Below are 225,940 nucleotides of genomic sequence, written 5' to 3' on the forward strand. Positions count from 1 at the left end.
ACCGACAGGTTCATCAACAGGTCGCCGCGGTAGTGGATGGAATCCGCCTCGATGGCGAGCGATTTCGTCCGGCTCACCACATGACGCTGGAACGCGACAAGGCCCAGCGTCATGGCAATGGCGATCACCGTCACGACGATGCCCCAAAGCGAATGCGAGACGGGCTGCGGCGTCATGATGCGCTGGAAAGCTTCATAGACGATGTAGCCCGCCGATCCGAAGATGAAGAATGACTGGCCGAGGCCTGCCAATGCTTCCGCCTTGCCATGGCCGAAGCGATGCTCCTGGTCGGCAGGCGTCAGCGCGTGGCGCACGGCGACGAGGTTCAGGAGCGAGGCCGAGCCGTCCAGCAGGCTGTCGAGCAGCGTGCCCAGCATGGCCACCGATCCGGTGAACCAGAGGGCCCCCGCCTTGAGAACCACCAGCACCACGGCAACGCACACCGCGGCGTAGGTCGCCCGCTTCATCAGGATGGCGTTTTCCGCCGCCGTCTTTGCGTCCAGTGCCATTCGTCCGCCTTACGGGAAAAGCCGCATCGTCTTCCAACCCGCCGCCGGGTCGTCGCGGTGGAAGACCAGACGATCATGCAGGCGGAACGGACGGTCGCGCCAGAACTCGATGCGGACCGGCGCAATGCGGAAGCCGGACCAGTGTTCGGGCCGGGGTACCTTGCCCAGACCGAATTTGGCGGCGTAGCGCGCCACTTCCTTTTCGAGTTCGAAGCGGCTTTCCAGCGGCCGCGACTGACGCGAGGCCCAGGCGCCGATCTGGCTGTCGCGGTGTCGGCTGGCGAAATACTCGTCCGCCTCTTCCGGGCTTACCGGCGAAACGATGCCGCGCACGCGCACCTGGCGGCGCAGTGACTTCCAGTGGAAGCCGAGCGCCGCGCGCATATTCTCTTTCAGTTCGCGCCCCTTCTCGCTTTCCAGATTGGTGTAGAAAACGAAGCCGCGCTCATCCACATCCTTCAGCAACACCATGCGCACATCGGGAAAGCCTTGCGCATCGGCGGTCGCCAGCGCCACCGCATTGGGGTCGTTCGGCTCGCTCTTCGCGGCCTTGTCCAGCCACTCCCTGAAGAGCTCGAAGGGATTGTCCGACGTGAAGACATCCTCCGTCTTTTCGGTGCCGGCGGGTGCGTCAGTCATGCTCCAGATGGCCTTCCAGATCAAAAACGGGCCGAAAACGGCCAAATTCGGTAGCAATATGATAGCTTTGACGCTGCTCAATTCTTGCCACAATCGGTTCCTTATATAGTTACCAGAAATCGATTTGTCGCGTCCCGCGCCTCCTGCCCGGGACGGAATTCCCGCCTCCCCGGGGAGGCAGAAGAAAATGGAAAGCGCATGAAACTCCTGAAAGCATTTGCAATTGCCGGTATCGGTCTGTCGCTGGCTGCCTGCGACCAGGGCATCTACAATGGCGGCATGGGCGGTATGGGTCCCAAGCAAACGGTCGGCACGGGTGCCGGCGCGCTGGCGGGCGGCGTGATCGGCTCGCAGTTCGGCGGCGGCGAAGGCCGGCTCTGGGCCACGGGTGCCGGCGTGCTGATCGGTGCGCTCATGGGCAGCGAAATCGGCAAGTCGCTCGACCGCGCCGACCGCGCCTATATGGGCCGCACCACATACAGCGCGCTGGAAAACAACCCGTCGGGCCAGGCCTCGCGCTGGAGCAATCCCGATAGCGGCCATTACGGCACCGTTACGCCGCAACCGGCCTATACGACCTCTTCGGGCCGTCCCTGCCGCGAATATACGCAGACGATTTATATCGACGGTCGCAGCCAGCAGGCGCATGGTACGGCCTGCCGGATGCCGGACGGGTCCTGGCAGATCCAGAACTGATTTCGACGACACTGAAGACGGACAAGCCGCGTGAAAAAAGACCTTCCCAGCTATGTCCGCCTGATTCTGGCGTCCGCCGTCTTTGTCACGGCGGGCGCTTTTCTCGTGCCGAATGCGGCAAAGGCCGAAGGCCTTACCGTCAAGGAAGCCATCGAGAATTCTCCCGGCCACCGCAGCGGGCCGGACGAGGCCCGCTTCCAGCGCGGCGTGAAAGCCTATGACAGGGGCGACTACGCCGCCGCCTTCAAGGACTGGCTGCCGCTTGCCCAGCAGGACGATCTGGCGGCAATGCGCAATGTCGCCCTGCTGCTGCGCAAGGGGCTGGGCACCGAGCGCGATCCGGAGCGCGCCCTGTTCTTCTACGAGCGCGCGGCGGAGGCGGGTTTCGTGCCTGCCGAGCTCAATGCCGCCTTCATGTATCTGGAAGGCGACGGCATTCCCCGCGACTACAAGAAGGCCAGCTTCTGGCTTCATCTCTCCGCGGTCGCAGGCGAGCCGATCGCGCAATACAATCTCGGCGTGATGTTCGAGAAGGGTCTGGGCGTCTCGCGCGACCTGCCGCGCGCCATGGGCTGGTATGCGCTGGCCGCGCGGCAGGGCCACAGCATGGCGCTCGCCCGTCTGGCCCAGCTTGTGCCCACGCTCCCCCCGCCCAATCCGCCGCCCGGCGAGGCCGCTGCCAAGGCCGTGAAACCGGCACCGCCGGCACCACCGGTGAATATTCTGCTGCCGGATACGGATAACCATCCGGGTTCGGACAAGCAGGCCTCCCCGGATAAGGATGCAGGCGACAGGCTGCGGGAGCCCGATGCGGCCATCCGCACGCCGGACACCGCACCGCCATCCGATCCCGCCTCCTGAGAGCAACCTCCGCTTAACGGTTTCGTAGAGGGACGCGCGCTATCCTGCGCGCCCTGTTTTGCGGCATCGGGAGAGAGGCCGGTTGCGCGATCCATATGAAACCCTGGGCGTTGAGCCCCATGTAAGCCTGGCCGAGATCAAGGCGGCCTACAGGCGGCTTGCGCGCAAACTGCATCCGGATGCGTTGAGCGGTGCGGAGGCCCCGGACCGGCGGCGCGCGGAGACGCAGTTTCAGGAAGTCACGGCGGCCTACAACCTCCTGAAGGATACCGATGCGCGGCGGCGCTACGACGCCATCCGCCATGCCGCCGCCAAACCGAAATTCGAAAAGGCCGCCGCCTATGGCGCAAGGTTCCGGAGCAAATCCGGTCCGAAGGCGGAAGACGCACCCTTCAAACCGGCCTCAAAAAAAGCCGGGAACGCCGAAAAACCCGGTTTCGAGCCGTCCGACCTCAAGGAGCCGCTCAAGGCCCGACCGCTGAGCGAAGAAGAGCAGGAAGGGGGCTTCAGCGAGTTTTACGAGGGGCTTCGCGATGCCGGCCGCCGGGTTTTCCGGGGTCGCGGGCGTGATGCCGCCTATGCGCTGGAAATTCCCTTTCTGGAGGCGGCGAGAGGCGGTATGCGCCGGGTCGCTCTGGGCGGCAAAACGCTCGACATCCGCATACCGGCGGGCCTTGAGACGGGCCGTCAGATCCGCCTGCGCGGCCAGGGCGAAGCGGGCAGCGGCGGCGCGCCCGCGGGCGATGCGTTTCTGGAAATGCGCGTCCAGCCGCATCCCTGGTTCCGGCGCGAGGGCTACGATATTCACCTTACCCTGCCCGTCACGCTGGCCGAGGCCGTCATCGGCGGCAAGGTGGATGTGCCGACGCTTTCCGGAGCGGTCAGCCTTACCATCCCGGCCGGGTCGAACAGCGGGACGCAGCTTCGGCTTCGGGGCAAGGGGATCGCACCCGAGAACCCGAAAGACGGGCCCGGCGACCAGTATGTGACGCTTTCCATCACCCTGCCGGAAAAGCCTGACCGGGCCCTCCGGGACTTCGCAGCGGGCTGGGCGCAGGGCCTTGCCTCGAGTGTGAGGCAGCATCTTTTCAAGGATTGATATATCGCTACGGAAACTCCCAAGTTTCGGAGAACGCTGGGATTTTTCGTGGACCGGGTGTGCCTTTTATGCAAAATGCGCCACTGTCCGGGTCGCCCGCCCGCACCGACATTTCGAAGGGATAGAAAATAATGAGTGAAGCCGCCAGCAACGCCAATACCGCACAGGGTGGCTCCAACCTCATGGCCGGCAAGCGCGGCCTCATCATGGGGGTTGCCAATAACCGCTCCATCGCCTGGGGTATCGCCAAGGCCTGCGCCGCACATGGTGCGGAGCTTGCGTTCACCTATCAGGGCGATGCGCTACTCAAGCGCATCACGCCGCTTGCCGAATCCATCGGAACCGATCCCGATCTCATCATGCCCTGCGACGTGACCGACGCGGCCAGCATGGATGCCGTCTTCGAGACGCTGAAAGAGAAATGGGGCAAGATCGACTTCTTCGTCCATGCCATCGCCTATTCCGACAAGTCGGAGCTGGATGGCCGCTATGTCGACACTTCGCAGGAGAACTTCACCGCCTCCATGGCGATCTCCTGCTATTCCTTCGTCGCGCTCTGTCAGCGCGCGGAAAAGCTGATGACGGATGGCGGCTCCATCGTCACCCTCACCTATTACGGCTCCGAGAAGGTGATCCCGCACTACAATGTGATGGGCGTCGCCAAGGCCGCGCTGGAAGCCAGCGTGCGCTATCTCGCCGTAGATCTCGGCCGCGACAATATCCGCGTCAACGCCGTGTCCGCCGGTCCGATCAAGACGCTGGCGGCTTCCGGTATCGGCGATTTCCGCTACATCCTGAAGTGGAACGAGCTCAACTCGCCGCTGAAGCGCGTCGTCTCCATCGAGGAAGTCGGCAATACCGCGCTCTACCTTCTCTCCGATCTCGGCTCCGGCGTGACCGGCGAGGTCCATCATGTCGATGCGGGCTATCACGTCGTCGGCATGAAGGCCGAAGACGCGCCGGATATGAGCATCGTCTGATTTCCGCTATGGTCGCTTCCAGGCCTGCCCCAGCGCAGGCGGGGAGTGATTCCGGCAAACGAATTTAGGTCATGTCGCACAACACATTCGGCCATCTGTTCCGCGTGACGACCTGGGGCGAAAGCCACGGGCCGGCGCTTGGCTGCGTGGTCGATGGCGTGCCGCCGCGCATTCCCGTCACGGCGGAAGAAATCCAGACATGGCTCGACCGGCGCCGCCCGGGCACGTCGCGCTTCACCACGCAGCGCCGCGAACCGGATCAGGTGAAGATCCTTTCCGGCACCTTCTTCGACGACGATGCGCAGCAGGAGCTGACCACCGGCACGCCGATCTCGCTGATGATCGAGAATGTCGATCAGCGCTCCAAGGATTACGGGGACATCAAGGACAAGTTCCGCCCCGGCCATGCGGATTTCACCTATCTGTCGAAATACGGCATTCGCGACTATCGCGGCGGCGGACGTTCTTCCGCGCGCGAAACGGCGGCGCGTGTCGCAGCCGGTGGCATTGCACGCAAGGTGCTGCCGGGCGTCAGCATTCGCGGGGCGCTGGTGCAGGTCGGCCCGCACAAGATCGATCGCGAGAACTGGGACTGGGCGGAAACGGAAAACAATCCTTTCTGGTGCCCGGACGTCAAGGCGGCCGCCGAGTGGGAAAGCTATCTCGACGGCGTGCGCAAGGCGGGCTCTTCCTGCGGCGCGGTGATCGAGATCGTGGCCGAAGGTATCCCCGTCGGCCTCGGCGCGCCGATCTATGGCAAGCTCGATGCCGACCTTGCCGCCGCGATGATGAGCATCAACGCGGTAAAGGGCGTCGAGATCGGCGAAGGCTTCGCGTCCGCCGCGCTCACCGGCGAGGAAAACGCCGACGAGATGCGCATGGGCAATGAAGGTCCGGCCTTCGCCTCCAATCACGCAGGCGGCATTCTGGGCGGCATTTCCACCGGCCAGCCCGTTGTCGTGCGTTTCGCGGTGAAGCCCACCTCTTCCATCCTGCAACCGCGCAAGACGGTATCGCGGCAGGGAGAGGACGCGGAAATCATCACCAAGGGGCGTCACGATCCTTGCGTGGGCATTCGCGCCGTGCCCGTGGGCGAGGCCATGATGGCCTGCGTCCTTGCCGACCACCTGCTGCGCCATCGTGGCCAAATGGGCGGTGCCTGAACAGGCGACGCCTGAAGGAACCCGACATGACCGACGAGATTTCCATCCCTCCCGGTGCAACGGTGACGGCGCGCTACAGCCGGGAAAAGGGGCAGACCATCGTCTATGGCGGCTTGCTGATCGGTGTGGGGCTGGTTCTTCTGGCCACACCGCGTATCGGGCACACGGCCCTTTTCCTCGCAGCCATCTCCTTCGCCGTGGCTGCGTTTCACTGGCCCTTCGTCGCGCGCAACAATGAAGCGCTGAAAATCGGCCCGGCGGGCATCGAGATTGCCGGGCTGGGACGTTTCCCCTGGCCGGACATTAAAGATGTCGCCGTCCATGACAGCTTCGTGCGCAACATCCGCAATGCGGAACTGCGCATCACCCTGTCGCGCGCTGTGGCGGAAGCGGTCGTGCCGCCGGAAAATGCTCAGGCCGTGTGGCGGCAATATATGTACAAATGCTGGCGGCAAGTGGGCAGCAATGGCGTGCGCGTGAAGCTCAACATTCTGAACCTTTCGCCCGAAATGGTCGCCAAAGCGATCGAGCGCTATTGCAGCATCGACATCCCCACCCCGCCGGAAGAACCGGGCGTGGGCGTCTGAGCCGAAGCTCAATCCCGCGAAAAGACCCCTATCAGCTCCACATGGGCGGACCAGAGAAACTGGTCCACCGGCGTCACCGACACCAGCCGGTAGCCGCCATCCAGCAGCATGCGCGCATCGCGGGCGAAACTCGCCGGACTGCATGACACGAAGGCGATACGCGGCACGCGCGATTTCGCCAGTTCGGCGGCCTGCGCCTGCGCACCCGCGCGGGGCGGGTCCAGCACCACCGCGTCATATTTATCGAGTTCGCTCGCCAGCAGCGGGCGGCGGAAGAGATCGCGCCGTTCCGTGGTGAGCGGCTTGAGCTTCAGTCCCGGCCCCTGATCGCGCACCGCGCGTTCCAGCCGCTTCAGCGCGTCCGCATCGCTTTCGACAGCGTGGACGGCGGCCTTCTCCGCCAGCGATGCCGCGAATGTGCCGGCCCCTGCAAAGAGATCGACGACATGGCGCGCCTCGCCGACCGTCTCGGCGACACGCGACGAGAGCGCCGCCTCGCCATCTTCCGTCGCCTGAAGAAAACCGCCCGGCGGCAACGAGATATCGAGCCTGCCGAGCCGGATCATGGGCGGGCGGCGCTCCGCGACAATCTCGCCTTCCCAGCTCAGCCGGGCAAGGTCCATCACATCCGCGCCTTGTGCGAGCTTTGCGCGCAGGCCGCTATCCTCCGCATCGTCCAGCGCCTTGGCGCCCGTCACCGAGACATCGAGCCCGCTTCGTGTCGCCGTGACGGCAATGGCCGCGCGTCCCTTGCGTGACAGGCCGGGCGCGACCAGGGCGGAAAGGCCGCCCAATGCGTCTTCGATTTCAGGCACGACAAGCGGACATTCCTCGACGCCCACGATGTTGTGCGTGCCGCGCGCATAATAACCCAACGTCACGGCCTTCTTCGTTCGCGTGGCCGCGAAGGTCGCGCGACGGCGGCTGCGCGGCTGCGCGCCGACAAGCGGTTCGATGTCGGTTTCGATCCCGCGATGGGCAAGCGCTGTTTCCACGAGACTGCGTTTCCAGCCGCGATAGCTCTCGGCGTCCAGATGCTGGATCGAGCAGCCGCCGCACTGGCCGAAATGGCGGCAGGCCGGTTTCACGCGATGCGGCGATGGCGTAACGATCCGCTTCATGGCGGCCCGGTCGGCCTCCAGCGGCTCCACATCCACCGTTTCGCCCGGCAGCGCATAGGCGACATAGAGCGGACCCTTGTCCGTTTGCGCGATGCCATCGCCCTGCGCGCCCAGAATATCTATGTCGACGGTCAGCTCGTTCATGTTTTCCTGTCTTCGGTTCCCGGCTTTCGGGCGGCGATCAGAAATTCCCGATTGCCGTCTCCGCCCTCGATGGGGCTTGGCGTCACGCCTTTGACCGTCCAGCCTGGCAGGGAGGACAGCCACTCGGCGATATCTGCACAGACTTCCTCATGCAGACCCTCCTCCTTCACCACGCCTCCCTTGCCGAGCCTGCCCTTGCCGACCTCGAATTGCGGTTTGATGAGGGCCAGAAGATCGGTGCCGACAGGCGCCAGTTCGAGTGTCGCAGGCAGCGCCTTTTTCAGGCTGATGAAACTCAGGTCGCAGACGATGAGATCGAACGGCTCGGTCACACTCGTCGCGTCGACATCTTTCGCATTGAGCCCTTCGATCGCCGTGACGCGCGGATCGTTGCGCAAGCTGTCGTCGAGCTGGCCGTGCCCGACGTCGATCGCGATCACATGAGCCGCGCCGCGCTCAAGCAGCACTTGCGTGAAGCCGCCCGTCGAGGCGCCGAGATCGAGGGCATGGCGCCCTTCCACCGCGACCCCGAAACAATCGAGCCCATGCACAAGTTTCAGCGCCGCGCGCGAAACGTAAGGATGTTCGAGACCGCTCAGTTCGATCTTGTCCGACGGCGCCGCCGGCGCGGCAGGCTTCACAACCTTATGTCCGTTTACCGACACATGCCCCGCCTTGATCGCGCCTTGCGCGCGGGCGCGGCTCGGTGCAAGGCCCCTCTCGACCAACGCCTGATCGAGGCGGCATTTGTCGTTCTGCATGGGAGATCAGGCGCGGCCGGGTGCGAGCGCGGCGTCGGAAAGTTCGCGCGCCTTCGCCTCGAGCCCCAGCGCGGCAAGCGCCGTCTCGACGATCTGCGGCGCATTGAGCCGCGCCAGATCGTACATTTTTTCCGGCTTGTCCTGATCGATGAAGATGTCGGGCAGCGTCATGGGGCGCACCTTGAGCCCGCCGTCGAGAAGCCCCGCACGCGCCATGAAATCCAGCACATGGCTGCCGAACCCGCCGACCGAACCTTCCTCGATGGTGATGAGCACTTCATGCTCGCGCGCCAGACGGGCAATCAGCTCCTCGTCCAGCGGCTTTGCGAAACGGGCATCCGCCACAGTCGCGGAAAGGCCCAGCGCACCGAGCTGTTCGGCAGCCTTCAGCGCTTCCTGCAACCGCGTCCCGAGCGAAAGGATCGCAACCTTGCTGCCTTCGCGAACGATGCGGCCCTTGCCGATTTCGAGCGGGATACCGCGTTCGGGCATATCGACGCCGACACCCTCGCCGCGCGGATAGCGGAAGGCGGAGGGGCGGTCGTCGATCGCCACGGCGGTCGCCACCATATGTTTCAGTTCCGCCTCGTCGGCCGCCGCCATGACGACGAAGTCCGGCAGGCAGGTGAGATAGGTCACGTCGAAGGACCCCGCATGGGTCGCTCCGTCCGCGCCGACAAGCCCCGCCCGGTCGATGGCAAAACGCACCGGCAGCTTCTGGATCGCCACGTCATGCACGACCTGGTCGTAACCGCGCTGCAGGAAGGTCGAATAGATGGTCGCAAACGGCTTGTAGCCTTCGGTGGCAAGCCCCGCCGCGAAGGTCACGGCGTGCTGCTCGGCAATGCCGACATCGAAGGTGCGCTCGGGAAAGGCCTTGCCGAAAAGGTCGAGCCCTGTGCCCGACGGCATGGCGCCGGTAATGGCGACGATCTTGTCGTCGCGCTCGGCTTCCTGAACGAGCGATTGCGCGAAGACCTTGGTGTAGGAAGGCGCATTGGCAGGCGCCTTGGACTGGGCGCCGGTGATGACGTCGAACTTGGAGACGCCGTGATATTTATCCTCGGCGGCTTCGGCGGGCGCATAGCCCTTGCCCTTCTGCGTCACGCAATGAACGAGGATCGGCCCCTCGCCCGCATCGCGCACATTCTTCAGCACCGGGAGCAGATGTTCCAGATTATGGCCGTCGATGGGACCGACATAATACATGCCGAGTTCCTCGAACAGCGTGCCGCCGGTCGCCATGCCGCGGGCGAATTCCTCGGCGCGGCGCGCGCGCTCCTCGAAGCTCCGGGGCAGCAGGCGCGCCAGCTCCTTGGCGATATGGCGCACCGAACGATAGGTGCCGCCCGACAAGAGCCGCGCCAGATAGGCGCTCATCGCGCCCACGGGCGGTGCGATGGACATGTCGTTGTCGTTCAGGATGATGATAAGACGGCTGTCCATGGAGCCGGCATTGTTCATTGCCTCATAGGCCATGCCCGCGCTCATCGCGCCGTCGCCGATCACCGCAATCACATTGTTCTTGCCGCCGGACAGGTCGCGCGCCACCGCCATGCCGAGACCGGCGGAAATGGAGGTGGAGCTATGCGCCGCGCCGAAGGGGTCGTATTCGCTTTCCGAACGCTTGGTGAAGCCGGAGAGCCCGCCGCCCTGACGGAGCGTCCGGATACGGTCGCGCCGTCCGGTCAGGATCTTGTGCGGATAGCACTGATGGCCGACATCCCAGATCAGCCGGTCGTCGGGCGTGTTGAACACATAGTGAAGCGCCACGGTCAGCTCCACCACGCCGAGCCCCGCGCCCAGATGGCCGCCTGTCTGCGACACGGCGTCGATCGTTTCCGCCCGCAGCTCGTCGGCGAGCTGACGCAGGTCGGATTCGTCGAATTGGCGCAGATCGGCGGGCGTTTTCACCCGGTCGAGTAAGGGGGTGTCAGGCTTAGTGCTCAATACAAACCTCGGCAAATGTGCCGGCCGGACCGAAAAGCGATGAAATCCGGCGGAAAACGGCGCGCCAGCTTACGGCAGCGGCCTAGTTGCGGCGGTTTATAACGAAAACGGCCGCCTCCCGCAAAAGGTCGGCTTTTTGGTCGAACAAATCAAGGTGGCGGACCGCCTGTTCGGCCAGCATGCCGGCCTGGGCCCGGGCCCTTTCGAGGCCCATAATGGAGACGAAAGTGGCCTTTCCCGCCGCTTCGTCCTTGCCAGGCGTCTTGCCGAGATCGGCCGAACTCCCCTCCACATCGAGGAGATCGTCGGCAATCTGGAACGCCAGCCCCATATCGTGTGCGTAGGCGTGAAGCGCATGCAGCGCGGCAGCCGAGGCATGACCCAGCACGCCGCCCGCTTCGCAGGAAAAGGCGATCAGCGCGCCCGTCTTCAACTGCTGGAGCCGCGTAATGGCGTTCATCTCCAGCGGCTGGCCTTCGCTGCCGAGATCGATCATCTGGCCGCCCACCATGCCGTGGCCGCCAATCGCCCGGGCGAGACGCCGGGTCAGCTCGCAACGCACCCTTGCATCCTCATGCGTCGCTTCGTCGGCGATCAGCTCGAAAGCAAGCGATTGCAGCGCATCGCCCGCCAGCACCGCCGTTGCTTCGTCGAAGGCCTTGTGGACGGTCGGCTTGCCCCGGCGCAGATCGTCATCGTCCATACAGGGCAGATCGTCATGGACCAGCGAATAGGTATGGATGCATTCCACCGCCACGCCGGTGCGCAACGCCGCTTCCTCATGCACATCGAAGAGTTTCGCACTCTCCTTCACCAGGAAGGGGCGGAAGCGCTTGCCGCCTGCCGTCAGCGCATAGCGCATCGCCTCGAAGACGCGGGCCTCGGGACCTTCCGGCGCGGGGACCAGACGGTCCAGCGCATCGGCAACCTCCAGCGCGCACCCCTCCATGGCACTGTCGATGGTCCGAACCTCACGGGGGTGGTCTGCCATAGGGGATAATGCCTTCCTACTCGACATCCAGCGGTTCGGTGCCCGCCGGATCTCCGTTTTCGGAGAGGCGGATCTTTTCCACCTTGGCCTCGGCCGCCTTCAGCCGCGCCTCGCAATGGGCCTTCAGCGCATTGCCGCGCTCATAGAGGTCGATGGATCTTTCGAGTTCCACATCGCCCGATTCGAGGCTCGCGACGATCTTCTCCAGCTGCGCCAGCGCTTCCTCGAAGCTCAGTTTTTCGATCTCTTTCTGAACGTCGGATTTCGCGGCGGCCATGGGTTCGGTCCTTCTGTCGGGCGGTATCGGTGCTTTGTCGTTTCGGGCGCGATCCGCGCCTTACATGGTCAGCATCAGCGCGCGCACATGGGCTCGCGCCGAAGATGCCAGTGCCCCCAAGTCATACCCCCCCTCAAGAGCCGACACAATTCGGCCCTCGCAGAGATCGTCGGCACAGCGGACCAACTCGGCGGTTGCAAAAGCGAAATCATCCTCGGTGAGGTTCATATTCGCCAGCGGATCGGCTGCATGGGCATCGAATCCGGCCGAAATCATGATGAAACCGGGCTGGAACGAACGAAGCGCCGGCATGACCTCTTCCACGAAACTCTCCCGGAAGGCGCTGGAGCCGGTGCCTGGCGGCTGGCAGGCATTGAGGACGTTGCCGAGCCCCCGCTCGCTCGCCCGGCCCGTGCCGGGATAGAGCGGCCATTGGTGCGTCGAGGCATAGAAGAGCGACGGGTCGGTCTCGAAGGCGGCCTGTGTGCCATTGCCGTGATGGACGTCGAAATCGATCACCGCCACCCGCTCGATCCCGTGGACCACACGCGCATGCATGGCGCCGATGGCAATATTGTTGAACAGGCAAAAGCCCATGGAGGTGCCCGGCTCGGCGTGATGTCCGGGCGGGCGCACGGCGCAGAAAGCGTTTCGCGCCCGTTTCGCCATCACCTCATCGACCGCATAGACGACCGCCCCGGCGGCGCGCAAGGCCGCCTCATAGGACCCCGGCGACAGGAAGGTGTCGGCATCGACCCGCCGATAGCCTTCCGCCGGTATGCCGCCCTCCACGATCTCGATGAGTTCCGGCGTATGCACGCGGGCAATCTGTTCATGGGTGGCGCGCGGCGCTTCTACCCGCTGCAACATCATGAACTCCTCGGCTTCCAGCGCGCCCAGCACGGCACGCAGCCTGTCCACGCATTCGGGATGCCCGTCGGGGGTCGCATGCTCCAGACAGGCCCTGTGGGAAACGAGAAGTGTATCCATCTTCAGCTTTGCCGATACCAGTCCACGCCGTTTTCGTCGCGCTCGACGGTCGCCAGTCCCCTGCCGATCAGGCAGCGCAGATGGGCCAGTGACTCACCCGTCGCCATGAAGAACACGTCCGACGTGATCTTGCGCTTGAAGAGCGCGGGGAAAACGTCGATCGAGCGGCGCGGTTCGTCGAGCATCTCATGAAGCTTTACGAGGTTTTCCTCATGCTCGTCTATGAGCTGCGTCATACGGGTGTGCAATCCGTAGAAGGGCTCATTATGCGCGGGCAGCACGAGCGTGTCTTCCGGCAGTTCGTCTCGAATGCGCTTGCAGCTTGCGATCCACTCCTCCAGCGGGTTCTCGAAGGCTTCCGTCGGATGAACGCTGACGATGGAGGAAATACGGGGCAACACCTGGTCGCCCGAGATCAGGATCTTGTCGGCTTCGCTGTAAAGGCAGACATGTTCCGGCGCATGACCGGAACCGATCACGACACGCCATGTCCGCTTGCCGATTTTCAGCTCGTCGCCTTCCTTCAGCCGCGCAAAGACATCCGGCAGGCGCGACACGCGTTCGCCGAAATTGCCGAAGCGCTTGGCGTAGCTGTCGATCCCGCGCTGGGAAAAACCCGCCGCGCGGTAAAAATCCAGCGCCTCTTTCGGCGCATCGCGGCCCGTGTCGAGCACCAGGTTGCGGCATTGCAGAAAGTCCGTGCGGGACATCTGCAGCGTGATGTTCCATTTGCGGGTGAACCACCCCGCCAGCCCCACATGGTCGGGGTGCAGATGCGTCACGATGAGGCCGGTAACCGGCTTTCCGTCCAGCTCGTCGGCAAAAATCTGCCGCCAAAGCGCCTTCACATCGTCGGCGGAAACACCCGTATCGACGACAGTCCAGCCGTCCTCGTCCTGAAGTAGCCACAAATTGATATGGTCGAGGGCGAAGGGCAACGGCATGCGCGCCCATTTGATGCCGGGGGCCACATCGACAAGTTCCGCGGGCTGCGGCAGCGCATCCTGCGGGAAGGTGAGGCCGCCTTTTTCGCGCGGCATTTTTACGGATTTGCTCATCCCACACTGATAGGCGCGGGCTGCCGGATCGTCAATTCAAGCTCCAACGACGTTGCGGAATCCTTGCATCAGCGATGCCACTACACCAGCTGAACCGACAACAACATAAAGCGTGAGGAACACCCTACGCCAAGAAACAAATTAGAGTTACAAGCCGCTTCGAATAGAGCCATGATCCCTATATACTTAAATACTTAGCAGAAAACATATAGGAGGCGCTCGTGGATGAGACTGTAGTTGCCGCTATCATAGGGGCGCTCGCCGGACTATTCGGATCGATTCCCTTATCATTTCTTAGCTATCGATTGGCATTGCAAAAATTCGAGTCTGAAACCCGTCTAGAAAACCAACTGCGTTTTATCATCACAAAGATGCTTCTTAGTGAAGAGTGGGAAAGTCGTTCTTTTGAGACTATCAAAGGCCTACTACCAGGTATTCCAGACGACGAACTTAGAAAGTGTTTGATTGCGGCTGGCGCTGTAAGTAGTCGACGTAAAGATGGAAAAGAAATGTGGACACATCTTGAACGAATTGAAAAATTTGGTCGGTCTAAGCTGGATTCAGCCTAAATAAAACAAAACTCATCGCCCCTAAAACCGGCAATGTCGTTGAGTCTCTACGCATAGCCGAGGGCGGGGAAGAGGACGCAATTCTACCCAATTGCGGTAAGAACCTCACCGCCGAATATTCGGGAGAAGTAGACCCAAACCTGTCACAGATGAGATAGGACGAAGTTGAGAGCTAATTCCCATACACTGTTCTGACTGAACCTGGATTTGATGACACTACTCAGGCATCTTCAGAGTGGATGGCCACGGCATATCAACTCACCAGTTCGTCTTCATCCAGCGCGTAAAGCGGCGCGGCACCGTCCATGACAGCGCCCTTGAGTCCCGCGGCGCCGGAAAGAATGCTGCCCGCATAGAAAGCACCGGTCGCGAGACGCGACTTGGCGAAGCTGTCGCCTTCGGGCAGCGTTGCCGCCTTCAGCGCCCCGCGCGTCAGGAAATGACCGCCCGCGACGGTCCCGAAGAGACGCAGATAGGGTGTCGCCCCCGCCATCGCGTCAGCCGGCGCGGCTTTGAGCTTCTCCGCCATGTAGGCAGTCGCCTCTTCCAGCACCGCAATCCCCTCTTCCAGTCCTTCCCCCATTCCGGAGAGATCCTTGCGATTGGATTTGCGGGCTTCTTCCGCCGTCTCACGCATTTCGGCGATGAAGTCCTTCACCACCTCGCCATTGCCGAGCGGCAGCTTGCGCCCGACAAGGTCGATGGCCTGAATGCCATTGGTACCTTCATAGATCGGCAGGATACGCGCATCGCGATAGAACTGCGCCGCGCCGGTTTCTTCCACGAAGCCCATGCCGCCATGGATCTGGATGCCGGTGGAGGCGACCTCGACCGCCGCGTCGGTGGAAAAGGCCTTGGCGATCGGCGTCAGCAGATCGGCACGCGCGCGGCCCTTCGCCTTTTCTTCGTCGCTCCCGCCATGATGCGCATGATCGAGGGCCACGCCGGTCGCATAGCAGATCGAGCGGCAGGCTTCCGTCAGGCTCTTCATGCTCATCAGCATACGGCGCACATCGGGCAGCATGATGATGGGCGCCATTTCGTCCGCCGGAACATTCTCCGCGCCCGGCACGCCTTCGGGCGGACGGCCCTGCTTGCGGTCCTGCGCATAGGCCAGCGCGTGCTGATAGGCGGCCTCGGCAATCGCCACGCCCTGCGTACCGACCAGAAGCCGCGCATTGTTCATCATGGTGAACATGCAGGCGAGGCCCTTGTTCTCCTCACCGATCAGCCAGCCCCGTGCGCCGCCGTTTTCGCCAAAGGACATGACGCAGGTCGGCGACCCGTGAATGCCGAGCTTTTCTTCAAGGCCGATGCAATAGGCGTCATTGCGCTCGCCCAGCGAACCGTCTTCCTTCACCAGGAATTTCGGCACGAGGAAGAGCGAGATGCCTTTCGTGCCCGCAGGCGCGTCCGGCAGGCGGGCAAGCACGAGATGGACGATGTTCTCCGCCATGTCGTGATCGCCATAGGTGATGAAGATCTTGGTGCCGGTGACGAGATAGCTGCCATCCTCCTGCGGCACGGCCTTGGCCTTCAGCGCATTGAGGTCGGACCCGGCCTGCGGCTCGGTCAGGTTCATCGTGCCGGTCCACTGGCCGGAGATGAGATGGGGCAGATATTTCTCGCGCAGCTCCGGCGCGCCATGCGCCGTCAGCGCCTCGATGGCGCCTTGCGACAGAATCGGGCAGAGGCCGAAAGAGAGGTTGGAGGCGTTCCACATCTCCTGCATGGCAACCGCCAGCGCGCCCGGCAGGCCCTGCCCGCCATAGTCCGGCGTCGCGGCAAGGCTGCCCCAGCCGCCTTCGACCCATTTCTTGTAAGCCTCGGCAAATCCCTTCGGCGTCTTCACACCCTCGCCCTTTTCGAGCCGCGCGCCCTCCTCGTCGCCGGAGCGGTTGAGCGGCGCCAGCACGTCACCGGCGAGCTTGGCGCCCTCTTCCAGTACCGCCTCCACGAGGTCGGGACTCAGTTCGGCAAAATCTCCCTTGCCGGCGAGCTCCGACAGGCCCGCCACATCGTTCAGAATGAAGGCCATGTCACGAACGGGCGCACGATAGGTCATGGGGGAGGCTCCTGAAATCACGGTAGAAAGACAAAACGGGAAAGGCCGCATAGCGATCCCCGCCAGTTTTACGTATTGTCGGGCCGGATTGTAACCCTTCGTCATGCCGCATCCTGCCCGTTTCGGCCGTGCATGCGAAAGCATGACAAAATCGCGCTTCGATGAGGTCAGATATGTCGATCAGTTATGAAGGCAAGGGAAAGCGCGCCCTCATCACAGGGGCCTCAGCGGGCATCGGGGCGGAGCTTGCCCGGGTCTTCGCCGAGCATGGCTTCGACCTTATTCTGGTCGCCCGCCGCCGCGAGAAGCTGGAGGCGCTGGCCGAAGAGCTGGCGCGCGACATGAAGACCGACTGCCACATCATCGTCGCCGATCTCGCCGACCCCGCCGCGCCACGCGCAATCTTCGACGAGGTGACATCGCGCGGGCTTCGGGTCGACGCACTGGTCAACAATGCGGGCTACGGCATTCCCGGCTTTTTCCGCGATACGAAGTGGGAGGATCAGGCCGCCCTCATTCAGGTCATGGTCACCGCCGTCGCCGAGCTTTGCCATCTCTTCGGCCCCTGCATGAAGGCGCGAGGCTATGGCCGCATCCTCAATATAGCTTCGGTCGCGGGTCACCTGCCTGCATCCGCGGGCGGGACGCTCTATTCGGCCAGCAAGGCTTTCGTCATCAAACTGTCCGAGGCGCTCCATTTCGAATATCTGGGGACGGGCGTCCATGTGACCGCGCTCTGCCCCGGCTTCACCTGGTCGGAATTCCACGATGTGATGGGCAATCGCGAGGAAATGAACCGGCTGCCGAAATTCCTCTGGCTCGATACGAACCGCGTCGCGCGGGAGGGTTTTCGCGCGGTGATGGAAAACGATCCCGTCTATATCAACGGTTTCGTCTATCGCCTGATTACCTGGTTCGTCGACATCATCCCCGACCATCTTCTCTACTGGCTGATCGGACGGCAATCGGGGCAAAAGCCGACCGCATGACCGTCCCCTGCGTAACAGCGAACGACGAAACCATCGCCGAGGCCGCCAACGCCTTGCGCGCAGGGCAGCTCGTCGCCTTCCCGACCGAAACCGTTTACGGGCTCGGCGCGGACGCGACCAATGACGAGGCGGTCGCGCGCATCTTCGAGGCCAAGGGCCGCCCGCGCTTCAACCCGCTCATCGTGCATGTATCGGGCAAGGAGGAAGCCGGGCAGCATGTGACCTTCATGCCCGAGGCCGAAAAGCTCGCCGCCGCCTTCTGGCCGGGCGGGCTGACGCTCGTCCTGCCGCGCCGCGCCGACACACCGCTTTCGCTTCTCGTCAGCGCCGGGCTCGATACGGTGGCGATCCGCGTGCCCGCGCATTCGATCGCTCAACGCCTCATTGAGGCCACGGGCCGTCCGCTCGCCGCGCCGTCGGCCAATGCATCGGGCAAGGTGAGCCCCACCCGAGCCGAGCATGTCGTGGAATCGCTCGGCCATTCGCCGCTGCTGGCCATGGTGCTCGATGGCGGCGCTTGCGAGATGGGGCTTGAGTCCACCGTGATCGGTTTCCCCGAAGGCGGCACGCCCACGCTGCTGCGCCCCGGCGCGATCGCGCGGGACGACATCGAGAAAGTGCTGGGCGCACCGCTTGCCGATCCCGAGCCGCAATCGGACGAGGCGGGACGTTCCTCCCCCGGCCAGCTTGCCAGCCATTACGCGCCCAATGCGCCGATCCGGCTCAATGTGCGCGAGAAAGAGAATGACGAGATATTGCTCGGCTTCGGCCCGGACGCCCCGTCGCTCGGCGCCTCGCTCAACCTCTCCGTAAAGGGCGATCTCACCGAGGCCGCGGCCAATCTTTTCGCCATGCTCCGCGCATTGGACGAGCAGGCCGCTGGCCGCCGCCTCGCCGTGATGCCCGTGCCGCACGATGGTCTGGGCGAAGCGATCAACGATCGCCTGTCCCGCGCCGCTGCGGACCGAGGCTGATCAGCCCGCCTCGCCGATCAGGATCGTCGGCACATTGCAGGTCGGCTTGCGGATGGTCGCAACGAAGCTGCCCTTCTTCCGGCCCGTTTTCACATCGGACATGTCATAGCCTTGCGCGGCGAGCCTCGCCTGCACGGCATTGATGTGATGCGCCTTCCAGGCAAGGCCCCAGAAATGGTCTTTCTTGGGCGCGCGCGTTTCGTCCAGCGGCTGCACCACTTCCAGCGTCATGCCGCCCGTGCGGAAGAAAAGCTGGCGCACGCCCCATTCCGGTTTCGAATGATCGAGCGCGAGGCGGATATTCACTTTCTCTTCAAAGAGCGCCTTCACCGCCTCCGCATCGGGCGTCATCACCACCACATGGTCGGCGGCCTGCACGGCCTCGTCTTCGCGGACGCCCGCGCCAAGCGGCGCCATGGGCAGCGCATCCGCCGGGCTCAGATGCTCGATGGCGAAAACCGTCAGCCCGCGCGTCGCTTGCCTGTCGATGAAAAAGCTCTTCCATTCCCGTTTCGCGCCGGTCATCTCGTCGACGCCTTCGGCGGTCGCGACCTTGCCCACGGGCAGCCCCCGCGCGGCGAAGGCTTCACGTGCTTCCTCGGCGTTTGTCACCTGAAGCGCGATACCGAAAACGCCCTCGCCCTTTTCCTCGATGAAGGCGCTCACCGCCGTCGCATTCGGCCCCTCGCCGGTCGCCGCCAGCAGCTCCACATAGGTGTTTTCCAGCCGGTAAAGCACATTGGAGGTCCCACCGCCCGGATGCCCGCCGCGCCATGAAGGGGTCCGCCCGAAAATGCCCGTATAGGTCTTTTCGGCCTCGGCAAGGTCCGTCACGGCTAGGATGACATGATCGATGGCCGTAACTTCGCGGTCCGCGTCGCTCGGATGGGGCATCTTCTTCCTCGCGTCCTTATCTGTTTCCGGGATGGACAAAAATCACATCGCGGAAATCGTCCTTCAGATCTGCCAGCAGTGCGGACAAGTCGCGGAAAGACATGTCCACAATCCGGCGGGACCCTTTATCCTGCATGCTCGCGCGATATCCGAGGTCTTCGAAGAAGGCGAGAAGCTCTTCGTAATTGTCTCCCGCTTCGCGCAATCCATCGGGCGATACCTCGCAGAAGACGGTCGGCCTGTCGCGCTCGATCGTCTTGCGGGCGCCCTTCAGCACCTTGAAATCGAATCCCTCCGTGTCGGATTTGAGCAGGTCGAGGCGCTGCGTAATGCCATGCTCCGCCAGATAGTCGTCGAGCGCGACGACACGCACTTTTTCGCTGACGCCCGCTCGCCAGACCTGACCCGGGTTGAAACTGTGGCCACCCGGATTGTCTTCGTCCGTCACCAGTTCCAGCTCGCCGGGCTTATCGCCGAGCGCCGCCTGCTCCGCGGTGATGACAGGTTCGTCTTGCAACGCAATATTCTGCCTGAGCAGACCAAACGTCACCGGATGCGGCTCGAACGCCAGGACAAGCCCCTCGCCCTTCATAAGGCCGGACGCGGTGAGCGCGTAATTTCCGAAATTCGCGCCTGCATCGACGACAAAGCCGCCCGGCTTCACGAAACTGGCAAACCGCTCCGTCAATTCCTTTTCCCAGCACCCCCGACGGATCAGAACGCGTGTCAGCGTGCCCTTTTTCGGAAAGACAAGCGCCCGATAATAGGGCAACCGCATCACGAAGGAGGCAGAGGGTTTGAATAGATAAAAAAGGACGCGCCAAAGCGCCGAGAGAATCTTCGACTCCGCCATTTTCTGAGTCGGAAACATATTGGCTATCGACTGGAACACGGCCCCCCCGGATTTTTGAGCGTCTTGTCTCAAGGTCTATCCGATATACGGGAAATCGACCAGTTGTTTGCCAGCGGCTATACCGACTAGGCTAAGCCCATCATCATCGACAGAGCCGTTATGCCCCTTCCCGACCAGACCCGTCTCCAGGAAACGCTCACCACCGCCATCGAGGATTTCGGCGTGCCCGGCACAACGCTGCTCCTCTGGGATGGAGCGGGCTTTGCGGAGGCGAGCGCGGGCGTCTGCAATATCGAGACGAAAGTGCCGGTGACGCCGGACACGCTTTTCCAGATCGGCTCCATCACCAAGCTCTATACCGCCGCGCTTTGCCTGCAGCTCGTGGAGGAAGGCAAGCTGAAGCTCGACGCGTCCGTGCGCGAGACGCTCCCGGACTTCGCGCTTGGGGACGAGGACACCGCGGCGCGCGTCACGCTGCGCCATCTCCTCAATCACACGAGCGGGCTCGACGGCGATTTCTTCAAGGATGCGGGACGCGGCGAGGACCGCATCGCGAAATATGTTGGCCTGCTGAAAGACGTGCGTCAGGTCCATCCGCTCGGCCATATGTTCTCCTACTGCAATGCAGGTTTCGTCATGGCGGGCCGGATGGTGGAAGCCGCAAGCGGGATGGGCTGGGACAAGGCGATCCGCACGCGGCTGGCAAAACCCCTCGGCACGCCGTCCTTCTCCACCCTGCCCGAACAGGCCATGCGCCATCAGACTGCCATCGGCCATCTGGGCGTGCCTGGCTCGCTCATCGTCACGCCGATTGCCTATCTCGCGCAGTCCAACGCACCTGCCGGGTCCATGCCCATGGCGCGGGCGCGAGACGTGCTCGCCTTCGCCCGCATGATGATGAACAAAGGCCGTGCGCCGGACGGCACGCAAATTCTCCTGCCGGAAAGCGTCGCCGCCATGCATGGCTTCACCACCGCCTGCCCGGCGGGCATGAATATCGACGCCATCGGCCTTGCCAGCTTCATGTGGGACTGGGACGGCGACGGCACCTACGAAACCTTCGGTCATGACGGCTCCACCATCGGCCAGGCCGCCTGGCTGCGCTATCACCCGGAAAGCGGCGCGGCCTTCGTGCTGCTGACCAATGGCGGCAACGGCAAGGGCATGGCCGACAAGCTGATGGCGGAATATTTCCCCGTTCTCGGTCATGTCGCGCCGCCGCCCATGCCCGCGGCCGATCCCACGCTCGACTATGCGGCGGAACCGCTTCTCGGGCGCTATGGCAAGGCGAGCGGCACGATCGATATTTCGCAGAAGGACGGCAAGCTTGTCGCTCATCATGCGCCCAGCGCGGAGTTTGCCGCGCTTCAGGGCATCTATGATGTGGAGCTTCACCCCGCCGCGCCGGGACTTTTCGTCGGCGTGCCGCCTGGCTATACGCGCCCCGTGACCTATCATTTTCTGGAAGAAGACCGTTTCGGCCGCGCGCGTTATCTGCATCATGGCGTCCGCGCGCATCCCAGACTGGACGAATAGACTTCATGCCTTCCCAAGAGACATTGCAGCGCTTCCGCGACATCGTCGGCCCGAAAGGTTTCACCGACGACCCGGATACGCTTGCCCCGCATCTTGTCGAACAGCGCGGGCTCTACAAGGGCAAGACCAGCGCCATGCTGAGCCCGGCGAATGTGGATGAAGTCGCTGCGATCATGGCGCTCGCACAGGAAACGAAGACGCCCATCGTGCCGCAAGGCGGCAATACCGGCCTTGTCGGCGGGCAATTGCCGTTCGAGGCGGGCGAGGAACTCATCCTCTCGCTGTCGCGCATGAAGGCGGTACGCGCTATCGATACCGACAACAACACGCTCACCGTCGAAGCAGGCGTCACGCTTCTCGAAGCGCAGGAAGCGGCGGCGGAGGCGGACCGTCTCTTTCCGCTCAGCCTCGCCTCGGAAGGCACCTGCCAGATAGGCGGCAATCTTTCGACCAATGCAGGCGGCACCGCCGTATTGCGCTACGGCAATGCGCGCGACCTCGTGCTGGGTCTCGAAGTCGTGCTTGCCGACGGGCGCATCTGGCACGGGCTCAAGGGCCTCCGGAAAGACAATACGGGCTACGATCTCAAACAGCTTTTCATCGGCTCGGAGGGCACGCTCGGCATCATCACCGCCGCCGTGCTGAAACTTTTTCCGCGCCCCCGTGCCGTGGAGACCGCCTTTGCCGCCGTGCCGAGCGTGGAGGCCGCCGTTTCATTGCTGCGTGTCGCGGAAGCGGAGTCCGGCGGCATGGTCACGACGTTCGAACTCGTGCCGCGCATCGGCGTCGAATTCGTGACGAAGCATCTCGACGGTGCGGAAGACCCGCTCGAAAGGCCGTCGCCCTGGTATGTGCTGATCGAGATGACGGCGGGCCGCAAGGATGCGGGGCTGAAAGAAACCATGGAAGCCGCACTCGCCACAGGCATGGAAAAGGGCCTCGTCACCGATGCGGCCCTTGCGCAGTCCGACAGCCAGCGCGCCGCTCTCTGGACGCTCCGCGAAAGCCTTTCGGAAATCCAGAAGCGCGAAGGCGGTTCCATCAAGCATGACGTGTCCGTGCCCGTCTCATCCATGGCCGCCTTCATCGAAAAAGCGAGCAAGGCCGTGCAAAAGGAAATGCCGGGCATCCGCCCCGTGCCCTTCGGCCATATCGGCGACGGCAATGTGCATTTCAATCTCAGCCAGCCCGAGGGGATGGACAAGAACGCCTATCTTGCCCAGTGGGACCGCATGGCAGGCATCGTCCACAACATCGTGCGCGAGATGGGCGGCTCGATCAGCGCCGAGCATGGCGTGGGCCGCATGAAGCGAGATGAAATCGCCGCCACCAAGGATCCCGTGGAAATCGACATGATGCGCACGCTGAAACGCGCCTTCGATCCGGCAGGCATTCTCAATCCGGGCAAGGTGGTTTCGGTGGACTAATCCGCGCCGCGCTTCATCGCGCTGCCGATGGGCAGGTTTTGCGCGGCGACGATCAACACCTTGTCGATGCGTGGCCCGTCCATATCCACCACTTCGAAGCGATAGCCGTTCCAGCCGAAATATTCGCCCTCGCGCGGCAGCCGCCCGAACCAGTTATAAAAGACGCCGGCGAGTGTGTTCACTTCCGGGCTGTCGTCGCCCGGCAGCCTGGTAAGGCCCAGCAGGCGGCGCACTTCGTCCACCGACACCACGCCGTCGATGATGTAGGAGCCGTCGTCGCGCTGCACGACCGCGTCATTCGCCGCATCGGCGTGCTCGGAGATGTCGCCGATCATCGCGAAGAATACTTCGCTCATGGTCAGCGTGCCGACCACGTCGCCATATTCGTCGATGATGAACCCCATGAACATCTGGTTCGATTGCAGCACGGAGAGCGCCTTCAGCGCGGACGCCGTGCGCGGGATATAGAGCGGCGGCGACATTTTCTGGAACAGGACGTCGTTCGACTTCGGCGTTTCCACATGGAAGAGGTCTTCCACGCGGATCATGCCGACGGGCGGGCCGCCAGCGCCGCGCCGCACCGGGTAGCGCATGCTCTGATAGCGCCTGATGGCTTCCAGATTGCTCTCCACCGGCGCCGTCGTATCGAGCCAGACGAGCTGTACGCGCGGCGTCATGATTTCGCTGACATGCATGTCGCCCATGCGGAAGACGCGATGCACGATATCGCGCTCCACCCCCTCGATGGCGCCGGTCGCCGCGCCCTCTTCCACCAGATGCTTGATCTCGTCTTCCGTCACCTTCGGCACTTGCTGGCCGGTGATGCCGTAAAGCCGGACCACCGCTTCGGTGGACCAGGAAAGGAACGTCACCGCCGGACGCAGCGCGCTCGACAGACCCTTCATCGGCCGGGCGATCGCCGAGGCAATGCCTTCCGGGTTCGACAGCGCAATGCGCTTGGGAACCAGTTCGCCCAGAATGAGCGAAAGATAGGTGATGATGATGACGACGAGGCCGAACGCGACCGGTCCGGCATAAGCGCCGACATAGGGCAGCGGCTTCAGCACCTCCGCCACGGGGGTCGCCAAAGTCGCGCCACCGAAGGCGCCGGTAAAGACGCCGACCAGCGTAATGCCGATCTGGACGACGGAGAGGAAACGGCCGGATTCGCGCTGCAGCTTGAGCGCCGTCTCCACGCCGCCCGTCACGCCGCCATCGCGCTTGCGGGCGCTTTTCAACGCGAGCAGGCGCTGGCGGCTGGATGAAACCACCGCCATTTCCGACATGGAGAAAAACCCGTTCAGCAGGATCAGAACGAGAAGGATGATGACGTCAGACAGCATGGGGACCCCGGCGGCGCATGGTCACCTAATTATAGGGTAGGACAGCCCTGGGCGCGACTGCGCTAAATCCATGCGGCCGGACCGGACTTTCATGTTAGCTTCACGCGCTTTCCCGGATCGCCTTACGGAGAAAGCGAATGACCGAAAAACGGCCCGAAACCGCCCCCGAAACGTCCAGTGCGGAGGACTTTACCCTCCGCGACGCGACCATCCGCGACGCCGCCGCCCTCGATGCATTATGGCAGGCGACGGGCCTCACCCGTCCATTCAACGATTCACATCAGGACATTGGCTTTGCCCTGGCCGGCCCTGCCTCGACCATTCTCGTCCTGGAACGCGAGGGCCGGCTCGGCGCCAGCGTCATGCTGGGCCATGACGGACACCGCGGCGCGGTCTATTACGTCTCGGCCGATCCCGCGTTCCGCCATCTGGGTCTCGGTACCCGCATCATGCGGGCGGCGGAAGATTGGCTGAAAGCGCGGGGCGTCTGGAAATTGAACCTCATGATCCGGCCCGACAATGAGGGTGTGCGGGCCTTTTACGAGACGCTCGGCTATGAGGTCGAAGAGCGCATCGTCATGTCGCGGCGCCTCAAGGACTGAGGCTCAAACCGGCGTATAGATGACGAGTTTCAGCGCCGGATCGTCATTGGCCTGAAAGCTCGCATATTCGAAACTCAATACGCCCTTTTCCGGGTGGTGCAGCACCTTGCGACCGGCCGCACCATGGCGGATGTCATGCGCCTCCCACCATTGCACGAATTCGGGGCTTCCCTCCCGCAGCCGCGCCAGCAGGTCCACGAAAGCGGGGTCGCCCGCCCAGAGATCATGCGTGGCGCGAAATTCCGCCACCATACGCTTGGCCTCCCCCTCCCAGCTCTTGCCGAAAAGGCGACGCGTCTCGGGGTTGGTCAGCATACCGATCAGGATGTTCCGATCCTGAGGCGCATGGCCCGAAAAGGCGAACAGCTCGTCCGCCGCCTCGTTCCAGGCCAGCACATCCCAACGCCGCCCGGTGACATAGGCCGGCTTGTTCAATCCCTCCACGGCACGCCTGACCGTCAGCGGCAGTTTTTCGGGCGCGAATGCCGGCTGTCCCCCGTTCCGGGTCAGGTCCCGCAAATGTGCGTGTTCGTCCTTGCCGAGCTGCAGCGCGCGCGCCAGCGCATCGACCGTGGTGACGGAGGGGCTCACCGTCCGGCCCTGTTCGAGGCGGATGTACCAATCGACGCTGATCCCTGCGAGTTCCGCCACTTCTTCCCGCCTCAGCCCCGCCGTCCGGCGGCGTCGCCCCGCGGGCAGGCCCAGCATTTCCGGGCTCAGCCTTTCCCGGCGCGAGCGCAGGAAATTACCCAGTTCGTTCCGGCTGTGGTTTTCCATCCCGTCCTTTTGCATCGGATCGCCTTTCTCGGGGAGGGATTACATAGTCCTAGGATAATACTAGGCCTGAATGCGTTCGGAAAGCGCTGCCATGATGAAGCATCAGGACCGAAAGACGGCCGCCGAAACGGGCCGCGGTCCACCCACTCGAAGTCAGGAAGGATTTTCCCATGCCCCTCATCAATGTCTGGCTGCGCAAGGGCACGACGCCCGAATACCGCAAGGCGATTTCCGACGGCATCCACAAAGCCATGATGGATGTGCTGAAGACTCCGGAAGACGATTATTTCCAGGTCACCGGCGAGCTCGATGCGGAAAACATGATCTTCGATCCGAATTATTTCGGTGTGCCGCGCAGCGAAAAAATGGTCTTCATCCGGTTTTCCTTCAACGCCCGGCCCGCGGCGGTGAAACAGCGGCTCTTCGAGGCGACGGCGGACAATCTCGTGGCCTCTCCGGGCATCAGGCGCGAGGACATCGGCATGTCCATTCTGGAACTCGCACCGGAAAACTGGTGGGCTTACGCCCGCACGGTCGATCCTGACACGGGCACGGATTCCCGCATGTCGGCCTGATCGGGACCGGGAAAACTCAGAAAAGATCCATCTGGTTCGCGTTTGCAGGCTTTTCCTTCGCCTTCGGCGCGGACTGTACCGTTGGCTCGTCCTCAACCTCGTGACGGTCCCACAATGAGGGATCGTCATTCGCGACGCGGTTGATCCGTGTACCGATGGGAACGGCCTCCATGAGATCGTCGGGCGCGGGGCGCAGCAGTTTCTGTGCGTCCCGCGCCTGCGTCTCCGGGGCCAGCCACATTTCCCAATCCCGCTCATCGAGGATCACCGGCATACGGTGATGGATCGGCATCAGCGTTTCATTGGCGTCCGTCGTCACCACGGCGCAGGTGTCGATCTCGCTGCCATCGGCCCCCATCCAGTTGCTGGCAATGGCCGCCATGGCAAAGCTGCCTCCGTCGCGCCGGCGGATGAGAAAAGGCTGCTTCGGCCCGCCGCCTTTCGCTTTCCACTCGTAAAAGGCATCAGCGGGCATCAGGCACCTTCCATGCCGGAAGGCCCCTCGAAAGCTCGGCTTTTCGTCGATCGTATCGGCGCGGGCATTGATAAGGAGGGATTTCGGCGCCTCCTTGGCCCAGGACGGAATGAGCCCCCAACGCATCAGCCGAAAATGCCGCTCGCCCCGCTCCATCGCGACCACCGGCACAGGCTGGGTCGGCGCGATGTTGTAGCGCGCCGGAAAATTGGGCTGCTCCCCATAGCCGAAAAGTTCCTTCATGGCCTTGGGAGGCGTCGTGATTGCAAATCGTCCACACATGACGCGCAGTCTAGGCCGATTCCGGTCCGCTTCGTCAGGCGGCCTCTTCATGTTATATTGTTGCATCGGAGCCTTCCGGAAGGGCGGATATGACCGAGGTAACGGAAACCGCGCCCAAGGCGCATACGTCGCACAATCACCGTGCCTGCGTGGCGGACGCCATGGCGCGCGCGCGGGAGATTTGCGCCGAGCGCGGCGTCAAGCTCACCCCCTTGCGCGAGCAGGTGCTGCAGATCGTCTGGCGCTCGCATAAGCCCATTGGCGCCTATGAGGTGCTGGATACGCTGGCGGCGACCCATAAAGCGGCCCGCCCGCCCACGGTCTATCGCGCGCTCGACTTCCTGATGGCTGAGGGCCTGATCCACAAGATCGAATCGCTCAATGCCTATCTCGGCTGCGCGGATGCCGGCGCGCCGCATAGCGGCCAGTTCCTGATCTGCCGGCAATGCGGCGGGACGGAAGAGATCGTCGATCCGAAGCTCGAACGCGCCCTTGACGCAGCGGCGGCCCATGCGGGCTTCAAGGCCGAGCGCAAAACGGTGGAAATCAAGGGTCTTTGCGCCCGATGTGCCCATTAGGCGACCCCCCGGGCGGATCGTCGTCTCCCACCGTATCGAAGGCCATCTCGGATTGAACGGACGCGCTCATCCGTTAAGATCGCCCCTCATCATGAGGGTCCGGGCAGCCCCGCCGCCGATATACCGGCTTAATTTCTGAGGAGAGACCATGATCCGCCGTACCGCGATGCTTTTCAGCCTCGCCATTGTCATGCTCGCACCTCTCATATCCGCCCCTGCCCGGTCGGCGGAGATCGCGGAGGAATACGCCCCCGGTACACGGTCGGGCCCGTTCGTCGTCACCGATCGCAGCCTCGCCGACCTCGCCGCCGACGGCTATGAGGTCAAGACCGGCTTCGGCCGCGCGCTGATCCTCCAGAAAGAAGCGTCGATCTATTCCTGCGAGGTGCCCCCGGCGCGCAAAACGCTTTCCTATGCCTCCTATTTCGTTTGTTCGGAACTGAAGGAAGCAAGGCCCGGCGCCGGCGAGAACGAAGAACCGGCGGACGACGGCGCAAAAGACGACAACAAGAAAAACTGAATCCCAACCAGAAAAAACAAACCTTCAGGGAGATAACATGACCTACACACCTTTCGATCTTTCAGGAAAGGTCGCGCTCGTCACCGGCGGCAATCGCGGCATCGGGCTCGGCATGGCGGAAGCCATGGCGCAATCCGGCGCGGATATCGCCATCTGGGGCACGAATGAAAGCCGCAACAAGGAAGCGGAAGAAAAGCTCAAGGCCTATGGCGTCAAAGTCTATTCGCGGCAGGTCGACGTTTCCGAAGAGCAGCAGGTCATCGATGGGATCGATGCAACCGTGGCCGAACTCGGCCGTATCGACAGCGTCTTCGCCAATGCCGGTATCGGCTATGGCGCGCCTTCCTTCGTGGAGATGAAAACGGAAGTCTACCGCAAGGTGCTGTCGGTCAATCTCGACGGCGTGTTCTGGACGCTGCGCGAGAGCTGCCGCCACATGGTGGAACGCGCGAAAGACGGCGATGCGGGCGGCTCTCTCGTCGGCATTGCAAGCCTTGCCGCCATCGAGGGCGCGGGCAAGAACGAAGCCTATGCCGCCACCAAGGGCGCCGTCATTTCCATGATCAAGGCCATCGCGGTGGAACATGCCCGCTATGGCATGCGGGCCAATGCCATTCTGCCGGGCTGGATCGCCACCGACATGACGCAGGGCGCGCAGGACAATCCCGCCTTTGGCGAAAAGGTCATCCCCCGCGTGCCCGCGCGCCGCTGGGGCGAGCCGGAAGATTTCGGCGGCATGGCCGTCTATCTCGCCTCGGAAGCGTCGTCCTACATGTCCGGCCAGACGCTCATTATCGACGGCGGCTATTCGATCTTCTGATCGTTCGTTATCGCAAAATGCAAAGGCCGGTCTTCTGGACCGGCCTTTTTTATCGCGCCGTCAATGCGGCCAATTCCTCCATCGCCTGGCCGTTCGCCTCAAGGCTGGCCTTCTCCATGCGGCGATAGAGCGTCACGACTTCGCGGCCCGTTTCGCTTAATGCGGCGCCACCGCCTCCCCCGCCGCCGCGCTGCGTTTCCACCAGCGGCGTACCGAAGCGCTGGTTGAGGTCGTTCACCAGCAGCCAGGCCCGGCGATAGGACATGCCCATCTCCTTTGCCGCCCTGCTGATCGAGCCGCTCTCCTCGATGAGTTCCATCAGCCGGACCTTGCCGACGCCCAGCGCATGTTCGCCCCCCATGTCGAGCCGCAGCGTCAGCCGCATTTCCATTGCCATCGTTTCGGCCCTCATCGGGAAAAGTCGATTACCGTAAGCCTCAATCCGCCTTTGTAATTTTCAGGATCTGCCCGTTGGAACTGTCGGTCAGCACATAGAGCGCGCCATCCGGCCCCTGCTTCACGGCGCGGATGCGCTCGTGGAGCCCCGTCAGCAAATTTTCCGTATGGGTGATCTTCTCGCCTTGATATTCGAGGCGAACGAGGCGCGGTTTGGCGAGCCCGCCGACGAACAGATCGCCCTTCCATTCCGGTATGGCGTCGGAGGTGTAGAAGGCCATGCCGCACACGCCGATCGAGGGTGTCCAGTGATAGATCGGATCGGTCATGCCGGGCGCATGGGCCTCGCCGGTGCCGACCGGCGAGCCGTCATAATTCACACCGAAGGAAACAACCGGCCAGCCATAGTCCCGGCCGGGTTCGATCACATTGATCTCGTCGCCGCCTTTCGGGCCGTGTTCGTCGGCCCAGAGCTTGCCCGTTTTCGGTTCGATGGCCGCGCCCTGCACGTTGCGGTGGCCGTAAGACCAGATTTCCGGCCGGGCATCGCCCTCCGGCCCGCCGTCATCCGCATATGGATTGTCCTTGGGGATACTGCCATCCGGCCAGATGCGGACGATCTTGCCGAGATCGGAATCGAGGTCCTGCGCCTGTCCTCGCACGCTGTCGAAATAGCGCTCGCCCAGCGTGATGAAGAGATGGCCTTTCCGGTCGAATACCAGCCGCGAGCCGAAATGACCGGATCCGTCGACCTTCGGATGCTGCCGGAAAATGACTTTCACATTGCTGAGGCGCGGCTCGTTCATGTCCTCGGCAAGCTTGCCGCGCAGCACCGCCGTGCCGTTCATCCCGTCTTCGCCCGGTTCGGTAAAGCTCAGATAGACGAACTTGTTCTTTTTGAAATCCGGATCGATCGCCACGTCGAGAAGACCGCCCTGCCCTCTCACGTCGATGTCAGGCAAACCGGCCACCGGGTAGGACAGCCCGCCCTCCTTGTCGACGATCCGCAACCGGCCCACGCGCTCGGTCAGCAGCATGCGCCCGTCCGGCAGGAAGGCGAGGCCCCAGGGGTGATCGAGCTCATCGGCGAAGGTTGCGACATGGATTGTCGCCTTTTCCGTATCGATCGTCTTGTCGATCTTGTCTCCCGCCATCACCGGTCCCGCCCCGAAGGTCAGACACAGAATGGCCGTGGCGAAGGCTGTCAGCAGGCGCGGCATGAAAATCTCCAGATTTGGCCCCTCTTCCCATTTGGGGTTCCGCGGGGGCATGGCAAGTCAGCATATTTCCAGACGTGGAAATACCTCAATTCTGCCCCTAAACTGTCATTTCGGGGTGGAGACTGGACCGGCATGTTGCCGCGGACCAGGGCGGGGCTGGAGAAGTCTATGCGTGTGATTTGGATGCTTCTGCTGGCCGCGGGCCTGACGGTTCTGCCGCGGGTTTCCGCCCATGCCGTGCCGCGCGAGATGATGCGGCTCGCTGAAGTGCTTGGCGCCATTCACTATCTGCGTCCTCTGTGCGGCTCGCACGAAGGGCAGAAGTGGCGCAACCAGATGATCCGCATGCTTGATGCCGTCCACACCTCCGGCGATGAGCGGCAGGTCCTGATTTCCCATTTCAATATCTTCTATTACCGCTACCGCGACGCCTATCCGCGCTGCACCGGCAGCGCCGCGCGGGACGCCAATCGTCTGGTTTCCGAAGGCCAGCGCCTTGCCGAGGCTCTCGCCCGGCGTGGCTACGGACGATAGACCGGCTTGTCACAAATTAACCGCACCTTCACGAAGGTCGCGCTTGGCCGCGGGAGTATGCTAGTAATGCAGCAAAGGCCCCTGATTTGCTCCGTGGGCCCCTATCGTAGAGACCGCGCTGCGATTTTCGCGCGGATGAGGACAGAATGGCCGATGATTTTCCAGGCGATCCCCTGGTGAGATTTTACGAAGACGAAGCCGGCGACATGGCCGAACCGCCCGAGGGCGAGCAGCGCCGCCTGGCGCTCCAGAATCTTCTGGATGCCTGGGACGAGACGCTGGGCGAAGGCGTATCGCCGGATATTCTGGCGAGTACGGCCATTTTCGCCGCGCTTTCCGACATGGTGGAAGCCTATGGCGAGGAAGCCGTCGCCGAGATGACCGACGGCCTGTCCGACCGCATCCGCTCGGGCGAATTCACGCTGAACCGCGTCGTGAACTGAGCGCGCTTTTTCAGGAAATCAAAGGCCCGGCCGCCTGATGGCGCCGGGCCTTTTTCTTTTCCGCGGCCGGTTTCCGGCCGCGATAGACCGGTCAGATCATCACTTCGATGAGGCGCGGGCCCTTCTGCTTCATCGCGGAGGAGAACTGTTCGGTGAATTCTTCCAGCGTTTCGGCGCGGCTGGCTTCGACGCCCATGCCCTGCGCAAGGTGCACCCAGTTCAGTTCCGGGTTGTGCAGATCCAGCATGGAGAGCGCCTTGGGGCCGGGGTTTTCCGCGCCCACGCGGGAAAGCTCCACATTCAGGATCGCATAGGACCGGTTGGCGAAGATCACCGTCGTCACATCGAGCTTTTCGCGGGCCTGCGTCCAGAGCGTCTGCAGCGTGTACATCGCGCCGCCATCGCCATGCAGGCAGACGACCTTGCGATCCGAACAGGCGACCGCCGCGCCGGTCGCCACCGGCAGGCCCTGCCCGATCGAGCCGCCCGTGAGCGAAAGATGGTCATGCGGGGCCGCCGACGCCGTTGCGATCATGGAGCCGATACCGGAGGTCGCCGCCTCGTCTGAGATGATCGCGTTTTCCGGCAGGAAATGACCGACCACATGGCCGATGGTGAACTGGTCGAGCTGGCCGTCCGTCAGCTCCGGCTTTTGCGCCGGCGCCACATAGGCGGGCTCCTTCGGCGCGCCCAGCGCCTCGGCCACCGCTTCCAGCGCCTGAACGCCGTCTTCATGGGGATGGGCCAGATAGGAGATGCCGGTTCCTTCCGGCGTGCACCAGCTCGGCTTGCCGGGATAGGCAAAGAACGACACCGGCGGCTTCGCGCCGACCAGCACCAGCTCCTGCACCGGCTCCATGAACTCGACGATCTGCTCGGCGAAATAGGGAATGCGCTCCACGGCAACCCGGCCCGCACCGCGCTGGATGCGGGGCGCGAAGGTGTCGCACATCAGCCGCGCGCCGGTTGCCGCCGCGATCCGGCCCGCCGCGACGAGACCGCGCTCCTTCAGCACCTCGCCACGCAGCAGGATGGCGGCATTCTTGCCGGCCTTTTTCAACGCTTCCACGGCGCGCTTCACCGCGGCATCGGAGACTTCGGACGCCACGCGGCGCGGCAATGCGTCGGCGGGGCCTTCCGCCTCGAGCCAGGCGGTATCGGCGGGCAGGATGAGGGTCGCGATCTGGCCCGGCGCTTCCATCGCGGCCTGCACGGCGCGCGCGCCATCGGCGGCGACCGTTTTGGGGCTCGTCGAGGAATGGATCCAGCCGGAAACGGGACCGGCAAAGCCCTTGATGTCGGAGGAGAGCGGCGCGTCATATTGCGCGTGATAGGTGGCGTGATCGCCGACGATGTTCACAAGCGGGGTCGAGGCGCGTCGCGCATTGTGCAGATTGGCCAGGCCGTTTGCCATGCCGGGCCCGAGATGCAGAAGCGTCGCGGCGGGCTTTTCCGCCATGCGGCCATATCCGTCCGCCGCGCCCGTCACGGCGCCCTCGAACAGGCCCAGCACGGCGCGCATCCCGTCCACCTTGTCGAGGGCGGCCACGAAATGCATTTCCGAGGTACCGGGATTGGAGAAACAGACTTCGACGCCCGAGCCGACCAATGTGCGCACAAGGCTCTCGGCGCCGTTCATTTTTTTCGATGACATTAATCTGCCTCCCTTATTGCCGGTGCATTGCTGCCGGGCTCAAACCAATCCGAAAAGTTTAAAGACCAGACGGCCCAGCACAACCAGGCCGAAAATCGTAATCAGCGCGCCGGACACATGGTTCACCTTTTCCAGCATGTGATCGTTCATGCGTTTGCGGAAATAGGCAACGAAGCCCGAGACGCAGCACCACCACAGAACGGACCCCGCCATGACGGACGCGACCACCGTGGCGGCGTGGCCATAATCCTCGCCCTTGCTGGCGAGCCCCGCTATGCCGCCGAAAATGGCGATGAAGCCGAGCATGGTGGCAGGGTTCGTAATGGTCAGCGCGAATGTGGTGCCGAATACCTTGGCAAGCGCCGTGGCGGCCTTGTCGTTTTCCTGTGATTCCAGTTGCGGATGGGAAAAGAAGGTCCGCAAGCCCATCAGCACGAGAAAGAGACCGCCGGCGAGCTGAAGATAGATTTCAAAGCGGACGACGAGATCGATCACGGCGGTGAGGCCGAAGCCCGCGATGACGGCGAAGATCGCATCGCCCGTCGCCGCGCCGCCGCCCGACAGAAAGCCGTTCAGCCAGCCGAAATGCAGCGTCCGTCTGATGACGATGAGGTTTACCGGTCCGATCGGAGCCGCCACCGCCATGCCGATGGCTATGCCGTTGGCAATCAGACCGAAATCAATCATACCCGTCCCCGAAACGCATGCCTGCTCACTTACCGACCACCAAGACATCATTGCCGGGCGGTTCGGCATAGAGTTTTTCCACCAGATCGGCGCGGCGTGACAGCGCAGTCGCCTGGTTGATATAGCCCTTGTCGGTCAGTTCGCCCGCATCGATGCTCGGCGGCTCTACCATCAGCAGGGCGCGCGAGACGCGCGTGCTCGAGCCGGGATGGCCCGCATTGTGCTCGCGCAAGCCCTCCGCCAGTTGCTCCAGCACAGCCGGGTGGCGAACGAGATCTTCCACCGCCATCTCCGGATCGCCCGCCACATTGCGGCAGGCCGGAATGTTGGGGAAGCCGAGGATACCGATATAGTCGCGGTCGAGACCGGCGATCAGCGCGTCCTGCAGGATACCGTTGGAGGCGCCCACCGCCTGCACGCGCAGCTTGCCTGCGCTTACCCATGTGCCGGTGGAGAGTTTGAAGTCCTCCGCCACGCGGCCGTCGAAGACGAGGCCTTCCATCGGATTGTCCGGGTTCACGAAGCGCGCGCCGTCGCCGAGGCGGTAGAAGCCCTCTTCGTCATAGGCTTCCGCGGTCTTTTCCGGGTTCTTGTGATAGCCGGGCGTGATGCAATCGCCACGCACGCGGACTTCCATCTTCTGTCCCGTGGGCGCGAGCTTCAGCTCGATACCGGGCAGCGGCAGCCCCAGAAGCCCCATGCGCTCGGTCGGCCAATGCACATTCATGATCGTCGGCGCGGTTTCCGTCGCTCCGTAACCGGAGGAAAACACGATCCGCTCGCCGGTCGTGCGAAGTGCCACGTCCTGCATGCGGTTGTAGATATCCTGGCTCAATGCCGCGCCGCCATAGGCAAGCGAGCGCAGACGCGAGAAGAAGTTCTTCGCCAGCGCGTCGTCGCTTTCCAGCGCATCCACCAGCAACGGATAGGCCGCGGGCACGTTGGAATAGGCGGTCGGGGCGACCTCGCGCAGATTTGCCACCGTCTCCTCGAACTGGCCGGGCACGGGGCGACCGCCATCGATGTAAAGCGTACCGCCCGATGTCAGCGTGTTGTTGAGGATCGCATTGCCGCCGAAGCAATGGTTCCAGGGCAGCCAGTTCAGCAGCACGCCCGGCTCGTCGTCCTCATGCTCCCGCTGTACACTGCGTGGCATCACCGCGTTGACGCGCATCATGCGCTGCGTGGTGATGACGGCTTTGGGCATGCCGGTGGAGCCGGAGGTGAAGAGATATTTCGCGACTTCATCGTCATGCTGCGTCTCGAAACGGGCCTCCGCTTCCGCACCGGGGCGCGTCGCCAGAAGTTCCGCGAAAGGCGTACCCATCGAGCCGTCCACGGTCACGAGTTCCACCCCGTCCAGCGGCAGCGCGGCCAGCGCGCGCTCGAAGGGCGCGGATTCCTGCATGAAGATCATTTTCGGTTCGACGAGGTCGAACACATATTTGAGCTTTTCGAAATCGGTGCTGATCGTCGAATAGGACGGCGAGACCGGCGTTGCAGGAGCCCCGGCGAGGATCGCGCCATAGCTCATCAGCGCATGCTCGATGGAATTGCCCGACAGGATCATCACCGGCGTCGACTGGTCGAAGCCGCGATCGATCAGCGCCTGTCCGATGGCGAAGACCTTCTTCTCCGCATCCGCATAGGTCAGCAGGTCCCACTCGCCAAAGCCTTCCGTCGAGGGCTTGCGCTTGCCGAGCCAGACGCGCTCGGGCGCGTCCTGTGCCCATTGGCGGATCGGCGAAATCAGGTTGGGCGCAGGATCGCGCAGCGGATGCGGATTGCGCAATATGATCGACCCGTCGTCGCGATGCTCGACGTCGATACGCGGCTCGACATAACGCGGGTCCCTGAATGGCGGCTGAGACATAGACACCGGGTTCCTCCCCCCTCAATTCACATATTGGCGGCGCATAATGACTATGCGCCGCCTTTTTTGTTTTTTGTGCTTATACAGTTTTTCTTTACGCGGCGTCAGGCATTCACGTCGACGACGACGCGCCCGCGCACCTTGCCGGCGAGAATGTCGCCCGCCAGACCCGGCAGATCTTCAAGCTTCGCTTCGCTCGTCATCGCCTCGAGCTTGCGCATGTCGAGGTCGGTGGCGAGCCGACGCCAGGCCATTTCGCGTTTGACCATCGGCGCCATCACGCTATCGATTCCCTGAAGGCGCACGCCGCGCAGGATGAAGGGCGCGACCGAGCCCGGCAGGTCCATGCCTTGCGCCAGACCGCAGGCCGTCACCGTGCCGCCATAGGCGGTCTGCGAAATCGCATTGCAAAGCGTATGGCTGCCGACCGCGTCCACCGCACCGGCCCAGCGCTCCTTGCCAAGCGGCTTGCCGGGTTCGGACAGTTCGTTGCGGTCGATGATCTCCGTGGCACCTAGCCCCTTGAGGTAATCGGCTTCCGAGGCGCGGCCGGTGGAGGCGATCACCTTGTAGCCGAGCTTGGAGAGTATCGAGATCGCGACGCTGCCCACGCCACCCGCAGCGCCGGTAACCAGCACCGGGCCCTTGTCAGGGGTGACGCCGCCATCTTCGATCCCCATCACGCTCAGCATCGCGGTATAGCCCGCCGTGCCGATGGCCATGGCCTGGCTCGTGGTGATGTTGTCGCTCAGCTTCACCAGCCAGTCGCCCGGCACGCGCGCTTTCTGTGCGTAGCCGCCATGATGGCCTTCACCCACGCCATAGCCGTTCAGCACCACACGGTCGCCTTCCGAAAAGCCTGCATGGCGCGACGCCGTGACGGTGCCCGCAAAGTCGATGCCCGGGATCAGCGGATATTTGCGGATGATCGGCGCAGCGCCGGTCAGCGCCAGGCCGTCCTTGTAGTTCACGGTCGAATAATCGACGGCGACGGTCACATCGCCTTCCATGAGATCGTCTTCGGTGATTTCGACAAAGTCCGCTTTGGGCGCGTCATCGGTCTTGGAGACCATGAGGGCGCGAAATTTTTCGCTCATTTTCCGTCCTTCATGCGCGTGCAGCGCAATCTTTATGGATTCGGCCCGGCAATCCGGGCCCGAGATGGATTTATAGGGGGACAAACCATCCTAAATCGCTGGCAGGGTCAAGGCGGATGCGCCGCTCGGACCGTGGCGCGGAAAGCGGCGGAAACGCTCGCGGTTCGCCGATCCGGCATGGCGGGCGGCCAGCCTGGCACTCACCAGAGGGATCGAGTGCTAACCACTTGATTCATTTGAATAATTCGAGATTTTTCCAGCTTGTCAAGCTGGCGCGATGCGTCAGGGCTGCTTACGCTTTTGACGTATCCCTGTCACATGAGTGGGTAAGCGCGATGTCGGAATTCAAGCAGATGCTGGATGGCTACCGCCTCGTCACGGCGGAAATTCTCTACCGGATGCCCGATCACCCCACCCTGCTTCAGAGCTATCTCTGGCAGCATTACGACCTCGAGCCGAAATATCCCGAGCTTCAGCGGTTTCTCGACTTCTGGGACCGGGAGCTGGAAGGCCCCATCCATTCGGTGCAGGTCGCCACAAGGCGGCTCATCTCACCCTCGGAAATGCGCCGGGCGGATTTCTATACGGTGCATTGAGCGACGGGTAGCCGGCCGGTCCAAGGCAAAAGGATAAAGGATGATGTCGTCCCGGCACTTGTTGCCGGGACCCATTCGCGGACCAACCGGCAATGACCTACTTTGTGTACATCCTTGCGAGCCGAAAGCACGGAACGCTCTATATCGGCGTGACCAACGATCTGGCGCGGCGTGTCTGGGAGCATCGCATAGGCAAAGGCTCGCATTTTGCCGCCAAATACAAGGTCCACAATCTTGTCTATGTGGAGCCTTTCGGCGAAATCGAAATGGCTATTCAGCGCGAGAAGACGATGAAGGAATGGCCGCGTGCCTGGAAGATACGCCAGATTGAAAAGGATAACCCCGAATGGAACGATCTCTATGACAGCCTGAACCGATAGGCGAGTAGGCCCCGGGAACAAGTCCCGGGGCGACACATCTATTTGTTTTGAGGTCGCATCACGTCAACTCACCACATTCCCTCACACGTGGTGCGGCAGCGTTTCCACGAACTGCACGGGTTCGCCGCGCGCGTCGCCGAGGAGTTCGTCCTCCCACATCACGCGGTGGCCGCGAATGACGGTACCGATGGGCCAGCCCTTCACCTTCATGCCGTTATAGGGCGTCCAGCCGCATTTGGAGACGATCCAGTCATCGGTGATCTCGCGCTCCGCGCCGAGGTCCACGATGGTGAGGTCGGCGTCATAGCCCACCGCGATGCGTCCCTTGCAGGAGATACCGAAAACCCGCTGCGGCCCGGCGCTCGTCAGGTCCACGAAGCGTTCCAGCGTCAGCCGGCCCTCATGCACATGGTTGAGCATGACGGGGACCATGGTCTGCACGCCCGGCATACCAGACGGCGATTTCGGATAGGTCTGTTCCTTTTCCTCGCGCGTATGCGGCGCATGGTCGGTGCCGATCACATCGACAATGCCTGCGCGCAGGCCATTCCACAGCCCGTCGCGATGTTCATGGCCGCGAATGGGCGGGTTCATCTGCGCAAAGGTGCCCAGCGCCTCGTAGCATTCGGGTGCGGCGAGCGTCAGATGCTGCGGCGTCACTTCCACGGTCGCGACATCCTTATGGAGCGCGAGCAGCGGGATTTCACCCGCCGTCGAGATATGCAGCACATGGATGCGCTTGCCCGCCTCGCGCGCCAGCCGCAACAGGCGCTGCGTGCACATATAGGCGGCTTCCGCGTCGCGCCAGACGGGATGCGTATCGACATGGCCGAGCAGCGCCAGCTCGCGGCGCTCGCGCAGGCGGAACTCGTCTTCTGAATGGAACGCGGCGCGGCGCTTGATCGTCTTCAGCACGCGCAGCACGTCCTCGTCCTTTTCCACCAGCAGCGTCCCGGTGGACGAACCCATGAAGACCTTGATGCCGCAGCAACCGGGCTGGCGCTCCAGCTCGGGCAGGATGTCGATATTTTCCGTCGTCGCGCCGCCGTAAAAGGCGAAATCGCACTGCATGCGATGGCGCGCGCGCTTCACCTTGTCGGCCAGCGCGTCCGGGTCGGTCGTGGGCGGTTTCGTGTTGGGCATTTCGAACACGGTCGTCACGCCCCCCATCACGGCTGCATGACCGCCCGTTTCCAGGTCTTCCTTGTGCTCGTTGCCGGGCTCGCGCAGATGGACCTGGGTATCGATCACGCCGGGCAGGATGTGGAGGCCCTTCACGTCGATCGTGTCGGCGGCATCGGCCTGAGACAGGTCGCCGATCGCGGCGATGCGCCCGTCCTTCGTGCCGATATCGGCCCGGTGCCGTCCGTCCTGATTGACGATGGTGCCGCCGCGAAAGATCAGGTCATAGGTGATGCTCACTTGCCTCTCCTCAAACTCGTCCGGTTTCAGATCCGCTTCTCATGCCGTTTCTCAGGCCGTTTGCGGGAAGCGGGCCAGCATCTCGCGCGCGGCCTCTTCGACCATGTCCACGCTGACATCCGTCACGGCGCTCTCCCCGAAATAGGCGTCGCCTTCCTCTGCGATGATTTGATCGCGCGAGCGCTCGCCGCGCAAGGCGCGCGCCCTGTCGTCGCCTTCGCTGCTCCAGGGACCATATTGCGCGTCCGATGTCGGGCCGAAAAGGCCGAGCGTCGGCGTACCCGCCGCCGCCGCGAGATGCATCAGCCCCGAATCATTGCCGACATAAAGCGCGCATCGGGCAAAACAGGCCCCGGTGAGCCCCAGTTCCGCACCCACAAGGTCGATGCGGCGCTCTTCCGGTACCGCCTCGAAAACGGGTTTGCAGATTTCCCCTTCCCCGGGACCGCCCGAAACGAGCAGATAGGCCCCTTCCATCGGGCCGCCGGGCGCGGTGAGGCGTCCGACCAGTTCCGCATAGCGCTCCACCGGCCACATCTTGCGCGGCCAGGCGGCGGTCGGGCCGACGGCCAGCACCTTGCGGCCTTGCGGGATCAGCTTTTCGGCTTCGGCAAGGTCCGCCGCGCCATGCCAGAGGCGAGGATTGGGCGGCGGGTCGAAATCGGCGACCCGCGCATTATGGACCACGCGGTGCAGCGTGTGATCGGCCTTCAGGATGTGGCGCTTTTTCGTCCAGAGAACCCAGGCGGTGGCCGAGCCGCGCAGATCCACCACCAGATCCCAGCGGCGCGGCATAACGGCACCAAGAAGCTTGCGCCAATGGCCGGCGCGCTTTTCCTTTTTCATCGGGATGACGCGTTCGACGCGGGGCGCATTCTCGAAAAGCTGAACCGCCAGCGGCCCGCAGGCGACCCAGAAGGTCGCATCGGGATAACGCTCCATCAGCCCGCCCAGCAGGCCGGTCGACAGCACGGCGTCGCCGATCCGGTTGGAAGTAATAAAGAGAATGCGCAATCCGGCCTCTTTTCGCGTCGGCGATGCCCCTATCGGAAGGGTTGGGCCGTTATAGGTTGCGCTCCGGGGCCTGCCAAGTCTGCACCGGGCCCGCCCTGCCCCTGTAGCATCCGGGCCGCGTCGGGGCCGCCGCCCTCCTTGCGGGGCGCGCCGCCGAAGCCTAAATGTGGACCCTCGTCATTTCACTGCGCTGGAGCCCCATGTCCGCCTCCGAAGAATCCGGCCTCAAAGCGGCAATCCTGCCCGAGCGCGGCGTCCTGCGCCTCTCCGGCCCGGATATGCGCGCCTTTCTGCAGGGTCTCGTCACCAACAATGTAGAGAGCGCGGGCCCCGGCGAAGCCATCTATTCGGCGCTGCTGACGCCTCAGGGCAAATTCCTCTTCGATTTCTTCATCGTGGAAGACGCGGAAGGCTGCTTCCTTCTCGATTGCGAGGCCGAGCGCGCCGCAGCCCTGGCCAAGCGCCTCACCATGTACAAGCTCCGCGCCAAAGTGGAGATCGAGGACCTGACCGAGAGCCATTGCGTCGCGGCGCTCTGGGACGGCGAGGCGGCGGCAACCGCCCCGGATGAGGGCACTCTCTTCCCCGATCCGCGCCTTGCCGCGCTCGGCACGCGGGCAATCCTGCCGCGCGAAGACGTGGCGGGCTTCATCGCCTCCATAGGCGCGGAGGAAGCCACGCCAGAGGCATGGCACCGTCACCGCATTCTGTTGGGCGTGGGCGACGCCACATATGATTTCGAAGCTGAAAAGAGCTTCCCGCTGGAGCTCAATCTCGATGAGCTGCACGGGATCGACTTCAAGAAGGGCTGTTATGTCGGTCAGGAAGTGACGTCGCGCACCAAAAGGCGCGGCAGCGTGCGCAAGCGGCTCCTGCCTTGCGCGGTCAAAGGCGCGATGCCCGCGCCCGGAACGCCGGTGAAGGCGGGGACGCGCGAGGTCGGAACGGTTTTTTCCGGCGATAGAAAGACCGGGCGCGTCCTGGCGCTCCTGCGTCTCGACCTTCTCTCCGGCCAGACGCTCGACGCGAATGATGCGACGCTCGTGCCGGAAGTGCCGGATTGGGCGGGTTTTTCGCTGGAGGACAGCGCGAATGCCGACGAGTGACGCCTCGGGCCGATGTCCCTGGCCGGGCAACGACCCGTTCTACATCGCCTATCACGACGAGGAATGGGGCGTCCCGGAATATGACGACCGGGCGCTATTCGAGAAACTCGTCCTCGACGGCTTTCAGGCGGGGCTTTCCTGGATCACCATTCTTCGCAAGCGCGAAGCGTTTCGTGAGGCGTTCGACGGCTTCCAGCCGGAGAAAATCGCGCGCTACACGCCCAAACGCGTCGAGAAGCTTCTCGGCAATGCGGGGATCGTTCGCCATCGCGGAAAAATAGAAGCGACGATCTCCAATGCGCAATCCTGGCTGGAGATTATGGAGCGTGATGGCGGCTTCTCGGATTTCCTGTGGTCGTTCGTGGACGGTGTGCCTCAGGTCAACCGCTTCAAACGCTTCTCGGACGTGCCGGCGGAAACGGAGATGAGCCGGAAAATGTCGAAAGCGCTGAAACAGGAAGGTTTTCGGTTTTGCGGTCCGACCATCGTCTATGCGTTCTCGCAAGCGGTCGGCATCGTGAACGATCATCTCGTCACCTGTCCGCGTCACGATGCGTGTGTGCAGCTTGCACGCAAATAATCACTGTGCCGCAGTGATTTCTCCACACATCTTTTGACGCAATCACTCTTCCGCCACAATCTCGGCACATACGGGCCAAACTACGCTTGTACCGATTGGGCCTTCACCGATTTGCGGAGGGCTCCCAAATGTTCAAACGCCCCAAGAGCGATTCAGGGGATCGCTCCCACGCCGAGCGAACGTCCCAGAAAAATACGTCCACAGAAGATCAGTCTTCATCAGCGCAGAGGGCATCGTCCATGCGACCCATCAACGAGCAGAAAGCCGAAGGGGACGACACCCCCTACAGCCGCGTAACTCCCTCTTACGAAGCAAGGAAACCGACCGTGCGAACTCTCCAGACATCACCGAGCACCAGCAATGGCACCGGGGGCACCGGATCGAGCGCGGAGGCGACGCCGCCGGCCGCCAATCTTCATGTCGGCCGTGGCCTGAAGCTTGAAGGCAAGATCCAGTCCTGCGATTCGCTCGTGATCGAGGGCGATGTGCAGGCCACCATCGAAAGCGGTTCGCTGACCGTGAGCGAAACCGGCGACGTGCGCGGCGAAGCGACCGTGGACGAGGCGGAAATCACCGGCAAGTTCGACGGGACGCTGCTGGTTCGCAAATGCCTGACCATCACCTCGACGGGTCGCGTCACGGGCGAGGTCCGTTATGGCGAGTTGAAGGTCGAGCAGGGCGGCCAGATGAGCGGCGACATTCAGGCCGAGGGTCTGGAAGTGAAGCCGTCCGCCTCGAAAAACGACAAGAAGGCCGACGACAAATCCGCAAAGTCCGATAAGGACGACAAATCGTCGGACGCTTCCGCCTCCATGCTCTGAGAAGAGCTGGCGTCAGGGGACCAGCCAAACCGCGTCGTCAGGCGCGGTCAAACCGGATGTCGCGTCGTCCGACGCGGATGCGGGGGATGTCTTCCATCCAAAGAGCGCGCGCCGATGTATGGCGCGTCCCAGCACCAGCATGTCCAGCCTGTCATAGGTGAAGACCAGCACGGCGAAGTTGGCCCTCGCCGCCGCCCTGCGCGCCTCATCCCCCTCCCCGTCCGCCATGGCGGCCTGCGGGGACGGGCTGGGGGTGCCGGGCACGGCGCGGGCCAGATAATCCGCCATGTTGCGGGGGCCGAGCGTGTTCCAGGCGCGCTCGGCGCATTCGTCGTCGGTGTGTAGCGTCACGCGGCCCGACAGGCGCAGCTGCGTTTCCCGGCGCGAATCGTAAAAAGTGAAGGCTGCCATGGGGTTGGCGTCGAGTTCGACGGCCTTTGCCGTGCGCGCATCGGTATAGGTTTCGAGCCGGCGGCGCGCCGGATCGAAATGCCGGAGAATCACGGTCCGGGCCCGCGGGGCCCCACCCGCGTCCACCGTGGAAAGTACCGGCTTTCTGAGCGGCGATCCGGGCGTCGTCGCCCCCTCCGCCAGCAGCAGACGCGCACCCCGCCAGAGCTCGTCCAGCGTCAGCCGCCCGAGGGCGTCATCCCCCGGCGGCCTCGCCTCTTCCCATGGTGAAATACCCATAAGGTTAATCCGTCTATTCACGCTATCGCCAATGTATCCCGCCTTGCATATGGCATAAGCGCTGCCGCTGGCATATGTTTGGCCCTCGGTTTCGGGAGGAGCCGACATGCCGGTGCCTTTTGGGGGCAACGCGACAGGCATGGTCCGACAGGCGTTCGGGACAAGGGCGCCGGGACGTGAACATGACAATCAGGTGGCCCAGTGACAAAAGTCGTCATAAGCGGGACGGGTGTCTTCACCCCGCCCAATTCGATCTCCAACCAGGAACTTGTGGACAGCTTCAACGCCTATGTCCGCAAACACAATGAAGAGAACGCCGAAGCGATCGAACGCGGCGAGGTTGAAGCTCTCGCGGAATCCAACGTGGAGTTCATCGTCAAGGCATCCGGCATCGAAGCCCGCTATGTCATGAACAAGTCGGGCATCATCGACCCCGACATCATGGCGCCGCGCCTGCCGCAGCGCTCCAATGACGAGCCGTCGATCCTGGCGGAAATGGCGGTCGACGCCGCCAACAAGGCGATGGCGCGGGCGCAGAAGAAGCCCGAAGACATCGACGCCGTCATCGTCGCCTGCTCCAACCTCGAGCGCCCCTATCCGGCCATCGCCGTTGAAGTGCAGGACCTGCTCGGCATCGAAGGCTTCGGCTTCGACATGAATGTCGCCTGTTCGTCGGCCACATTCGGCATCCAGCAGGCCTATGACATGCTGCGCTCGGGCAGCGTCGATACGGTGCTGGTGGTCGATCCGGAAATCTGTTCCGGCCATCTCAATTTCCGCGACCGCGACAGCCATTTCATTTTCGGCGATGTGTGCACCGCCATCGTGCTGGAGCGCGAAGAGACCTGCACCGCGCCCGGCGCATGGGAAATTCTCGGGACGCGCCTCATCACCAAATTTTCCAACAATATCCGCAACAATTTCGGCTTCCTGAACCGCGCGACGCCGGACGGCATCGGCGCGAAGGACAAGCTCTTCGTGCAGGAAGGCCGCAAGGTTTTCAAGGAAGTGGTGCCGATGGTGGCCGAACTCATCCTCCAGCACATGAAGGATGAAGGCCTCGATCCGAAAGACCTGAAGCGGATGTGGCTGCACCAGGCCAACAAGAACATGAACGACTTCATCGGCCGCAAGGTGCTGGGTCGCGACCCGGAACCGGGCGAGCAGCCCAACATTCTGCAGGAATACGCCAATACGAGTTCGGCGGGCTCCATCATCGCCTTCAGCCAGAACAGCGAAGATCTGAAGGAAGGCGATCTCGGCCTGATCTGCTCCTTCGGTGCGGGCTATTCGGCAGGCAATATTCTGGTGCGCAAGCGCGGTTGATCGCGCATTTGCGATCGCCCACACTCGGTCTCCGATGTTCTGGCCGCGCCCGCGCGGCGCGACGGTGGGCGATCGCTTGTTTATCGAACTGGGGCTCTTCCCGAATATTCTGATCTTCGCCGCGGCGGCGCTTGTCATCGGGCTGGCGGGTATCGCGCTGACCCGGCGCGCCGATGTGCTGGCCGACCGCACGGGCCTTGGCGAGGCCATTGTCGGCGCGGTCCTGCTCGGCATCGCCACCTCCCTTTCGGGAACGGTCACCTCCGTCGTCTCCGCCTTCGAGGGAGCGGTCTCGCTCAGCACGTCCAATGCGCTGGGCGGCATTGCGGTGCAGACGGCCTTTCTCGCCGTCGCCGATATTTTCTACCGCCGCGCCAATCTCGAGCATGCGGCGGCCGATGCCACCAATCTCGTTCAGGTCGCGCTTCTGATCCTGATGCTGTCCGTGCCGCTCGTCGCTTGGTCGGCACCGGACGTCACCGTCTGGGCGATCCATCCGGCATCCATCCTGCTCTTTGCGATTTATCTGGGCGGGCTCAGGCTCAGCGAAACGGTGCGCCACCGGCCCATGTGGAAACCGGAACAGACGCCGGAAACGCGCACCGACAGGCCGGAAGCGGAGAGCGAGAACGCGCCTTCCACGGCCATGCTGGCGTTTCAGCTTTCCCTCTTGATCGCAGCGGTCGGCGTGGCGGGATGGCTGATCGCGGAGACGGCGCGCGCGCTGTCGACCCAGACGGGCATGTCGCAGGCGATCATGGGGACGCTTTTCACGTCAGTGGCGACATCGCTGCCGGAGCTTGTCACCACCGTCGCCGCGGTACGGCGCGGCGCCTTGCAGCTCGCCGTGGGCGGTATCGTCGGCGGCAACACCTATGACGTGCTTTTTCTGGCGTTTTCGGACACCGCCTATCGCGACGGTTCCCTCTATCACGCGATGGACGAGCGGCAGATCTTTCTCGTCGCGACGGGTCTTGTCGTCAGCGCGCTCCTGCTGCTCGGACTGCTCCGGCGGGAAAAGCGCGGCATCGGCAATATCGGTTTCGAGGGCATTCTCATCCTCACCGTTTATGCCGGTGCCGTCGCCGTTCAGATCGCGCAGGGCTGAGCGAAAGCTCAGCTCTTGAGCCAGGGCTCCACCGAGACGATGTGATAGGTGCGCGTCTCGTCGTCGTCTTCCTTCACCGAAAGATATTCGCCAACCTTGATTTCATGGCGGTCGAGCTTGAAGAAAGGCTCGTCGCCTTCGGGCGTGGCGGCATCGTAGTCGATCACCCAGCCGCGACCGATATGGCGCAGCAGGCCACGCTGGTCTTCTTCGCCTTCGCTGAAATGACGCACGACGCAATCCTTGGAATGAGACTTCCAGGCATCGGGGTCGAGCTTCATGTCGCCATCGAGCGGCACGACAAAATCATAGCCATGCGCGGAGGAGCCTTCGGGAAATTCGTCGTTGCGCGCGAGCGACATGTGAACGCGATAAAGGGTCATGTCTTCCTGGATCCTGTTTCTTGGTTTACCGCAGCCGGCCATTTTTTAAGGCCGGCTGTCTTGTCGATGATTGGTTGCGTGCGTCAGTGGGCCATCAGAACGGGCAGCGTCGCATGGGCGCGAATATGCTGCGTGGCGCCCCCCATGAAGAATTCGCGAAGCCGGCTGTGGCCATAGCCGCCCATGACGAGCAGGTCGACCTTGGAGGTTTCCGCTTCTTCCAGCAGGACCTCTCCCACCGCGCGGTCCTTCCGGTCGATCTTTTTGATTTCGACCTCGACGCCGTGAAGCTTCAGATAGTCGGAGAGGAGTTCGCCGCTGACCGGTTCGTGATCGTCTCCGCCCACACAGATGATTGTGACGCTTTTTGCCTTGGCAAGAAACGGCAATGCGCCCGTTACCGCATGAGCGGCTTCGACGCTGCGGTCCCATCCGATCGCGACCGAGCCGCCGACCGGGGCCCATGATTTACGCGGGGCGATAAGCACGGGCCGCCCGCCGCTCATCATGGCCGCTTCGAGCGCGGTGCCACCGGCGCCGCCAAATTCATCGGTGTCGCCGAAAATGATGAGATCGGCCAAACGGCTGAGCCGCGCGACGACTTCGTCGCGGCGGCCCGTCACATCGAGAAAGCGCGCTGAGGGGAGCGTGAAGTCGCCCTTGTCCACAACCGGCAGGCCGACCTTGTCCGCCGCTTCCTTCAGGCCCGCCAGCGCCTTGGCGGCGGCCTGGTCGGCGCCCTGCTTCGCCGCGGTCAGAAGGTCTTCTATGACCTGCCCCGACACGCCGTCGCCCAGATAGGGCAGCGCATCGGCCGGGTCGGGCCGTGAGAACAGGCCGACGAGCTGGGCGCCGAAATCGCGCGTCACCGACAGCGCCGTCGCCAACACTTCCCCGTCGGACGATGTTCCTGAAAGCGGAACCAGAATCTTGCGCACAGACATTTCTTTCTCCTTATTCGTCCGTCTTGAGGTCGGGGACATTCGTCCGCTCGGACCCGAGAAGCAGAACCGGACAGCCCGCCGCCATGGAGAGCCGTGCCGCGTCCTCATCATTACCCAGCCAGCCGGCATTTGCCACCAGCAGCCCCACGCCTGCGCGATGCGCCGCCTCGGCGATATCGGCCGCCGACGCGCCGCGCGCGCGCACGCGCTGAAATGTCGATCCCAGGCGCCGCGCCAGCCCTTCCGCGAAGGCCGTGCAGCTTTCGCCCAGGCTGGAGCCTTCGTCAATGGCGACGACGGGCCGGCCCGGCCTTACGCCCTGTACCGCGCTTTTCAGTGGCACCGCGCCTTTGAGCCCGGCGCGTTTTGCGACCAGCAGCACGTCGGCGCGCGCTTCCCTCGTCGCGGCGTGTACGGCCCGCCCGACTTCGCGGGGCGACGAGCCCGGCGCGCGAATGACCAGCGTGTCCTCATGCCGGGCGGCAGCGGCGAGCGAGCGCAAGGGGCGTCCGCGCCGCACATCGAAACTCCACTCCACATGCGCTTCATCGGCAATGCGCGAAAGGACGCGGCGGGCGCTTTCGGCCTGGGCGCGCATGGCGCGCAGCATACGGTCGGTATCCACGGGGCTCACCTGCCCGGAAAAGGAAATCTCGCGCGCAAAGGGAAGCCCGGCGAGATTGAGCAGATCCTCGTCTTCCACGAAAACGCCGCTCAGCCGTGCATCGACCGAGGCGGCGAGCCGGGCGGCAAGCGACAGCGTCTCGCGCGCCACGATCGAGGTATCGAGGCCGATCACGATACGCGGCTTCTCCGCCTCCCCTTCGCCGGGTGCAGGCGGGGTGCCGGTATTCCTGTCCTTTGCGCCGCTATCGTCCATGGCGTTCTCCACGGCCACCGCTCAGGATTTCCTGTCGCCATTGCCGTCAATGCCTTCGCTGGCAAAGCGGCGCTGGTTCTCTGCAAAGGCGGCCAGGCGTTCCTCGGTGCGGGCGAAGATCGAGCCTTTCGGAAACCGTCCATCCTCGCCGCGCTTTCCCGCCGGGGCGCCCATCAGAAGTTCTACGCCCTCTTCGATATGCTCGACAGGATAAATCGCAAACATGCCGCGCTCGACCGCGTCCACCACATCCTGGCGCAACATGAGATGCTTCACATTGGCGGCGGGGATGAGCACCCCCTGATCGCCGGTCAGACCGCGCCGCATGCAGATGTCGAAAAAGCCTTCGATCTTGTCGTTAACGCCGCCGATCGCCTGCACTTCGCCGAGCTGGTTGACCGAGCCCGTCACCGCGAAGCCCTGCGAAATGGGCGCTTCGGCCAGCGCGGAAATCAGCGCATAGAGTTCGGCGGAGGAGGCGCTGTCGCCGTCGACCCCGCCATAGGATTGCTCGAAAACGATGCTGGCGCTCATGGAAAGCGGCACGGCGGGCAGGAAGCGGCCGGAAATATAGCCCGACAGAATAAGCACGCCCTTGGAATGGATCGGCCCGCCCAGATGCACCTCGCGCTCGATGTCCACCACGCGCGACGCACCGAGTCCCATGCGCACACGCGCGGTAATGCGGCTCGGGCGGCCGAAGGTGACGCTGCCCATGGAGAGGATCGACAGACCGTTCACCTGGCCTATCGCCTCGCCCTCCGTTTCGATAATCACGATCTCGCGGGTGATCATTTCCAGCGAGCGTTCGCGCATCCTGTCGGCGCGGCCGATCTGCGCTTCCACGGCGGCGTCGATATGGCTTGCCGACAGCACGGATGCGCCTTCTTCGCGCGCCAGATAATCGGCCTCGCGCATCATGTCGGCAATCGGACGCATGACGGTGCTTAGCTTCTCCGCATCCTCCACGATGCGCGAAGAGCGTTCGATCATTCGTCCGACGGCGGAGCGGTCGAGCGGCAACAGTTCTTCGGCCTTCGCGGCGGCGGCGAGATGGCGCGCATAAAGGAGGTCGTTGTCGTCGCCCCGGTCGATCTCATCCTCGAAATCGGCGGCCACCTTGAACAGCTCCGCGAATTCGGGATCGGCATTGGAGAGCATGTAATAGAGATAGCGGTCGCCGAGCAGGATGACCTTGAGGTCGAGCGGGATCGGATCGGGTTCGAGCGTCACCGTGCTGATCAGGCTCATGAACTCGCCGGGGGATTCGATCAGCACCTTGTGCCGGCGCAGCGCGCGTTTCAGCGCTTCCCAGGCCAGCGGTTCGCGCAGCAGCTTCAGCCCATCGATCAGCAGATAGCCGCCATTCGCACGGTGAAGCGAGCCGCCCTTGACCAGCATGAAGTCGGTCACCAGCGCGCCCATTTGCGGCATGTGCTCGACACGGCCGACAAGATTGGCAAGCGTCGGATGGTCCTCATAGACCACCGGCGCGCCGCCGCCGATGATCTTCTTTTCGTCGCGGTCCTCCGGCGGCCGGGTGGCAGCCATGTCGCCGCCCTCCTCATCGCCATCGGTATTGCTGACCAGCACATTGACCTGATAGCGGCGGAAGGGATCGCCACCACCGCCGAAGTTCGAGCTTTGGCCCTGCGACATGGCCTGCAACGCCGCCATGAGCTGTTGCTGCTGGGGCTGTTCGTCGCCGCCTGCGAAGATGCCGAAATTGTCGACGATATCCTGCGCCACGTCGTCGAGCCACGAGACCACGGCAGGTACGCCCTGGAACATGGAGCGGATCGGTTCCATGGCGCGCGCCACGGCGCGTTCGGCCACTTCCTCGTTCAACTTGCGCACGCGGGCGTGATGCTCCTTCTGCCAGCCCGGAATATGTTCCAGCGTTTCGGCGAGTTCCTCCTGCAGGGCCTGGATGATCTTTTCGATGCGCTTGCGCTCGTCATCGGGCAGCTTGTTGAATTCTTCGGGCTTCACCACTTCGCCGTCATGCATCGGCGCCAGCGCAAATCCCTGCGGCGTGCGCAACAATGCGATGCCCTGCGCCTCGGCCTTCTCGCGCAATTCCTCGAAGGCGTGTTCCTGGCGTTCCTGCAATTCCTCGTCGATGGTCTGGCGGCGGTTCTGGTACTCCTCGCTTTCCACGATGGAGGGAACGGTCACCTTCAGATCGTCGACAAGCTGGTCCATCGCCTCGCTGAGGCGCGGTCCCTGCCCCGCGGCGAGTTCCAGCGCGACGGGCTTGTTGGGCGTGTTGAAATTATTCACATAGACCCAGTCGGACGGGGCCTTCTGGCTGGACACGATCCCTTTCAGGTAGCGCAGCACCATTTCATGCTTGCCCGCGCCGTCCGGGCCCAGCACGAAAAGATTGTAGCCATAGCGGCGAATGCCGGTGCCGAATTTCAGCGCCTCCAGCACACGCTCCTGGCCGACCAGCGTATCGGGCTCGTCCAGTTCGTCCGTGGTCGTGAAATCGAATTGCGTCGTATCGCAGGCGCGGTACAGCAATTCGGAAGGAACAGGATCGACTGACATAGGCCCCCTTGCGTGTTTGGCGTCTTTTTCTTCTTTGCGTCCCGCTCTGCCGAACAGTCTAAAACCCGTACCCGCCATTACCCAACCGCTAAATCCATTCGTTCAACCACCCGGCGGCGCCCGCCGGCTCTCTCAGCGCAACTGGAACAGTTCCTGATGGAACGCATCGGGAGAAAGGCCCGACGCCAGAAGATCCTTGCGCAAGGCACCCCCGAACCCTGCGGGTCCACAAAACCATATCCCGGCCTCTTCCCATTCCGGCACAGCCTGCTTGATCCGTTCCGCACTCAACCTGCCGTCCTTCCTGTCCACCAGCAGATGCAACCTCACATGAGCGGCTTCCGCATCGGCCTTCAACTTTTCGATCGCCGCTTCGTCATAGTCGGCAGTGGTGTGGAACAGATCGATTGTCGTTTGCTCCGGCTTTGCCGCCAGTTCCTTCAGACGGGCGACAAAGGGTGTAATGCCGATACCCGCTCCGACCCATATCTGGCGTTGATTCCGGTCAAGAAAGGTGAAACAGCCATAAGGCCCTTCCACCTTGACCTCGTCTCCGACCTTCAGCCGTTCGCGCAGCCGCGCCGTGTGGTCGCCCAGCGCCTTGGTGATGAAGACGATATGGCCGTCGCCTTCCCATGAGGACGCAATGGTATAGGGATGCGCCCCCTCCTTGCGGTCGGAGGTCACGAAGGCGAACTGCCCTGCCCGATGGCCATCCCATCCATCTTCGAGCCTGATCGCCGTTTCGAGCACGCGCAGCTCCGGATAGTAGATCAGGGATTCGATCCTGCCCTTCACCTTGCGACCGGCGCCGATGAGACCGAAAAGCGACATCACCGCGCCCACCGTGCCGCCCGCCATCAGAAGCCCCATCACGATGCCGACGGGCTGCGTCCAGAAGGCGAACTTCATCAGCACGACCGAATGTGCCACCAGCACAAGAAAGACGATGGCCAGCAACTTATGGACCTTCGCGAAGTGGTGATAGGGAATGCTTTTGACGAGCGCGATGACGATCAGCAATGCCGCCGCATAGAAAGCCCATTCGCCGACCGACTCCGCCAGATGACGCTGGCTGCGGAAAAACGCTTCCACCGTGCCGAGCGTCTCCGCCGATGCCTGGCGATGGCGCTCGGGCCGCGCCAGCACGCCCCAGCCGACCAGCCATTTCACGCCCTGCGCCCAGAGCCAGTGTGTGACCGCGAATACGAGCCCGCCGATCCCCAGCCATTTATGCAGCCGGTACAGCTTGTCGAGCCCGTGCAGCGGCGCTTCCATGAAGCGCGGACGCGCCGCCAGGATCATGGCAAGGCTCATCATGCCGATGCCGATAATGCCGGTGTATTGAACAAGCCCGTCGCGAAGCGAAAAGACGGCGATCGTCTCGGGCGGAAAGGATCCGGTCAGCAGCCACAGGCCGGTGAGAAGGAGGAAAAAACTCCAGAAGGTGAGCGTGATGTTCTTCATGGCCTTGTTTCTCTCAATGCGTCTTGCAGCCCCGACGCCGGAGAATTGTTGAGCGCTCCATGTTCAACCCCTAAAACGGCTGAACCGTTTTCATTCCGTCGGCTGGCGGTTCGCGCGGATTGTCGCAGCGCGCGGCCAGCCACCTTCCTTCACCCGAAATACTGAACACATGGCCGCACCGAAACAATCAGGCAAACCCCGTAGTTCCGCCTCCCGGCCTGCCCCGGATGCGCCGCGCGCATGGCAACGCATGTTGAGCGGGCGCCGCCTCGATCTGATCGACCCCTCGCCGCTCGACATCGAGATCGAGGACATCGCCCACGGGCTCGCCCGTGTCGCGCGGTGGAACGGGCAGACCATCGGCGATCATGCCTTTTCGGTCGCCGAGCATTGCGTGGTGGTGGACGATCTCTGCCTGCGTTTCCGGCCCGGCTGGCCGAAAAAGTGGCGGCTGGCCGCGCTGTTGCACGATGCACCGGAATATGTGATCGGCGACATGATCAGCCCGTTCAAGGCCGCGCTGGGGTTCGACTACAAGGCCTTCGAACATCGGCTGGAGGCGGCGATCCATCGGCGTTTCGGCCTGCCCGCCGAGCTGCCCAAAACGGTGGAGGAAACCATCAAGCGGGCGGACCGGGCCTCCGCCTTTTTCGAGGCAACCCAGATCGCGGGCTTCGAGGACGAGGAAGCGGCACAGGTTTTCGGGCGGCCCCGGAACGTCACCCCGATCCGGCTGAAGCCCCTGCCCGCCAAAGAGGCCCAGGCGCTCTTTCTCAAGCGCTTCCGGGCGCTGGAAGGCTGATCCCCGCGGCCCGACGCAAAATCGCAGCACAGCCTTCACGCAGATGTGCCAGAATCTGCTAAACTCCTGCTTCGTAAGGAAATTGCCCTTTCTTTGAACATTCCGGTGATAACCGGAGCGGAGGCCGGTCCCGTGATGATCTATGTGAGCCCGCTCAGCGCCGTCCATGACGCGATCCGCAAGCACGCGCCTTCGCATCTTGTGAGCCTGCTCGACCCGGACACCATGATCGAGACGCCGGAGGGCTTCGACCCGGCGCGGCATCTGCGCATCGGCGTCAACGACATCGCCGAGCCGATCGACGATCTCGCCCCCCCGACGCAAGGCCATGTCGTCGAACTCATCGAGTTCATCCGCGCCTGGGACCTGGCGCAACGCGACGGCGGCCCGTCGCCGCTGCTGGTTCATTGCTGGGCGGGGATCAGCCGGTCGACCGCGGCGGCCTTCATCGCGCTGTGCATATTGAACGAGGACCAGTCGGAAGCCTTTCTCGCCCGCCAGATCCGGGACAGCGCCCCCCATGCCCATCCCAACCGGCTGATGGTGACGCTGGCCGACGATGCGCTCGGCCGCGGGGGCCGCATGGTCGCGGCGGTGGATGCGCTGGGGCCGGGACGCGCCGCCTGGGAAGGCATGCTGTTCGGCCTGCCCGTCCGGCTCGAGGAGGGCTGAGGTCCATGGCACCTGTAGGAAACCCAACCGGCGACCAGACCCCCTTCACCTCGCCCCCCGGGCAGGAAGCGGCGAGCCCGGCCGGCAAGGCGGTCGTGATCGGCCTCAACGCGGCCATCGTTACGGTGTCGGAAGACCAGCCGAAAATTCTCGTCGTGCCGCATGACCAGACATCGCGCGGCGGAGAAGAGATCGCCGACGCCGCCCATTGGGATGCGCTGCCCTTCGGCCCGTTCGATCCGCTGGAACATCGCACGCTGGAAATCGGGCTGCGCTCCTGGGTCCGCGAGCAGACGCATCTTTCGCTCGGCTATGTGGAGCAGCTTTACACCTTCGGCGACCGCGGCCGCCATGCGCGCGAGGTCCGCACGCCGAACGGCCATGTGGTGTCGGTCGGCTATCTCGCGCTCACCCGCACGCATGACGGCGAGCTTTACGGCGCGGCATGGCGTGACTGGTATCAGTATTTCCCGTGGGAGGACTGGCGCGAGGGCAAGCCGCCCATCGTCGACGAGCTGATCGTGCCCTATCTGCGCGACTGGGCGGCGAAGCAATCCGAAGCCTCCTCCGACGAAATGACGCGCGGCAAGCGGCGCGACCGGTTGCGTCTCTGTTTCGGCGTGGACGGCGTCGCATGGGACGACGAAAAGGTGCTGGAGCGCTATGAGCTTCTTTACGAAGCCGGGCTGGTACAGGAAGCAAGACGCGACGGACGCGCCAGCGCCGTCGCACTGGGCGAGCGCCAGCCCGTGATCGGCCGTCCGATGCAGTACGACCATCGCCGCATCCTCGCCACCGCGATGAGCCGGCTGCGCGCCAAGATCAAATACCGTCCCGTCGTGTTCGAGCTGATGGCCTCGACCTTCACGCTCTATGAATTGCAGCGCACGGTGGAAGCGCTGATCGGGCTGCATGTCCACAAGCAGAACTTCCGCCGTCTTGTGGAAAAGGGCGGCATGGTGGAGCGCACGGGCCGCGTCTCCACCCGCACGGGCGGGCGGCCCGCCGAGCAGTTCCGCTTCCGCCGCGAGGTGCTGAACGAGCGCCCCGCGCCCGGCCTCAAACTCGCCCCCTCGCGCAGCCGCGCCAATAGCTAGAACGACAAAAGGGCCGCGAGGTTTCCCCCGCGGCCCTCTCTTGCTTCTGTGTTCCGTACTCAGAACGTGACGGAAGTCTGGACGCCCAGAATGCGCGGCACGCCCTGGATATAGGTACCGGACCCGATAGAGGCGCCGGAATTGCCCGCATCGATCAGATATTCCTTGTCGAACAGATTGTTGGCGAAGACCGTGAAGGTCCATGCGCCGTTCGGCGTGGTCCAGCCGGCCCGGAGGTTGGCAAGGCCATAGGCGCCTTGCGTATAGGCCGGCTGGTTCTGCTCTTCGAAATAGACTTTCGACTGCCAGGTGTAGCTCGGCATGACGAAAGCCTGGCCACCGAAGACATCCCATTTCGCCTGAGCGATAAAGGACAGCGTATGGTCCGGGCTCAGGCGGAAGCGATTGTCGGCATAGGCTGCCAGCGCATCGCTGTCGAAGCGGCCATGATTGTAGCCATAGGTCGCCATGAGATCGAGCCAGTCGGTCGCATGATAGGTGAGCTGCGCTTCGCCGCCATAGGAAGTGGCATTGCCCACATTGAGTACCGTCGGCGTCAGCGCCGTCGTGTCGACGACCTGATAGTTCTTGTACTTGTAGTAGAAGACGGAGCCGTCCACTTCCACACGACGGCCGAAAAGAAGCGCCTTGGCCCCCGTTTCGTAGCTGTCCACCGTTTCGTCTTTCAGCGTCGCAAAGCCGAGAAACGCGCCCGGCAGGGCATGAACGACCGGCGTGATGACCTCCGGCCTGCGTCCGCGTGCGTAGCTCGCATAGACATTGGCGTCTTTCGACAACGCATATTCGGCGACCAGGCGCCAGGTCAGCCCGGTGAAGCTGCCCGAAGCGGACTGATAGGACGTGTCGCCCGCAAGCAGCGTGCCCGTGCCGCCTGCCAGCGCGGAGAGCGTGCTCGGGTTGTTGATGTAGCCGCCCTGATAGCCGACCGTCTTGTTGTCATAGCTCCAGCGCAGGCCACCCGTCAGCGTCAGATTGTCGATCACCTCGACGGAAATATCGCCGAACGCATCGACCGAGCGCGTGGTCGAGAAGTTCGTATATTCCTCCACGTGGTAGCTCTGCAGGCCTGCAAGACCGCCGACGGCCGACGCAATGGCCTGGAAATACGGATCTTGCGGGTTGCCATTGGCAAATGCATTGCTGACCGCCGCCTGCTGCACGGGCGACAGCAATCCCCAAAGCGCGGCGCCCGCCGGATTTCCGCTCGCCCCGAGCCAGAGCGCCAGTTGCGACTCGTCCGTCGCCAGCGGCACGCGTTGCGAGCCGTCTTCATAGAAGAAATCGACACCGACAAAGGACTTCACTTTCCCCTGCTCGTAGTTCAGGCGGATTTCCTGACTTGCCTGCTTGCCTTCCGCATCTTCGGCGGACTCGATGAGCTGGAAGGCGGATCCGTCCGGGTCGAACACTTCCAGGCTATCGAAACGGCGGAAGGCAGAGGTTGCCGAAAGAGACAGCGTGTCGGTGAGGCCGATATCGGAAAGCAGCGTCACGCCCCAGACATCGCGGTCGATTTTCAACTGACCTCCCTCGAAGCGCGGATCGGCATTCAGCGATGCGTGGCTGTAAGGGCTGGTATCGCCGTTATAGGCAGGGATCACGCCGCTCTTGAACCCCGTCGGATCCGGCTCGTCATGCTGGTAGTTGAGAATAAGGTCGAAGCTTGTTTCCGGCGCCGCATCGAAATGCAGCGAGCCTCGGATCGCCTTGGTGTCCTTGCCGTTCAGTTCCGAGGGACCGTACACGCCGGAGGGGAGCTCGTTGTCCACATAACCGTCGCGATGCTTATAGGTCGCGGCAATGCGGCCATAGAGCTTGCCTTCGATGAGAGAGGCGTTGGCGATGGCTGTCGCCTCGCGCGTACCTTCCGTGCCGATGCCGAGCGTGGCTTGCGCATAGGTGTCGTCTTCGGCCTTGTTTTGAACGAGATTCACGGCACCGATCAGCGCGCCGCGCCCGAACAGCGTGCTCTGCGGGCCTTTGAGCACTTCCACGCGTTCCATATCGAAGAGTTCGACCACGGAACCGCGCGAGCGCGAGATCGATACGCCATCCTGATAGACGGAGACGCGCGGTTCGGTGTTGGACTCACCGGAGTCGGAGGTCAGGCCGCGAATGACGAAGCCCGGATTGTTCGGGCTCTGCTCCTGCACCACAAGGCCCGGCGTGAAGGCCGACAGGGTCGAGAATTCGGTGATCCCCATCTCCTTCAGGAATTCGCCGTCATAGGCAGTGATGTTGATCGGCACATCCAGCGTGCGCTCGCTGCGCTTCTGAGCCGTCACCACTATGCTCTGAATGATGTCGTCATTGACGACAATCGCCGTGTCGTCAGCCGTATCCGCGGCCCTGGCCGGAATGGCCGCCGCCGAAAGCGACACGCAAAGAGCCGTACCCGCCAGTAACCGGCCGGCGAGACTCATACCCCGATATTTCATAAAAACCCCCAACTCACAGCGCCTCGGCGCATACACAAAAAAAAGGGACCGCGCCGCGTTTTACGCAGCGGATCCCTCCCATCTCTGCTTTAGCCGGGTTCCGTGAAGCCGGGATGGTGGTTGGGCAACGCTTTTTATACGGGTAAAAGTAATATATGTGACTTTGCCCTATTTTCAGGCAATCCCGGCACCCTCCTTTTTGCCTTGAAACCGGCTCTCCCAACCCCACTTCATTTCTGGTTGACGGGACTAATGCTCATCTGTAGCATAAGCCTCAGTTGGAAACTGGATCAGTCGGCCGGCAGGAGCCGGTGTTTTTGATCCCTACAATATGCTCACTTTGAGCATTAGCCTCTCCCGCAAATGCCGGTCCCGGCAGGCGCGACAGGAAGAAGAGGCGTCTGGAGGTTGAGATGGCACTTGCTGGCGAAATCGAAGCCAAAACGGGTCAAGCCGCTGAGAAGCCGGATTCGGTGGCGAAGAAATATGCGCCCATCGAGAAGCCGAACCTTGAATACACGCCCGAGGTGGCGGAAGAGATGGCGCCGCTTTACGAGAAGGTGAAGCACGTCATCCCGCCCATCGAGTGGCCTTTCTTCGCGCCTTACATCAAGGCGATCAACGAACTGAAGAAAGAGCGCAACGCGGTCATCCTGGCGCATAACTACCAGACGCCGGAAATCTTCCACTGCGTCAGCGACATAGCGGGCGACAGCCTGCAACTCGCCAAGGACGCGGCGAAGGTGGATGCCGATGTGATCGTGCAATGCGGCGTGCATTTCATGGCGGAGACCTCGAAGCTCCTCAATCCGGAAAAGACGGTTCTCATTCCGGATGCGAAGGCGGGCTGCTCCCTCGCTGAAAGCATTACCGGCGCGGATGTGCGCATGCTGCGCGAGAAGTTCCCCGGTGTGCCGATCGTCACCTATGTGAACACCTCTGCCGACGTGAAGGCGGAAAGCGACATCTGCTGCACCTCGTCCAATGCCGTTCAGGTGGTGGAGAGCTTCGACAGCGACACGGTGCTCTGCATCCCGGACGAATATCTGGCGCAGAACATTGCCAAGCAGACGAAGAAGAAGATCCTCACCTGGAAGGGCCATTGCGAAGTGCATGAGCGCTTCACGGCGGAAGAGCTTCGCCGCTATCGCGAGGACGATCCGAACATCGTCATCATCGCGCATCCCGAATGCCCGCCGGACGTGGTGGAGGAAGCCGACTTCTCCGGTTCCACCAGCGGCATGATCAACTGGGTTCAGGACAACCAGCCCAAGAAGGTCGTGATGGTGACGGAATGCTCCATGAGCGACAATGTGGCGGTGGCCAATCCGAACGTCGAATTCGTGCGGCCCTGCAATCTCTGCCCGCATATGAAGCGGATCACGCTCCAGAACATTCTGGATTCGCTTCTCTATATGAAGGACGAAGTGACCGTCGATCCAGCCGTTGCCGGCAAGGCGCGGCTCGCGGTCGAGCGGATGATCAATCTCGGAAACTGACCGTCCGAACTCAAGGTCAATGCTGCAAGCACCTCCCCCCTTCGAGGGGGAGGTCGAAAAATCCGGCCGGATTTTTCGGGTGGGGGGACACAGCGGTCCGGACAATCGCATAAGCCCACGTCCGGCGCGTCACCCCCTCCCAACCCTCCCCCTTCAAGGGGGAGGACTTGACCCGGATCCGGCGCACCGATCATGCGTTCTCGACCTGGCCTGGATAGGAATGCGGGGTACCAAACATGGCCCATGACAACATCACAGATGCCGGCGACGTTCTGATCGTCGGGGCCGGTCTGGCCGGTCTCTTCACCGCGCTGAAACTCGCGCCCCGTCCCTGCACCGTACTGGCCGGCGCCCCTATCGGCGCCGGCGCCTCCAGCGCATGGGCGCAAGGTGGCATCGCCGCCGCCGTCACCGAAGGCGATACGGCGGAAGATCATGCCGCCGACACCATCGCCGCGGGCGCCGGGCTCGTGGATGAGGAAGTCGCACTTTCCATGGCGCGGGAAGCGGGCCAGCGCATCGAGGATCTGCTGCGCCTCGGCGTGCCCTTCGACCGCGACCTCGAAGGCAAGCTCAAGGCAGGCCGCGAGGCCGCCCATGGCCGCAACCGCATCGTGCATGTGCGCGGCGACCAGGCGGGCAAGGCCATCATGGAGGCGCTTGTCGCCGCCGTGCGCGCCACGCCCAGCATTCGCATCATCGAAGGCTTCTCCGCCTATGAGCTTGCGGTGGAACAGGGCCGCGTCGCGGGCGTTTTCGCGCGGCCTGCGAATACCAATGCCGCCCGGACGCCGCTGCTCATCAAGGCGCGCAGCGTGGTTCTCGCCTCGGGCGGCACGGGACAGCTTTTTGCGGTCACCACCAATCCGCGCGAGGCGCGTGGCGAGGGCCTTGCCATGGCGGCGCGCGCAGGCGCGATGATCGCCGATCCGGAATTCGTCCAGTTCCACCCGACTGCGATTGCCGCCGACCGCGATCCCGCCCCCCTCGTCACAGAGGCGCTTCGGGGCGAAGGCGCGATCCTTCTGAACGATCGCGGCGAGCGCTTCATGCAGGCGATCCACAAGGAAGCGGAACTCGCCCCGCGCGACGTGGTGGCGCGCGCCATCTTCCGCGAGCTGGCAGCGGGCCGCAAAGTCCTGCTCGACGCTTCGAAGGCCGTCGGCGACAAATTCCCGACCGCCTTCCCGACCGTCTATCAGAGCTGTGTCGCACTCGGTATCGATCCGACGAAGGACGGCATCCCGGTCGCGCCCGCCGCGCATTACCATATGGGCGGTATCATGGTGGACATGGCTGGGCGCTCCACCCTGCCCGGCCTTTGGGCCTGTGGCGAAGTGGCGGCAACCGGTGCGCATGGTGCCAATCGCCTCGCCAGCAATTCACTTCTGGAAGCCGTGGTCTATGCCGCGCGCATTGCCGCCGACATCGATGCCACCATGCCGCTCACCAACACCGGGTCCGCGCATCACGTTGCGCCGCCCGCGCTCGGACGAGGCGATGCGGTGGCCGCGCCCATGATGGACGAGCTGCGCCGCCTGATGACGCGCCATGTGGGCGTGGAGCGCAATGAGGAAGGCCTCGCCCTCGCGCTTGCCGGGATCGAACGGCTGGAACGCGCGGCGGGTCCGGCGAGCCTCTTCCGCAATGTCGCCACCGCGGCCAAGATCGTCACCGCCGCGGCCTATGCGCGCGAGGAAAGCCGGGGCGGCCATTGGCGCAGCGACTTCCCGGAACCGCGCATTCCCTGCCGGCACCGGACATTCATCACGCTCAAGGAAGCCGAACGCATCGCCGAGGCGGCGGTGTCGGCTGCGGGCATCCATGCGGACAACAACATAAAAGCCGGAGATGCCGCGTCATGAGTATAGACGTCGAGCCGCTGCCCCCGCTCATGATCGAACCGGCGGTGCGCGACGCGCTGCTTGAGGATCTCGGCCGCGCGGGCGACATCACCACCCAGGCGACCGTGCCCGCCGGAGCGAAAGCGCGCGTGCTTCTCAATGCGCGCGTGCCGGGCCGCGTCTCGGGCCTCGATTGCGCGCGCATGTCGTTCCGCCTCATCGACCCGGCCCTCAAGGTCGCCGTGGTGAAGCCGGACGGTTCCGATGTCATGCCGGGCGACACCATCGCCGCCATCGAAGGCCCTGCCCGCTCGATCCTGACGGGCGAGCGCGTGGCACTCAACTTCATGGGGCATATGTCGGGCATCGCGACCGCGACGCGCGAAATCGCCAATGCCATCGCGCATACCAAGGCGCGCATCTGCTGCACGCGCAAGACGACGCCGGGGCTGCGCCTCTTTGAAAAATATGCCGTGCGCTGCGGCGGCGGCATGAACCATCGCTTCGGCCTCGACGATGCGGTCCTCATCAAGGACAACCACATCGCCGTCGCAGGCGGCGTCGCCGCCGCCATCAAGGCTGCGCAGACCCATGCGGGGCATCTCGTGAAGATCGAATGCGAGGTCGACACGCTGGAGCAGCTTGCAGAAGCCCTCGAAGCGGGCGTCGATGCGGTGCTGCTCGACAATATGGGGCCGGAGACGCTGGCGGAGGCCGTGCGGCTCGTCGACGGCCGCGCCATCACCGAGGCCTCGGGCCGCGTGACCGCCGAAACGGCGCCCGCGCTTGCGGAAGCCGGTGTGGACCTCATTTCCAGCGGCTGGATCACCCATTCCGCCCCGACGCTCGATATCGGCCTCGATTTCGACAGTCTGACGGCCTCCTGACACCCTTTCTCCTTGCTGCCATGGAAGAGTGTTTTCTAGACTTCGGTCTATAAAAACACATCAAAGCATCAGGGAGGAACATCATGGGTACTGCGAACGGGCGGCAATCCATCTTCATCACAGGCGCCGCTTCCGGCATGGGCCGCGAAACGGCGAAGCTCTTTCACGGCAAGGGCTGGTTCGTCGGCGGTTTCGACGTCAATGCGGAGGGCCTTGCCTCGCTCGAAAAGGAGCTGGGCGCCGACAACTGCATGACGCGCACGCTCGACGTCACCGACCTTGAGGATTACCGCAAGGCCGTCGCCGCCTTCGGCGAGGCGACCGGCGGCAGCATGGACATTCTCTACAACAATGCCGGGATCGGACGCGGCGGGCTCTTCGCCGATGTGGCCTATGAAGACATCATGGCCGTGGTGAATGTGAATTTCGTCGGTGTACTGAACGGCATCCATGTCGCGCTGCCGCTTCTGAAGGCGACCGACAATTCGCTCTGCTTCACCACATCCTCTTCCTCCGCCACCTATGGCATGCCGGGCATTGCCGTCTATTCGGCAACGAAGCATGCGGTGAAGGGGCTCACCGAAGCGCTTTCCATCGAGTTCCGCCTCATCGGCGTGCGCGCGGCGGATGTGCTGCCGGGCCTTATCGACACGCCCATCCTGCCGGAAGGCACAGTGGAGGCCGCACCTAAGGAAGGTTTGTTCCGCGCCATTCCGCCGGTCGAGGTCGCAAAATCCGTCTGGGAGGCCTACAACTCCGACAAGCTGCACTGGTATGTGCCGCCGGAACTCGTCGAACTCGACAAGGCCGCTGGCAACTCACCGGAAGCCGTACGCGAGCAGATCGCCTCTACCGGTCCGCTTGCCGCGATTTTCGAGGAAATGCAGAAGCAGTAACGAAAATGGCGGCGCCCTTTTCAGGAGCGCCGCCATTTTTCATCGGTCTGCCGCCGGATCAGCCGTCGCTGGAGGCGAGCTCGGTCTTCTTCATGGGCGCATCGCCTTTCAGGCGGTAGAAGATATGCCGCCCGACCTTGGTGACCTCGACCATGTTGTTCGCCCAGCGGGGACGGACATAATCGGCGTGATAGAAGAGCGCCTTGCCCACCACATTGTCGCGGACACGGCCCAGCAAAGCCTGCTCGGCCACGCTGCGCGCCTGGCGCCAGGCCCGGCGGTCATGCGGCTTTTCCGACATGCCATCGCAGGTGAAGGAGAACTGACAGCCCGTCGTCAGCTTGGAGCCCTGATAGACCACATCGCAGACATTGTCCGGATAGAGGTTCGATTTCACCCGATTGAGGATCACTTCGGCCACGGCGAGCTGGCCTTTCAGCGTCTCGCCCCGCGCCTCGTAATAGATGCCGATGGACAGGCACTGCCGCTGACGGTCCAGCGCAGCCACATCGACATCGGCGACGGGGCGCTTGAATTCCATCAGGCCCGGCTGGTCCTTCTCGGCGGCGGCCAGCTTGTAGGTGGGCTGCACGAGGTCGGTCGGCTTCATGGTGGGCTTGGGCGGCATCCAGGGCAGCTTGCGGCCCGGCGTCGTCGCCATCGCAACCATGGGAACGCTCGCAGGGGTCACGACGGGCGCAGACGTACCGGCGGCGTGGAACACGGCCCCGCCGACGACACCCAGGCACAACAGCGAAACCGCCGCATATGCCGTACCCTTGAATATGTGGCCCAGTTCGAGCCACTCCATGACCTTGCGCATCGTTCTCTTTACCGACTGCGTTGTTGTACTTTCAGGGTCCTCTTTTCCGCCTGCGCCTTCCGTTCCCACTCAACATACCGTTGGAACGTAAAGTCGCTGGAGGTTCCGTCGCTCAGATATTTCGAGGTTCGGACAGACCTGCAGACACAGCACTCATTCGTGCCAGAGCCCGACCGCATTCATACTCGGGGCGGCATTCCGGGCGTAAACCTTCTCAAGTCGCTGGCGTGGGTAACACACGCTTTGCGAGGTGGGCAACGTAATAAGTTGACGCACCCTTAACGGCCGCACCTAACCTGCTGAATTCTCACAGGTTTTCCGACATAAATTCTGTGCAAAGAAACGCGCGAAACGGCTTTCCCGGCCCACATAACGTAAAAGAAAGTGGTATCGAACGACTCAAATTCAAGAGGCGTTGTTAATGGTCTCCATCACGCCATTTTCGTTGCAGACGCGATGAAAGATCCGCATGCAGCGCAAAGGGAGAGCGCTGCGCATTGGACGAAATCTCTTCCGCCACAAGGGAAAGCCCTTCCCGCCCGAACCGTCCGCCCAAGGATGATCTGACCCAGGACAATCCCTGTTCCCGTCGCTTGCCAGGAAGAATATCATCCGTAGACAGATGGCTTCCATGTGCCTCGATCTCATCCACGAGGCCGGCCACCCCCTCCCCCTTCGTGGCGGAGACGGTGAGCACCTTCACCTGCCATCCGGTCGAGGGGGCTTCGGACAGGCCGAGCGCCCCGCGAACGTCGGCAACGGCCCGGCTCGCGGCGGGGCCCATATCGGCCTTGGTGACGAGCGTAATGTCCGGCACTTCCATGATACCCGCCTTCATGAACTGAAGGCTGTCGCCGGAGCCCGGCTGGATGCAGAAGACGACCGTGTCGGCGACATCGGCAATGTCGGTTTCAGACTGGCCGATCCCGACCGTTTCCACCAGCACCACGTCGAAGACGGCGCGCATCAGGACGAGCGCCGGGAAGGTGAGGTCCGCGAGCCCGCCAAGGCGCTCGCGCGCGGCCATGGAGCGGATGAAGACGCCCTGATCGGCGGGGTCGGTCACCATGCGCGTCCGGTCGCCCAGAAGCGCGCCGCGTGTGCGTCGGCTTGAGGGGTCCACGGCGATAATACCGACGGTTTTCCCCCGTTTTCGCCATTCGGAGACCATCGCATTGGTCAGCGTGGACTTGCCCACGCCGGGCGGGCCGGTCAGGCCGGCGACCGTCGCTCTGGGCGCCGCCCAGGCGGCATCCAGCAGCTCCACGGTACGCGGGTCGTCGGGGGCGGCCTCCACGGCGGCCAGCGCCCGGGCAAGCGCGGCCTTGCCGCCTTTCAGCAGCTCATCGAGCGCGGGAATGTCGAGCCGCCTTGCCACCGGCCCTCAGGTCTCCCGCGCAAGCGCGGCCTGCGCCGCCGCCAGCCGGGCGATCGGCACGCGATAGGGCGAGCAGGACACATAGTCGAGCCCTACCTCCTCGCAGAAATAGATCGAGGACGGGTCGCCGCCATGCTCGCCGCAAATGCCGAGCTTGATGCCGTCCCGCGTCTTGCGGCCGCGTTCGGCGGCGATCTTCACCAGTTCGCCCACGCCGTCCAGATCGAGCGAGACGAAGGGGTCCTGCGCGATGAGGTTCTTTTGCAGATAGTCGTTGATGAAGGTCGCGGCATCGTCGCGGCTGATGCCGAAAGTCGTCTGAGTCAGATCGTTGGTGCCGAAGGAGAAGAACTCCGCCGTCTCGGCGATCTCGCCCGCCATCAGCGCGGCGCGCGGCAGCTCGATCATGGTGCCGACGTGATATTCGATCTCGGCGCCATGTTCCTTGCTCACTTCTTCGGCGACGGCCACGATGCGCGCCTTCAGGAAGTCGAGTTCGGCCTTCATGGCGACGAGCGGCACCATGATTTCCGGGATCACATGTTCGCCGGTCTTCTTGCCGGCTTCCAGCGCGCCCTCGAAAATCGCGCGGGCCTGCATTTCGTAGATTTCCGGGAAGGTGATGCCGAGGCGGCAGCCGCGATGGCCGAGCATGGGGTTCGCTTCCGCCAGCTCCATCAGGCGGCGGCGCAGATCGGCGGCGGGCATGCCCGTATCTTCCGCCACTTCCGCGATTTCCTCGTCGGTCTTGGGCAGGAATTCATGCAGCGGCGGGTCCAGCAGGCGGATCGTCACGGGCAGGCCGTGCATGATCTCGAAGAGCTGGCGGAAATCGTCACGCTGCACGGGCAGAATTTTCGACAGCGGTTCGCGGCGGCCCGCCTCGTCCTTGGCCAGGATCATCTGGCGCACATGGGTGATGCGGTTCGCCTCGAAGAACATGTGCTCGGTGCGGCAGAGACCGATCCCCTCCGCGCCGAATTTGCGCGCCGTCTTCGCATCGGTCGGCGTTTCGGCATTGGTGCGCACCTTCATGCGGCGATGCGTGTCGGCCCATTCCATCAGCGTGGCGAAATCGCCGGAGAGTTCCGGCTGCAATGTCGGTACGCGGCCCTTCATCACTTCGCCGGTGCCGCCGTCGATGGTGATGATGTCGCCCTTCTTCACCGTCTCGCCCGAGACCGTCATGGTTTCGGCCTGATAGTCGATCCTGAGCGCGCCCGCGCCGGAGACGCAAGGCCGGCCCATGCCGCGCGCCACCACCGCCGCATGGCTCGTCATGCCGCCGCGCGAGGTGAGGATGCCGACGGCGGAATGCATGCCGTTGATGTCTTCCGGGCTCGTTTCCACGCGCACCAGGATCACGTCATGCCCGTCCTGCTTCAGCTTCGCCGCTTCGTCGGAGCTGAAGACGACTTCGCCGCTCGCCGCGCCCGGCGAGGCGGGCAGGCCCTTGGTCAGGATTTCGCGGTCCGCCTCCGGGTCCAGCGTCGGATGCAGCAGCTGGTCCAGCGCGCCGGGCTCCACCCGGGTGATCGCCATGCGCTCGTCGATCAGCCCCTCGCCGACCATCTCCACGGCAATCTTCAGCGCGGCCTTCGCCGTGCGCTTGCCGCTTCGCGTCTGGAGCATCCAGAGCTTGCCTTCCTGCACGGTGAACTCGACGTCCTGCATCTCCTTGTAATGTTCTTCCAGGCGGCGGAAGACCGCGACCAGCTCGCCATAGGCGGCGGGCATTTCCTCTTCCATGGAGGGCTTCTTGTCGCCGCCCGCGATGCGCGCCGCCTTCGACAGCGATTGCGGCGTGCGGATACCCGCCACCACGTCTTCGCCCTGCGCGTTCACCAGGAACTCGCCATAGACGGCCTTTTCGCCGGTCGCCGGATTACGCGTGAAGGCGACGCCCGTTGCCGAGCTATCGCCCATATTGCCGAACACCATGGCCTGCACATTGACGGCCGTGCCCCAGCTTTCGGGGATATTGTGGAGGCGGCGATAAGTGTCCGCGCGGCGGTTGCGCCAGGAGCCGAACACCGCGTCGATGGCGCCCCAGAGCTGTTCCTTCACATCCTGCGGGAAGGGCTTGCCGAGTTCCTCGTCCACGCGCGCCTTGTAGCGCGTGATGACATCCTTCCAGTCATCCGCGGTCAGCTCGGTGTCGAGGTCGTATTCCTGCTCTTCCTTGTAGTATTCGAGGATCTCCTCGAAATTGTAATGCTCCACGCCCAGCACCACGTCGCAATACATCTGGATGAAGCGGCGGTAGCTGTCATAGGCGAAGCGCTCGTCGCCGGAGCGCTTGGCGAGGCCTTCCACCGTCTCGTCATTGAGGCCGAGATTGAGCACCGTATCCATCATGCCGGGCATGGAGGCGCGCGCGCCGGAGCGCACGGAGACGAGAAGCGGGTTTTCCTTTTCGCCGAAATTCATGCCGACGCTCTGGCCGATCTTCTCGAGCGCGGCTTCCACCTGCTCCTTCAGCCCGTCCGGATACTGACGGTCGTTTTCATAGAACGCCGTGCAGACTTCGGTGGTGATGGTAAAGCCCGGCGGGACCGGCAGCCCGATATTCGACATCTCGGCCAGGTTCGCACCCTTGCCGCCGAGAAGGTTCTTCATCTCCGCCGTTCCCTCGGCCTTGCCGTCGCCGAAGGAATAGACCCACTTGTTCTCTGCCATCGTTACTGCCTTTGGTTGAGGCTTACCAGTAAACCAGATTTCGTCATGCCCCGCTTCAGGCGGGGCATCCACGCCTTTCTTTAACTCGGCAAAGACGTGGATGGCCCGGACAAGCCGGGCCATGACGCAGTAGGTTGTTCCGCGAGGGGGCTTACCCCTCGACCTTCGAGAAGTCCGCGACCTCATGCAAGGCCGCGCGGATGAGGCTCAGAAGGCGCAGGCGGTTCGCGCGCACTTCCGGTTTGTCGGCATTGACGGTGACCTTATCGAAGAAGGCGTCGACAGGCGCTCGGAGTTTCGCCAGCGCGGACATGGCGGCTGCGAAATCCTCGCGGCCCACGGCATGCGTCGCTTCCGAGCGCGCTTCCTCGATGCGGTCGAACAGCGCGCGTTCCTCGTCGAGTTCGAACAGCCCCGCATCCGGCTCGCCGTCGAATGTCGCGCCGTCCTTCTTCTCCTCGATACGAAGAATGTTCACCGCGCGCTTGTAGCCCGCGAGCAGGTTCGCACCGTCATCGGTGCCGAGGAAATCGGACAACGCTTCCACGCGCTTCACGATGAGCACGAGGTCGTCCTGCCCTTCCAACGCAAAGACGGCATCCACCAGATCGTGCCGCGCACCGCGATCACGCAGATAGACTTTCAACCGGTCGGCGAAGAAAGAGAGGAGCCACTCGGTGCTGGCGTAAATGCGCCCCCATCTGGAGTCACCAATTGAGGAAATAAAGCCCGCCTGCTCGAACATCTGAGCACTCTCAGCATGGAGTCGATGAAACAAGCCGGACAAGTTCAACCGAATGTCGGCCTCTAGCAGTATGCGAACCACCCCCAATGCCGTTCGCCTCAAAGCAAACGGGTCTTTGGAGCCTGTTGGTTTCTGATCAACACCAAAGAACCCTACCAGCGTATCGATCTTGTCGGCGAGTGCGACGACCTTGCCCAGCGCGCTGGCGGGCACGTCGTCGGTCGGGCCGACGGGCGAATAATGTTCGGCAATCGCGTCCGCGATGTCGTCGCCGAGGCCGTCGTTCCGCGCATAATAGGAGCCCATCAGGCCCTGCAATTCGGGGAACTCGAAGACCATCTGGCTGACGAGATCGGCCTTAGCGAGGCGGCCTGCCTGTTCGGCCTTGGCCGGATCGACGCCCGGCAGATCTTCGGCCAGCGCGCGAGCAAGCTTTGCGATGCGTTCGGCCTTGTCGCCGACGCTGCCGAGCCCTTCATAGAACTTCACATCGGCGAGCTTCGGCAGGCGCGCTTCCAGCGTTTCCTTCCGGTCCTGATCCCAGAGGAAGCGCGCATCGGCGAAGCGGGCGCGCAGCACGCGCTCGTTGCCGTTGACGATGGCCGCGCCGCCGTCATGCGCCTCGAGGTTCGCGATCACGATGAAGCGCGGGGCGAGCTTGCCGGTCTCGTCGGTGCAGGCGAAATATTTCTGGTTCGCGCGCATGGTGCTGGTCAGCACTTCCTGCGGCACGGACATGAACTCGTCGTCGATCTTGCCCATCAGCGGCACGGGCCATTCGACGAGCCCCGCCACTTCCGTCAGCAGCGCCTCGTCCTCGAAGAGCTTCAGCCCCTCATCCTTCGCGATGATCGACGCGGCGGAGTGGATCGCCTGCGCGCGGTCTTCCGTTGCCAGCACCACGCGGGCCTTTTCCAGCTTCGCCTTGTAGTCGGCAAAGCTCGTGACGTTGAACCCGTCCGGCGCCATGAAGCGGTGACCATAGGTCATGCTGTCAGCCGACATGCCTTCGAACTCGAAGGGCACGACCTTGCCGCCGAAGAGGCAGAGAATGGAATGAAGCGGGCGCACCCAGCGCAAGGATCCCTCGCCCCAGCGCATGCTCTTCGGCCAGGGGAAATTGCGGATCACCTGCGGCACGATTTCGGCCAGCACATCGGCCATCGCCCTGCCCGGCTTTTCGATCACCGCGACATAGAACTGGCCCTTCTTGTCTTCCCGGATTTCCGCCTCGTCGATGGAGGAAAGCCCCGCCGCGCGCATGAAGCCTTCGACGGCCTTTCCCGGCGCGCCGACCTTCGGCCCCTTGCGCTCCTCGCGCACATCCGGCGTCTTGTCCGGCAGACCATCGATGACGAGCGCCAGCCGGCGCGGGGTCGCAAAGGCTTTCGCCTCGCCCACGGCGACGCCTTCCGCCTTCAGCGCGTCCGTCACCAGCCGCTTCAGATCGTCGGCGGCACGGAGCTGCATCCGGGCGGGGATTTCCTCGGAGAAAAGTTCGAGCAGGAATTCAGACATTATTCGGCCGCTCCCGCCTCTACACCCGCCTGGGGCGTCTTCAGCCATTCCTCGGCGCAGCGCTTGGCCAGCGCGCGCACGCGGCCGATATAGGCCTGCCGCTCGGTCACCGAGATCACGCCGCGCGCATCGAGCAGGTTGAAGTTGTGGCTCGCCTTGATGACCTGGTCGTAGGCCGGCAGAGGCAGCGGCTGATCGCGGTCCAGCAGCGCATTGCACTCCTTTTCCGCATCCTCGAAATGGCGGAACAGCATTTCCGTATTCGCCGCCTCGAAGTTATGCGCGGAGAACTCCACCTCGTTCTGGTGGAAGACGTCGCCATAGGTCACGCGGTCCGCGCCCTCGGCGCCGTTGTAATCCAGCTCATAGCCGTTATCGACGCCCTGGATATACATGGCGAGGCGTTCGAGCCCGTAGGTCAGCTCGCCGGACACGGGCGAGCAGTCGAAGCCGCCCACCTGCTGAAAGTAGGTGAACTGCGAGACTTCCATGCCGTCGCACCAGACTTCCCAGCCAAGGCCCCAGGCGCCCAGCGTCGGGCTTTCCCAGTCGTCTTCCACGAAGCGGATGTCGTGGTTCTTCGCGTCGATCCCGAGTTGGTAGAGGCTCTCCAGATAGAGCTCCTGAAGATTTTCCGGGCTCGGCTTCAGGATCACCTGAAACTGGTAATAGTGCTGAAAGCGGTTCGGGTTCTCGCCATAGCGGCCGTCGGTCGGGCGGCGCGAGGGCTGCACATAGGCGGCCTTCCAGGGCTTCGGCCCCAGCGAGCGCAGCGTGGTCGCGGGGTGAAACGTGCCCGCGCCCATCGACATGTCATAGGGCTGCAGGATCACACAGCCCTGCCGCGCCCAATATTGCTGGAGCGTGAGGATCAGGGACTGGAAGGAATGGTCGGGCTTGCCGGTCATGGTCGCCTTGCGAGTCGCGGGCGGACTGCCCGTTTGAAAGCGCGCGAAACCTAGCTCCGGGGGGATAAGCGGTCAAGAAACGGTACGGACCGTCCCAAAATGACGAAAACCCGGCGTCATGCGCCGGGCCTTCCCGAAATTCCGTCCGCGTTCGCGGGTGGGGATCAGCGATGGTCCTCGGGGACGTAATAGCCGTCGCGGGTGCGGCGAAGCCGGCCCATGTCGCGCGGCTCCATGCGGCTGCGGGACCGCGCCTCGGCCATGGCCATGCGCTGGCGTTCCGCCGCCTTCACCACTGCCCGATACGCCGAGTAGCAGGCGGCAAGGAAGATCGCTGTGAAGACGAGCTTTGTCATCTAAATGCCCTTTCAACACTGGGGCCGGTCAGCCCAACCCGCTCGATTGGAATCATTAAAGGCCAAATCGGCTCCAAATGGAACGCCTCTCTAGGGCCGAAATGATCCCGTCTGCGAATGAATCCGCAAAATTCGGGCCAAAATCAGGCAGGGCATCCGTTTTCTGCGACGATCTGACGGTATTTCCGAACGGCCAGAAGGAACGCCGGGGCGCCACGAGGCGCAATTTCACCTCCTCGCCGAAGCGTTCTCTCATGACACTCCTGATTTCGCCGATTCCGTCGATCAGGCCGCGTTTCAGCGCGCCCTTGGCGGCCCAGAAGGCGCCGGAGAAGAGTTCGTCATCCGCGCCGTCCAGCTTTTCGCCCCGGCGGCCCTTCACCAGATTCTTGAAATAGTCATGGACCTCGCCCTGCAGGTCGAGAAGGCGTTTCACATCCTCTTGCCTTTCGGGCTGGAAGGGATCGAGCATGCCCTTGTTGGTGCCCGCCGTATGGACGCGGCGTTCCACGCCCAGCTTCTCGATCAGGCCGGTAAAGCCGAAGCCCGCCGATATGACGCCGATGGAACCCAGCACCGAGCTCTCGTCGGCGTAAATCTCGTCGCCCGCGCAGGCGATCATATAGCCGCCGGAGGCCGCCGCATCCTCGGCAAAGACGATGACGGGGAGTTCCTTCTCCTCCGCCAGCGCGCGGATGCGCTTGAAGATCAGCGAGGACTGGACGGGCGAGCCGCCCGGCGAATTGACGATAAGCGCCACCGCCTTTGCGCCGCTTGTGGAAAAAGCCTGCTCCAATGGGCCTGCCAGCGCGGCCAGCGTCACGCCATTGCGCAAGGGCTGGCTGCCGCCGATGACACCGGAAATGCGCACCACCGGCACCACGGGCGGCGGCGACCAGCCCGGGGCGATACGGCTCATGATGGGTTTGGGGAGAATGCGTCCTGCAAGATTTTTCATATAGCTTCAAATAGGTGCGTGAAGGCCGATAGGCAAGGCGGGCGGCGCGTCACACCCGGTCGAAATGCAGCGCTTCCCCGCCCCGCAGCAGCGCCTCGGCGGCTTCCGAGAAGCGCCCGTCCCGGCGATGAAGCACCAGCCCCGGACGCAGCACCAGCGGCGCGCGCGAGCCCCTTATGCCGCGCACGATCACCCGGCTCGCGGTCTTGCCGAGGGCGGGCCAGAGCGGAAAGACCTCGATCCCGCCGACATGGCCCTGCAGCGCGGCCAGCAGCGTCGCCAGCGCATCGGCCCGGTGGATGAAGGTCACCGTCGCCTTGGGACGTGCCATGACGCAGGTAAAGCGCACCCAGTCCTCCAGGTCGGAGCCCAGCGTCATATGCGCCTTCGCCTTGCTTTCATTGGGCGAGGCGGGGCTTGCCGCGGGATCGTGGAAGGGCGGATTGGCAAAGACATGATGATAGGAATTGGGTTCCAGCCCCAGCGCGGCGAGGTCGCGCGCGGGCAGGCCGATATCGCCCTGGAATATGGAGACGCGGTCCGCAAAACCATTACGGCGAATATTCTCCGCCGCCAGCGCCACCATCTCCGGCTGCAGTTCCAGCCCGTCCACTTCCAGCCCCGGCACGCGCGCGGCCAGGCAGGCGCTTGCGACGCCGACGCCGGCGCCCGCTTCCAGCGCGCGTTCGCCGCTTCGGGCCTGAATGGAGGCGGCGAGCAGCACCGCGTCGATCCCCGCCCTGTAGCCCTTGGCGGGCTGGCAAAGCGTGAGGCGTCCGTCCAGAAAGCCGTCTTCCGTGGTCTCTTCGATCCGTTCGGGGGTCGTTTCGCGTGCCGCCGCGCCGCTCATTCGTCCTCTCCCTGCTTTTCCGGCCCCGGTTCGCCCTGCCCCGGCCCGGCCTCGCTTTCGCGCTGGACCTCGTCGAGAATGCGCGCCGCCCCGGGGTGATCTTCTTCCGTCACCATCATACGCCTCGGCAGGATGCCCAGCGAGCCCTCGACGATGGAGGTATAGGCGTCGAGCACCAGCGGCTCGATACCTGCCTCACGCAATCGGTGCTCAAGATAGGACACCAGCACGGGATCGTTGCTTCTCAGAAGTTCCTTCATGGGGCTCCTTCGCCGATGGCGGCAATCGGCCGCATTCAAGCCAACTCTAACGGCCCCGCCCCGCCCGACCCCAGAAAAAACGCGACCCTTTCGCAAATTAGCTCAAATCCGGAACGCTCTATTGCAGCAAGGCCCGGACTGCCGCACTTGCCGCAGCGAGGCCGTCAACCTATTCTCCCGGAAAATCCCTCAAAAGGTCCGCCGCGCGGTTTGCGCGCCCGGTCCGGCAAGCAAGGAAGTCTGTTTTGGGTGTCGTCGTCCCCCTCGGAGAAGACCGCGAGCGCAGCAAGAATGCGATCGCCGACCTGCAGCGTCTCGTCGCGGCGGATATGGAGCAGGTCAACGAGTTGATCCGTGAGCGGATGAGCTCCGACGTGAAGATGATCCCCGACCTTGCTTCCCACCTGATCGAATCCGGCGGCAAGCGCCTGCGTCCCATGCTGACCGTCGCCTGCGCGCGGATGTGCGGCTATGAGGGCACGTCGCATCAGAAGCTCGCCGCCACGGTGGAGTTCATGCACACCGCGACCCTCCTCCATGACGATGTGGTGGACGAGAGCGATCTTCGCCGCGGCAAGGTCACCGCGCGCATGATCTGGGGCAATCAGGCCAGCGTGCTGGTGGGCGACTATCTTCTCGGCCGCGCCTTCAAGCTGATGGTGGAAACGGGCTCGCTGCGCGCGCTCGACATCCTGTCGGACGCCGCCGCCGTCATCGCCGAAGGCGAAGTGATGCAGCTCATCGCGGCGAAGGACACCGGCACGACGGAAGACGCCTATATGCGCGTCATCGAAGCCAAGACCGCCGCGCTCTTTGCGTCGGCTTGCGAAATCGGCGCCGTGATTTCCGAACATGGCGACAGCGCGGAAGCGGCGCTCCATTCCTATGGCCGCAATCTCGGCATCGCCTTCCAGCTTGTGGACGACGCGCTCGACTATGGCGGCGCGGCGGCCGCGCTCGGCAAGAATGTCGGTGACGATTTCCGCGAAGGCAAGATCACCCTTCCCATCGTGCTGGCCTATCGGCGCGGCGACGACGAGGAACGCGCCTTCTGGCAGCGCACGCTCGGCGAGGGCGACCAGTCGGAAGAGGATCTCCAGCACGCCATCGAGCTGATCGACAAGCATGACGCGCTGTCGGACACGATCTCCCGCGCCCGCCATTACGGCGCCATCGCCATCGATGCGCTGGCGATCTTCCCGGAAAGCGACCTGCGTCAGGCGCTGAGCGATCTCGTCGAGTTCTGCATCAGCCGCGACCACTGAGCGTGTCAGCATAGCCTCTCCCTCGGAGAGCAAAGTTGGCCCGGGCATGTGATGCAAAACAATACTGTCATCCCGGCCTTGTGCCGGGATCCAGAGCGACAAGCTCGGCGATTGCGGCCCCTGGACCCCGGGACAAGCCCGGGGTGACAGCTATTGGGTGAGAGCAATGCTCAAACAATAGCGGCGCAACACCAACAGAAAATTCTCGCGCGCCTACCCCGTCACCACGGGCGCTGCGGCGCACCACCAGTCCGGATAATCCGCCGACAGGATGGAGAGCGCGTCCTGTGCGTCATTGCGGTCGCTGAAGATCGCAAAACAGGTCGCGCCCGAGCCGGACATGCGGGCCAGCAAGGCACCGGGCAGCGTGTCGAGCTTGCGCAGCACCACGCCGATGGCCGGCGCGATCTCCATGGCCGGCGCTTCCAGGTCGTTGGGATGGCGGGCGAGCCATTGAAGAAGCTCGTCCAGCGTCGCAAAAGACGGCGGCGGTGCCTCTTCCCTTCCCTCCGTCAGCAGGGCGGCATCGAGCCGGGCGAACACCTCTCCCGTCGGCACCGCGACGCCCGGATTGACCAGCAGCAGGACGAAGTCCGGCAGCGCGGGCAGGCGCGCGACGCGCTCGCCGATCCCGGTCATGAAGGCGGGCGCGGCATCGAGACAGACCGGCACATCCGCACCCAGTTCGAGCGCGATGCGAGCCAGCGTCTCATGGTCGAGCTGTGCGTCCCATAATTCGTTCAGCAGATTGAGCGCGGCGGCCGCGTCCGCCGACCCGCCTCCTATGCCCGAGGCGACAGGCAGGTATTTGTCGAGCACGATCCTTGCGCCCCTGCCGCTCCCCGTCTCCGCCAGCAGCGCATGGGCCGCGCGCAGCACGAGATTGTCTGCCTCGCCGGTCAGGTCGTCGGCGAAGGGGCCTTCAATATCGAGAGTGAGATCGGTTGCGGGGTCCGCCGTCAGCCGGTCGCCCGTATCGGGAAAGACGACGAGGCTTTCCAGCTCGTGATAGCCATCCGGGCGGCGTCCGGCGATGCGGAGCGACAGGTTCACCTTGGCCCGCGCCATTGCCCGCTTTGCCGGGCTCATGCGCGCGCCCCCGGCCATCCCATCAGGAGCCGGCCTGGCCCGGCGCCCCCGTGTCGAGCAGGGCGCCGACATCATTGCGCTTCTCGGCCTTTTCGAGGCCGTATTTCAGCTTGTCCTTCAGCAGCGGAATGCGCTTCTTGTCGGGGTCGAGTTCGAGGGCGTGGCCCCACTGGAACCCGGCTTCGATCTTGCGGCCCACCTTCCACAGCGCATCGCCCAGATGCTCGTTGATGGTCGGGTCGCTCGGCTCCAGTTCCGTAGCGCGTTCCAGATATTTCACGGCTTCCTTGTAGTCGCCCAGCCGGTAATGCGCCCAGCCGAGACTGTCCACGATGTAGCCATCATCGGGGCGCTGCTCCACGGCCTTTTCGATCATGTCGAAGGCTTCGCTCAAATGCGTCCCCTTCTCCACCCAGGAATAGCCGAGATAGTTGAGCACCAGCGCATTACCGTCGGAAAGCTTCAACGCGTGCTTGAGGTCCTTCTCCGCCTGATCCCAATTACCCAGCCGCTCGTTGCAGATGCCACGGGCGTAATAGAGCGTCCAGTCCGAGCGGGACGGCGTCTTCACCAGGGCGATCGCCTTTTCATATTCGGCTTCGGCTTTGGCGTAGTCTTCCTTGCTGCGATAGAGGTCTCCCAGCGCCACCAGCGGATCCATTTCCTGCGGATAGTCTTCGACCAGGTTCCGCAGGAGAGACGCCGCCTCTTCTTCCTTGCCGAGCCTGTTGAGGTCGACCCCGGTCTGGATCTGCGCGGACAGATAAAGCGCGGAGTCCTTGGAAACCTCCGAATACTGATCGATGGCGATCTGCCAGCGCTCCTGGTCTTCGTAAAGACCGCCCAGCACGGTGCGCGCCACGTCGAAATCCGGCTTCATGAAAAGCGCCAGATGGATATAGAGCTGCGCGAGCTGGCGCGTCGCGCCCTGGTCGAGCGCGCTGCCGAGACCGTAAAGCACTTCGGCCACACCGGCGGCAGGCGTCGCCGCCACGCGTGGCAAGGCTTCGCCCGCTGCAAGGCGGCGCACCGCGTCGGCCACCAGCGGATTGTCCGGCGCGAGTTTCTGGAACTGTCCGAAAAGCGTTGCCGCGTCCTTGGCATGGCCGTTGCGCTGCAGGAAAGAGGCATAGGCCTGAACGACGCGGATCGAGCCGCCGCCCGTCGCCGTCATCGCCTCTGCGAAGGCTTTGCTGGCCCCCTTCGTATCGCCCAGATAATCGAGGATCAGCGCCTTGTGAAAGGTACGGAAAAGGTCGTAGGCCGTGCGGCCCTCGAAGGCGGCGAGCTTTTCCAGCGCCGCATCCTTTTCGCCCTTGCCGGCTTCGGCCCATGCGCCGGTGAGCGTGCCGACCAATGCGCTGAAGGGCCCCTTTTCGGATTGCGCATCCTTCACGGCCTGGGCGTCGTAATTGCCGCGCTTCACGGCATCCAGCGCCAGCACGAGGCCGGCGAGTCGGTCGTCCGGCGTCTGCGCCACGAGTTTGCGCGCCAGCCTTACCGCCCGGCCCTCGTCGGCAGCGACGAGCGAGGCGGTGAAAGCGCGTTGCAACACGACCGGGTCGGTCGGCGCGGCCTTCAGCGCCCGGTCGAAATAGGCCGCCGCCGTTTCGCTGTCGTTCTGCGCGGCTGCGTGACGGCCCGCGAGATAGGCGCCATAGGCGGTTTCGGTCCGAATGACGTCGCTGTCGCCCAAGCCCAGCGATGAGCCCAGCGAAGACCCGAGCCCGGCGCAGCCCGACAGGCCAAGCGCCAGACCGCCCAGAAGGGCGAGCTGCGCGAAAGCATGTCCCGGACGGGAAAGAAGACGGGCGCGACCTCTCGCGGAATGGCGGTTTCCCCCGCGGGCTTCACGCTTCAACATCATTAACGGATTGCCTCTGGTCCTTGTCTGCCGAACGCTCGCGCAGGAACCCGCCCGCGCGCCCCGGCGTCCCGACAGCGTAAGACCATGCGAACCGCTTTGCCAGCCCGGCGGACCGGCAAAGCGGCGCATGTCTGCTTACATATTCGGGTAGTTCGGCCCACCGCCGCCTTCGGGAACCGTCCAGTTGATGTTCTGGGAAGGATCCTTGATGTCGCAGGTTTTGCAGTGGACACAGTTCTGCGCGTTGATCTGGAAGCGCGGATTGGAGCCGTCATCGTCCCTGACCACTTCATAGACGCCTGCCGGGCAATAGCGCTGCGCGGGTTCGTCATACATGGGCAGGTTGTAGTTGATCGGGATTTCCGGGTCCTTGAGGCGCAGATGGACCGGCTGGTCCTCCTCATGGTTGGTCGCCGACAGGAAGACCGAGGACAGCTTGTCGAAGGAAATCTTGCCGTCCGGCTTCGGATAGTCGATCGGCTTGCAGTCCGCCGCCTTCTTCAGCGTGGCGCTGTCCGGCTTGCCGTGCTTCAGCGTGAAGGGCAGGCCGATGCCGAGATTGTTCATCCACATGTCGATGCCGCCGAAGGCAAGGCCGATCATGGTGCCGAACTTCGACCAGAAGGGCTTCACATTGCGGACGCGCTTCAGGTCCTTGTAGACGGCGCTCTTTTCATACGCCTCGGTATAGGCCGTCAGCTCGTCGCCGCTGCGCCCGTCCTTCACCGCGTCGAAGGCCGCTTCGGCGCCCATCATGCCGGTCAGCATGGCGTTGTGGCTGCCCTTGATGCGCGGCACGTTGACGAAGCCCGCCGAACAGCCGATCAGCGCGCCGCCCGGGAAGGTGAGCTTCGGCACGGACTGGAAGCCGCCCTCGGTGATGGCGCGCGCGCCATAGGAGATGCGCTTGCCGCCCTCGAAGGTGTCGCGCACGGCCTGATGCTGCTTGAAGCGCTGGAACTCGTCGAAAGGCGAGAGATACGGGTTCTTGTAGTTCAGGTGAACCACGAAGCCGACCGACACCAGATTGTCGCCGAAATGATAGAGGAACGAGCCGCCGCCGGTATTGTTGTCGAGCGGCCAGCCCATGGTGTGCTGCACCAGACCCTTTTTGTGCTTCTTCGGGTCGATTTCCCACAGCTCTTTCAGGCCGATGCCGAATTTCTGCGGTTCGCGGCCCTCGTCCAGACGGTATTTGCGGATCAGCTCCTTGGAGAGCGAGCCGCGCACACCTTCGCCGAAGAGCGTGTATTTCGCGCGCAGCTCCATGCCGCGCATGAAGCTGTCCTTGTGCGTGCCATCCTTGGCGACGCCCATATCGCCGGTCGCCACGCCGGTGACCGAGCCGTTCTCGTCATAGAGAATCTCGGCGCCCGCGAAGCCGGGATAGATTTCCACGCCCAGCTCTTCGGCCTTGGTGGCGAGCCAACGGCACAGATTGCCCAGGCTGACGATGTAATTGCCGTGATTGTTCATCAGCGGCGGCATCAGGAAGTTCGGCACGCGAACGCCGCCTGCCGGGCCGAGATAGACGAAATGATCCGCCGTCACTTCCGTATCGACCGGGGCGTCCTGCTCGCGCCAATCGGGGATCAGCGCGTCGAGGCCGACGGGATCGACCACCGCGCCTGAAAGAATATGCGCGCCGACTTCCGAGCCCTTCTCGATCACGCAGACCGAAAGGTCGAAATCCTCTTCCGCCGCCTTCTGGCGCAGTCGGATCGCCGCCGAGAGGCCCGCCGGGCCGCCGCCAACGATCACGACGTCGTATTCCATATATTCGCGCTCGGGGAGCGCGTCCGCCTGGTCGCTCATCTAACCCTCTTTTCTCCTGCCGCGTTCCGTCCTCGGTCCCCCTTGGGGCCTGCCGACCGGGGCCCGGGGAACGCCGGAATCCCTCTAAAATTCGCAACACTTATGGTGCCTACGGCTGTTGCGGTCAACACAGAGAGCCGTTCAGGACCGTTTCCCCTTTCATGCCGGATGCACATGGCCGGGTTCGCTGATAATCTTGTCTCGTCAATCATGCAGAAGACAGTAGGCAGTCAATTGCGACCGTCAAATGCGGCGATCGTTGTGCGGTCCGTTCCGGGCGTGAAATTCAGGGGTTCTTTTCCATAATGGACGGCGAGGCACGGGAATTTTCGGCGGAAGACGCGGCGGCACTGCTGGCGCTCTATGTCGAATCCGGCTGGACGGATGCGCTGGCCGAAGAACCGGTGAACCGTTACGAGCTGTCCGATGCGCCGGCCCGCGCCGCCGAGACCGCGCCCGCCGCGCCGGACGGTCCCCGCAAGGCGCCGCAAGCGCGGACGGCCCCGGTCGAGGCCCCCCGCCCGGCTGCGCCCGCATCGATTCCCCTGGAAGAGGCCGAAGCCGCCGAGACCGCGCGGGAGATCGCCGCGCGCTGCCAGACGCTCGACGAGCTCAAACAGGCGCTTTCCGACTTCGAGGGCTGCGCCCTCAAATTCACCGCCAAGAACCTGGTTTTCGCCGACGGCAATCCGGAAGCGGAGCTGATGTTCGTGGGCGAGGCGCCGGGGCGCGACGAGGATATTCAGGGCCTGCCTTTCGTGGGCCGGGCGGGCCAGCTTCTCGACCGGATGCTCACCGCCATCGGCCGCGACCGGCAGAGCGTCTACATCACCAACGTCCTGAACTGGCGCCCGCCGGGCAATCGCGCGCCCACGCCTGCCGAGCAGGCCATCTGCCAGCCTTTCATCGAGCGCCATATCGAACTGGCAAAGCCGGAAGTACTGGTGTTTCTGGGCGGCGTGTCGGCCAAGCAGCTCCTCAACACCACCACCGGCATCATGCGACTGCGGGGCAAATGGAACGTCTATCGCGCGGGCGACCGCGAAATTCCGGCCCTGCCGACGCTCCACCCGGCCTATCTCCTGCGCCAGCCCGCCCAGAAGCGCCTGGCCTGGCACGATCTTCTCTCGCTGATGCAGCGCCTCAACGCTCCCCGTTAACCTACGAGTAATTAATTTGCCTTGGCGCTTGAGAGGCGGCAGATGAGCGATATGATACCCGCTCATGCGCTGGGGGGTGCATTTATGACGACTTCGGTTCCCGGGGGGCGGACGGCCTGTCCTGCCCGTACAATTTTCAAATTCGCGCTCGCGGGCTTTCTGGCCGGCGCGGCGCTGATGCCGCTGCAGGCGGCCGCCGCGCAGGGTCCGTCGGCGGACGGGGCCACGGTAGTGCCCGCACGCATCTGGAGCCCTGAAGTTCTGAGCGGCAAGGACCGCGAACTCTACCGGCAGCTTTTCGCCGAGACCCGTCGCGGCCACTGGAAAAAAGCCGACGCCATCGCCGCGAAACTCTCCGACAAGCGGCTGATGGGCTTCGTCCTCTACGAAAAATATATGGGCCCGCATTACCGCACGTCCTATTCGGAACTTGCGGCCTGGATGAAGAAATATCGCGACCTGCCGGGCGCGAAGGACATCTACAAGCTTGCCGTGAAGCGCCGCCCCCATGGCGCATGGCCCACGCGGCCTGCCCGGCGCAAATGGCGCGCACCGGCTCATTCAGATTACGCGGTCTATGAAAAAGACGACCGGCCCCTGTCCGCGGCCTATAAGCGGATCGCGCCGCAGGTCCGCCGCCACGTCTCCTCCGACAGCGCGGAAGAAACGCTTCACTTCCTGAAGCGCTATCACGTCAGATCGAAACTCAACGCTGTCGAATTCGACAAGGTGCGCGTGCGCGTCGCGGCCTCCGCCTTCCTCGAGGGCAATGACGAGTTGGCCTATCGCATCGCCGACGAAATTTCGTCCCGTCATGCGCGCTATGTGCCGCTCGCGGACTGGTATGCGGGTCTGTCGGCCTGGCGCCAGGGGCACTATGCGAACGCCGCGCGCCACTTCAAACGCCTGTCGGAAACGAACAGCGCGGGCGACTGGTCCAAGGCGGCGGGCGGTTTCTGGGCGGCGCGCGCCTATCTTGCCGATCACGATCCGGAGCGCGTCGCGCCGATGCTCGAACGCGCCGCGGCGACGGGCGCGACCTTTTACGGCCTTCTCGCCACGCGCCAGCTCGGCCGCAAGATCGATATCGACTGGGTGCAGCCCGAACTCAACCAGAAATCCTTCCGCGCCCTTATCGCCAACAAGGCGGTGGCGCGCGCCGTGGCGCTGGTGCAGATCGGCCGCAAGGATCTTGCCGAACGCGAGCTGATCCGCGCGCATGGCGAACTTGCCCCCTCGCTCGACCAGCCGCTGATCGCACTGGCCCAGACCTTCGCGCTGCCCGCCGTGGCGCTTCAGGTGGCGAGCGCGGCGCATGTGCCCCATCGCATGGTCCATGGCCGCGTGCGGATGAATGCGGGGCTCTTTCCCATTCCCGACTACAAGCCCAAGGCCGGTTACACGATGGACCGCGCCCTCATCTTCGCCTTCATGCGGCAGGAAAGTAAGTTCAAGCCCGACGCGAAATCCTATGCGGGTGCGCGCGGCCTGATGCAGATCATGCCCGCGACGGCGAGCTACATCACCAAGGATCGCAGCCTTGCGGGCCGCAACCGGGACAAGCTGCTCGATCCGAATTTCAATGTCGGGCTCGGGCAGGACTATCTGAACGAGCTGATGAGCTACAGCCAGCCGCAGGGCAATCTCTTCATGCTCACCACCGCCTATAATGGCGGTCCGGGCAATCTGATGCGCTGGCTCCAAAACATCGATTTCAAGGGCGATCCGTTCCTCTTCATCGAATCGATCCCGGCGCCGGAAACGCGCGGCTATATCGAGCGCGTGATTTCCAATTTCTGGCTCTATCGCTCCCGCCTTGGGCAACCCGTCCGCTCGCTCGACGAGAGTGCATCCGGCACCTGGCCGGTGTATAAGGGCGTGGACGGGTCTCCGTCCTCCTGATACCGCTCCGGCTTCCGGCACACCGGTTTCCCTGAAAAGGAACCGCGTCACGGCCTCTGGTTTTCGACCGGATGCCGGCACGTTTTTTCGGACGGATGGCGGCGGGCCTCCCCGCTGCGAGCTCCTCGGTAACAACCCCTCAGCGAAAGGGTCCCCCATGCCCGGCATCGACGAAACGCGCGACTTCATTCCGCTCAACATTGCCGTGATGACGGTTTCCGACACGCGCAAACCCGAGACCGACAAATCGGGCGATGTGCTGGCGGAGCGCATCGAGGCGGCCGGACACAGCCTCGCCGACCGCACCATCGTCAGCGACGAAGTCACGCGCATCCGCGCGCAGCTCCTGCGCTGGATCGCGGACAAGGAAATCGATGTGGTGATCTCCACGGGCGGAACGGGGCTCACGGGCCGCGACGTGACGCCGGAAGCCTTCTTCTCCGTCTATGACAAGGAGATCGAGGGTTTCGCGGCGCTCTTCCACCGCATTTCTTTCGACAAGATCGGCACCTCCACCATCCAGTCCCGCGCCACGGCGGGCGTCGCGCATGGCACCTATCTCTTCGCGCTGCCCGGCTCGCCCGGCGCCTGCAAGGACGGCTGGGACGAAATCCTGAAATACCAGCTCGACTACCGCTACCGCCCCTGCAATTTCGTGGAAATCATGCCCCGGCTTCAGGAGCATGTCGGGCGGGGGTGAAGAAGAACCGCGCCACGTAGCGAAAGCCCGACGAAAGCCCGGCGGGCCAATCGGTATTTCCTCTTGTCGTCAGGCTTTGGGCCCCCGGGGTCAGGTCATCCGGTCCTGGTGCTTTCCAGCAGCATCCGATGCGATCTATTCAGCAGCTCTCGCCCCGCCTGATCGAGACCTCCGCTTTTCTCTCTTGTAGATAGCGACGTGAACGTAAAAGAATTCAAATCCGATTCTTTGATCATGTTTCGATTGGTCTTGATAAAAATAGTTTCCAGCGGGCATATACTTCGCCCGAAAAAAGCATTTTCGAAAAGCGGGTCTCCCTCGCGCAAAGTATCTTCATATCCAAGGCTCCGCTTTCCCGTATTGAATTCCTCATATTGAGGAAGAAGCGAGCTAATCGACCAGCCTTGTTTGAGCACTTCCTGCGAAATTCCAATTTCATATCTTGCGATAACGTCTTCTTTTTCTAGAAAATCCTCAACATCATAAAACCCCGCCGCTACAAGGTGCTTGAAAGCCTTTGACGACAAGGCATAAGCAGTCGTTTGTACATGTATAAAAGGAGGTTCATAGTCAAATAGATCACCAAACCGAACCGAGAAACTTGAAGACATAGGAAGTATATTTACAGAACACCCAACCATCACAATGGTATCAGACAGGCGCGAAAGAAAACCGTCATACCAAGGCATGGAAAAATATGTGGGCACAAAAGGGCCCCTCATTGAAGAATTTACAAACATATAGGCGTCATAGGAGAGATGATTGAACTGTCTTACGAATTCTACGACGCCACCAAAATCATGATTCTTATTCTTTATTTGAATATATTTTACGTTCTCATGGTCAGTAAGCGGCACCGAACAATCCCCTGATATGAACACAAAATAATCCGCCGTATCATCCACAGCTGTGTTCATAAAAAATACGAAATTGTCCCTGTAAGTTTCGTTTAACTCATAAAAATGGTATATTATGGCTACTTTTTCTATCATCTGTTTTCTTACCTACTTGGTCTTTTAAGCGGCAAAGTACACAAGTCCCAGAAAAGCAACCCGGCGTGTCCCCGGCTCGGGGGCCGGGATGACACGCTATGACGGCAAAACTACTCCGCCCGCGTCATCACATAGAACACGTATGAAAACTCGCCGAGAAAGCGCTCGGCGATATCGATCTCGCGATACATCTCGTTGAAGACGGCCTTCGCCTCTTCCACGCCCTCATATTCGCCCCAGCTTTTGCGGATTTCTTCCTTCATCGGACCGTAATAGTCCGTGAACCAGTCCTCTTTCGGCAGCACCGTTGTCGCCACGACGCGGTAGCCCGCGCGTTTCGCGGCCTCGGTATTGGTCTCGACCGTTCCCATGCCGGGATACATTTCGCGCCAATAGTCCCAGGCTTCGGGCGAGGGCGTATCGGTCAGCCAGGTGAGTTCGGAGACGACGCAGGCGCCCGCGGGCTTCAAATGCCGTCGCCAGGCGCGCAATCCGTCCTCGAAGCCCATCAGATAGATCGCACCCTCCGACCAGATGAGGTCGAATTCCCCGTCGCCGAAGGGCAGCTCTTCCATGTCGGCGCGCTTCACCGTCAGCCGCTCGTCCGGCACCTCTTCGGCCACCGCGCGCGCATGCAGCTTGTCGAGAAAGGGCTCGAAAAGATCGACCGCCGTGATGCGGCCCTGCGTCAGGGGCAGAAGGTCGAAGGCTTCCGGCCCCTGCCCGCAGCCGACATCGAGAATTTCAGGCGCGGGCGGCAGCTCCGGCACCAGCGCGAACGCCTCCGCGGTTGCGCGCGCACTGCCCGGCCCGTTGCGCGGCAGCTTCAACTGGATATCAAGAAACAGTTTGAAGGGATCGAGATCGCTCATTGTCGTTTCTGCCTTTCGGCCTCTGTCCAGCGGCGGTAATCCGCGCCGGTATCCACATCGTTCAATGTATCGGCAAGGGCAAGCGTCAGCCCTGCCCTTTCGATATTCGCCTTCGTATCGGCCAGCGTGTGCTCGCTCGACCAGCGCACATCCTCGAAGATTTCCGTCACGCGCGGAAAGCGTTTCATGCCGACAAGCCAGTAACCGCCATCCTCCGCCGGTCCGAGCACGGTATCGGCCCGGCTCAGCGCCGCAAAGGCGCGGGCGATATGATCGCGCGTAATGCCGGGAATGTCGCCGCCGACGATCACCACCGGGCCCCGCGGCAGATCGCGAAAGAGCCGTCCCATCCGGTCGCCCAGATCTCCTGCCCCTTGCGCGATGCGCGGCACGCCCGCCGGCCAGACGCCCGTCTCATGCACCGCGCGGTCCGGCGTCAGGGCGAGCACGGTCTGCCAGCGCGGGTCGGGGGCGACGCGCCTCAGCAGATCGCCGCATGTCCGGCGAAAAAAGGCGAGCGCGGCCACATTGCCGATCTCGCGGGCAAGGCGGGTCTTCACCCGGCCGAGGCGCGGTGCCTTGGCCATGACCACGAGCTGCCTGTCCATGAAATATTCCGTTTACTGATAGATGCGGGCGATCAGCCGGGGCGGTACGCGCAGGTAATAGAGCGTGAGGCAGGCGAAATTGCGAAGCATGCGCGCGGCAAAACCGTCGCGGATATAGCGGTGCGGGCTCGTGACGGCGCGCGAGCGCAGCATCACCAGACGCCGCCGCCCGATCCGGCGCACGAGGTCCACATCCTCCATCAGCGGCATGTCGCGATAGCCGCCGAGCTTTTCGTAAAGCCGCCGGTTGATGAGCAGCCCCTGATCGCCATAGGGCAGCCGCAGGATCGCGCAGCGCAATGCCACGATGGTTTCCAGAAAGCGCGCCCAGCCCGAAAAATCGTCCAGCGTGAAACGGAAGGCGGCGGCGATCTCGGAGCTTCGGAAGCGTCCGGCCTCGACCTGCTCCAGGAATTTCGACACTTCTTCGTCCCAGCCCGTTTCCAGCACCGTGTCGGCATGGAGAAAGAGCAGCCAGTCGCCTTTCGCCTCGCGCGCGCCGGCAGCAAGCTGGGGACCCCGCCCCCTCTCGCCCGCCACCAGATGGGCGCCGGCCGCCTCGACCACGTCCAGCGTGCCGTCGGTGGAACCGCCATCGGACACGATGACTTCCTTCACGCGGCCGCGCACCACCGCGCCCACCAGCGGGAACATCGCGCGGGGCAGTTCGTCTTCGGCATTCAGGGTCGGAATGATCACACTCAACATGCGGGCCAATTAGCCATGGAGCGCAGTCACACTGCAAGGAAACTGTCCCCTGCCGGATAAATGTTCTTGTTCTGTTCTCTCGTTCTGCTAGGATTTCCTCATGACGATGAGTCGCCACATAGCGCGTCCCGGCCGCACCGCCCGTCCCCACGCCAGTTCCCCGATTGGCTCCAAGGCGGTGGCGCGGCCGTCCCGGCTCCCCAACGCCCCGTCCCCCGTACCCCAAGGCGTGAGCGAGCCCAACCTGCCCCCCGATGGCCGCCGTGGCCGGGGCGCGCTTACCAACCGCTCGGGCCGGTTCGAGCCGCGCGGCTATGAGCTGGAAGACGATGGCTGGGAGGGGCTTTCGGCCATCCCGGCCCTGAAGACCGAAGTGACGTTCGAGAGCCCGAAGACCATCATCACGCGCAACCAGTCGCCCGACATTTCCTTCGACCGCTCGATCAATCCCTATCGGGGCTGCGAGCATGGCTGCGTCTACTGCTTCGCCCGCCCCACCCACGCCTATATGGGGCTGTCGGCCGGGCTCGATTTCGAGAGCCGCCTTTTCGCCAAGCCCAATGCGGCGCAGCTTCTGGCGCGCGAGCTTTCAAAGCCCGGCTATGAGGTGCGCCCCATCGCCATCGGCACCAATACCGATCCCTATCAGCCGATTGAGCAGCGCTACCGCATCACGCGGTCGATCCTCGAGGTACTGTCGGCCTATAACCATCCCGTCACCATCGTGACCAAATCCGCGCAGGTGACGCGCGATCTCGACATCCTGTCTGACATGGCGAAACGCAATCTGGTGAAGGTCGCGATCTCGGTGACGACGCTGGATGCCAGGCTCGCCCGGAAGATGGAACCGCGCGCCTCGACCCCGTCCAAACGCATGGAGGCGCTTTCCATCCTGTCGGAAGCAGGCGTACCGACGGGCGTGATGGTCGCGCCCGTCATCCCCGCCCTCAACGACAGCGAGATCGAACGCATATTGCAGGGCGCGGCCCATGCGGGCGTCGCGCAGGCCGGTTTCGTCCTGCTGCGCCTGCCGCTCGAAATCGCCGACCTCTTCAAGGAATGGCTGGCCGAAAACGTGCCGGACAGCGCCGATCACGTCATGTCCCTCATCCGCCAGATGCGCGGCGGCAAGGAATATGACGCCGAATGGAGCCGCCGCATGAGGGGCACCGGCCCTTACGCCTGGCAGATCGCCCGCCGCTTCGAAATCGCCGCCCGCAAGCTCGGCCTCAACAAGATCAAGTCCGACCTCGACTGCGAACGGTTTCAGGTGCCGGGCCGGGGCAAGCAGCTGGAATTGCTGTGAGGTTCCTCTAGCCGTCATGGCCCGGCTCGTCCGGGCCATCCACGTCTTCCTTCCGTGTAGCGAAGACATGGATACCCCGCATAAAGCGGGGCATGACGATGCGTGTCTTGGCAAAGCCCGGCAACAAAATCCAACGTCATCCCGGCGAAAGCCGGGACCCACTCGCCTCTCCCCAGCCCGCCTAAACCGTTTGAGGCACTGCGGAGCATGCAAGCCGCAACCCAACCGCATCTCGTCCATATGCCGATCTGCCAATGGGTCCCGGCTTTCGCCAGGATGACACCAAAGGAGAATTTGGCCGAGAGGGAAAGGAAAGTTGAGATTTGGCGAGGGAAATCACAAACTCCGCCAATGCCACGCCCCGCCAAACCGAAAATCGTCACCACGCCCGACTTCTCCTTCGAGGCAGAAGCCGGCGCGCCCACCGCGCTTGTCTGCGGCGTGGACGAAGCGGGCCGGGGTCCGCTGGCGGGGCCCGTCGTTGCCGCCGCCGTCATTCTCGATCCCGCGCAGCTCCCGCCCGGCCTCAACGATTCCAAAAAGCTCACCGCGAAGAAGCGCGAGGCGCTTTACGACCTCATCCGCGATCAGGCGCAGGTCGGGGTCGGCATGGCGAGCGTCGAGGAGATCGACCGCATCAACATCCTCGCCGCCTCCATGCTGGCCATGTCCCGCGCGGTGGCGGCGCTGCCCGCCACACCCGCCCATGCCCTCATCGACGGCAACCGGTCGCCGGAGCTTCCCTGCCGCGCCACCCCCGTCATCAAAGGCGATGCGCGCTCGCTCTCCATCGCCGCGGCCTCCATCATCGCCAAGGTCACGCGGGACCGGATGATGGTCGAAATGGCCGCCGACTTTCCGGTCTATGGATTCGAGCGGCATATGGGCTACGGCACGAAACAGCACCTCGAAGCGCTCGAAAAAGCCGGCGCCTGCCCGCATCACCGGAAAAGTTTCGCGCCCGTCGCCGCGCTCCCGACCCAAGATATTGAGTCCGCGGAGTCCCGAGAGACTCGATTTAGTGTTTCCGAATCCGTTAACCCATTGATTCCACAAAAGTAATTGACGCCGATTCGCGACCTCGCCATGATCGCCGGCTCCAACGGGGCACATGTAGAGGGGTTTCGAACGTGGCACGGGTCAGCAACGGCAAGGTAGAGTCCGCCGAGAAGATCATTCAGGGGAACTGCGTCGAGGCAATGAACGCCCTGCCGGCGAACTCGGTCGATCTGATTTTCGCGGACCCGCCCTACAACCTCCAGCTCGGCGGCGACCTCACCCGTCCCGACCAGTCCAAGGTCGATGCTGTCACCGACGAGTGGGACAAGTTCGAGAGCTTCGAGACCTATGACCGCTTCACGCGGGAATGGCTCGCCGCGGCGCGCCGCGTGCTGAAGCCGACGGGCGCCATCTGGGTCATCGGCTCCTATCACAACATTTTCCGCGTCGGCGCGAGCCTTCAGGATCTCGGCTACTGGATCATGAACGATGTCGTGTGGCGCAAGTCGAACCCGATGCCGAATTTCCGCGGCACGCGCTTCACCAATGCCCATGAAACGCTGATCTGGGCCGTGCGCGATGCCGACCAGAAGAAATACACCTTCAACTACGACGCGATGAAGGCGCTCAACGAAGACCTTCAGATGCGCTCCGACTGGCTGATCCCGATCTGCAATGGCGGCGAACGGCTCAAGGACGAGGACGGCAACAAGGCCCATGCGACGCAGAAGCCCGAGGCGCTTCTCCACCGCGTGCTGCTCGCCACCACCAACCCGGGCGATGTCGTGCTCGACCCCTTCTTCGGCTCCGGCACCACGGGCGCGGTCGCCAAGAAGCTCGGCCGCAAGTTCATCGGCATCGAGCGCGAGGCGAAATACATCAAGGTCGCGCGCGAGCGTATCCGCCAGGTGCAGCCCACCGCGCCGGAAGACCTAAAGGTCACGCAGTCCAAGAAAGCCGCGCCGCGCATTCCCTTCGGCACCATCGTCGAGCGCGGCCTGCTGGAGCCCGGCACCAAGCTTTACGACCCGCAGCGCCGCCATGCCGCGCGCGTGCGCGCCGACGGCTCGCTCGTCTGCGCCGACGCCACCGGCTCCATCCACAAGATCGGCGCCCATGTGCAGGGCCTCGAAGCCTGCAATGGCTGGACCTATTGGCACTTCAAGACGGACGGGAAACTCAAGCCCATCGACATGCTGCGCCAGAAGCTGCGTGCCGAGATGGGCGAGGGGTAATCCTCATTTGTCATTGCCGGACTTGCCCCGGCAATCCAGCGCAACAATGCGCGGCACGCGCCGCTCTAGATGCCCGGATCAAGTCCGGGCATGACAAAGAGAAGTAATGTCATCCCGGCGAAAGCCGGGACCCAATCCACGTTTCAGCGCGTTGTGACGCGAGTGGATCCCGGGAACAAGTCCCGGGATGACAGTCCTCGTTAATGTTTTCCAACAAAGCCAAAAACACGGTGTCGTCCCGGCACTCGTTGCCGGGACCCATTAGCGCAGCGGTGTATCGTTGAGGCGAGTGGGTCCCGGCTTTCGCCGGGATGACACCCTCTGGTGAAACTACTTTCCCTTAAACAAAGGCCCCGCATCCGGCGCGGCATGCGCGGCGGCCTTTTTCATCACCGTCGGCAGGGCCTGCGCGTCGAGCTCTTCCTCCGGCACCCAGATACCGTCCGCCTTTGTCGCCAGCGCCGCGCTCGCCTCGCCCACGAAGATCGCAAGCTGCAAATGGAAATGCGTGAAGGTGTGTTCGACGAGCCCCGGCACGCGCACCCATTTCGCCTTCACCGGCGCGGCGGCGAGCAACGCATCCTCATCGATCTCGGCTTGCGTCCATTCCGTCGTCGGCACTTCCAGCATGCCGCCCAACAGCCCCTTGTCGGGCCTCCGGCGCAGGAGCACTTCCCCTCGCCCGTTCTTCAGATAGAAGCAGGCGCCACGCCGCGTGGGGCGGGCCTTCTTCGGCGCGCGGCGGGGCAGCGTTTCGGCGATGCCTTTTTCGAATGCCAGACACCCGTCCGAAACCGGACAGCGATTGCAGGACGGGCTTTTCGGCGAACAGATCGTCGCGCCCAGATCCATCATGGCTTGCGCGAAATCGCCGGGGCGTGTCTCCGGCGTCAGCGTTTCGGCGGCGGGGCGGATTTCCTTCTTGGCGTCGGGCAGCGGCGTTTCGATCGCAAAGAGCCGCGCCACCACGCGCTCCACATTGCCGTCCACCACGGTCGCCTTGCGGTCGAAGGCGATGGCGGCGATGGCGGCGGACGTATAGGGCCCGATGCCCGGCAGCGCCTTCAGCCCCTCCTCTGTATCGGGAAAGCATCCGTCATGCTCTTCGGCCACCGTCACCGCGCAGGCATGGAGGTTGCGCGCGCGGGAGTAGTAGCCAAGCCCCGCCCAGGCCTCCATCACCTTGTCGCGCGGCGCGGCGGCGAGGCTTTCCACATCCGGCCAGCGGCTCACGAAGTCGCGGAAATAGGGGCCCACCGTCGCCACGGTGGTTTGCTGGAGCATGATCTCGGAAAGCCAGACGCAATAGGGGTCGGCCCTTGCGCCCCTGTCGCGGGCTTTGGGCCTCACCCGCCAGGGCAGGTCGCGCGCATGCACGTCGTACCAGGCGAGCAGCCTGTCGCTCACGCTCTCCGGTTTCCCACGCTTTTTCGCCGTTTTTCCCGCCATGCCTCCATATGTGTCGGGCGGGGCCTTCTCGTCAAACGCCTTGGCGCATGGCCTTGCGAAACGGTGATGTGCGTAGAAGGCAAATCCGAGTCAGAATGCGCGCCATGAACGAGTTGCTGGGAAACAGGATCGCCTCCAGGCGCTATTCCCCCGCGCCCATTGGCGGACGGGTGATGGAGGCTGCGCGCGACACCTTCAAAAAGCGCGGCTTCGCGCAGGTGCAGATCCTCTCCCACTGGCCGGAAATCGTCGGCGAGACGCTGGCGGAATATTGCGCGCCGGAAAAGCTCAGCTTTCCGCGCTTCTCGAAGGCAGAAAAACAGAAAGGCCCCTCCACCGGCGCGGTGCTGACGCTGCGCGTGGAAGGCCCGGCCGCGGTCGAGATCAAGCATCTGGAGCCCCAGATCGTCTCCCGCATCAACGCATATTATGGGTATGACGCCGTCGCCCGGCTGAAACTTGTGCAGGGCCCGCTGCCGCACAAGCCCGTCCGCAAGCGCCGCAAGATCAGGGCGCTGACGCCGGACGAACGAAAGAAGCTTGGCCAAGAGCTTGAATCGATACAGGAAACGCCTCTCAGGGGAGCGCTGGCCCGGCTGGGCGAGCGGGTCATCGGGGCCAATAAGGGCTGAATGCGAGTCCCGATTCTCGTCTGATGGCAACAGAAAGGATTCGTTGAGGGGGCCCCTCAAGGCCGCCATAATACGCAACATCTAGTGGGGACTAGCAGTCGTGAATCAAAATCGAGTTATCATCATCCTCGCCGCCATCGTGGTGGTCTTGGGCCTTGGCTATCTCGCCTACACCCAGTTCGGGGCGTCCGCGGAGGCCGAGCTGGCGTCGGCCGACGTCATGACGGCCGACAGCGCGCTGGAGAAGGAGCTTCTGGTTCCCGGCCCGCTCGGCGACATGACGATGGGCAAGAAGGACGCGCCGGTGGTCGTCATCGAATATTCCTCGATGACCTGCCCCCATTGCGCCGACTTCAACAGCCAGACGTTTCCCGAGCTGAAAAAGACCTATATCGACACCGGCAAGGTCTATTTCATTTCGCGCCCCTTCCCCTTCGACAGCGCGGCGACGGCGGCTTTCATGCTGGCCTTCTGCGCGGGTCCGGAGCGGTATTTCGGCTTTATCGACGTGCTGTTCGAGCAGCAGCGCCAATGGGTCCTCGCAAAGGATCCGATGGCCGCGCTGGAGAAGATCGCCCGGCAGGGCGGGTTCTCTAACGAGCAGTTCCAGCAATGCATGAAGAACGGCAAGGTCTTCGACCATATCTCCAAGGTCGCCAAGCGCGCGGCGGAGAAGTTCGAAGTCCGCTCGACGCCCACCTTCTTCATCAACGGCCAGATGGCTCAGGGTTTCATGACCTGGAGCCAGTTCCAGCCGCTGATCGAAAAGGCGCTGAAGGGCGAGGACATCACCAAGTCCGAGCCCGAAGGCGAGACCACGCCCCAGGAAAAAGCGCCCGGGGAAGAATAATTCAGCGGGGAGAGCGCGAAAGCTTGCGCCTCTCCCCTTGTTTCAACGCTAGAGAGACGAGCGAGCAACGCACGTGAAGTTCAACCGGCTACGCCTTTCCGGCTTCAAATCCTTTGTCGATCCGACCGACCTCATCATCGAGGCCGGGCTCACCGGCGTAGTCGGCCCCAATGGCTGCGGCAAATCCAACCTGTTGGAAGCGCTGCGCTGGGTGATGGGCGAGAACTCGTTCAAGAATATGCGCGGGTCGGGCATGGAAGATGTGATCTTCGCAGGCACCTCCGCCCGGCCTGCGCGTAACCATGCCGAAGTCGTGCTTTATATCGACAATGTCGATCGCACTGCGCCCGCCGCCTATAATGACTGCGAGGTGGTGGAAATCTCGCGCAGGATCGAGCGCGATGCAGGCTCCACCTATCGCATCAACGGGCGTGAAGTGCGCGCGCGCGATGTGCAGCTCTTCTTTGCCGACGCCTCCACCGGCGCGCATTCGCCCGCGCTCGTCCGGCAAGGCCAGATCGCTCAGCTCATTTCGTCCAAGCCGATCAATCGCCGCCGCATCCTCGAAGAGGCAGCCGGCATTACCGGCCTTTATACGCGCCGCCACGAGGCGGAGCTTCGCCTGAAGGCGGCTGAAACCAACCTCACCCGTCTCGACGATGTGGTGGCACAGCAGGAATCGCAACTGGCGAGCCTGAAGCGTCAGGCCCGTCAGGCCGTGCGCTATCGCAATCTCTCCGGTCAGGTCCGCGAAACGGAAGCCATGCTGCTTCACCTTCGCTGGAGCCATGCGCGCGAAACGCTGGCCGCCGAAGAGCAGCGCCTTGCCGAAACCGATGTGCGCGTCGCCGACCTCACCCGCGAGGCCGCCGCCGCCGCGCGCCTGGAAGGCGAAGCCTCGCAAGGCCTGCCCCAGCTTCGCGAAAAGGAAGCGGAAGCCGCCGCGCGGCTGCATCGCCTCAATGTCGAGCGCGATAATCTCGATGCGGAGGAAACCCGCGCAAAGGAACAGGCAACCCGCCTTTCCGCCCGGATCGAACAGACCGACCAGGACCTTGCCCGCGAGCGGGGCCTGATCGAAGACACCAATGCCGCGATCGAAAAACTCGACGCCGAAACCGCCGAGCTGAAAGCGTCCGAGGAAGGACAGGATCAGGCCAAGGCTGAAGCCGAGACCCGCGTTACCGAGACGCAGGAAAAGCTCAACAAGCACGAAAGCGAGCTCGACCAGCTCAATCAGGAGATCGCGAAGCTCTCCGCCGAACGCAACAGCCTGGTGAAGTCGATCGAGAGCACGCGCCAGCGCATCGAAAAGCTGGAACGCCAGCTTGCCGACATCTCCCGCGAGCGCGACACCCTGTCGGATGCGGAAGAAAAGAAAGCCGCCATCGCCGCGCAGACCGCCGAGCTTGAAGAGGCCGCCGAGAAAGTAACGGCGTCGGAACGTCAGGCGCAGGAAGCGGAAGACGCCCGCAAGAATGCGCAGACTGCCGAAGCGCAGTCGCGCGAGCCGATGCAGGCCGCCGAGCGCGTGGTCGGCGATCTTTCCGCCGAGGCCAAGACGCTGACCGAATTGCTCGCCGTCGGCGAAAGCGATCTCTTCCCGCCGCTGATCGACGCGGTGACGGTGGAACATGGCTATGAAACGGCGCTCGGCGCGGCGCTGGGCGACGACCTTGCCGTGCCCGCCGACGATGCCGCGCCGGTTCATTGGGGCACGCTGCCGCCTTTCGAAACGCCGCCGGCGCTTCCCGAAGGCGCGACGCCGCTTTCCTATTTCGTGCAGGCACCGCCCGCCCTTGCCCGCCGCCTGTCGCAGATCGGCATTGTGGTGTCGGAAGAAGACGGCAAGCGTCTTCATGCCACGCTGAAACCCGGCCAGCGTCTGGTCACGCAGGACGGCGCGCTGTGGCGCTGGGACGGCTACACCGCCGCCGCCGATGCGCCCACCGCCTCGGCCAAGCGTCTGGAGCAGCGCAACCGCCTCGCCGATCTCGAAGAGGAACTGATCGAGGCGCGCCGCAAGGCTGCCGATGCGCGCGCCGCGTTCGAGGCCGCGCGTCTTGCCGCGGAACAGGCCGCGCAGAACGAGCAGGAATGCCGCCGTGCCATGCGCGAGGCGTCCCAGGCCCATAACCAGCTTCGCGACCGTCTGACGGCGGCCGAGCGGGCCGCCTCACAGCAGATCTCGCGCCTCGAAGCGCTTGCCGAAGCGCATGAGCGCATCACCGGCGATCTGGAAGAGGCCCGCAAATCGCTTGAGGAATCGCAAGGCGCGCTGGACGGCCTGCGCCCCGACGAGGAACTGCGCACGCGCGCAGGCGAGCTTCGCGATCTCGTCGCCTCGCTGCGGCTGGAGCTTTCCGAAGCGCGCGCCCAGGCCGAGGGCCTTCGCCGCGAGGCGGAAGCCCGCACCCGGCGCCTTGGGGCGATCGGGCAGGAAAGCGCGGCGTGGAAGCTTCGCGCCGACAATGCGACCAAACAGATCGAGACGCTGGAAGCCCGCCAGGCGGAAGCCCGTGAAGAGCTTCAGACGCTGGAAGGCGTGCCCGCCCAGATCGAGGAAAAGCGCCGCTCGCTGCTGGAATATATTTCCGAAGCCGAAAAGGCGCGTAGCGAAGCCGCCGACCTGCTTGCCACCGCCGAGGCCCAGCTTGCCGAAACCGCCAAGCACGCCAAGATGACGCAAAGCCAGCTTGGCGAAACGCGCGAAGAGCGCGCCCGGATCGACGGTCTCGTCACCGGCGCTCGCGAGCGTCTGGCCGAATCGGAAGCGCGCATCCGCGAAGTGCTGGAATGCGCCCCGGAAGAAGCCCTCGCCCAGGCCAATCTCGCCGAAGGCGCGGAACTGCCCGATGCCGACCAGATCGAAGCCCGCCTTGAGAAATACAAGCGCGAGCGTGAAAGCCTTGGCGGCGTGAACCTGCGCGCCGAGGAAGAAGCCCGCGAGCTGACCGAACAGCTCGAGGCGATGACGTCGGAACGCGAAGACCTCGTCAGCGCCATCGCCAAGCTGCGTCAGGGCATCGGCAGCCTCAACAAGGAAGGCCGCCAGCGCATGCTGGAAGCGTTCGAAAAGGTGAACGAGAATTTCGGTCGCCTCTTCACCCACCTCTTCGGGGGTGGCGAAGCGCATCTGAAGCTCACCGAATCGGACGATCCGCTGGAAGCGGGCCTGGAAATCATGGCCCGCCCGCCGGGCAAGCGGCTTCAGGTCATGTCGCTCCTGTCGGGTGGCGAGCAGGCGCTGACCGCCATGTCGCTCATTTTCGCGGTGTTCCTCACCAATCCCTCGCCGATCTGCGTGCTGGACGAGGTGGACGCGCCGCTGGACGACGCCAATGTCGAGCGTTTCTGCGAGCTGATGGAAGAAATGACGCGCACCACCGATACGCGCTTCCTCATCATCACCCATCACGCGCTCACCATGGCCCGTATGAACCGGCTTTATGGCGTGACCATGCAGGAACGCGGCGTTTCGACGCTGGTTTCGGTCGATCTCGACACCGCCGAGCAGCTCCGCGAAGCCTCGTAAGGCCGAAAGCAAACATTACGCTACGTTAAGGCCCCGCTTCGGCGGGGCTTTTTCGTGGGCCCCGGAGAGCCTTTCGCAGACTCGGACACGGCGTTTTTTCAGAAACCTGCCAAGGCCGATGCCGCGCCTGCGAAGACGCGCAATTTTTCTTTTCAAATCAGGTACTTGAGACTGATAACCCTGTTCTTGACAGTCCATGCCCCCGCAAGTAGGGTGCGCGCGGCTTGAGGCGGGGGAACTGCGGAATTTTGCGGTCCCGGAGGCCTTTTCAGAAGGCGGAGAACGGGTTTTGGCGAACGATAAGCGCGACCCCTACGCTGTCGATGAGAAGGCCTTGTCCGATCTGGACAAGCGTATCCGGTCCGCGCGGAAATCGACGAAGGACCCCCGAAAACAGCCAGACGATGACGCAGGCGCGCGCCGGTCGTCCGATATGAGCCTCGCATTCCGCATGTCGTCCGACCTCGTGGCGGGCGTTCTTGTCGGAGCGTTTATCGGTTGGGGGCTCGATTGGGTGTTCGGTACTTCTCCGTTCGGCCTCATCGTCTTTCTGGGGCTCGGCACCGTTGCCGGCGTCAGAAATCTGCTTCGTACGGTCCGCAGGATGTCCGACGAAGATGGCAAGGACAAGGACGGGCAATAGCCCGACGTAAATAAAACAGGGGCTTTGCGCCGTGGCAGCTGAATCCGGGTCTGGTTTCCCCGTCGATCCTCTTCACCAGTTCGTGGTGAACAAGATTTTCCCGCTGGAGATCGGCGGCATCGATGCCTCCTTCACCAATTCCAGCCTCTGGATGATCGTCGTTCTGGGCTTCGTTACCGCCTTTACCGTGATCGGCATGAGCCGGCGCTCCATGGTGCCCGGCCGGCTGCAATCCTCGGTCGAGATCTTCTACGAATTCATCGCCAACATGGTGCGCGACAATGCGGGCCATGATGCGCAGCGTTTCTTCCCGTTCGTCTTCACGCTCTTCATGTTCGTGTTCACCGCGAACATCATCGGCCTGTTCCCCTACGCCTTCACGGTGACGAGCCACATCATCGTCACCTTCGCGCTGGCGATCATGGTCTTCCTGGGCGTCACGGTGACGGGTCTCATCCTGCACGGGCCGAAATTCTTCGGCCTCTTCGTGCCGTCGGGCGTGCCGGTCTACATGCTGATCCTGGTGACGCCGATCGAGATCATTTCCTACATCTCGCGTCCGATCAGCCACTCCGTTCGTCTTTTCGCGAACATGCTGGCCGGTCACATCACGCTGAAGGTGTTCGCGGGCTTCGTGATTTCCTTTCTGGGCGCGGGCGCGGTCGGCTGGGCCGGCGCCGTGCTGCCCTTCGGCATGATCGTGGCGCTCACGGCACTCGAATTGCTGGTCGCGGCGCTGCAAGCCTATGTGTTCGCGGTTCTTACCTGCATGTATCTGGGCGATGCGCTGCATCCGGGTCACTGATCCCGCGCGCTTCGTCTGTTAAATCATTGCGGCCCCATAAGGGGCCGCGCGTTTGAAAAACAAGAAATTTGTCGGGTCACTCCGGCCCGTCAGAGTTCCAGTTAACCCCGAAGGAGCAGAAGGTTATGGAAGCAGAAGCAGCAAAGTACATCGGCGCCGGTATCGCGTGCCTCGGCATGGGCGGCGCGGGCATTGGCCTCGGCGCGATTTTCGGCAACTACCTGGCGGGCGCGCTGCGCAACCCGTCGGCGGCTCAGGGCCAGTTCGGTAACCTGATCTTCGGCTTCGCCGTGACGGAAGCGCTGGGCATCTTCTCGCTGCTCGTCGCGCTGATCCTGCTGTTCGCGTAATCCCTCAGATCTTTTTCTCGGGGATTTAACGACTGGCTGGCCGCCTTTCCGGATTCGTCCGGAGGCGGCCACTGCCCGGTTAGGAGATACAAATGGCCACTGAGACGGCGCATCAGATCGTCGCCCAAAATGAACATGCCAACCCGACCGCCCACACGATGGAAGGTCAGGAAGCGGCTCATGGCGGCGCTCACGAGACCGGCTTCCCGCCATTCAATCCGGACTCGTTTTCGTCGCAGCTCATCTGGCTGGCGATCAGCTTCGGCATCCTCTATCTGCTGATGTCGCGCGTCGCCCTGCCCAAGATCGCGACCGTTCTGGAAGAGCGTCACGACCGTATCGCCGACGACCTCGATCAGGCGGAACAGTTCCGCTCGCAGACCGAGGAAGCGATCGCCGCTTACGAAAAGGCGCTCGGCGAGGCCCGCGACGAAGCCCACAAGATCGCCCAGGCGACGCGTGACGAGCTTCAGGCCGAAACGGACCGCCAGCGTCAGGAAGTCGAAGGCGAACTCGCCGTGAAGATCGCCGACGCGGAATCGCGCATCAAATCGACCAAGGAAGCGGCCATGGCCAATGTCCGCGAGATCGCTGCCGATGTCGCCGGTAGCGTGGTGACGCAGGTTCTTGGCGAAAATGCCGACGCGGCCGCTCTCGAGCGCGCCGTCGACGCGGAAATCAAATAGGGAGAACGTCCATGCTCATGCAAGGTGAATTCTGGGTTCTCCTCGGTCTGATCGTTTTCATCGGCATCATCATCTATATGCGTGTGCCGGCCATGCTGACCAAGTCGCTCGACGAGCGCGGCGCCGGCATCGCCAAGGAACTCGACGAGGCGCGCCGCCTTCGCGAGGAAGCCCAGCAGGTGCTGGCCTCCTATCAGCGCAAGCAGCGCGAAGCGATGAAGGAAGCCGAAGACATCGTCGCCCAGGCCAAGGTGGAAGCCGAAGCCATGGCGAAGGAAACCCGCGAAAACCTCAATGCGCAGGTCGAGCGCCGCACCCAGATGGCGGAGCAGAAGATCGCGCAGGCCGAGGTTCAGGCGATGAACGAAGTTCGCGCCGTGGCCGCCGATGTCGCCATCGAGGCCGCCCGCCGGCTGATCGCGGAAAAGGTCGACACCTCCAAGGATGCCGAGATCATCGAAAAGTCGATCGCGGATCTCTCGACCAAGCTGCACTGACGGCACCGACATCCAGACATCGGAAGCCCCGCCCTCGGAAACGAGCGGTGGGGTTTCTTTTTGGTGCCCCTCCCACCCCTCCCCCTCATGCCTTCCATCCCCCGACGCGACGGGGCAGGATAAGACTTCACATCGGGGAGAGGGGCGCATGCTGTCCGACTATCAGAAGACCGAGTTCACCCATGAGGGCGTAACCAAACCCGTCTATGCGCGGGGGATGGGCCCCGCCGTCATCGTCATGCATGAAATTCCCGGCATCACGCCGGAAGTCGTCCGCTTCGCCGATTGGGTCGTCGATGCCGGATTTCGCGTCTATATGCCGGAGCTTCTGGGCGAGGCGGGCCGGCCCGTTTCGCGCGGCTATGTGCTCCGCTCCATGGCCAAGCTTTGCATCAGCCGGGAGTTCCACATTCTCGCCTCGCACAGCTCGAGCCCCGTCACCGACTGGCTGCGCGCGCTGGCCCGCAACGCGCATGAGGAAGCCGGCGGCAAGGGCGTCGGCGCGATCGGCATGTGCTTTTCCGGCAATTTCGCCCTCTCCATGATGATGGAACCCTCGCTGATGGCGCCGGTGCTGTCGCAACCCTCCATGCCCTTCCCGCTCGGCGCGGCGCGAAAGGCGGCGCTGCATGTCTCGCCGCAGGAATGGCAATGCGTGAAGGATCGCTGCGCGCCCATCGAGGAAGGCGGACGGGGCGACAAAATCCTGGGCCTGCGCTTCAAGGGCGACCGGCTGAGCCCGCCGGAGAAGTTCGAGACGCTGCGCCGCGAACTCGGCGATGCGTTCGAGGGCATCGAGCTCGACGACAGCACCGCCAATCCCGATTCCCTCGCGCCCCAGCCGCACAGCGTGGTGACGAACGACCTCATCGACCGCGACGGCGAACCGACAAAGGAAGCGGCCAGGCGCGTGATCTCGTTCTTTCAGGAGAGACTTCTCTCTGCCTGACCCCATACCTAGGTGTCATCCCTCCACCAACAGCACTTCCGGCCACTTCTCTTTCCACCTCGCCGCCTTGCGCGCCAGTTCTTCCGCATCGAAATTCGCGACCGGGTTGGGACGGATCACCATGTCTTCAACGTCGCCGAATCCCTTTGGCGCGTAGATCTCGCCGCTTGCGGAAATCCCCACCATGCAGGCCGGCGCGAGGAAGCGGTCGATCCCGTCCGTTGCTTTCGTGAGCGGCGGATAGGGCCTGCCGAATTTTTCCTCATACCAGAGATGCACGCGCGCCTGATTGCGGATTTCCATTTCCACGCCGAGGTCGGCGAACACTTCTTGCCCACGCCGGATCGCACGGTCCTCCGCCTCCCATGAGGTGTCGGGATCGAAATAGAAGATGTCGTAATCCTTGATGCCATAGCCCGGCGCACGGCCCGTCAGCGCGTTCCACACGGTCTGAAACAGGCAGCCCGACACGAGCCAGCTATCGGCGACCCCCAGGTCAGGCAACAGGGACAGGACGGCGCGGTTCGCCTCATTGGTCAGCGCCAGCTCGGTAAACCGCGTCGCGTCCATCAATTCCCCGCCGGCGTGGCCGCTGCGATCGCCTCGAAAAGCGCGATGGTCTCGTCCTCGCGGAAGCTCGTCTCGTCATTGGTCTGGCCGTACTCGCTATTGGCCGATGTCTTGACGATGACGAGACCATGCGCCGGGTCGACATAGATGAACTGGTTGTAGATGCCGACCGCCGCATAAGGACCGTCCGCCTTGCGCGGCAGCCACCACAGATAGCCATAGCCCCATACGGTGTCGGAAATATCCTGCTTGCCGGGCATGAGCTGCGGCGCGTCCGGCGTATGCGATGCCGTCACCCAGTCCGCGGGCACGATCTGCGTTCCGTTCCACTTACCCTTGTTCAGATAGAGAAGACCGAAACGCGCATAGTCGCGCAGCGTGACGTTCACCCCGCCCGCGGCGAGCTCCATGCCGGTATCGTCCAGCACCCAATAGCCGTCATGCTCGGCGCCGATCTTCGACCAGATCTTTTCTTCCAGATATTCGCTCGGGCTCTCGCCTGTCGCGCGCAGCAGGACGAGGCCCAGCATCTGCGCATCGAGGCTGTTATAGAGGTTCACCTTGCCCGGCTCGGTCGCGCGGCCCAGCGTCTTGGCGAAATCGACCATGGAACTGCCAAAGGCGAGCGCCCGGCCGAAACGCGAAATGTCGGAGTCCGGATCGCTGTAATCCTCGTTCCAGGCGACGCCCGACGACATTTCCAGCGCATTGCGGATCGTCACGCCGTCATAGCTCGTGCCTTTCAGCTCCGGCGCATATGTGACGAGCTGGTCGTTCACGCTCGCGATCTTGCCCTCCTCGATGGCAATGCCGATCAGCGCGGAGATGAAGGATTTGCCGACGGACCATGAAATCCAGCGCGTGTCCCGCGTGTTGCCACGCCAGTAGTTTTCATAAGTTACCCGGCCATCCTTCACGACCAGAAGGCCGGTCGTGTCGGTGTCGTCGAGGAAACCCTGCGTATCGCGGCTCTCGCCGTCATAGGCATAGGTCGCGGGCAGGTCGATCTCATCGCCCTTGGGAAGAGCGGAGACGGGCCCCTGGCGATGGAACACGCGGACCGGGAAATAGGCATCCATATTCCGGAAGCGCTCGACCTGCTCCTCACCGGAAAACATGCTGGCGACGAAGCGCGCCCGCTGGATGTCCGGCCATTTCCACACGCCGACCGCCGCGACTGCCGCTATGGCGGCGACACCGGCGCCTATGGCGATCTTCCATCCCATCTTCATATTTTCCCCCCCGGTTTTTCCGTTTCTTGCGGACTTCAGTCTAAACAAAAACCGCCGGCACAGAGCCGGCGGTTTTCATTTCGAGTGCCGTTTTATCCGGCGGCTTTTTTGCCGTCGCCTCAGTCGGCGGCTTGCGCCGGCATTTCGGGCTGCCAGCGCAGGATGGGCTTTCTTGCCGCCGCCGTTTCGTCCAACCGGCCGCGCGGGGCGAAATGCGGAGCGCCGGTGAAGCGCTCCTTGTCGTTCGAGCCGGTCGCCGCCACGAGATCGCGCAGCGTGGCGATGAAGAGGTCGATGCCCTGCTTCGATTCCGTTTCCGTCGGCTCGATCAAAAGCGCACCATGCACGACCAGCGGGAAATACATGGTCATGGGGTGGTAGCCCTCGTCGATCATCGCCTTGGCGAAGTCGAGCGTTTCGACGCCCGTGCCCTTCAGGAAGCGGTCGTCGAACAGCGCCTCATGCATGCACGGCCCTTCATAGGGTGCGCTCATCACATCCTTGAGCGAGGCCAGCACATAGTTGGCGTTGAGCACGGAATCTTCCGCCACCTGACGAAGCCCGTCGGAACCATGGCTCATCATATAGGCGAGCGCGCGGACGAACATGCCCATCTGACCGTGGAAGGCGGTCATACGGCCGAACGGCGTGGTGCCGTCGGCTTTCGCCTCGTCTTCGGTTTCGATGAGGTCGTAAACGCCGTCCTTCTGCACCACGTAAGGCAGCGGCACGAAGGGGGCGAGCGCCTCGGAGAAGACCACGGGGCCTGCGCCCGGTCCGCCGCCGCCATGCGGCGTGGAGAAGGTCTTGTGCAGGTTGATATGCATCGCATCGACGCCGAGATCGCCGGGCCGCACACGGCCCACGATCGCGTTGAAGTTCGCGCCGTCGCAATAGAAATAGGCACCCGCCTCATGCACGGCCTTGGCGATCTCGATGATGTCGCGCTCGAACAACCCGCATGTGTTCGGGTTGGTCAGCATGATCGCGGCAACATCCGGCCCGAGCTTTTCGCGCAGCGCTTCGAGATCGACGCGGCCATTGCCGTCGCCATTGATCGTATCGACCTTGTAGCCGAGCAGCGCGGCGGTCGCCGGGTTCGTGCCATGCGCCGATTCCGGCACCAGCACGCGGCGGCGCTGTTCGCCCTCGCCCTTCGCCTCGATGGCGGCGCGAATGGCCATCATGCCGCACAGCTCGCCATGCGCGCCCGCCTTGGGCGACATGGCGACGGCGGGAAGGCCCGTCAGCGTCTTCAGCCAGTGGGCCAGCGTGTCGATGAGTTCCATCGCGCCCTGCACCGTCTGTTCCGGCTGCAAGGGATGCACGTCGCCGAAGCCCGGCAGCCGCGCCATCTTTTCGTTGATGCGCGGATTGTGCTTCATCGTGCAGGAGCCCAGCGGATAGAGCCCGGCATCGATGGAATAATTCTTCGACGACAGCCGCACGAAATGGCGCACCACTTCCGGCTCCGACAGACCCGGCAGGCCGATGCGGTCCTTGCGCTCCAACTTGCCGAGCTTCGGCTGGTAGCCTTCCGGCTCGTCGAAATCGACGCCGCAGGCGCCGGGCGTGTCGCGTTCGAAGATCAGCGGCTCTTCGAGTTCGAGCCCCTTGTTCCCCGTGAAGGTCGTGCGTTCCGCACCGGCGCCGCTTTCCGCGAAACTTGTCGGACGGCCCTGCTTGTTCATTCCGGACATTAGAGCACCTCCTTCATCGTCTCGGCAAGCGCTTGTGCATAGGCGTCGCGATCCGCATCGGTGTTGATTTCAGTCGAGGCGACGACCAGCAGTTTTTCAACCGATGGATCGCCATGGATGAGGCGCGAGGCGGGTACGCCGCCCAGCACGCCCTTGTCGGCCAGCGCGTCCACCACCTTTTTGGCGGGGGCCTGAAGCCTCAGCGTGAACTCGTTGAAGAACGCCTCGTTCAGCACGTCCACGCCGTCGATGGCGTCGAGCTTTTCGGCGAGCTTCACCGCATTCGCATGGTTGATGCGCGCCAGCCGCGTATAGCCCTCTTCGCCCAGCAGCGAGAGATGGATCGTGAAGGCCAGGCAGCACAGGCCCGAATTCGTGCAGATGTTCGAGGTCGCCTTCTCGCGGCGGATATGCTGCTCGCGTGTCGACAGCGTCAGCACGAAGCCGCGCTTGCCGTCGCTGTCCAGCGTCTCGCCGCAAAGCCGGCCCGGCATCTGGCGCAGATATTTCTGTTTCGTCGCAAAGAGGCCGACATAGGGCCCTCCGAAATTGAGGCCGTTGCCCAGCGACTGCCCCTCGCCCACCACGATGTCGGCGCCCATATCGCCGGGCGGCGTCACGAGGCCGAGCGAGACGATTTCCGGCACCACCGCGACCAGCAGCGCGCCCTTGGCGTGGGCGGCTTCGGCAATCGGCGTCAGATCCGCCAGCTCGCCGAAGAAGCCCGGCGTCTGCACGACGACGCAGCTCGTTTCATCGGTGATGCGCGAGATGATGTCTTCCGCCGCGCCGGGCAGCACGGGCGGCATGGTTTCCAGCGCGAAGTCGGCAAACTCCGCCAGATTGTGCACCACGCCCGCATATTGCGGATGCAGCGTCCCGGAGAGCACGGCCTTCTTGCGCTTGGTCACGCGGTTGGCCATCAGCACCGCTTCGCCGCAGGCCGTCGAGCCGTCATACATGGAGGCGTTGGCCACTTCCATGCCGGTCAGCATCGCGACCTGGGTCTGGAATTCGAAGAGATATTGCAGCGTGCCTTGCGTCACTTCCGGCTGGTAGGGCGTGTAGGAGGTGAGGAACTCGGAACGCTGGATCAGGTGATCCACCGAGGCGGGCACATGATGGCGATAGGCGCCCGCGCCCACGAAGAAGGGCACGTCTCCCGCAGCGACGTTTTTCGCCGCCATTTTGGAAAGGGCGCGTTCGACTTCCAGTTCGCCTTGCCGTTTCGGCAGGTCCACCAGTCCGTCGCGGCGCGCCGCTTCCGGCACGTCGCGGAACAGCTCATCGACGCTTTTCGCGCCGATGACGCCCAGCATCTCCTGTCGGTCGGTATCTGTCAGCGGAAGGTAACGCATAACTTGATGCCCTTTAATTTGCACTACTGCCCTTGTCGGGACGTGGACTGAACGACGCCTCAGTCAAGCCCGTCGCAGAATTCCTTGTAGGCCGCTTCGTCCATCAGCTTGTCGAGTTCCGACGTATCGGACAGCTTCAGCTTCACGAACCAGCCATTGCCCATCGCGTCTTCATTGACGCCGCCGGGCTCGTCTTCCAGTGCGCCGTTCACTTCGACAACTTCGCCGGAGACGGGCGCATAGACTTCGCTCGCAGCCTTCACCGATTCCACCACCGCGGCTTCGTCGCCCGCGGCCAGTGTCTTGCCGGTTTCCGGCAGCTCGACGAACACCACGTCGCCAAGCTGTTCCTGCGCATAGTTGGAAATGCCGATGGTGGCCACGTCGCCTTCGACGCGAACCCATTCATGCTGATCGGTAAAACGAATATCGCTCATGGGGATCCCCTGATTATCCTCTTGCTTCGCGAGCGCCGGCCCTGCAGTGCCGGCAATCGTCCGTGAACTTACTTTCCGCGGTAGAACCGCTTTTCGACGAACGGCATCTTCGCCACGCGGGCGGGCCGCGCCTTGCCGCGCACCACAAGCTGCAACGGCGTGCCATCCTTGGCGAAATCGGTTTTCACATAACCCATCGCAATCGGGCCGCCCACGCTGGGGCCGTAGCCGCCGCTGGTGACGACGCCGATCTTGTTGCCATCCATATCGGTGATGTCGGTGCCCTCGCGCGCAGGCGCCTTGCCTTCGGGCAGGATGCCGACGCGCTTGCGCGACACGCCGTTTGTAATCTGACCGAGCACGATCTCCGCGCCGGGGAATTCGTCTTCCGCGCGGCGGCGTTTGGAAATCGTCCAGGTCAGCGCGCCCTCGATGGGCGTCGTGTCCTCGTCGAGGTCGTGGCCGTAGAGGCAGAGCCCGGCTTCCAGGCGCAGCGAGTCGCGCGCGCCAAGGCCGATGGGCTTCACCCGCTCATCCGACAGGAGCTTGCGCGTCAGCGCTTCGACCTTGTCGGCGGGCACGGAAATTTCAAAGCCGTCCTCGCCGGTATAGCCCGAACGGCTGACGAGGCAGGCGGCGCCGTCGATATCGGTTTCGTTCACCGTCATGAACGCCTGGTCGGCGGTTTGCGGCGCCAGCTCCGCCATGGCGGCGGCCGCTTTCGGGCCCTGAAGGGCGATGAGCGCGCGATCGGCCAGCACGCTCAGCGTCACGCCGGCGGGCATGTTCGCCGCGATATGCGCGAAATCGGCGTCCTTGCAGGCCGCGTTGACGACGAGGAAGAGCTTGCCGTCATTTTCCGCGCCGGCCATGCGGGTGATCATCAGATCGTCGCGAATGCCGCCCTTCTCGTTCAGCAGCAGCGTGTAGCGCGTCGAGCCGGGTTCCAGCACCAGCACGTCGCCCGGCACCAGCTTTTCCATGGCGCGCGCGACCGTCTCGTGATCGGGACCGGTCAGAAAGGCCTGCCCCATATGCGACACGTCGAACAGCCCCGCGGCCTGGCGCGTATGCAGATGCTCGGTCAGCACCCCGTCCTTGTACTGGACGGGCATGTCATAACCGGCAAAGGGCACCATCTTGGCGCCCAGTTCCACATGGAGCTCATGGAGCGGGGTTTTCTTCAGGGGCGCCTCAGCGCCGGTATCGGCTATTGCTTCCGACATATTCAGGGCTCCGTCTCTCCGTTTCGCGTCCACCACCCTTACGGGCTCTCGTGGAATCGGGGTGGTAGCACGCCTGCACTCGCGTGCCTGGCAGCGCCCCACTCTGTCGCGGAACCTGAGAGATTTCGCGGAGCCGCCCTCATAAGGTGGCCGCCGCTTACGCCCTTCGGTGAGACAGGCCGCTTATGGCCTGTCTGCTTTCCAGAGTTTCATCCTTCTGCGGTCCTCGTTGCCTGAGAGTTTCCGGGGCGGTTGCTCCTTCGGCGCCGAGGGTAAAACACACCCTCGAACTCTCCCGCAGAGATCATCTGTATGCAGGGGGATATTTGTCCGAAATCGCCGGAGAGTCAATCCGCGAACTCGAAAAATGCATAAGTTTCAGTGGGTTAGTGAGGAAATAACGATATAAAAATACCTTTATTTCAATGACTTAGCCGAATTTCCCGGGATCACGAAAAAAGCCCCGGCGGAACCGGAGCTTTTCGCTTCTAGCCGGTTCTCCCGCGACTCACCGGATGGGAACCGGCGCGACCCGGCGATTATACGCCAGCTGGTCCTGGGAAAGCTGAAAACCGACAAGGATGTAATAGATCCGTCCATCGGCGCCCTTGCCATAGGGCACCACATTGCCTTCCAGCATCTTGGTGAAGCGCACCTTGGTCTCGCCGGGGGCGAAGGTGACGGGCAGCGTCATCGTCTGCTTCTTCACCAGCTTGCCGAAGCGGCGCGTCACCGCCATGAAAACCGGCAGGTTCTGCGTCCGCGAGGTCGCGCCCGGGCCAAGCTCGGCCACGCCGTCAAAGGCAATGTCGAAGGTGATGGTGGAGTCGGACAGGTTGTATTCACACTGGGTCACCACCTTGTTCAGTTCGGCCCGCACCGCCACGTCGGTAATGTCCTGGCCGTTGCCGTTGAAGGCGGTGATGCGGTCGGCCTGGTCCAGCACGCCGACATTCGGGCAGGGATAGGCGGCCGACCCGCCCTCTTCCGTGCTGCCGCCAAAGCCCAGCATGCTGCCGATGCCGGAGGTCGCGTACCCGTCATCGTCGGTGCTGCAGCCGGCGACGAGAAGCGTGACGGACAGGGCTGCTGCGAGAGCGGCCGTGCGGCGCAAGACGTTGGAAAACGGCATGAGGTCCTTACCCGAGTTGGTATTTAAGTGAAATCCCGATTGAGCGGCGGCCTTGTTCCGGGGCGGAACGAAAGCCATATCCCTGACGATGCAGGCTCGAGCGGCAAGGCGTAAGCCCCGGGCGCGGCCTTTCTTGACTTTGGCTGCCCGCCCCCCTCTATTACCGCGAACAAGGCCTTTCGTCCTTGCTTTTCAGAGGCTTGGGCGAGGCCGGCGAGGTGCTTGAGGCCGAGGGCCGCAGCGCCGAAACTCTATCGGGTTGCATGCGCCATCACAAGCTGTTGAGCCCATCGAAAGCGCCCCTTACAGCGCATGGTACAGCGCACACGCAGTGAGGCCCCCTTCGAGGCCGATCGGACGGACGAGATGAACGCCAAACCCGAGCTGACCCTGCTTCTGGCAAGCCCGCGCGGCTTCTGCGCCGGGGTGGATCGCGCCATCCAGATCGTCGAACTGGCGCTGACGAAATTCGGCCCGCCCGTCTATGTCCGCCACGAGATCGTGCATAACCGCTATGTGGTGGAATCGCTCGAGGCCAAGGGCGCCGTCTTCGTGGAAGAGCTGAACGAGGTGCCCGAAGGCGCGAAGGTCATCTTCTCCGCCCATGGCGTGCCGAAATCGGTGCCGGCGGAAGCGCAGTCGCGCGAACTCTTCTATCTGGACGCCACCTGCCCGCTCGTCTCCAAGGTCCATGTGGAAGCGGAACGCCATCACAATGCCGGATTGCAGGTTCTGCTGATCGGTCATGCGGGCCATCCGGAAGTGATCGGCACCATGGGCCAGTTGCCGGACGGCGCCGTCACGCTGATCGAGACGGTGGCCGATGCCGAGGCGATTGCGCCCGCCGACCCATCGAAGCTTGCCTATATCACCCAGACCACGCTGTCGGTGGACGACACCTCGGCCATCGTCGCCGCGCTGCGCCGCCGCTTCCCCGACATTACGGGGCCGCACAAGGAAGACATCTGCTACGCGACCACCAACCGGCAGGACGCGGTGAAGGAGATCGCGCCGCGTTCGGATGCGCTGCTCGTCATCGGCGCACCCAATTCGTCGAACTCCATGCGCCTTGTGGAAGTCGCCGAGCGGGTGGGCTGTCCCTATGCGGCGCTGGTGCAGCGCGCGGAAGACATCGACTGGGCCGCGCTCCGGCCCGTCCTGAAGGATGGCGGCACGATCGGCCTGACGGCAGGCGCCAGTGCGCCGGAAGTGCTGGTCGAGGAAGTGATCGACGCCTTTCGCCAGCATTATGACGTCAAGGTCGAGACGGCTCTCATTCGCGACGAAGCGGTGCAGTTCAAGCTGCCGCGCGTCCTGGCAGAATAGGCGGCGCGCGGATGGCGGTTTACACGGAAGTCGGCGACGAGGAGCTGCGCGCCTTTCTGAAGGATTACGAGATCGGCGACGTGCTCTCGCTCAAGGGCATCGCGGAAGGCGTGGAGAATTCCAACTTCCTGCTCCATACCGACAAGGGCAGCTACATCCTGACGCTTTACGAAAAGCGCGTCGCGGAAAAAGACCTGCCCTTCTTTCTCGGCCTGATGAACCATCTCTCGTCGAACGGGCTTCGCTGCCCCACGCCGATCGCCAACCGCGAGGGGCGTATGCAGGGAGAGCTGGCCGGCCGTCCCGCCGCCATCATCAGTTTTCTCGAAGGCATCTCGGTCAAGCGGCCGCTGGCGCGCCATTGCATGGAAGTGGGCGCGGCGCTGGCGCGGCTTCATCTGGCGGGCGCCGATTTCGAGATCGCCCGTCCCAATGCGTTGAGCGTGGACGCGTGGCGCCCCCTCTTCGCCTCCTGCCGCGAGGGCATTGCGGCCTTCTCTGCCGGCCTCGACATAGAGATCGAGGCGGAACTCGACGCGCTGGAAAAAGGCTGGCCGACGGCGCTGCCGCATGGCGTCATTCACGCCGACCTCTTTCCCGACAATGTCTTCTTTATCGGCGACAAGCTGTCCGGGCTGATCGACTTCTATTTCGCCTGCAACGATAGCTTCGCCTACGACCTCGCCATCTGCCTCAATGCCTGGTGCTTCGAGGCAGACGGGTCGTTCAACGTCACCAAGGCGCGGGCCCTGTTACAGGCCTATCGCCAGACGCGCCCGATGGAGAAGGCAGAAATCGAGGCGCTGCCGCTTCTCGCACAGGGCAGCGCCATGCGCTTCCTGCTGACGCGGCTTTACGACTGGATCAACCATCCGCCCGGCGCCTTCGTGCAGCCCAAGAACCCGACCGAGTATCTGCGCCGCCTGCGTTTCCACCGCGATATCGGCTCGCCCGCGGCCTACGGAATCGACGTATAAGAGCGGCATGAAAGACAATATCGACATCTATACGGATGGCGCCTGCTCGGGAAATCCGGGACCGGGCGGCTGGGGCGCGCTGATGATCTGGCGCGACGAGGAAAAAGAACTCTGCGGCGGCGAAACCGCGACCACCAATAACCGCATGGAACTGATGGGCGCCATTCAGGCGCTGGAGGCGCTGAAACGCCCGTCCAAGGTGGCGCTCCATACCGACAGCACCTATGTGCGCGACGGCATCACCAAATGGATCCACAACTGGAAGCGCAATGGCTGGAAGACCGCCGCCAAGAAGCCGGTGAAGAATGCCGAGCTGTGGCAGCGCCTCGAAGCCGCGCTTGAGCGCCACGATGTGGAGTTCCACTGGGTGAAAGGCCATTCCGGCCACCCGGAAAACGAACGCGCCGACGAACTCGCGCGTCAGGGCATGGCGCCCTATCAGGGGTAGTCCCTTCACCGTCATGGCCCGGCTTGTCCGGGCCATCCACGTCTTTTCTTTACCGCCAAGACGTGGATGCCCCGCATAAAGCGGGGCATGACGTCTCAACAGAAAAGCTCTCCTAAATCTCCGCGAGCAGATGCTCCGCGCCGGAGACTTTCGCCTCGCCGGGGTTCGGCTCCTGGTTCAGCGATTTCACCACGCCGTCTTCCACCAGCATGGAATAGCGCAGGCTGCGCGTGCCCATGCCGAAGCCGGAGCCGTCGAAGTCGAGGCCCATCGCCTTGGTCAGGTCGCCATTGCCGTCGCCCAGCATGGTCACCTTGCCGTCCGCGCCCTGCTGCTGCCCCCAGGCGCCCATGACGAAGGCATCGTTCACCGACAGGCAGACGATCTCGTCCACGCCCTTCGCCTTGAATTCATCCGCCTTCTGAATGAATCCCGGCAGGTGCTGGTTGGAGCAGGTCGGCGTGAAGGCGCCGGGCAGTGCGAAAACCGCAACCTTGCGGCCCTTGAACAACTCGCTCGTCTTGATCGGGGCCGGGCCCTTGTCCGTGAGCTTCATCAGCGTCGCCTCGGGAATTGTGTCGCCAACCTTGATCGTCATGATCGCCTCCTCATTGTCCGGCTTCAGTGCCGGGTTTCGGTTTCGTGGCGGCCTCGCCGCCGGGTACGGTAAACTCGGTTTCATACCCGCCCCGGCCGTCCGCGCGCGCCAGGGTGAGCGTCAATGTCTTGCCGTCGAGCGACTTGCCCTTGTCGATCCGGACGGGAACCGCATAGCGGATCGACTTTGCGTCGCGCGTCACGTCGGGCACACCGAACCATGCATAATATGGCCCCTCCACCGCAAGCATGGGCAGGTCGTCCGGCGTTTCCTTCAATGTCACGTCCAGCGTGCCCTTGCCGTCTTTCGTCCGCAGCGCGGCGCTCACCCGTCCGGGAATTTTGGGGGCTAGCGGCACGCGCGCCAGCGCCGCGCGAATGTCCTGCGCATATTCCGTGTCGGACGCGGGCGTAGACCCCTCACCCGTTTTCTCTCCGCTTTTCCGGGCGCTTTCCCCGGCGGCAGGCACCGTCAGTTCCAGCGTCACGTCATGCGGCACGCAGATCTGCGAACAGACGGCATAGAAAAGCTCAAGATGCAGCGTGACCGGCTTTGCCGCCTCACGCGGCATGACCAGCACCGGCCAGATGACTTTCGTGTCATAGCCATAGGTCACGTCCCCGGGATTGTCGAAGCGGCGCGGCGCGGGCCAGCGAACATGCGCATAATCGATATTGTCCGACTTCGACCAGCCGAACACCGGCGCGGAGCCGCTGTCGCCGGGTTTGCGCCAATAGGTATGCCAGCCCGGATCGATTTCCATTTCCACACCGGCAAGGAACGGCCGATCGTCATGCGCGGTTTTGGCGAGAACGAGGCGCACCCTTGCGCCCAGTTCCTCCGCCCAGGGCGTGACGGGCCGAAATGGGACAGCTTCGGTATTCGCCGTTTTTTCCGAAAGGGTTGGAGAGGCCGCGGCGGGCGCCGCACAGGCCAGCGACAGCGCGCCCGCGCAAAGCGCGGCGCGAAACAGGCAATTCAGTTTTCCGGTCAGTTTTCCGGACAGCCTGTCGCGCTGTTTGCTCGTCGGTTCGCCGTTGCTCGGCACCATGTCCAGGCCCTTTCCTTCGTCCGGCAGAGTGTCGCCCATAATCCGGATGGTTTTCCAGCCGAGTATTTCCTCCGGCTCGAAAAACGGTTTAGGCTTATCTCATTCGGCGCGCCGGGCCTATACACATCTATGTGACGGATGTGAAAGGAAAGAGGAGACCAGCCGGCCGGTGCGCGAAATTGTGCTGCAGGCGCATGCGCGTTACGTCAATCATGCGTTAGCCGGAAAGGGATCGCCATGAACCCGACTTTGCACGGATTGAGCTATCAGCCGGAAGAAGACGGCTATATGGAAGGCAAAATGCTCATCGCCATGCCCTCCATGGAAGACGAACGCTTCGAGCGGACGCTGATCTATATGTGCGTACACAATCCGGAAGGCGCGATGGGGATTGTGGTCAACAAGCCCGCGCCGGACGTCACCTTCCCCGAACTCCTCACACAGCTATCGATCGACGTGCCGCCGCGCAGCATGACGCAGCCCATCGCCTGCCCCGTTCTCGTCGGCGGGCCGGTGGAGGTGGGACGCGGATTCGTTCTGCATACGCAGGATTATTTTTCCGAGGAATCGACCCTGCCCGTCGATGCCGATGTCGGCCTCACGGCGAGTGTGGATATTCTGCGCGCCATGGCGGCGGGCGGCGGTCCCTCGCGCGCGCTGCTCGCGCTCGGCTATGCAGGCTGGGCGCCGGGCCAGCTCGATCAGGAAATCCAGGCCAATGGCTGGCTGCATTGCGAAGCCGATCCGGATCTGATCTTCGGGCTCGACCTCGACACGAAATACACCAGCGCCCTCGGCAAGCTGGGCGTCGACATATCGCTCCTGTCGGGCGCCGCCGGTCACGCGTGAGACTACGCTTCTTCTTTCAAACGTCATGGCCCGGCTTGTCCGGGCCATCCACGTCTTTCTTTTTCTGCCGCCAAAACGTGGATGCCCCGCATAAAGCGGGGCATGACGGCAATGGAATGATCGCTTAACCCCGGTTCCAGTAGCGTGCGATGAAGTCCAGCGCATCCGACGCGCGCATGGGCTGGCCGAAATAGAAGCCCTGCCCGTAGTCGCAACCCATCGCGGCGAGGTCGGCGGCCTGATCCTCGCTCTCGGCCCCTTCCGCCACCACTTCCATGCCCAGGTCATGCGCCAGCGTGACCATCGAGCGGATGATGAGCGGCGTGTCGCGGTCGGCGGACATTTGCGCCACGAAAGAGCGGTCCACCTTCAGCGTGTCGAAGGGGAAGCGCTGCAGATAGCTGAGGCTCGAATAGCCGGTGCCGAAATCGTCCATCGACAGGCCTGCGCCCAGCGCCTTGATGCGCGCAAGCACGTTGGAGGCGTATTCGGGATTTTCCATCACCAGCGATTCGGTGACTTCCAGTTTCAGCGTGCCCGGCGCAATGTCGATCCGGTGCAGCACGCGCTTCACATCGTCGATGAGATCGTGACGCAATAGCTGGCGGCTCGATACGTTGACGCTCGCAAAGAGCGGCCTTTCCATCGGGAAGAGTTTCTGCCAGGTCGCAAGTTCTTCCGATGCCGCGCGCAACGCGAAGCGGCCGATCTCGTTGATGAGGCCGATCTCTTCTGCCAGCGGCACGAATTCCGCCGGGCTCATCAGCCCGTCCTTGGGGTGGTTCCAGCGGATCAGCGCCTCGAAGCCCGCCACCCGTCCGTCGGCGAGCGACATGATGGGCTGGTAATAGATTTCGAGTTCCTTGCGCTCCACCGCGCGGCGCAGATCCGCTTCGAGCTTCAGATGCGTGTCGGCTTCGGCGCGCATACCGGGTTCGAAGAGTTCCACCTTGCCCTTGCCGCCGCGCTTGGCGCGGTACATGGCGATCTCGGCTTCGTTCAGCAGCTCTTCGGGGTTTTCATGCGCGTCCTCGCAAATCGCGATGCCGACGGAGCAGCTCGGGAAGATTTCATGGCCGGCCACGCTGATCGGCTGGCCGAGGAATTCGGAGAGCTGTTCGGCAAAGGTCTGCGCGTCCTCGCGTTCGGTGCGCGTGGTCAGCAGCACGGCATATTCGTCGCCGCCGAAGCGCGCCACCGTATCCTCATGCGTCACGAGGGATTCCAGCCGGCGGGCCAGCGCCACCAGCAGCGCATCGCCGCCGGAGGGACCGATCGAATCGTTCACCGTCTTGAAGCGGTCGAGGTCGATCACGAGAAGCGCCGCGCGCGGACGGTCGATCAGGCCGGTGCGCCGGATCGCGCGTTCCATGCGGTCCATGAAGAGCGCCCGGTTGGGCAGTCCCGTCAGCCCGTCATGCACGCTGTCATGCAGCATGCGTTCCTGCGCATGTTTCGTCGCCGTCACGTCGCGCACCGTGCCGATGCAGCGCGTCGCATAGCCTTCCGGGCCCGCCACGCAGCTTGCCTGCAGCGCCAGCCAGCGGAACGATCCGTCTGAATGGCGCATCCGAAATTCGAGCGTGAAATGCACATTGCCGCGCCCGATATAGGCGTTCAGCGCATTGCGATAGGTCTCACGGTCATTGGGGTGCATATGCGCGCGCCAGTCGAGTTCGTGGCCCGACAGCGCCCCGGCTTCGAGCCCCAGCATGGTCTCGATGGCGGGCGAGACATAGAGCTTGTCGGCCATGATGTCCCAGTCCCACACGCCCATGCGCGCGCCCGTCAGCGCGAAGGCGTGGCGCTGCTCGCTGCGGAGCGAGCCGATATCGGCGCGGCGTCGTCCCCCTTGCGCGTGATAGGCGGCGGCGAAGGCAAAGAGCGCCAGCGCGGAGGTAAAGATGCCGCCGCTCAGCGTCGTGCCGGTAAAGACGCCCGGCATCCAGCCCAGCGCATGAAGCACGGCCACCAGCGCGGCAAGGCCGAAGAGCGCCGTACCCGGCACCAGAAGCTGCGCGGGCCGCACGCCTCTGAGCGCAGCCAGCACGATGAGCGGCGCGCCGCCGAACAGCGCCAGCGCCAGCATGAGCCGCACATAAAGCCCGCCTAGCGCGGGCTCGAACAGCGCCAGCGGGATCGCCGCCAGCACGGCATAGGTCGAGATCCGCGCCACCTGCGCCGCCCTGTCGAAATGCCGTCCGAGATCGAGAAAGAAGCGTTCCAGCGCAAAGAGCGTGGACGCAAACAGCGCATAGGCCGCCACGCTTGCGACACCGGCCCAATAGGCGGAGAGCCCGAGGCCCGCTTCCATGAAGCCGAATTCGGTGAAGAGCAGCAGGAAGCCGGTTGCCAGCACCGCCGCCGTCGCCTGCGCGGCGGGCACGCGGGTCAGCACGGCGAGCGCGGAGAGATAAATGCCGAGCGCGGCCACCACGCCCAGCAGCAGGCCCTCCACCAGCGCCAGCGAGCGCTTGAAACTCTGCCAGGCCTGTTCGTCCCACAGATAGACGCCGGAGGGCGACGGTGCTTCGGCATGCATGGCCAGCGTCACGCTGGTGATGGGATCGACGGCAATGCGGAACACGCTGAAGCCCGGCTGGTTCAGCGCGTCGTCATCTTCCGGCATCTGGCCGCCGGCCACCTGTGCCTCGTCGATCCCTGCGGAAATGCGCGGCCAGAAAAGCCCCGCGACCCCTCTCGGACGGTCATCGGCCACGACGAGCCGCGAGACCTCGTCTTCGCTGCGGTTCCTCAGCGCAATCGCGATCCATTCCCCGGTCGCATCCGCGCTGCCGTCGGACAGCAGGATGGAGCTGTCGCCGGTATCGGTTCCGTCTTCGTTGTCTGCGGCGTCATTTTCGGCCTCCGCTTCGGTCCCGCTCGCTTCATCGGTGGCGGATGGGGCGGAGGATGCGTCGGCTTCCCCCTCGCCCGTGGTCACGATATCGCCGGGGGCGGAGGGTTCTTCCAGCGTCAGCCTGTTGCCGGCCGCCTGATAGCGTTCCAGATAGGGGGTGATGTCGAGCACGGGCCGCAAATCGTCGATGGCGACGGCGTCGAGCGCGTGGGCCTGCTGCGCCACAAGAACCGGCAGCAATAGCGGCGCCAGCAAAATGGCCAGCGACACCGCCGCGCCCGTTGCGCGCCGGCGCATGCCCCTTCCCTGCCGCATCGGCTTCACCGTCCCCTCAGTTTTATGACTCACACGCACCCGCCCGACACATACCATCTTTTCACATCATTTCCGGTCACGGGACTTCCGCCCAGAGGGTTTCCGTTCAGGGGCGCGGGTCGTCGCGAAGCAACGCGAAGACGACATGGTCGCGCCAGGCCCCGTCGATCCTGAGATAGCCCCGCGCATATCCCTCTTCCTGAAAACCGCATTTCCGCAGCACCGCCTTGGAGGGTTCGTTCTCCGGCAGACAGGCCGCCTGTAGCCTGTGCAATTTCAGTTCCTCGAACACGTAAGGGATGAGCGCCCGCACCGCCGCGGTCGTATATCCCCTGCCCGCATGAGGTTCGCCCGCCCAATAACCCAGCGAGCAGCATTGCTGCACCCCCCGCTGGACGCCCGAGATGGTCACGCCCCCGATCAGTTCGCCAGTCTGCTCGCGAAAGATGAAGAAGGGGTAGGCGCGGTCGTCGCGCACATCCTGCGCATAGCGGCGCAGGCGGCGGCGATAGGCATTGCGCGTCAGGTCGTCATGCGGCCAGGTCGGTTCCCAGGGTTTCAGGAAGTCCCGGCTGCGCTCGCGCAGCGTCGACCATTGCGGATAGTCGTCGCTTTCCGGCCCGCGCAGATAGACCCCCTCGCCCGTAATCATGGGCGCGCTATCCGGCCGGGAAATGGATTTCAGAAATGCCATGATGCGACGATCCCCCCGCTAAAACCCCTCTCGGCGCCTGCTTCAGGCGCTGGATTCCCTTCAAGGGGTGAATCTTGCCGCTATATGGTCCCTGCTTTCAAGGCCGCCGCCTTTTCCGCCCAGCGGCCCCACCGCCGCCACGGCGGGCGCGCTGCGCCGCAACAGGCGTTCGGCAAAGCGTCTGAGGGCCGCCGCATCGACCGCTTCGACCTCTGCGATCAGCTCTTCCTCGCCCGGCACGCGGCCATGGATCATGTATTGGCGGGCGATCTGCTCGGCGCGGGAGGAGGAGGATTCGAGGTTCATCAAGAGGCCGGCCTTGATCTGGGCCCGGGCGCGGGCGACCTCCTCCTCGGTGATGTCGGACATGGCGCGCGTCATCTCGCCGGCCAGCACCGGCACCAGTTCGGCCACGTCGTCGGGCGAGGCGCCGGCGTAAAAGCCCAGAAGCCCCGTCTCCGCGAAGGACCAGGCGAAGGAGAAGACCGAATAGCACAGGCCCCGCTTCTCCCGGATTTCCTGGAACAGGCGGGACGACATGCCGCCGCCCATCACGCCGGAGAAAACCTGAGACACATAATAATCCGGGTCGCCATAGGGCACGCCCTCGAAGGCAATGGCGAGATGGGTCTGCTCCAGATCGCGCGCCGTGCGCCGGTCTCCCGGCTCGAAATGCGCTGCCTCCATGCCGCCCGTCTTCTCGCGAGAAAGCGCGTTGAAACGCTCCTGCGCCAGATCGACAAGCTCGGCATGGGAAACCCCGCCCGCGCCCGCCAGCACCATGCCCGGCGCGTGATACCGCTCGGCGAGATAGCCGCGAAGCGCCGCGCCGTCGAAACGCGTCACGCTTTCTTCCGTCCCCAGAATGGGCCGTCCCAGCGCCTGACCGGGGAATGTCGCTTCCAGCAGATGATCGAAAACGAGATCGTCCGGCGTGTCGAGCGCCTGTCCGATTTCCGACAGGATGACGCCGCGCTCGCGCTCGATCTCCTGCGGATCGAAGGTCGAGTTCTGCAATATGTCCGCGAGAAGATCGATCGCAAGCGGCGTATCTTCCGACAGGATGCGCGCGTGATAGGCCGTCGCCTCATGCGTGGTATGCGCGTTCAGATGCCCGCCGACCGTCTCGATTTCCTCGGCGATGTCGAGGGCGGAGCGGCGCTGCGTGCCCTTGAAGGCCATATGCTCCAGCATGTGCGAGATGCCGTTCTGCGCCAGGCTTTCATGCCGCGCGCCCGCATCCACCCAGATGCCGACGGTCGCCGTTTTCAGATGCGGCATCGCATCGGTCAGCACCGTCATGCCGTTGTCGAGTGTGGTGATTTCCACCGCCATCAGGCAGACACCGCTCTTGCTTTATCGCGGATGAAGGCCTGCACCGCGCCGAGATCGTTGGGCAGCGCGTCGAGGCGTTCCTCGCGCTCGAAGAGATCGGCCATGCTTTCGGGCAGCGCGGGGCGAATGCCCGTCGCCTTTTCCACCGCGTCGGGGAACTTCGCCGGATGCGCCGTCGCCAGCGTCACCATGGGCGTGGAAAGCTGCCCGCGCTCGCGCGCTGCCGCGCCGAGGCCGACCGCGCTGTGCGGATCGACCAGCTCGCCGGTCGTCTCCCACATCTCGCGCATGATGCGCGCCGTTTCGTCCTCGTCCACGCGGGCCGCGCCGAAGCTTGCGCGCATGGTTTCGAGCTGCGCCTTGTCCATAGTGAAGGCGCCGGACTGCGCAAGGCTCTGCATCAGGCGGCTCACATCCTCCGCCTTGCGGTCATAGGCGTCGAAGAGCAGCCGTTCGAAATTCGACGAGACCTGAATATCCATGCTGGGCGACATGGTGGGCACGACCTTTTCGACTTCATAGCGCCCCGTGGCGAGCGTGCGCGCCAGGATGTCGTTCACATTGGTGGCGACGATCAGCCGTTCCACCGGCAGGCCCATCTGCTTTGCGGCATAGCCTGCGAAGACGTCGCCGAAATTGCCCGTGGGCACGGAGAAGGCGACCGAGCGCGCCGGCGCGCCCAGCGACACGGCGGCGGTGAAGTAATAGACGATCTGCGCCAGCACGCGGCCCCAGTTGATGGAGTTCACGCCTGCGAGCGAAACCTCGTCGCGGAAGGCATGGTCGTTGAACATCGCCTTCACCAGCGCCTGGCAATCGTCGAAAGAGCCTTCGATGGCGATGTTGTGCACATTGGCGTCCAGCACCGTCGTCATCTGGCGGCGCTGCACGTCAGACACGCGGCCCTTCGGGTGCATGATGAAGATGTCGCTCGTCTCGCGGCCCCGGAAGGCCTCGATCGCCGCCGAACCCGTATCGCCGGAGGTCGCGCCGACAATGGTGATCTTCGATCCGCGCTTCTTCAGCACATGGTCGAACATGCGCGACAGGATCTGCATCGCCACATCCTTGAAGGCGAGCGTCGGCCCGTGGAAAAGCTCCAGCAGCCAGTCGTTCGCGCTCGTCTGGACGAGCGGCGTCACCGCGCGATGACGGAAGGTCGCATAGGCCTCGCGCACCATCTCGGCCAGTTCGTCTTCGGGGATCGCGCCGTCGACATAGGGCGCCATGATGCGGACTGCGGTTTCCTCGTAAGTAAGACCGGCCAGCGCCTCGATCTCGCCGCTGCCAAGGCGCGGCCATTCGGCGGGCACGTAAAGCCCGCCATCGCGCGCAAGGCCCGTCAGCAGCGCATCGTCGAATTCAAGCTCCGGGGCCGTGCCCCGCGTGCTCACATATTTCACCGGCGTCTCCAAGGATTTCGACCGGACGGCGATCCATTCCGCCCGCCAATCGCGGCGTAACCTATCGCCGCGCGGTGAGGAAGGCAATCGGGGGTAAGGAGGTACGGCAACGATGATGTGAATGGGTTTTCACTTCATACGTTTTTCGTCATGCCCCGGACAAGCCCGGCCATGACGGGTCGGCTTGGGGACTGCATATCGTCCCTACCCCTTCGGTCGACCGACCCGCCCCCGCGCCACATGGAAGGCGATATAGATGCCCAGCAGCACGACCGCGAGACCGTACCAGGTCAGCGCATAGTCGAGATGATTGTTGGGCAGGTCGATCCGGGTCCGGCCGGGTTTGGGCCAGGTGCCGTCCGGCACCTTGCCGTCCGCCTCGATCAGGAAGGGCGCGACCGGGCTCACCTCGGCGGCCTCGGCCATCGTTGCGATATCGCGCACCATCCAGATATTTCGCTGCGGATCGTCGGCGGCGGAGAAGGCGCTGCGCTTTTCGCTCCGGCGCAGATAGCCGGTCAGCGTGACCTCGCCTTCCGGCTCGCTGCCGGGGCGCTTTGCCGGATCGGCCAGCGCCTGCGGCACGAAGCCCCGGTCCACCAGCACATAGGCGCCCTCATCCCCCGGACTGTCCAGCTTCAACGGCGTGATGAGCGCAAAACCGGGCTGGCTCGTGTCGCGATCCTGCGTGAAATAGCGCATCTCGCGGTCATTGAGGAAATGCCCCGTGACCGTGAAGGGGCGGTATTCGAGATTGTCGAGATCGAGCGAGGCCCAGTCCTTCCGCAGCGGCAGCGGACGCGGCGTTTCCGCCATGCGGGCTTCCATTCGCGCGATGAGATCCGTCTTCCAGTGCAAGCGCTGTACCTGCCAGGTGCCGAGCCCGAGCAGGATGGGCAGCATGACGAGCGTCAGAACCGTGGGCCAGAGAAGCGGCCTGAAAATCCCGTTGCTCACTTCGCGTCCCCGTCATCCTGCGTCTCCACCACATCGTGCAGCCGGCCTTCCCGCGCGGAGTGGCGGTATTGCTGCGCGACCAGCCAGCCCTTCAGTGGGCGCAGAAGCCCGAGCGGCAGAATGAGGATGAGCGGGATCCACAGCACGGCGTGGACCCAGTAGGGCGGGTGCCAGGTGAATTCCACCCAGAGCGCGAGCCCGACGACGATGAAACCCACGATCATCATGATGAAGACGGCCGGGCCGTCGCCCGCATCGGCAAAGCCATAGTCGAGGTCGCAGACATCGCATTTCGGCTTGAGGTCGAGAAAGCCCTTGAAGAGCCGGCCTTCTCCGCAGCGCGGGCAGCGGGCGCGAAGCCCTGCGCTTACCGGCGAGACGTCCTTTTTCTCTTCCATATCCATGCCCTTCCAAGCGGGTGAGTACGAAACGATAAGGGGCGGGCCCGCATCCTCGCGGCCCCGCCCCCTCTTGTTCCCGGTCCGGGCGGCTTAAAGCGCCCGGCGCGAATTCAGTGCCCGGCGGCAGCCGCGCCGCCTGCCGAACCCCAGATATAGATGCTGGCAAACAGGAACAGCCAGACCACGTCCACGAAGTGCCAGTACCAGGCCGCCGCTTCGAAGCCGAAATGCGCCTTCGGCGTGAACGCGCCGCCCGCAGCGCGGATCAGGCAGACGATCAGGAAGATCGTGCCGACGATCACATGGAAGCCGTGGAAACCGGTCGCCATGAAGAAGGTCGCGCCATAGATGTTGCCCGCGAAGGAGAAGGCGGCGTGATGATATTCATAGGCCTGCACGGTGGTGAAGATCAGGCCCAGAATGACGGTGGCCAGCAGACCCTGCACCAGACCCTTGCGGTCGTCATGCAGCAGCGCGTGATGCGCCCAGGTCACCGTGGTGCCCGAGGTCAGCAGGATCAGCGTATTGATCAGCGGCAGATGCCAGGGGTCGAAGACCTCGATGCCCTGGGGCGGCCAGTGACCGCCGGTAAAGGCGACGCGCGCGGCCTGAATGTGCTCGCCGGTAAACAGGCTCGCATCGAAGAAGGCCCAGAACCAGGCGACGAAGAACATCACTTCCGACGCGATGAACAGGATCATGCCGTAGCGCAGGTGAAGCTGCACCACCGGCGTATGATCGCCTTGATTGCCTTCGCGGATCACATCGCGCCACCAGCCGAACATGGTGTAGAGCACGATGGCCAGGCCGATCAGCGCGAACCAGGGCTGCGCGCCATGGAACCACTCGATCGCACCGGCCGCCATCACAAAGGCGCCGACCGAACCGACAAACGGCCAGGGGCTCGGATTGACCAGGTGATAGTCGTGATGTTTGCTGTGGGCGTCAGCCATTTCCCCTCATCTCCACTTCACGTTTCCGGGCGCTCCGGGCGCCCCAAGAAACCGGCATATACCAGTCCGATTATATCGCGCTTGGAAGGCAGCGCACCCCGTCACAACGGACGGCTTGCGATATTGCCCCCGAGCTTGGCGATGGTGACCACGAAAAACAGCACCACCAAAGCCACCAGCACCCAGGCAATCGCGACATTGCGCTGCCTGCGGCGCTTCACCATTGCCTCATCCCAGTGCGGCGCCTCGATCTTGTGGCGGTTCCGCTCCCGGGCTTCTTCTGTCGTCTCTTCCTCGCCGCTCATGAAAAGACCGGCGCAATCCCCGCCATCTTCTCGACCAGCAGGAGCGAGAAGATGAGGAAGAGATAAAGGATCGAAAATCCGAAAAGCCGCATCGCGGCCTTGTTCCGGGCCGTGATGTCGCCATCGGCCGCCGGCGCGGTGCGCGCCAGGCGCGCGGCGAGCGCCAGGAAAATGAGACCGAGGGCTGTCGTCACGCCTGCATAGAGCCATCCGGCAAAGCCGAGCGCCACCGGCGACAGGGTGACGGGCACCAGCAGCAGCGAATAGAGCATGATCTGGCGGCGCGTCTCGCGCTCGCCCGCCACGACGGGCAGCATCGGCACGCCCACCTCTTCATAGTCGCCCGACTTGCAGAGCGCGAGCGCCCAGAAATGCGGCGGCGTCCACATGAAGATGATGAGAAAGAGAGAGATCGACTGGAGCGACACATCGCCCGTCACCGCCGCCCAGGCGATCATGGGCGGGAAAGCGCCTGCCGCGCCGCCGATCACGATGTTCTGCGGCGTGGAGCGCTTCAACCACATCGTATAGACGACGGCATAAAAGAAGATGGTGAAGGCAAGCAACGCGGCCGCCGTCCAGTTCACCAGCGCGCCCATGACGAAGACCGAGCCCGCCGCCATTACCGTGCCGAAGACGGCGGCTTCCTGCGGCGTCACGCGGCCCGACGGAATGGGGCGCGTTCTGGTGCGCGTCATGCGGGCGTCGATATCGGCGTCGTACCACATGTTCAGCGCGCCGGAGGCCCCTGCCCCCACGGCGATGCACAACAGCGCGGTGAAGCCGATGACCGGGTTGATCCCGCCCGGCGCCACGACAAGGCCCACCAGCGCGGTGAAGATGACCAGCGACATGACGCGCGGCTTCAGCAGCTCGAAGAAATCCCCGGCCGTGCCCATGCCGCCCTGAGCGGAGGCGATGGAGCCGTCGGCGAATTTCGTATCTGTGAAGGCCGTATCGGACATTTAGAGGCCGGTCCCCAGCATTGTCTTGAGAAAACTCGTTTCCGAATTCAAACCGTCCGCCCCCGCAAACGGGGAGGGACGAAGATGCTCCGGCCGGGTTGCCCCGGCCGGAAAGCGTTTCGTTCTTACTTGATCCGCGGCAGTTCGGAGAACTGATGGAAGGGCGGCGGAGAGGACAGCGTCCACTCCAGCGTCGTTGCGCCCTCGCCCCACGGATTGTCGGCTGCCTTCTGCTTGCGGATGAACGCGAGCGCCATGCCGATGAAGAAGATGCCGAGCGCGGCTGCCGAGATATAGGCACCGATGGAGGAGATGAAGTTCCAGAAGGCGAACGCATCCGGATAATCCACATAGCGGCGCGGCATGCCCTGCAGGCCGAGGAAGTGCTGCGGGAAGAAGATCATGTTCACACCGATGAACGTGACCCAGAAGTGCAGCTTGGCCCAGAACTCGGAATACATGTAGCCGAACATTTTCGGGAACCAGTAGTACCAGCCCGCGAAGATGGAGAACACGGCGCCGAGCGACAGCACGTAGTGGAAATGCGCCACCACGTAATAGGTGTCATGCAGCACGCGGTCCGCACCGGCATTGGCGAGCACGACGCCCGTCACACCGCCGACCGTGAACAGGAAGATGAAGCCGAAGGCCCAGAGCATCGGCGCCTTGAACTCGATGGAGCCGCCCCACATCGTGGCGATCCAGGAGAAGATCTTCACGCCCGTCGGCACCGCGATCACCATGGTGGCCGCGACGAAATAGGCCTGCGTGTTGACCGAAAGGCCGACCGTGTACATGTGATGCGCCCAGACGATGAAGCCCACCACGCCGATCGCAACCATGGCGTAGGCCATGCCGAGATAGCCGAACACGGGCTTGCGCGAGAAGGTCGAGACGATCTGGCTGATCATGCCGAAGCCCGGCAGGATCATGATGTACACCTCGGGGTGACCGAAGAACCAGAACAGATGCTGGAACAGGATCGGGTCGCCGCCGCCGGAGGGCTCGAAGAAGGTCGTGCCGAAATTGCGGTCCGTCAGCAGCATGGTGATGCCGCCTGCGAGAACCGGCAGGGCCAGCAGCAGCAGGAAGGCGGTCACGAGCACCGACCAGACGAAGAGCGGCATCTTGTGCAGCGTCATGCCCGGGGCGCGCATGTTGAAGATGGTGGTGATGAAGTTGATCGCACCCAGGATCGACGAGGCGCCGGCGAGATGGAGCGACAGGATCGCGAAGTCCATGGCCGGTCCGGGCGAGCCCGTGGTGGAAAGCGGCGGGTAGATCGTCCAGCCGCCGCCGAAGCCGTTCGAGCCGACCATGCCGGGCACGAAGAGCGAGACGACGAGCAGGCCGAAGGCCGCCACGAGAAGCCAGAACGAGATGTTGTTCATCCGCGGGAAGGCCATGTCCGGCGCGCCGATCATGATGGGCACGAACCAGTTGCCGAAACCGCCGATCATCGCGGGCATCACCATGAAGAAGATCATGATGAGACCATGCGCGGTGATGAACACGTTATAGAGCTCGACGTTCGAGAAGATCTGGATCCCCGGCTCCATCAGCTCGGCGCGCATGGCGACCGAGAGAGCGCCGCCGATCACGCCGGCCATGATCGCGAACAACAGGTACATCGTGCCGATGTCCTTGTGGTTCGTCGAATAAAGGTAACGGCGCCAACCGGTGGGATGATCCTCGTGTTCGGCGTGCGCGCCAGCAGCTTGCCCTGCCATATTTCTACCCTTCGTTTCTCAACACTTGTTCGCGAACTTGCCTAAAGCGGTCTTTGGCCTCAGCGGACCGCGGTCGCCGCGGTCGCATCGGCCAGCTTCACCTTGTTGTCGGTGTCGGCGGAAGCCGTCTGCGTCGCTACCCAGGCCTTGTAGTCGTCCTTGGAGACGACCTTGATATTGATCGGCATGAAAGCGTGATTGGTGCCGCAAAGCTCCGAGCACTGGCCGTAATACATGCCGGTCTTGTCCACCCGGAACCAAGTCTCGTTGAGACGGCCCGGAATGGCGTCCACCTTCACACCGAAGGCGGGCACCGCGAAGGAATGGATCACGTCGGAAGACGTCACGATCACGCGCACGGTGGTGTTCACCGGCACGACCATCGGTTCGTCGGCGGTGAAGAGGCGCGGCTCGCCCGGCTTCAGATCCGCATCGTCCTTCATGATGCTCAGGATATCGATACCGTCATCGGGGTATTCGTAGGACCAGTTCCACTGATGCCCGATCGCCTTCACCGTCAGGTCGGACGGCGGAATGACCACTTCCTTGTAGAGAAGGCGGAAGGAAGGAATGGCGATCGCCACCAGGATCATCACCGGGATCACGGTCCAGGCGACCTCGAGCAGCGTATTGTGCGAGGTCTTGGACGGCGTCGGGTTGGCCTTGCGATTGAAGCGCACCGCCACGATCGCCATCAGGGCGGCCACGAAGACCACGATGATCGTGATGATGGGGAGAAGAATGTCGTTGTGAAAGATGTGGATGTCGTCCGCGACGGTCGTCGCGGCGGGCTGCAGCGTGATACCGCCATCCACCGGATTGGCCAGGGCCGACCCGATAAAGCCGTCGAAGTGCCCGGTGGCCAAAAACAGTGCCACGAGCGCGAAACCGATCAGAAACCGCATGCTTTTCCCCAGCATTTCCACTCCAGTCCAGCGACTTGCCTCGGGGGCGCCGCGAAAGGGCGGCCTTGGGCCTGCCTCATACCGCTTCAATGTCGCTTACCCCCGTCGCCCGGTATTCCAGGCGCATCTCGGGCGTCAGAAACCATAAACCTTGCGCCATCGCAAGCGCCCAAAACGATCTTCCGGCGATTGAAATGGCCCTAGAGCGGCAATTGCCCCTCAATTTGGAGGACAGCGGACACGTTCCCCTTCACGCGAATACGCGATCGCCGCTGCCGTAACCTCCCTTGGCGCAGGAGTATAGTCCCGCGCGCGCCAGCCGCCAGATGCCCTGCAAGGCTTTGCGACGTTTTGCCACAACGGACATGTTAATTCGTCGCATTGCGTATTTCAAAAACCCTAATAATTAAGGGGGTTTTGGCGCGCTTTTCTGACGCCCCGCTGGCCCCGGCACCCCCCAGGCATTACATTGGAATCAGTCGACAGCCGGATGCATTCGCAGCCCGAAAGGCCAGTTATGCGTGACGAATCCCTGATTCACTTCCACCACGGACGGCGGATTTCCGCGGGTCTCCACCTGCCCCGCAACGGCGCCGCCGCGCCGGAACTCATCGCCGAGGCCGCGCCCTGGCTGGATCCGCGCGATCCGGGCCGCTGCGTCGTGGGGTTCTGCGCCGCCCATCCCGACATGGTGGGCGATGTGACGAATGCCCCGCCCCCGGGCTGGGAAAACTGGGGATTTAATGAGTGGGACCAGTGGTTCGGGCGAATCAACGGCGTCTTCCTCGTCGATCTGGAGACGCTGCGCGTCGTGCAATACCCGCTCTATTCCTGCGGCGGCCAGACGGTCCCTTGCGATCTCTCCGGCCTGCCCCGCCGGCTGGTGCCGGTGGAAGACTGGCTGGAAGGGCAGAAAACGCCGTAATGTCGTTGTTATGGAGAGTGGCCCGGAGAAACAGTCAGCTCTTCGACTTGCCGCCTCTGGATGCCCGGATCCAGTCCGGGCATGACATAACTACATAAGGTTGTCATTGCCGGGCTTGACCCGGCAATCCAGCGCTTGAATCTGAGAACAGCACCCCATTCGCCTCGAAAGCAGACACCCATGACCACCGACTCCGACGATCTCTTTTTCAGCCAGACCGGCCTCGACCGCTCCCGCGTGGAGGCGCAGGTCGGGGAGGCGCTGCACAACTCGGACGATGGCGAGCTTTTCCTCGAATTCCGCCAGTCCGAAGCTCTCGGTTTCGACGATGGCCGCCTCAAGACGGCGAATTTCGATACGCAGCAGGGGTTCGGGCTGCGCTGCGTGGCGGGCGAATCGACCGGCTATGCCCATGCCTCTGAACTGTCCGAAGAGGCGCTGAAGCGCGCGAGCGACGCCGTGCAGGCGGTGAAACAGGGCGGCAGCTTCACGCTGGCCGAAGGCCCGGCGCGCACCAACACGCATCTTTATTCCGACGAAAACCCGCTCGGCGCGCAGAGCTTCGAGGACAAGGTGAAGCTTCTCGCCGAAATCGATTCCTATGCGCGCGGCAAGGACCCCCGCGTGCAGCAGGTCTCCGCCTCGCTGGCCGGCGAATGGCAGGCGGTGGAGATCATCCGCGCGGACGGCGCCATCGTCCGCGACATCCGCCCCCTCGTCCGCCTCAATGTTTCCGTCACGGTCGGCGAAGGCGAGCGGCAGGAGACGGGCTCCTATGGCGTCGGCGGGCGCATGGGCTACGACATCTTCATCGCGCCCGACCAGTGGCGCTCCCAGGTGGACGAGGCGCTGCGTCAGGCGCTCACCAATCTGGACAGCGTCGCCGCGCCCGCGGGCGAAATGGACGTGGTGCTCGGCCCGGGCTGGCCTGGCATCCTGCTGCATGAAGCGATCGGCCACGGGCTCGAAGGCGATTTCAACCGCAAGAAGACGTCGGCCTTCGCAGGGCTCTTGGGTGAGCGCGTCGCCGCGCCCGGCATCACCGTCGTCGATGACGGCACGCTGGCCGACCGGCGCGGATCGCTCACCGTGGACGATGAAGGCACGCCCACCTCGCGCACGGTCCTCATCGAGGACGGCATCCTCAAAGGCTATATGCAGGACCGTCTGAACGCCCGCCTCATGGGCATGGCCGCCACCGGCAACGGGCGGCGCGAATCTTACGCGCATCAGCCCATGCCGCGCATGACCAACACCTACATGCTCTCGGGCGACAAGGACCCGGGCGAAATCCTCGCCTCGGTGAAGAAGGGTCTTTACGCCGTCTCCTTCGGCGGCGGTCAGGTGGACATCACGTCGGGCAAGTTCGTCTTCTCCTGCACCGAGGCCTACATGATCGAGAACGGCAAGATCGGCGCACCGGTCAAGGGCGCGACGATCATCGGCAACGGCCCGGACGTGCTGACCCGCGTTTCGATGATCGGCAACGACATGAAGCTCGACCCCGGCATCGGCACCTGCGGCAAGGGCGGCCAAGGCGTTCCCGTCGGCGTCGGCCAGCCGACACTGCTGGTGAACGGCCTCACGGTCGGCGGCACGGCGCAGGCGGCGTAAGCGGCGCAAAAAGCCAGGTGTCATCCCGGCCCTCCATGCATGTGGACGAGGCCGGGACCCACTCGCTTCATCCCTTGCCACTGCGCCAACCTATGCTGTCACCCCGGGCTTCGTCCCGGGGTCCAGGGCCGCAAGCACTGAATCAGTTGCCCCTGGATCCCGGCACAAGGCCGGGACGACACCAATCCCTAAAGCCGCTCCACGAACTCGTTCATCTCCCCGTCGCTCCGCAGGCGGAAGAACTCTTCCGTCCCGATGGTGGCTTGACTGAAGGTGGGCTCCCCCATTTTCCCGTCATGGCCCGGCTTGTCCGGGCCATCCACGACTTACCGCCGAGAAGACGTGGATGCCCCGCATAAAGCGGGGCATGACGCCCCCTCAAGAAAAACTTCTAAAACGCGAACTCGTCGAAGACCGGCGCCACCGAGCCGTTCCAGCGGCCGTTATAGAGCGCGAGCAGTTCTTCCGCGGGCGTGCGATTGAGATGCACGATGTCTTCAAGCGTGGAGAGGAAGATCGTCTCGTCCGCGCCGGCGCCGTCGCCCTGCGCACGCGCCGTGAGCCCTGCGCGGGAAATATTCAGCACCTGCTTCGCCACGTCGCCGAGCGTACCCTGCCGGAACGGCGTGTTGAGCCCCAGGCGCGGCACTTCATTGCGCAGCGTCTGGCGCTCCTCGTCCGTCCAGTCCTTGACGAGGTCCCAGGCGGCATCGAGCGAATTCTGGTCGTACATGAGGCCGACCCAGAAGGCGGGCAGCGCGCAGATGCGGCTCCAGGGCCCGCCATCCGCGCCGCGCATTTCCATATAGTTCTTGATGCGCGCCTCGGGGAAGATCGTCGTCAGATGGTTGTTCCAGTCGCCGCGCGTGGGCAGCTCGCCCTTCATGCCCGGCAGTTCGCCCTTCAGGAAGTCGCGGAAGGACTGGCCGGTGACATCGATATATTTCCCGTCGCGATAGACGAAATACATCGGCACATCGAGCGCATAGTCGACCCAGCGCTCGAAGCCGAAGCCCTCCTCGAAAACGAAAGGCACCATGCCGGCGCGCTCATTGTCCGTATCGGTCCAGACATGCGAACGATAGGAAAGATAGCCGTTCGGCTTTCCTTCCGTGAACGGAGAATTGGCGAAAAGCGCGGTCGCCAGCGGCTGCAACGCGATCCCGACGCGCAGCTTCTGCACCATGTCGGCTTCCGACGCGAAGTCGAGGTTCACCTGCACCGTGCAGGACCGGTACATCATGTCGAGACCCATGGTCCCGACCTTCTTCATGTACTCGGTCATGATCTTGTAGCGGCCCTTGGGCATGACGGGAATTTCGTCGCGCCGCCAGTTGGGCGTGAAGCCGAGCCCCAAAAAGCCGATATCGTGCTCGGCGGCGACTTCCTTCACCTGCGCGAGGTGGTCATGCACTTCCGAACAGGTCTGGTGGAGATTTTCCAGCGGCGCGCCCGACAGCTCGAACTGGCCGCCCGGCTCCAGCGAAATATTGCCGAGCCCGTCGCCTTCCAGCCCGATCAGATAGCCGCCTTCCTCGATGGGCTTCCAGCCGAAGCGCTGCATGCCTTCGAGAATCGCGCGAATGCCATGTTCCCCGTCATAGGCGACGGGCGAGCGGTCTTTCAGGCGGAAAGGGAATTTCTCGTGCTCTGTGCCGATGCGCCAGTCCGCCTTCGGCTTGTTGCCGCGCTCCAGCGCCCAGATCAGATCGTCGCGGCTCGAAATGGGCTCAGGCCCTGCAACCAGGATACTCATATAGGCCCCTTCCCGGACTTTCCGCCTTACTCGGCTTTAGCGGCCGGCGCTTCCCGAGCAGAGCCCCCAGAAGTGATCCGGTCTTTCAGTTCGCCAAGATGTAGGAGCGGATGGGCAAAGAGGCAAGCCCCCGCTGCCCCTCACCAATCCCCCAGGATGAGCCCGGTCACGGCGAGCGCGGCAATGGCGGCGGTGTCGGCCCGCATGATGCGGGGGCCGAGGGAGAGCGCAGTCGTGTCTTTTCGCGCCCGCAGCATCTCGCGTTCCTCCGGCGCGAAGCCGCCTTCGGGGCCGACGACCACCGCCAGCGGCTTGCCCTTCAGGCCTTCCTTTTCCAGCCGTTCCAGCACGCCCCGCGCGCCGCCCGGCTCCTCGCTCTCGTCGCAGAACAGGATATGGCGCCCCGGCGCGATCTCGTCCCAGCGCTTGATCAGCGCGTCGAGTTTTTCCATTTCGCGCGCTTCCGGCACCGCCACGAGGCCGCATTGCTCGGCGGCTTCCACCACATTGGCCTGCAACCGCTCATCCTTCACGCGGGAGACGATGGTGCGCCGCGTCTGCACGGGCTGGATGACGCTCGCGCCCATTTCCGTCGCCTTCTGCGCGATGAAGTCGAGCCGCGCCTTCTTCACGGGCGCGAAAAGAAGCCAGATATCGGGCAGCGGTTCATGCGCCCGCGTCCGCGTCTCCACGGCCAGCGTCGCCGCCTTTTTGGAGGCCGATTCGATCTGCGCCGCCCATTCCCCGTCGCGCCCGTTGAAAAGGAGCACGCGCGCCCCCTCGCCCATGCGCATCACATTCACGATGTAGTGAGACTGGTCCTTGCCGAGCGTCAGCGACGCGCCTTGCGCGAGCGCTTCCTCGACATAAAGCCGCGTCTTGCCGGTCGCACAATGAGTGGGTGCATGATGTGGGGGGCTGTCTTTATCGTCCTGCATGAAGGCTTGCCTGATGAATCGGGAGGGTCGAGTGTCGCACGGACGAAAGATCAGGATAAGAGGGAGGTCATGAGCGAAATCCGGACAAGGCCCACCGCCCGCCTTTTGCCCTTCTCGCCGGACGGGCGGCTGTTGCTGGTGCGCATGCATGACCCGAATGTCGGCGGGCCGGACGGCGCGGTTCTGCGCGAGGCCTATTGGGTCACGGTGGGCGGCGCGGTCGATGAGGGCGAGACACTGGAAGAGGCCGCCCGGCGCGAACTCAAGGAAGAGACCGGCCTCGACGAGACGACAGCGAGGCTCGGCCCGCCCGTCTGGTACACGGAGCATGTCCTGACCGTGCATGGCGAGAAGCGTCTGTTGCAGGAAACCTTCTTCCTCGCCAACGCCCTCACCACCGAGCTCACACATCAGGGCCTCGAAGACAACGAACGCGAGGTGATCGAGACCATGAGATGGTGGGAGCCCGCCGCGCTTCTCGCCAGCCCCGATACGATCTTCCCGACCTCGCTCAAGCATCATCTGCCTGCGCTATTGCGTGGCGAAGTGCCCGACACTGTAATACACATCGACCCATGACAGACGAGCAGACGATGCAGGACAGAGTGGCGGACGCCGCGCCGGAAAACTGGGTGGACGCCTATGCGCCCGCCTTCACGCGGCCTTATCTGCGACTTGCCCGCGCGGACCGGCCCATCGGCACATGGCTGCTCCTGCTGCCGGGCTGGTGGTCCATCGCGCTTGCCGCCGACCTTCTGCCCAATATCTGGCTGATGGTCCTCTTCGGCGTCGGCGCGTTCGTCATGCGCGGCGCGGGCTGCACCTATAACGACATCGTGGACCGCGATTTCGACGCGCAGGTCGCGCGCACGCGCTCGCGCCCCATTCCGTCGGGCGCCGTCAGCCTCAAAATGGCCTGGGCCTTTCTGGCGCTTCAATGCCTCATCGGCCTCGGCATATTGCTGCTGCTCACGCCCTTTGCCATCGGGCTCGGTATCGCCTCGCTTGCGCTCATTGCCGCCTATCCCTTCATGAAGCGCATCACCTATTGGCCGCAGGCCTGGCTCGGCCTCACCTTCAACTGGGGCGCGCTGATGGGCTGGGCCGCGGTGACGGACAGCCTCGCGCTGGCACCGGTCATCCTTTATGTCACCGGCATTGCCTGGACCATCGGCTACGACACGATCTATGCGCATCAGGACAAGGAAGACGACGCACTGATCGGCGTGAAATCGACCGCGCTGCGCTTCGGGCGCGAGACGGTGCTCTGGATGTGGCTCTTCTATGGCCTCACGGCTCTAGGCCTGCTGCTCGCCGGGCTCGCCGCCGGGCTCGGCTGGGGCTTCTACATTCTCTGGCCGCTCGGCGTTCTCCACCTTGTGCAGCAGATCCTCCGCCTCGACACGGAAGACCCCCAGCTCTGCCTCTCGCTCTTCAAGTCCAACCGCGATTTCGGCCTGATCATCCTGGTGGCGATCGTGGCGGGCGCGCTGACGGGGTAAAAGACGCTAACAGGTAAAGCAGGTGTCATCCCGGCGAAAGCCGGGACGACAGCTGTGCCTTTCGGTTTCTCCTGAAAACACAAAGAAGGCCGTCATCCCGGGACTTGTTCCCGGGATCCACTCGCGTTGCAATTCGGGGAAACGTGGATTGGGTCCCGGCTTTCGCCGGGATGACACTGCTGGTTGGGGGTCCGCGCCTGCACCACCCTTCCCTCTTGCCAAAACCGCCCTTTGCCCCCCATATCGAAAGCCTTGGTGGCAGGGGCCGCCTTTGGATGTCACGCCCATGCGTCCCGCAATCATTCCCGGTCATTTGCAGGCCGGTTACGGCAACCGTCTCGCGCCCAATTACGTCACGCTGCCCGGCATTCTCTCGCCGGAGGAATGCGAACGCCTGATTGCGCGCTTCGAAACGCGCGAGCTTGAGGATGGCGGGTTGGTGGGAGAGGTCTCGGCACCCGATGTGCGCCGCGCCGATCTCGTCTGGCTCGATGCCGACCGCGTGGACCAGTGGGTGCTCACGCGCATGATGACGCTTGTCGCCGACGCCAATCGCGAGATGTTCGATTTCGTGCTGGGCGGCTTCGACGAGGCGCTGCAGCTCACCCGCTACCGGGCGGATGCGCTCGGCCATTACGACTGGCATGCCGATCGCGGCGGCGCCGGCTTTTCCCGCTTCCGCAAGCTCTCCGTCGTGGTGCAGCTTTCCCAGCCGGAGACCTATGAAGGCGGCGATCTGGAAATCAACGCAACGGGCATCGTCGAGGCGATGCCGCGCGACCGCGGCATGGCGATCCTCTTCCCCTCCCATGCGCTCCACCGCGTCACGCCGGTAACGAACGGCACGCGGCACTCGCTGGTGACCTGGGTGCACGGGCCGAATTTCCGGTAGCTCTTCCCAATAGCCGTCATGCCCCGCTTCATGCGGGGCATCCACGTCTTGGCGGCAGGAAAGAAAGACGTGGATGGCCCGGACAAGCCGGGCCATGACGTGATTATTGAGCGGGCGGCTTCACATCCTCAAGCCGGTCCACCTTCCTGAGATCCGGGAAGAGCCACATCCACAGGCCCACCACGCCGAGCGTCCCCAGCCCGCCGATGATGACGGCGGGCACCGTGCCGAACCAGGCCGCCGTCACGCCGCTTTCGAACTCGCCGAGTTCGTTCGACCCGCCGATAAAGAGCATTTCCACCGCGCTGACGCGTCCCAGCATCACGCGCGGGGTTGCCAGCGGAATGATGGTGGAGCGCACATAGACGCTCACCATATCCGCCCCGCCCATCGCCACCAGCGCGCCCAGCGACAGCAGGAAATGCGTGGAGAGGCCAAAGACAATGGTCGCGACGCCGAAGAGCCCGATACAGCCGAACATCCACAAGCCGGTATGGCGCGAGGGCGGCTTCCAGATGATGAGGAAATTCACAAGGAGCGCGCCGATGGCCGGGCCCGAGCGCATGAGGCCCAGCCCTTCCGGCCCGACATGCAGAATGTCTTTCGCAAAGACCGGCAGCAGCGCCACCGCGCCGCCCAGCAGCACCGCGAAAAGATCGAGCGAGATCGCGCCCAGCACGATGGGCGTGCGGCGCATGAAGGCGATGCCCGCCATCACGCGCTCGATGCCGCTGATGGCCGGTCCCTGCTGCTCTTCCGCCGCCTGCGGTTTGCGGATCAGCGAGAAGGTGAGACAGGAGAGCGCAAAGAGCACCGCGCAGGTGCCATAAGCCGCCGCCGGCCCGAAGATGTAGATCGCACCGCCCAGCGCCGGACCCGCGATCACCGCCACCTGAAAGGTCGACGAGCTGACGGCGATGGCGCGCGGCAATTCATGGGCCGTCACCAGCATCGGCACGAAGGAGCGCGCGGCGGGCGCCATCACGGCGCGCGCGCAGCCGAAGGCGACCAGCACGGCGTAGAAATATCCCGGTGTCGTCGCGCCCGTCACGGTGAGCCAGATCAGTGCGCCCGCGCTCGCAGCCTCCGTCAGTGTCGCCGCGCCGACGATGAGGCGGCGGTCCACCCGGTCGGCAATGTCGCCCGCCGGCAGCGTCAGCACCACCATGGGCAGAAACTGCGCAAGCCCCACAAAGCCCAGCGCCAGCGCGCTGCCCGTCAGATCGTAGATCTGCCAGCCCACCGCCACCGACTGGATCAGCATGGCCAGCGTCGCGGCGAAACGGCCGGAAAGATAGAAGACGAGATCGCGGTTGCGCATCAACTGCCCGAGCGTCGGCATCGGCGCGGGTACGGTCGAATCGTCTGTCGGTGAGGTCGTCATGATCGCGCGTTTATGCCGCAAAGACGGCCTGCCGTCGCGTCCTGTTTTCGCAACAGACCGTTCACGGAAGGGGTCATGCGCCGCTTTCCGCCTGCTCGCGGAACCAGTCGGCGATCTCCCTGGACTTGCCGTCGAGCACCTTGCCGGCCTCCGTATTGCGCACCGGTTCACGCTTCGGGCCGAAGAAGAGCTGTTCGGTGGTGACCAGCAGGCGCCATTGCAGCTTCCGCCCCGCGGTCCTTGTCATCACATGATGCTCGATCTGGAAGGAGATGCCATCGCTGTGGAAGGCATGGCGCTGCCGCACCCACTCCATATCCTCCACCGTCCAGCGGTCGTGCAGGAATTTCGGGTTGCTCAGCGCATAGAGCTGCCGCCAGTGCCGCAGGAAATGCGCGCTCGATAGATTGGCCATGAGGGGGTCCTTACCGCGACGTCCACCCTTTCTACAACAATCCGCCCCTCACATCCCCGGTGTCATCCCGGCCCCCCTTGCATGTACGGAGGCCGGGACCCACTCGCCCACACCACCTGCCGCAGCCGCCAATGGGTCCCGGCAACGAGTGCCGGGACGACACCTGCGTTTTGAAAACAAAAAAACACGCTGTCATCCCGGGATTTATTCCCGGGATCCACTCGCCTCCCAATTTGCTGAAACGTGGAATGGATCCCGGCTTTCGCCGGGATGACACCGAGATCTAGAGGAATTTCACCACCGTCTTATTCGTCCAGTGCCTCACGGCCATCGGGTGCCGAACCCTGAGGCTGGACGACTAGGACATGTAGCCGACGAACCGGAGGTGAAGCGCCTTTTCCGTGTCGGTCTCTAGCTTGAAGGTGGCGCTTCGCTGGCATTCCGTCGCCGCTACCCGCACGACAAAGGTCATCGGATTTTTGTCATCGATGTAGTTTATGCCCTCGGCAAACGTGGCCGCTGGAGCGCTGAACCGTAATTGGTTCATGTGGTTCCAATGCGAGGCGATCTCCACGATCTTCTCGGGATCGTCAGACCGGATATTGAAGCCCTTTTCCTCAAGTTCCAGGGGGAGACCGCCGACGATTTCGGGCATTGGGGAAATACGGTCCACGAACACCCGGCAGTTAGAAAGAACGCCGCCGCCAGCGTTCTTTATGCCGATCCGGACGGCGCTAAAGACATGCTCCCCTCTCAATTCGGTGATTTCGTAGGGAAAGCCTGCTTCAAAGCCGATTTCGATTTGGGGAGGAGCCTTAACCTCATCTTCCTTAGACTCGGCTCGCGTTGCTTTGCGCCGTGTATGAATGAATCCAAGAATGCCGCCCACAAAGAATAGCAACCCGATCCAGAAAGCCCATGTGTCGGCTGTAGGGTTGGAAATCCACTCAGCGATATGGGGAAACCCAAAATACTTTGGATAAGTCGAAAGGTTGGAAACTGCCGTCTCGGCTGGTGTTTGCATGGCAACCATTACCAGCGCGCCAAAAGCGCTGCCGACAACCCATACGAAATCTCTGCTAAACTTCCCCATCCACCGACGATACACCGAGCAGGAGCGCCGGGCGCATATACCCTCTCTCCCCTATAGGTGTGTTTGGCACGATAGGTTGCCAATATGCCGCAGTGTTTTCCGCTTGCATCACCCCGTCCCATTCCCATATATGTTGCGCCGCAACATGAATGGCGGTTCCGCTTTTGGCCTGCCATCTATCGAATGGAGACAGACATGTTCAGGGAATGGCTTGACGCCGCCGCTTCGGTGGCCGGTCTTTTCGCCGGCGTTCCCTTCTGGATCGAGCCCGTCGAGGGCGTATCCGGTCCCGTCGCCGCCGAAATGGCCGCCCGGGAAGAAGCAGCGCGCGAGGAGTTCGACAACGGAACCTTCGCCCTCTTCAAGCACGCCGCCGACTAAACCCGCTTTATAGAAGCGGATCGGCGCTGCCGAAGCAGTATTCATGAACCCCGGTTCCTTTCTTCGCAGATGCGAAGCGAGGACCGGGGTTTTTGTTTGCAAGGCGTCCTGCCCCTCGCCGTCATGGCCCGGCTTGTCCGGGCCATCCACGTCTTTCTTCTGTCGCCAAGACGTGGATGCCCCGCATGAAGCGGGGTATGACGAAAAGAGGGATGTGCAAACCTCAAAATCATCCCGATTGACCCCGAAGCTGAACCGTGGTTCATTCTCTCCTGAACGGCAATTCACTCAAAGCTTTCAGAGGTTCGCATTGGCCTATCGCCGGACAGGGAAAGTCTCCGCCCGCCTCGCCGACAATCGGCGGCGCATTCTGAATTCCGCCCGCGAAATCGTGGCTGAAGACGGATTCAGTTCCGCGCAGATGAGCGAGGTGGCGCGCCGGGCCGGTGTCGCCACGGGCACGCTCTACCGCTATTTCCCCTCCAAGGAGGATCTCTGCCGGCAGGTGTTCCGCGAGGTGTCGACCCGCGAGATGAACATACTTGCGAATATCGCTTCAGAAGATGCGCCCGCCATGGAGCGGCTCGAATCCGTGCTGCGGACCTTCGCGGGCCGCGCCATTCAGGGCCGCCGCCTCGCCTATGCGCTGCTGGCCGAGCCCGTCGATGTGGGCCTCTCGGAAGACCGCACAAGGTTCCGCCGCACGCATGCGCAGGTTTTCGCGGGCATTCTCGAAGATGCCATCGAGGCGGGCGATATTCCGCGGATCAACACGCAGATCGCAGCGGCCTGCATCGCAGGCGCCATTCCGACGGCACTGATCGGGCCGCTTGCGCCGGAGTCGCATGACATTGAAGCCCAGGCCGGCGAGCGCGTGCTGGACGACATCGTCGCCTTTTGCCTGGCCGCGGTTCACGCAGGTCCCGCGGCAACCAAAAAGAACGAGAAAACCGAAGAGCGGAGGATCGCATCATGACCGCCAAAACCGTCGGCGCCGGCGAACTTTTATCCCCCCAGCAACTGGCCGTGGTGCGCGAGCGCTCCGATTTGCGCGGCACATGGCTCGTCGTCCATGCCTGGGGCGTCATCTTTCTTTCCATGGCGATGTTCGCCTGGTTCCCGAACCCGCTCACCTTCATCGCCGCGGTGGTGCTGATCGGCGGGCGCCAGCTCGGGCTTGCGATCCTGATGCATGACGGCGCGCATGGCATCCTCACGAAGAACCAGAAGCTCAACATGTTTCTGAGCCAGTGGTTCTGCGCCTATCCGATGCTGGCCGAAACGGGTGCCTATCGCCGCTATCACCTGAAGCATCACGCCAATACGCAGCAGCAGGAAGACCCCGACCTCATCCTGTCGGCGCCCTTCCCCATCACGAAGAAGAGCTTCCGCCGCAAGGTGATCCGCGACCTGACCGGCCAGACCGGCTATCAGCAGCGCAAGGCGCAGTTCCTGAACGCCATCGGCCCGTCGGACTGGCCGCTGTCGCAGCGCCTCGCCAATTTCAACAAGAAGCTGGGCAAGTCCGCGCTCACCAATGCGGCGCTTTTCGCCATTCTCTGGGCGGCCGGGCATCCCTGGTATTTCGTCACGCTCTGGGTTCTACCGCTGCTCACCTGGCACCAGTTCATCACCCGCGTGCGCAATATCGCCGAGCACGCCATGGTGGATGACGACGATCCGTTCCGCTATGCCCGCACCACCCGCGCCGGGCTTTTCATGCGGGCCGTTCTCGCCCCCTATTGGGTGAACTACCATGTCGAGCATCACCTGATGATGTGGGTGCCCTGCTACAACCTGCCCAGGGCGCAGGCCTATCTCTTCGCCAACGGCTTCGGCGAGCGGATGGAGATCAAGGACAGCTATTTCGACGTGATCCGCATGGCGACCTCGCGCCCCGACAGCGACGACAGGCCGGGCGAGCTGAAGCACAATGCGCGCCGCCGCCGGGTGGAAGGCTCCATGGGCGAGGGCTTCGAGCCCAGCCAGGACGCTGCGTAAGTTGCCCTGCCGAATTTGCGACAAGGCCCGCCTTTCCGGAGGCGGGCCTTTCCATGTTAAACCTCTCCCCAACAAGACATTTGAGGGAGAAAGCGTCCATGAGCGCCGCAGAACAGAACCAGCCTGAAATCACCGAGGTGCGCGAGGCGCACCGTTTCGACGTGAAGCGCCTTGAAGACTGGTGCCGGGCGCATGTCGAGGGCTTTTCCGGCGATCTGGAGGTCCGCCAGTTCGAGGGCGGCCAGTCCAACCCCACCTTCCTCCTGACGAGTGGCGGCAAGCGCTATGTCATGCGCAAGAAGCCGCCCGGAAAGCTGCTCGCCTCCGCCCATCAGGTGGATCGCGAATATCGCGTCATGAAGGCGCTCGGGCCGACGGATGTGCCGGTCCCGCATATGTATGCGCTGTGCGAGGATGACGATGTCATCGGCACCGCCTTCTATGTCATGGAATATCTGGAAGGCCGCGTCTTTGCCGACCAGACCATGCCCGGCTCCAGCGAAGAAGAGCGCCGCGCGGTCTATGCCAATCTCGCCGAGAACCTGGCAAAGCTTCACGCCGTCGATTACGAGGCGGTGGGTCTTTCCGATTTCGGCCGCCCCGGCAATTATTTCGAGCGGCAGATCGGGCGCTGGATCAAGCAGTATCGCGGCGCGCAGACCGACGATATTCCCTCCATGGAACAGCTCATCGACTGGTTGCCGCAGAACATTCCCGACGAGCCCTCCGTCACCATCGCGCATGGCGATTACCGCCTCGGCAATGTGATGTTCCATCCGACCGAGCCGCGCATGATCGCCGTTCTGGACTGGGAGCTGTGCACCATCGGGCATCCGCTCGCAGATGTGGCCTATACCTGCATGTTCGACCTGATGGCCGTGTCCGCCACCGCCGCGCCCATCGATCGCTCCGCCACGCCGGGCATCCCGACGGTGGAGGAATATGTCGCGGATTATTGCCGGCAGGCGGGCCGCGACGGGATCGAGGATCTGAATTTCTACCTCGCCTTTTCCATGTTCCGCCTCGCCTCCATCAGCCAGGGCGTCTACAAGCGCGGGCTGGACGGCAATGCGAGTTCGGAACGGGCCAAGACCATGGGCGATGCCTGCCGTCACCTGGCGGACAAGGCATGGGAAATCGCGCAGTCGAGTTGACCGGCGCGGGCGCGTCCAAATCATGCTTAAGGCGGCCTTAACGGCGCGGTTTTTTGCCCGGCCAACAAGATGTTCTTAAAGAATCGCGCCTAACCTCTCCGGAATGAAGGAAACACCGTCCATTGAGGCGGTATGGGGCAGTCCATCCGGAGGTCGCATATGCACCCCTCGAAGGCGCAGCAGTCGAGCGCCCTGAACGAGGAAACGAAATGCCCGGCGGAAGCGGCGGCGGATGCCGTGCTTGCGCCTGTGAAGCCGTATGTGCAGCCCTCCGCCCAGCTTTTCCGTTCGCTGATCGAAAACGCCTCCGACATCTTCTCCATCATTCTGCCCGACTGGACGATCGGCTATCTCAGCCCGGCCGCATCCGATGTGCTCGGCTTCCCCGCGGAGAAGACCATCGGGCGGAGCATTCTCGATATGGTCCATCGCGAAGATCGCGCCCAGTTGAGGGACGACCTCGAAAGCTGCCTCAGCCATGCGGTGGAATCCTTCCGCATACGCACGCGCATGCGCTCTCCCGACGGGTCGTGGCGGGTCATGGAAACGCGGGCGCAGAACCATGTCGACGATCCCGAGATCGGCGGCATTCTCTGCATCACGCGCGACGTCACGCAGTCGGAGGAAATGGCCTCGCTGCTGCGCGAAGCCGAAGAGCTCGCGCGCTTCGGTCACTGGCGCTGGGTGAAGGGCGATCCCTCGCCGAACTGGTCGCCCGGCGTGGCGCGCATTCTGGGGCGCTCCGTTTCCGGCATGCCGAGAAGCGGCAACTGGTACGAGCAGCTCGTCCACCCCAATGACCGCGACGAATTGCTGTCGAAATTCATCGAGGCCTTCGAGACCCATACGCCGATCCACTGCGTCACCCGCTTCCGCGCCTCCGACGGCACATGGCGCCACATCAAGATCCACGCCTATTCCGAAGTGGATGCGCATGATGAAATCGGCGCCCTTGTCGGGCTTGCGGAGGATGTGACGGAAGAGGTTCAGGCCGATCAGGCGCTGCGCACCTCCGAAGCCCGCTATCGTCTGTTGACGGAAGAAGCCTCGGACGTGGTGGCGCAATATGCGCTGGACGGCACGGTTCTATACATCTCGCCTTCCGTGCAGTCGCTTTTCGGCTATCCGCCGGAAAACTATATCGGCACCTCCTTCGCCATGCAGCAGGTCCATCCCGACGACATGGCATGGATGTCGCCCGCCTTTCTGGAGCTCGAACACAATCGCGACATGGTTCGTTTCGAATATCGCGCCAGGCATGCGAATGGCGACTATATCTGGGTCGAGACCACCATGCGCGCCACGCGCAATCTCGGCGAGCGGGTGGAGATCATCGGCGTCACGCGCGACATCAATGCGCGCAAGGCCTATGAGGCGGAACTCAAGGATGCGCGCGAGCGGGCGGAAGCCGCCAGCCGCACCAAGTCGCGTTTCCTCGCCAATATGAGCCATGAGCTGCGCACGCCGCTCAACGCCATTATCGGCTTTTCCGAAATCCTCAACCTCCAGATGTTCGGCGAGCTCGGGCATGAGCGCTACAAGGAATACGCCCAGCTCATCAATGAGAGCGGCCAGCTCCTGCTCGACCTCATCAGCGACATTCTCGACATGTCGAAAATCGAGGCGGGCAAATACGAGCTGCATCCGGAAGAAGGCGACATGCGTCAGATCGCCGAGGCAACGCTTCGCCTGGTGCGCGCCAGGGCGGACGAAAACCGTCAGAAGCTGGACCTCATCGTCCCGGGACCGGCCCCTCTGCCCATCGTCGCGGATATCCGCGCGGTGAAGCAGATCCTGCTGAACCTTCTGTCCAATGCGATCAAGTTCACGCCGGCGGGCGGCCGGATTTCCATCGAGATCCAGCACCTCGACGACAGCTATATGCTGCGCGTCACCGACACCGGCTGCGGCATTCCCGAAAGCCAGCTCCCGCGCCTCGGCCGGGCCTTCGAGCAGATTTCCGGCAATGCCGCCGTCGCCCAGCAGGGCACGGGCCTCGGCCTTGCGATGGTGCGTTCGCTGGCGGAAATGCATGGCGGCGATTTCCGCATCGAAAGCGAAATCGGCCGCGGCACGAGCGTCACGGTGCGGCTGCCCCACATTCCTTTCTGTCCGCTGGAAACCCATGCGGACGAGGATACGCAGGCCCGGCTGCGCACGGCCTGAGGCCCCGCCTCAAATCCCGCCTCAGATTCCCATGAACTGTTTCAGCGCCACGTCCATTTCGGCGAGCACGCGGGCGCAATGCGTATCGTCATACATCGCCCGGTAATAGCGCTCGACATTGACGAACGGCTTCAGCGGTTTTTCCTCGCCGAACATCGGCCCCAGACGTTCGAAGAAGAAGAGGATCGGCACCAGCGCGCAGTCGGCGAAGCTCAGCGTATCGCCGAGCGCATAGGCCGAGCCGTCCAGATAGGTGTCGAGCCAGCCCATGCCTTCGACCACTTCGCCCATGGCGCGCGCCACGAGGTTCTTGTCGCGGGTGCGCGGATCGATCTGGTCGAAGAGATCGCCCATCGGCTCCATCACATAGATTTCGCCGATGCGCGCCAGCAGGCGTATCTGCGCCCGCGCCACCGGGTCGGCGGGCAGAAGCGGCGCGCCCTCGCCCTTCTCCTCGAAATATTCGCAGATCACATCGGATTCGGGGATCACGTGATCGCCGTCGATCAGCGTCGGCACCTTGTGCATCGGCGTCAGCGCGGCGAGCTCGGCCTTCACCGCGTCGTCCGATATCGGCAGCAGCTCGACATCGAGGCCCTTTGCATAGATGGCGATCCGGCAGCGCCCCGAATAGGGCGACAATTGTGCGTTGTACATCTGCATGTGAAGGAGCCTTTTTCAGTTTCTCCATCCGGACAAGCAGATGGCCGGCCCGGTTCCCCGGCACCGGCCATCCCTTCGTATCAGCGGTTCCCGCTCATACCGTCTGTTCCACGCCGCAGGCGGATCATTCGGCGGCTGCGCGGACCTTGTCCTTGTACTTCTTGAATTCAAGCCGCGCGATGGTGCGGTTATGCACCTCGTCCGGGCCGTCCGCCAGACGCAGCGTGCGAATGCCGGAATACATCTTGGCGAGACCGAAATCGCTCGTCACGCCGCCGCCGCCATGGGCCTGGATGGCGTCGTCGATCACCTTGAGGGCGATGTTCGGCGCCGCGACCTTGATCATGGCGATCTCGGTGCGGGCGACCTTGTTGCCCACCGTGTCCATCATATAGGCGGCCTTCAGCGTCAGAAGACGCGCCATCTCGATATTGGTGCGGGCTTCGGCCACGCGCTGCTCCCACACGGAGTGATCGGCAATCGTCTTGCCGAAGGCTTCGCGGGAGAGAAGGCGTTCGCACATCTTTTCGAGCGCGCGCTCGGCCACGCCGATGGTGCGCATGCAGTGATGGATACGGCCCGGGCCAAGCCGTCCCTGGCTGATCTCGAAGCCGCGGCCTTCACCGAGCAGAAGGTTTTCCGCCGGCACGCGCACATTTTCGAGGATCACTTCCGCATGGCCGTGCGGCGCGTCGTCATAGCCGAAAACCGGCAGCATACGGACGACCTTCACACCCGGCGCGTCGAGCGGCACCAGCACCTGCGACTGCTGACGATAGGTGTCGGCTTCCGGATCGGTCTTGCCCATCAGGATCGCGATCTTGCAGCGCGGATCGCCCACCCCCGACGACCACCACTTGCGGCCGTTGATGACATATTCGTCGCCGTCGCGCTCGATGCGGGTGGCGATGTTGGTCGCATCGGAAGAGGCGACAGCCGGTTCCGTCATCAGGAAGGCGGAGCGCATCTCGCCGTTCAGCAGCGGCTCCAGATATTCCTTCTTCTGGCGGTCGTTGCCGTAGCGTTCCAGCACTTCCATGTTGCCGGTGTCGGGCGCGGAGCAGTTGAAGACTTCCGACGACCAGCCCACGCGGCCCATGATCTCGCAGAGCGTCGCATATTCGAGATTGGTCAGACCGCCGCCGAGTTCGGATTCCGGCAGGAACAGGTTCCACAGGCCCGCTTCGCGCGCCTTCGGCTTCAGGTCTTCGAGGATCTGCGGCACCTGCCAGGGATTCCCCTGCGCGCGGAACTCGTCCATCTGCTTCTGGTAGGTGTCTTCGTTGGGATAGATGTACTCATCCATGAATTTGTTCAGGCGGGCCTGAAGCTCTTTCACTTTGTCGGAATAAGCAAAATCCATATCGTCTCCCCTTTCTTTCTTTTGTGTTGGAGGAACCCCGTGGAGTGCGGAGCCCCGATTGCAATGCGAATGGGCGGGACTCTAACGGAGGTCCCGGCGTAAATCACGCATAAAGCCGTATCGGGGGTGAGGTATTCCGCCGCTGCCTGAAAGCGGGCCGCGCCATCAGCCGCGCCGCGCGGCAAAGAAGGCGCGCAACATGGCGGCCGCGTCATTTTCGCCGATCCCGCCATAGACATCCGGCCGGTGATGACAGGTCGGATGGGAAAAGATGCGCGGGCCGTGATCGACGCCGCCGCCCTTCTCGTCCGCCGCGCCGTAATAGAGGCGACGAATGCGCGCGAATGAAATTGCTGCAGCGCACATAGGACAGGGTTCGAGCGTCACATAGAGATCGCAGTCGATCAGCCGCTCCGACCCCAGCACCGCGCAGGCCTCGCGAATGGCCAGCAGTTCCGCATGCGCCGTCGGGTCCTTAAGTTCCAGCGTCCGGTTGCCCGCGCGCGCAATCGCCTCGCCCGCTGGCGACATCACGACCGCGCCGATCGGCACCTCGCCGCGCGCTTCGGCGGCCCGCGCTTCGGCGAGCGCGAGGTCCATGGGCGTCCTCGGGGGCGTCTTCGGGGGCGTTGTTTTTTGCTGTCTGTCGGCGGCGTCGCTCATGCGCGGAACCTATCACACCTCTATGGATGTCATCCCGTCGGCACCGCGATAGGCGTGGCGGGAACGCCGGCCCCGATATCGATCCATCCGGCGGACTGGATTTCCTTGATGAGGAATGTCCCGACCGGCGTTATCCGCCCGATATTGCCCTGCGCAAGAAGTCCGACGATGATATTCGAGTTGGCCGCGCGATTGGTCATGGGCAGGTCCAGCACGTCGAACTCGACGAGATATCCCTTTGCCGACTGGGCCGTGACCACGAAATGTCCGCCGCATGGCGTGGAAAGGATGGCGTCGCTGGCACTCTGGAATGCACCGAAGGCGGAGGCTTCCAGCATATCCAGATAGCTCTGCTTCGTGGGGTCGAAACCGATGTCCTCGGTGATGCCGGTCCCGACCATCCGGAACACCACCTCTCCGGTTTTGAAATATTCGACCAGGAGGATGCGCGGCATGATTTTGTGGATCGCCGCCGGATTGAAGTCGGCACGGTCGGGCAGGAAACCGGATTTCGGCAGGCTGTCCCAGTACTGGAAGAACTGCTTCGTCTCCGGATGAGAAAATCTATCGGGCATGATCTCCCTTATTGCACCTTACCCCGCCACTCACTTTAAACATTAAACCCGGCAAAAGTTAAATGTCCGGCGGAGAGCTTTTCTTACTATTACGTCTTTACGCAACAAGAGCTTCGGGTCGGTGCCCGAACACTTGCAGACCGCCTGTATCGGCGCGGGCATGCATGGGGCGGCTTGGGCGCGCCGTCGCCGGAAAGGAAGCCTGAAAAAGAGCCCGCTCACAGATATTTCCGCAGCTCCGCCGTATAGGGCCGGTAGCCCGCGCGCCCGTAAATGTCCATGGTTCGGCTGTTGGCGCTCAGTGCGCCGATCATGATCTGCCTGAGGCCCCGCCGCCGCGCTTCGTCTTCGCACGCCCCGATCAGCGCGCGGCCCACGCCGAGCCCCCGCGCCGCCTCGTTCACGTAAAGCTCGGTGATATAGGCGTAAGTCCGCTCTTCCTCGGTGACGAAAAGCGGCGCTTCCTCGACCACCAGCACGCCCCAGCCGATGACCTCGCCGTCCCGTTCCGCGACGAAGGCCCGGCCCTGCTTCTGCGCCAGTTCCTCCACCAGCTCGGCGAAATACTCATCCGCCACCGCGGGATCGAGCCGCCGATTGGGCTCGACCTCATGCTCATAGCGCTGCGAGCCCATGATGAAGGACAGCGCGGCGGCTTTGTCGGCGGTGAGGTCGATATCGCGGAGCTGGAAGGTCATGGGGCGGAGGATACCCCAGCCTCGCCCAATCCAGAAGTGTCATACCGGCGAAAGCCGGGACCCATTGGCATTTCGGCAAGTGGTTTTTGAGAGTGGGCCCCGGCTTTCGCCGGGGTGACACCACATATTTGTCTGTCATGCCCCAACCCGATCCGGGCCCCCACACCTTCATGCGCCGGTCAATGACTGCGATAGCAAGTGTCTGTATCATCCGCACCATGCCCAATTTGAAAGAGCAGACCCAAGCGATCATTGAAGAGCTAAACAGGCTTCAAACAGCGCCCCCGCCTTACCGCGAAGATGATGAAGACTTTCCGCTTCCTCGTTTGATCGGCACAGGAGACGGCAACTCGATACTTGTATCTCGGAAGATAGACGTCGCTATCGCGGCCATCGCGGATCAGCTCCGGTCGGAGATTCCAGACATCACGCAAAAGACCACAAGAGAGGAATGGAGGTGGCAAGTTCGTAGAGAATTTGGGCCAGCCCTTGCAAAAATCGATTTAGCCCAAAATTTGGGTTCCAATGCTGACTCCGTTATTTCTATGGTCAAAAACGGATTACGAAAGAACGTGGCCGCGTATGGCGAACGTGAAATCATTTTTGGATGCACGCTTTTTTACAATAAATCGCTACCTCCCTTCCAAATTGGGCCTGTTTGTTTTGAGCCTCGTTCCGCATGGCTGAACCGCCAACATCAAGAAGGCTATATCTCCTCTATTGGGTGCCGACGCCTCGAAAAGAAATGGTCCGGGGAAACCATCCGACGACGGAAGCCTTCTTCAGATAGTCTTCTAGAAACGGATATTTTGGAGACGATAGGCAAATGTCCATATGTCTGCAGCGTAAGAACATCAGGACTCAGCGCTGAAGCTGGACGTGAAAAGGCTCTGACCGTGGCCCGTCTAGCGGTTACATCCATTGCCCTTCTATGGAGGTCGCCGACAAAAACTCTTGATGGGATGAATTTACTACCTGATCGCCCCTGGCATAGAGAGACAATACTAATATCGGCTCCCAACCAACGGATACTTGCTAGTTCAAAACTTTCTCATATGCCACATGGTCCGACATTAGAGAACGGCCAATGGGAACATTTGTTTGCCGAGCACAAAGCTCATTTCGACGCAGCTGGGAAAATTCTTTTCTATTTGGTCAAACCTTATGAAGACACGGATCAACCGAGATTGAAGAATACGTTGGCCCAGGCACTTCTATGGTTTCATGAAGGTTGCCGAGAGACCGTTACGCTTATGGCCATCGTCAAATATTCTGCGGCACTTGATGCACTGGCCTGCGGGGGGGGTGAACAAGGAATAAGGCGAATGATCAACGCTCGCTTGGGCATTCACGACGAGATGCCGATTTGTCCGGGCGGGCCGACACTACAAAAGGCAGTGGAAGAAATTTATAAGTACGGTCGGAGCCGAACGATACATGGAACGAATAAAAAATTAGGGCACGACTGGATAGCGACAAGAGAAACTGCCGAACAATTCGCCCGAATGTGTTTGCTGGCTTGCTTGGATTGGATGGCATCCCACCCAAAGTCCGATGACCCAAAACTACTTTCACTTTAATTAGCTAGTGATGATGCATGTTATCGGAACGGGAAGCCCTCCCGCCCCACTTCCCGCTTTCCCCGCGCCCTGATAAAGAGAGCGCATGACGACACCCCCGGCGGACACGCCCCCGAAAGCCAACGACCAGCCAACCGACGACGCGCAAGCGACGCCGGAGGGCGAGCGCATTGCGAAGGTGATTGCGCGCGCGGGCGTCTGCTCGCGCCGCGAGGCGGAGAAGCTGATCGCCGAGGGCCGTGTCAGCGTGGACGGCCAGGTACTTTCGAGCCCCGCCCTCAATGTGACGGGCCGGGAAAAGATCGTGGTGGACGGCAATCCGCTGCCGCAGCAGGAGCCGACCCGGCTCTGGCGCTATTACAAGGAGGCGGGCCTCGTCACCACGGCGCGCGATCCGGAGGGGCGGCCCACCGTCTTTTCCCGCCTGCCGAAGGACATGCCCCGCGTGGTCTCGGTCGGGCGGCTCGACGTGAACACCGAAGGCCTGCTGCTCCTCACCAATGACGGCGAGCTGGCCCGCCTGCTGGAACTGCCCTCCACCGGCTGGACGCGGCGCTATCGCGCCCGCGCGCATGGCCGCGTCACCCAGGCCGATCTCGACAAGCTGAAAAACGGCGTCACGGTCGAGGGCGTGCGCTATGGCGCCATCGAAGCCACGCTCGACAAGGCGCAAGGGGCCAATGTCTGGATCACGCTGTCGCTCAAGGAGGGGAAAAACCGCGAGGTGAAAAAGGTGCTGGGCTCCATCGGCCTGGCGGTGAACCGCCTCATCCGGCTTTCCTACGGCCCCTTCCAGTGCGGCGACCTGCAGCCCGGCGAGGTGCGCGTGGTGCCCAACCGCGTGCTGATGGACCAGCTCGGCAACAATGCCGAGAAATTCGGCGGCAAGCGCCCGGCCGACCATCCGGCACAAGAAAAGAATAACAATTCACAACAACGAAAACCCGCTGGAACCGGCCGAAAACCGTCGCAAAAGGGCGGTGGCAGACCTGCTGCGAAATCCGGAACCAAAACCGGCGGGGCTCGCAAGACAAAAGGTGGCGCCCATGCGCATCGTCGGCGGCGCGTTTAGGGGCCGCGTGCTTCATGCGCCGGAGGGGCAGCGTCTGCGCCCGACCAGCGACCGAACACGTGAATCACTGTTCAATATTTTGGAACATGGGAAATTCGGCGAGAATCTGCCGGATTTCTCGCTCCAGGGCGCCCGCGTGCTCGACCTGTTCGCCGGGACGGGCGCGCTCGGCATCGAGGCCTTGTCGCGCGGCGCGAGTTTCGCGCTCTTCGTGGACGACAGCGCGGAGAGCCGTGGCGTCATCCGTGAGAATCTGGATTCACTCGGGATCATGGGTCGCGCCAAGATCTATCGCCGCGACGCCGCCCGCCTCGGCCCGCGCGAGGGAAGTGCTGGACCGGAATTCACTTTATTGTTCGCCGATCCGCCCTATGGCAAGGGTCTGGCCGGCCCGGCGCTGACCACCGCGCTCGCCGGCGGCTGGATCGGCCCCGGCGCGCTCTGCGTCGTGGAGGAAAACGCCAAATCCGACTTCGAGGCGCCGGAGGGGTTCGTCGAGCTCGACCGCCGCCGCTATCGCGACACGGAGATCGTGTTTCTGACCCCCGCCGCTTGACCGTGAATGAGGGCATGGGGTCAATCTTGCCCCGCTCATGCTCTATCTCGCCCGAACCATCGTTCAACCTTGCCCCGAAAGAAGGATCCGAGCCCGTGCCCCTGATCTCCGGTCTCTCCGCCATCGCCGATAATTACGATGCCCTCCTCTGCGATGTCTGGGGCGTGCTGCACAATGGCAAGCGGGCCTATCCGGGCGTGCCGGAGGCGCTCGACAATTTCCGGAAAAAGGGCGGCACGGTGCTGCTCCTGTCCAACGCACCGCGGCCGTCCGCCACGCTGCCGGCCATGTTCGAGCAGCTCGGCATTCCGCAGGACGGCTATGACGGCATTCTGACGTCCGGCGATGCGACCCGGGAATGCCTCGCCTCGCGCCAGTTCGGCACGGCCTGCTATCACATCGGCCCGGCGCGCGACCTGCCGCTTTTCGAAGGCACGGGCGTTTCCCGCGTCGGCGAGGCGGAGGGCCAGTTCATTCTGGTCACCGGCCCCTTCGACGACGAGACCGAAGGGCCGGACGATTATGCCGAACAGTTTCAACGGCTTGCGGCGCGCGGCCTGCCGATGATCTGCGCCAATCCCGACATTCTGGTGGAGCGCGGCGAACGGCTCATCTATTGCGCCGGCGCGCTCGCGAGGGCCTATGAGGAGGCTGGCGGCAAGACCGTCTATTTCGGCAAACCGCATGGTCCCATCTACGATATCGCGCGAGAAAAGCTCGCCGGATTCCGGGGCGCGCCCGTCGCCGATCCCCGCCTCCTTGCCGTGGGCGACGGGCTGGCGACCGACATCAGGGGCGCCAATGGCGCCGGGATCGACGCGCTTTTCGTGACAGGCGGTGTATTCGCGGGCGAGTGCGGCGACGATCCTGAACAGCCCGACCCCGATAAAGTGCGGATTGTGCTTGCAAAACACGACGTCAACGCGGTCGGCGCCATGGCGCGGCTCGCCTGGTAGCGGCGACGGGACACTTGACGCTTGCGGAACGATCCGCCATCCCTTTGCCCCGGTTCATTTTCCAGCCAGCCAGTCCTTCAAGCGGTTCCAGACCCCGTTACATGCACATCATCCGTCATTACGAACATGTCGCGCCCGGCCTCCAGGGTGCCGTTTTCGCGCTCGGCAATTTCGACGGCGTGCATCTCGGCCATCAGCAGGTGATCGCACAGGCGCGCGCGCTGGCCGATGAAATGGGCGCACCGCTGGGCCTTCTGGTCTTCGAGCCGCATCCGCAGCAATATTTCTTTCCCGACAAGCCCTTTTTCCGCCTGACACCTTTTCGTGCCAAGGCGCACAAGCTGGAGCGGCTCGGGGTCGATATACTGGCTGCGCTCCCCTTCGACGAGACGCTGGCCACCAAACAGGCGCCGGAATTCGTACTGGACGTTCTGGTCGACGGTCTCCATGTCTGTCACGTCGTGGCGGGGTATGATTTTCGCTTCGGCAAGGGCCGCGGGGGCGATGCCGCCGCGCTCGGCTATATGGGTATGATGGAAGGCTTCGGGGTCACGATCGTGGATGAAGTGAAAAACGGCGGCGAAACCTATTCCTCCACCCGCATTCGCGAACTGCTCCATGAGGGCAAGGTGCGCGAGGCGGGGCAGATGCTGGGAGACTGGTGGAAGGTCGAAACCCAGATCCAAAAAGGCGACCAGCGCGGCCGCACCATCGGCTTCCCGACGGCGAATCTGCCGCTGGACGATCATGTCGAGCCCGCGCTCGGCGTCTATGCGGTGCGCATCGAGATCCAGGACGGGCCGGAAAAAGGCATCTATGACGGCGTCGCCAATATCGGCCGCCGTCCGACCTTCGACAAAACCGACGTGCTGCTTGAAGTGCATATCTTCGATTTCGACGCCGACATCTATGGCTGCCACGCGGGCGTCTCGCTCATCGGCTATATCCGCGAAGAACGGAAATTCGACGGCCTCGATGCGCTAAAGGCCCAGATTGCGAAAGACAGCGAAACCGCCAGGCACATCCTGAAGGACGCGCCTGAAAAGCCCTGACAAGGGCCCAACCCTTTACTCCCGCGAGACATAAATGGTTCGCATCGGCGATCCGGCCCGCTTCATCCGTGAAAATACGGAGTTCCTGCCCTCTCCTCTGGTGCCAGAAATCCGGCTCCATGTGGCGAGCGACGCCTTGCCCCTTTGGGAGATGACGGAGGAGGAACTCGAGCAGGTCGGTCTCCCGCCGCCTTTCTGGGCCTTCGCCTGGGCGGGCGGCCAAGCCCTGGCCCGGTATATTCTCGACAATCCGGATGTGGTGAGAGGCAAACGCATTCTCGATTTCGGCGCCGGCTCGGGTCTTGACGGCATTGCCGCAGCTATGTCGGGCGCGACCTCGGTTCTCGGCGCCGACGTCGACCCCTTCTCCGTCACGGCAATCCGCCTGAACGCTGAAATGAACAATGTTTCAGTTCTTTCAGTCGCGGATGACCTTGTCGGGATGCCCAACCAGGGCTGGGACGTCGTGCTGGTCGGCGACATGTGCTACGAGCAGCCGCTGGCGGGAAGAATCGAAAGCTGGCTTCGCGGCTTTGTCGCCGACGGCGTCACCGTGCTGATCGGCGATCCGGGCCGTACCTATCTGCCGAAATCCGGCATGGAACGGCTCGCCACCTACAATGTGGAAACCTCGCGGGCACTGGAAGACAATGACGTCCGGCGGACCAATGTCTGGCGGCTTCTAAAAAAGTGAATATTGTTTCATTTTGAAAGGGAACGGATATGAGTGATCACATCTTGGTGGAGCGCGCCGACGGCGTAATGAAGGTCGTGATGAACCGGCCCGACAAGAAAAATGCGCTGACCGAAGCCATGTATGCGGCGCTGGGCGATGCCATTGAGGCCGCCCATGCCGAGCGCGACATCCGGGTGATTTATTTCACGGGGGCCGATGGCGCTTTCACCGCAGGCAATGATCTCGGCGATTTTGCCAAGCAAGGGTCCGAACCCGCCGGCACCTCTCAGGAAGAGCGCCCGGTCAGCCGTTTCCTCCGCCTCATCAGCACCGCCGAAAAGCCGATCGTCGCCGGCGTGAACGGGCTCGCCGTCGGCGTGGGCGTGACCATGCTGCTCCATTGCGACCTGGTCTATGCGGGCAGCACCGCCACTTTCCAGATGCCCTTCGTCAATCTCGGCCTCGTGCCGGAAGCGGCCTCGACCTATCTGCTGCCGAAGGTTGCCGGATTGCAGAAAGCCTCCGATCTGTTCCTGACAGGCCGCAAGGTGGATGCGGAAGAAGCGGAGTCCATGGGTCTCGTTGCGCAGGTCTTCCCGGGCGACATGCTGCAGGAAGAGGCTTACGGCCGCGCGCGCATGCTCGCCGCCAAGGCGCCGACATCGGTCAAGCTCACCAAGGCGCTGTTGCGCAGTGGCGAGGCGTCGGCCGTCGCATCGCAAATGGCGAAGGAAGCAGAGCATTTTGCCGCCCAGCTTCGTTCCGATGAAGTGAAAGAAGCCATCAGCGCGTTCTTCGAGAAGCGTCCGGCCGATTTCTCGAGATTCGGATGAGGTCCGCTCAATAGGCGGGGGGTCTGGTGCCCGTCATCAGGCGCTGCGTCCAAAAACGTGGCTGGCCGGTCTGACCGAAGGTGATCGGCCGGCGGGCCGACAGCGGATTGGCCCCCGAATGCGGCTGCGGCGCTTGCACCTTGAGGGCACCGAGCCGCGTTTCGGCTTCCTCAAGCTCGCCCTCGCCGTTCTCCATCAGCAGGGGCAGGCCCAGCGCCCGGCTCCAGCCGCGCCAGCGGGCGGTCACATCCGCCCCCTCGAAACAGGCGTGCAACGTCACGTCCCGCTCCGGATCGTGCTTATGAACCAGATCCACAAGCACGACCGGGCGCGGGCGCGCAATCGTTGTGGCGGTGCGCATTGCGACGCCACGATAAGCCGTCACCGGCTCTTCCCAGCAGAAATGACCGAATATGGGAGATGAATCCGTTGCCTTCACGGCGTCGGCATAGATGGTGGCAAAGCGGATAATGCCGATGGCCCGGTAATGCCATTTCACCGCCGGGATCGACACGCGTTGCGGCAGGGACAAAGGATCGGCGTCCAGAGGACCGCCATTCCATTTCCTTGTCTGGTTCGCTTTCGCGCTTTTCGGTTTTTGGTGGGCCGAAGCCGCCATCTGCCCCATATCGCTCTTTCCATTCATCGCAATCGGGGCAAGGTTAGGGCAACGTAGTTGGCATCCTGTTAATGCCGCGACCTAAAATCGGACATATTTGGCAGGCCCCGCGGTTTGCGGCATTCTCCGCCCCCGCGCCCCTCCGGCACGACGCCTTCAAGAAGAGACACGCATGTCCTATTCATCGCTGCGCGAATTCCTCGAGAAACTCGAACATACGGGCGATCTCGCCCGGGTCGCAGAGCCGGTTTCAACCGTTCTGGAGATGACGGAAATCCAGACCCGGCTTCTCGCCGAAGAGGGCCCGGCGGTGATTTTCGAGAACCCGGTGATGGGCGACGGCTCCCCTTCGCCCATGCCTGTTCTGGTCAATCTTTTCGGCACGGTGGAGCGCGTGGCGCGGGCCGTCACCATGGGCGGGCTGGAGCGCACCAAGGGCAGCGAATTGAGAACCGTGGGCGAAGCGCTCGCCTTCCTGCGTCAGCCGGAACCGCCCGGCGGTTTCCGCGAAGCCTTCGAGATGTTTCCGCTGCTGAAGACTGTCATGGCGATGAAGCCGAAGACGCTCTCCTCCGCTCCCTGTCAGGAGGTGGTGCTGCAAGGCAAGGATATCGATCTGACCGGCTTGCCCGTTCAGTCCTGCTGGCCGGGCGAGCCTGCGCCGCTCATCACCTGGCCGCTCGTCGTCACCAAGGGACCGGGCAAGCGCAAGGAAGACGATTTCAATCTCGGCATTTACCGGATGCAGGTGCTGGGACGCGACAAGACCATCATGCGCTGGCTCGCCCATCGCGGCGGCGCGCAGCATCATGCGCGGTGGAAAAACGAAAAGACCGAGCCCCTGCCCGCCGCTGTCGTCATCGGCGCGGACCCCGGCACCATCCTCGCCGCTGTCACGCCGGTGCCGGACACGCTCAGCGAGTACCAGTTCGCCGGCCTCCTGCGCGGGCAGAAAGTGGAACTGGTCGACTGCAAGACAGTGCCACTCAAGGTGCCGGCGGAAGCAGAAATCGTCATCGAAGGGCATGTCTCGCTCGACGAATATGCCGATGAAGGCCCTTATGGCGATCACACGGGCTATTACAATTCGGTCGAAAAATTCCCGGTCTTCACGGTGAGCGCCATCACCATGCGGAAAGACCCGATCTATCTTTCGACCTTTACCGGCCGTCCGCCGGACGAGCCCTCCGTGCTGGGGGAAGCGCTCAACGAGGTGTTCATTCCGCTGTTGCAGCAGCAATTCCCGGAGATCACGGATTTCTGGCTGCCGCCGGAAGGCTGCTCCTACCGCATCGCCGTCATCTCGATGAAGAAGGCCTATCCGGGTCACGCCAAGCGCGTGATGATGGGGGCATGGTCCTTCCTGCGCCAGTTCATGTACACGAAATGGGTCATCGTGGTGGATGACGACATCGATGCGCGGGACTGGAAAGACGTGATGTGGGCGATTTCCACACGCATGGATCCGGTGCGCGACGTGACGATGATCGAGAACACGCCGATCGACTATCTCGACTTCGCCTCGCCGGAATCGGGCCTTGGCGGCAAGATCGGTCTCGACGCGACCAACAAATGGCCACCCGAGACAAAACGCGAATGGGGCCAGCAGATCCGCATGTCCGACGAGGTGATCGACGAGGTCACGAAGAAGTGGACGAAGATGGGCCTGCCCGGCACCGGCAAGCCGATCTGGAAAAAATAGGCCCGTCTGTCACAATCCGCCGCTCCGTTCCGTCTTTCATGCAGGACCACCCTCGTGAAAGATGGAGCATTCCCCATGAAAGAACGTCTCGACGGCTACAAGGCCTCGCCCGATGCCTATCACGCCATTCTCGGCCTCCAGAATTACGTGAATGAATGCGGGCTCGAGCATTCGCTGATGGAACTCGTCAAGATCCGTGCCTCGCAGATCAATGGCTGTGCCTATTGCCTGCATATGCATACGCGGGACGCGCGCAAGGCGGGCGAAAGCGACGAGCGGATGCATCTTCTTGCCGCCTGGCGCGAGAGCCCGCTCTTCACCGAGCGCGAGCGCGCGGCGCTTGCCTGGACGGAGGCGCTGACCCTTGTGTCGGAGACGGAAGCCCCGGATGAAGTTTATGAGGGTCTTCGCGCGCATTTCAGCGAGAAGGAAATCGTCGACCTCAGTACCGCGATCGGGACCATCAATGTCTGGAACCGGCTCGCCATCGGCCTTCGCACGATCCATCCGGTTTCGACGAAAAAAGCCGCCTAGGAAGTTTCCTTCGGCTTCCTGAATTCCGCCTGGATGCGGATACGCACTTCATCACCGACGGCGGGCCGCCAGTCGCTCAACCCCCACAGGGAACGGCGGAAGCTGCCCGTCGCCGAAAAGCCTATCGTATCTTCGCCGGTGAGCGGATTGGGCGATGCCCCATTGAAGGTAACGTCCAGCGTGACGGGATGCGTCTCATCCGCGATGGTGAGGTCGCCCGTCACCGTTCCATTCGTCTCGCCGGTGCGGCTCATTCTGGTCGACACGAAGCGGATATCGGGGTGGCGGTCGGCCTTCAGCAGCGTCTTCACCATCGCGTCGAGCTCGGAAACATTGGTGTCGACACTCGCCGTCTCGACGGTCGCCTCCAGTCTTGTCTTTGCAAGATCGCCCGGTCGCAGATCGAGCGTCGCTGTTGCCTTGTCGAAGCGCATGACGAAACGCGAATAGCCGAAATGACCGACATCGAAGAGCAGGCTCCAATGATCGGCATCCATGGAATAAGTGCCCGCCGGCACATCGACCGGATCGAGGCTCACATCATGCGTTGCAACCCTTGCCGCCGCGCAGGACGCAAGTAGAAGCGCCAGTCCCATCGAAGCCGTCAGCTGGATGGCGCGGGGAAATACGGTCACTGCGCATCCTTCCCGCTTTTGGCGCGCGTCGCCCGAAGATCGATTGCGACCGTCACATTCGGCCCGGCAACCTGGCTTGTCGCCATCTGGCCGCTGCCGATGCCGAAATTCAGCCGATTGATGACCGTCTCCCCCGTGACATGGGCCGTGTCGCATTTTATTTCGAGCGCGAAGGGCAGCTTTACTGGAAGGCTCACCCCTTTCAGAGTGAGAGTCCCGTCTGCGACATAGTCGTTTCCGTTTTCGTGGCTGAAACTCGTGGCGCTGAAAACGGCGACGGGATAGCTGGCGACATCGAACCAGGTCGCTTGCGGCAGATAGGTGTCCTTCTCCTCTTCACCCGTCTTGCAGGACGCCGTGTCGATTTCGACCCGCACGCTGGCATTTGCGAGATCGTCCGGATCGAATGCGATATCGGATGTAAAATCGGCGCAAGCACCCCTGATCGCCGTCCCGCTGCCGTCGGTCGCTACCCAGGAGATCGTCTGCGGGTCGGAAACCGGGTTCCACCTGGTTGCGGCGGTCGCGGGCCATACGCATGTCCCGGCAAGCAGCAAAGCAAATACGGCGATTGCCATTCTGTTCATGAGTTCGTTTCCCGGTCGGTTTCTGTCGGAGGTCTCCGGCTTCGCCCCAGCATGCGCATCAGCACTTCGTCCCGGCGCATGAAATGGTGCCAAAGCGCCGCCGCGACATGCAGCAAAAGAAGGCCGGCGCCCAGCGCGGCCAGCACGGCGTGCACCCAACTCGCTATGTTTTCGATGGCCGCCTTGTCGGGGCTGGCCTCAATAAATCCGATATGGGGCAATGGGACCACGCCATAAAGAAGGGTCGCTATGCCGAAGGGCGATGCCGATACGACCACCCACCCCGTCAACGGCATGACGAGAAGGATTACGTAGAGCCCGGCATGAGTTGCCCTGGCCGCAAAACGCTCAAACGCCGTCAGACCGGCGGGAAGGTCCGGCACTCCGACTGCGAGGCGCCAGACGAGGCGGACCGCCATCAGGAGAAACAGGGTCGCGCCGATCGATTTGTGGAGCTGATACAGGGGAAATGTGAGGGGATCTGTGAGCGGAAGCCGGGTCATTACAAGACCGATCGCCAACATTGCCAGAAAGAGGATCGCAACCAGCCAATGCAGGACGATGGACAAAACACCATAGCGGTCTTGTGAGTTACTCAGCTGCATTGCCTCTCCCTGCGTCAGTATGACCATGCAGCGCATTCCCCCGCGCTGCAACGCCACGCCCCGTCCGCCGCCATCAAAAGAGCGTGATTGGCAGCGATGTCAGAGGGTGGGCCGCCATGCTAGCGTGGCTCCCGCAAATTTCGAATCGACACGAACCGGTCCATGGGAGGCCGGCAAAAGGGGTAACGCTCATGCAATATTCGCTGGAAATCATCGGGGTTTATGTCGGCCTCAACCTGCTCATCAACCTGCTTCTCGCCTATCGGGTCTCATCGGGCCGTGTGCGCACCAAGGTGATGACCGGCACGGGCGAGGATCAGGGTCTCTATAATGCCAGCCGCGCTCATATCACCAATGTCGAGTACACGCCGATCGGTCTTGTTGGCCTCGTGGTTCTCCATTTGCTCGGCGCGTCCATCTATGTGCTCCATGTCGTGGGCGCACTGCTGACCGTCGGCCGTATCCTTCATGCCATCGGCGTGTCGCGCACCAGCGAAAGCTCGCCGCCCCGCCTTTTCGGTACGCTCTTCACCTGGATTTCGCAGCTCATCGCCGCCGCGGCCTGCCTCTACTACGCATTTCTCTGAGCGGGCTGCCATGTTGGACGGCAAGGAAGGACCTCTATAGAAAGAGGGAACTTCCTTGCCTCCCTTCGTTCAACGACAGTGTTCATCCATGGCAGATCAGACGACCCGGAAAACCACGCTCGATATCGCCGACACGCTTGTCGAACGCGCCCTGAAAGCAGGCGCCGACGCCGCCGAAGCGATTGTCGTGGAAGGCACCTCGCTTGGCGTATCCTGGCGGCTCGGCAATCTGGAAGATGTCGAACGCTCTGAGGGCAAGGATATCGGGCTTCGCGTTTTTTGCGGCAAGCGGCAGGCCGTTGTCTCCTCCACCGACCTCTCCGATCACGTCATCGGGCCTCTCGTCGAACGCGCCGTGGCGATGGCGAAGGTCGCACCGGAAGATCCCTGGTGCGGGCTGGCCGATCCGGATCGCCTGGCGCAGGACTGGCCGCCGCTCGATATTTCCGACAATGCATCTCACCCAAGCGCCGAGGAACTGGGCGAACGGGCGGCTGCGGCCGAAGAAGCGGCACTCGCCATCGAGGGCGTCACCAATTCCGGCGGCGCGGGCGCGAGCTGGGGCAAGAGCGGAATTGCGCTCGTGACCAGTGGCGGTTTTCGCGGCAGCTATTCCGGCACGTCGCATTCGGTGTCCGTTTCTGTCCTCGCCGGCGAAGGCACGGCGATGGAACGGGACTATGAATTTTCTTCCGCCCGCCATCTCTCCGATCTCGATGCGCCGGCCGAGGTCGGTACGGAAGCCGGTCGCCGCGCCGTGCGTCGCCTCAACCCGCGCAAGGTGAAGTCTCAATCCGTGCCGGTCGTCTATGCGCCGCGCGTCTCCAACAGCTTGCTCGGGCACTTCGCGGGCGCCATCAACGGCGCGGCCATCGCACGCGGCACGAGCTTCCTCAAGTCCCGCATGGGCGAAGAAGTGTTCGCGCCGGGGATTGCCATTCACGACGATCCGCATCGTGCGCGCGGCCTCAGGTCCAAACCCTTCGACGGCGAGGGCGTGGCCAACCGGGCCATGACGCTGATCGAGAACGGCGTCCTGCAAAGCTGGCTGCTCGACAGTTCGACCGCGCGGCAGCTCGGGCTCAATACCACCGGCCATGCGGCGCGGGGCACCAGCGGCCCTCCGTCTCCGTCGGCGAGCAATCTTTATATGGCGCCCGGCACACTGCCGCCCGAAGAGCTGATCGCAGACATCAAGCAAGGGCTCTACCTGACCGAACTCATCGGCATGGGCGTCAATGGCGTCACCGGCGATTACAGCCGAGGTGCATCGGGGTTCTGGATCGAAAACGGCGAGATCGCCTATCCGGTCAGCGAAATCACGGTTGCAGGCAACCTCAAGGAAATGTTCCGCCAGATCACACCCGCCAACGATCTGGAATTCCGCTATGGCAGCAACGCCCCGACACTCCGCGTGGAAAGCATGACCATTGCCGGCAGCTAATGGCCATGGCGACGCGATTGCCGATGATCTTGCCCTGCTCAGGCAGGCCGTCCGCGAGGGCGGCGCGCTTGCGCTGAGTTTCTACAAGGGGGATTTCCGGAGCTGGACCAAAGGCGCCAACGACCCTGTTACCGAAGCCGACCTGGAGGTGAACGACCTTCTGCGCGACCGGCTCCGGGGGGCGAGGCCCGATTATGGCTGGCTGTCGGAAGAGACCGAGGATGACAAATCCCGTCTGACCGCGTCGAAATTCTGGGTCGTCGACCCCATTGACGGCACGCGGGCCTTTGCCAAAGGCAAACCGCATTTCGCCATTTCGGTCGCCCTCGTCTCCGGCGGAGTTCCCCTGATCGGGATCGTATTCAACCCGGCCACCGACGAATTCTTCGAAGCCGCCCGAGGCCGGGGCGCATGGCTCAACGGCCAGCCCATCCACGTCGGTAGCCGCCGGAAGGTGGAAGGATGCCGGATGGTGGCCCATCCGCCCATGTTCGAACACAAGGCATGGCCCGAACGCTGGCCGCCGATGGATTTCTTAGAGCGGAACTCGGTCGCCTATCGGATCGCGCTCGTCGCCTGCGGAGCGGCCGATGCCGTCATTGCCTTGAGCGCGAAGAACGACTGGGACCTGGCCGCGGCCCACCTCATTCTGGAAGAAGCCGGCGGCCTTCTGACCGCGCATGACGGACACGAAATTCGCTATGACGGCGCCACGACACGCCAGCCCAGCCTTGTCGGAGCCAACCCCGTGCTGCACGCCGGGATCATGGCGCGAACTGCGATGCTTCGTCTGCCATCCTGACGAAATGGCGGCGGTTAGTATGCTTTGCGCCCGCGCATGCTATATTTTCCCCGGGGGGAGGTCGTAGGACCCACGTCACCTTTCGGGTGTCTTCGGATCGGAGTAAGCAACTCTATGACCAAGCAATTGCTGCACCTTGTATTCGGCGGCGAACTAGCTGATCTGCAGGGCTATGATTTCAAGGATACGAGCAAACTGGATATTATCGGCATCTTTCCCGACTACCAGTCGGCCTATAATGCCTGGAAATCGGCCGCGCAACGCACTGTCGACAATGCCCATATGAGATATTTCATCGTCCATCTGCATAAACTGCTGGACCCCGAAGACGATCCGGAGGGCAGGCATACAGGTGCGTCCGAAGGATGAACAACAGCTCCAGCCCAGGACACGAAAACGGCAACGCTACCGGCGACATGGACGTTGGGCGTTATGAGAGCCCGCGGACCGGAATCAGCGTGCTGATGCTGTTCGCGGCGCTTATCGTGGTATTTGCCGTTGCCGGCATCGGGGGCAGCATTACGGCCAGCAGCGTGAACGAGTGGTATCCCACGCTGGTCAAACCCGCCCTGACACCCCCGCCCTGGGTCTTCCCGGTCGTTTGGAACCTGCTCTATTTCACGATGGCGCTGGCCGCGTGGCTGGTCTGGCTGACGGTCGGTTCTTTTTCTGCCGCCGGCGCGCCGCTCTCGCTTTTCGGCAGCCAGCTCATGCTCAATCTGGGCTGGTCCGTCCTGTTTTTCGGTCTCAAGGCGCCCGGTATCGCGCTTGCCGAGATTCTGGCCCTGCTGATAATGATCGCCCTGACGGTCATTGCCTTCTTCAGGCAGAGCACCCTTGCAGGGATATTGATGCTGCCCTATTTGGCCTGGGTCGGCTTCGCGACCTATCTGAATGCCGGCATCTGGTTGCTCAACGGATAACCGACGAGGGACAACCGATCGGCGGGAAGTGCGCCCAAGGGCGGCAATCGGGACAAAAAATCCCGTTATTCCAACAATTTACACTCACCTGCCTGTATGGATTGGGTAACGACCGCATGGTATGGTCCGCCCGGATTACGCGAGCCTGAGGATCTATGGTCAGCAAGAGCGAACAACCCGGCGAAACCGCGGCGCAGGACGACACCCTTTCGCCCGCCATGCGCGACGCCGCCGAAAAGGCGCCCGACCCCGAGGCCGCGCGCGAACTCGCCCGGGACCTGAACACCTGGTCCGTCGCCCGGCGGATGCTGGGCAGCTATCTGAAGCCGCTCTGGAAACTTGCCGCCTTTGCTCTCGTGCTGAACGCGGTCGTGGGCGCGACGACAGGTGCCATTCCCTGGCTGCTCAAGACCGTGGTCGACGATGTCGTGAACAATCCCAATCCGCCCGCCTGGCAGATCTGGGGCGTTCCGCTGGCCGCCGCCGTGATCATGTGCATCAAGTCCATCGCTTCCTATGGCAGCACCGTCACCATGAGCACGATTGGCCAGCGGATCGTCGAGGGCATTCAGACGAAGATGTTCGAGCGTATTGTCCGCGCCGATCTCGCCTGGCTCTCCGCGACGCATTCGGGCCGCTTCGTCGCCAGCTTCATGGCCGATGTCGGGCGGCTTACCGGGACCATCACCACGTCGATGATCGATCAGGCGCGCAATCTCCTCTCTGTGATCGGACTGCTCGGCGCCGTCTTCATCATGAACTGGAAGCTCGCGCTGATTGCGACCTGCATCCTGCCGCTGGCAGCTCTCTTCCTTCGGCGTTTCGGCAAGAAAACCCGCAAGGCCGCTCGGCAAAGCCTTGAGGGTACGGGCGACCTCTCCACGCTCATCTCGGAAACCCTCAAGGGCATTCGCGTGGTCAAGGCTTATGGACGCGAGGATCATGAACTCGACCGCGCCAAGGTCATCATCAAACAACTTGTGACGCAGGCCCTGATCGCGATCCGGATGAGGGCTGCATCCGGCCCCACCACCGAAGCCCTTTCCGGCATCGGCATCGGTCTTGTCATCTATGTCAGCATCGTGCTGATCCAGGCGGGCAGTCTGACGCTCGGCGAAATGACCGGTTTCATCACCGCGCTCATGCTCGCCTATCAGCCGCTCAAGGCGCTCGCCAACACACAGACCACCATGCAGGAAGGCGTCGCCGCTGCGATCCGGCTCTTTCCGATCCTCGACACCGAACCGCAGGTCGTCACCGCACCCGGTGCCAAGCCGCTCGACGTGCCGCAAGGAATGGTGGAATTCGAGAATGTCAGCTTCGAATATGCAGACGGCACACCGGCTCTTCACGGCGTCTCCCTCGACGTGCCGAAGGGACATACCGTCGCCCTCGTCGGTCCTTCCGGCGCGGGCAAGAGCACCATCCTCAATCTCGTGCCCCGCTTCTACGACCCGACCGGGGGCCGCGTTCTGATCGATGGACAGGACCTCAAGGACGTGACCGTCGACAGCGTCCGCGCAATCAGCGCGCTGGTGACGCAGGAACCGTTCCTGTTCGACGATACCATCCGGGCGAATATCGCCTATGGCAGGGCCGATGCGACGGATGAGGAAATCAGGGAGGCCGCACGCAACGCAGCCGCCGACGAGTTCATCTCCCAACTTCCCAATGGCTATGATTCTCTCGTCGGCGAGGCCGGGCAGAAACTTTCGGGCGGACAGCGCCAACGCATCGCTATCGCACGGGCAATGCTGAAGGATGCGCCGATCCTGCTGCTCGACGAAGCGACCTCCGCGCTCGACACGGCATCGGAACTCAAAGTCCAGAATGCACTGTCGCGTCTGATGGTCGGTCGGACAACGCTCGTCATCGCGCATCGCCTCTCCACGATCAAACACGCGGACATGATCTATGTGATCGATGAGGGCCGCGTGCTCGAACACGGGACGCATAACGAACTCATCAAGAAGGGCGGCCTCTATGCAGAGCTGTCGCGCTCTCAGTTTATCGAAGAGCCGGTACAGGAAAGCCGGGAAGCGGAAGCTGCCGCGGTTGCCGGAGAGTGAGCGTTAGATGTCGCGGGTAAAGGATATTGTGAAAAGCGAAACATTCATGGACGGCGTCGCCTTTCTGGCTGCCCTGTTCATTCGTTTCGTGCGCCAGACGGGCCGTTTCGAAATACGCCGGTCCCATGTCGCAGCACAATTCTGGGCCGGCGACGAACCTTTCATCGTCGCCACATGGCACGGCCAGAATCTGCTCATTCCGACGCTATGGCACAATTGGCGCGAAGTGCGCGTGCTGGTCTCGCGTCATGGCGACGGGCAGATCATCGCCAAGATCATGGCCAATCTGGGCTTCGGCACCATTCGCGGATCGGGCGCCCCCAAGGGCGAACACCAGCGGCCGAAGCATCGTCAGAAAGGCGGCGCGAGCGCCTTGCGCGCGATGATACGCGCGCTCGGCGAAAATGTTTCGGTCGGCCTCACCGCCGACTTCCCCCCCGGCCCCGGACGGCGCGCGGGGGAAGGCATCGTCATGCTGGCCCGGCTTTCCGGACGCCCCATCGTCCCCGTCGCGGCAACGACGCGGTCGCGCGTTCAGCTCAATAACTGGGACAGGTTCACGATCAATCTGCCCTTCTCCCGCGGTGCGCTCGTGCTGGGCGATCCGATCTATGTCGCCCGCGACGCAGACGAGGAAGCGCTTGAGCAGGCCCGTCAGCATGTCGAGGAAGCTCTCAACGCGGTGACGGCCGAGGCGGACAGGATCGTCGGCCGGGCGCCTGCGCATAACGAGGCGGGAGCCGTGGTGCGTTGAGCGGAACGGATGCGAAGACAGTCCCTGCCCCTTCCCGCACGGGGCTTGCCGTTTACGCCCTTGTCACGCGCCTCTTGCGGCCCGTCGCCCCGCTGCTTCTCAGGGCTCGATTGAAACGCGGCAAGGAAGATGCAGCCCGGCTCGGCGAGCGCTACGGCATCGCCTCCAGGCCGAGGCCCGAGGGTAGTCTTGTCTGGTTTCATGCCGCAAGCATCGGGGAATCCCTTTCCATACTCACCTTGATCCGGCGGCTGATCGACGAGGTGCCGGGCGTCAATGTGCTGGTCACGACAGGAACGCTGACATCCGCCGAATTGCTGTCGCAAAGACTGCCCAAGGAAGCGTTCCATCAGTTCGTGCCGCTCGATCACCCGGCTTTCTGCGCGCGTTTTCTCGATCACTGGAAACCCGATCTGGCGGCCTGGGTCGAATCCGAGTTCTGGCCCAACCTGATTGCCGAAACGGACCGGCGGCGTATTCCGCTGGCGCTGATCAACGGACGCATCACCGAAAAATCCTTCCAGAGCTGGCAAAGGGCGCCCGGCATGATTGCCGATCTGGTCGGCCGGTTTTCCGTCGTTCTGGCGCAAAGCGCGGCGAGCGCGGATCGGCTGGAAGCGCTGGGTGCCGCGTATACCGAACTCCCCGGCAACCTCAAACATGACGCGCCGGCTCCATCGGCAGACCCGCATGCGCTCGGTGCCTTACAGCACGCCATCGGCAAACGCCCGGTCTGGGTGGCAACGAACACGCATGAAGGCGAGGAAGAGGCTGCGGCTCAGGCGCATCTTTCATTGGCGCAAACCCGTCCGGATCTCCTCACCATCATCTTATTGCGCCATCCCGCGCGCGGCCCACAGCTCGCCAAAGCGCTATCCGGCATGGGTCTTTCCGTCGTGACACGGTCTTCCGGCGATGTCCCCGCGGCGCATACGCAGATCTATCTCGTCGATACGCTTGGCGAGGTCGGGCTGTTCTACCGGCTCTCCAATCTTGTGTTTGTCGGCGGCACCTTCGCCGAGATGGGCGGACATAATCCATTCGAGCCGGCGCGTCTCGGCTGCGCCCTCATTGCCGGGCCGAGCGATTTCAATTTTCAGGAAGCTTATGCGGCGCTCGAAGAGGGCGGCGGCATGCTGCGCGTATTGGATACGAATGCCATGACGCAAACCATTGCGGCATTGCTCGACGACACCGAGAAGCGCATGATGATGGGCGAAGCGGCAAGACGCATAGCCAGCGAAGACAGCGGTGCGACCGAGCGTACACTCGCAGCTCTTTTGCGCCTGCTCGCGCCCAAACAGAAAACCTGACTGAAAGGCGACCTGGGATGCGTGCACCGCGCTTCTGGTATCCCGCCCGAAAAAGGGGCATGCCGTTCATGGCGCAGCTCCTGTCGCCCCTTGGTGCGTTTTACGGGCTGGCCGCCCGCATCCGAAACAAAACGGCACGGCCCGAGCATGTTCGCGTGCCGGTAATCTGCATCGGCAATGTCACGATGGGCGGCGCGGGCAAGACACCGATTGCGCTTGCCATTGCCGAACGCCTCATTGAGCAGGGCGAAAAAGTACATTTTCTTTCGCGCGGCTACCGGCGCACATCGCAAGGTACGGTGAGGGTCGATCCTGCCGCCCACACGGTGGCCGAAGTGGGCGACGAGCCGCTTCTTCTCGCACGCCTGGCGCCGACATGGGTTTCGGCCGACCGCGTGGCGGGCGCGAAGGCGGCCGCGGACGCAGGCGCGAGCGTCATCATCATGGATGACGGGTTCCAGAACCCGTATCTTGCGAAGGATTTTTCCGTTCTCGTCATCGATGCGGGCGTGGGCACCGGCAATGGCCATGTCTTTCCCGCCGGTCCCTTGCGCGAGGAAGCAGGCGATGCACTCAACCGCGCGCAGGCAGTAATCCTGACCGGGCGCGGTCACGCAGGCGATGGTCTCGCCGCGCGCGCAATGGCGCGTGGCACTCCCGTCTATCGATCCATCGCCAAACCGGTTCCGCAGGAGCCATCCTTTGCGGGTGCGCAGGTTCTCGCCTTTTCGGGGATTGGCCGCCCCGAAAAATTCTACGAGACACTGCGTGGGCTCGGCGCCGATATCGTGGCGACGCAGGATTTTCCCGATCATCACGCCTTTACCGACCGCGAGGCGTCCCGCCTGATGGTCAGGGCCCATGAATGCGATGCGCATCTTGTCACCACCGAAAAGGATGCCATCCGGCTCGCCCGCGCGCCGGCCGGCAGCGCCCGGGCAAAGCTCTCGAAAAGCCTGCGTACCGTCCCGATCCGTGCCGTCATCGCCGATATGGCGCAGCTAGAGACACTCATCGCAGAAGCCTTACGTCGCCACCGGCTCGCAAGGGGCGAAGCGGGCTGATATAAGCGGCCAGCAAAACAGATATCGCCCGCTCGAATGTCCCGCAGAAACAGTCTCGTTAACCATATCGAATTCGCCGGCTTGCGCCTTGCCCTCGGCTTCTTCCGTCTCTGGGGGCTCGACCGCGCATCGGCGCTTGGCGGGCGGCTCACCCGCTTCGTCGGGCCGAAGCTCGGTATCACCCGGCGCGCCAGGAAAAATCTCCACGCCGCAATGCCGGAGCTCAGCGCCGACGAGATCGAGCGGATCGTCGCGGATATGTGGGAAAATCTCGGTCGCACCATGGCCGAATATGCCTATCTGGAAGATTTCGTGTCTTCAGAGAGCGGGCGAATCCGATTCGAGAATGCCGATCAGGCCGTGCAGTTGGCGCAGCGCGGTTCCATGCTGCTCGTCTCCGGCCACTTCGCCAATTGGGAGTTGATGCCGATCGCCATGCGGCTTCGAGACATTCATGGCGGCGACATCTATCGTCATGCCAACAACCCGCTCGTGAACCAGTGGATGATCGAGTTGCGCGAACGGGCGACCGCTTCCGTGCAGATCCCCAAGGGGGGCGAAGGGGCGCGGATCCTGATGCGCCTCCTCAAGCAGGGCAAATGCATCGCCATGCTCGCCGACCAGAAGATGAATGACGGCGTCGAGGCGCGCTTTTTCGGGATGCAGGCCATGACGCCCGCCGCGCCCGCCGGCCTTGCCGTACGTTACGGTCTCCCCATCGTTCTCGCCGCGATCGAACGCGAGGACGGTGCTCATTTCACCCTGCGCTGTAGCGAGCCGATCATGGCGGACCCCTCCGCCGATCGCGTGGGCGAAATCATGCGGCTGACGCAATTGCTGAACGATCACCTGGAAGCGCAGATCCGTAGCCGGCCGCATGAATGGCTCTGGCTGCATAATCGGTGGCCCGAATGGGAAATCGCCCAAAGAAACTAAAGGTGGCGGAACTGACGTTTCGTGGAGCCGTTACTTCGACCCGCTACTTCGGCATGGGGCCGACCAAGGTTGCCGGATCGACATAGGTGCCCTGCCAGGTCATGCCCCAATGGACATGCGGTCCCGTCGCGCGGCCCGTCTGGCCGATCTCGCCGATCTTCTGCCCGCGCTTCACATGCTCGCCGGTCTTCACGTCGATTTTCGACATGTGCATGAAATAACCGATCAGGCCATGTCCATGATCGAGGAAGACGAGACCGCCCTCATAGAACATATCGGGCTGGGCAAGCGTCACGATGCCGTCCGCCGGGGCCACGATGGGCGTACCGGTGGGGGCCGCGACATCGACGCCGAAATGCGGCCGGCGCGGTTTGCCGTTGAAAATACGCTGACTGCCATAGACACCGCTGATAACGCCCTTGGCAGGCCATTCGAACTTCTCGGCAAAATACGCATCCGGCGTATCGGCGGGGCGGGCAGCGGCCTTGAGCTTGCGTTCTTTCGCGATGCGCTTCAGCACGTCCGGCGGCGGCGTCACATATTTCCGCGCCACGCCGTTGATGCGCTGTATCTCATAATCGCGTTTGGCAATGGCAAGGCTGCGCGTTTCGGTACGGCCATCCGCATGGGTCACTTTCAGGATGGCCTTGGAACCGGCGTCGCGCCCGAACCCCATCACGAAAAGCCCATCCGGCGACACCATGACGGATTTACCGTCGAGCGACACCTTCGCGCCCGGCTCGACATCGCCGACGATGACGGCACCCTGTTCCAGCGTGCCGCGCAAATCGACCCTTGCCCATGCAAGCGACGGCATCGCCGCAAAGGCGGCCACAGCCATCGCCAGCACCCAACGGCTTGCCCTCATGGATGTCAGTCTTTCTGCATTTCGCGGTGCCGCTGAAGCGAGGCTTCCGGCGTCGCATAGGCTTCCTGCAGATCGACGCTCCAGTAGCGGAGCTGATCGAGAGGAATATTCTTGCCCGTTACCGCGCAAACCACATAGGAGCCCTGCTTCACGACGGAGTATTCTCCATCGCCATACACAAGCTTGGCTTCACCGCCCATATTGTCGAACCTGTTCATGGCGCGCACCTTACAGCGGAGAGCCTGTTCGATCAAAGCCGCCGGTTACAGGAGTTTGCCCTGCTTCGGCGCGGGGCCGCTTTTGGGCCTGGCGGGGGTCGGCTTTGCGCGTTGCGTGCCGCCGCCTTCGGCGACCACGACACCCAGCCTGTCCTTGCCGGCAAACTCCACATTCAGCGCCTCGCCCGGCTTGCGGCCTTCGCTGCCGCGCACCAGCTTGCCGTTTTCGTCCAGCACTACGGCAAAGCCGCGTTCCAGTACCCCTTCATAGGAATAGGATTTGAGAAGCTTGGAACTCGCCTCGAGGCGCCGCGCCAGATCGGCCAGATGCCGGCGCTCCGCCCTTTCCGCCCGCGCGGCCACTTCCGAGACGCGTTCCCGGCGGTCGCGGATACGCTGGCGGATCGGCCGCAGGCTCACCCTGCCTTCCAGCCGCTGAAGCTGGGCGCGTTTTACCTCCGTTGCGCGGATCAGGCCGCGCGCCAGCCTGTCGGCGGCGCTGTCGAAACGCTGGCGCGGCAGAGCGATGAGTTCGGCAAGGCGCGGCAGGCCCCGGGCGAGGCCCCGCAGGTCGTTTTTCCGCTGCTCGATGAAGCGCGCCTCCGCCCGCGTCAGCCGGCGGCTACGGTCCATCACGGCGTCCACCAGCTCCGCGCGCACGGGCACGGCGATTTCGGCCGCCGCTGTCGGCGTCGGCGCCCGGCGGTCGGCCACGAAATCGATCAGCGTCGTATCGGTCTCATGGCCGACGGCTGAAATCAGCGGTATCTCGCTTTCCGCCGCCGCGCGCACGGCCACTTCCTCGTTGAACCCCCAGAGATCCTCGATCGAACCGCCGCCGCGCGCGACGATCAGCAGGTCGGGCCGTGGAACGGGGCCGTCCTTTTTCATGGCATTGAAGCCCCGGATGGCGGCGGCGACCTCCGCCGCACTGGTTTCGCCCTGTACGCGCACCGGCCAGACCAGAACATGGCGCGGGAAGCGGTCCTGCAGGCGATGGAGAATATCGCGGATAACGGCGCCGGTCGGGCTCGTCACCACGCCGATCACTTCGGGCAGATAAGGCAGGCGTTTCTTGCGCTCTTCGGCAAAGAGGCCTTCGGCAGCGAACTTCTTGCGCCGTTCCTCCAGCAGCGCCATCAGGGCGCCCGCGCCCGCCGGCTCCAGCGCCTCGATCACGATCTGGTATTTCGACGAGCCGGGATAGGTGGTCAGCTTGCCGGTGGCGATGACCTCCATCCCCTCTTCCGGCTTGAAGCGCAGCTTGGAAAACACCCCGCGCCAGATCACCGCGTCGATCCGGGCCTTCTCGTCCTTCAGGCTGAAATAACAGTGTCCCGAGGAATGCGGGCCCCGATAGCCGGAGACCTCGCCGCGCAGCCGCACATGGCCGAATTCGCCTTCCACCACCTTCTTCAAGGCGAAGGAAATCTCGCTTACGGAGAATTCATGCGCATTGCCGGAACGCTCTGACGGTGCGGGAGGAGCCATTGGCCGGGAGATCCTTTCTACCCCGGGCCTGGTTGCCCGCGGGGTCGGTTTGCCGGAATCGGGCCCCATGTTACAAGAAATCCGCATCCTGCCGACAGGGCGGCCGGAGCATGAATTTCGTGCCGCCGGCCATATCTTGTATGGGGCGGAACCAGGGAAAGACAGCCTGATGAATATCCTCGTGATCGGCTCCGGTGGCCGCGAACATGCGCTGTGCTGGGCGATTTCGAAAAGCCCTCTTTGCGACGCCCTTTATTGCGCGCCCGGCAATGGCGGCACCCGGGAGGTCGCAGAAAATGTCGACCTTTCCCCGCTCGATTTCGACGGCATTGTCGGTTTCTGCCGCAACAACGATATCGGTTTCGTGGTGGTGGGCCCGGAAGACCCGCTGGTGAACGGGCTTGTGGACCGGCTGGACGCGGAGGGCATCAAGGCCTTCGGCCCGAGCGCCGGCGCCGCGCAGCTCGAAGGCTCCAAAGGTTTCACCAAGGATATCTGCGCTGAATTCAACATTCCGACCGCCGCCTATGGACGCTTCTCCCAGGCCGAGCCCGCCAAGGCGTTCGTCCGGGAGCGCGGGGCGCCCATCGTCGTGAAAGCGGACGGGCTGGCCGCCGGCAAGGGCGTCATCATCGCCGAGACGGTGGACAAGGCAGAGGCCGCGATCGACGAGATCATGGCCGGGCGCTTCGGCAGCGCGGGCGCGGAAGTCGTGGTCGAGGAATTCCTGACGGGCGAGGAAGCGAGTTTCTTCGCCATTTGCGACGGCGAACTCGCCGTACCTCTTGTCGCCGCGCAGGACCACAAGCGCGTCTTCGATAATGATGAGGGCCCGAATACAGGTGGCATGGGGGCCTACAGCCCGGCGCCGGTGATGACGGCTGCCATGTGCGAACGCGTGATGGAAGACATCGTCAATCCGACGCTCGCCGCCATGCGCGCCAAGGGCTTTCCTTTCAAGGGCGTGCTTTTTGCCGGTCTCATGATCACGGCGGAGGGGCCGCAGCTCATCGAATACAATACGCGCTTCGGCGATCCGGAATGCCAGGTGCTGATGATGCGCCTCGACAGTGATCTTCTGTCCGCGCTTGTCGCTGCGGCAGACGGCAAGCTGGGCGGCGTGGCGCTCGACTGGAAGAACGAGACCGCGCTCACCGTGGTCATGGCGTCGAAGGGCTATCCCGGCTCCTATCCCAAAAACACCGAAATTCGCGGGCTCGACAAGGCGTCGGCGCTGGAGGGCGTGCAGGTTTTTCACGCAGGTACCACGCGCGACGGCGACAGGCTTCTGGCGACGGGCGGACGTGTGCTCAACGTAACGGCCACCGGCGCGAGCGTCGCCGAAGCGCAGGCGCGCGCCTATGAAGCCGTGCGCCTCATCGACTGGCTGGAAGGGTTTTGCCGCAACGACATCGGCTGGCGCGCCATCGAGCGCGAAAAGGGCTCGGTCTAAACGACCGGCCATGCAGGGACAGCACCTCAAAATGATTTTCGTACCGAAGAACAAGAACGCATTGAAGGGGAGGAGCGCATGAGCGAGAGCGCAGAAAGCCGTCAGGACATGTTTTCCGGCACCAAGGAAGTGGCCGAAACGCACAAGTTCGATCAAACGAAGCTCGAACAATATATGCAGGCGCATGTAGAGGGCTTCGAGGGACCGCTGGAGGTCCGGCAGTTCAAGGGCGGGCAATCGAACCCGACCTATCAGCTCGTCACGCCCGGCAAGAAATATGTGATGCGCCGCAAGCCTCCGGGGAAGCTGCTCCCTTCCGCGCATGCGGTGGACCGCGAATACAAGGTCATCACGGCGCTGCATTCCATCGGTTTCCCCGCGCCGAAGACCTATTGTCTCTGTGAGGATGAAAATATCGTCGGCACCATGTTCTACATTATGGACATGGTGGAAGGCCGCGTTCTCTGGGATCCGATGCTGCCCGGCTTCGATCCGCAGACGCGCCGGAAAATGTACGAATCGCTTGCCCATACCATGGCGGATCTGCACATGGTCGATTACGAGAAAATCGGCCTTGGCGATTTCGGCAAGCCCGGCAACTATTTCGCCCGCCAGATTTCACGCTGGTCGAAACAATATGTCGCCTCGGAAACCGAAACCATTCCGGAAATGAACAAGCTGATGGAATGGCTGCCGGAACATGTGCCGGACGACAGCTCGACCAGCATCGTGCATGGCGACTACCGCATGGACAACACCGTGATGCACCCGACGGAGCCACGTGTGGTCGCCGTGCTCGACTGGGAGCTTTCCACTCTCGGCCATCCGCTGGCGGATTTCACCTACTCCATGCTGCAATGGGTCATGCCGCAAATCGGCGACGGCGCAGGCGTCGCCACCATCGCCACCGCAGACCTCGCATCTCTCGGCATTCCGACGCTTGAAGAATATGTGCAGCTCTATTGCGAGCGGACGAACCGTCCGGGTATCGACAATCTGGACTACTATTTCGCGTTTAACTTCTTCAAGCTCGCCGGCATTCTTCAAGGCATCGTCGGGCGCGTGCGGGACGGCACCGCGTCCAGCGCTCATGCCGAAGAACAGGCTGCCCGCGTTAAACCTCTCGCACAAACGGCGTGGAAGTTCGCTCAGCGGGCTGGCGCCATGTGACTCTGCATGAAATAGTAGCGCCACCGAATAACAAGAAACGAGTTAGTACATCTTATGAGTAACGCAGAGTGGGTTCGCCGGGGATTCGAAATCAGTCTGGAGAAAGATCGTCTTGATCGCGAAGCGATCACGAAGATGCTGAAAGCCACCTATTGGGCTCATGACGTCCCGGAGACGGTTCTCTGGAACAGCATCATGAATTCTCGCGCCTATGGGCTTTTTTCTCCGGAAGGCGAACAGGCCGGTATCGGCCGCATGGTGACGGATCTCTCCCGCTTTGCATGGATGAGCGACGTCTATGTCCTTCCCGTTCACCGGGGGCAGGGTCTTGGGGAATGGCTCATCCACACCATGCTTAACGACCCGGCCGTCGCGGGCGTGCGGCGCGTCATGTTGAGCACTCATGATGCGCAGGATCTCTACAAGCGCTTCGGGTTCGAAGAAATTGCGGATGGAAGCGAGGAAGCCCGCCAGATGATGCAGCTGCTGCGCGCGCCCGACGAAGGAAACTGAAGCCCGGTCAGCCGGTCTCCTTTGTGCCGTTCAGGCCTTCCGCCGACACGATGTGAATATCGCGCTGCGGGAACGGAATTTCGATTCCGTTCTCGTGGAAGCGGTCCCACACTTCCAGCAATACATCGCTTCGCACGTTGACGGTGCCCTGTTCCGGGTCGTCCACCCAGAAGCGCAGTTCCAGATCGACGGAGCTGTCGCCGAAACCGACCATCCGCGAGACCGGCGCCGGCAAGCGCAATACGCGCGGGCAGGCAAGCGCGGCTTCCTCGATCAGCTTCATCGCGAGCCGCACATCCGCGTGATAGGAAACGCCGATGGGAATATGCATGCGGACATTGCGGTCCGAGTAGGACCAGTTCACCACCTGCTGCGTGATGAGGTCTTCGTTCGGAATCAGATATTCCTTACCGTCGCGCGTGACCACCGCCGCGTAGCGCGCGCCCAGCTTGCGGATCCAGCCGTAAGCGTCGCCAACCTCGATCACGTCGCCCGGCTTGATGGAGCGGTCGAGCAGCAGAATGATCCCGCTGATCAGGTTGGAAACGACCTTCTGCAGACCGAAGCCGATACCCACACCCACCGCGCCTGAAAAGACGGCGAGTGCGGTGAAGTCGATCCCCACACTGGTGAGCGCCACCAGCACGGCGATGGTGATGAGCGCGATACGCAGGATCTTGCCGACCAGCACCTGGGCGGCTGGCGTAATCCCTTCCACATGGGCCAGCTGGGATTCGAGCAGCTTCGACAGCAGATTGGCCGCCCAGAGCAACACGACGAACAGGGCCGCGCCGGTCAGCAGCATCAGGACGGAGATACGCAAGCTCCCCGCGCGGATGGCGGCGGCGTCCAGCGCATGCATGACCGGTTGCAGCCAGCCCAGAATGGCGAGCGCCGCGATCACCCAGACAATGGTCGAAAAGAGCGCGGACACGACCGCGCTGCCGATAAAGGCGCCCACAAAGCGGATCACCACCCAGGCGACCAGCAAGCTCGTCGCCAGATACAACAGGTCCGATGTCGTACCGGCCGCGGTAAGGGCCGCCGCCGCAACCCAGAGCATGATGAGCGCGCTCAGCGCAGCGATCAGCGGGATCTGGTGTTCCAGTGTGCGGACGACCCAGCGGGGAAACGAGGAGCCCCCGATCAAGCTGCGCAGTCTTGGCGAAACCCGTTTCCCGATCTGGAGAGCTGCGACAGCGACAGCAAAGATGATCGCGAGTTCCACCAGCGCATGCCAGTTGAACAGGCTTGTCTCTATGCGAGTCCAGAGCGTCTCCAGTACATGTCCCGCGCTGCTCGCGAAATCCTGCACATTGTCGGAAAGAACGACTGCTTCTTCACCCTCTTCCATGGCACTACTCAAGCATTCCGCCGGTGGAAAGTCGAGCAACCTCCCTCAATAGAGGAACATCGGCATGCCGGTCACCTTGGCGATGCGCGGACGATAGGCTTGCGTGTCGTAAAGCGCGTCCACATCGACCCGGCGCTGGCCCTTGATGCAGGTATCTCCCGGAACGGTGGTGTAATTGCCGTCCCGTATCGCCATCATCAACCCGTGCTTTCCCTCGTCCAGAAGCTGGACGGCCATGGTGCCGTAGCTCTTCGCAACCATCAGGTCCAGCGCGTCGGGGGCGCCGGCCCGCATCATATAGCCCAGCGACTGGCTGACGATTCCGACACCGGTGATGCGTTTGATTTCCTCGCCGAGGAGTTCACCGACACCACCCAGCTTGCGATGGCCATAAGCGTCGGCCTCGCCGCGTTCCACGATTTCACCGCCCTGCATCTGCGCCCCTTCGGAGACGACCACCATGGAATAATGGGAGGGATTGTCGGTGCGGTCCTTCAGCAACTGCTCGGACAGCCGGTTCACATCGAAGGGAACTTCGGCGATCAACGCACGGTCCACATCGGCGAGATAACCGGCAATGAGTGCCGTCTCGCCGGAATTGCGGCCGAAGAGTTCGATCACCGCGATACGCTCATGGCTGCCCGTCGAGGTACGAAGTGAATTGATATGCTCCACCGACCGGGACACAGCGGTGGAAAAGCCGATGCAGTAGTCGGTGCCGAAGACGTCGTTATCCATCGTCTTTGGCACAGACATCACCTTCATGCCTTCCTGATGAAGCCGTGCGCCATAGGAAAGAGTGTCGTCGCCGCCGATCGGCACCAGCGCATCGATTTCCAGCGCCTCCATCACGCGCAGCACATGCGGCGTGCAGTCGTATAGCCCCTTGTCGTTCTTTTCGAATTTCCCTTTCAGGAAGTCAGGCAGGTCTTCTTCCTTCACCTTGCCGGGGTTGGTGCGCGAAGAATGCAGTACCGTGCCGCCGGTGCGGTCGATGGTACGCACCGCGTTCGGATCGAGCCGCATCAGGTGTTTTTCGCTGCCTTCCGGATCGTCGGGGTTCCATTCCAGCGGTCCGGCCCAGCCGCGCCGGAAGCCGACCACTTCCCAGCCGAGTTCGCTGGCGCGCCTCGTCACCGCCTTGATGCAAGGGTTGAGACCCGGCACATCGCCACCGCCTGTGAGAATTCCGATCCGCATAACTGGCTCCCCTTTGAGACACGACAGGATAGCTTCGCCTTCACCTTAGCAAAGCACGACCCCGATCTCTTCCATGAGCGCGAATAAAAATCTGACAATCGCTGTCACAGGGCAAAGTGCCGTTGTGAAAGGCAATCGAAAGACGGCAACACTTCGTATTGGTATATTTTTTGTTGCTCAACGGGAGGCGAAATGGAGGGGTTAAATAAGCTTGAGAACGCGGTCCTGACAAAACTTCTCGCCGGAGGGCACCCTATCCTGGCGACGTTGCGTTTGCAGGCCGAAGCAGCCCATTTGGTTACTCGCGAGTACTCCGGCAACGGCTTTTTTTGTACTTTTGCGGTGCCATCAGGTCAGCCCCCGGTAGCCTCAAATTCAACTTTCCGCATAGGAGATGTTGATGCGAAAGTTAAAGGGCTGAAGCATGGAGTCGGATTCGTTCTTTTTATTAAGAATGGATACCTCGATATGCTAGAGGGCTATTCTTATGAAGAACCTTGGCCAGCGAAACTCGATGAGTTCGCGCTAAACTACCAGCATGAACCGCGGATCGTAGACTCGCTGTTGGGCAAGTAGCGATAGTACTGCAAAAAGGCCCGAGCCGACGGCCCGGGCCCAGATTGCTGCATATCCTTTCATCAGAGGCTTTCGGCCCCCGGTTCGGTGACACCACCTTCCGAGACTTCGAGAATGGCTTCTGCCATTTCGTATTTCGTCAGGAAGCGGGCGATAGACCCGAAGGTCGAGGTCCGCAAGGGCCCGCCATGGTGATCGGCCGTCGCAAATCCCGGTACGAAGATCGACCCGGCGACCCGCAGAAGACCCGACAGCCGAACCGTCTGCGGCTCGTAGTACTCCCGCAAGCGTTGCGAGATTTCGACTCGACTGCCTGTGTCGTAGATTGCGGCGACGAGCACATCCATCACGAAGTTCGTGCAGTTCTGATATCGCCACTCATAGGGGTTCGCGACGACGGAATAGGCCGGCACATGCAGTTTCCGGTAGGTCGGAGACTTCAGCACACGCAGGATTTCCATCTGCAGCTCGGCGTTCGGAATGATGATCCCGGCCTTGAGGTCGACGACGGCACCGAAAAACTCCGCGGGGAAGTCCTGCACCAGTTCGCTGCGCGCGGAGTCTTCCTCTGTCTGATAGAGATTGTAGACGGCATAGCCGTTCACCTTGCCGCCGTCCGGCGCCGTCACCTCGGAATAGACCCAAATGCCGACATGCGTGTAGTCGCCAGTGCCTTCGGGCATGTCGTCGGGGTCGCGGCCCATGCGCGACACCAGCGCCACCACGGCGCCCCGTTCCGCCAAGATGCGTTCCACTTTCTTGGCAAAGGGGACCACGCGTTCGGGAGCTTCGATCATGCTCGCTCCCGAACTCATTTGCGCCTGGGCGGGGACTGTTGCCAGACCGCAGAACAAAAGTCCGCAGGCGAAAAGAATGCGCTTCATCATGGTTCAACGCTCCCCTTCTTCGTGCCGCGCCTTCAGGGCCCTGTCGGGCGACGGGCCGGTCACTATGGTCTTGTCCGTGACCGTGAGGGGCTGACGGGTCTTCGTCCGCTCGTAAAGCGTCATCGACCCGCCTATGGCGAGAGGTCCGGCCACTGCAATACCGGTGCCCGCGACGCTCAGAACCGGCAGGGCAACGCCGATGGCGGAAATCGCGGCGCCCTTCGCCACGGAGTCACCCATCGCCTGGGAGAGGGCGTGCGAGCCCTGGGCGCTCGAACCGGCATCTGCGAAGGCGGCTCCCGGGAAGGAGATTGCGGCCAGCGCCGCCATCAGAAACTTTCTCATCATCGTCATTCTCCATTTTGATGTGAACACTCACTCACTACAAAACCGGCAAGTGACGGCACTCCGCCGTCGCCGGATGACTGGTTTCAGGTCAGGTTGAAAGGACCCTTCGGATCGCGCCGATCACTTCGGGCAGACGCGGCGTAAGCGGGCCGCTGAGTTCTCCATAGGCCACGCCTTCGGCCGGATGCTCGATGATTCCGAGCAGGATCTGGACACCGAGATCCGGATCGAAATCGCGCAATTCGCCGCTCCGCGTCGCCGTCTCCAGCAGGTCACGCAGCACCGAAAAGGGTGTCGGCGTGCCTTTCGGCACTTTCGACTGCTCACCGGTCTGGAATGTCATGATGTACATCCACAGCGTGGGGTCCGCGTCGAACAGGCGGTAGAACTGTGCCGTCGCCATCTCGACCTTGTCGACCAGCGTCCCCTCCCGGCCGTCCAGCTGAGCCAGGAAATTGGAGAAAGGCACAAAGCCGTCGAGAAACATCTCGTTGGCCAGCGCGTCCTTACTCTCGAAATGGCGGTAGATGGTGCCTTCCGCAATCCCGGCGCGGTCGGCAATCTCACGCGTGGTCGTCGCCGATATGCCCTGGGCGACAAAAAGCCCGAGGGCGGCCTCGACGATCCGCTTCTTGGTTCCGGAACCACGTATGTTTTCGCGAGTGATCATTCACTCACATTAGTGACCCTTTTTACGGACGTCAACCCCTGCTCCCCTGCTCTCGTTCATGGGATTCATTTATAGGGCCTGTTTGCCGGGCCCGATCAGGGGCCCGGCCCCAGTCTCGCTCAGGCGCTTTTGCCGCGCGCCTCGATTGGCCAGATATCGACCAGCGCATCGCCCTTCACGACGAAATAGGCGTCGTAGAGGTTCACGGTCGGGTCGCAATGCGGGGTGACGGCGGTGAGCGTTGCACCCAGCGGCAGGGTCGCGCCGTCGGGCAGCAGGATGCCGCCCTGCTCGTCGCCGAAGAAGAAGTAACCCGCCCCTTCCGGCGCCCCGGCATGAAGCACGGGCGGTTCGGCGTCGGTGGAGAAGGCCTTGAAGCCTGCATCCGTCGTGGCGAGGTTCTTCGTGTTGTTGGACACCACACTCATCTGCACGAAGAGCGACGTGTCGAAGGGCATGGGCACGCCGCCTTCTATCGGCACGTCGTTATACTGCTTGTCCATGAAGATGTAGGAGCCGCCCTGAAGCTCGGTCAGCACCTTCGCTTCGGGGTCGATATTGTAGCTGCCCGTGCCGCCGCCGCTCACGATATCGCAGGGCAGGCCCGCCGCCTTCAGCCGGTCGCGCATCTCGCCCAGCACTTTCATGCAGGCCAGCGACTTCTCGCGGCGCTCCTCGAAATTCTCGATATGCATGAGGTGACCGGCATAGGCCTGAAGCCCCATCAGTTCCAGAGAATCGGCGGCGTCCACCAGCTCGGCCAGTTCGAAGGCATCGTCGCCCGGCGCGATGCCGGTGCGGTGCAGGCCGACATCGAGATCGACGATGCATTTGAGCGCCTTGCCCTGGCCGGCGCGCAACGCTTCCTGCGCGGCGGCAGCCAGTGCCCGCACGTTTTCCGCATTGTCCACGGCGACGATCAGCTCCGGCATGCGAGCATTGAGATCGACCAGCCGCTCGATGCCCTGCCCCGTCACCACGGGCGAGGTGAGCAGGATGCTCTCGATCGCCCCGTCGCCCGCCTCGAAAAGCGCTTCGGCCTCGCCGAGCTTGGCGCAGCAGATGCCGACCGCACCCGCCTCGATCTGCCGCCTGGCGATGGAGGCACATTTATGCGTCTTGGCATGGGGACGAATGGAAAGCCCGTTCTTTGCGCAATGCGCGGCCATGGTGGCCACGTTCTTGTCCAGAGCGTCCAGATCGAGGACCAGCGCCGGCGTCGGGATCGTCTGTCGCGATCCCTGTTTGCCGATCATCTCGCGGGCGGTTTGCAGGGCTTTCGACATGTTTACAGGCTCCCCAGATTGGCTGGCCGGCGCGGCGACCTTCACGATGGCGCGCCATCCTAAACACGCAGCGGGCAACGGCAAGGGCGCGGCGCCGCAATGCCGGAATACATGCAATTTATTATGGTTTTTCCACGGAAAGGCGCATATCGACGCAGTGCCATGACAGGGCATTCACAGTGGTGTATGCGATAGACTGACTTATTGTTGTTTGCGTACGCACTCTCCGGGGGGACTGGGTGTCAGAGAGCGGCGCAGGAGAGAGTTCGGGGGAGCAACCCGTTGGCCGTAAAACAGCGTATGGCGGCCCCGAAAGGGGACATGCCCAAACAGGCATCGAGCGACAAGCGCGAGACGATTATCGATGCCGCGTTCGATCTGTTTCGCCATTACGGCTATCGCCGCACCTCGATGGAGGATATCGCCCGCGCCGCCGGCGTCGCCAAGGGGACGCTTTACCTCTATTTCGCCAGCAAGGAAGAGCTTTTCGAGGCCATCGCCCGGATGCTGGCCGCGCGCATGCTGGAAGCGATCCAGGAAGCCATCGCCTGCGACCAGCCCCTTGAAGAGCAGTTTCTGGGCGTGATGGACGCCAAGCTCGGCGCTGTCTGGCGCTGGATCTATTCAAGCCCCCATGCCGCGGAACTGCTGGATCCGCAGCACCAGCTCCCCGACGACGTTTTCGAGGAAGTGGACGCCACCTTCCGTTCCATCATCGCGAAACTCATTCAGAAGGGCGTGGATAGCGGCGAACTCGACCTGAAAGCGGCCGGGTTCACCGTAGAGTCGGCAGCGGCCACCCTGACTACGGCCGCCTATGGAGCGGAAAAGGCGGCGGATGAAGCGGAATTCCGCAAGACGCTTGCCAATATCGTCCGCATAACGCTCCGGGGCCTCCGGGCCTGACCGCTCATCGCGCCCGCTCATGCGCTGAAACGGCCGGCCTTCCGACCCGAAAAACCTGAGTCCCTGCAGCGGTTTATCGCCACTCCCCGCTTGACACTCCGCCACCCCCCTCCTATCTCTCGCGAGAGCTATTGGCACTCACTTTCCACGAGTGCTAACAGCTTCCAAAAAATCCAGGGTTTCCCGCCAAAATGGCGGTTCCGAAACAGGAGACGCAAGAGATGAAATTCCGTCCTTTGCATGACCGAGTTGTCGTGCGCCGGGTCGAGGAAGAGGCCAAGACTGCCGGTGGCATCATCATCCCCGAGACCGCTCAGGAAAAGCCCTCCCAGGGCGAGATCGTCGCGGTGGGCCAGGGCGCCCGCGGTGAAGACGGCAAGATCGTGCCGCTCGACGTCAAGGTCGGCGACCGTGTGATTTTCGGCAAATGGTCCGGCACGGAAGTGAAGATCGACGGCCAGGACCTCCTCATCATGAAAGAGGCCGACGTCATGGGTGTGCTCGAAGGCAAATCCAAGAAGGCTGCTGAATAAGGCTCGCAAGTCCGATGTGACGGCTGCGGGCCTTTTTGCTGCCGCGCGCCGACAGGATCCATGAGCCCAGAACAAGGAACATAGGAATATGGCCAAAGAAGTAAAATTCGGGCGCAATGCCCGTGAGAAGATGCTGCGTGGCGTCGACATTCTCGCGGACGCCGTGAAGGTGACGCTCGGCCCGAAGGGTCGTAACGTCGTGATCGAAAAGTCTTTCGGTGCACCGCGCACCACGAAGGACGGCGTGTCCGTCGCCAAGGAAATCGAACTGGAAGATCGGTTCGAGAACATGGGCGCGCAGATGGTCAAGGAAGTCGCTTCCAAGACCAACGACACCGCCGGTGACGGCACCACCACCGCGACCGTGCTTGCCCAGTCGATCATTCGCGAAGGCGCGAAGTCGGTTGCCGCCGGCATGAACCCGATGGATGTGAAGCGCGGCATCGAGCAGGCCGTGAAGGCTGCCGTCCAGGACATCATCAAGCGTTCCAAGAAGGTGAAGTCCAACGAGGAGATCTCCCAGGTCGGCACCATTTCCGCCAATGGCGAGCGCGAAATCGGCGAGATGATCGCCAAGGCGATGGAAAAGGTCGGCAATGAAGGCGTGATCACGGTCGAGGAAGCCAAGTCTCTCGAGACCGAGCTCGACGTCGTGGAAGGCATGCAGTTCGACCGCGGCTACCTGTCGCCCTATTTCATCACCAATGGCGACAAGATGGTGGCGGAGCTCGACGAGCCCTTCATCCTTCTCCATGAGAAGAAGCTCACCAGCCTGCAGCCGATGCTGCCGATCCTCGAATCGGTCGTGCAGAACGGCCGTCCGCTCCTCATCATTGCCGAGGACATCGAGGGCGAAGCCCTGGCGACGCTGGTTGTCAACAAGCTGCGCGGCGGCCTGAAGGTCGCGGCCGTGAAAGCCCCGGGCTTCGGCGATCGTCGCAAGGCGATGCTGGAAGACATTGCGGTGCTGACGGGCGGTCAGGTGATCTCCGAAGATCTCGGCATCAAGCTCGAAAACGTGACGATGGACATGCTCGGCTCGGCCAAGCGCGTCTCCATCACGAAGGACGACACCACGGTCGTCGACGGTCTTGGCAAGAAGAAGGACATCGAGGCGCGCGTCGCCCAGATCCGTCGCCAGATCGAAGACACCACCTCCGACTACGACCGCGAAAAGCTGCAGGAGCGTCTTGCGAAGCTCGCGGGCGGCGTGGCCGTGATCAAGGTCGGTGGCGCCACGGAAGTGGAAGTGAAAGAGCGCAAGGACCGTGTGGACGACGCGCTCAACGCGACCCGTGCCGCGGTGGAAGAAGGTATCGTCCCCGGTGGCGGCACCGCCCTTCTGATGGCTGCCAAGGCCGTCGCGAAGCTGACCGACGAGAACCGCGACATTCAGGCGGGCATCAACATCGTGAAGCGTGCGCTTGAAGCCCCGATCCGCCAGATCGCCGAAAACGCCGGCGTGGAAGGCTCGATCGTGGTGCAGAAGGTGCTGGAATCGAAGCAGGCCAATTACGGCTTCGACGCCCAGAACGAGGCCTATATCGACCTCGTCGCGGCCGGCATCATCGACCCGACCAAGGTCGTGCGTACCGCGCTTCAGGACGCCTCCTCCGTGGCAGCCCTGCTGATCACGACGGAAGCCATGATCGCCGAGAAGCCGAAGCCGGAAGGCGCCGGCGGCGGCGGCATGCCCGATATGGGTGGCATGGGCGGCATGGGCGGTATGGGCGGCATGATGTAATCATGCGCTCGTCCGGCTTACGCCGACGAATGCGAAGGGCCGGTGGCAACACCGGCCCTTTTCTTTTGAGACATCGTTGCCTCCGGAACCTGACGCAGCGACATCCAACCTCTGCCGCGGACCCTGTGACAGCAGCCTGCCGAGTCACTAGAGTTCCGCCCAACACGAAATTTTCGAGGGACGGAGCCAATGGATTTTTCCTTTTCGGCAGAGGATGAGGAATTCCGCATGATGATGCGGGACTTCTTCGAGAACGAATATCCGAGCGACATCGTGGAAAAGATCGGGCGGGGACATTCTCCGTCGAAGGAAGACTATCAGCGCTCCGAACGCGCGCTTGCCGCGAAGGGATGGCTGGCGGTCAATTGGCCCAAATCCGATGGCGGCACGGGCTGGACCGCCAACCAGAAATACATCTTCGACGAGGAACTGGAACGCGCGGGCGCGCTCAATGTCGTGCCGATGGGGCTTCTTTACGTCGGGCCGGTCATCTACACCTTCGGCACCGACGATCAAAAGAAGCGCTGGCTGCCGGGTATTCTCGACAGCACGACCTTCTGGGCGCAAGGCTATTCGGAGCCCAGTTCGGGCTCGGACCTCGCCTCGCTGCAATGCGCCGCGATACGTGAGGGCGACGAGTATGTCGTCAACGGCACCAAGATCTGGACCAGCCTCGGCCAGCACGCCGACTGGATTTTCTGCCTGCTGCGGACCGACAATTCCGGCAAGAAGCAGGAAGGCATCACCTTCCTTTGTATCGACATGGCGACGCCGGGGATCACGGTGACCCCCATCATCACCATCGACGGCAAACATTCATTGAACAGCGTCACCTTCGAGGATGTCCGCGTGCCGGTGGAAAACCGGATTGGCAAGGAAGGCAAAGGCTGGACTTATGCCAACTACCTGCTTGGCCATGAGCGCACCTCCTATGCGCATGTCGCGGGCAAACGAAAACAGCTTGAGGATATTCGCGCCACGGCCATGCGGACCGAAAGCGACGGCGCACGGCTTCTCGACGATCCGGCCTTTGCCGCCAAGCTCGCCACGCTTGAGACGCGCCTCGATGCACTGGAACTGACCGTGCTGCGAACGCTGGCCTCGGTGGCGGAAGGCGGTGCGCCGGGCGAGGAATCGTCGATCCTCAAGATCATTGCGACCGAGCTGGCGCAGGACATTACCGAGCTGGGCATGGAAGCCCATGGCGCTTATGCGCAGGCGTCCTTTCCGGATTCGGCGGCACCCGCCTGGACCGACAACACGCCAGTGCCGGCGGGCGCCGCGCCCGCCGTCGCGCAATATCTGGGCGCCCGGGCACAATCCATCTATGGCGGCTCGAACGAGATCCAGAAGAACATCATCTCCAAGCGGATCCTGAAGCTACCTTGAGGAATATCGTCCGGGAGCGGACATAAGGTTGAAAAACTTATCCTCCCCTTCTTCCGCGCCCCCATATTGATGGGACCGGCCTTCATCGACGGGGCGCTGTTGGGTTGTCAGGCAGCGCGGGAGGTCGGGCGGCATCCGCAACCCGGGGCGTGACAAACCCCGGCTTCGCCGGACGCATGCGGGCTGAAAAAGCGCCTGCGTCGAAGCACGAGAAAATGCCGTGCGCGGGGTGGAGCAAGCGCCGCCCCTACACATGCCACATGTCACATGTAGGAACATGTGCGGTTCGAGTTCTGCCCCGCGCCCCTTCTTGCGAAGGACAGCCGGCCAAACCTCCGAGGGCACGCGCCCTGCGGAGCTTTCGGTACGGCTGCATCCCTCGTTGACTCATATCCTCTCCCGCGCTCTACTGCCGCCACTCGGTCACATATCTCCGCGTGACTGGCGATATCGAGATGGGCAACCATCATGGAGCGCGGAGCCCGATCTATCAGCCGATCGCCTGGGCAGCCCTTGAATGAGCTGGCCGGGCATTTTTATTGGCTGATGGAGAACGGAAATGACCCTTTCCGAAGAACGATCCCGGCTTGCCGAAAGCGACCCGGATATCTATGAGGCGCTCACCGGCGAGGAAACCCGCCAGCGCCGAGAACTCGAACTTATCCCCTCCGAGAACTACGCCTTCCCCGAAGTGCTGACGCTGCTCGGCTCGGCCTTCACCAACAAATATGCCGAGGGCTATCCCGGACGGCGATATTATGGCGGGCAGCAGCATACCGACCGGATCGAGACGCTGGCGCGCGACCGCGCTTGCGCCCTCTTCCACGCCGAGCATGCCAATGTGCAACCGCTTTCCGGGTCGCCCATGAACCAGGCCGTCTATCTGGGCCTGCTGGAGCCGGGCGACACGATCCTCGCCATGGATCTGTCACATGGCGGCCATCTGACCCATGGCGCGCCTGTGTCTCACATGGGGCGGCTTTTCAATTTCGTCCGTTACCGGACGAACCCGGCAACCGGCGCCATCGATTTCGATGCGCTCAGGGAAGTCGCACGAAAGACGCAGCCCAAAATGGTGGTCTGCGGCTATTCCTCCTATCCGCGCGACTACGACTATGCCGATTTCAAGCGGGTGGCCGATGAGGTCGGCGCGCTGACCATGGCCGATGTCAGCCATATCGGCGGCCTCATCGCGGCGGGTGTTATGCGCAACCCCATGGATTCCGGTTTCGATGTCATGACGACGACCACGCACAAATCGCTGCGCGGTCCGCGCGGCGGGCTCATCCTCTGCAGACAGGAATTTGCCAGAAAGATCGACGCCTCGGTCTTTCCCGGGCTTCAGGGCGGGCCGCATATGAACCAGGTGGCCGCTGCCGCCCTCACCTTCCGGCTTGCCGCGACCCCGGCTTTCCGGACCTACGCCGAACAGGTCCTTGCCAATGCCCAGGCGCTGGCGGCGGGGCTCAACGCCCGGCAGGTGAAACTCGTGACCGGCGGCACGGCCAACCATCTCATGGTTATCGATACGGTGAAGAGTTTCGGCATGGACGGTGCGCAGGCACAAGGGACGCTCGACCGTGTGGGCCTCACCGCCAACAAGCAGGTCATCCCCGACGACCCGAACCCGCCCATGCGGCCTTCGGGCCTGCGTCTGGGCACGCCCGCCGCGACCACGCGCGGCATGGGCGGGGCGGAGATGGACGAGATTGCCGATATCCTTGCCGGTGCGCTGTCGGCCAATGGCGACAAGGCGGCGGAAGCCGCGCTCGCCGCCCGCCTGCGGGAGCTAACGGGACGCTTTCCCGTCGAGGAATTCTAGGCTTTGTCGGGCAGGAAGGCTTCGTATTCCAGCCGCAGCATGCGTCCGTATTCGGCGACGAGGCGGTCGCCTTCCTTGCGGTCCACCGCAATGGCAAGGCGCACCGCCGCGCCGGTGAGCTGCATCAGCAGGAAGCAAACCGTATCGAGACGGTCATGCTCCTTCTTCGGCACGAAGGGTTTTAGCGCCTCCGCCACGACGCGGGCATTCTCGCGGCTGTCTTCGATATCCATGTCCTGAATGTCTTTGTCCGACTGCGTGCCGGACCATATATCGCGCGTCACCGGCTCCAGAAGGAACATGGCGTAATAACCGTCCAACAACCCGTCGAGACGATCGAGCGCATCCTCCGCGCTTTCGACGCCGACAAGACTGTCCCGCAGCCCTTCCCGCACACGCAGCATGATGCGCTCGGCCAGCGTGCGAATGATCGACGCCTTGTCGGGAAAGTACTGATAGAGCGAGCCGATGGGCACGCCGGCCCGCGCCGCGATCTCGCTCATGCGCAGCTGGTCCGACCCCGTCTGCTCGATGAGCTCGGTCGCCGCCGTCAGAATTTTCTCCACGCGCGCCCTTGCCCTTGCCTGTGTCGGTTGGCGGCGGACGCCCGAATTCCCGTTCATTTCCCTGCCGTCCTTCAGAATCGACTTGCATTCCTAAATATGAGGAATTATCACATTTTACAAATGTGAGGGATATTCATATTCAGGGGACATGAACATGGCTGCGACGAATATCGGGAAAGTCTGCATTGTCGGGGGCGGCCCGGCGGGACTGAGCCTCGTGCGAACCTTTTTGCGCTACGGGATTCCGTTCGATTGCTTCGAGCGCCACAGCGATGTGGGCGGACTTTGGGACCAGAGCAATCCGGGCTCGCCGGTCTATGACTCGGCGCATTTCATCTCGTCGAAAACGCAGTCGCATTATCACGACTTCGACATGCCGGAGGATTATCCGGACTATCCCTCGAACCGCGACATCCTGAACTACATGCGCAGCTTCGCCGACGCTTACGGGCTTCGCGAGCACATCACCTTCAATACCTCGGTCGACAAGGCGGAGATGCAGGGCGATGGCAGCTGGCGCGTTACGTTGTCCAATGGCGAGACGCGGGAATATGGTTCACTGGTCTGCGCGAACGGGACGAACTGGCACCCGGTCATGCCCGAATACCCGGGCGAGTTCACCGGCGAAATGCGCCATGCGGTGACCTATCGCAACCCGGACGAGTTCAAGGGCAAGCGCGTGATGATCATCGGCGCGGGCAACTCCGGTTGCGACATTGCCTGCGACGCAGCGCATAGCGCCGACAAGGCCTTCATCAGCCTGCGACGCGGGTATCACTTCGTGCCGAAGCGCCTCTTCGGCGTTCCCGCCGATGTGATCGCCGCCACCGGCCCCACCCTTCCGATGTGGCTGGAACAGCGCGTGTTCGGCCTCATGCTTAAAGTCCTGAACGGCGATCTGACGCGGCTGGGCCTGCAGGCACCCGATCATCGCGTGTTCGAATCCCACCCCATCGTCAACGACCAGCTTCTCCACTATCTCGCGCATGGCGACATCAGGGCAAAGCAGGATGTGGAGCGTTTCGAAGGCAAGACCGTCCACTTCAAGGACGGCACCTCGGAAGAGATCGACCTCATCATCTGTGCCACCGGGTATGAGTGGAAGGTTCCTTACGTCGACCCCACCCTCTTCACCTGGAAGTCGGGGCGGCCGGACTTCTACATGAACCTCTTCAGCCGCGAGCATCCGAGCCTCTATTCGCTCGGCATGATGGAAACCAATGGCGGCGCCTACAAGCTCTTCGACCAGATGGCCGATCTCATTGCGCATGGCATCATGGTCCGCGCGGAAGACGGCAAGAAAGCGAAGTCCTTCAACCGTTTCGTGGCGACCGACAAGCCGGACCTTACCGGCGGCATTCATTTCGTTGGCTCCGCGCGGCATGCGACCTATGTGGAGATTGCGGCCTATCGCAAGCACATGAAAAAGGTGCGCCGCAAATTCGGCTGGAGCGATCTGGAGGATGGCTGTTTCGATACGCTTCGCCGCGACGACGCCGTCAAAGAGGCGGCGTGATGGCGGCGGACCTGACAGGGCGCAAGGCGCTCATTACCGGTGCCGCAGGCGGCATCGGTCAGGCCGTTGCGCGCCTTCTCGACGGCCACGGCATGCAGCTCATCCTGGTCGACCGGGACGAAACGTCCATCCGCAGCGCCTCACAGGCCCTCCTCACGCCACCGGAGATAATGACCTGCGACCTTTCCGACCGCGAGGACGTAGAACGGCTCTGCGGATCGATCCGCAACAACCATCCCGACCTTTATGCGCTGGTGAACAATGCCGGTATCGGATTGCCGGGACCGGTGGATGCGCTGGATATGGACGTGATCGACGCCCATCTCGAAATCAATCTGCGCGCACCCATCCGGATCATGCGCGCCGTCGCACCGCTGATGACGGCGCGCGGCGACGGCGCCATGGTCGCCACCGTTTCTCTGGGCGGTGTGCTGGCCCTCAAGGATAGTGCGCCCTATTCCGCGTCGAAGTTCGGCCTGCGCGGTTTTCTGTGCGGCTTTCACCAGGAAATGCATCCCAAGGGCGTGAAGGTCTCGGGCATCTATCCGGCCGCCGTCGACACGCCCATGCTGCATCACGAGGCGATGCATGGCGGTTCCGTTCTCAATTTCGTGGACAAGGTCATGACGCCGGAGGATGTCGCGCAGGCGATACTCCGGGGCATATATACCGGAAAGCTCGAAATCTATGTGCCCTATAGCGCCAGCCTTACGGCGCGCTTCGTCGCAGCCTTCCCGTGGATGCTGCGCCCTCTTCTGCCCCTGCTCGAAAAATTCGGCGAGGCCGGGCGCAAGAAGTTCGTGGCGAAGAAAGGCCTCGGTTAGCCGGTCGTTTTAGATTTTCAATACCGGCTTACTCTGGCAGTTTCGCGCCATGAAAACACTCTCGAACGCCGAAGCCACGATCAGGCGCGCCACCGCGGCGGATATCGATCCACTGGTTTTGCTCTATGCGGCCTTCTTCTGCGAAGATGGGATCGCCATGGATGAAGCGAACATCAGAGAAAACCTGATGCTGATGCTCGAGGACTCCCGCGCCTGCATTCTGGTCGCCGAGAGCGAAGACGAGATCGTCGGATTATCATCCGGTTCTCTTACCTTCGGCGTGGAGTTCGGCTGCGCTGCCGAACTTGAGGATCTCTACATCACCCCTCGGCACAGGGGACGTGGCCTGGCACGGCGCCTGGCCCAGGCGGTGCTGGATTGGGCGCATTTGGAAGGCGCTTCCGAGATCGTTCTGGTGATTACGCCCGAAGCCGAGGCCGAACAGTCTCTGACCGGCTTTTACGAGAAGCTGGGCTTTGCAGACTCGCGCCGGATCACAATGTATTACCGAACCCGATAGCCATGCGGCTTCGCGATCAAAGCCCGGTCACGAGCATCAGGCCGCGCAGGATCAGTACGCTGCCGATCGCATAGAGGAGCCAGCGACTCCACTGCTTGAATTGCGTGTCGTGCATGCGGTCGAGCAGTGTCTTGCCGAGCGTCGTGCCGAGCACGGCGAAGGGCGCGACCATCGCATAGAGCCACCAGGGCAGATTGGCGGGCGGTAACAGATGCGAGGCCAGCACGCCGAAATAAAGCAGCTTCGTCAGATGTTGCAGCGTCTGCGTCACCGCCTTGGTTGCCACGATCTCATGGCGTGTCAGCGGGCTCCGGACGAAGAAGACGTCGAGGATCGGTCCGGCGACACCGGCCACCAGCGTCAGCGCCGTGACGATGAAACCGCAAAGCGGCGCGATATAGGGCCGCGTAATATCGAGGTTCCAGTCCTTCGGAATCGAGAAGCCGACAAAGGGAATAAGCCCGAGGATCAGGAAGACGGTCGCCTTGTCCGGCACGAAACGCACGGCCATGAAGAGCCCCAGGGCGACGGCGCTGCCGATGAGATTTTCCAGCACCAGCCGCCAGCGAATATCCCGCCGGTTGATGACGGCGCGATAGCCGTTGGAAACGGCTTGCGTCACCCCGTGCAGCATCATCGCCGCGCCCACGGTATAGACCGCGGTCAGATAGCCCATCAGCACCATCCCGCCCGCCATGCCGAAGATGCCGGAGAGCGTAGCCGTCAGGACAACCACGACAGCGAGCATGACGGGGGATGACAGCATGAACGGTCCCTCAGACCTTACGGCCGAGCCTTTCGCTCAGGCGTGCGCGTAGCGGGTTCGCCGCATCGAAGATGTAGCCCGCGCGGCTCGCCGTCACGCGGTCCTTGCCCTTCTCATGCAGGAACGACGTCAGCGCATAGAGCTTTGCGTCGGCGACATGCACGATACGGATAGGCGACCCTGCGCCCGCGCCGAAGGGCACAACCGCGCCGAAGCGCTCGCCCAGTTCGCTCAGAAAGGCATCGTCGCCCTCACCGCCTGCGAAACGTACTTCCACCGTCGCGGCGGCGCGCGCCTTGGCGTCCACCCGGTCGAGGATTTCGCCGGTGGCCGCAAGCGCCTTGTCCGACCAGTCCGCATTGAGGCTTGCCACAAGGTTGGCCTGGCTGCGCAACATCACGCCGTCATCCAGCACCTTGAGATTGTTCGCCGCCAGCGTCGTGCCGGTCGTCGTAATGTCGACGATCGCTTCCGCGGTGCCCGCCGCCGGGGCGCCTTCCGTCGCGCCCGCGCTCTCCACGATGCGGTAATCCATCAGCCCGTGTTCGGCAAAGAAGCCGCGCGTCAGGTTCAGATATTTGGTCGCGATGCGGATGCGCCGCCCGTGACGGCGATGAAAAGCGAGCGCCACATCGTCGAAATCGGCCATGGTGGAAACGTCGATCCAGCTCTGCGGCACGGCCACCACGACATCGGCAAAGCCGAAGCCCAGCGGCAGCACCAGTTCCACCTTGTTTTCCGGTTCGGCGATCCGCTCGCGGATGAGGTCTTCGCCCGTCACACCGAGGTGAATGGAACCTTCTTCCAAACGCAGCGCGATTTCGGATGCCGAAAGGAAAGCAATGTGGACGTTCTCCACGCCCTTCAGGCGCCCGACATATTCGCGTCCGCCACCCGACTGCTTCACCTTCATGCCGGCATCGGCAAAGAAGGCATTCGCGTTTTCCTGAAGCCGGCCCTTGGAAGGGATACCGATGATGAGTTCATTGCTCATTTCGTTTCTCCCTTCAGCTTGAGGGCACGGGCCAGACGCTCCACCGTGAAGGCACATCCGACAGCCGGCACGGGCTGTTCGGCGCCGAGGCTCCTCAGCAGACCGTCATAGCGCCCACCGCCCGCGATCACCTTTTCCGGACCGAGGTCAGGCACCTGAAGCTCGAAGACGAAGCCCGTGTAATATTCAAGCCGTCGCCCGAAACCTGCCTGGAAGCGCGCCTTCGACAGGTCGAAGCCCTTTGCCTCGATAGCGGCGAAACGCTTCTCCAGCGCCTCGAGCCGCGGCTCGATGGAAATCCCCGCCTTCGCCGTCAACTCGCGAATACGCGGCGCAGCGTCTTTCGGCGCGAGAGTAAGGCCGAGGAAATCGTCGATCAGCTTCACGATTTCCGGTGAGAGCGGCGCCGCGCTGGCATCCGCTGCCTGCTCCAGCAGGCGTTCGGCGATCTCGCCCGTGCTGCGTCCGCCAACCGGGGAAATGCTAGCCAGCTTCAGCACATCCTCGATCACACTTTTGGCGCTCTTCTCATCCAGTGCGTTGAGCGCGGCCAGAAGGCCCTCCTGCTCACCGCCCGCATCGGCATTGCCGCTCGCGAGACGCTGAACGAGTTCCTTGAAATAGTCCGGCCGCCAAAACTGCCGCTTCAAGCGCGAGCGCCAGCCCGGCGCGATGTCGAGCGCATCGACCAGTGCATCGAAGAGCGAGAGGTCGCCCATTTCGATCTCGAAATCCGCAAGCCCGGCCGCCTTGCAGCCATCGACCGCCAGCGCGAAGGCTTCCGCATCCGCTGCTTCACGGTCGGTCGCGCCCAGCAATTCGGCGCCGGCCTGCAATACTTCATTGGGTTTGGGCGATCCCTGCGGCTGGAAACGATAAACCGGCCCCGCATAGGACAGCCGCGCCTCGCCGCCATCGCCCGCGCGCTCCAGAAAAAGGCGGCAGGTGGGGATGGTCAGGTCCGGCCTCAGGCAGAGTTCCGTTCCGCCCGGATCGGTAAACATATAGAGCCGTCGGCGAATATCCTCGCCCGAGCGGTCAAGGAAGACGTCAGCGGGCTGCAGCACGGAGGGCTCCACACGCTCGCATCCGGCGTTCTCGAAGACTGACCGCAACTCCCCCGTCAGCTTCTCCCGCAGGGTGCGGATTTCGACCTCTTCAGGGGTCTGAACTGCTTTCGGCATGATGTGCCTCTTTATCGCGCGATGCCGCGTTTTCCGGCGCGCGCCTTATCTAGCATGAATTCGATAATTTTCGGGAAAGGTAAGGAATATGGCCTAGCGGCCATGCGGATGAATGCCATGTCGGGCGAGCATCTTCGTCACTTCTTCGACGAGGCTCTCGCGGGAGATGGACGCCTGCGCCGGCTGGCCCTCGCGCCACTCCGCATTATCCTCGATTTCCTTGGACATCTCTGCACCAAGGATAAGGTCCTTGAGCGTTACCTCGCCCCGGGCTCGCTCATCCTCGCCCTCAATCACGGCAATCGGCGCGCCGCGCCTGTCGGCATATTTCATCTGGGCACGCATACCGGAGCCGCCGAGATACATCTCGGCGCGGATACCCGCCTCGCGCAGTTCCCGCGTCATGGTCTGGGAATCCGCCATGCGGTCTGCATCCAGCGTCAGCACGACGACCGGGGCGGACTGCCCCTCATCTTCCAGCTTGCCGAGAAGCTCCAGCGCGGCCAGCAGGCGGCTCACGCCGATAGAAAACCCCGTCGCGGGCACTTTCACGCCCTTGAAGCGTTCCACCAGACCGTCATAGCGGCCGCCGGACCCCACCGAGCCGAAACGCACGGGATTGCCCTTCTCATCCTTCACTTCAAAGAGAAGGTCGGATTCGAACACCGGCCCGGTGTAGTAGCCGAGTCCGCGCACGATCCAGCTGTTGAACTCGATCCGGTCGGAGCCATATCCCGCAGCGGTAAAGAGCGCATCCATCTCGGCTAGCTCTTCCACGCCTTCAAGGCCGATTTCGGAATTGCCGACCACCTTGCGCCAGCCTTCCAGCGTGGCCTTGCGGTCGCTTTCCTCCGCCCCGACACCAGACTCCACATAGTCCATCACCCGGGCGATCTGATCGGGCTCCAGCCCCGCGCCCTTGGTGAAGTCACCGGATTCGTCCTTGCGGCCCGTCCCCAGCAGAAGCTCCACACCCTGGCGGCCCAGACGGTCATATTTGTCGATGGCACGAAGCACCGTCATGTGAACGACGCCACCGGGTTCACCGGCAATACCGATCTCTTCCATCAGCCCGTCCAGCACCTTGCGATTGCTCGCACGCAGCCGATAAGAGCCGCGAGGAATCCCCACAGCCTCAAAACAATCGCAGGCGAGCATCACCATCTCGGCATCCGCGGCGACCGTCGGCGCACCGACCGTATCGGCGTCAAACTGGGTGAACTGGCGGAAGCGGCCCGGGCCCGGCTTCTCGTTGCGCCAGACGGGACCCGTCTGGTAGCGGCGGAAGGGCTTGGGCAGGCCGTCATAATTCTCGGCCACATAGCGGGCGAGCGGTGCTGTCAGGTCGTAACGCAGCGCCATCCACTGCTCGTCATCGTCCTGAAAGGCGAAAACGCCCTCGTTCGGCCGATCCTCATCGGGCAGAAACTTGCCCAGCGCATCGGCATATTCGATGGCCGAGGTCTCAAGCGGGTCGAAGCCATAGCGCTCATAGACCTCGCGAATGCGCGCAAGCATGCGCGCTTCCGACCGCAGCAGCGGACCGGAAAGGTCGCGAAACCCCTTTGGCACACGCGCCTTGGGGCGGAACGTCTTTTGTTTCTTGGCCATGACCGGAGACTGAATGAGCCGGAACGCTGAAATCGGGCGCATTCCTAGCCTATCGGGGTGGGCATAACAAGTTGCCGAGGCACGCGCGCGTTCAACCACGAATCAATATGGCGGACAGGATGCGCAAACCTGGCTGCCCCTTACCGGCAATCTGCCGAATCCCGCGCCTTTCTGCGAAAAGTTTTTCTCAGCTTTTCAGGGTCTGCTCACACGGGAGGGCCTGAGTCATGCCCTTGGTTTGACTCTGCTTTTCAGGTCGCCTCCGCTTGCCCCTCTTGTGGTTGCCCTACAAGCTATCCACAACATGCTGGGGATATTAACACCCCATTTACCTGTCGAATCGATTGTCGAGAAAGAACGGCGCGCAAATCGCCAGTCGCGTTTACCATCCTCTTGTGTGAATGGGCTGGATAGCCGGGTTGGCGGCTATGGGCGGGCGTACCGGATCGGCAAGGGACAAGGGTCGATGGGACAGCAAGCCATCTCGTTCCACAGCGAAGCTGCGCAGTGGACACAAAACATTCACGGCAATCGCCACCTGCCTACAGACGGGCTTCAGCAGTTGAACGTGCATACGATTACGCGCTCTGCGGCCTTGAAACGCGGCCTCGCAGGCCTGGCCGCGGATGAAAGCGCAGGACCGTGCCAGTTCAGCTTCTCAGGGATCGAGCAAGGGCTCGAACCGCTGATGGCACCGGGCATCGACGCAATCATCATCGATATCGGGTCGGGCGCTCCGGCGGAAATCGCCTTTCTCCGGCGCGTGGTGTCGATCGGGCCGGACGCTCCCGTCATCGCGCTCGGCTTCGATGACCCCGCGCTCCAGACCGAAGCAATGAAAGCGGGCGCCGACGATTGCATCGGCGTTACCGACAACGCGCCCCGCATCGCCGCCATGGCCGTCCGCCGGGCAGTCATTCGCCGCAACCGGGACGACGAGCCGCGTGCCGCGCCGGTCACCGATGCGCCGGGCCTCACCCTGGTTCAGGAATCCGCAGAAGCCATCGTGATCCTCGATTCAGACGGGCTGGTTCAATTCATGAACGATGCGGCGGAGGAAATTCTCGGCTGCAAGGCAGGCGAGTTGCAGGGCAAGCCGTTCGATCTGCCGTCGGAACCCGGCGAACACGATGTCAAAGTGAACCGGCCGGATGGCGACCTGCGCTTTGCAGAAATGCGCGTCGTCGACACGCAATGGGGCGGTGTCCCCGCCCGCGTGGCCGCGCTTACCGATACGACCGTGCGCCGTGCACTTCAGCACACGCTGAAATCGGCCGAAGCGGAAACGGAAGACGTACGGCGACGCAATCAAAGTTTCTTCTCCAACGTCAATCACGACCTGCGCACGCCGCTCACACATATCATCGGGTTTTCGGAGCTGATGAAGAACGAGCAGCTCGGCCCGCTCGGTGAAGGGCGCTACCGCGAATACGCGCAAGACATCCATTCCTCCGGTACGATGCTGCTCGACATGATCGAGGATCTGCTGGGCATCGCAGAGGCGGAAACCGACCGTATCGACCTCACGAACGAGATCTGCAGCGTCGCACAGCTGGTCGAGATCGCCATGACGAGCCAGCGAAACAACGCCCGCGCCGAGGGCGTCGCGCTGGAACTGGAAACGGCGGCGCGCCTTCCCGGGCTGCGTGGCGACCAGAAACGCCTTCGCCAGGGCTTCTTCAGGCTGATTTCCGAGGCGATCCATTGCGCCCATCGCGGTGCGACGCTGAACATGCGCATCGAGGAAACCGACAAAGGGCTCGAAGTCGTTCTTGAAGAAAAGCACGACTGGTCGGGTCAGGCTCGTTTCAGCGAGATGGACAGCGCAGAAGACCCATTCGTCAGCGCGGAAGACAGCAGCACACCGCGCCCCGAAAGTCTTGCGCTCTCGCTTACGCGCAAAGTGATGGAAATGCATGAAGGCAGCCTGCAGGTCGATGGCGGGCGCGGCCTCGACGGGGAGCAGCGGCTTATGCGCATCGTGCTCACCTTCCCGCCCGACAGGCTGATCTGACATTTTTCCGATTAAGGTGCATTCCGACGGGACGCGATTCTGACAAGACCGCGTTTCTGACATTGGCGCGTTTCTAATTTGTTGCGCCGCGTCAAAATGCGCTGCGTCAGAATGTGCCACATTTCGAAAACCAAACTTTTCTAATGTAGCGATGGGTGTATGGTTCGCAGGTCTCGCGTGCTCGTGCCATGAGGTGATCCATGCCCCCCATCGATCCAGAAATACTCGGCAGGCTGCAATTTGCATTTACCGTGTCGTTTCACATTCTCTTCCCGACTTTCACCATTGGTCTTGCCGGCTATCTCACACTCCTTGAGTGGCGATGGCTTCGCACCAGGGACGACACCTTCCTGCGGCTCTACAAATTCTGGGTCAAGGTCTTCGCGCTCGCCTTCGGCATGGGCGTGGTGTCAGGCCTTGTTCTTTCCTATCAGTTCGGTACCAACTGGTCGGAATTCTCACGCATCACAGGCCCTGTGCTCGGGCCGCTTCTTGGCTTCGAGGTGCTGACGGCCTTCTTCCTGGAAGCGGGCTTTCTCGGCATCATGCTTTTCGGCTGGGACAAGGTCGGCGAAAGACTTCACTTCCTCGCCACTTCGCTCGTCGCGTTCGGCACGGCGCTCTCGGCCTTCTGGATTCTTTCCGCCAACAGCTGGATGCAAACGCCGGCAGGCGCTTCCATCGTGGACGGGCATTTCGTGGTGGATGACTGGATTGCCGTCATTTTCAATCCGTCCTTCGTCTATCGCTTCCTCCACATGGTAACGGCATCCTACCTCACCACCTCACTTGTCATTTCCGGCATTTCCGCCTTCTACATTCTGCGCGGCGACACAACCGGCACAGCGCGGCGCGCCTTTTCCATCGCCATGTGGGGTGTACTCATCCTCGCCCCGCTGCAGGTTCTGCTCGGCGATCAGCACGGGCTCAACACACTGGAACACCAGCCAATCAAGGTCGCGGCGATGGAAGGCAACTGGACGACGAAATCCAATGTGCCGTTGGTCCTCTTCGCCATTCCTGATCAGGACAAGGAGACCAACCATCTGGAAGTCGGCATACCAAGCGGTGCCAGCCTCATTCTGAAGCACAGCACGGACGGCGTCGTGCCGGGCCTCAAGGATGTCCCCGCGGCGGACCGCCCGCCCGTGGGTATCGTCTTCTGGTCGTTCCGCCTGATGGTCGGGCTCGGCTTCCTGTTCGTCGCACTCGGCCTCTGGGGCCTGTGGGCGCGCTGGCGCGGCCGGCTCTACGATACACGCCCGCTCAAATGGCTAGCCGTGGCCCTCACACCGGCAGGTTTCGTGGCAACGCTGGCGGGGTGGTTTGTGACGGAGGTAGGCCGACAGCCTTATACCGTCTATGGCCTGCTGCGCACCGTCGACAGCACCTCGCCCAGCGTGGCGGCCAGCGCGATCGCAACGACGCTGACGATTTTCCTCATCGTCTACGGCGGTCTCTTCGGTGCTTTCCTCTACTACCTCAGCAAGCTGATCCGGCAGGGCCCGTCCGCGCCGGACACAACCGGTGAAACGCCCGAGGCCATGCGCGGCGCGCGCCCCGGCCTCGTCGTTCCCGCGGAATAGGAGGCAGTCCCCATGGAAATTCTCGCTCTCATCTCCGCCGGCATCATCGCCGCCGCCATTCTCGGCTATGTGCTGCTGGACGGTTTCGATCTCGGTACCGGTATTCTTTTCCCATTCGCGCCCGACGGCCGGTCGCGCAACATCATGATGAACTCGGTCGCACCCGTTTGGGACGGTAACGAGACTTGGCTCGTGCTCGGCGGCGGCGGGTTGATGGTTTTCTTCCCGCTCGTCTATTCGATTGCGCTATCGGCCTTCTATATCCCCGTCATGTTGATGCTCTTTGCCCTGATCTTCCGGGGTGTTGCCTTCGAATTCCGTCATCAGGCAGATACCAGCACGCATCTGTGGAGTGCGAGCTTCTTCGGCGGTTCGCTGATCGCGGCTTTCATGCAGGGCGTCCTTGTCGGAGCGCTTGTGCAGGGCGTCCGCGTAGACGGCCTTCATTATTCCGGCGGCATGTTCGACTGGCTGTCGCCCTTCACCGTGCTCACGGGGCTTGGCACCGTGGTCGGATACGGCCTGCTCGGTGCGACATGGCTCATCCTGAAAACGGAGGGCGACCTTCAGGCCTGGGCACGGCGCGCCGCGCTGGTTCTGGCGGGCGGCGTGCTCATTGCCATGGCGGCGGTCAGTGTGCTGACGCCCTTCCTCCGGCCCGCCATTGCGGATCGCTGGTTCAGCGGCATCAATCTCGTCTTCCTGTTCCCGATCCCGGTCGTCACGGCGCTTCTGGCGGCCTGGCTTTTTTACGTCATTCTGTCCGGCAGGGAGCTTGCCCCTTTCGTCTCTTCCATCGGGCTTTTCGTGCTGGGCTTTGCCGGGATCGGTATCTCGCTCTATCCGCACATCATCCCGCCCGACATCACGATCTATGATGCCATCGCACCGCGTTCCAGCGTGATCTTCGCGATGGTCGGCGTGGTGCTCGTGCTGCCGATGGTGCTTGGCTACACTTGGTATGCCTATAGCGTCTTCAGGGGCAAGGCGACGGAGCATGGAGGCTATGGCGGAGAATAACGACCACAACATTCCCGAGCCCCTCAAACGGGTCTACTGGTTTGCGGGCATCTGGCTTGCCGGCGTCCTGGCGCTTGCGGTCTTCGCCTTTGTTGCACGGGCGCTGATGGGACTTTGAGGCGCTATTCTCCTGCTTCCCGGTCTTCCACCACCGGCACGCCGAAAGGCGACACCCCGCGCACGTGATCGTCCACACGCAGGCGGTGCTTCAGCGGCGGGAATGCGCGCTGCGAACAATCGAGCCTTTCACAGAGGCGGCAATTGACCCCGATGGGCATGGCGCCACGCTCGTCGTCGAGATCGTAGCCTTGGCTGTAGATGAGGTTTCGTGCATGGGCGATATCGCACCCGAGGCCGACCACATATTGGTCGCCCGGCACGCCTATCCCCGAGCCTGCCCGGCTCACCGTGCGGGCGATGGAGAAATAGCGCGTGCCATCTTCCATCTGCACGATCTGCGTATAAACCTGCCCCGGCACGCGGAAGGCGTCATGCACGTTCCAGCGCGGGCATGTGCCGCCAAAACGTGCAAAGTGGAACCCTGCGGCTGAAAAGCGCTTGGAAACATTCCCCGCATTGTCCACACGGATGAGGAAGAAGGGGATGCCCTTCGCACCGGGCCGCTGCAGCGTCGTCAGGCGATGGCAGACCTGCTCGAAGCTCGTGCCGAAACGGCGGCCCAGCAAACGGATGTCGTAATTGGTCTGCTCCGCGGTCCTGAGAAAGGCGTCATAGGGCATGAGGAGCGCCGCCGCGAAATAATTCGCCAGTGCCACCCGCAGCAGACGGCAGGCTTCGTCGCTGTCGAGACCTGAGCTTTCGACGATATCCTCGATGGTACGCGACTGTTCGAAATAACCGAGCTGATAGGCAAGCTGGAAGGAGCGTCCTGGCTGGTCGAGCAGTTCGGACAGGAAAATCGTCTGACGGTGCCGGTCGTAGCGGCGCAACTCGCCGGACATGATGTCGGCGGGCGCAATCCGGGTCGAGACGCCATGTTTGTCACGCAAAGCGTTGCGCAGGCTGACATAGGGTTCGTCCGCACTGATGCGTGCGCTCTCATAGAGCTCTTCCGCAGCCGCGTCGAGCGCGGGGAAATGGTTCTTGCGACTGTTGATGAAGTCCCGCACCTCTTCCAGCGGAAGGCCGGGTGTATCGCTCGCATCGTCGATATCGCGATCGGCGAGACGTTCGGCCAGCATGGCTCCACTGGTCATGGATTCCTGATAGGCGCGGTAGAGCGTCGACACCGCATCGGCAAAGGCGGGGCTTGCCGCAGCAACCTCCTGCAGGTCCTGGATAGAGAGCCCGGCGTCGCGAAAGACGGGATCGGCGAATATCTCACGCAGCACGGTGAGGGCGCGCGCCTCGTCGTCACCGCCCAGCGTTCTGAGATCGACATCGAAGACTTCGGCGAGTTTGAGCAGAATCTGTACCGAAACAGGTCTCTGGTTGCGTTCGATCAGATTGAGATAGCTCGCGGAGATACCGAGATTTTCCGCCATACGAGCCTGAGTGAGTTTCCGCTCTCGGCGAAGGCGCCTGATGCGCGGACCGGCAAAAACCTTCTTTTCGGCTGCCATGTGACTGACTCTCTTACAGGAATCCGGATCCCGAACGATCCGGCTCCACTGAAATTAATTTACAAAATTTACATTTTCAACAAAAACGACAGCGAATCTTGTCAACAACTTTACTTCAATCTTTTCAATAGCTTAGGAAATGGAGCCTCGGTCATGGACATTCGGCTGTCGTCAATGTATGACCTCCGCAAATCCAGAACCCAAGTACGGCCAGCGGAGGCGAGCAAGCATGAGCGGAGCACCGAGCGTGGACGGCGTTGTCATCAAGGGCGCGATGAAGCCCGGCTATGAGCGCATCCTGACCCAGGAAGCCCTAGAATTCGTAGTGGCGCTGGAGCGCAAATTCGGCGCCCGCCGCAAGGAGCTGCTCGCCGCGCGCGCCGCGCGTCAGAAGAAGTTCGACGCCGGCGAACTGCCCGACTTCCTGCCCGAGACGAAGAACATCCGCGAAGGCGACTGGAAGGTTGCGCCGATCCCGAAGGATCTGCTCGACCGCCGTGTGGAAATCACCGGCCCGGTCGACAACCGCAAGATGGTCATCAACGCGCTGAACTCCGGTGCGCAGTCCTACATGACGGACTTCGAGGATGCCGCAGCGCCGACATGGGACAACATGATCGGTGGCCAGCAGAACATGATGGCCTATTGGGACGGCTCGATCGGCTTCACCGACGACTCGAACGGCAAGACCTACAACGTCATCGACAATCCCGCGACGCTGATCGTGCGTCCGCGCGGCTGGCACCTTGAAGAAGCGCATGTCGAAGTCGACGGCCAGCCTATGTCGGGCGGCATTTTCGATTTCGGTCTCTATTTCTTCCACAATGCGAAGAAGCAGATCGCGTCCGGCTCCGGCCCGTATTTCTACCTGCCGAAGATGGAAAGCCATCTGGAAGCGCGCCTGTGGAACGACATCTTCGTCGATGCACAGAAGGCACTCGGCGTGCCGAACGGTACGATCAAGACCACCATCCTGATCGAGACGCTGCCCGCCGCGTTCGAGATGCATGAGATCCTCTACGAACTGAAGGATCACATCGTCGGCCTCAATTGCGGCCGCTGGGACTACATCTTCAGCTACATCAAGCGCCTCGGTAAAAACCCGAACTTCATCCTGCCGGACCGTGCGCAGGTTGTGATGGGCGACGCATTCCTGAACGCCTATTCGCTGCTGCTGGTAAAGACCTGCCATGAGCGCGGCGCCTTCGCCATGGGCGGCATGGCCGCCCAGATCCCGGTCAAGGGCGATGAAGCGGCCAATGAAGCCGCCTTCGCCAAGGTCCGCGCCGACAAGGAGCGCGAGGCCAATAATGGCCATGACGGCACCTGGGTCGCTCATCCCGACCTCGTCGCTGTGGCGATGGAAGTCTTCGGCAAGCTCGAAGGTCCCAACCAGCTTGCACGCCAGAGGCAGGACGTGAATGTCGGCCAGAAGGAACTGCTCGAGCCGCATAAGGGCGAGCGGACCGAGGGCGGCATGCGCGAATGCTGCCGTGTGGGCGTTCAGTATATCGAAGCCTGGCTTGGCGGGCGCGGTGCCGTGCCGCTCTACAACCTGATGGAAGACGCCGCGACGGCCGAAATCAGCCGGACGCAGCTCTGGCAGTGGATCTATCACGGCGCAGACCTCAGCGATGGCCGCAAGGTCAGCCCTGAACTCTTCGACGAAGTACTCGAAGACGAGATGAAGAAACTCCGCGAGGCGCTCGGCGAAGAGCGCTGGACGAACGGTCACTTCGAAGAGGCGATCAAGCTCTTCTCCGAGATGACCAAGGCGAAGGAATGCGAGGAATTCCTCACGCTGCCGGCTTATCAGCAGATTCTGCAGCAGGAAGCCGCAAACTGAAACCGGGCCCCCTCACCCATCCCCTCCGACTACGAGGAATGAAACCATGAGTAAGACTTTTTACGACCTCGTTCCCGGCGCACCCAAGGGCCGGTTCGACAATGTTGAGCGCAACTACAGCGTCGAAGACGTTGAAAAGCTGCGCGGCTCCTTCCCCATCGAGTACACGCTCGCCACGCGCGGTGCGAACAAGCTCTGGGACGGCCTCCACACGGAAGACTACATCCACTCGCTCGGCGCCCTTTCCGGCAACCAGGCGATGCAGATGGTCCGTGCCGGCCTGAAGGCGATCTATCTCTCCGGTTGGCAGGTTGCCGCCGATGCGAACACCGCCTCCGCCATGTACCCGGACCAGAGCCTCTACCCGGCCAATGCCGGTCCGGAGCTTGCCCGCCGTATCAACCGCACGCTGAAGCGCGCGGATGAGATCGAGCATTCCGAAGGCGGCGCGCAGCGCGACTGGTTCGTGCCGATCGTGGCCGATGCGGAAGCCGGCTTCGGCGGCCCGCTCAACTGCTTCGAAATCATGAAGGCCTATATCGAGGCCGGTGCCGCTGGCGTCCACTATGAAGACCAGCTCGCTTCTGAAAAGAAGTGCGGCCATCTGGGCGGCAAGGTGCTGATCCCGACCAAGCAGCACATCCGTAACCTGAACGCCGCGCGCCTCGGCGCCGACGTGATGGGCACGCCGACCCTCATCATGGCTCGTACGGATGCTGAGTCCGCCAAGCTCATCACCTCCGACATCGACGAGTACGATCACGACTTCATCGACTTCGATGCCGGCCGTACGGCTGAAGGCTTCTACCGCCTGAAGGACGGCACGGGCGTCGATCACTGCATCAATCGCGGCCTGGCCTTCGCGCCCTACGCCGACCTGCTGTGGTGGGAAACATCGGTTCCGAACCTCGACGACGCCAAGCGCTTCGCCGAAGCGGTCAAGAAGAAGTATCCGGACCAGATGCTGGCGTACAACTGCTCGCCGAGCTTCAACTGGGAAGCCAACCTGGACAAGGACACGATTGCCAAGTTCCAGCGCGAAATCGCGGCCATGGGCTACAAGTACCAGTTCGTGACGCTGGCCGGCTTCCATCAGCTCAACTACGGCATGTTCGAGCTGGCTCGCGGCTACAAGGATCGCGGCATGGCCGCCTATTCCGAGCTGCAGCAGGCCGAGTTCGGTGCCGAAGGCGACGGCTACACCGCCACGCGTCACCAGCGCGAAGTGGGCACGGGCTATTTCGACATGGTCTCCGTGGCTGCCGCCGGTGGCCAGAGCTCCACGACCGCCCTTGGCGAGTCCACGGAAGCTGCGCAGTTCAAGAAGTCGGCCGACTAATCCAGTCGCTGCCACTTCAGCAAAACATGAAGGCCGCGGGAGCAATCCCGCGGCCTTTTTCATGGCATCCAGAGTTTCCTTTGCGAAAAGCGCGACTGTCCGGATACGCTCTTGCCCATCAAACAAAATCCGAGGGAGTGATATGGCAGATTCCGCCATGGTCGATATTGAGGGAGAGGTCGCGCCGGGCTTCGAAGCCGTGCGCGATGCATTCGCAAGTAATTTCACCAAGGGGGGAGATGTCGGCGCTTCCTTCGCCATCTGGAAAGACGGCGAGTATCTCGTCGATCTCTGGGGCGGGCACGCCGATGCCGCGCGCAGCAAAGCCTGGCAGCGCGATACGCTGCCCAATGTCTGGTCCACGACCAAGGCCGTGGCCGCTTTGTGCCTTGCACGTCTGGTCGAGCGCGGCGAGCTTTCCTATGACGATCCGGTCATAAAGTACTGGCCGGAATTCGGCGCTCATGGAAAAGACCGGCTCACGGTCGGTCAGGCGATTTCGCATCAGGCGGGCCTTTCCACCTTACGCGAGCCCCTTACCGAAGAAAATCTCTACGACCACGACGACATGGCGGCGCGCATGGCCGCGGCCGAGCCGCTCTGGGAACCAGGCACGCGCTCGGGCTATCACGCACTTACCTATGCGTTCATCACGGGCGAACTTGTGAAACGGATCACCGGCAAGACGATCGGTCAATTTTTCCGGGACGAGATCGCTGCGCCATGGAAGATCGACTTCTATATCGGCCTGCCGGAAAGCGAGGAAGGCCGCATTGCGGAAATGATTGCCGCGCCGAATGCACAGCCGCTCGACGCCGCCAACCTCAATGAAATCCAGAAGCTTACTTTCGCCAATCCCTCGCCCTCGGCGACGGCGCCCAACAGCCGCGCGTGGCGGAAGGCGGAAATTTCGTCCGCCAACGGCCGGGGGTCGGCCAGCGCCCTGGCAAAGCTCTTCGGAGCCGTCGCGGCGGGCGGCGCATTGAACGGCACAAGCCTTGTCAGCCGGGAGACGCTTGCCAAGCTTTCAGCCGAACAGATTTCGAACGAAGATCTGGTTCTGGGCCTTCAAGGAAGCTGGGGCGCCGGCGTTTTGCGTAATGTTGGCGGTCTTCTCTATGGTCCCAATGAGGCGACCATCGGCCATTCCGGATGGGGCGGCTCTTTCGTGCTATGCGATCCGGTAGCCGGTGTCGGCATTTCCTATGTCATGAACCAGATGGGCCCCGATCTCGCCGGCGACCCTCGTGCGATGGGACTGATCGCAGCAGCCTATGAGGCACTTTGACCGATTTTCGAGGCGGCGCGATATGTGCCGCCTCGCACGACATTTTAGCGCCAGGGCGGATCACCTTTACCGTCGGCGCCACTACAACCCGACAGTATGAGGATGCCTATGACGCCCCGCCCCGACGCAACGACAGTACCCGCCACCACAGACCTTTCCGATGAGTTCTCCGACCGGCTTCAATATGCTGAACCTGTTTTTGCCGATTTCGGCGGCATCCTCGGTTTTTGCGGCGAGATCGTCACGCTGGCCGCCTTTGAGGACAACACGAAAGTCCGCGAGGCAGTGGAAAGCGAAGGCAAGGGCCGTGTGCTCGTCGTGGATGGGGGCGGCTCCATGCGCTGCGCCCTTTTCGGCGGCAATCTTGGAAAGCTGGCGGAAGAAAATGGCTGGGCCGGGGTGATCATCAATGGCTGCGTGCGCGATACGGCTGAGCTCGAAGACTGTGCGGTCGGCATCAAGGCGCTGGCGGTGCATCCGCGCAAAAGCGAGAAGCAGGGCCTTGGTGAATTCGGGAAAGTGTTTCAGTTCGCAGGCGTGACCTTCCGCCCGGGCGCATGGGCCTATGCGGACGGCGACGGCATTGTCGTCTCCGACGAGAGGCTTGCCTGACTACTCCCGGCCTCGGCAGAGCAGGCGTCAGAAAATCAGGTCCTTGAGCTTCCACAACGCCAGCACGACCGTCGCTGCCGAAATCAGCATCCCGCCGCTAACCAAAACCACATCCACCGGACGAAGAGGTTCCATCTCGTCGAAGTCGCCCTGCCCATCGCGCTGATCAAGATTTCTGACCGGCTGCACACCCACTCGCCGCATGCCTCACTTCCTCCGATACATTCCCACCCCAAGGAACATGTCCCCGTCACACCAGAAGAAATGCGCCGGGACTTTGTGAAGTTAAGGTAACATCCGTTATGGTTAGCAATCCATTCGAATTGGTATTCGAAGTAAAAAAAGGGCTAATGCGCTGGATTTTTCGGTACACCGCACCGCAGCAACCGATTCCGGAAAAAGAATACTGCGCGACTGTTCGGGGAGCCTAGGCGAATCACCCTCGCTCCCCGTTTCAATCAGCGACTACCTGTAATCTTCGACACATAACCCGGCAAAGCGAAAGCCGCCTTGTGGACTTCGGGCGTGTAGTACTGCGTCGAAAGGCCCGCGGCCTCATAGCGGCTGGCGAGTTCTTCGACCGGCACATCCAGCAGGGAGGTGTTGTCCGTCCCCCAGCCCATCGCCATCGGGCCGCCGACATAGGTCGGAATGGTGGCGAGATAGCAGGTGCCTGTCGCAAAAATCCGGCGGAATTTTTCCATGGTGCCCGCCAGCTCTTCAGACTGCATGAAAGGCACACCGTTCTGCGTAACGATGACGCCGCCTTCATTCATGCACCCGGCACAAGCGCGATAGAACGCCTCACGGAAGAGTACTTCGCCCGGACCTATCGGGTCGGTCGAATCCACGATGATGACGTCATAACGATCTTCCGTCTCTTCCACGAATTTCGCGCCATCGGCGAAAACCAGGTTGAGACGCGGATCGTCGAACGCTCCGTTGGAAACTTCGGCCAGATGCTTCTTTGCAAACTCCGTCACCGAAGGGTCGATCTCGACCATGGTGACGTGCTCGACCGTCTTGTGACGCGTTACCTCACGCAGGATGCCGCCATCGCCGCCGCCGATTATGAGCACGCGTTTTGCGTTCCCATGCGCGAGGATCGGCACATGGGTCATCATCTCGTGATAGATGAACTCGTCGCGCATGGTGAGCTGTGTCACCCCATCAAGCGCCATCATCCGGCCGAACAACGCGTTCTCGAAAATCACCAGGGACTGCTGCCCGGTCTTTTCCTCATAGATCACCTTGTCCGCGCGAAAGGTGCAGACGAAACCCTCCTCTTCGTAGAGGGTTTCGTCGATCCAGCGTCCGCCTTTGTCGTCCTGAAACGGCATCAGACCATGTCCTGTCCGCGCAGGTGTTCGCCGACACGGATGTCGGACGGACTGAAGGCTTCGCGCAGCACTTCGATGGCGTTATGCGGCTCGGCTTCGCCGCACATGAACACATCGAGCGCGGCATAGTCGGCTTCGGGCCAGCTATGGATGGAGATATGGCTCTCCGACAGCACGGCCACACCCGACACGCCGCCGTTCGGCGTGAAGTGATGCAGATGGATGTGCAACAAGGTCGCCTTGGACACTTCCACACAGCGCCTGAGCGCCTTCTCGATATGCTCGATATCGTCCAGACGGCTCGCGCCGACCAGGTCGATGATCAGATGCGTACCGGCATAGCGCACGCCGTCGCGCTCGATAAAGAAATCGGTGCGCTCGTCGGACGATGTGTAGGGCCCGGCTTCGACGGTATCGGCTTTTTCGGCCTCTTCCGACGGCGCCTGAACAGGAAACTCGAGTACTTCCGCCTGGGTGCTGCTTGAATCGCGGTTCAAGTCGATCCCCAATTGGAAGAGGGCATTGGATTCGGTCATAGTGCCTCTCCCCAACCAGTAGATGGACCTTGGCTTGCCGGACGCCGTCCCACATACATTTCCAGTAGGGGATCGCCCGCCGGGGCCTTGGATAAGTTATTACGATTTCGCGGATGGAACGCGCTCACGCCCCTCGCTCGGGGCTATGTTCCGGGTGCGAGGCCGAATGCACCTCGCTTCAACAGTCATGAGCTTGTCGGAATTTCCGAACGTTTCGCCCTGACGGAAGACCCGGTTGATCCGGGGCGTCAGCCCCTCGGTCTTGAACCGGCCATATGCAATCTCCCTCGAAACCCGGCGGGTGGCCCGAAACGGTCGGCGCCGCCGAAATTGTCCAAAGAGACGCGTACGCCGTTACTTAACCGTGGTGGCCAGTGGCACGTGCGATTGCGTTCGAGCGGAGAAATAATGGCCATGACCGGCGCTGTCAATCAGTGTTGCAGCGCCGGAGCAAAATTTCACAATGTGACACCCACACCGGAGTCAGCGCGGCAGGCGCTCCATGACTTCCCTTGCGGCACGGATACCGGACTGGAGCGCACCGTCCATATAGCCCTGCCATTCGGTCGCCGTTTCGGTGCCTGCCCAATGGATACGGCCGACGGGCGCGCGTAACGCCTCGCCGAAGCGGGTCATCACACCCGGCGCCATGTGAGCCACATAGCAGCCCCGGCTCCATTCCTCCGCCGTCCAGTCCTGATCGACATAGTCGATGGGTTCGCGAGCCTCGGGGCCAAAATAGTCCGTGAGCGCCTTAATCACTTCCTCGCGGCGGATGTTATCCCCCATCGAACTCATGGCGGTAGCATGATCGCCATCGATAAAACCGACCAGAATGCCAACGGACTCATCTTCCGGCGACTGATCGAACACCACGTTGAAGGCGTGGGCATCGCTTACCGCCATGCCCGCCAGCCCCTTTTTACGCCAAAAAGGCTTGTCATAAGCGACATGAACCTTGATGACCGACCCCATAGGCATACGCTGCATCAGCCCGTCGCGCAGCGAGGGCAGCGGCGCGTCGTAGTGGATACGCGAGGCCAAGGCAGGCGGAATGGCGATCACCACGCGGTCTGCCTGATAATCGCCCTTGTCGGTCCGCAAGGTCACCCCGTTATCGTCCTGATGGAGCGCGCGAACCGGCGTCTCGAAATGGATCGGGGATTTGAGGCCCTCCGCCATCTTGCGGGCAATGGAATGAGCGCCGCCGAGAAACTTCGCCTCCTGCGCACCATCCTTGACGCCGATAAGTTCTTCCACGCCATGACCGCTACGCAGATATTCGAGGAAGAAGAGATAGGACATCTGTTCCGGCTCGGCGCAGAAGACGGCGCGGCAAACGATGCGGGCGAAGGTCCGCGCGCCTTCGGTCCGGATGTTCCGACGGATCCAGCTTTCGAGCGTCTGCCCGTCCCAGTCCATGGCATCGGGTGCCGTCCAGGGCGCGTCGGCTGGCAGCGTCATCATTTCGCGATCCCAGCGTTTTTGAACGCGATCGAGTTCCAGCAGGGAAAGGAGCGGCAAGGAGGGGATATCGCCGGAATAGGTCCGGCGCTTGCCCTTGTAGTGCAGAACCTGTTTACCCTTGTCATATTGCAGATAGGTCTTCACGCCCTGCGCTTCGGCTTCGGCAAGCAGCAGTTTCTGCGTCGGCCCGACCCATTGCCCGCCCCGGTCGATCACCTGACCGGCGATCTCACCGGGCATAAGCCGACCGCCCACACGGTCGCGGGCTTCCAGCACGAGGACCGATTTTCCCTGTGCCTCAAGCTCCATCGCCGTCTTGAGTCCGGCCATGCCTGCGCCGACGACCATGACATCCGCGCTCTTGCTTTCACCCGTCATGCTAACCTCCCATGCTCTCGCTTTGGCCTTCTCCCGACTGGCAAGCGATGTTGCAAAATATTTTATGAACGCGTTTAATAAATTCAAGCGAAAAATCGGTGACAATGCCAGTGACTAAATCGGCGACGAAAAAAACCGCTCGGGGACGGCCCCGAAAAAGCGAGGCAGAAGAAGGCGCATTCCGTGCGCGCGTGATCGGCGAGGCGCGCAATCTCTTCGCCCGTGACGGCTATGAGGGCGTCTCGATGCGCCGCGTGGCGCAGGCTGTGGGTTGCTCGCCCGCCCAGCTCTACACGCTCTTCGGCGGCAAGCGCGACCTGCTGCGCCATATATGGGAAGACGCCTTTTCAGAGCTCGCCGACGAGCTTCACAATGCATCCGCCGAGAAAGATCCGCTCAAGCGCCTTCATGCCCTTGGCGATGCCTGGTGCCGCTTCTGGCTATCCAATCCCGACCACTATCGCTCGATCTTTCTGATCGAAGACAAGGTGAACGAGCCGGGCGAGCGTTATTTCGTCGAGACGAGCGAAAGCCTTGGCGCGCTCGATCTGATCGCCGAGGCCGTTTCGGAGAGCATGAAGAAAGGCCTGCTCCGCCCCGACGACGTGGCGGCCGTGTCGCAGCTCTTTCTGTGCGGGCTTCAGGGCGTGGTGTTCAACCTCATCACCATCCCTGAATTTCCCTGGGCAGCGAAAGAGCAGATGGCGACGCGTATGATTACGGCGCTTATCGACGGCGTATCCCCGCACTGAACGCGCGTGGCTGCGTCATGATGGCTCGCTCCTTCTTTATTGTTGCGAGTCATTATTAGTTGCAATACGGTTTTCCGGTCAGCCACCCGCATCATGCAGGAGCCCGGAATGAAGCCGTTGGAACGCCCCCAGATCAGCCGCCACGAAACCCGCCAGACGCCGCCCTATCGCGATGGGCAGTCGATGAACGACTTGGGTTTTTGCGAACAATTCACGGTCTGGGCGGTCCGGACGCAATGGCCGCATGGTGAAAATACCGAGGAAACGCGCCTGATCGACGATGCTTTCGCAGCGCTGGACCTGCCGGAAGGATGCCATCTCGTGGCGGATTTCACCAAGGCCCTGAGACAAACGGTCAGCCGCCCGCTGGTCATTCCCGAACCGACCACCCCCCGGCTCACGCATGACGAAGCGCAGATGCTTCGCTTTCTGGCGGGGCTGCAGGGCCTCGCACAGTGCGAAGGCACGCCCTGCCTCGCCTCGCCCGCCTGGAGGCCCGCGCTTCGCCTCGTCATCGCGCTGAATGCCGCCGGACTTCGCTTCGGCGGACGCTGGTATGAGAGCGCCTCGTTTCCCGAGGCGCTCCCTCAATTGCACTGAGATTCAACCATGGTTGGGGCAAGAATGAACCATGGTTTGGGCAAGGTTCAGCCGAAGCTTCGGGCCGACGCCATGGCCGCCATGCGATCCATGATCTCGAAGAATTCGGAGACGGTTTCGGCAATGATATCCCCGGCGGATTTCACTTCCGAAATGAGCCCCGACGTCTGACCGGCCAGACCGACCGCCGCCTCCATGTCGCCGCCGAAATAGAGATCGAGAATCCGGGTGAAGGTGTCGGGCGGCATCAGACCTTCTTCGTGGATCTTTTCGGTGCGTTCGGTCTTCAGGGCGCGGATGCAGGGCGTGGATTTCTTGTTGAGGACATAGGTGCCCGTCTCCTTCGCGTCGACGATCGCCTGCTTGTAGTTCTCGTGGACGGGGCTTTCCTTCGCACTCACGAAGCGCGTTCCCATCTGCACGGCTTCCGCGCCCAGCGCGAAGGCGGCGGCCATGCCCTTGCCGTCGCAGATGCCGCCGGCTGCCACGAGTGGAATATCCGTGCGCTGCCGGATGGCCTGCAGGAGGACCATCGTGCCGACCTCTTCGGGGTTTTTGAAACCGCCACCCTCGGCGCCTTCGACGACGAGGCCGTCGACCCCGGCATCGACGCATTTCATCGCGGCATCGACCGTCGGAACCGCGTGGTAGACGATGATACCCGCCTCATGCAGCGGACCGACGAATTTGGCCGGGCTGCCCGCCGACGTCGTCACGAACTTCACACCCGACTCCTCGCAGACGAAACGCATGATGGCGTCGTCCTTCAGGAAACGGATCGGCAGGTTGACGCCGAAGGGGGCGCCGGTGAGATCCTTCATCTTCAGGATCTCGGCCTTGCAGGCCTCCGTCTCGCCGGATGAGGTTTCGATGATGCCAAGCCCGCCGGCTTCGCACACAGCGGAGGCGAGCTGCGAGCGGGCGATCCAGCCCATGGGCGCCTGGATAATCGGATATTTCGCGCCCGTATGGGCGAGTACGCGGTTCATGACTTCCTCCCTTTATCGAATTCGTTTGGGAGGAGTAAGCCCGATCGGACCGCAAATGAAAAGCGGGGCGCCCCCAAAGGAGCGCCCCGCCCGATCCTTCGCCGGTCTATGCCGCCTTACTTGAAGCGGCTGTAGGCCTTGGACACCGCCTCGTAGAGATCCTTGGCCGCGGTTTCGACACCGCCGCGCACATCGTCGAAGGCAGTCTCGCCCTGACCGGCCAGCACGCCGAGGCGTTTCTTGAGCTGGTCGCGCTGGGTGCGGAGCTGCTTCAGCACCTGACGGTAGTCGCGCTCGGTCTTCTTGAGAGCCCTTTCGGCATCCTTCTCGGCCTTGTCCACCTGTTTGGAAAGCTGCTGGACCTGCTTTTCCAGATCCTTTTTGAGCTTCTGCTTTTCCACGGAAAGCTTTGCGGCCGGCTTCTTCGCAGCCGGCTTTCTAGCTGCGGTCTTGCGCGCCGCGGGCTTCCTGGCGGCGGTTGTTTTCGTCGCCTTGGCAGCGGGCTTCTTTGCGGTGGACGCTTTAGAAGCGGGCTTCTTCGCCGTCGAAGCCTTGGCGGCGGGTTTCTTCGCCGCCGTGGACTTCTTTGCCGTAGAGGCCTTCTTCGTTGCGGCGGTCTTGCCGGTGGTGGTGGTCTTCTTGGCTGCCGTCGTCTTGCGGGCAGCCGCGCTGCGCGCTGTTGTGCTGCGTCCGGCCGTACGCCTTGCAGCCGACGTGCGGCCCGCCGTCGTCGCACGCTTCCTTCGTGTATCCGTCATGAGTTCATGCCTCTTGTCACTGAATATTCAGACCGCAAGCGCACGCATTCTTTCCGCGCACACTCCGACGACAAGAGAGTGACGCGAATGCGAAAACCATTCAAGCACGGACAATACGTAGGCGCCGCTTTCATCCGCGAAAAGCAGTCAGGCACCGATGCAACGTGAAGACAGGAGCGTCAGTCGGCGGCCATCGTGGATGGCGCATGCTTCGCGCCGCGCACCAGCCGGCCCGGCAGTTCGCCCGTCGCCTCTCCTTCCCGGTAGACCACCTTTCCCGACACGATGGTCGCTTCGTAACCGTCCGCTTCCTGCATCAGGCGGCGCGCGCCGGAGGGAAGGTCGTAGACCATGTGGGGCGGACGAAGCTGGAGACGGTCGAAATCGATGACGTTGATATCCGCCTTGTAACCGGGGGCGACGACGCCGCGATCCCTCAGCCCCACGGCTTCCGCCGTGTCCTTCGTCTGGCTCTTGATGACGAAGGACAGGTCGAGCCGCTCGCCACGGGTGCGGTCGCGGCACCAATGGGTGAGCATATAGGTCGGTACGGACACGTCGCAGATCGCGCCCACATGAGCCCCACCGTCGGACAAGCCGAAGATGGTGTTGGGATTGCGGATCATGGTGAGGCAGTTATCGAGGCTGCCTTCCGTGTAGTTGTGCATGGCGAAGAAAATGAGCGCCCGGCCATCGTCCTCGAGCATCATGTCGTAGACGATCTCGTCCGGGTTGCGCCCTTCGCGCTTGGCCTGAGCGGCAATGCTCTTTTCCGGCCCGGGCTCGTAATCGGGCGGCGTGCCGAGGTCGAACATCTTGTGATAGGCGCCGGCGAGCGAGTTGACGAAGGGATGGCCCTCCTGCGGCGCCTCGGCGATGAGGCGGGCCCGGAAGGTCGGATCGCGCATGATCGCCACCCGCTCGTGAAGCGGCTTGTCGGCGATCGCGATATAGCTCGGCCGGGTGATGAAGGGATGCACCGAACCCTGAAGGCCCATCATGATCCCCACGGGGCGGCCCTGCACCTGCGCCTTGATGGGCAGGCCGCGCCCGGCGGCGGCGTCGAGACGCGACATCAGCTCGCGCCACTGATCCGGGATCACATCCGCCTGCACCATGGAGAAGCTCAAGGGACGGCCCGACAGTTCGACGAGCTTTTCGACCAGCGAGAATTCATGGTCCATTTCGCGGAAGTCCGACACCCATTGCAGGACGCCGCTGCCCGCATCGCGAAGCCCCTCGGCAATCGCGATCATTTCGGCATCGGCGGCGCCGATGGTCGGCGTCAGATCTCCGTCCGCCGTCCGGTGCACCATGGTGCGCGTGGTGGAGAAGCCCAGCGCGCCTGCGCGGATCGCCTCCGCGGTGAGCTCGCGCATGCGCGCGATCTCTTCCGCAGTCGCCGGTTCGCGATGCGCGCCGCGTTCGCCCATCACATAGACGCGCAACGCGCCATGCGGCAGCTGGGTCGCCACATCGATGTCATGCGGCAGGCGCTCGATGGCGTCCATATAGTCGCCGAAACTCTCCCACTCCCATGAGAGACCTTCATGCAGCGCAGCGCCGGGGATGTCCTCCACGCCTTCCATAAGGCGGATCAGCGTTTCGTGGTCGGTCTTGCGCACCGGCGCGAAGCCGACGCCGCAATTGCCCATCACCACCGTGGTCGAACCGTGGATCGAGGAAGGCGCCACCCGGCTTTCCCAGGTGACCTGCCCGTCATAATGGGTGTGCACATCCACCCAGCCCGGCGTCACGATGCGGCCTTTCGCATCGATCTCCTCCACGCCCGACGCGGCGACCTTGCCGACCTCGGTAACGATGCCGTCGCTGACGGCGATATCGGCCTCCCGGGGGCTGCCGCCCTCGCCGTCGAACAATACCCCGCCGCGAATAACCAGATCAGGCCGCGTCATGATTTCCTCCCAGAATTTTCTTTCGATCCTAGTTGCGGGCAGGTGCAAACGCAAAAGGCGGCGCATGAGCGCCGCCTTTCAGGGGGTTCGCCGTTCCGCACCCGGCGGATCGGATATTCCTCAGATCTTCTTGTCGCCCTGCCAGTAGTTGTCGCGGATGACGCGGCGCAGCACCTTGCCGGACGGCATGCGCGGGAGTTCGGTCACGAAGTCGATGCTGCGGGGGCGCTTGTAGCCGGGCAGATTTTCCGCCGCGAAGGCGAGCAGTTCGGCCTGCATCGCCTCGTCGGCGGTAAAGCCTTCATTGAGCTGGACGACGGCCTTGACCTCCTCGCCCCATTCCTCGTTCGGCGCGCCGACAACGGCGGCATCGGCAATCGCGGGGTGCTTCAGCAGCTCCTGATCGATCTCGGCAGGGTAGATGTTCACGCCGCCGGAGATGATGACTTCCGCGCTGCGCCCGGTGAGGAAGAGATATCCCTCACTGTCGAAATAGCCCATATCGCCCATGGTGTAATAATTGCCGCGATAGGCGCTGTTGGTTTTTTCAGGCGCCTTGAAATATTCGAAGCGTCCTTCCTCCGGCGCGCCGAAATAGACCGTGCCCACTTCATCCGCCGGCAGAGGATTTCCCTCGTCATCCTGGATCTGGACCTCGACGCCGGGCAATGGCCGTCCGCAGGAACCCTTTCGGCCGAGCCATTCCTCCGACTCGATGAAGATCCCGCCGCCTTCCGTCGCCGCGTAATATTCGTAGACGACCGGGCCGAACCACTCGATCGACCCTTCCTTTACATGGACCGGGCACGGCGCCGCGCCGTGCAGGATCCAGCGCAGGGACGATGTGTCGTATTTCGCTTTCACCTCGTCGGGCAATTGCAGCATCCGGTGAAGCATGGTCGGCACGACATGGGTATGGGTGATGCGGTGTTCGTGGATGAGGCGGAGCGTTTCCTCCGCGTCCCATTTGTCCATCAGCACCACGCCGATGCCATTGTTGAGCGGAAAGCTCATATTCAGGGCAAGAGGCGCGGCGTGATAGAGCGGCCCCGTCACCAGCGCCAGATCCCCCTCGGGACGGAACGCCGCCGTCTCGTTCAGTTTGATCAGCAGGGGCGCCGCGGCGGCGGCTTGCCGGCGATAGACCCCTTTGGGATGCCCGGTCGTGCCGGAGGTGTAGAGCATCTGGGTGCCGAGCGCGGGGTCTTCCAGATCGTGGCCGTCTTCCGCCGCCAGCGCTGCGTCATAATCGTCGAAGCCTTCGATGGGGCCACCCACGGCGAACCGTGTCACAAGGGCCGGGGCCATCGCGGCTGCCTCCTGCGCGCTGCCGGCAAAGCGCGTATCCGCGATGAAGGCCTTCGCCTCGCAATTCTCCACGATATACCCGACTTCGCCGCCGGACAGATGCCAGTTGATCGGCGTGATGCGGAAGCCGCCGCGCTGGCAGGCAACCATGACCTCGATGAATTCGGGCCGGTTGGAGCAGAGCAGCGCAACCGCGTCGCCGGTTTCAAGGCCGGACCGCCGGAGCGCACGCACCAGCCGGTTGGCGCGGTCGTTCAGTTCGCCGAATGTGCGGCTTCCCATCTGGGAGATAACGGCCATCCGGGCGGGCGCCTGCGCCGCATGCCAGGCGACAACCATTCCCTTCGCCGCGGCTTCCTCGCGCGACGGCACGGCCTGCGTCATATTCATGTCCCATTCCTCCCGTTTATCCCCATGGCGATTATCGCCACTATTCTTGGTTTTGATTTGGCTTAAGGGTATTGGACAGGCGGCCTTGCCGTTAGGTCAAGCCGTTTTGCGTAACCCTTATCCGTAATTTCACCGGAGCCGTTCGATGCGCCTTTCCGTTTTTGCCGGCCTCGCGCTTGCCGCCCTGACCGGCGCGCTGGCCCTGCCGGCGCATGCCGCCGAAGATAATGGCTTCATTTCCTTCCAGTCGGACAATGATTTCTATCTCTTCATCGGCAGCGACAAGCACTACACGAACGGTGTACGGGCCTCCTGGCTGTCGGCGCCGCGCCGCGATCTGCCGGACTGGCTGAAGGGCGTTTCGGCACCGCCCCTCATCAACGGGGAAGTGGATACCGAAAAGACCCGGCATCGTGTGGGGATCGGCCTCAGCCAGGCCATTTTCACACCGGAGGACACCGAAACGGCCCTGCCCGTCCCCAATGACCGGCCTTATGCGGGCTGGCTGCACCTGACCTTTCTGCTGCAGAGCGAGCGCACCCTGAAAACAGACCGCCACGAGGCGTTTCAGGATCGCTGGCAGCTCGACCTCGGCATGGTCGGTCCGGCGGCGCTTGGCGAAGTGGTGCAGAACGGATGGCACAAGACCTTCGGCTTCCGCCACATCAATGGCTGGGACAACCAGCTCAAGAATGAGCCCGGCGTGAACCTCACCTTCGAGCGCGCCTGGCGTTCGCCGCTTCTTTCCACGCCCAAAGTGATCGGCTTTGCAACGGACTTCATCCCCTATGGCACGCTGGCGCTCGGCAATGTGAGCACCTATGCGGGCGCCGGGGCGACCTTCCGCCTCGGGCCGACGCTGCCCGACGATTTCGGCCCGACCGGCATCTACCCCAATGATGGCGGATCGGACTGGTTCGAGAGCAGTTCGCCCGGCACGTTCGACTGGTATCTCTTCGCAGGCGGTAATGTGCGCGCCGTGGGCCGCAACATCTTTCTCGACGGCAACACGTTCCGGGACAGCCTGAGCGTGGACAAGAAACCGGTCGTCGCCGACCTCAAGGTGGGGGCCGTCGCCGTATTCCAGGGCGTGCGGATAAGCCTGACCAATGTCTATCGCACGAAGGAATTCTACGGCCAGAAAAAGGCCGACCAGTTCGGTTCCCTTGCGGTGACGTTCGCCCTCTGACGGCATTGCCGCTTCACGCGCAAACATGACGCCGCGCGCCGATGGTGCTAGTCAGGTAGAAGACTGCATTTCGGGGGAATTCCATGTCATTGCCGCTCATTTCAGCCGACAACACATTCGGCCTGCTTTTCGTTTTTCTGGGGCTTGCCGCTTTCGGCTTCTGGGCGGAAAAGACAAAGCTCGGGCAATGGATATCCGGCGTCATCCTGACGATCCTTGCCGGCATGGCGCTTTCCAATCTCCGGGTCGTGCCTTTCGGCTCGCCCATCCACGACGCGGTGTGGGGCATCGTGGTGCCGATGGCGATCCCGCTCCTGCTGTTCCGCGCCGACCTCAAACGCATCCTGCCGGAAGCGGGGCACCTCACCATCGCCTTCGCGATCTGCGTGCTGGCGACGGTGGCGGGCGTCTTCGCAGGCTTTGCGCTCATCGACATGGGACCGGAGGGAAACCTCGTCGCGGCCTCGCTGGGCGCAAGCTGGATCGGCGGATCGATGAATTTCGCCGCCGTGTCGCAGGCGACGGGCCTTTCTCAGAACGGCGCGCTGACGGCCGCTTCCGCCGCCGCCGACAATGTGGTGGCCACGCTCTTCATCACGCTTCTGCTCGTCCTGCCCGGCTGGCACTGGCTGGTGCGCCTTATCCCCTCGAAAATCATCGAGGCGGAGGAATATGAGGAGGAGCATGAAGAGGAAGCCAAGCGGCCCGAACTCGATATGGGCGCGCTGGCCATGCAGCTCTTCATCGCCGCCGCCTGCTGTTTCGTCGGGTTTCAGACCGCAGCGCTTCTCGGCATCGCGCAATATGGCGTGCTCTTCGTCACCATCAATGCGCTTCTGGTCGCCAATATCTTTCCCGGGCCGATGCAACGGCTGGAGGGCGGTTTCGATCTCGGCATGTTCTTCATGTATCTCTTTTTCGGCATCATCGGCTCCGGCGCGGATGTGATGCTGATGATCGAGACGGCGCTGCCCATTTTCGCCTTTGTGATCGTCATGGCGAGCGTGCATCTCGCCATCGCGCTTGCGGGCGCGAAGCTGTTCCGGATCGATCTTGCGGAAATGCTGGTGATTTCCAATGCGGTGACGCTGGGGCCGGCAACCGCGGCGGCGATGGCCGCGGGGCGGCGCTGGCGGCAGCTCGTCATGCCGGGCGTGATGCTGGGCGTGCTGGGCTATGCGGTGGCGAACTTCATCGGCGTCGGGCTGGCGGGCGTCCTGGGCTAGCGTCGTTGCCCGCCCGGAAGCCCGCTGCTACACAGGACAGCAACGAAAAACCAATCCGAGGGAGAGCCCCATGTCCGAGCCCGTCATTCTCGTCGAGAAGGAAGGCGAAACCGCCATCGTCACGCTGAACCGCCCCAACGCGATGAACGCGCTGTCGCGGGAGCTGCGCGAGGCGATTGCCGAGACCTTCGAGAAGCTGGAAGCCGACCCGGAAATCCGCGTCGCCATTCTGACCGGCGCGGGCAAGGCGTTTTGCGCAGGCCTCGACCTGAAGGAACTGGGCGGCGACAGCTCCGCCGTCGGCGGAGACGGGGGCGGCGTCAATGCGACCGTCAACGACAAGGACCCGGTGACCTCCATCGGCAAGTTTTCCGGCCCGGTGATCGGCGCGATCAACGGCGTGGCAATCACGGGCGGCTTCGAACTGGCGCTGGCCTGCGACGTGCTGGTCTGCTCCAGCAATGCGCGCTTTGCCGACACCCATGCGCGGGTCGGCATCCTGCCGGGCTGGGGGCTCAGCCAGAAGCTGTCGCGCGCCATCGGCATCTACCGCGCCAAGGAACTCTCGCTCACCGGCAATTTCCTCTCCGCCGAACAGGCGAATGAATGGGGCCTCATCAACCGCGTGGTGGCGCCGGAAGAACTGATGGGCACCTGCAAGCAGCTCGCCACGGATATGCTCTCCGTCGTGCCGGAATGCCTGTCGGGCTACAAGGCGCTGATCGACCAGGGCTTCGGCGAGGCTTTCGGCGAGGCGCTGAAAACGGAACGGAAGACCTCCTCCGCCGCCAACAAGTCGGTCGGCGCGGACGCCATCGCCGAGCGCCGCAAGGGCATCCAGGAGCGCGGGAAACAGCAGACGAGCTGAGTTTTTCCCTCTCCTTTTTCCTTTTGGGGTCCGTTTCCGCTACACTTCCTCCCAACAAGAACATTTCTTTTGGGAGGAAGAAGCCATGCATGATCTCGTGATCAAGAATGGCACCGTCTATGACGGGCTGGGCGGCACACCGTTCGAGGGCGACATCGCCATCGACAATGGCGTCATTACCGAAGTCGGCAAGGTGAGCGATGGCGGGCGCGAGGAGATCGACGCGCGCGGCCAGATCGTCACGCCGGGTTTCGTGGACATCCACACCCATTATGACGGGCAGGTCACCTGGGACCCCTATCTCCAGCCCTCCACCTTTCACGGCGTGACCACCGCCGTTCTCGGCAATTGCGGCGTCGGCTTTGCGCCCTGCAAGACGGAGCGGCATGACTGGCTGATCGGCCTGATGGAGGGCGTGGAAGATATTCCGGGTACGGCGCTTGTCGAGGGCATCAAGTGGAACTGGGAAAGCTTTCCCGATTACATGGATGCCGTCGAAGCCTCGCCGCTGGCGCTCGATGTCGGCCTGCAGGTGCCGCATGCGGCGTTGCGCGCCTATGTGATGGGCGAGCGGGCGGCGAAGCTCGAACCGGCCATGCCGGACGACATCGAAGCCATGGCCAAGCTCGCCGCCGAATCCATCGAGGCGGGCGCCCTCGGCTTTTCCACCTCGCGCACGGTAAAGCACAAGGATCGCAACGGCGCCAACACGCCGACGCTGAAAGCCGAAGAGGACGAACTCCACGGCATCGCCCGCGCCATCGGCGCGACGGGCAAAGGCGTGTTGCAGCTCATTGCCGATTTCGAGGATGTCGATAAGGAATTCGCGATGATCCGCGGCATGTCGGAAGTGTCCGGCCGTCCGCTGTCGCTCACCATCGAACAGGACGACCGCTGGCCGCATCGCTGGGAGCGCGTGCTGGAGCTGATCGCGGAGGCCAATGCCGACGGCGTGACCATGCGCGGCCAGGTGCCGCCACGCCCGACCGGCGTGCTGCTGGGGCTCACCTCATCGCTCAATCCCTTCATCATGCATCAGACCTTCCGCCAGATCTGGGGCGCGCCGGTGAACGAGCAGGTAAAGGCGCTGAACGATTACGAGTTCCGCCGGAAGCTGCTCGCCGAAACGCCGGAATATCCGGTCGGCGAAATCGTGACCATGCTGTGCACGGATTATCACAAGATGTTCCGGCTGGGTGATCCGGCGAATTACGAGCCCGCGCCCGAAGACAGCGCCGCGGCGGTGGCGGCCCGCGAGGGCAAGGAGCCCCGCGAGGTGCTGCTCGACTGGATGCTGGAAAAGGGCGGCAATGCGCTCATGTATTTCCCGCTGATGAACTATCACTGCGGCAGCCTCGACGACGTCTACAAGATGATGACGCATCCCAACACGGCGTTCGGGCTGGGCGATGGCGGCGCGCATTGCGGCATTCTCTGCGATGCGAGCTTTCCCTCCACCATTCTGGCGCATTGGGGCCGGGACCGGACGCGCGGACCGAAGCTGCCGCTGGAATGGCTGATCGCCAAGCAGACAAGGGCCAATGCCGAAGTCGTCGGCCTCCACGACCGCGGGGCTCTGCTGCCGGGCCTCAAGGCGGATGTGAACGTGATCGATTTCGACCGCCTGACGCTTCACTCGCCTGAAATCGTGCATGACCTGCCGGCCGGAGGAAAGCGGCTCGTTCAGCGGGCGGACGGCTATACGGCCAGCCTCGTGTCGGGCCAGGTTGCGTTCCGCGAAGGCGAACCGACCGGCGCGCTCAACGGCAAGATGGTGCGCGGCGCACAAGGCCTGCCGACGGGCGTGACGCTGACCCGCGCCGCGGACTGACGCAGCGTCCGGAAACGCCTCAAGAGGGCCTTTCCGGACACCCTTCAATGGTCATTTCCATGCCATAATTCCGCCACCGGAAGGCTGGATACAGACAGGTAATCGGGAGTAGCGTTTGTTGCGCTGCTCCCTTGTCGTATCCGGTGTGGGCGCCGGAGGCGGGGGCCTCCCCTGCTTTCTCTTTCTTGTCGTTTTCTGTTTGTTGTTCTCTTCTTGTTGTTCTCCGGGCCGGGTGTAAATGGCGAAAGATCCTTCCGACACGAATCCGCGCAACTGGCGCAAATCCGTTTTCGTCAGGCAGACCGCTTTCGTGTTTCTGGTCCTGCCGCTGGTCATCGTCGCCAATCTCGCGGTCTGGGCCGCCCTCAACCAGCCCTATCAGGCGGAATCCTGGGCCGGGGAAATCGTCGGCCTGTCCTACAGCCCGTTCCATGACAATCGCGAGCCGACCCCGGATGTGCGGGCGACGGCTTCGGAAATCGACAAGGACATGAAAGTCCTGTCGAACACGGTGCAGGCCATCCGCACCTATTCGGTGGCGCAGGGACAGGACCAGATCCCCGATATCGCCGCCAAATACGGCATATCCGTCGCGCTCGGCGCATGGATCGGCACGAATGACGAAGCGAACCTCAAACAGATCGACCGGGCAGCGGAACTGGCGCTGAGGCGCAATGTGGTCCGCGTCGTGGTGGGTAACGAGGCCCTGCTGCGCGGGGACGTGACGGTGGATCAGATGATCCGCTATCTGGACATCGCCAACAAAAAAATCTGGAAGCCCGTTTCCACCGCCGAGCCCTGGCATGTCTGGCTCGAGCACCCCGAACTCGCCAAGCATGTCGACTATATCGCCGTGCATATCCTGCCCTATTGGGAAGGTGTGCCCATCAACAAGGCGGTGGACTATGTGTTCGACCGGCTGGACGATCTTCACAAGGCATTCCCCAACAAGCAGATCGTGGTCACCGAAGTGGGCTGGCCGAGCCGCGGCAAGGTGCTGCCGCGCGTGCCCTACCCCGGCATGCCTGCGGCCGAAAAGGGCGGCGAGGCGACGCCTTCCATCGTCAATCAGGCCCGCTTCCTGCGCGCTTTCCTGAACCGCGCCAAGGACCAGGACCTCACCTATTACGTAATCGAGGCGTTCGACCAGCCCTGGAAGGGCGCCGACGAAGGCGCCGCCGGATCATACTGGGGCATCTTCAACGCCGAGCGCGAACCGAAATTCCCCATGGCGGGCAGCATTTCCGAGCAGCCGGGCTGGCGTGTCTGGGCCGCCATCGCGGCGGGCCTGTCGCTCGTGCCGGCCATGCTCTTCATCCTGCGCCAGCGCCATGTCCGTCTGGCGGGTATCATCACCTTTGCCCTTCTGACGCAGATTGCCGGGTCGGCCGTCGCCTGGGCCGGGCTATCGGTTGCCGGGCTCTATTTCACATGGGGCGGCGCCATCGTCTGGAGTTTCCTGTTCTTTGCGCAAGGGCTGCTGCTCATCGTGCTGATGGCCGAAGCGATCGAGTTCGTGGAAGTCATCTGGACAAGGCGCGGAGAGCGGCATTTCGAGCCCTTCGAGCCGTCTCATCCGACGCCGGAGCATAAAGTCTCCATCCATGTGCCGATCCATAACGAGCCGCCCGAGATGGTGCGCGAGACGCTGGATGCGCTGTCGCGCCTCAACTACGAGAATTTCGAAGTGCTCGTGCTGGACAACAACACGACCGATCCGGAAATCTGGCAGCCCGTCTGGGAGCATTGCCAGAAGCTCGGCCCGAAATTCCGTTTCTTCCATCTGGAAAACTGGCCGGGCTTCAAGGCGGGCGCGCTCAATTTCGGCCTGGAAAAAACCGCACCGGATGCGGATATCATCGCCGTCATCGACAGCGACTATCAGGTTTCGCCGGACTGGCTGAAGCGCATGGTGCCCTATTTCGACAAGCACGATGTGGGCTTCGTGCAGGCGCCGCAGGACTATCGCGACGCGCATGAGAGCATGTTCAAGGATATGTCCTATTGGGAATATGCGGGCTTCTTCCATATCGGCATGGTGCAGCGGAACAATTTCAACGCGGTCATCCAGCACGGCACGATGACGCTTGTACGCAAGGAGGCGCTGAAGAAAGTCGGCGCCTGGGCTGAATGGTGTATCTGCGAGGATGCAGAACTCGGCATCAAGCTCTACCGGCACGGCTATGACAGCGTCTATGTGAACCACAGCTTCGGCAAGGGCCTGACGCCCGACACACTGGCGGGCTATATCTCGCAGCGTTTCCGCTGGGCCTATGGCGCGGTGCAGATCGTAAAACATCACTGGGACGCGCTGGCGCCGTGGTCGCGCAAGGGGGGCCTCACACCCGCGCAGCGCTATTATTTCCTGGCCGGCTGGCTGCCCTGGTTCGCCGACGGCCTTGCGCTGATGTTCACCTTTGCCGCGATCGTGCTGTCCGCCTGGGCGCTCTACAATCCGGCTTCCGTGGTTCTGCCCGTGGCGGCCTTCCTCATTCCGACCATCGGCAGCTTTGCGTTCAAATTCATTCGCTCGCTCTGGCTTTACGCCGTGCGCGTGCGCGATTGCGGTTTCATCGAGAGCGTCGGCGCCGGCGTGGCAGCCCTTGCGCTCACCCACACGGTAGCCAAGGCCATGCTGAACGGCATGATAACGACCAGCAAACCGTTCATCCGTACACCGAAATGCGAGGACAAGCCTGCCCTGGCGGCTGCCTTCATTCAGGTGCGGGAAGAAGCCGTGATTCTGGCGCTCCTCTGGGGGCTCACGACCGCGCTCTATTTCAACCCGCATTTCGCGGACAGCCATTCGAGGCTGTGGCTTGCCGTCCTGCTGGTGCAGTCCGTTCCCTATGCCAGCGCGGTGCTGTTCTCCTTCATCAATGTGATGCCCTCCCTTTTCCGGCGCACGAAGAATGACGAACAAAAGGCGCTCGTTTCGGCGGATTGATCGTACTCGCCATAATCGAAACACATTGCCGTCACGCATTCGACGCCCGCAAGGTCATTTGGTGATCCGGCCGTTTTGACCTTGCCCGTCTCCGTCAGTCCGATAGGCTTTCCATATCCGGAGCGGGGAAATAATTCCCATACGGATTGGTTTAACGATTTCAGGAGACAAAGATGCTTATGCGCAGTGCACTGATCGCGACCTCCCTGATTCTCGCCGCGCCCCTGCTGGCGGCATGCGACGATGACGGCCCCGCCGAACAGGCTGGCGAAAAGATCGACAATGCCGTCAATGACAGCAACGACACCATGGAGAAGGCCGGCGAGAGCATGGACGACGCCATGGACGACATGCATGACGGCATGGAAGACGCGACCGGCAATCAGTAAAGTCTGCGCTTTAAGCCCAGCGCATTCTTCCTTCAGTAACTCAACGAGCCAATGAAAGGACATGACATGCTTGGATGGGCACTTACGTTTCTGGTCATTGCGATCATCGCGGCCGTTTTCGGCTTCGGCGGCATCGCCGCCGCCTCGGCCTCGATCGCAAAGATCATCTTCTTCATCTTCCTGGCGCTGTTCGTCATCAGCCTGATCGCAGGCGCGATACGCGGCCGGCGACCGCCGCTCTAAGTCCAAGAGCGGGCAAGGAAACGAAAAAGGGCGGTCCCTCGGGACCGCCCTTCCTTTTGCGATATTGCGAAAACTCAGGCTGCTCCTTCGGCGTATTTCTTCATATCCTCGCGCAGTTCCGTCTTGAGGATCTTGCCGTTCGGGTTACGCGGCAGCGGATCGTACCGCAGCTCGATCTTCTTGGGCACCTTGAAGGCGGCGAGCAGCTTGCCGACATGCGCGCGAAGCTCGTCTTCGGTGACCTGCTTGCCCGGCGCGACCTGTACGACGGCGCCGACTTCCTCGCCCAGCACCTTGTGGGGAATGGCGACGACCGCGGCATCCATCACAGCCGGATGGGCATAGAGCGCATCCTCGACTTCGACGCAGTAGATGTTCTCGCCGCCGCGGATCAGCATGTCCTTGGCGCGGTCGAGGATGTAGACGAAGCCTTCCTCATCCATGCGCACCAGATCGCCGGATTTGAACCAGCCGTTCTCGAAGGACTTTTCCGTCGCTTCGGGCTTGTTCCAGTAGCCCTTCACGATGTTGGGGCCCTTGATCCAGAGCTCGCCCACCTGACCGGCGGGGACATCCTTGCCGTTCTCATCCACCACCCGCAGGTCGCAGGTCGGCACGCAGGGACCGGCGCTGTCCGGCTTTGCCACATAGTCCTCGGCGAGGTTCTGCGTGGTAATGGACGAGGTTTCGGTCAGGCCGTAGCCATTCGAGGGATGGACCTTGGGGAACTGCTGCTTGATGCGCTTCACAAGATCGGGGGCAGACGGCGCACCGCCATAGCCGATCCCTTCCACGGAGGAGGTGTCGAACTTGTCGAACATCGGGCTTTCAAGCACCTGCCAGACCATGGCGGGGACGCCGCCGAAGGTCGTCACCCGCTCGCGGTCGATCAGCTCCAGCGCGTGTTCGGGATTCCATTTGTGGATGATGACAAGCTTGCCGCCGGAGAAGTAGTTCGGCACCAGGATCGAATGGCAGCCCGTGGCGTGGAAGAGCGGCACGGAAAGCAGCATGACGCGCTGCGGCCCCTCCGGATCGGGCGCGGGCGGCATTTCGCCCCGGCGCAGGAAGGAGCGCGCCTGACCGGCGGCTGCGTTCAGCAGGTTGTTACAGATATTGCGATGGGTGCCGAGCGCGCCCTTCGGCTTTCCGGTGGTGCCGGAGGTGTAGAAGATCGTCGCATTGTCTTCCGGCTCGAGACCGGGATCGGGCAGCTCGTCATCCGGCAGCTTCGCGTATTCGCCGGGCTTGCCGACGATGTCTTCCAGCGCTTCGGCCACGCCGAGTTCGTCGGCGGGGGTGCGGGTCGCGATCAGACCTTCCAGCGCCAGGTTCTTCACATGCGGGCGCAGGCGGTCGAGGCGTTCGTGATCGACGATGACGACCTTGGAGCCGCTATCGGAGATCGCATATTCGAGTTCCGGGCCGGTGCCCCAGGCATTGATCGGCACGATGACGGCGCCGATGGCCGTGGCCGCCCAGAAGGCCAGCGACCATTCCGGGAAATTGCGCATGATGAGCGCGACGCGGTCGCCCTTCTTCACACCGTATTTTTCCAAGAGGGCGCGGCCCAGCGCCGTGGCGGCGCGGTAATGGTCCGCATAGGTCAGCCGCTCGTCTTCATAGACGATGAATTCACGGTCGCCCCATTCCCTGCCCTTGTCGAAAACGAAGCGAAGGTTCGGCGGGGTTTCCTTGTGGACGCGGGTGGGGATGCCGGCAATCTCGACGGTCGTCATTTCGAGCGGCGAACCGGGCCCGGTCAACAGCTTGTGCGCGTCTTCAATGCTCATGGCCGGCCAGCCGGGGGCGGCAGCAGCGTTCTCGGACATTTTGTTACTCTCCCTTGGGAGCCCCCTGAACGGGGGCAAACTGCTCTGTTTGTTTTGCCCTCTGATAGCGGTTTTGCCCCCGATTTTGAAGGAGGCAGACGCAAAAAGGCCCGGCGACGCGCGTGTCACCGGGCCTTGATCGCAAATTGCAGGGATTAATGCCTAAAAACCGAGCGCTTTCAGGACGCCGCCCTCTTCTTCAAGGCAGCCTGCAAAGGAGGGCCGCCCCTTGATCCCGGCAAGATAGCGGG

At 62.9% G+C, this 225,940-nt stretch carries 217 protein-coding genes and 2 riboswitches (2 of these 219 only partly in view); of the genes, 110 read left to right on the forward strand and 107 right to left on the reverse strand.

Annotation, left to right across the window (positions count from 1 at the left end; genetic code table 11):
- Both ACSSVQ_RS05230 and pdxH read right to left on the reverse strand, forming a co-directional pair.
- Nucleotides 1-509, reverse strand: partial view of a cation diffusion facilitator family transporter gene (locus ACSSVQ_RS05230; RefSeq protein WP_454181226.1) — the 5' portion only. 409 nt of this gene lie to the left of the window's left edge; 509 of the gene's 918 nt are visible here — the first part of the coding sequence; it begins with the start codon at nt 507-509; the stop codon falls past the left edge of the window.
- Between the two features lie 9 nt (nt 510-518).
- A complete protein-coding gene (gene pdxH / locus ACSSVQ_RS05235; protein ID WP_454181228.1) occupies nt 519-1,148 on the reverse strand; it encodes a pyridoxamine 5'-phosphate oxidase in 630 nt (209 codons plus the stop codon).
- A gap of 198 nt (nt 1,149-1,346) precedes the next feature.
- On the opposite strand from pdxH, the gene ACSSVQ_RS05240 reads away from it, so the two are divergent.
- The 6 genes from ACSSVQ_RS05240 to ACSSVQ_RS05265 all read left to right on the forward strand — a co-directional run bounded on the left by ACSSVQ_RS05240 (nt 1,347) and on the right by ACSSVQ_RS05265 (nt 6,534).
- A complete protein-coding gene (locus tag ACSSVQ_RS05240) occupies nt 1,347-1,844 on the forward strand; it encodes an RT0821/Lpp0805 family surface protein (RefSeq protein WP_454181230.1) in 498 nt (165 codons plus the stop codon).
- 30 nt (nt 1,845-1,874) lie between these two features.
- On the forward strand, nt 1,875-2,705 hold the full coding sequence (locus ACSSVQ_RS05245; protein ID WP_454181232.1) for a tetratricopeptide repeat protein: 831 nt from the start codon (nt 1,875-1,877) through the stop codon (nt 2,703-2,705).
- A gap of 82 nt (nt 2,706-2,787) precedes the next feature.
- Nucleotides 2,788-3,804, forward strand: a complete 1,017-nt coding sequence (locus ACSSVQ_RS05250) for a DnaJ C-terminal domain-containing protein (RefSeq protein WP_454181234.1) — start codon at nt 2,788-2,790, stop codon at nt 3,802-3,804.
- Between the two features lie 131 nt (nt 3,805-3,935).
- Nucleotides 3,936-4,784, forward strand: coding sequence for an enoyl-ACP reductase FabI (gene fabI / locus ACSSVQ_RS05255; RefSeq protein ID WP_293328665.1), 849 nt, complete (start codon nt 3,936-3,938; stop codon nt 4,782-4,784).
- Nucleotides 4,785-4,855: 71 nt separating this feature from the next.
- Nucleotides 4,856-5,947: a chorismate synthase gene (gene aroC, locus ACSSVQ_RS05260; protein WP_454181236.1), complete on the forward strand. Its 1,092-nt coding sequence runs from the start codon at nt 4,856-4,858 to the stop codon at nt 5,945-5,947.
- Nucleotides 5,948-5,973: 26 nt separating this feature from the next.
- Nucleotides 5,974-6,534 (forward strand): hypothetical protein, encoded by a 561-nt coding sequence (locus tag ACSSVQ_RS05265; RefSeq protein WP_293328667.1) that lies wholly within the window; start codon nt 5,974-5,976, stop codon nt 6,532-6,534.
- Nucleotides 6,535-6,542: 8 nt separating this feature from the next.
- On the opposite strand, the gene ACSSVQ_RS05270 is transcribed toward ACSSVQ_RS05265, so the two are convergent.
- The 7 genes from ACSSVQ_RS05270 to ACSSVQ_RS05300 all read right to left on the reverse strand — a co-directional run bounded on the left by ACSSVQ_RS05270 (nt 6,543) and on the right by ACSSVQ_RS05300 (nt 13,826).
- Nucleotides 6,543-7,799, reverse strand: coding sequence for a class I SAM-dependent RNA methyltransferase (locus ACSSVQ_RS05270; RefSeq protein WP_454181238.1), 1,257 nt, complete (start codon nt 7,797-7,799; stop codon nt 6,543-6,545).
- Nucleotides 7,796-8,560 carry a TlyA family RNA methyltransferase gene (locus tag ACSSVQ_RS05275; RefSeq protein ID WP_454181240.1) on the reverse strand — a complete coding sequence of 255 codons (765 nt, stop codon included), beginning with the start codon at nt 8,558-8,560 and terminating at the stop codon, nt 7,796-7,798. Before ACSSVQ_RS05275 ends, ACSSVQ_RS05270 begins: the two co-directional genes overlap by 4 nt.
- Before the next feature lie 6 nt (nt 8,561-8,566).
- Complete coding sequence (gene dxs / locus ACSSVQ_RS05280) at nt 8,567-10,510, reverse strand: 1-deoxy-D-xylulose-5-phosphate synthase (RefSeq protein WP_454181242.1); 1,944 nt, start codon at nt 10,508-10,510, stop codon at nt 8,567-8,569.
- Between the two features lie 82 nt (nt 10,511-10,592).
- Nucleotides 10,593-11,501 (reverse strand): polyprenyl synthetase family protein, encoded by a 909-nt coding sequence (locus ACSSVQ_RS05285; RefSeq protein ID WP_293326147.1) that lies wholly within the window; start codon nt 11,499-11,501, stop codon nt 10,593-10,595.
- Nucleotides 11,502-11,517: 16 nt separating this feature from the next.
- On the reverse strand, nt 11,518-11,778 hold the full coding sequence (locus ACSSVQ_RS05290) for an exodeoxyribonuclease VII small subunit (protein WP_293326144.1): 261 nt from the start codon (nt 11,776-11,778) through the stop codon (nt 11,518-11,520).
- A 60-nt stretch (nt 11,779-11,838) separates the two neighbouring features.
- Nucleotides 11,839-12,768, reverse strand: a complete 930-nt coding sequence (locus ACSSVQ_RS05295) for a histone deacetylase family protein (protein WP_454181245.1) — start codon at nt 12,766-12,768, stop codon at nt 11,839-11,841.
- Nucleotides 12,769-12,770: 2 nt separating this feature from the next.
- Nucleotides 12,771-13,826, reverse strand: a complete 1,056-nt coding sequence (locus ACSSVQ_RS05300; RefSeq protein WP_454181247.1) for an MBL fold metallo-hydrolase — start codon at nt 13,824-13,826, stop codon at nt 12,771-12,773.
- Nucleotides 13,827-14,047: 221 nt separating this feature from the next.
- On the opposite strand from ACSSVQ_RS05300, the gene ACSSVQ_RS05305 reads away from it, so the two are divergent.
- A complete protein-coding gene (locus tag ACSSVQ_RS05305) occupies nt 14,048-14,395 on the forward strand; it encodes a hypothetical protein (protein ID WP_454181249.1) in 348 nt (115 codons plus the stop codon).
- 253 nt (nt 14,396-14,648) lie between these two features.
- On the opposite strand, the gene ACSSVQ_RS05310 is transcribed toward ACSSVQ_RS05305, so the two are convergent.
- Nucleotides 14,649-16,460: an acyl-CoA dehydrogenase gene (locus ACSSVQ_RS05310; RefSeq protein ID WP_454181251.1), complete on the reverse strand. Its 1,812-nt coding sequence runs from the start codon at nt 16,458-16,460 to the stop codon at nt 14,649-14,651.
- 173 nt (nt 16,461-16,633) lie between these two features.
- Here ACSSVQ_RS05310 and ACSSVQ_RS05315 point away from each other — a divergent pair, with 173 nt between their 5' ends.
- Complete coding sequence (locus ACSSVQ_RS05315) at nt 16,634-17,449, forward strand: SDR family NAD(P)-dependent oxidoreductase (RefSeq protein ID WP_454181253.1); 816 nt, start codon at nt 16,634-16,636, stop codon at nt 17,447-17,449.
- A complete protein-coding gene (locus ACSSVQ_RS05320) occupies nt 17,446-18,423 on the forward strand; it encodes an L-threonylcarbamoyladenylate synthase (RefSeq protein ID WP_454181255.1) in 978 nt (325 codons plus the stop codon). The genes ACSSVQ_RS05315 and ACSSVQ_RS05320 overlap by 4 nt, the downstream gene beginning before the upstream one ends.
- Here the strand turns inward: ACSSVQ_RS05320 and ACSSVQ_RS05325 are convergent, their stop codons facing one another.
- Together ACSSVQ_RS05325 and ACSSVQ_RS05330 are read right to left on the reverse strand one after the other, a co-directional pair.
- Entirely contained in the window at nt 18,424-19,317 is an 894-nt protein-coding gene (locus tag ACSSVQ_RS05325) for a VOC family protein (RefSeq protein ID WP_454181257.1), read from the reverse strand.
- 16 nt (nt 19,318-19,333) lie between these two features.
- Nucleotides 19,334-20,170: an FkbM family methyltransferase gene (locus ACSSVQ_RS05330; protein WP_454181259.1), complete on the reverse strand. Its 837-nt coding sequence runs from the start codon at nt 20,168-20,170 to the stop codon at nt 19,334-19,336.
- A gap of 159 nt (nt 20,171-20,329) precedes the next feature.
- Here ACSSVQ_RS05330 and ACSSVQ_RS05335 point away from each other — a divergent pair, with 159 nt between their 5' ends.
- The gene (locus tag ACSSVQ_RS05335) at nt 20,330-21,706 is read left to right on the forward strand and encodes a serine hydrolase domain-containing protein (protein ID WP_454181261.1); all 1,377 of its coding nucleotides are present in this window, start codon (nt 20,330-20,332) and stop codon (nt 21,704-21,706) included.
- 5 nt (nt 21,707-21,711) lie between these two features.
- Nucleotides 21,712-23,133 carry an FAD-binding oxidoreductase gene (locus ACSSVQ_RS05340; RefSeq protein WP_454181263.1) on the forward strand — a complete coding sequence of 474 codons (1,422 nt, stop codon included), beginning with the start codon at nt 21,712-21,714 and terminating at the stop codon, nt 23,131-23,133.
- Here ACSSVQ_RS05340 and ACSSVQ_RS05345 read toward each other — a convergent pair.
- Nucleotides 23,130-24,476: a hemolysin family protein gene (locus tag ACSSVQ_RS05345; RefSeq protein WP_293326117.1), complete on the reverse strand. Its 1,347-nt coding sequence runs from the start codon at nt 24,474-24,476 to the stop codon at nt 23,130-23,132. The two genes, ACSSVQ_RS05340 and ACSSVQ_RS05345, sit on opposite strands and share 4 nt — an antisense overlap.
- Before the next feature lie 137 nt (nt 24,477-24,613).
- On the opposite strand from ACSSVQ_RS05345, the gene ACSSVQ_RS05350 reads away from it, so the two are divergent.
- Nucleotides 24,614-25,078 (forward strand): GNAT family acetyltransferase, encoded by a 465-nt coding sequence (locus ACSSVQ_RS05350; RefSeq protein WP_454181265.1) that lies wholly within the window; start codon nt 24,614-24,616, stop codon nt 25,076-25,078.
- Between the two features lie 3 nt (nt 25,079-25,081).
- On the opposite strand, the gene ACSSVQ_RS05355 is transcribed toward ACSSVQ_RS05350, so the two are convergent.
- On the reverse strand, nt 25,082-25,855 hold the full coding sequence (locus ACSSVQ_RS05355) for a helix-turn-helix transcriptional regulator (RefSeq protein ID WP_454181267.1): 774 nt from the start codon (nt 25,853-25,855) through the stop codon (nt 25,082-25,084).
- Nucleotides 25,856-26,025: 170 nt separating this feature from the next.
- Here ACSSVQ_RS05355 and ACSSVQ_RS05360 point away from each other — a divergent pair, with 170 nt between their 5' ends.
- Complete coding sequence (locus ACSSVQ_RS05360) at nt 26,026-26,430, forward strand: tautomerase family protein (protein WP_293326108.1); 405 nt, start codon at nt 26,026-26,028, stop codon at nt 26,428-26,430.
- A gap of 16 nt (nt 26,431-26,446) precedes the next feature.
- Here the strand turns inward: ACSSVQ_RS05360 and ACSSVQ_RS05365 are convergent, their stop codons facing one another.
- A complete protein-coding gene (locus ACSSVQ_RS05365; RefSeq protein WP_454181269.1) occupies nt 26,447-27,253 on the reverse strand; it encodes an SOS response-associated peptidase in 807 nt (268 codons plus the stop codon).
- Nucleotides 27,254-27,276: 23 nt separating this feature from the next.
- On the opposite strand from ACSSVQ_RS05365, the gene ACSSVQ_RS05370 reads away from it, so the two are divergent.
- From ACSSVQ_RS05370 to ACSSVQ_RS05380, 3 genes are all read left to right on the forward strand, one after another.
- Nucleotides 27,277-27,765: a Fur family transcriptional regulator gene (locus tag ACSSVQ_RS05370; protein WP_454181271.1), complete on the forward strand. Its 489-nt coding sequence runs from the start codon at nt 27,277-27,279 to the stop codon at nt 27,763-27,765.
- A 148-nt stretch (nt 27,766-27,913) separates the two neighbouring features.
- Nucleotides 27,914-28,285 (forward strand): hypothetical protein, encoded by a 372-nt coding sequence (locus tag ACSSVQ_RS05375; protein WP_454181273.1) that lies wholly within the window; start codon nt 27,914-27,916, stop codon nt 28,283-28,285.
- A gap of 37 nt (nt 28,286-28,322) precedes the next feature.
- Nucleotides 28,323-29,105 (forward strand): SDR family NAD(P)-dependent oxidoreductase, encoded by a 783-nt coding sequence (locus ACSSVQ_RS05380; RefSeq protein ID WP_293326098.1) that lies wholly within the window; start codon nt 28,323-28,325, stop codon nt 29,103-29,105.
- 49 nt (nt 29,106-29,154) lie between these two features.
- Here the strand turns inward: ACSSVQ_RS05380 and ACSSVQ_RS05385 are convergent, their stop codons facing one another.
- Entirely contained in the window at nt 29,155-29,502 is a 348-nt protein-coding gene (locus ACSSVQ_RS05385) for a winged helix-turn-helix domain-containing protein (RefSeq protein ID WP_454181275.1), read from the reverse strand.
- A gap of 40 nt (nt 29,503-29,542) precedes the next feature.
- Nucleotides 29,543-30,721, reverse strand: coding sequence for a PQQ-dependent sugar dehydrogenase (locus ACSSVQ_RS05390; RefSeq protein ID WP_454181277.1), 1,179 nt, complete (start codon nt 30,719-30,721; stop codon nt 29,543-29,545).
- A 168-nt stretch (nt 30,722-30,889) separates the two neighbouring features.
- Between ACSSVQ_RS05390 and ACSSVQ_RS05395 the strand changes: the two genes are divergently transcribed.
- Together ACSSVQ_RS05395 and ACSSVQ_RS05400 are read left to right on the forward strand one after the other, a co-directional pair.
- A complete protein-coding gene (locus tag ACSSVQ_RS05395; RefSeq protein ID WP_454181279.1) occupies nt 30,890-31,255 on the forward strand; it encodes a TIGR02301 family protein in 366 nt (121 codons plus the stop codon).
- 146 nt (nt 31,256-31,401) lie between these two features.
- Nucleotides 31,402-31,698 carry a hypothetical protein gene (locus tag ACSSVQ_RS05400; RefSeq protein ID WP_293326086.1) on the forward strand — a complete coding sequence of 99 codons (297 nt, stop codon included), beginning with the start codon at nt 31,402-31,404 and terminating at the stop codon, nt 31,696-31,698.
- A gap of 91 nt (nt 31,699-31,789) precedes the next feature.
- Here the strand turns inward: ACSSVQ_RS05400 and ACSSVQ_RS05405 are convergent, their stop codons facing one another.
- The 4 genes from ACSSVQ_RS05405 to acuI all read right to left on the reverse strand — a co-directional run bounded on the left by ACSSVQ_RS05405 (nt 31,790) and on the right by acuI (nt 37,009).
- Entirely contained in the window at nt 31,790-33,352 is a 1,563-nt protein-coding gene (locus tag ACSSVQ_RS05405) for an acetolactate synthase large subunit (protein ID WP_454181281.1), read from the reverse strand.
- A gap of 39 nt (nt 33,353-33,391) precedes the next feature.
- Nucleotides 33,392-34,039: a LysE family translocator gene (locus ACSSVQ_RS05410; RefSeq protein ID WP_293326081.1), complete on the reverse strand. Its 648-nt coding sequence runs from the start codon at nt 34,037-34,039 to the stop codon at nt 33,392-33,394.
- A 25-nt stretch (nt 34,040-34,064) separates the two neighbouring features.
- A complete protein-coding gene (locus ACSSVQ_RS05415) occupies nt 34,065-35,912 on the reverse strand; it encodes an AMP-binding protein (RefSeq protein ID WP_293326078.1) in 1,848 nt (615 codons plus the stop codon).
- Between the two features lie 104 nt (nt 35,913-36,016).
- A complete protein-coding gene (acuI, locus tag ACSSVQ_RS05420) occupies nt 36,017-37,009 on the reverse strand; it encodes an acrylyl-CoA reductase (NADPH) (RefSeq protein WP_293326075.1) in 993 nt (330 codons plus the stop codon).
- 335 nt (nt 37,010-37,344) lie between these two features.
- Between acuI and ACSSVQ_RS05425 the strand changes: the two genes are divergently transcribed.
- Together ACSSVQ_RS05425 and ACSSVQ_RS05430 are read left to right on the forward strand one after the other, a co-directional pair.
- On the forward strand, nt 37,345-37,605 hold the full coding sequence (locus tag ACSSVQ_RS05425; protein ID WP_454181284.1) for an usg protein: 261 nt from the start codon (nt 37,345-37,347) through the stop codon (nt 37,603-37,605).
- A gap of 92 nt (nt 37,606-37,697) precedes the next feature.
- Nucleotides 37,698-37,985, forward strand: coding sequence for a GIY-YIG nuclease family protein (locus ACSSVQ_RS05430; protein ID WP_454181286.1), 288 nt, complete (start codon nt 37,698-37,700; stop codon nt 37,983-37,985).
- 81 nt (nt 37,986-38,066) lie between these two features.
- Here ACSSVQ_RS05430 and ACSSVQ_RS05435 read toward each other — a convergent pair whose 3' ends face one another.
- Complete coding sequence (locus tag ACSSVQ_RS05435; RefSeq protein WP_454181288.1) at nt 38,067-39,407, reverse strand: dihydroorotase; 1,341 nt, start codon at nt 39,405-39,407, stop codon at nt 38,067-38,069.
- 51 nt (nt 39,408-39,458) lie between these two features.
- Entirely contained in the window at nt 39,459-40,421 is a 963-nt protein-coding gene (locus tag ACSSVQ_RS05440; RefSeq protein WP_454181290.1) for a glycosyltransferase family 9 protein, read from the reverse strand.
- Nucleotides 40,422-40,585: 164 nt separating this feature from the next.
- On the opposite strand from ACSSVQ_RS05440, the gene ygfZ reads away from it, so the two are divergent.
- The 3 genes from ygfZ (at nt 40,586) to ACSSVQ_RS05455 (ending at nt 42,928) form a co-directional block, all read left to right on the forward strand.
- Nucleotides 40,586-41,527 (forward strand): CAF17-like 4Fe-4S cluster assembly/insertion protein YgfZ, encoded by a 942-nt coding sequence (ygfZ, locus tag ACSSVQ_RS05445; RefSeq protein WP_454181292.1) that lies wholly within the window; start codon nt 40,586-40,588, stop codon nt 41,525-41,527.
- On the forward strand, nt 41,514-42,107 hold the full coding sequence (locus tag ACSSVQ_RS05450; RefSeq protein WP_454181294.1) for a DNA-3-methyladenine glycosylase I: 594 nt from the start codon (nt 41,514-41,516) through the stop codon (nt 42,105-42,107). Before ygfZ ends, ACSSVQ_RS05450 begins: the two co-directional genes overlap by 14 nt.
- Nucleotides 42,108-42,346: 239 nt before the next feature.
- Nucleotides 42,347-42,928 (forward strand): bactofilin family protein, encoded by a 582-nt coding sequence (locus tag ACSSVQ_RS05455; RefSeq protein WP_454181296.1) that lies wholly within the window; start codon nt 42,347-42,349, stop codon nt 42,926-42,928.
- A gap of 12 nt (nt 42,929-42,940) precedes the next feature.
- On the opposite strand, the gene ACSSVQ_RS05460 is transcribed toward ACSSVQ_RS05455, so the two are convergent.
- Entirely contained in the window at nt 42,941-43,618 is a 678-nt protein-coding gene (locus ACSSVQ_RS05460) for a pyridoxamine 5'-phosphate oxidase family protein (RefSeq protein ID WP_454181298.1), read from the reverse strand.
- A 201-nt stretch (nt 43,619-43,819) separates the two neighbouring features.
- Here ACSSVQ_RS05460 and ACSSVQ_RS05465 point away from each other — a divergent pair, with 201 nt between their 5' ends.
- Complete coding sequence (locus tag ACSSVQ_RS05465) at nt 43,820-44,944, forward strand: beta-ketoacyl-ACP synthase III (RefSeq protein WP_454181300.1); 1,125 nt, start codon at nt 43,820-43,822, stop codon at nt 44,942-44,944.
- 76 nt (nt 44,945-45,020) lie between these two features.
- Complete coding sequence (locus tag ACSSVQ_RS05470; protein ID WP_454181302.1) at nt 45,021-46,052, forward strand: sodium:calcium antiporter; 1,032 nt, start codon at nt 45,021-45,023, stop codon at nt 46,050-46,052.
- Nucleotides 46,053-46,060: 8 nt separating this feature from the next.
- Here ACSSVQ_RS05470 and ACSSVQ_RS05475 read toward each other — a convergent pair whose 3' ends face one another.
- The 5 genes from ACSSVQ_RS05475 to ACSSVQ_RS05495 all read right to left on the reverse strand — a co-directional run bounded on the left by ACSSVQ_RS05475 (nt 46,061) and on the right by ACSSVQ_RS05495 (nt 52,279).
- Nucleotides 46,061-46,435 carry a hypothetical protein gene (locus ACSSVQ_RS05475; RefSeq protein WP_293326050.1) on the reverse strand — a complete coding sequence of 125 codons (375 nt, stop codon included), beginning with the start codon at nt 46,433-46,435 and terminating at the stop codon, nt 46,061-46,063.
- Between the two features lie 83 nt (nt 46,436-46,518).
- Complete coding sequence (locus tag ACSSVQ_RS05480) at nt 46,519-47,379, reverse strand: universal stress protein (protein WP_454181304.1); 861 nt, start codon at nt 47,377-47,379, stop codon at nt 46,519-46,521.
- Nucleotides 47,380-47,389: 10 nt separating this feature from the next.
- Nucleotides 47,390-48,277 (reverse strand): universal stress protein, encoded by an 888-nt coding sequence (locus ACSSVQ_RS05485; protein ID WP_454181306.1) that lies wholly within the window; start codon nt 48,275-48,277, stop codon nt 47,390-47,392.
- 3 nt (nt 48,278-48,280) lie between these two features.
- Nucleotides 48,281-50,812 (reverse strand): Lon protease family protein, encoded by a 2,532-nt coding sequence (locus tag ACSSVQ_RS05490; protein ID WP_454181307.1) that lies wholly within the window; start codon nt 50,810-50,812, stop codon nt 48,281-48,283.
- Nucleotides 50,813-50,944: 132 nt separating this feature from the next.
- Nucleotides 50,945-52,279 (reverse strand): ferredoxin reductase family protein, encoded by a 1,335-nt coding sequence (locus ACSSVQ_RS05495; protein ID WP_454181309.1) that lies wholly within the window; start codon nt 52,277-52,279, stop codon nt 50,945-50,947.
- Nucleotides 52,280-52,529: 250 nt separating this feature from the next.
- On the opposite strand from ACSSVQ_RS05495, the gene ACSSVQ_RS05500 reads away from it, so the two are divergent.
- From ACSSVQ_RS05500 to ACSSVQ_RS05510, 3 genes are all read left to right on the forward strand, one after another.
- Entirely contained in the window at nt 52,530-53,081 is a 552-nt protein-coding gene (locus ACSSVQ_RS05500; RefSeq protein ID WP_454181311.1) for a hydrolase, read from the forward strand.
- Nucleotides 53,082-53,216: 135 nt separating this feature from the next.
- Entirely contained in the window at nt 53,217-53,753 is a 537-nt protein-coding gene (locus tag ACSSVQ_RS05505) for a tyrosine phosphatase family protein (protein ID WP_454184652.1), read from the forward strand.
- A gap of 5 nt (nt 53,754-53,758) precedes the next feature.
- Nucleotides 53,759-54,850: an NUDIX hydrolase gene (locus ACSSVQ_RS05510; RefSeq protein WP_454181313.1), complete on the forward strand. Its 1,092-nt coding sequence runs from the start codon at nt 53,759-53,761 to the stop codon at nt 54,848-54,850.
- A gap of 59 nt (nt 54,851-54,909) precedes the next feature.
- Here ACSSVQ_RS05510 and ACSSVQ_RS05515 read toward each other — a convergent pair whose 3' ends face one another.
- Nucleotides 54,910-57,294 carry a TonB-dependent receptor gene (locus ACSSVQ_RS05515; RefSeq protein WP_454181315.1) on the reverse strand — a complete coding sequence of 795 codons (2,385 nt, stop codon included), beginning with the start codon at nt 57,292-57,294 and terminating at the stop codon, nt 54,910-54,912.
- 428 nt (nt 57,295-57,722) lie between these two features.
- Between ACSSVQ_RS05515 and nadA the strand changes: the two genes are divergently transcribed.
- The 4 genes from nadA to ACSSVQ_RS05535 all read left to right on the forward strand — a co-directional run bounded on the left by nadA (nt 57,723) and on the right by ACSSVQ_RS05535 (nt 62,435).
- The gene (nadA, locus tag ACSSVQ_RS05520; protein ID WP_454181317.1) at nt 57,723-58,808 is read left to right on the forward strand and encodes a quinolinate synthase NadA; all 1,086 of its coding nucleotides are present in this window, start codon (nt 57,723-57,725) and stop codon (nt 58,806-58,808) included.
- A gap of 236 nt (nt 58,809-59,044) precedes the next feature.
- A complete protein-coding gene (locus ACSSVQ_RS05525) occupies nt 59,045-60,673 on the forward strand; it encodes an L-aspartate oxidase (protein WP_454181319.1) in 1,629 nt (542 codons plus the stop codon).
- Nucleotides 60,674-60,675: 2 nt separating this feature from the next.
- Entirely contained in the window at nt 60,676-61,539 is an 864-nt protein-coding gene (gene nadC, locus ACSSVQ_RS05530) for a carboxylating nicotinate-nucleotide diphosphorylase (RefSeq protein ID WP_454184653.1), read from the forward strand.
- Nucleotides 61,540-61,622: 83 nt separating this feature from the next.
- On the forward strand, nt 61,623-62,435 hold the full coding sequence (locus tag ACSSVQ_RS05535; RefSeq protein ID WP_454181321.1) for an SDR family oxidoreductase: 813 nt from the start codon (nt 61,623-61,625) through the stop codon (nt 62,433-62,435).
- A gap of 58 nt (nt 62,436-62,493) precedes the next feature.
- Here ACSSVQ_RS05535 and ACSSVQ_RS05540 read toward each other — a convergent pair whose 3' ends face one another.
- The 9 genes from ACSSVQ_RS05540 to ACSSVQ_RS05580 all read right to left on the reverse strand — a co-directional run bounded on the left by ACSSVQ_RS05540 (nt 62,494) and on the right by ACSSVQ_RS05580 (nt 72,910).
- The gene (locus ACSSVQ_RS05540) at nt 62,494-63,258 is read right to left on the reverse strand and encodes a cell wall hydrolase (protein WP_293326761.1); all 765 of its coding nucleotides are present in this window, start codon (nt 63,256-63,258) and stop codon (nt 62,494-62,496) included.
- Nucleotides 63,259-63,676: 418 nt separating this feature from the next.
- Entirely contained in the window at nt 63,677-64,636 is a 960-nt protein-coding gene (meaB, locus tag ACSSVQ_RS05545) for a methylmalonyl Co-A mutase-associated GTPase MeaB (RefSeq protein ID WP_454181323.1), read from the reverse strand.
- Between the two features lie 6 nt (nt 64,637-64,642).
- Complete coding sequence (ppdK, locus tag ACSSVQ_RS05550) at nt 64,643-67,315, reverse strand: pyruvate, phosphate dikinase (RefSeq protein WP_454181325.1); 2,673 nt, start codon at nt 67,313-67,315, stop codon at nt 64,643-64,645.
- Between the two features lie 151 nt (nt 67,316-67,466).
- Nucleotides 67,467-69,578, reverse strand: a complete 2,112-nt coding sequence (gene glyS / locus ACSSVQ_RS05555; RefSeq protein ID WP_454181327.1) for a glycine--tRNA ligase subunit beta — start codon at nt 69,576-69,578, stop codon at nt 67,467-67,469.
- Nucleotides 69,578-70,486: a glycine--tRNA ligase subunit alpha gene (locus ACSSVQ_RS05560; RefSeq protein ID WP_454181329.1), complete on the reverse strand. Its 909-nt coding sequence runs from the start codon at nt 70,484-70,486 to the stop codon at nt 69,578-69,580. Before ACSSVQ_RS05560 ends, glyS begins: the two co-directional genes overlap by 1 nt.
- Before the next feature lie 164 nt (nt 70,487-70,650).
- The gene (locus tag ACSSVQ_RS05565) at nt 70,651-70,842 is read right to left on the reverse strand and encodes a hypothetical protein (protein WP_293326746.1); all 192 of its coding nucleotides are present in this window, start codon (nt 70,840-70,842) and stop codon (nt 70,651-70,653) included.
- Between the two features lie 55 nt (nt 70,843-70,897).
- Complete coding sequence (locus tag ACSSVQ_RS05570; protein WP_454181331.1) at nt 70,898-71,761, reverse strand: S49 family peptidase; 864 nt, start codon at nt 71,759-71,761, stop codon at nt 70,898-70,900.
- 88 nt (nt 71,762-71,849) lie between these two features.
- The gene (locus ACSSVQ_RS05575) at nt 71,850-72,650 is read right to left on the reverse strand and encodes a tRNA1(Val) (adenine(37)-N6)-methyltransferase (protein ID WP_454181332.1); all 801 of its coding nucleotides are present in this window, start codon (nt 72,648-72,650) and stop codon (nt 71,850-71,852) included.
- Nucleotides 72,647-72,910 carry a putative signal transducing protein gene (locus tag ACSSVQ_RS05580; RefSeq protein WP_454181334.1) on the reverse strand — a complete coding sequence of 88 codons (264 nt, stop codon included), beginning with the start codon at nt 72,908-72,910 and terminating at the stop codon, nt 72,647-72,649. The genes ACSSVQ_RS05575 and ACSSVQ_RS05580 overlap by 4 nt, the downstream gene beginning before the upstream one ends.
- A 245-nt stretch (nt 72,911-73,155) precedes the next feature.
- Between ACSSVQ_RS05580 and ACSSVQ_RS05585 the strand changes: the two genes are divergently transcribed.
- Complete coding sequence (locus tag ACSSVQ_RS05585; protein ID WP_293326735.1) at nt 73,156-74,175, forward strand: polyprenyl synthetase family protein; 1,020 nt, start codon at nt 73,156-73,158, stop codon at nt 74,173-74,175.
- 213 nt (nt 74,176-74,388) lie between these two features.
- Here ACSSVQ_RS05585 and ACSSVQ_RS05590 read toward each other — a convergent pair whose 3' ends face one another.
- From ACSSVQ_RS05590 to ACSSVQ_RS05600, 3 genes are all read right to left on the reverse strand, one after another.
- Nucleotides 74,389-75,264, reverse strand: a complete 876-nt coding sequence (locus ACSSVQ_RS05590; protein ID WP_454181336.1) for a 4-(cytidine 5'-diphospho)-2-C-methyl-D-erythritol kinase — start codon at nt 75,262-75,264, stop codon at nt 74,389-74,391.
- Nucleotides 75,265-75,286: 22 nt separating this feature from the next.
- Nucleotides 75,287-77,131 carry a tetratricopeptide repeat protein gene (locus tag ACSSVQ_RS05595; RefSeq protein WP_454181338.1) on the reverse strand — a complete coding sequence of 615 codons (1,845 nt, stop codon included), beginning with the start codon at nt 77,129-77,131 and terminating at the stop codon, nt 75,287-75,289.
- A 135-nt stretch (nt 77,132-77,266) separates the two neighbouring features.
- Nucleotides 77,267-78,946: a 4Fe-4S dicluster domain-containing protein gene (locus ACSSVQ_RS05600; protein WP_454181340.1), complete on the reverse strand. Its 1,680-nt coding sequence runs from the start codon at nt 78,944-78,946 to the stop codon at nt 77,267-77,269.
- Nucleotides 78,947-79,251: 305 nt separating this feature from the next.
- Here ACSSVQ_RS05600 and ACSSVQ_RS05605 point away from each other — a divergent pair, with 305 nt between their 5' ends.
- From ACSSVQ_RS05605 to moaB, 3 genes are all read left to right on the forward strand, one after another.
- Entirely contained in the window at nt 79,252-80,106 is an 855-nt protein-coding gene (locus tag ACSSVQ_RS05605; RefSeq protein WP_454181342.1) for a uracil-DNA glycosylase, read from the forward strand.
- A 42-nt stretch (nt 80,107-80,148) separates the two neighbouring features.
- Nucleotides 80,149-82,008 (forward strand): lytic transglycosylase domain-containing protein, encoded by a 1,860-nt coding sequence (locus tag ACSSVQ_RS05610; RefSeq protein WP_454181344.1) that lies wholly within the window; start codon nt 80,149-80,151, stop codon nt 82,006-82,008.
- Between the two features lie 157 nt (nt 82,009-82,165).
- Nucleotides 82,166-82,708 carry a molybdenum cofactor biosynthesis protein B gene (gene moaB, locus ACSSVQ_RS05615; protein WP_454181346.1) on the forward strand — a complete coding sequence of 181 codons (543 nt, stop codon included), beginning with the start codon at nt 82,166-82,168 and terminating at the stop codon, nt 82,706-82,708.
- A gap of 95 nt (nt 82,709-82,803) precedes the next feature.
- Here moaB and ACSSVQ_RS05620 read toward each other — a convergent pair whose 3' ends face one another.
- The 4 genes from ACSSVQ_RS05620 to ACSSVQ_RS05635 form a co-directional block, all read right to left on the reverse strand.
- Nucleotides 82,804-83,700, reverse strand: a complete 897-nt coding sequence (locus ACSSVQ_RS05620) for a hypothetical protein (RefSeq protein WP_454181347.1) — start codon at nt 83,698-83,700, stop codon at nt 82,804-82,806.
- 110 nt (nt 83,701-83,810) lie between these two features.
- On the reverse strand, nt 83,811-84,572 hold the full coding sequence (locus ACSSVQ_RS05625; protein ID WP_454181349.1) for a class I SAM-dependent methyltransferase: 762 nt from the start codon (nt 84,570-84,572) through the stop codon (nt 83,811-83,813).
- Complete coding sequence (locus ACSSVQ_RS05630) at nt 84,569-85,180, reverse strand: TIGR04282 family arsenosugar biosynthesis glycosyltransferase (protein ID WP_454181351.1); 612 nt, start codon at nt 85,178-85,180, stop codon at nt 84,569-84,571. Before ACSSVQ_RS05630 ends, ACSSVQ_RS05625 begins: the two co-directional genes overlap by 4 nt.
- Nucleotides 85,181-85,192: 12 nt before the next feature.
- Nucleotides 85,193-85,888 carry a TIGR04283 family arsenosugar biosynthesis glycosyltransferase gene (locus ACSSVQ_RS05635; RefSeq protein ID WP_454181353.1) on the reverse strand — a complete coding sequence of 232 codons (696 nt, stop codon included), beginning with the start codon at nt 85,886-85,888 and terminating at the stop codon, nt 85,193-85,195.
- A gap of 106 nt (nt 85,889-85,994) precedes the next feature.
- On the opposite strand from ACSSVQ_RS05635, the gene ACSSVQ_RS05640 reads away from it, so the two are divergent.
- From ACSSVQ_RS05640 to ACSSVQ_RS05650, 3 genes are all read left to right on the forward strand, one after another.
- On the forward strand, nt 85,995-87,194 hold the full coding sequence (locus ACSSVQ_RS05640; protein ID WP_454184654.1) for a PA0069 family radical SAM protein: 1,200 nt from the start codon (nt 85,995-85,997) through the stop codon (nt 87,192-87,194).
- A 351-nt stretch (nt 87,195-87,545) separates the two neighbouring features.
- On the forward strand, nt 87,546-88,256 hold the full coding sequence (locus ACSSVQ_RS05645) for a ribonuclease HII (protein ID WP_454181355.1): 711 nt from the start codon (nt 87,546-87,548) through the stop codon (nt 88,254-88,256).
- A 68-nt stretch (nt 88,257-88,324) separates the two neighbouring features.
- Nucleotides 88,325-89,428, forward strand: a complete 1,104-nt coding sequence (locus ACSSVQ_RS05650) for a DNA methyltransferase (RefSeq protein WP_454181357.1) — start codon at nt 88,325-88,327, stop codon at nt 89,426-89,428.
- Nucleotides 89,429-89,758: 330 nt separating this feature from the next.
- Here the strand turns inward: ACSSVQ_RS05650 and mutY are convergent, their stop codons facing one another.
- Nucleotides 89,759-90,877 (reverse strand): A/G-specific adenine glycosylase, encoded by a 1,119-nt coding sequence (mutY, locus tag ACSSVQ_RS05655; RefSeq protein WP_454181359.1) that lies wholly within the window; start codon nt 90,875-90,877, stop codon nt 89,759-89,761.
- 104 nt (nt 90,878-90,981) lie between these two features.
- Here mutY and ACSSVQ_RS05660 point away from each other — a divergent pair, with 104 nt between their 5' ends.
- The 9 genes from ACSSVQ_RS05660 (at nt 90,982) to ACSSVQ_RS05700 (ending at nt 99,824) form a co-directional block, all read left to right on the forward strand.
- The gene (locus ACSSVQ_RS05660) at nt 90,982-91,509 is read left to right on the forward strand and encodes a DUF721 domain-containing protein (protein WP_454181361.1); all 528 of its coding nucleotides are present in this window, start codon (nt 90,982-90,984) and stop codon (nt 91,507-91,509) included.
- A 100-nt stretch (nt 91,510-91,609) separates the two neighbouring features.
- Nucleotides 91,610-92,359 carry a DsbA family protein gene (locus tag ACSSVQ_RS05665; protein WP_454181363.1) on the forward strand — a complete coding sequence of 250 codons (750 nt, stop codon included), beginning with the start codon at nt 91,610-91,612 and terminating at the stop codon, nt 92,357-92,359.
- A gap of 73 nt (nt 92,360-92,432) precedes the next feature.
- On the forward strand, nt 92,433-95,894 hold the full coding sequence (locus ACSSVQ_RS05670; RefSeq protein ID WP_454181365.1) for a chromosome segregation SMC family protein: 3,462 nt from the start codon (nt 92,433-92,435) through the stop codon (nt 95,892-95,894).
- A gap of 289 nt (nt 95,895-96,183) precedes the next feature.
- Nucleotides 96,184-96,537: an AtpZ/AtpI family protein gene (locus ACSSVQ_RS05675; RefSeq protein WP_454181367.1), complete on the forward strand. Its 354-nt coding sequence runs from the start codon at nt 96,184-96,186 to the stop codon at nt 96,535-96,537.
- A gap of 31 nt (nt 96,538-96,568) precedes the next feature.
- Nucleotides 96,569-97,342, forward strand: coding sequence for a F0F1 ATP synthase subunit A (locus ACSSVQ_RS05680; RefSeq protein WP_293328349.1), 774 nt, complete (start codon nt 96,569-96,571; stop codon nt 97,340-97,342).
- A 125-nt stretch (nt 97,343-97,467) separates the two neighbouring features.
- Entirely contained in the window at nt 97,468-97,692 is a 225-nt protein-coding gene (locus ACSSVQ_RS05685; protein WP_167093783.1) for a F0F1 ATP synthase subunit C, read from the forward strand.
- A 92-nt stretch (nt 97,693-97,784) separates the two neighbouring features.
- Nucleotides 97,785-98,378: a F0F1 ATP synthase subunit B gene (locus ACSSVQ_RS05690; RefSeq protein ID WP_293328350.1), complete on the forward strand. Its 594-nt coding sequence runs from the start codon at nt 97,785-97,787 to the stop codon at nt 98,376-98,378.
- 11 nt (nt 98,379-98,389) lie between these two features.
- Nucleotides 98,390-98,875 carry a F0F1 ATP synthase subunit B gene (locus ACSSVQ_RS05695; protein ID WP_454181369.1) on the forward strand — a complete coding sequence of 162 codons (486 nt, stop codon included), beginning with the start codon at nt 98,390-98,392 and terminating at the stop codon, nt 98,873-98,875.
- 148 nt (nt 98,876-99,023) lie between these two features.
- The gene (locus ACSSVQ_RS05700) at nt 99,024-99,824 is read left to right on the forward strand and encodes a dienelactone hydrolase family protein (RefSeq protein ID WP_454181371.1); all 801 of its coding nucleotides are present in this window, start codon (nt 99,024-99,026) and stop codon (nt 99,822-99,824) included.
- A gap of 15 nt (nt 99,825-99,839) precedes the next feature.
- Here the strand turns inward: ACSSVQ_RS05700 and ACSSVQ_RS05705 are convergent, their stop codons facing one another.
- From ACSSVQ_RS05705 to ACSSVQ_RS05735, 7 genes are all read right to left on the reverse strand, one after another.
- A complete protein-coding gene (locus ACSSVQ_RS05705) occupies nt 99,840-100,394 on the reverse strand; it encodes a nucleotidyltransferase family protein (RefSeq protein WP_454181373.1) in 555 nt (184 codons plus the stop codon).
- On the reverse strand, nt 100,394-101,626 hold the full coding sequence (locus ACSSVQ_RS05710) for a serine hydrolase domain-containing protein (RefSeq protein ID WP_454181375.1): 1,233 nt from the start codon (nt 101,624-101,626) through the stop codon (nt 100,394-100,396). The genes ACSSVQ_RS05705 and ACSSVQ_RS05710 overlap by 1 nt, the downstream gene beginning before the upstream one ends.
- Before the next feature lie 119 nt (nt 101,627-101,745).
- Nucleotides 101,746-103,317, reverse strand: a complete 1,572-nt coding sequence (gcvPB, locus tag ACSSVQ_RS05715; protein ID WP_454184655.1) for an aminomethyl-transferring glycine dehydrogenase subunit GcvPB — start codon at nt 103,315-103,317, stop codon at nt 101,746-101,748.
- Nucleotides 103,318-103,325: 8 nt separating this feature from the next.
- The gene (gcvPA, locus tag ACSSVQ_RS05720) at nt 103,326-104,684 is read right to left on the reverse strand and encodes an aminomethyl-transferring glycine dehydrogenase subunit GcvPA (RefSeq protein ID WP_454181377.1); all 1,359 of its coding nucleotides are present in this window, start codon (nt 104,682-104,684) and stop codon (nt 103,326-103,328) included.
- Between the two features lie 59 nt (nt 104,685-104,743).
- Nucleotides 104,744-105,121 (reverse strand): glycine cleavage system protein GcvH, encoded by a 378-nt coding sequence (gene gcvH, locus ACSSVQ_RS05725; protein WP_293328355.1) that lies wholly within the window; start codon nt 105,119-105,121, stop codon nt 104,744-104,746.
- Between the two features lie 68 nt (nt 105,122-105,189).
- Nucleotides 105,190-106,347 carry a glycine cleavage system aminomethyltransferase GcvT gene (gene gcvT / locus ACSSVQ_RS05730; RefSeq protein WP_454181379.1) on the reverse strand — a complete coding sequence of 386 codons (1,158 nt, stop codon included), beginning with the start codon at nt 106,345-106,347 and terminating at the stop codon, nt 105,190-105,192.
- Between the two features lie 210 nt (nt 106,348-106,557).
- A riboswitch (glycine riboswitch) is annotated at nt 106,558-106,655 on the reverse strand.
- 200 nt (nt 106,656-106,855) lie between these two features.
- Complete coding sequence (locus ACSSVQ_RS05735) at nt 106,856-107,479, reverse strand: hypothetical protein (RefSeq protein ID WP_454181380.1); 624 nt, start codon at nt 107,477-107,479, stop codon at nt 106,856-106,858.
- Nucleotides 107,480-107,845: 366 nt separating this feature from the next.
- On the opposite strand from ACSSVQ_RS05735, the gene ispH reads away from it, so the two are divergent.
- From ispH to rnhA, 3 genes are read left to right on the forward strand one after another with little or no spacing between them, the layout of a single operon-like run.
- A complete protein-coding gene (gene ispH / locus ACSSVQ_RS05740) occupies nt 107,846-108,805 on the forward strand; it encodes a 4-hydroxy-3-methylbut-2-enyl diphosphate reductase (RefSeq protein WP_454181382.1) in 960 nt (319 codons plus the stop codon).
- Between the two features lie 11 nt (nt 108,806-108,816).
- Nucleotides 108,817-109,782 (forward strand): homoserine kinase, encoded by a 966-nt coding sequence (thrB, locus tag ACSSVQ_RS05745; RefSeq protein ID WP_454181384.1) that lies wholly within the window; start codon nt 108,817-108,819, stop codon nt 109,780-109,782.
- A 7-nt stretch (nt 109,783-109,789) separates the two neighbouring features.
- Nucleotides 109,790-110,230, forward strand: coding sequence for a ribonuclease HI (rnhA, locus tag ACSSVQ_RS05750; RefSeq protein WP_454181386.1), 441 nt, complete (start codon nt 109,790-109,792; stop codon nt 110,228-110,230).
- A 112-nt stretch (nt 110,231-110,342) separates the two neighbouring features.
- Here rnhA and ACSSVQ_RS05755 read toward each other — a convergent pair whose 3' ends face one another.
- Entirely contained in the window at nt 110,343-110,828 is a 486-nt protein-coding gene (locus tag ACSSVQ_RS05755) for a redoxin family protein (protein ID WP_454181388.1), read from the reverse strand.
- Nucleotides 110,829-110,838: 10 nt separating this feature from the next.
- Nucleotides 110,839-111,918, reverse strand: a complete 1,080-nt coding sequence (locus tag ACSSVQ_RS05760) for a protein-disulfide reductase DsbD domain-containing protein (RefSeq protein WP_454181390.1) — start codon at nt 111,916-111,918, stop codon at nt 110,839-110,841.
- Nucleotides 111,919-112,116: 198 nt separating this feature from the next.
- Here ACSSVQ_RS05760 and ACSSVQ_RS05765 point away from each other — a divergent pair, with 198 nt between their 5' ends.
- Complete coding sequence (locus ACSSVQ_RS05765; RefSeq protein ID WP_454181391.1) at nt 112,117-112,728, forward strand: YqgE/AlgH family protein; 612 nt, start codon at nt 112,117-112,119, stop codon at nt 112,726-112,728.
- Nucleotides 112,729-112,852: 124 nt separating this feature from the next.
- On the opposite strand, the gene ACSSVQ_RS05770 is transcribed toward ACSSVQ_RS05765, so the two are convergent.
- The 11 genes from ACSSVQ_RS05770 to coxB all read right to left on the reverse strand — a co-directional run bounded on the left by ACSSVQ_RS05770 (nt 112,853) and on the right by coxB (nt 125,551).
- On the reverse strand, nt 112,853-115,885 hold the full coding sequence (locus ACSSVQ_RS05770; protein WP_454181393.1) for an EAL domain-containing protein: 3,033 nt from the start codon (nt 115,883-115,885) through the stop codon (nt 112,853-112,855).
- Nucleotides 115,886-116,009: 124 nt separating this feature from the next.
- Nucleotides 116,010-116,597, reverse strand: a complete 588-nt coding sequence (locus ACSSVQ_RS05775; RefSeq protein ID WP_454181395.1) for a GNAT family N-acetyltransferase — start codon at nt 116,595-116,597, stop codon at nt 116,010-116,012.
- Nucleotides 116,598-116,657: 60 nt separating this feature from the next.
- Nucleotides 116,658-117,932, reverse strand: coding sequence for a M16 family metallopeptidase (locus tag ACSSVQ_RS05780; protein WP_454181397.1), 1,275 nt, complete (start codon nt 117,930-117,932; stop codon nt 116,658-116,660).
- Complete coding sequence (gene thrC, locus ACSSVQ_RS05785; protein ID WP_454181399.1) at nt 117,932-119,335, reverse strand: threonine synthase; 1,404 nt, start codon at nt 119,333-119,335, stop codon at nt 117,932-117,934. Before thrC ends, ACSSVQ_RS05780 begins: the two co-directional genes overlap by 1 nt.
- Before the next feature lie 204 nt (nt 119,336-119,539).
- Complete coding sequence (locus ACSSVQ_RS05790) at nt 119,540-120,292, reverse strand: SURF1 family protein (protein ID WP_454181401.1); 753 nt, start codon at nt 120,290-120,292, stop codon at nt 119,540-119,542.
- On the reverse strand, nt 120,289-120,690 hold the full coding sequence (locus ACSSVQ_RS05795; RefSeq protein WP_454181403.1) for a DUF983 domain-containing protein: 402 nt from the start codon (nt 120,688-120,690) through the stop codon (nt 120,289-120,291). Before ACSSVQ_RS05795 ends, ACSSVQ_RS05790 begins: the two co-directional genes overlap by 4 nt.
- A gap of 113 nt (nt 120,691-120,803) precedes the next feature.
- The gene (locus tag ACSSVQ_RS05800) at nt 120,804-121,646 is read right to left on the reverse strand and encodes a cytochrome c oxidase subunit 3 (RefSeq protein WP_454181405.1); all 843 of its coding nucleotides are present in this window, start codon (nt 121,644-121,646) and stop codon (nt 120,804-120,806) included.
- A 101-nt stretch (nt 121,647-121,747) separates the two neighbouring features.
- Nucleotides 121,748-121,951, reverse strand: coding sequence for a hypothetical protein (locus ACSSVQ_RS05805; RefSeq protein ID WP_293325034.1), 204 nt, complete (start codon nt 121,949-121,951; stop codon nt 121,748-121,750).
- Nucleotides 121,948-122,916, reverse strand: coding sequence for a heme o synthase (locus tag ACSSVQ_RS05810; RefSeq protein WP_454181407.1), 969 nt, complete (start codon nt 122,914-122,916; stop codon nt 121,948-121,950). The genes ACSSVQ_RS05805 and ACSSVQ_RS05810 overlap by 4 nt, the downstream gene beginning before the upstream one ends.
- 125 nt (nt 122,917-123,041) lie before the next feature.
- On the reverse strand, nt 123,042-124,646 hold the full coding sequence (gene ctaD / locus ACSSVQ_RS05815; RefSeq protein ID WP_293325021.1) for a cytochrome c oxidase subunit I: 1,605 nt from the start codon (nt 124,644-124,646) through the stop codon (nt 123,042-123,044).
- Between the two features lie 59 nt (nt 124,647-124,705).
- Nucleotides 124,706-125,551 carry a cytochrome c oxidase subunit II gene (coxB, locus tag ACSSVQ_RS05820; RefSeq protein WP_293325018.1) on the reverse strand — a complete coding sequence of 282 codons (846 nt, stop codon included), beginning with the start codon at nt 125,549-125,551 and terminating at the stop codon, nt 124,706-124,708.
- Between the two features lie 517 nt (nt 125,552-126,068).
- Here coxB and ACSSVQ_RS05825 point away from each other — a divergent pair.
- Both ACSSVQ_RS05825 and tldD read left to right on the forward strand, forming a co-directional pair.
- Nucleotides 126,069-126,476, forward strand: coding sequence for a hypothetical protein (locus ACSSVQ_RS05825; protein ID WP_293325015.1), 408 nt, complete (start codon nt 126,069-126,071; stop codon nt 126,474-126,476).
- A gap of 180 nt (nt 126,477-126,656) precedes the next feature.
- Nucleotides 126,657-128,090, forward strand: coding sequence for a metalloprotease TldD (gene tldD / locus ACSSVQ_RS05830; protein WP_454181410.1), 1,434 nt, complete (start codon nt 126,657-126,659; stop codon nt 128,088-128,090).
- Nucleotides 128,091-128,278: 188 nt separating this feature from the next.
- Here tldD and ACSSVQ_RS05835 read toward each other — a convergent pair whose 3' ends face one another.
- The 3 genes from ACSSVQ_RS05835 to ACSSVQ_RS05845 form a co-directional block, all read right to left on the reverse strand.
- Nucleotides 128,279-128,413 (reverse strand): hypothetical protein, encoded by a 135-nt coding sequence (locus ACSSVQ_RS05835; protein ID WP_454181411.1) that lies wholly within the window; start codon nt 128,411-128,413, stop codon nt 128,279-128,281.
- A 68-nt stretch (nt 128,414-128,481) separates the two neighbouring features.
- Entirely contained in the window at nt 128,482-129,846 is a 1,365-nt protein-coding gene (locus ACSSVQ_RS05840; RefSeq protein WP_454181413.1) for a glutamate--cysteine ligase, read from the reverse strand.
- 140 nt (nt 129,847-129,986) lie between these two features.
- Entirely contained in the window at nt 129,987-130,784 is a 798-nt protein-coding gene (locus tag ACSSVQ_RS05845; RefSeq protein WP_454181415.1) for a 16S rRNA (uracil(1498)-N(3))-methyltransferase, read from the reverse strand.
- Between the two features lie 69 nt (nt 130,785-130,853).
- Between ACSSVQ_RS05845 and ACSSVQ_RS05850 the strand changes: the two genes are divergently transcribed.
- From ACSSVQ_RS05850 to ACSSVQ_RS05860, 3 genes are all read left to right on the forward strand, one after another.
- Nucleotides 130,854-131,363 (forward strand): NUDIX hydrolase, encoded by a 510-nt coding sequence (locus ACSSVQ_RS05850; RefSeq protein ID WP_454181417.1) that lies wholly within the window; start codon nt 130,854-130,856, stop codon nt 131,361-131,363.
- A gap of 14 nt (nt 131,364-131,377) precedes the next feature.
- Nucleotides 131,378-132,286: a 4-hydroxybenzoate octaprenyltransferase gene (ubiA, locus tag ACSSVQ_RS05855; RefSeq protein WP_454181418.1), complete on the forward strand. Its 909-nt coding sequence runs from the start codon at nt 131,378-131,380 to the stop codon at nt 132,284-132,286.
- A gap of 286 nt (nt 132,287-132,572) precedes the next feature.
- On the forward strand, nt 132,573-133,178 hold the full coding sequence (locus ACSSVQ_RS05860; protein WP_454181420.1) for a 2OG-Fe(II) oxygenase: 606 nt from the start codon (nt 132,573-132,575) through the stop codon (nt 133,176-133,178).
- 103 nt (nt 133,179-133,281) lie between these two features.
- On the opposite strand, the gene ACSSVQ_RS05865 is transcribed toward ACSSVQ_RS05860, so the two are convergent.
- From ACSSVQ_RS05865 to ACSSVQ_RS05875, 3 genes are all read right to left on the reverse strand, one after another.
- A complete protein-coding gene (locus ACSSVQ_RS05865; RefSeq protein ID WP_454184656.1) occupies nt 133,282-134,565 on the reverse strand; it encodes an MFS transporter in 1,284 nt (427 codons plus the stop codon).
- A 70-nt stretch (nt 134,566-134,635) separates the two neighbouring features.
- Nucleotides 134,636-134,977, reverse strand: a complete 342-nt coding sequence (locus tag ACSSVQ_RS05870; RefSeq protein WP_454181422.1) for a hypothetical protein — start codon at nt 134,975-134,977, stop codon at nt 134,636-134,638.
- Between the two features lie 358 nt (nt 134,978-135,335).
- Nucleotides 135,336-136,070 carry a hypothetical protein gene (locus ACSSVQ_RS05875; RefSeq protein ID WP_454181423.1) on the reverse strand — a complete coding sequence of 245 codons (735 nt, stop codon included), beginning with the start codon at nt 136,068-136,070 and terminating at the stop codon, nt 135,336-135,338.
- 195 nt (nt 136,071-136,265) lie between these two features.
- Here ACSSVQ_RS05875 and ACSSVQ_RS05880 point away from each other — a divergent pair, with 195 nt between their 5' ends.
- The 5 genes from ACSSVQ_RS05880 (at nt 136,266) to ACSSVQ_RS05900 (ending at nt 141,772) form a co-directional block, all read left to right on the forward strand.
- Nucleotides 136,266-136,451, forward strand: coding sequence for a hypothetical protein (locus ACSSVQ_RS05880; protein WP_293325313.1), 186 nt, complete (start codon nt 136,266-136,268; stop codon nt 136,449-136,451).
- Nucleotides 136,452-136,761: 310 nt separating this feature from the next.
- Nucleotides 136,762-137,427, forward strand: coding sequence for a TetR/AcrR family transcriptional regulator (locus ACSSVQ_RS05885; protein ID WP_454181425.1), 666 nt, complete (start codon nt 136,762-136,764; stop codon nt 137,425-137,427).
- Nucleotides 137,424-138,452 (forward strand): fatty acid desaturase family protein, encoded by a 1,029-nt coding sequence (locus ACSSVQ_RS05890; protein WP_454181427.1) that lies wholly within the window; start codon nt 137,424-137,426, stop codon nt 138,450-138,452. Before ACSSVQ_RS05885 ends, ACSSVQ_RS05890 begins: the two co-directional genes overlap by 4 nt.
- Before the next feature lie 98 nt (nt 138,453-138,550).
- Nucleotides 138,551-139,606, forward strand: a complete 1,056-nt coding sequence (locus ACSSVQ_RS05895; RefSeq protein ID WP_454181428.1) for a phosphotransferase — start codon at nt 138,551-138,553, stop codon at nt 139,604-139,606.
- A 159-nt stretch (nt 139,607-139,765) separates the two neighbouring features.
- On the forward strand, nt 139,766-141,772 hold the full coding sequence (locus tag ACSSVQ_RS05900; RefSeq protein WP_454181430.1) for a PAS domain S-box protein: 2,007 nt from the start codon (nt 139,766-139,768) through the stop codon (nt 141,770-141,772).
- A gap of 21 nt (nt 141,773-141,793) precedes the next feature.
- Here the strand turns inward: ACSSVQ_RS05900 and ACSSVQ_RS05905 are convergent, their stop codons facing one another.
- From ACSSVQ_RS05905 to ACSSVQ_RS05925, 5 genes are all read right to left on the reverse strand, one after another.
- A complete protein-coding gene (locus tag ACSSVQ_RS05905; protein WP_454181432.1) occupies nt 141,794-142,435 on the reverse strand; it encodes a glutathione S-transferase family protein in 642 nt (213 codons plus the stop codon).
- Between the two features lie 124 nt (nt 142,436-142,559).
- Nucleotides 142,560-143,798: an acyl-CoA dehydrogenase family protein gene (locus ACSSVQ_RS05910; protein ID WP_454181434.1), complete on the reverse strand. Its 1,239-nt coding sequence runs from the start codon at nt 143,796-143,798 to the stop codon at nt 142,560-142,562.
- A 165-nt stretch (nt 143,799-143,963) separates the two neighbouring features.
- Complete coding sequence (locus ACSSVQ_RS05915; RefSeq protein WP_293325292.1) at nt 143,964-144,398, reverse strand: nucleoside deaminase; 435 nt, start codon at nt 144,396-144,398, stop codon at nt 143,964-143,966.
- A 92-nt stretch (nt 144,399-144,490) separates the two neighbouring features.
- Nucleotides 144,491-145,036: a PAS domain-containing protein gene (locus tag ACSSVQ_RS05920; protein WP_293325289.1), complete on the reverse strand. Its 546-nt coding sequence runs from the start codon at nt 145,034-145,036 to the stop codon at nt 144,491-144,493.
- Between the two features lie 218 nt (nt 145,037-145,254).
- Complete coding sequence (locus ACSSVQ_RS05925) at nt 145,255-145,734, reverse strand: GNAT family N-acetyltransferase (RefSeq protein WP_454181436.1); 480 nt, start codon at nt 145,732-145,734, stop codon at nt 145,255-145,257.
- Between the two features lie 182 nt (nt 145,735-145,916).
- Between ACSSVQ_RS05925 and ACSSVQ_RS05930 the strand changes: the two genes are divergently transcribed.
- From ACSSVQ_RS05930 to ACSSVQ_RS05960, 7 genes are all read left to right on the forward strand, one after another.
- Complete coding sequence (locus tag ACSSVQ_RS05930; protein ID WP_454181438.1) at nt 145,917-147,314, forward strand: hypothetical protein; 1,398 nt, start codon at nt 145,917-145,919, stop codon at nt 147,312-147,314.
- 85 nt (nt 147,315-147,399) lie between these two features.
- Entirely contained in the window at nt 147,400-148,386 is a 987-nt protein-coding gene (locus ACSSVQ_RS05935; protein WP_454181440.1) for a pseudouridine synthase, read from the forward strand.
- Nucleotides 148,361-148,942, forward strand: a complete 582-nt coding sequence (gene rsmD / locus ACSSVQ_RS05940; RefSeq protein WP_454181442.1) for a 16S rRNA (guanine(966)-N(2))-methyltransferase RsmD — start codon at nt 148,361-148,363, stop codon at nt 148,940-148,942. The genes ACSSVQ_RS05935 and rsmD overlap by 26 nt, the downstream gene beginning before the upstream one ends.
- A gap of 95 nt (nt 148,943-149,037) precedes the next feature.
- Nucleotides 149,038-149,898 (forward strand): TIGR01459 family HAD-type hydrolase, encoded by an 861-nt coding sequence (locus ACSSVQ_RS05945; protein ID WP_454181444.1) that lies wholly within the window; start codon nt 149,038-149,040, stop codon nt 149,896-149,898.
- A gap of 101 nt (nt 149,899-149,999) precedes the next feature.
- Complete coding sequence (locus ACSSVQ_RS05950; protein ID WP_454181446.1) at nt 150,000-150,950, forward strand: bifunctional riboflavin kinase/FAD synthetase; 951 nt, start codon at nt 150,000-150,002, stop codon at nt 150,948-150,950.
- 34 nt (nt 150,951-150,984) lie between these two features.
- A complete protein-coding gene (locus tag ACSSVQ_RS05955) occupies nt 150,985-151,644 on the forward strand; it encodes a class I SAM-dependent methyltransferase (protein ID WP_454181448.1) in 660 nt (219 codons plus the stop codon).
- Between the two features lie 29 nt (nt 151,645-151,673).
- Entirely contained in the window at nt 151,674-152,459 is a 786-nt protein-coding gene (locus tag ACSSVQ_RS05960; protein WP_454181450.1) for an enoyl-CoA hydratase, read from the forward strand.
- A 7-nt stretch (nt 152,460-152,466) separates the two neighbouring features.
- Here the strand turns inward: ACSSVQ_RS05960 and ACSSVQ_RS05965 are convergent, their stop codons facing one another.
- Nucleotides 152,467-153,087, reverse strand: a complete 621-nt coding sequence (locus ACSSVQ_RS05965; protein WP_454181452.1) for a DUF6101 family protein — start codon at nt 153,085-153,087, stop codon at nt 152,467-152,469.
- Nucleotides 153,088-153,250: 163 nt separating this feature from the next.
- On the opposite strand from ACSSVQ_RS05965, the gene ACSSVQ_RS05970 reads away from it, so the two are divergent.
- Together ACSSVQ_RS05970 and ACSSVQ_RS05975 are read left to right on the forward strand one after the other, a co-directional pair.
- Nucleotides 153,251-154,780: a UbiD family decarboxylase gene (locus ACSSVQ_RS05970; RefSeq protein WP_454181454.1), complete on the forward strand. Its 1,530-nt coding sequence runs from the start codon at nt 153,251-153,253 to the stop codon at nt 154,778-154,780.
- Between the two features lie 75 nt (nt 154,781-154,855).
- Nucleotides 154,856-155,314, forward strand: coding sequence for a carboxymuconolactone decarboxylase family protein (locus ACSSVQ_RS05975; RefSeq protein WP_454181456.1), 459 nt, complete (start codon nt 154,856-154,858; stop codon nt 155,312-155,314).
- On the opposite strand, the gene ACSSVQ_RS05980 is transcribed toward ACSSVQ_RS05975, so the two are convergent.
- Genes ACSSVQ_RS05980 through ACSSVQ_RS05990 form a run of 3 tightly spaced genes read right to left on the reverse strand, consistent with a single transcriptional unit; the run spans nt 155,311 to nt 157,168 of the window.
- Nucleotides 155,311-155,949: a YceI family protein gene (locus ACSSVQ_RS05980; RefSeq protein ID WP_454181458.1), complete on the reverse strand. Its 639-nt coding sequence runs from the start codon at nt 155,947-155,949 to the stop codon at nt 155,311-155,313. The two genes, ACSSVQ_RS05975 and ACSSVQ_RS05980, sit on opposite strands and share 4 nt — an antisense overlap.
- Nucleotides 155,946-156,536 (reverse strand): YceI family protein, encoded by a 591-nt coding sequence (locus ACSSVQ_RS05985; RefSeq protein ID WP_454181460.1) that lies wholly within the window; start codon nt 156,534-156,536, stop codon nt 155,946-155,948. Before ACSSVQ_RS05985 ends, ACSSVQ_RS05980 begins: the two co-directional genes overlap by 4 nt.
- A complete protein-coding gene (locus ACSSVQ_RS05990; RefSeq protein WP_454181462.1) occupies nt 156,533-157,168 on the reverse strand; it encodes a cytochrome b in 636 nt (211 codons plus the stop codon). Before ACSSVQ_RS05990 ends, ACSSVQ_RS05985 begins: the two co-directional genes overlap by 4 nt.
- Before the next feature lie 164 nt (nt 157,169-157,332).
- Between ACSSVQ_RS05990 and ACSSVQ_RS05995 the strand changes: the two genes are divergently transcribed.
- The 10 genes from ACSSVQ_RS05995 to ACSSVQ_RS06040 all read left to right on the forward strand — a co-directional run bounded on the left by ACSSVQ_RS05995 (nt 157,333) and on the right by ACSSVQ_RS06040 (nt 167,033).
- Nucleotides 157,333-157,728 carry an MAPEG family protein gene (locus ACSSVQ_RS05995; protein WP_293328113.1) on the forward strand — a complete coding sequence of 132 codons (396 nt, stop codon included), beginning with the start codon at nt 157,333-157,335 and terminating at the stop codon, nt 157,726-157,728.
- An 88-nt stretch (nt 157,729-157,816) separates the two neighbouring features.
- The gene (locus ACSSVQ_RS06000) at nt 157,817-159,172 is read left to right on the forward strand and encodes a TldD/PmbA family protein (protein ID WP_454181465.1); all 1,356 of its coding nucleotides are present in this window, start codon (nt 157,817-157,819) and stop codon (nt 159,170-159,172) included.
- Nucleotides 159,159-159,974 (forward strand): 3'(2'),5'-bisphosphate nucleotidase CysQ, encoded by an 816-nt coding sequence (locus tag ACSSVQ_RS06005; protein WP_454181467.1) that lies wholly within the window; start codon nt 159,159-159,161, stop codon nt 159,972-159,974. Before ACSSVQ_RS06000 ends, ACSSVQ_RS06005 begins: the two co-directional genes overlap by 14 nt.
- A 114-nt stretch (nt 159,975-160,088) precedes the next feature.
- Complete coding sequence (locus ACSSVQ_RS06010) at nt 160,089-160,343, forward strand: DUF4170 domain-containing protein (protein ID WP_454181469.1); 255 nt, start codon at nt 160,089-160,091, stop codon at nt 160,341-160,343.
- On the forward strand, nt 160,340-160,897 hold the full coding sequence (locus ACSSVQ_RS06015) for a TspO/MBR family protein (protein ID WP_454181471.1): 558 nt from the start codon (nt 160,340-160,342) through the stop codon (nt 160,895-160,897). The genes ACSSVQ_RS06010 and ACSSVQ_RS06015 overlap by 4 nt, the downstream gene beginning before the upstream one ends.
- 155 nt (nt 160,898-161,052) lie before the next feature.
- Nucleotides 161,053-162,966 (forward strand): ABC transporter ATP-binding protein, encoded by a 1,914-nt coding sequence (locus ACSSVQ_RS06020; protein ID WP_454181473.1) that lies wholly within the window; start codon nt 161,053-161,055, stop codon nt 162,964-162,966.
- A gap of 7 nt (nt 162,967-162,973) precedes the next feature.
- Complete coding sequence (locus ACSSVQ_RS06025) at nt 162,974-163,720, forward strand: lysophospholipid acyltransferase family protein (protein ID WP_454181475.1); 747 nt, start codon at nt 162,974-162,976, stop codon at nt 163,718-163,720.
- The gene (locus tag ACSSVQ_RS06030; RefSeq protein WP_454181477.1) at nt 163,717-165,033 is read left to right on the forward strand and encodes a 3-deoxy-D-manno-octulosonic acid transferase; all 1,317 of its coding nucleotides are present in this window, start codon (nt 163,717-163,719) and stop codon (nt 165,031-165,033) included. The genes ACSSVQ_RS06025 and ACSSVQ_RS06030 overlap by 4 nt, the downstream gene beginning before the upstream one ends.
- Before the next feature lie 68 nt (nt 165,034-165,101).
- Complete coding sequence (gene lpxK / locus ACSSVQ_RS06035) at nt 165,102-166,097, forward strand: tetraacyldisaccharide 4'-kinase (RefSeq protein WP_454181478.1); 996 nt, start codon at nt 165,102-165,104, stop codon at nt 166,095-166,097.
- A 36-nt stretch (nt 166,098-166,133) separates the two neighbouring features.
- Nucleotides 166,134-167,033 (forward strand): lysophospholipid acyltransferase family protein, encoded by a 900-nt coding sequence (locus ACSSVQ_RS06040; RefSeq protein WP_454181480.1) that lies wholly within the window; start codon nt 166,134-166,136, stop codon nt 167,031-167,033.
- 43 nt (nt 167,034-167,076) lie between these two features.
- Here ACSSVQ_RS06040 and ACSSVQ_RS06045 read toward each other — a convergent pair whose 3' ends face one another.
- Genes ACSSVQ_RS06045 through xseA form a run of 3 tightly spaced genes read right to left on the reverse strand, consistent with a single transcriptional unit; the run spans nt 167,077 to nt 169,610 of the window.
- Nucleotides 167,077-167,901: a M23 family metallopeptidase gene (locus ACSSVQ_RS06045; protein ID WP_454181482.1), complete on the reverse strand. Its 825-nt coding sequence runs from the start codon at nt 167,899-167,901 to the stop codon at nt 167,077-167,079.
- A 5-nt stretch (nt 167,902-167,906) separates the two neighbouring features.
- On the reverse strand, nt 167,907-168,119 hold the full coding sequence (locus ACSSVQ_RS06050; RefSeq protein WP_293328137.1) for a DUF2093 domain-containing protein: 213 nt from the start codon (nt 168,117-168,119) through the stop codon (nt 167,907-167,909).
- Nucleotides 168,120-168,164: 45 nt separating this feature from the next.
- Nucleotides 168,165-169,610: an exodeoxyribonuclease VII large subunit gene (gene xseA / locus ACSSVQ_RS06055; protein WP_454181484.1), complete on the reverse strand. Its 1,446-nt coding sequence runs from the start codon at nt 169,608-169,610 to the stop codon at nt 168,165-168,167.
- A gap of 169 nt (nt 169,611-169,779) precedes the next feature.
- On the opposite strand from xseA, the gene purD reads away from it, so the two are divergent.
- From purD to ACSSVQ_RS06070, 3 genes are all read left to right on the forward strand, one after another.
- Nucleotides 169,780-171,063, forward strand: a complete 1,284-nt coding sequence (gene purD / locus ACSSVQ_RS06060; RefSeq protein WP_454181486.1) for a phosphoribosylamine--glycine ligase — start codon at nt 169,780-169,782, stop codon at nt 171,061-171,063.
- A 78-nt stretch (nt 171,064-171,141) separates the two neighbouring features.
- Nucleotides 171,142-172,233: a phosphotransferase family protein gene (locus ACSSVQ_RS06065; RefSeq protein WP_454181488.1), complete on the forward strand. Its 1,092-nt coding sequence runs from the start codon at nt 171,142-171,144 to the stop codon at nt 172,231-172,233.
- 54 nt (nt 172,234-172,287) lie between these two features.
- Nucleotides 172,288-172,746, forward strand: coding sequence for a GNAT family N-acetyltransferase (locus tag ACSSVQ_RS06070; protein WP_454181490.1), 459 nt, complete (start codon nt 172,288-172,290; stop codon nt 172,744-172,746).
- Nucleotides 172,747-172,753: 7 nt separating this feature from the next.
- Here the strand turns inward: ACSSVQ_RS06070 and ACSSVQ_RS06075 are convergent, their stop codons facing one another.
- Nucleotides 172,754-174,112 carry a mechanosensitive ion channel family protein gene (locus ACSSVQ_RS06075; RefSeq protein ID WP_454181492.1) on the reverse strand — a complete coding sequence of 453 codons (1,359 nt, stop codon included), beginning with the start codon at nt 174,110-174,112 and terminating at the stop codon, nt 172,754-172,756.
- A 33-nt stretch (nt 174,113-174,145) separates the two neighbouring features.
- On the reverse strand, nt 174,146-175,300 hold the full coding sequence (locus ACSSVQ_RS06080; RefSeq protein ID WP_454181494.1) for a 6-phosphofructokinase: 1,155 nt from the start codon (nt 175,298-175,300) through the stop codon (nt 174,146-174,148).
- A 192-nt stretch (nt 175,301-175,492) separates the two neighbouring features.
- Here ACSSVQ_RS06080 and ACSSVQ_RS06085 point away from each other — a divergent pair, with 192 nt between their 5' ends.
- Nucleotides 175,493-175,876 carry a hypothetical protein gene (locus ACSSVQ_RS06085; RefSeq protein ID WP_454181495.1) on the forward strand — a complete coding sequence of 128 codons (384 nt, stop codon included), beginning with the start codon at nt 175,493-175,495 and terminating at the stop codon, nt 175,874-175,876.
- Nucleotides 175,877-175,938: 62 nt separating this feature from the next.
- Here the strand turns inward: ACSSVQ_RS06085 and ACSSVQ_RS06090 are convergent, their stop codons facing one another.
- The 4 genes from ACSSVQ_RS06090 to ACSSVQ_RS06105 all read right to left on the reverse strand — a co-directional run bounded on the left by ACSSVQ_RS06090 (nt 175,939) and on the right by ACSSVQ_RS06105 (nt 179,067).
- On the reverse strand, nt 175,939-176,673 hold the full coding sequence (locus ACSSVQ_RS06090) for a DUF2145 domain-containing protein (RefSeq protein ID WP_454181497.1): 735 nt from the start codon (nt 176,671-176,673) through the stop codon (nt 175,939-175,941).
- Between the two features lie 93 nt (nt 176,674-176,766).
- Nucleotides 176,767-177,111 carry a hypothetical protein gene (locus ACSSVQ_RS06095; RefSeq protein WP_293326454.1) on the reverse strand — a complete coding sequence of 115 codons (345 nt, stop codon included), beginning with the start codon at nt 177,109-177,111 and terminating at the stop codon, nt 176,767-176,769.
- Between the two features lie 88 nt (nt 177,112-177,199).
- Entirely contained in the window at nt 177,200-177,781 is a 582-nt protein-coding gene (locus tag ACSSVQ_RS06100; RefSeq protein WP_293326451.1) for a TetR/AcrR family transcriptional regulator, read from the reverse strand.
- 119 nt (nt 177,782-177,900) lie between these two features.
- Complete coding sequence (locus ACSSVQ_RS06105) at nt 177,901-179,067, reverse strand: DSD1 family PLP-dependent enzyme (protein WP_454181499.1); 1,167 nt, start codon at nt 179,065-179,067, stop codon at nt 177,901-177,903.
- Nucleotides 179,068-179,388: 321 nt separating this feature from the next.
- Here ACSSVQ_RS06105 and ACSSVQ_RS06110 point away from each other — a divergent pair, with 321 nt between their 5' ends.
- From ACSSVQ_RS06110 to ACSSVQ_RS06130, 5 genes are all read left to right on the forward strand, one after another.
- Nucleotides 179,389-179,973: a TetR/AcrR family transcriptional regulator gene (locus tag ACSSVQ_RS06110; protein WP_454181500.1), complete on the forward strand. Its 585-nt coding sequence runs from the start codon at nt 179,389-179,391 to the stop codon at nt 179,971-179,973.
- Between the two features lie 221 nt (nt 179,974-180,194).
- The gene (gene groES / locus ACSSVQ_RS06115) at nt 180,195-180,506 is read left to right on the forward strand and encodes a co-chaperone GroES (RefSeq protein WP_454181501.1); all 312 of its coding nucleotides are present in this window, start codon (nt 180,195-180,197) and stop codon (nt 180,504-180,506) included.
- Nucleotides 180,507-180,594: 88 nt separating this feature from the next.
- Complete coding sequence (gene groL / locus ACSSVQ_RS06120; protein ID WP_293326441.1) at nt 180,595-182,250, forward strand: chaperonin GroEL; 1,656 nt, start codon at nt 180,595-180,597, stop codon at nt 182,248-182,250.
- A gap of 189 nt (nt 182,251-182,439) precedes the next feature.
- Entirely contained in the window at nt 182,440-183,639 is a 1,200-nt protein-coding gene (locus ACSSVQ_RS06125) for an acyl-CoA dehydrogenase family protein (protein ID WP_454181503.1), read from the forward strand.
- A 427-nt stretch (nt 183,640-184,066) separates the two neighbouring features.
- Nucleotides 184,067-184,154, forward strand: a riboswitch (ZMP/ZTP riboswitch).
- A 44-nt stretch (nt 184,155-184,198) separates the two neighbouring features.
- Nucleotides 184,199-185,461 carry a serine hydroxymethyltransferase gene (locus tag ACSSVQ_RS06130; protein WP_454181505.1) on the forward strand — a complete coding sequence of 421 codons (1,263 nt, stop codon included), beginning with the start codon at nt 184,199-184,201 and terminating at the stop codon, nt 185,459-185,461.
- On the opposite strand, the gene ACSSVQ_RS06135 is transcribed toward ACSSVQ_RS06130, so the two are convergent.
- Nucleotides 185,458-186,084, reverse strand: a complete 627-nt coding sequence (locus ACSSVQ_RS06135) for a TetR family transcriptional regulator (protein ID WP_454181507.1) — start codon at nt 186,082-186,084, stop codon at nt 185,458-185,460. The genes ACSSVQ_RS06130 and ACSSVQ_RS06135 overlap by 4 nt on opposite strands.
- 97 nt (nt 186,085-186,181) lie before the next feature.
- Between ACSSVQ_RS06135 and ACSSVQ_RS06140 the strand changes: the two genes are divergently transcribed.
- From ACSSVQ_RS06140 to ACSSVQ_RS06150, 3 genes are read left to right on the forward strand one after another with little or no spacing between them, the layout of a single operon-like run.
- Complete coding sequence (locus ACSSVQ_RS06140) at nt 186,182-187,543, forward strand: flavin-containing monooxygenase (protein WP_454181509.1); 1,362 nt, start codon at nt 186,182-186,184, stop codon at nt 187,541-187,543.
- Complete coding sequence (locus ACSSVQ_RS06145; protein WP_454181511.1) at nt 187,543-188,367, forward strand: SDR family NAD(P)-dependent oxidoreductase; 825 nt, start codon at nt 187,543-187,545, stop codon at nt 188,365-188,367. The genes ACSSVQ_RS06140 and ACSSVQ_RS06145 overlap by 1 nt, the downstream gene beginning before the upstream one ends.
- A gap of 49 nt (nt 188,368-188,416) precedes the next feature.
- Nucleotides 188,417-188,887, forward strand: a complete 471-nt coding sequence (locus ACSSVQ_RS06150; protein WP_454181513.1) for a GNAT family N-acetyltransferase — start codon at nt 188,417-188,419, stop codon at nt 188,885-188,887.
- 16 nt (nt 188,888-188,903) lie between these two features.
- Here ACSSVQ_RS06150 and ACSSVQ_RS06155 read toward each other — a convergent pair whose 3' ends face one another.
- From ACSSVQ_RS06155 to hisS, 4 genes are all read right to left on the reverse strand, one after another.
- The gene (locus tag ACSSVQ_RS06155; RefSeq protein WP_454181515.1) at nt 188,904-189,653 is read right to left on the reverse strand and encodes a TSUP family transporter; all 750 of its coding nucleotides are present in this window, start codon (nt 189,651-189,653) and stop codon (nt 188,904-188,906) included.
- Between the two features lie 10 nt (nt 189,654-189,663).
- Nucleotides 189,664-190,647 carry an ATP phosphoribosyltransferase gene (hisG, locus tag ACSSVQ_RS06160; RefSeq protein WP_454181517.1) on the reverse strand — a complete coding sequence of 328 codons (984 nt, stop codon included), beginning with the start codon at nt 190,645-190,647 and terminating at the stop codon, nt 189,664-189,666.
- Nucleotides 190,644-191,831, reverse strand: coding sequence for an ATP phosphoribosyltransferase regulatory subunit (locus tag ACSSVQ_RS06165; protein WP_454181519.1), 1,188 nt, complete (start codon nt 191,829-191,831; stop codon nt 190,644-190,646). Before ACSSVQ_RS06165 ends, hisG begins: the two co-directional genes overlap by 4 nt.
- A gap of 93 nt (nt 191,832-191,924) precedes the next feature.
- A complete protein-coding gene (hisS, locus tag ACSSVQ_RS06170; protein WP_454181521.1) occupies nt 191,925-193,442 on the reverse strand; it encodes a histidine--tRNA ligase in 1,518 nt (505 codons plus the stop codon).
- 466 nt (nt 193,443-193,908) lie between these two features.
- On the opposite strand from hisS, the gene ACSSVQ_RS06175 reads away from it, so the two are divergent.
- The 4 genes from ACSSVQ_RS06175 to ACSSVQ_RS06190 all read left to right on the forward strand — a co-directional run bounded on the left by ACSSVQ_RS06175 (nt 193,909) and on the right by ACSSVQ_RS06190 (nt 198,180).
- Nucleotides 193,909-195,456: a histidine kinase dimerization/phospho-acceptor domain-containing protein gene (locus ACSSVQ_RS06175; protein ID WP_454181523.1), complete on the forward strand. Its 1,548-nt coding sequence runs from the start codon at nt 193,909-193,911 to the stop codon at nt 195,454-195,456.
- 200 nt (nt 195,457-195,656) lie between these two features.
- Nucleotides 195,657-197,042 (forward strand): cytochrome ubiquinol oxidase subunit I, encoded by a 1,386-nt coding sequence (locus tag ACSSVQ_RS06180; protein ID WP_454181525.1) that lies wholly within the window; start codon nt 195,657-195,659, stop codon nt 197,040-197,042.
- Nucleotides 197,043-197,054: 12 nt separating this feature from the next.
- Nucleotides 197,055-198,062 carry a cytochrome d ubiquinol oxidase subunit II gene (gene cydB, locus ACSSVQ_RS06185; protein WP_454181527.1) on the forward strand — a complete coding sequence of 336 codons (1,008 nt, stop codon included), beginning with the start codon at nt 197,055-197,057 and terminating at the stop codon, nt 198,060-198,062.
- Nucleotides 198,049-198,180, forward strand: coding sequence for a DUF2474 family protein (locus tag ACSSVQ_RS06190; RefSeq protein WP_454181529.1), 132 nt, complete (start codon nt 198,049-198,051; stop codon nt 198,178-198,180). Before cydB ends, ACSSVQ_RS06190 begins: the two co-directional genes overlap by 14 nt.
- A 4-nt stretch (nt 198,181-198,184) precedes the next feature.
- On the opposite strand, the gene ACSSVQ_RS06195 is transcribed toward ACSSVQ_RS06190, so the two are convergent.
- On the reverse strand, nt 198,185-199,645 hold the full coding sequence (locus ACSSVQ_RS06195; protein ID WP_339613843.1) for a helix-turn-helix domain-containing protein: 1,461 nt from the start codon (nt 199,643-199,645) through the stop codon (nt 198,185-198,187).
- A 229-nt stretch (nt 199,646-199,874) separates the two neighbouring features.
- Between ACSSVQ_RS06195 and aceB the strand changes: the two genes are divergently transcribed.
- The 4 genes from aceB to rraA all read left to right on the forward strand — a co-directional run bounded on the left by aceB (nt 199,875) and on the right by rraA (nt 204,730).
- Nucleotides 199,875-201,491, forward strand: coding sequence for a malate synthase A (gene aceB, locus ACSSVQ_RS06200; RefSeq protein ID WP_454181531.1), 1,617 nt, complete (start codon nt 199,875-199,877; stop codon nt 201,489-201,491).
- 46 nt (nt 201,492-201,537) lie between these two features.
- Nucleotides 201,538-202,830: an isocitrate lyase gene (gene aceA / locus ACSSVQ_RS06205; protein WP_293327086.1), complete on the forward strand. Its 1,293-nt coding sequence runs from the start codon at nt 201,538-201,540 to the stop codon at nt 202,828-202,830.
- A 142-nt stretch (nt 202,831-202,972) separates the two neighbouring features.
- The gene (locus ACSSVQ_RS06210) at nt 202,973-204,118 is read left to right on the forward strand and encodes a serine hydrolase domain-containing protein (RefSeq protein ID WP_454181533.1); all 1,146 of its coding nucleotides are present in this window, start codon (nt 202,973-202,975) and stop codon (nt 204,116-204,118) included.
- Between the two features lie 108 nt (nt 204,119-204,226).
- Nucleotides 204,227-204,730 carry a ribonuclease E activity regulator RraA gene (gene rraA / locus ACSSVQ_RS06215; RefSeq protein WP_454181535.1) on the forward strand — a complete coding sequence of 168 codons (504 nt, stop codon included), beginning with the start codon at nt 204,227-204,229 and terminating at the stop codon, nt 204,728-204,730.
- A gap of 27 nt (nt 204,731-204,757) precedes the next feature.
- Here rraA and ACSSVQ_RS06220 read toward each other — a convergent pair whose 3' ends face one another.
- From ACSSVQ_RS06220 to ACSSVQ_RS06235, 4 genes are all read right to left on the reverse strand, one after another.
- The gene (locus tag ACSSVQ_RS06220) at nt 204,758-204,934 is read right to left on the reverse strand and encodes a hypothetical protein (protein ID WP_293327094.1); all 177 of its coding nucleotides are present in this window, start codon (nt 204,932-204,934) and stop codon (nt 204,758-204,760) included.
- Nucleotides 204,935-205,188: 254 nt separating this feature from the next.
- Entirely contained in the window at nt 205,189-206,070 is an 882-nt protein-coding gene (gene speE, locus ACSSVQ_RS06225) for a polyamine aminopropyltransferase (RefSeq protein WP_293327096.1), read from the reverse strand.
- Entirely contained in the window at nt 206,070-206,606 is a 537-nt protein-coding gene (gene speD, locus ACSSVQ_RS06230) for an adenosylmethionine decarboxylase (protein ID WP_167094004.1), read from the reverse strand. Before speD ends, speE begins: the two co-directional genes overlap by 1 nt.
- Nucleotides 206,607-207,089: 483 nt before the next feature.
- The gene (locus ACSSVQ_RS06235; RefSeq protein ID WP_454181537.1) at nt 207,090-208,451 is read right to left on the reverse strand and encodes a flavin monoamine oxidase family protein; all 1,362 of its coding nucleotides are present in this window, start codon (nt 208,449-208,451) and stop codon (nt 207,090-207,092) included.
- Nucleotides 208,452-208,555: 104 nt separating this feature from the next.
- Between ACSSVQ_RS06235 and ACSSVQ_RS06240 the strand changes: the two genes are divergently transcribed.
- Together ACSSVQ_RS06240 and ACSSVQ_RS06245 are read left to right on the forward strand one after the other, a co-directional pair.
- A complete protein-coding gene (locus ACSSVQ_RS06240; RefSeq protein ID WP_454181539.1) occupies nt 208,556-209,203 on the forward strand; it encodes a TetR/AcrR family transcriptional regulator in 648 nt (215 codons plus the stop codon).
- 108 nt (nt 209,204-209,311) lie between these two features.
- Nucleotides 209,312-209,803 (forward strand): hypothetical protein, encoded by a 492-nt coding sequence (locus tag ACSSVQ_RS06245; RefSeq protein WP_454181541.1) that lies wholly within the window; start codon nt 209,312-209,314, stop codon nt 209,801-209,803.
- Between the two features lie 47 nt (nt 209,804-209,850).
- Here the strand turns inward: ACSSVQ_RS06245 and ACSSVQ_RS06250 are convergent, their stop codons facing one another.
- From ACSSVQ_RS06250 to ACSSVQ_RS06265, 4 genes are all read right to left on the reverse strand, one after another.
- Nucleotides 209,851-210,792 (reverse strand): NAD(P)H-dependent flavin oxidoreductase, encoded by a 942-nt coding sequence (locus ACSSVQ_RS06250; protein WP_454181543.1) that lies wholly within the window; start codon nt 210,790-210,792, stop codon nt 209,851-209,853.
- Nucleotides 210,793-210,908: 116 nt separating this feature from the next.
- A complete protein-coding gene (locus tag ACSSVQ_RS06255; RefSeq protein WP_454181545.1) occupies nt 210,909-211,550 on the reverse strand; it encodes a hypothetical protein in 642 nt (213 codons plus the stop codon).
- 179 nt (nt 211,551-211,729) lie between these two features.
- Nucleotides 211,730-213,466, reverse strand: a complete 1,737-nt coding sequence (locus ACSSVQ_RS06260) for an N-acyl-D-amino-acid deacylase family protein (RefSeq protein WP_454181547.1) — start codon at nt 213,464-213,466, stop codon at nt 211,730-211,732.
- 120 nt (nt 213,467-213,586) lie between these two features.
- A complete protein-coding gene (locus ACSSVQ_RS06265) occupies nt 213,587-215,164 on the reverse strand; it encodes an AMP-binding protein (RefSeq protein WP_454181549.1) in 1,578 nt (525 codons plus the stop codon).
- Nucleotides 215,165-215,309: 145 nt separating this feature from the next.
- On the opposite strand from ACSSVQ_RS06265, the gene ACSSVQ_RS06270 reads away from it, so the two are divergent.
- The 7 genes from ACSSVQ_RS06270 (at nt 215,310) to ACSSVQ_RS06300 (ending at nt 223,857) form a co-directional block, all read left to right on the forward strand.
- Nucleotides 215,310-216,353, forward strand: a complete 1,044-nt coding sequence (locus ACSSVQ_RS06270; protein ID WP_454181551.1) for a lipid A deacylase LpxR family protein — start codon at nt 215,310-215,312, stop codon at nt 216,351-216,353.
- Between the two features lie 83 nt (nt 216,354-216,436).
- Nucleotides 216,437-217,579 (forward strand): DUF819 family protein, encoded by a 1,143-nt coding sequence (locus ACSSVQ_RS06275; RefSeq protein WP_454181553.1) that lies wholly within the window; start codon nt 216,437-216,439, stop codon nt 217,577-217,579.
- A gap of 70 nt (nt 217,580-217,649) precedes the next feature.
- Nucleotides 217,650-218,447, forward strand: a complete 798-nt coding sequence (locus ACSSVQ_RS06280; RefSeq protein ID WP_454181555.1) for an enoyl-CoA hydratase — start codon at nt 217,650-217,652, stop codon at nt 218,445-218,447.
- Nucleotides 218,448-218,532: 85 nt separating this feature from the next.
- A complete protein-coding gene (locus tag ACSSVQ_RS06285) occupies nt 218,533-220,278 on the forward strand; it encodes an N-acyl-D-amino-acid deacylase family protein (protein WP_454181557.1) in 1,746 nt (581 codons plus the stop codon).
- Between the two features lie 238 nt (nt 220,279-220,516).
- The gene (locus tag ACSSVQ_RS06290) at nt 220,517-223,225 is read left to right on the forward strand and encodes a glycosyltransferase (protein WP_454181559.1); all 2,709 of its coding nucleotides are present in this window, start codon (nt 220,517-220,519) and stop codon (nt 223,223-223,225) included.
- Between the two features lie 173 nt (nt 223,226-223,398).
- On the forward strand, nt 223,399-223,614 hold the full coding sequence (locus tag ACSSVQ_RS06295; RefSeq protein ID WP_293325191.1) for a hypothetical protein: 216 nt from the start codon (nt 223,399-223,401) through the stop codon (nt 223,612-223,614).
- A gap of 66 nt (nt 223,615-223,680) precedes the next feature.
- Complete coding sequence (locus ACSSVQ_RS06300) at nt 223,681-223,857, forward strand: DUF1328 domain-containing protein (RefSeq protein ID WP_293325194.1); 177 nt, start codon at nt 223,681-223,683, stop codon at nt 223,855-223,857.
- 74 nt (nt 223,858-223,931) lie between these two features.
- Here ACSSVQ_RS06300 and ACSSVQ_RS06305 read toward each other — a convergent pair whose 3' ends face one another.
- The gene (locus ACSSVQ_RS06305) at nt 223,932-225,689 is read right to left on the reverse strand and encodes a class I adenylate-forming enzyme family protein (RefSeq protein ID WP_454181562.1); all 1,758 of its coding nucleotides are present in this window, start codon (nt 225,687-225,689) and stop codon (nt 223,932-223,934) included.
- 162 nt (nt 225,690-225,851) lie between these two features.
- On the reverse strand, nt 225,852-225,940 hold the 3' end of the coding sequence (locus ACSSVQ_RS06310; RefSeq protein ID WP_454181564.1) for a glutathione S-transferase family protein. Its footprint extends 577 nt past the window's final position; the window shows 89 of its 666 coding nt (coding positions 578-666); its start codon lies off the right edge, out of view; it ends in the stop codon at nt 225,852-225,854.

Source organism: Parvibaculum sp. MBR-TMA-1.3b-4.2, from assembly GCF_053628815.1.

Coding starts and splice junctions, on each gene's coding strand:
- pdxH (WP_454181228.1), bottom strand. CDS start 1,148: ATGACTGACGCACCCGCCGGCACCGAAAAGACGGAGGATGTCTTCACG.
- ACSSVQ_RS05240 (WP_454181230.1), top strand. CDS start 1,347: ATGAAACTCCTGAAAGCATTTGCAATTGCCGGTATCGGTCTGTCGCTG.
- fabI (WP_293328665.1), top strand. CDS start 3,936: ATGAGTGAAGCCGCCAGCAACGCCAATACCGCACAGGGTGGCTCCAAC.
- aroC (WP_454181236.1), top strand. CDS start 4,856: ATGTCGCACAACACATTCGGCCATCTGTTCCGCGTGACGACCTGGGGC.
- ACSSVQ_RS05265 (WP_293328667.1), top strand. CDS start 5,974: ATGACCGACGAGATTTCCATCCCTCCCGGTGCAACGGTGACGGCGCGC.
- ACSSVQ_RS05270 (WP_454181238.1), bottom strand. CDS start 7,799: ATGAACGAGCTGACCGTCGACATAGATATTCTGGGCGCGCAGGGCGAT.
- ACSSVQ_RS05275 (WP_454181240.1), bottom strand. CDS start 8,560: ATGCAGAACGACAAATGCCGCCTCGATCAGGCGTTGGTCGAGAGGGGC.
- ACSSVQ_RS05285 (WP_293326147.1), bottom strand. CDS start 11,501: ATGGCAGACCACCCCCGTGAGGTTCGGACCATCGACAGTGCCATGGAG.
- ACSSVQ_RS05290 (WP_293326144.1), bottom strand. CDS start 11,778: ATGGCCGCCGCGAAATCCGACGTTCAGAAAGAGATCGAAAAACTGAGC.
- ACSSVQ_RS05295 (WP_454181245.1), bottom strand. CDS start 12,768: ATGGATACACTTCTCGTTTCCCACAGGGCCTGTCTGGAGCATGCGACC.
- ACSSVQ_RS05300 (WP_454181247.1), bottom strand. CDS start 13,826: ATGAGCAAATCCGTAAAAATGCCGCGCGAAAAAGGCGGCCTCACCTTC.
- ACSSVQ_RS05310 (WP_454181251.1), bottom strand. CDS start 16,460: ATGACCTATCGTGCGCCCGTTCGTGACATGGCCTTCATTCTGAACGAT.
- ACSSVQ_RS05315 (WP_454181253.1), top strand. CDS start 16,634: ATGTCGATCAGTTATGAAGGCAAGGGAAAGCGCGCCCTCATCACAGGG.
- ACSSVQ_RS05320 (WP_454181255.1), top strand. CDS start 17,446: ATGACCGTCCCCTGCGTAACAGCGAACGACGAAACCATCGCCGAGGCC.
- ACSSVQ_RS05325 (WP_454181257.1), bottom strand. CDS start 19,317: ATGCCCCATCCGAGCGACGCGGACCGCGAAGTTACGGCCATCGATCAT.
- ACSSVQ_RS05330 (WP_454181259.1), bottom strand. CDS start 20,170: ATGGCGGAGTCGAAGATTCTCTCGGCGCTTTGGCGCGTCCTTTTTTAT.
- ACSSVQ_RS05335 (WP_454181261.1), top strand. CDS start 20,330: ATGCCCCTTCCCGACCAGACCCGTCTCCAGGAAACGCTCACCACCGCC.
- ACSSVQ_RS05340 (WP_454181263.1), top strand. CDS start 21,712: ATGCCTTCCCAAGAGACATTGCAGCGCTTCCGCGACATCGTCGGCCCG.
- ACSSVQ_RS05345 (WP_293326117.1), bottom strand. CDS start 24,476: ATGCTGTCTGACGTCATCATCCTTCTCGTTCTGATCCTGCTGAACGGG.
- ACSSVQ_RS05350 (WP_454181265.1), top strand. CDS start 24,614: ATGACCGAAAAACGGCCCGAAACCGCCCCCGAAACGTCCAGTGCGGAG.
- ACSSVQ_RS05355 (WP_454181267.1), bottom strand. CDS start 25,855: ATGGAAAACCACAGCCGGAACGAACTGGGTAATTTCCTGCGCTCGCGC.
- ACSSVQ_RS05360 (WP_293326108.1), top strand. CDS start 26,026: ATGCCCCTCATCAATGTCTGGCTGCGCAAGGGCACGACGCCCGAATAC.
- ACSSVQ_RS05365 (WP_454181269.1), bottom strand. CDS start 27,253: ATGCAACAATATAACATGAAGAGGCCGCCTGACGAAGCGGACCGGAAT.
- ACSSVQ_RS05370 (WP_454181271.1), top strand. CDS start 27,277: ATGACCGAGGTAACGGAAACCGCGCCCAAGGCGCATACGTCGCACAAT.
- ACSSVQ_RS05375 (WP_454181273.1), top strand. CDS start 27,914: ATGATCCGCCGTACCGCGATGCTTTTCAGCCTCGCCATTGTCATGCTC.
- ACSSVQ_RS05380 (WP_293326098.1), top strand. CDS start 28,323: ATGACCTACACACCTTTCGATCTTTCAGGAAAGGTCGCGCTCGTCACC.
- ACSSVQ_RS05385 (WP_454181275.1), bottom strand. CDS start 29,502: ATGGCAATGGAAATGCGGCTGACGCTGCGGCTCGACATGGGGGGCGAA.
- ACSSVQ_RS05390 (WP_454181277.1), bottom strand. CDS start 30,721: ATGCCGCGCCTGCTGACAGCCTTCGCCACGGCCATTCTGTGTCTGACC.
- ACSSVQ_RS05395 (WP_454181279.1), top strand. CDS start 30,890: ATGCGTGTGATTTGGATGCTTCTGCTGGCCGCGGGCCTGACGGTTCTG.
- ACSSVQ_RS05400 (WP_293326086.1), top strand. CDS start 31,402: ATGGCCGATGATTTTCCAGGCGATCCCCTGGTGAGATTTTACGAAGAC.
- ACSSVQ_RS05405 (WP_454181281.1), bottom strand. CDS start 33,352: ATGTCATCGAAAAAAATGAACGGCGCCGAGAGCCTTGTGCGCACATTG.
- ACSSVQ_RS05410 (WP_293326081.1), bottom strand. CDS start 34,039: ATGATTGATTTCGGTCTGATTGCCAACGGCATAGCCATCGGCATGGCG.
- ACSSVQ_RS05415 (WP_293326078.1), bottom strand. CDS start 35,912: ATGTCTCAGCCGCCATTCAGGGACCCGCGTTATGTCGAGCCGCGTATC.
- acuI (WP_293326075.1), bottom strand. CDS start 37,009: ATGAGCGAAAAATTTCGCGCCCTCATGGTCTCCAAGACCGATGACGCG.
- ACSSVQ_RS05425 (WP_454181284.1), top strand. CDS start 37,345: ATGTCGGAATTCAAGCAGATGCTGGATGGCTACCGCCTCGTCACGGCG.
- ACSSVQ_RS05430 (WP_454181286.1), top strand. CDS start 37,698: ATGACCTACTTTGTGTACATCCTTGCGAGCCGAAAGCACGGAACGCTC.
- ygfZ (WP_454181292.1), top strand. CDS start 40,586: ATGTGGACCCTCGTCATTTCACTGCGCTGGAGCCCCATGTCCGCCTCC.
- ACSSVQ_RS05450 (WP_454181294.1), top strand. CDS start 41,514: ATGCCGACGAGTGACGCCTCGGGCCGATGTCCCTGGCCGGGCAACGAC.
- ACSSVQ_RS05455 (WP_454181296.1), top strand. CDS start 42,347: ATGCGACCCATCAACGAGCAGAAAGCCGAAGGGGACGACACCCCCTAC.
- ACSSVQ_RS05460 (WP_454181298.1), bottom strand. CDS start 43,618: ATGGGTATTTCACCATGGGAAGAGGCGAGGCCGCCGGGGGATGACGCC.
- ACSSVQ_RS05475 (WP_293326050.1), bottom strand. CDS start 46,435: ATGACCCTTTATCGCGTTCACATGTCGCTCGCGCGCAACGACGAATTT.
- ACSSVQ_RS05480 (WP_454181304.1), bottom strand. CDS start 47,379: ATGTCTGTGCGCAAGATTCTGGTTCCGCTTTCAGGAACATCGTCCGAC.
- ACSSVQ_RS05490 (WP_454181307.1), bottom strand. CDS start 50,812: ATGTCAGTCGATCCTGTTCCTTCCGAATTGCTGTACCGCGCCTGCGAT.
- ACSSVQ_RS05495 (WP_454181309.1), bottom strand. CDS start 52,279: ATGAAGAACATCACGCTCACCTTCTGGAGTTTTTTCCTCCTTCTCACC.
- ACSSVQ_RS05500 (WP_454181311.1), top strand. CDS start 52,530: ATGTTGAGCGGGCGCCGCCTCGATCTGATCGACCCCTCGCCGCTCGAC.
- ACSSVQ_RS05505 (WP_454184652.1), top strand. CDS start 53,217: ATGATCTATGTGAGCCCGCTCAGCGCCGTCCATGACGCGATCCGCAAG.
- ACSSVQ_RS05510 (WP_454181313.1), top strand. CDS start 53,759: ATGGCACCTGTAGGAAACCCAACCGGCGACCAGACCCCCTTCACCTCG.
- ACSSVQ_RS05515 (WP_454181315.1), bottom strand. CDS start 57,294: ATGAGTCTCGCCGGCCGGTTACTGGCGGGTACGGCTCTTTGCGTGTCG.
- nadA (WP_454181317.1), top strand. CDS start 57,723: ATGGCACTTGCTGGCGAAATCGAAGCCAAAACGGGTCAAGCCGCTGAG.
- ACSSVQ_RS05525 (WP_454181319.1), top strand. CDS start 59,045: ATGGCCCATGACAACATCACAGATGCCGGCGACGTTCTGATCGTCGGG.
- ACSSVQ_RS05535 (WP_454181321.1), top strand. CDS start 61,623: ATGGGTACTGCGAACGGGCGGCAATCCATCTTCATCACAGGCGCCGCT.
- ACSSVQ_RS05540 (WP_293326761.1), bottom strand. CDS start 63,258: ATGCGCAAGGTCATGGAGTGGCTCGAACTGGGCCACATATTCAAGGGT.
- ppdK (WP_454181325.1), bottom strand. CDS start 67,315: ATGGCAGAGAACAAGTGGGTCTATTCCTTCGGCGACGGCAAGGCCGAG.
- glyS (WP_454181327.1), bottom strand. CDS start 69,578: ATGTCTGAATTCCTGCTCGAACTTTTCTCCGAGGAAATCCCCGCCCGG.
- ACSSVQ_RS05560 (WP_454181329.1), bottom strand. CDS start 70,486: ATGACCGGCAAGCCCGACCATTCCTTCCAGTCCCTGATCCTCACGCTC.
- ACSSVQ_RS05565 (WP_293326746.1), bottom strand. CDS start 70,842: ATGACAAAGCTCGTCTTCACAGCGATCTTCCTTGCCGCCTGCTACTCG.
- ACSSVQ_RS05570 (WP_454181331.1), bottom strand. CDS start 71,761: ATGAGCCGTATCGCCCCGGGCTGGTCGCCGCCGCCCGTGGTGCCGGTG.
- ACSSVQ_RS05575 (WP_454181332.1), bottom strand. CDS start 72,650: ATGAGCGGCGCGGCGGCACGCGAAACGACCCCCGAACGGATCGAAGAG.
- ACSSVQ_RS05580 (WP_454181334.1), bottom strand. CDS start 72,910: ATGAAGGAACTTCTGAGAAGCAACGATCCCGTGCTGGTGTCCTATCTT.
- ACSSVQ_RS05590 (WP_454181336.1), bottom strand. CDS start 75,264: ATGAGCCCGGCAAAGCGGGCAATGGCGCGGGCCAAGGTGAACCTGTCG.
- ACSSVQ_RS05595 (WP_454181338.1), bottom strand. CDS start 77,131: ATGATGTTGAAGCGTGAAGCCCGCGGGGGAAACCGCCATTCCGCGAGA.
- ACSSVQ_RS05600 (WP_454181340.1), bottom strand. CDS start 78,946: ATGAGCGACCAGGCGGACGCGCTCCCCGAGCGCGAATATATGGAATAC.
- ACSSVQ_RS05605 (WP_454181342.1), top strand. CDS start 79,252: ATGGACGGCGAGGCACGGGAATTTTCGGCGGAAGACGCGGCGGCACTG.
- ACSSVQ_RS05610 (WP_454181344.1), top strand. CDS start 80,149: ATGAGCGATATGATACCCGCTCATGCGCTGGGGGGTGCATTTATGACG.
- moaB (WP_454181346.1), top strand. CDS start 82,166: ATGCCCGGCATCGACGAAACGCGCGACTTCATTCCGCTCAACATTGCC.
- ACSSVQ_RS05620 (WP_454181347.1), bottom strand. CDS start 83,700: ATGATAGAAAAAGTAGCCATAATATACCATTTTTATGAGTTAAACGAA.
- ACSSVQ_RS05625 (WP_454181349.1), bottom strand. CDS start 84,572: ATGAGCGATCTCGATCCCTTCAAACTGTTTCTTGATATCCAGTTGAAG.
- ACSSVQ_RS05630 (WP_454181351.1), bottom strand. CDS start 85,180: ATGGACAGGCAGCTCGTGGTCATGGCCAAGGCACCGCGCCTCGGCCGG.
- ACSSVQ_RS05635 (WP_454181353.1), bottom strand. CDS start 85,888: ATGTTGAGTGTGATCATTCCGACCCTGAATGCCGAAGACGAACTGCCC.
- ACSSVQ_RS05640 (WP_454184654.1), top strand. CDS start 85,995: ATGAGTCGCCACATAGCGCGTCCCGGCCGCACCGCCCGTCCCCACGCC.
- ACSSVQ_RS05645 (WP_454181355.1), top strand. CDS start 87,546: ATGCCACGCCCCGCCAAACCGAAAATCGTCACCACGCCCGACTTCTCC.
- mutY (WP_454181359.1), bottom strand. CDS start 90,877: ATGGCGGGAAAAACGGCGAAAAAGCGTGGGAAACCGGAGAGCGTGAGC.
- ACSSVQ_RS05660 (WP_454181361.1), top strand. CDS start 90,982: ATGAACGAGTTGCTGGGAAACAGGATCGCCTCCAGGCGCTATTCCCCC.
- ACSSVQ_RS05685 (WP_167093783.1), top strand. CDS start 97,468: ATGGAAGCAGAAGCAGCAAAGTACATCGGCGCCGGTATCGCGTGCCTC.
- ACSSVQ_RS05690 (WP_293328350.1), top strand. CDS start 97,785: ATGGCCACTGAGACGGCGCATCAGATCGTCGCCCAAAATGAACATGCC.
- ACSSVQ_RS05695 (WP_454181369.1), top strand. CDS start 98,390: ATGCTCATGCAAGGTGAATTCTGGGTTCTCCTCGGTCTGATCGTTTTC.
- ACSSVQ_RS05700 (WP_454181371.1), top strand. CDS start 99,024: ATGCTGTCCGACTATCAGAAGACCGAGTTCACCCATGAGGGCGTAACC.
- ACSSVQ_RS05705 (WP_454181373.1), bottom strand. CDS start 100,394: ATGGACGCGACGCGGTTTACCGAGCTGGCGCTGACCAATGAGGCGAAC.
- ACSSVQ_RS05710 (WP_454181375.1), bottom strand. CDS start 101,626: ATGAAGATGGGATGGAAGATCGCCATAGGCGCCGGTGTCGCCGCCATA.
- gcvPB (WP_454184655.1), bottom strand. CDS start 103,317: ATGAACAAGCAGGGCCGTCCGACAAGTTTCGCGGAAAGCGGCGCCGGT.
- gcvPA (WP_454181377.1), bottom strand. CDS start 104,684: ATGCGTTACCTTCCGCTGACAGATACCGACCGACAGGAGATGCTGGGC.
- gcvH (WP_293328355.1), bottom strand. CDS start 105,121: ATGAGCGATATTCGTTTTACCGATCAGCATGAATGGGTTCGCGTCGAA.
- gcvT (WP_454181379.1), bottom strand. CDS start 106,347: ATGTCGGAAGCAATAGCCGATACCGGCGCTGAGGCGCCCCTGAAGAAA.
- ACSSVQ_RS05735 (WP_454181380.1), bottom strand. CDS start 107,479: ATGCCGTTTTCCAACGTCTTGCGCCGCACGGCCGCTCTCGCAGCAGCC.
- ispH (WP_454181382.1), top strand. CDS start 107,846: ATGAACGCCAAACCCGAGCTGACCCTGCTTCTGGCAAGCCCGCGCGGC.
- thrB (WP_454181384.1), top strand. CDS start 108,817: ATGGCGGTTTACACGGAAGTCGGCGACGAGGAGCTGCGCGCCTTTCTG.
- rnhA (WP_454181386.1), top strand. CDS start 109,790: ATGAAAGACAATATCGACATCTATACGGATGGCGCCTGCTCGGGAAAT.
- ACSSVQ_RS05755 (WP_454181388.1), bottom strand. CDS start 110,828: ATGACGATCAAGGTTGGCGACACAATTCCCGAGGCGACGCTGATGAAG.
- ACSSVQ_RS05760 (WP_454181390.1), bottom strand. CDS start 111,918: ATGGGCGACACTCTGCCGGACGAAGGAAAGGGCCTGGACATGGTGCCG.
- ACSSVQ_RS05765 (WP_454181391.1), top strand. CDS start 112,117: ATGAACCCGACTTTGCACGGATTGAGCTATCAGCCGGAAGAAGACGGC.
- ACSSVQ_RS05770 (WP_454181393.1), bottom strand. CDS start 115,885: ATGCGCCGGCGCGCAACGGGCGCGGCGGTGTCGCTGGCCATTTTGCTG.
- ACSSVQ_RS05775 (WP_454181395.1), bottom strand. CDS start 116,597: ATGGCATTTCTGAAATCCATTTCCCGGCCGGATAGCGCGCCCATGATT.
- ACSSVQ_RS05780 (WP_454181397.1), bottom strand. CDS start 117,932: ATGGCGGTGGAAATCACCACACTCGACAACGGCATGACGGTGCTGACC.
- ACSSVQ_RS05795 (WP_454181403.1), bottom strand. CDS start 120,690: ATGGAAGAGAAAAAGGACGTCTCGCCGGTAAGCGCAGGGCTTCGCGCC.
- ACSSVQ_RS05800 (WP_454181405.1), bottom strand. CDS start 121,646: ATGGCTGACGCCCACAGCAAACATCACGACTATCACCTGGTCAATCCG.
- ACSSVQ_RS05805 (WP_293325034.1), bottom strand. CDS start 121,951: ATGAGCGGCGAGGAAGAGACGACAGAAGAAGCCCGGGAGCGGAACCGC.
- ACSSVQ_RS05810 (WP_454181407.1), bottom strand. CDS start 122,916: ATGTCCGATACGGCCTTCACAGATACGAAATTCGCCGACGGCTCCATC.
- ctaD (WP_293325021.1), bottom strand. CDS start 124,646: ATGGCAGGGCAAGCTGCTGGCGCGCACGCCGAACACGAGGATCATCCC.
- coxB (WP_293325018.1), bottom strand. CDS start 125,551: ATGCGGTTTCTGATCGGTTTCGCGCTCGTGGCACTGTTTTTGGCCACC.
- ACSSVQ_RS05825 (WP_293325015.1), top strand. CDS start 126,069: ATGCGTGACGAATCCCTGATTCACTTCCACCACGGACGGCGGATTTCC.
- tldD (WP_454181410.1), top strand. CDS start 126,657: ATGACCACCGACTCCGACGATCTCTTTTTCAGCCAGACCGGCCTCGAC.
- ACSSVQ_RS05840 (WP_454181413.1), bottom strand. CDS start 129,846: ATGAGTATCCTGGTTGCAGGGCCTGAGCCCATTTCGAGCCGCGACGAT.
- ACSSVQ_RS05845 (WP_454181415.1), bottom strand. CDS start 130,784: ATGCAGGACGATAAAGACAGCCCCCCACATCATGCACCCACTCATTGT.
- ACSSVQ_RS05850 (WP_454181417.1), top strand. CDS start 130,854: ATGAGCGAAATCCGGACAAGGCCCACCGCCCGCCTTTTGCCCTTCTCG.
- ubiA (WP_454181418.1), top strand. CDS start 131,378: ATGCAGGACAGAGTGGCGGACGCCGCGCCGGAAAACTGGGTGGACGCC.
- ACSSVQ_RS05860 (WP_454181420.1), top strand. CDS start 132,573: ATGCGTCCCGCAATCATTCCCGGTCATTTGCAGGCCGGTTACGGCAAC.
- ACSSVQ_RS05870 (WP_454181422.1), bottom strand. CDS start 134,977: ATGGCCAATCTATCGAGCGCGCATTTCCTGCGGCACTGGCGGCAGCTC.
- ACSSVQ_RS05875 (WP_454181423.1), bottom strand. CDS start 136,070: ATGGGGAAGTTTAGCAGAGATTTCGTATGGGTTGTCGGCAGCGCTTTT.
- ACSSVQ_RS05880 (WP_293325313.1), top strand. CDS start 136,266: ATGTTCAGGGAATGGCTTGACGCCGCCGCTTCGGTGGCCGGTCTTTTC.
- ACSSVQ_RS05890 (WP_454181427.1), top strand. CDS start 137,424: ATGACCGCCAAAACCGTCGGCGCCGGCGAACTTTTATCCCCCCAGCAA.
- ACSSVQ_RS05895 (WP_454181428.1), top strand. CDS start 138,551: ATGAGCGCCGCAGAACAGAACCAGCCTGAAATCACCGAGGTGCGCGAG.
- ACSSVQ_RS05900 (WP_454181430.1), top strand. CDS start 139,766: ATGCACCCCTCGAAGGCGCAGCAGTCGAGCGCCCTGAACGAGGAAACG.
- ACSSVQ_RS05905 (WP_454181432.1), bottom strand. CDS start 142,435: ATGCAGATGTACAACGCACAATTGTCGCCCTATTCGGGGCGCTGCCGG.
- ACSSVQ_RS05910 (WP_454181434.1), bottom strand. CDS start 143,798: ATGGATTTTGCTTATTCCGACAAAGTGAAAGAGCTTCAGGCCCGCCTG.
- ACSSVQ_RS05915 (WP_293325292.1), bottom strand. CDS start 144,398: ATGGACCTCGCGCTCGCCGAAGCGCGGGCCGCCGAAGCGCGCGGCGAG.
- ACSSVQ_RS05920 (WP_293325289.1), bottom strand. CDS start 145,036: ATGCCCGATAGATTTTCTCATCCGGAGACGAAGCAGTTCTTCCAGTAC.
- ACSSVQ_RS05925 (WP_454181436.1), bottom strand. CDS start 145,734: ATGACCTTCCAGCTCCGCGATATCGACCTCACCGCCGACAAAGCCGCC.
- ACSSVQ_RS05930 (WP_454181438.1), top strand. CDS start 145,917: ATGACTGCGATAGCAAGTGTCTGTATCATCCGCACCATGCCCAATTTG.
- ACSSVQ_RS05935 (WP_454181440.1), top strand. CDS start 147,400: ATGACGACACCCCCGGCGGACACGCCCCCGAAAGCCAACGACCAGCCA.
- rsmD (WP_454181442.1), top strand. CDS start 148,361: ATGCGCATCGTCGGCGGCGCGTTTAGGGGCCGCGTGCTTCATGCGCCG.
- ACSSVQ_RS05950 (WP_454181446.1), top strand. CDS start 150,000: ATGCACATCATCCGTCATTACGAACATGTCGCGCCCGGCCTCCAGGGT.
- ACSSVQ_RS05955 (WP_454181448.1), top strand. CDS start 150,985: ATGGTTCGCATCGGCGATCCGGCCCGCTTCATCCGTGAAAATACGGAG.
- ACSSVQ_RS05960 (WP_454181450.1), top strand. CDS start 151,674: ATGAGTGATCACATCTTGGTGGAGCGCGCCGACGGCGTAATGAAGGTC.
- ACSSVQ_RS05965 (WP_454181452.1), bottom strand. CDS start 153,087: ATGGGGCAGATGGCGGCTTCGGCCCACCAAAAACCGAAAAGCGCGAAA.
- ACSSVQ_RS05970 (WP_454181454.1), top strand. CDS start 153,251: ATGTCCTATTCATCGCTGCGCGAATTCCTCGAGAAACTCGAACATACG.
- ACSSVQ_RS05975 (WP_454181456.1), top strand. CDS start 154,856: ATGAAAGAACGTCTCGACGGCTACAAGGCCTCGCCCGATGCCTATCAC.
- ACSSVQ_RS05985 (WP_454181460.1), bottom strand. CDS start 156,536: ATGAACAGAATGGCAATCGCCGTATTTGCTTTGCTGCTTGCCGGGACA.
- ACSSVQ_RS05990 (WP_454181462.1), bottom strand. CDS start 157,168: ATGGTCATACTGACGCAGGGAGAGGCAATGCAGCTGAGTAACTCACAA.
- ACSSVQ_RS05995 (WP_293328113.1), top strand. CDS start 157,333: ATGCAATATTCGCTGGAAATCATCGGGGTTTATGTCGGCCTCAACCTG.
- ACSSVQ_RS06000 (WP_454181465.1), top strand. CDS start 157,817: ATGGCAGATCAGACGACCCGGAAAACCACGCTCGATATCGCCGACACG.
- ACSSVQ_RS06010 (WP_454181469.1), top strand. CDS start 160,089: ATGACCAAGCAATTGCTGCACCTTGTATTCGGCGGCGAACTAGCTGAT.
- ACSSVQ_RS06015 (WP_454181471.1), top strand. CDS start 160,340: ATGAACAACAGCTCCAGCCCAGGACACGAAAACGGCAACGCTACCGGC.
- ACSSVQ_RS06020 (WP_454181473.1), top strand. CDS start 161,053: ATGGTCAGCAAGAGCGAACAACCCGGCGAAACCGCGGCGCAGGACGAC.
- ACSSVQ_RS06025 (WP_454181475.1), top strand. CDS start 162,974: ATGTCGCGGGTAAAGGATATTGTGAAAAGCGAAACATTCATGGACGGC.
- lpxK (WP_454181478.1), top strand. CDS start 165,102: ATGGCGCAGCTCCTGTCGCCCCTTGGTGCGTTTTACGGGCTGGCCGCC.
- ACSSVQ_RS06040 (WP_454181480.1), top strand. CDS start 166,134: ATGTCCCGCAGAAACAGTCTCGTTAACCATATCGAATTCGCCGGCTTG.
- ACSSVQ_RS06045 (WP_454181482.1), bottom strand. CDS start 167,901: ATGAGGGCAAGCCGTTGGGTGCTGGCGATGGCTGTGGCCGCCTTTGCG.
- ACSSVQ_RS06050 (WP_293328137.1), bottom strand. CDS start 168,119: ATGAACAGGTTCGACAATATGGGCGGTGAAGCCAAGCTTGTGTATGGC.
- xseA (WP_454181484.1), bottom strand. CDS start 169,610: ATGGCTCCTCCCGCACCGTCAGAGCGTTCCGGCAATGCGCATGAATTC.
- purD (WP_454181486.1), top strand. CDS start 169,780: ATGAATATCCTCGTGATCGGCTCCGGTGGCCGCGAACATGCGCTGTGC.
- ACSSVQ_RS06065 (WP_454181488.1), top strand. CDS start 171,142: ATGAGCGAGAGCGCAGAAAGCCGTCAGGACATGTTTTCCGGCACCAAG.
- ACSSVQ_RS06070 (WP_454181490.1), top strand. CDS start 172,288: ATGAGTAACGCAGAGTGGGTTCGCCGGGGATTCGAAATCAGTCTGGAG.
- ACSSVQ_RS06080 (WP_454181494.1), bottom strand. CDS start 175,300: ATGCGGATCGGAATTCTCACAGGCGGTGGCGATGTGCCGGGTCTCAAC.
- ACSSVQ_RS06085 (WP_454181495.1), top strand. CDS start 175,493: ATGGAGGGGTTAAATAAGCTTGAGAACGCGGTCCTGACAAAACTTCTC.
- ACSSVQ_RS06090 (WP_454181497.1), bottom strand. CDS start 176,673: ATGATCGAAGCTCCCGAACGCGTGGTCCCCTTTGCCAAGAAAGTGGAA.
- ACSSVQ_RS06095 (WP_293326454.1), bottom strand. CDS start 177,111: ATGATGAGAAAGTTTCTGATGGCGGCGCTGGCCGCAATCTCCTTCCCG.
- ACSSVQ_RS06100 (WP_293326451.1), bottom strand. CDS start 177,781: ATGATCACTCGCGAAAACATACGTGGTTCCGGAACCAAGAAGCGGATC.
- ACSSVQ_RS06105 (WP_454181499.1), bottom strand. CDS start 179,067: ATGTCGAAAGCCCTGCAAACCGCCCGCGAGATGATCGGCAAACAGGGA.
- ACSSVQ_RS06110 (WP_454181500.1), top strand. CDS start 179,389: ATGCCCAAACAGGCATCGAGCGACAAGCGCGAGACGATTATCGATGCC.
- groES (WP_454181501.1), top strand. CDS start 180,195: ATGAAATTCCGTCCTTTGCATGACCGAGTTGTCGTGCGCCGGGTCGAG.
- groL (WP_293326441.1), top strand. CDS start 180,595: ATGGCCAAAGAAGTAAAATTCGGGCGCAATGCCCGTGAGAAGATGCTG.
- ACSSVQ_RS06125 (WP_454181503.1), top strand. CDS start 182,440: ATGGATTTTTCCTTTTCGGCAGAGGATGAGGAATTCCGCATGATGATG.
- ACSSVQ_RS06130 (WP_454181505.1), top strand. CDS start 184,199: ATGACCCTTTCCGAAGAACGATCCCGGCTTGCCGAAAGCGACCCGGAT.
- ACSSVQ_RS06135 (WP_454181507.1), bottom strand. CDS start 186,084: ATGAACGGGAATTCGGGCGTCCGCCGCCAACCGACACAGGCAAGGGCA.
- ACSSVQ_RS06140 (WP_454181509.1), top strand. CDS start 186,182: ATGGCTGCGACGAATATCGGGAAAGTCTGCATTGTCGGGGGCGGCCCG.
- ACSSVQ_RS06145 (WP_454181511.1), top strand. CDS start 187,543: ATGGCGGCGGACCTGACAGGGCGCAAGGCGCTCATTACCGGTGCCGCA.
- ACSSVQ_RS06150 (WP_454181513.1), top strand. CDS start 188,417: ATGAAAACACTCTCGAACGCCGAAGCCACGATCAGGCGCGCCACCGCG.
- ACSSVQ_RS06155 (WP_454181515.1), bottom strand. CDS start 189,653: ATGCTGTCATCCCCCGTCATGCTCGCTGTCGTGGTTGTCCTGACGGCT.
- hisG (WP_454181517.1), bottom strand. CDS start 190,647: ATGAGCAATGAACTCATCATCGGTATCCCTTCCAAGGGCCGGCTTCAG.
- ACSSVQ_RS06165 (WP_454181519.1), bottom strand. CDS start 191,831: ATGCCGAAAGCAGTTCAGACCCCTGAAGAGGTCGAAATCCGCACCCTG.
- hisS (WP_454181521.1), bottom strand. CDS start 193,442: ATGGCCAAGAAACAAAAGACGTTCCGCCCCAAGGCGCGTGTGCCAAAG.
- ACSSVQ_RS06175 (WP_454181523.1), top strand. CDS start 193,909: ATGGGACAGCAAGCCATCTCGTTCCACAGCGAAGCTGCGCAGTGGACA.
- ACSSVQ_RS06180 (WP_454181525.1), top strand. CDS start 195,657: ATGCCCCCCATCGATCCAGAAATACTCGGCAGGCTGCAATTTGCATTT.
- cydB (WP_454181527.1), top strand. CDS start 197,055: ATGGAAATTCTCGCTCTCATCTCCGCCGGCATCATCGCCGCCGCCATT.
- ACSSVQ_RS06190 (WP_454181529.1), top strand. CDS start 198,049: ATGGCGGAGAATAACGACCACAACATTCCCGAGCCCCTCAAACGGGTC.
- ACSSVQ_RS06195 (WP_339613843.1), bottom strand. CDS start 199,645: ATGGCAGCCGAAAAGAAGGTTTTTGCCGGTCCGCGCATCAGGCGCCTT.
- aceB (WP_454181531.1), top strand. CDS start 199,875: ATGAGCGGAGCACCGAGCGTGGACGGCGTTGTCATCAAGGGCGCGATG.
- aceA (WP_293327086.1), top strand. CDS start 201,538: ATGAGTAAGACTTTTTACGACCTCGTTCCCGGCGCACCCAAGGGCCGG.
- ACSSVQ_RS06210 (WP_454181533.1), top strand. CDS start 202,973: ATGGCAGATTCCGCCATGGTCGATATTGAGGGAGAGGTCGCGCCGGGC.
- rraA (WP_454181535.1), top strand. CDS start 204,227: ATGACGCCCCGCCCCGACGCAACGACAGTACCCGCCACCACAGACCTT.
- ACSSVQ_RS06220 (WP_293327094.1), bottom strand. CDS start 204,934: ATGCGGCGAGTGGGTGTGCAGCCGGTCAGAAATCTTGATCAGCGCGAT.
- speE (WP_293327096.1), bottom strand. CDS start 206,070: ATGCCGTTTCAGGACGACAAAGGCGGACGCTGGATCGACGAAACCCTC.
- speD (WP_167094004.1), bottom strand. CDS start 206,606: ATGACCGAATCCAATGCCCTCTTCCAATTGGGGATCGACTTGAACCGC.
- ACSSVQ_RS06235 (WP_454181537.1), bottom strand. CDS start 208,451: ATGACGGGTGAAAGCAAGAGCGCGGATGTCATGGTCGTCGGCGCAGGC.
- ACSSVQ_RS06240 (WP_454181539.1), top strand. CDS start 208,556: ATGCCAGTGACTAAATCGGCGACGAAAAAAACCGCTCGGGGACGGCCC.
- ACSSVQ_RS06245 (WP_454181541.1), top strand. CDS start 209,312: ATGAAGCCGTTGGAACGCCCCCAGATCAGCCGCCACGAAACCCGCCAG.
- ACSSVQ_RS06250 (WP_454181543.1), bottom strand. CDS start 210,792: ATGAACCGCGTACTCGCCCATACGGGCGCGAAATATCCGATTATCCAG.
- ACSSVQ_RS06255 (WP_454181545.1), bottom strand. CDS start 211,550: ATGACGGATACACGAAGGAAGCGTGCGACGACGGCGGGCCGCACGTCG.
- ACSSVQ_RS06260 (WP_454181547.1), bottom strand. CDS start 213,466: ATGACGCGGCCTGATCTGGTTATTCGCGGCGGGGTATTGTTCGACGGC.
- ACSSVQ_RS06265 (WP_454181549.1), bottom strand. CDS start 215,164: ATGAATATGACGCAGGCCGTGCCGTCGCGCGAGGAAGCCGCGGCGAAG.
- ACSSVQ_RS06270 (WP_454181551.1), top strand. CDS start 215,310: ATGCGCCTTTCCGTTTTTGCCGGCCTCGCGCTTGCCGCCCTGACCGGC.
- ACSSVQ_RS06275 (WP_454181553.1), top strand. CDS start 216,437: ATGTCATTGCCGCTCATTTCAGCCGACAACACATTCGGCCTGCTTTTC.
- ACSSVQ_RS06280 (WP_454181555.1), top strand. CDS start 217,650: ATGTCCGAGCCCGTCATTCTCGTCGAGAAGGAAGGCGAAACCGCCATC.
- ACSSVQ_RS06285 (WP_454181557.1), top strand. CDS start 218,533: ATGCATGATCTCGTGATCAAGAATGGCACCGTCTATGACGGGCTGGGC.
- ACSSVQ_RS06290 (WP_454181559.1), top strand. CDS start 220,517: ATGGCGAAAGATCCTTCCGACACGAATCCGCGCAACTGGCGCAAATCC.
- ACSSVQ_RS06295 (WP_293325191.1), top strand. CDS start 223,399: ATGCTTATGCGCAGTGCACTGATCGCGACCTCCCTGATTCTCGCCGCG.
- ACSSVQ_RS06300 (WP_293325194.1), top strand. CDS start 223,681: ATGCTTGGATGGGCACTTACGTTTCTGGTCATTGCGATCATCGCGGCC.
- ACSSVQ_RS06305 (WP_454181562.1), bottom strand. CDS start 225,689: ATGTCCGAGAACGCTGCTGCCGCCCCCGGCTGGCCGGCCATGAGCATT.